This is a genomic window from Paenibacillus sp. NRS-1760 (genome assembly GCF_050467785.1).
GTDB lineage: Bacteria > Bacillota > Bacilli > Paenibacillales > Paenibacillaceae > Pristimantibacillus.
Genome location: NZ_JBITPK010000005.1, coordinates 230,687 through 422,849, shown reverse-complemented (window position 1 = coordinate 422,849; position 192,163 = coordinate 230,687). Strand labels below are relative to the sequence as shown.

The 192,163-nt window shown below is 43.4% G+C and carries 158 protein-coding genes and 4 pseudogenes (1 of these 162 only partly in view); 121 read left to right on the top strand and 41 right to left on the bottom strand.

The genetic code is table 11. The features are described 5' to 3' along the window. The 3 genes from ACIFSR_RS02390 to ACIFSR_RS02380 all read left to right on the top strand — a co-directional run. The coding region (locus ACIFSR_RS02390; protein ID WP_430054629.1) for a DnaA N-terminal domain-containing protein at nucleotides 1-454 on the top strand (454 nt) is incomplete at its 5' end. Nucleotides 455-580: 126 nt separating this feature from the next. After that, nucleotides 581-934 (top strand): pentapeptide repeat-containing protein, encoded by a 354-nt coding sequence (locus ACIFSR_RS02385; protein WP_430054626.1) that lies wholly within the window; start codon nucleotides 581-583, stop codon nucleotides 932-934. A gap of 15 nt (nucleotides 935-949) precedes the next feature. Further along, entirely contained in the window at nucleotides 950-1,279 is a 330-nt protein-coding gene (locus tag ACIFSR_RS02380) for a hypothetical protein (RefSeq protein ID WP_430054625.1), read from the top strand. 419 nt (nucleotides 1,280-1,698) lie between these two features. Here ACIFSR_RS02380 and ACIFSR_RS02375 read toward each other — a convergent pair whose 3' ends face one another. Further along, nucleotides 1,699-2,970, bottom strand: coding sequence for a helix-turn-helix domain-containing protein (locus ACIFSR_RS02375; RefSeq protein WP_430054623.1), 1,272 nt, complete (start codon nucleotides 2,968-2,970; stop codon nucleotides 1,699-1,701). A gap of 135 nt (nucleotides 2,971-3,105) precedes the next feature. Between ACIFSR_RS02375 and ACIFSR_RS02370 the strand changes: the two genes are divergently transcribed. Further along, entirely contained in the window at nucleotides 3,106-3,240 is a 135-nt protein-coding gene (locus tag ACIFSR_RS02370) for a hypothetical protein (protein ID WP_339203902.1), read from the top strand. A gap of 90 nt (nucleotides 3,241-3,330) precedes the next feature. Continuing rightward, a pseudogene (locus tag ACIFSR_RS02365) lies at nucleotides 3,331-4,072 on the top strand (MFS transporter); the annotation flags it as partial. Nucleotides 4,073-4,332: 260 nt separating this feature from the next. Here the strand turns inward: ACIFSR_RS02365 and ACIFSR_RS02360 are convergent. Beyond that, nucleotides 4,333-4,544: pseudogene (locus tag ACIFSR_RS02360) on the bottom strand (IS3 family transposase); the annotation flags it as partial. Nucleotides 4,545-4,666: 122 nt separating this feature from the next. Here ACIFSR_RS02360 and ACIFSR_RS02355 point away from each other — a divergent pair. The 6 genes from ACIFSR_RS02355 to ACIFSR_RS02330 all read left to right on the top strand — a co-directional run bounded on the left by ACIFSR_RS02355 (nucleotide 4,667) and on the right by ACIFSR_RS02330 (nucleotide 14,113). Then, on the top strand, nucleotides 4,667-6,220 hold the full coding sequence (locus ACIFSR_RS02355) for a response regulator transcription factor (RefSeq protein ID WP_430054620.1): 1,554 nt from the start codon (nucleotides 4,667-4,669) through the stop codon (nucleotides 6,218-6,220). Between the two features lie 3 nt (nucleotides 6,221-6,223). Next, nucleotides 6,224-7,936, top strand: a complete 1,713-nt coding sequence (locus ACIFSR_RS02350; RefSeq protein WP_430054617.1) for a sensor histidine kinase — start codon at nucleotides 6,224-6,226, stop codon at nucleotides 7,934-7,936. A gap of 171 nt (nucleotides 7,937-8,107) precedes the next feature. Then, nucleotides 8,108-9,058, top strand: coding sequence for an ABC transporter permease (locus ACIFSR_RS02345; protein WP_339203897.1), 951 nt, complete (start codon nucleotides 8,108-8,110; stop codon nucleotides 9,056-9,058). A gap of 30 nt (nucleotides 9,059-9,088) precedes the next feature. Then, nucleotides 9,089-9,985: a carbohydrate ABC transporter permease gene (locus ACIFSR_RS02340; RefSeq protein ID WP_339203896.1), complete on the top strand. Its 897-nt coding sequence runs from the start codon at nucleotides 9,089-9,091 to the stop codon at nucleotides 9,983-9,985. Nucleotides 9,986-10,030: 45 nt separating this feature from the next. Further along, nucleotides 10,031-11,638, top strand: coding sequence for an extracellular solute-binding protein (locus ACIFSR_RS02335; protein ID WP_339203895.1), 1,608 nt, complete (start codon nucleotides 10,031-10,033; stop codon nucleotides 11,636-11,638). A gap of 75 nt (nucleotides 11,639-11,713) precedes the next feature. Next, nucleotides 11,714-14,113 carry a hypothetical protein gene (locus ACIFSR_RS02330; protein WP_430054613.1) on the top strand — a complete coding sequence of 800 codons (2,400 nt, stop codon included), beginning with the start codon at nucleotides 11,714-11,716 and terminating at the stop codon, nucleotides 14,111-14,113. Nucleotides 14,114-14,300: 187 nt separating this feature from the next. On the opposite strand, the gene ACIFSR_RS02325 is transcribed toward ACIFSR_RS02330, so the two are convergent. Beyond that, complete coding sequence (locus ACIFSR_RS02325; RefSeq protein ID WP_339203893.1) at nucleotides 14,301-14,945, bottom strand: phosphatase PAP2 family protein; 645 nt, start codon at nucleotides 14,943-14,945, stop codon at nucleotides 14,301-14,303. A 178-nt stretch (nucleotides 14,946-15,123) separates the two neighbouring features. On the opposite strand from ACIFSR_RS02325, the gene ACIFSR_RS02320 reads away from it, so the two are divergent. From ACIFSR_RS02320 to ACIFSR_RS02240, 17 genes are all read left to right on the top strand, one after another. Continuing rightward, nucleotides 15,124-16,059 carry an AraC family transcriptional regulator gene (locus ACIFSR_RS02320; protein ID WP_339203892.1) on the top strand — a complete coding sequence of 312 codons (936 nt, stop codon included), beginning with the start codon at nucleotides 15,124-15,126 and terminating at the stop codon, nucleotides 16,057-16,059. A gap of 152 nt (nucleotides 16,060-16,211) precedes the next feature. Beyond that, a complete protein-coding gene (locus tag ACIFSR_RS02315) occupies nucleotides 16,212-18,500 on the top strand; it encodes an excinuclease ABC subunit UvrA (RefSeq protein WP_430054610.1) in 2,289 nt (762 codons plus the stop codon). After that, entirely contained in the window at nucleotides 18,500-19,540 is a 1,041-nt protein-coding gene (locus ACIFSR_RS02310; RefSeq protein WP_430054608.1) for a serine hydrolase domain-containing protein, read from the top strand. The genes ACIFSR_RS02315 and ACIFSR_RS02310 overlap by 1 nt, the downstream gene beginning before the upstream one ends. Before the next feature lie 173 nt (nucleotides 19,541-19,713). After that, nucleotides 19,714-20,343, top strand: coding sequence for a hypothetical protein (locus ACIFSR_RS02305; protein WP_339203889.1), 630 nt, complete (start codon nucleotides 19,714-19,716; stop codon nucleotides 20,341-20,343). A gap of 159 nt (nucleotides 20,344-20,502) precedes the next feature. Further along, entirely contained in the window at nucleotides 20,503-21,594 is a 1,092-nt protein-coding gene (locus ACIFSR_RS02300) for an NAD(P)H-dependent flavin oxidoreductase (protein ID WP_339203888.1), read from the top strand. A 32-nt stretch (nucleotides 21,595-21,626) separates the two neighbouring features. Beyond that, nucleotides 21,627-22,175 (top strand): RNA 2'-phosphotransferase, encoded by a 549-nt coding sequence (locus tag ACIFSR_RS02295; RefSeq protein ID WP_339203887.1) that lies wholly within the window; start codon nucleotides 21,627-21,629, stop codon nucleotides 22,173-22,175. 459 nt (nucleotides 22,176-22,634) lie between these two features. Further along, nucleotides 22,635-23,600, top strand: a complete 966-nt coding sequence (locus tag ACIFSR_RS02290; RefSeq protein WP_430054603.1) for an ABC transporter permease — start codon at nucleotides 22,635-22,637, stop codon at nucleotides 23,598-23,600. 14 nt (nucleotides 23,601-23,614) lie between these two features. Next, complete coding sequence (locus ACIFSR_RS02285) at nucleotides 23,615-24,487, top strand: carbohydrate ABC transporter permease (protein ID WP_430054601.1); 873 nt, start codon at nucleotides 23,615-23,617, stop codon at nucleotides 24,485-24,487. Between the two features lie 53 nt (nucleotides 24,488-24,540). Continuing rightward, nucleotides 24,541-26,106 (top strand): ABC transporter substrate-binding protein, encoded by a 1,566-nt coding sequence (locus ACIFSR_RS02280; RefSeq protein ID WP_430054598.1) that lies wholly within the window; start codon nucleotides 24,541-24,543, stop codon nucleotides 26,104-26,106. 50 nt (nucleotides 26,107-26,156) lie between these two features. Further along, nucleotides 26,157-33,719, top strand: coding sequence for a discoidin domain-containing protein (locus ACIFSR_RS02275; protein WP_430054596.1), 7,563 nt, complete (start codon nucleotides 26,157-26,159; stop codon nucleotides 33,717-33,719). Between the two features lie 213 nt (nucleotides 33,720-33,932). Continuing rightward, nucleotides 33,933-36,239: a helix-turn-helix domain-containing protein gene (locus tag ACIFSR_RS02270; RefSeq protein WP_430054594.1), complete on the top strand. Its 2,307-nt coding sequence runs from the start codon at nucleotides 33,933-33,935 to the stop codon at nucleotides 36,237-36,239. Between the two features lie 116 nt (nucleotides 36,240-36,355). Then, nucleotides 36,356-37,351, top strand: coding sequence for a cell wall hydrolase (locus tag ACIFSR_RS02265; protein ID WP_430054592.1), 996 nt, complete (start codon nucleotides 36,356-36,358; stop codon nucleotides 37,349-37,351). 231 nt (nucleotides 37,352-37,582) lie between these two features. Next, the gene (locus ACIFSR_RS02260) at nucleotides 37,583-38,212 is read left to right on the top strand and encodes a hypothetical protein (protein WP_339203880.1); all 630 of its coding nucleotides are present in this window, start codon (nucleotides 37,583-37,585) and stop codon (nucleotides 38,210-38,212) included. A gap of 229 nt (nucleotides 38,213-38,441) precedes the next feature. After that, complete coding sequence (locus tag ACIFSR_RS02255; RefSeq protein ID WP_339203879.1) at nucleotides 38,442-39,137, top strand: response regulator transcription factor; 696 nt, start codon at nucleotides 38,442-38,444, stop codon at nucleotides 39,135-39,137. Continuing rightward, on the top strand, nucleotides 39,134-40,603 hold the full coding sequence (locus tag ACIFSR_RS02250; protein WP_430054591.1) for an ATP-binding protein: 1,470 nt from the start codon (nucleotides 39,134-39,136) through the stop codon (nucleotides 40,601-40,603). Before ACIFSR_RS02255 ends, ACIFSR_RS02250 begins: the two co-directional genes overlap by 4 nt. After that, on the top strand, nucleotides 40,600-41,703 hold the full coding sequence (locus tag ACIFSR_RS02245) for a hypothetical protein (RefSeq protein WP_339203876.1): 1,104 nt from the start codon (nucleotides 40,600-40,602) through the stop codon (nucleotides 41,701-41,703). Before ACIFSR_RS02250 ends, ACIFSR_RS02245 begins: the two co-directional genes overlap by 4 nt. Before the next feature lie 179 nt (nucleotides 41,704-41,882). Then, nucleotides 41,883-42,632, top strand: coding sequence for an N-acetylmuramoyl-L-alanine amidase family protein (locus ACIFSR_RS02240; RefSeq protein WP_430054588.1), 750 nt, complete (start codon nucleotides 41,883-41,885; stop codon nucleotides 42,630-42,632). Nucleotides 42,633-42,696: 64 nt separating this feature from the next. On the opposite strand, the gene ACIFSR_RS02235 is transcribed toward ACIFSR_RS02240, so the two are convergent. Continuing rightward, nucleotides 42,697-43,491, bottom strand: a complete 795-nt coding sequence (locus ACIFSR_RS02235) for an AraC family transcriptional regulator (protein WP_430054586.1) — start codon at nucleotides 43,489-43,491, stop codon at nucleotides 42,697-42,699. 115 nt (nucleotides 43,492-43,606) lie between these two features. On the opposite strand from ACIFSR_RS02235, the gene ACIFSR_RS02230 reads away from it, so the two are divergent. The 4 genes from ACIFSR_RS02230 (at nucleotide 43,607) to ACIFSR_RS02215 (ending at nucleotide 49,471) form a co-directional block, all read left to right on the top strand. Then, on the top strand, nucleotides 43,607-45,781 hold the full coding sequence (locus ACIFSR_RS02230) for a glycoside hydrolase family 3 N-terminal domain-containing protein (protein WP_430054585.1): 2,175 nt from the start codon (nucleotides 43,607-43,609) through the stop codon (nucleotides 45,779-45,781). Nucleotides 45,782-46,420: 639 nt separating this feature from the next. Beyond that, nucleotides 46,421-48,223 (top strand): glycoside hydrolase family 3 protein, encoded by a 1,803-nt coding sequence (locus tag ACIFSR_RS02225; protein ID WP_430054583.1) that lies wholly within the window; start codon nucleotides 46,421-46,423, stop codon nucleotides 48,221-48,223. 149 nt (nucleotides 48,224-48,372) lie between these two features. Further along, nucleotides 48,373-48,828: a VOC family protein gene (locus ACIFSR_RS02220; RefSeq protein WP_430054580.1), complete on the top strand. Its 456-nt coding sequence runs from the start codon at nucleotides 48,373-48,375 to the stop codon at nucleotides 48,826-48,828. A 52-nt stretch (nucleotides 48,829-48,880) separates the two neighbouring features. Continuing rightward, nucleotides 48,881-49,471: a TetR/AcrR family transcriptional regulator gene (locus tag ACIFSR_RS02215; protein ID WP_430054577.1), complete on the top strand. Its 591-nt coding sequence runs from the start codon at nucleotides 48,881-48,883 to the stop codon at nucleotides 49,469-49,471. A 65-nt stretch (nucleotides 49,472-49,536) separates the two neighbouring features. Here ACIFSR_RS02215 and ACIFSR_RS02210 read toward each other — a convergent pair whose 3' ends face one another. The 6 genes and pseudogenes from ACIFSR_RS02210 to ACIFSR_RS02185 all read right to left on the bottom strand — a co-directional run bounded on the left by ACIFSR_RS02210 (nucleotide 49,537) and on the right by ACIFSR_RS02185 (nucleotide 57,185). After that, on the bottom strand, nucleotides 49,537-50,145 hold the full coding sequence (locus ACIFSR_RS02210; RefSeq protein WP_430054649.1) for a discoidin domain-containing protein: 609 nt from the start codon (nucleotides 50,143-50,145) through the stop codon (nucleotides 49,537-49,539). A gap of 84 nt (nucleotides 50,146-50,229) precedes the next feature. Continuing rightward, nucleotides 50,230-51,393, bottom strand: a pseudogene (locus ACIFSR_RS02205) (glycosyl hydrolase family 8); the annotation flags it as partial. A gap of 502 nt (nucleotides 51,394-51,895) precedes the next feature. Continuing rightward, a complete protein-coding gene (locus ACIFSR_RS02200) occupies nucleotides 51,896-53,929 on the bottom strand; it encodes a DUF5107 domain-containing protein (protein ID WP_430054575.1) in 2,034 nt (677 codons plus the stop codon). A gap of 17 nt (nucleotides 53,930-53,946) precedes the next feature. Beyond that, nucleotides 53,947-54,762, bottom strand: coding sequence for a carbohydrate ABC transporter permease (locus tag ACIFSR_RS02195; RefSeq protein WP_339203868.1), 816 nt, complete (start codon nucleotides 54,760-54,762; stop codon nucleotides 53,947-53,949). Between the two features lie 15 nt (nucleotides 54,763-54,777). After that, complete coding sequence (locus ACIFSR_RS02190) at nucleotides 54,778-55,692, bottom strand: carbohydrate ABC transporter permease (RefSeq protein ID WP_430054572.1); 915 nt, start codon at nucleotides 55,690-55,692, stop codon at nucleotides 54,778-54,780. Nucleotides 55,693-55,790: 98 nt separating this feature from the next. Then, on the bottom strand, nucleotides 55,791-57,185 hold the full coding sequence (locus ACIFSR_RS02185) for an ABC transporter substrate-binding protein (protein ID WP_339203866.1): 1,395 nt from the start codon (nucleotides 57,183-57,185) through the stop codon (nucleotides 55,791-55,793). A 262-nt stretch (nucleotides 57,186-57,447) separates the two neighbouring features. Here ACIFSR_RS02185 and ACIFSR_RS02180 point away from each other — a divergent pair, with 262 nt between their 5' ends. The 3 genes from ACIFSR_RS02180 to ACIFSR_RS02170 all read left to right on the top strand — a co-directional run bounded on the left by ACIFSR_RS02180 (nucleotide 57,448) and on the right by ACIFSR_RS02170 (nucleotide 62,390). Continuing rightward, nucleotides 57,448-59,229, top strand: a complete 1,782-nt coding sequence (locus ACIFSR_RS02180; protein WP_430054570.1) for a sensor histidine kinase — start codon at nucleotides 57,448-57,450, stop codon at nucleotides 59,227-59,229. Nucleotides 59,230-59,350: 121 nt separating this feature from the next. Next, entirely contained in the window at nucleotides 59,351-60,676 is a 1,326-nt protein-coding gene (locus tag ACIFSR_RS02175; protein ID WP_430054568.1) for an ABC transporter substrate-binding protein, read from the top strand. A gap of 28 nt (nucleotides 60,677-60,704) precedes the next feature. Next, nucleotides 60,705-62,390, top strand: coding sequence for a response regulator transcription factor (locus ACIFSR_RS02170; protein WP_430054565.1), 1,686 nt, complete (start codon nucleotides 60,705-60,707; stop codon nucleotides 62,388-62,390). Between the two features lie 84 nt (nucleotides 62,391-62,474). Here the strand turns inward: ACIFSR_RS02170 and ACIFSR_RS02165 are convergent, their stop codons facing one another. Further along, the gene (locus ACIFSR_RS02165; protein WP_430054647.1) at nucleotides 62,475-63,374 is read right to left on the bottom strand and encodes an SDR family oxidoreductase; all 900 of its coding nucleotides are present in this window, start codon (nucleotides 63,372-63,374) and stop codon (nucleotides 62,475-62,477) included. 195 nt (nucleotides 63,375-63,569) lie between these two features. Here ACIFSR_RS02165 and ACIFSR_RS02160 point away from each other — a divergent pair, with 195 nt between their 5' ends. Together ACIFSR_RS02160 and ACIFSR_RS02155 are read left to right on the top strand one after the other, a co-directional pair. After that, entirely contained in the window at nucleotides 63,570-64,229 is a 660-nt protein-coding gene (locus ACIFSR_RS02160) for a TetR/AcrR family transcriptional regulator (RefSeq protein WP_430054562.1), read from the top strand. A gap of 204 nt (nucleotides 64,230-64,433) precedes the next feature. After that, a pseudogene (locus ACIFSR_RS02155) lies at nucleotides 64,434-65,176 on the top strand (SDR family NAD(P)-dependent oxidoreductase). Between the two features lie 61 nt (nucleotides 65,177-65,237). On the opposite strand, the gene ACIFSR_RS02150 reads toward ACIFSR_RS02155, so the two are convergent. The 3 genes from ACIFSR_RS02150 to ACIFSR_RS02140 form a co-directional block, all read right to left on the bottom strand. After that, nucleotides 65,238-65,894: a hypothetical protein gene (locus ACIFSR_RS02150; protein ID WP_430054559.1), complete on the bottom strand. Its 657-nt coding sequence runs from the start codon at nucleotides 65,892-65,894 to the stop codon at nucleotides 65,238-65,240. 240 nt (nucleotides 65,895-66,134) lie between these two features. Further along, nucleotides 66,135-66,569 carry a YciI family protein gene (locus ACIFSR_RS02145; protein ID WP_430054557.1) on the bottom strand — a complete coding sequence of 145 codons (435 nt, stop codon included), beginning with the start codon at nucleotides 66,567-66,569 and terminating at the stop codon, nucleotides 66,135-66,137. 134 nt (nucleotides 66,570-66,703) lie between these two features. Next, nucleotides 66,704-67,516: an alpha/beta fold hydrolase gene (locus tag ACIFSR_RS02140; protein WP_430054554.1), complete on the bottom strand. Its 813-nt coding sequence runs from the start codon at nucleotides 67,514-67,516 to the stop codon at nucleotides 66,704-66,706. Between the two features lie 302 nt (nucleotides 67,517-67,818). Here ACIFSR_RS02140 and ACIFSR_RS02135 point away from each other — a divergent pair, with 302 nt between their 5' ends. Next, nucleotides 67,819-68,730, top strand: a complete 912-nt coding sequence (locus ACIFSR_RS02135; RefSeq protein ID WP_430054553.1) for a GNAT family N-acetyltransferase — start codon at nucleotides 67,819-67,821, stop codon at nucleotides 68,728-68,730. 20 nt (nucleotides 68,731-68,750) lie between these two features. Then, complete coding sequence (locus ACIFSR_RS02130) at nucleotides 68,751-69,197, top strand: acetyltransferase (protein WP_430054551.1); 447 nt, start codon at nucleotides 68,751-68,753, stop codon at nucleotides 69,195-69,197. A gap of 62 nt (nucleotides 69,198-69,259) precedes the next feature. Here the strand turns inward: ACIFSR_RS02130 and ACIFSR_RS02125 are convergent, their stop codons facing one another. Together ACIFSR_RS02125 and ACIFSR_RS02120 are read right to left on the bottom strand one after the other, a co-directional pair. After that, a complete protein-coding gene (locus ACIFSR_RS02125; protein ID WP_430054548.1) occupies nucleotides 69,260-69,979 on the bottom strand; it encodes an ankyrin repeat domain-containing protein in 720 nt (239 codons plus the stop codon). A 29-nt stretch (nucleotides 69,980-70,008) separates the two neighbouring features. Further along, nucleotides 70,009-71,517 (bottom strand): S-layer homology domain-containing protein, encoded by a 1,509-nt coding sequence (locus tag ACIFSR_RS02120; protein WP_430054545.1) that lies wholly within the window; start codon nucleotides 71,515-71,517, stop codon nucleotides 70,009-70,011. 273 nt (nucleotides 71,518-71,790) lie between these two features. On the opposite strand from ACIFSR_RS02120, the gene ACIFSR_RS02115 reads away from it, so the two are divergent. The 9 genes from ACIFSR_RS02115 (at nucleotide 71,791) to ACIFSR_RS02075 (ending at nucleotide 84,843) form a co-directional block, all read left to right on the top strand. Then, nucleotides 71,791-72,957, top strand: a complete 1,167-nt coding sequence (locus ACIFSR_RS02115; RefSeq protein WP_430054543.1) for an MFS transporter — start codon at nucleotides 71,791-71,793, stop codon at nucleotides 72,955-72,957. Nucleotides 72,958-73,176: 219 nt separating this feature from the next. Next, on the top strand, nucleotides 73,177-74,169 hold the full coding sequence (locus ACIFSR_RS02110; RefSeq protein ID WP_430054541.1) for an alpha/beta fold hydrolase: 993 nt from the start codon (nucleotides 73,177-73,179) through the stop codon (nucleotides 74,167-74,169). 314 nt (nucleotides 74,170-74,483) lie between these two features. Next, nucleotides 74,484-76,211, top strand: a complete 1,728-nt coding sequence (locus ACIFSR_RS02105) for a sensor histidine kinase (protein WP_430054540.1) — start codon at nucleotides 74,484-74,486, stop codon at nucleotides 76,209-76,211. Then, nucleotides 76,189-77,862 carry a response regulator transcription factor gene (locus ACIFSR_RS02100; protein ID WP_430054537.1) on the top strand — a complete coding sequence of 558 codons (1,674 nt, stop codon included), beginning with the start codon at nucleotides 76,189-76,191 and terminating at the stop codon, nucleotides 77,860-77,862. Before ACIFSR_RS02105 ends, ACIFSR_RS02100 begins: the two co-directional genes overlap by 23 nt. A 78-nt stretch (nucleotides 77,863-77,940) precedes the next feature. Continuing rightward, nucleotides 77,941-79,641 (top strand): extracellular solute-binding protein, encoded by a 1,701-nt coding sequence (locus tag ACIFSR_RS02095; protein WP_430054535.1) that lies wholly within the window; start codon nucleotides 77,941-77,943, stop codon nucleotides 79,639-79,641. 87 nt (nucleotides 79,642-79,728) lie between these two features. Beyond that, nucleotides 79,729-80,634 carry an ABC transporter permease gene (locus ACIFSR_RS02090; protein WP_430054533.1) on the top strand — a complete coding sequence of 302 codons (906 nt, stop codon included), beginning with the start codon at nucleotides 79,729-79,731 and terminating at the stop codon, nucleotides 80,632-80,634. Nucleotides 80,635-80,646: 12 nt separating this feature from the next. Then, nucleotides 80,647-81,528, top strand: a complete 882-nt coding sequence (locus tag ACIFSR_RS02085) for a carbohydrate ABC transporter permease (RefSeq protein ID WP_430054530.1) — start codon at nucleotides 80,647-80,649, stop codon at nucleotides 81,526-81,528. A 24-nt stretch (nucleotides 81,529-81,552) separates the two neighbouring features. Then, a complete protein-coding gene (locus ACIFSR_RS02080; RefSeq protein WP_430054527.1) occupies nucleotides 81,553-83,970 on the top strand; it encodes a glycosyl hydrolase family 28-related protein in 2,418 nt (805 codons plus the stop codon). A 27-nt stretch (nucleotides 83,971-83,997) separates the two neighbouring features. Beyond that, nucleotides 83,998-84,843, top strand: coding sequence for a glycoside hydrolase family 43 protein (locus tag ACIFSR_RS02075; protein WP_430054524.1), 846 nt, complete (start codon nucleotides 83,998-84,000; stop codon nucleotides 84,841-84,843). A gap of 389 nt (nucleotides 84,844-85,232) precedes the next feature. On the opposite strand, the gene ACIFSR_RS02070 is transcribed toward ACIFSR_RS02075, so the two are convergent. After that, on the bottom strand, nucleotides 85,233-85,652 hold the full coding sequence (locus ACIFSR_RS02070; protein WP_430054522.1) for a GNAT family N-acetyltransferase: 420 nt from the start codon (nucleotides 85,650-85,652) through the stop codon (nucleotides 85,233-85,235). Between the two features lie 193 nt (nucleotides 85,653-85,845). Here ACIFSR_RS02070 and ACIFSR_RS02065 point away from each other — a divergent pair, with 193 nt between their 5' ends. The 5 genes from ACIFSR_RS02065 (at nucleotide 85,846) to ACIFSR_RS02045 (ending at nucleotide 89,281) form a co-directional block, all read left to right on the top strand. Then, nucleotides 85,846-86,349, top strand: a complete 504-nt coding sequence (locus ACIFSR_RS02065; protein ID WP_430054519.1) for an ankyrin repeat domain-containing protein — start codon at nucleotides 85,846-85,848, stop codon at nucleotides 86,347-86,349. Nucleotides 86,350-86,488: 139 nt separating this feature from the next. Further along, a complete protein-coding gene (locus tag ACIFSR_RS02060; protein ID WP_430054516.1) occupies nucleotides 86,489-87,121 on the top strand; it encodes a hypothetical protein in 633 nt (210 codons plus the stop codon). Between the two features lie 165 nt (nucleotides 87,122-87,286). Next, nucleotides 87,287-87,916 (top strand): DUF4004 family protein, encoded by a 630-nt coding sequence (locus ACIFSR_RS02055; protein WP_339203847.1) that lies wholly within the window; start codon nucleotides 87,287-87,289, stop codon nucleotides 87,914-87,916. Between the two features lie 14 nt (nucleotides 87,917-87,930). Further along, complete coding sequence (locus ACIFSR_RS02050; protein ID WP_430054513.1) at nucleotides 87,931-88,617, top strand: hypothetical protein; 687 nt, start codon at nucleotides 87,931-87,933, stop codon at nucleotides 88,615-88,617. After that, nucleotides 88,610-89,281 carry a hypothetical protein gene (locus tag ACIFSR_RS02045; protein ID WP_339203845.1) on the top strand — a complete coding sequence of 224 codons (672 nt, stop codon included), beginning with the start codon at nucleotides 88,610-88,612 and terminating at the stop codon, nucleotides 89,279-89,281. Before ACIFSR_RS02050 ends, ACIFSR_RS02045 begins: the two co-directional genes overlap by 8 nt. A gap of 105 nt (nucleotides 89,282-89,386) precedes the next feature. Here ACIFSR_RS02045 and ACIFSR_RS02040 read toward each other — a convergent pair whose 3' ends face one another. From ACIFSR_RS02040 to ACIFSR_RS02025, 4 genes are all read right to left on the bottom strand, one after another. Then, the gene (locus ACIFSR_RS02040; protein ID WP_430054511.1) at nucleotides 89,387-91,138 is read right to left on the bottom strand and encodes a methyl-accepting chemotaxis protein; all 1,752 of its coding nucleotides are present in this window, start codon (nucleotides 91,136-91,138) and stop codon (nucleotides 89,387-89,389) included. A 205-nt stretch (nucleotides 91,139-91,343) separates the two neighbouring features. Beyond that, entirely contained in the window at nucleotides 91,344-91,457 is a 114-nt protein-coding gene (locus ACIFSR_RS02035; protein ID WP_430054509.1) for a tautomerase family protein, read from the bottom strand. 16 nt (nucleotides 91,458-91,473) lie between these two features. Continuing rightward, nucleotides 91,474-92,613, bottom strand: coding sequence for an alanine dehydrogenase (gene ald, locus ACIFSR_RS02030; protein WP_430054506.1), 1,140 nt, complete (start codon nucleotides 92,611-92,613; stop codon nucleotides 91,474-91,476). A gap of 120 nt (nucleotides 92,614-92,733) precedes the next feature. Continuing rightward, nucleotides 92,734-93,351 (bottom strand): TetR/AcrR family transcriptional regulator, encoded by a 618-nt coding sequence (locus ACIFSR_RS02025; protein ID WP_339203842.1) that lies wholly within the window; start codon nucleotides 93,349-93,351, stop codon nucleotides 92,734-92,736. A 349-nt stretch (nucleotides 93,352-93,700) separates the two neighbouring features. On the opposite strand from ACIFSR_RS02025, the gene ACIFSR_RS02020 reads away from it, so the two are divergent. From ACIFSR_RS02020 to ACIFSR_RS01960, 13 genes are all read left to right on the top strand, one after another. Further along, nucleotides 93,701-94,723: an amidohydrolase family protein gene (locus tag ACIFSR_RS02020; RefSeq protein ID WP_430054504.1), complete on the top strand. Its 1,023-nt coding sequence runs from the start codon at nucleotides 93,701-93,703 to the stop codon at nucleotides 94,721-94,723. Further along, nucleotides 94,698-95,426, top strand: a complete 729-nt coding sequence (locus ACIFSR_RS02015) for an amino acid ABC transporter ATP-binding protein (RefSeq protein WP_339203840.1) — start codon at nucleotides 94,698-94,700, stop codon at nucleotides 95,424-95,426. The genes ACIFSR_RS02020 and ACIFSR_RS02015 overlap by 26 nt, the downstream gene beginning before the upstream one ends. Before the next feature lie 26 nt (nucleotides 95,427-95,452). After that, a complete protein-coding gene (locus tag ACIFSR_RS02010) occupies nucleotides 95,453-96,241 on the top strand; it encodes a transporter substrate-binding domain-containing protein (RefSeq protein WP_430054502.1) in 789 nt (262 codons plus the stop codon). 75 nt (nucleotides 96,242-96,316) lie between these two features. Then, on the top strand, nucleotides 96,317-96,970 hold the full coding sequence (locus ACIFSR_RS02005; RefSeq protein WP_430054500.1) for an amino acid ABC transporter permease: 654 nt from the start codon (nucleotides 96,317-96,319) through the stop codon (nucleotides 96,968-96,970). A gap of 14 nt (nucleotides 96,971-96,984) precedes the next feature. Further along, a complete protein-coding gene (locus tag ACIFSR_RS02000; RefSeq protein ID WP_339203837.1) occupies nucleotides 96,985-97,638 on the top strand; it encodes an amino acid ABC transporter permease in 654 nt (217 codons plus the stop codon). A 326-nt stretch (nucleotides 97,639-97,964) separates the two neighbouring features. Then, on the top strand, nucleotides 97,965-100,079 hold the full coding sequence (locus ACIFSR_RS01995; RefSeq protein WP_430054496.1) for a stalk domain-containing protein: 2,115 nt from the start codon (nucleotides 97,965-97,967) through the stop codon (nucleotides 100,077-100,079). 189 nt (nucleotides 100,080-100,268) lie between these two features. Beyond that, nucleotides 100,269-100,814 (top strand): 3-hydroxyanthranilate 3,4-dioxygenase, encoded by a 546-nt coding sequence (locus ACIFSR_RS01990; RefSeq protein WP_339203835.1) that lies wholly within the window; start codon nucleotides 100,269-100,271, stop codon nucleotides 100,812-100,814. Nucleotides 100,815-100,827: 13 nt separating this feature from the next. After that, nucleotides 100,828-101,292 (top strand): RidA family protein, encoded by a 465-nt coding sequence (locus tag ACIFSR_RS01985; protein WP_430054495.1) that lies wholly within the window; start codon nucleotides 100,828-100,830, stop codon nucleotides 101,290-101,292. A gap of 11 nt (nucleotides 101,293-101,303) precedes the next feature. After that, on the top strand, nucleotides 101,304-102,770 hold the full coding sequence (locus ACIFSR_RS01980; protein ID WP_339203833.1) for an aldehyde dehydrogenase: 1,467 nt from the start codon (nucleotides 101,304-101,306) through the stop codon (nucleotides 102,768-102,770). Nucleotides 102,771-102,834: 64 nt separating this feature from the next. Further along, nucleotides 102,835-103,614 (top strand): 2-keto-4-pentenoate hydratase, encoded by a 780-nt coding sequence (locus ACIFSR_RS01975; protein WP_430054492.1) that lies wholly within the window; start codon nucleotides 102,835-102,837, stop codon nucleotides 103,612-103,614. Nucleotides 103,615-103,627: 13 nt separating this feature from the next. Beyond that, a complete protein-coding gene (locus tag ACIFSR_RS01970) occupies nucleotides 103,628-104,524 on the top strand; it encodes an acetaldehyde dehydrogenase (acetylating) (protein WP_430054489.1) in 897 nt (298 codons plus the stop codon). Nucleotides 104,525-104,527: 3 nt separating this feature from the next. Next, the gene (gene dmpG / locus ACIFSR_RS01965; protein WP_430054488.1) at nucleotides 104,528-105,559 is read left to right on the top strand and encodes a 4-hydroxy-2-oxovalerate aldolase; all 1,032 of its coding nucleotides are present in this window, start codon (nucleotides 104,528-104,530) and stop codon (nucleotides 105,557-105,559) included. Between the two features lie 3 nt (nucleotides 105,560-105,562). Then, nucleotides 105,563-106,351 (top strand): 2-keto-4-pentenoate hydratase, encoded by a 789-nt coding sequence (locus tag ACIFSR_RS01960; protein WP_430054485.1) that lies wholly within the window; start codon nucleotides 105,563-105,565, stop codon nucleotides 106,349-106,351. Nucleotides 106,352-107,055: 704 nt separating this feature from the next. Here ACIFSR_RS01960 and kynU read toward each other — a convergent pair. Then, on the bottom strand, nucleotides 107,056-108,342 hold the full coding sequence (gene kynU, locus ACIFSR_RS01955) for a kynureninase (RefSeq protein ID WP_430054483.1): 1,287 nt from the start codon (nucleotides 108,340-108,342) through the stop codon (nucleotides 107,056-107,058). Between the two features lie 286 nt (nucleotides 108,343-108,628). Here kynU and gap point away from each other — a divergent pair, with 286 nt between their 5' ends. The 4 genes from gap to ACIFSR_RS01935 are packed head-to-tail and all read left to right on the top strand — an operon-like array spanning nucleotide 108,629 to nucleotide 113,277. Next, entirely contained in the window at nucleotides 108,629-109,678 is a 1,050-nt protein-coding gene (gene gap / locus ACIFSR_RS01950) for a type I glyceraldehyde-3-phosphate dehydrogenase (protein ID WP_430054480.1), read from the top strand. After that, complete coding sequence (locus ACIFSR_RS01945; RefSeq protein WP_430054478.1) at nucleotides 109,615-109,833, top strand: GapA-binding peptide SR1P; 219 nt, start codon at nucleotides 109,615-109,617, stop codon at nucleotides 109,831-109,833. Before gap ends, ACIFSR_RS01945 begins: the two co-directional genes overlap by 64 nt. Beyond that, nucleotides 109,820-112,477 (top strand): pyruvate, phosphate dikinase, encoded by a 2,658-nt coding sequence (ppdK, locus tag ACIFSR_RS01940; RefSeq protein ID WP_339203825.1) that lies wholly within the window; start codon nucleotides 109,820-109,822, stop codon nucleotides 112,475-112,477. The genes ACIFSR_RS01945 and ppdK overlap by 14 nt, the downstream gene beginning before the upstream one ends. Continuing rightward, nucleotides 112,477-113,277: a pyruvate, water dikinase regulatory protein gene (locus tag ACIFSR_RS01935; RefSeq protein WP_339209700.1), complete on the top strand. Its 801-nt coding sequence runs from the start codon at nucleotides 112,477-112,479 to the stop codon at nucleotides 113,275-113,277. Before ppdK ends, ACIFSR_RS01935 begins: the two co-directional genes overlap by 1 nt. A 63-nt stretch (nucleotides 113,278-113,340) precedes the next feature. On the opposite strand, the gene ACIFSR_RS01930 is transcribed toward ACIFSR_RS01935, so the two are convergent. Next, nucleotides 113,341-114,162 carry a MerR family transcriptional regulator gene (locus tag ACIFSR_RS01930; RefSeq protein ID WP_430054474.1) on the bottom strand — a complete coding sequence of 274 codons (822 nt, stop codon included), beginning with the start codon at nucleotides 114,160-114,162 and terminating at the stop codon, nucleotides 113,341-113,343. Nucleotides 114,163-114,284: 122 nt separating this feature from the next. Here ACIFSR_RS01930 and ACIFSR_RS01925 point away from each other — a divergent pair, with 122 nt between their 5' ends. From ACIFSR_RS01925 to ACIFSR_RS01900, 6 genes are all read left to right on the top strand, one after another. Further along, the gene (locus ACIFSR_RS01925) at nucleotides 114,285-115,556 is read left to right on the top strand and encodes an alcohol acetyltransferase (RefSeq protein WP_339203822.1); all 1,272 of its coding nucleotides are present in this window, start codon (nucleotides 114,285-114,287) and stop codon (nucleotides 115,554-115,556) included. Further along, nucleotides 115,553-116,227 (top strand): DUF6320 domain-containing protein, encoded by a 675-nt coding sequence (locus ACIFSR_RS01920; protein WP_339203821.1) that lies wholly within the window; start codon nucleotides 115,553-115,555, stop codon nucleotides 116,225-116,227. Before ACIFSR_RS01925 ends, ACIFSR_RS01920 begins: the two co-directional genes overlap by 4 nt. A gap of 187 nt (nucleotides 116,228-116,414) precedes the next feature. Next, a complete protein-coding gene (locus ACIFSR_RS01915; protein ID WP_339203820.1) occupies nucleotides 116,415-116,738 on the top strand; it encodes a GntR family transcriptional regulator in 324 nt (107 codons plus the stop codon). Nucleotides 116,739-116,789: 51 nt separating this feature from the next. Beyond that, the gene (locus tag ACIFSR_RS01910) at nucleotides 116,790-117,563 is read left to right on the top strand and encodes a hypothetical protein (protein ID WP_430054471.1); all 774 of its coding nucleotides are present in this window, start codon (nucleotides 116,790-116,792) and stop codon (nucleotides 117,561-117,563) included. A gap of 18 nt (nucleotides 117,564-117,581) precedes the next feature. Next, nucleotides 117,582-118,907, top strand: coding sequence for a hypothetical protein (locus ACIFSR_RS01905; RefSeq protein ID WP_430054469.1), 1,326 nt, complete (start codon nucleotides 117,582-117,584; stop codon nucleotides 118,905-118,907). A 26-nt stretch (nucleotides 118,908-118,933) separates the two neighbouring features. Next, complete coding sequence (locus tag ACIFSR_RS01900; protein WP_430054466.1) at nucleotides 118,934-119,668, top strand: ATP-binding cassette domain-containing protein; 735 nt, start codon at nucleotides 118,934-118,936, stop codon at nucleotides 119,666-119,668. Between the two features lie 45 nt (nucleotides 119,669-119,713). On the opposite strand, the gene ACIFSR_RS01895 is transcribed toward ACIFSR_RS01900, so the two are convergent. Next, a complete protein-coding gene (locus tag ACIFSR_RS01895) occupies nucleotides 119,714-120,769 on the bottom strand; it encodes an alpha/beta fold hydrolase (protein ID WP_430054464.1) in 1,056 nt (351 codons plus the stop codon). Between the two features lie 98 nt (nucleotides 120,770-120,867). On the opposite strand from ACIFSR_RS01895, the gene ACIFSR_RS01890 reads away from it, so the two are divergent. From ACIFSR_RS01890 to ACIFSR_RS01875, 4 genes are all read left to right on the top strand, one after another. Then, nucleotides 120,868-121,275 (top strand): MerR family transcriptional regulator, encoded by a 408-nt coding sequence (locus tag ACIFSR_RS01890; protein ID WP_430054461.1) that lies wholly within the window; start codon nucleotides 120,868-120,870, stop codon nucleotides 121,273-121,275. Between the two features lie 64 nt (nucleotides 121,276-121,339). Then, the gene (locus ACIFSR_RS01885; protein WP_430054458.1) at nucleotides 121,340-122,248 is read left to right on the top strand and encodes an alpha/beta hydrolase; all 909 of its coding nucleotides are present in this window, start codon (nucleotides 121,340-121,342) and stop codon (nucleotides 122,246-122,248) included. A gap of 40 nt (nucleotides 122,249-122,288) precedes the next feature. Next, a complete protein-coding gene (locus ACIFSR_RS01880) occupies nucleotides 122,289-122,969 on the top strand; it encodes a Crp/Fnr family transcriptional regulator (RefSeq protein WP_430054456.1) in 681 nt (226 codons plus the stop codon). Nucleotides 122,970-123,075: 106 nt separating this feature from the next. Continuing rightward, entirely contained in the window at nucleotides 123,076-123,924 is an 849-nt protein-coding gene (locus tag ACIFSR_RS01875) for a HEAT repeat domain-containing protein (RefSeq protein WP_430054453.1), read from the top strand. 82 nt (nucleotides 123,925-124,006) lie between these two features. Here the strand turns inward: ACIFSR_RS01875 and ACIFSR_RS01870 are convergent, their stop codons facing one another. After that, nucleotides 124,007-125,005, bottom strand: a complete 999-nt coding sequence (locus tag ACIFSR_RS01870) for a LacI family DNA-binding transcriptional regulator (RefSeq protein ID WP_339203809.1) — start codon at nucleotides 125,003-125,005, stop codon at nucleotides 124,007-124,009. A gap of 169 nt (nucleotides 125,006-125,174) precedes the next feature. Between ACIFSR_RS01870 and ACIFSR_RS01865 the strand changes: the two genes are divergently transcribed. The 5 genes from ACIFSR_RS01865 (at nucleotide 125,175) to ACIFSR_RS01845 (ending at nucleotide 130,721) form a co-directional block, all read left to right on the top strand. Then, complete coding sequence (locus tag ACIFSR_RS01865) at nucleotides 125,175-125,936, top strand: SDR family oxidoreductase (RefSeq protein ID WP_430054451.1); 762 nt, start codon at nucleotides 125,175-125,177, stop codon at nucleotides 125,934-125,936. A 108-nt stretch (nucleotides 125,937-126,044) separates the two neighbouring features. Then, entirely contained in the window at nucleotides 126,045-127,301 is a 1,257-nt protein-coding gene (locus ACIFSR_RS01860; protein WP_339203806.1) for a glucuronate isomerase, read from the top strand. A 223-nt stretch (nucleotides 127,302-127,524) separates the two neighbouring features. Then, the gene (locus ACIFSR_RS01855) at nucleotides 127,525-128,544 is read left to right on the top strand and encodes a LacI family DNA-binding transcriptional regulator (RefSeq protein ID WP_430054448.1); all 1,020 of its coding nucleotides are present in this window, start codon (nucleotides 127,525-127,527) and stop codon (nucleotides 128,542-128,544) included. 340 nt (nucleotides 128,545-128,884) lie between these two features. After that, the gene (locus ACIFSR_RS01850) at nucleotides 128,885-129,685 is read left to right on the top strand and encodes a GNAT family N-acetyltransferase (RefSeq protein WP_430054446.1); all 801 of its coding nucleotides are present in this window, start codon (nucleotides 128,885-128,887) and stop codon (nucleotides 129,683-129,685) included. Nucleotide 129,686: 1 nt separating this feature from the next. Further along, nucleotides 129,687-130,721: a DUF1835 domain-containing protein gene (locus ACIFSR_RS01845; protein ID WP_430054644.1), complete on the top strand. Its 1,035-nt coding sequence runs from the start codon at nucleotides 129,687-129,689 to the stop codon at nucleotides 130,719-130,721. A gap of 100 nt (nucleotides 130,722-130,821) precedes the next feature. On the opposite strand, the gene ACIFSR_RS01840 is transcribed toward ACIFSR_RS01845, so the two are convergent. Then, nucleotides 130,822-131,715: an AraC family transcriptional regulator gene (locus ACIFSR_RS01840; protein ID WP_430054443.1), complete on the bottom strand. Its 894-nt coding sequence runs from the start codon at nucleotides 131,713-131,715 to the stop codon at nucleotides 130,822-130,824. 180 nt (nucleotides 131,716-131,895) lie between these two features. Between ACIFSR_RS01840 and ACIFSR_RS01835 the strand changes: the two genes are divergently transcribed. The 13 genes from ACIFSR_RS01835 to ACIFSR_RS01775 all read left to right on the top strand — a co-directional run bounded on the left by ACIFSR_RS01835 (nucleotide 131,896) and on the right by ACIFSR_RS01775 (nucleotide 148,537). Beyond that, nucleotides 131,896-132,753: a phytanoyl-CoA dioxygenase family protein gene (locus ACIFSR_RS01835; protein ID WP_430054440.1), complete on the top strand. Its 858-nt coding sequence runs from the start codon at nucleotides 131,896-131,898 to the stop codon at nucleotides 132,751-132,753. Nucleotides 132,754-133,010: 257 nt separating this feature from the next. After that, complete coding sequence (locus ACIFSR_RS01830) at nucleotides 133,011-134,843, top strand: UbiD family decarboxylase (protein WP_430054438.1); 1,833 nt, start codon at nucleotides 133,011-133,013, stop codon at nucleotides 134,841-134,843. 283 nt (nucleotides 134,844-135,126) lie between these two features. Then, on the top strand, nucleotides 135,127-136,104 hold the full coding sequence (locus ACIFSR_RS01825; RefSeq protein WP_339203797.1) for an ABC transporter permease: 978 nt from the start codon (nucleotides 135,127-135,129) through the stop codon (nucleotides 136,102-136,104). 67 nt (nucleotides 136,105-136,171) lie between these two features. Next, nucleotides 136,172-137,032, top strand: a complete 861-nt coding sequence (locus ACIFSR_RS01820; RefSeq protein ID WP_339209698.1) for a carbohydrate ABC transporter permease — start codon at nucleotides 136,172-136,174, stop codon at nucleotides 137,030-137,032. Between the two features lie 72 nt (nucleotides 137,033-137,104). After that, on the top strand, nucleotides 137,105-138,793 hold the full coding sequence (locus tag ACIFSR_RS01815) for an ABC transporter substrate-binding protein (RefSeq protein WP_430054435.1): 1,689 nt from the start codon (nucleotides 137,105-137,107) through the stop codon (nucleotides 138,791-138,793). Between the two features lie 202 nt (nucleotides 138,794-138,995). Further along, nucleotides 138,996-140,633, top strand: coding sequence for an extracellular solute-binding protein (locus ACIFSR_RS01810; RefSeq protein WP_430054641.1), 1,638 nt, complete (start codon nucleotides 138,996-138,998; stop codon nucleotides 140,631-140,633). A gap of 32 nt (nucleotides 140,634-140,665) precedes the next feature. Then, nucleotides 140,666-142,243: a response regulator gene (locus ACIFSR_RS01805; RefSeq protein ID WP_430054432.1), complete on the top strand. Its 1,578-nt coding sequence runs from the start codon at nucleotides 140,666-140,668 to the stop codon at nucleotides 142,241-142,243. Between the two features lie 21 nt (nucleotides 142,244-142,264). Further along, entirely contained in the window at nucleotides 142,265-144,109 is a 1,845-nt protein-coding gene (locus tag ACIFSR_RS01800) for a sensor histidine kinase (protein WP_339203793.1), read from the top strand. 182 nt (nucleotides 144,110-144,291) lie between these two features. Further along, nucleotides 144,292-145,029, top strand: coding sequence for a phytanoyl-CoA dioxygenase family protein (locus tag ACIFSR_RS01795; RefSeq protein WP_430054429.1), 738 nt, complete (start codon nucleotides 144,292-144,294; stop codon nucleotides 145,027-145,029). A gap of 28 nt (nucleotides 145,030-145,057) precedes the next feature. Further along, on the top strand, nucleotides 145,058-145,864 hold the full coding sequence (locus tag ACIFSR_RS01790) for a sugar phosphate isomerase/epimerase family protein (protein ID WP_339203791.1): 807 nt from the start codon (nucleotides 145,058-145,060) through the stop codon (nucleotides 145,862-145,864). A 23-nt stretch (nucleotides 145,865-145,887) separates the two neighbouring features. Further along, complete coding sequence (locus ACIFSR_RS01785) at nucleotides 145,888-146,742, top strand: AraC family transcriptional regulator (protein WP_430054426.1); 855 nt, start codon at nucleotides 145,888-145,890, stop codon at nucleotides 146,740-146,742. Nucleotides 146,743-146,785: 43 nt separating this feature from the next. Beyond that, nucleotides 146,786-147,382, top strand: a complete 597-nt coding sequence (locus ACIFSR_RS01780) for a YdcF family protein (RefSeq protein WP_430054424.1) — start codon at nucleotides 146,786-146,788, stop codon at nucleotides 147,380-147,382. Nucleotides 147,383-147,757: 375 nt separating this feature from the next. Then, the gene (locus tag ACIFSR_RS01775; protein ID WP_430054639.1) at nucleotides 147,758-148,537 is read left to right on the top strand and encodes a squalene/phytoene synthase family protein; all 780 of its coding nucleotides are present in this window, start codon (nucleotides 147,758-147,760) and stop codon (nucleotides 148,535-148,537) included. Nucleotides 148,538-148,589: 52 nt separating this feature from the next. Here the strand turns inward: ACIFSR_RS01775 and mprF are convergent, their stop codons facing one another. Then, nucleotides 148,590-151,238 carry a bifunctional lysylphosphatidylglycerol flippase/synthetase MprF gene (gene mprF / locus ACIFSR_RS01770; protein WP_430054422.1) on the bottom strand — a complete coding sequence of 883 codons (2,649 nt, stop codon included), beginning with the start codon at nucleotides 151,236-151,238 and terminating at the stop codon, nucleotides 148,590-148,592. 239 nt (nucleotides 151,239-151,477) lie between these two features. Beyond that, nucleotides 151,478-151,696 carry a hypothetical protein gene (locus tag ACIFSR_RS01765; RefSeq protein ID WP_339203787.1) on the bottom strand — a complete coding sequence of 73 codons (219 nt, stop codon included), beginning with the start codon at nucleotides 151,694-151,696 and terminating at the stop codon, nucleotides 151,478-151,480. Nucleotides 151,697-151,911: 215 nt separating this feature from the next. Here ACIFSR_RS01765 and ACIFSR_RS01760 point away from each other — a divergent pair, with 215 nt between their 5' ends. The 5 genes from ACIFSR_RS01760 to ACIFSR_RS01740 all read left to right on the top strand — a co-directional run bounded on the left by ACIFSR_RS01760 (nucleotide 151,912) and on the right by ACIFSR_RS01740 (nucleotide 157,873). Further along, complete coding sequence (locus tag ACIFSR_RS01760) at nucleotides 151,912-152,364, top strand: MarR family winged helix-turn-helix transcriptional regulator (protein ID WP_430054420.1); 453 nt, start codon at nucleotides 151,912-151,914, stop codon at nucleotides 152,362-152,364. 80 nt (nucleotides 152,365-152,444) lie between these two features. After that, nucleotides 152,445-153,857: an MFS transporter gene (locus ACIFSR_RS01755; protein WP_430054418.1), complete on the top strand. Its 1,413-nt coding sequence runs from the start codon at nucleotides 152,445-152,447 to the stop codon at nucleotides 153,855-153,857. A gap of 231 nt (nucleotides 153,858-154,088) precedes the next feature. Then, nucleotides 154,089-154,745, top strand: a complete 657-nt coding sequence (locus ACIFSR_RS01750; protein ID WP_430054415.1) for an SDR family NAD(P)-dependent oxidoreductase — start codon at nucleotides 154,089-154,091, stop codon at nucleotides 154,743-154,745. A 153-nt stretch (nucleotides 154,746-154,898) separates the two neighbouring features. Continuing rightward, entirely contained in the window at nucleotides 154,899-156,023 is a 1,125-nt protein-coding gene (locus ACIFSR_RS01745) for an NADH-dependent flavin oxidoreductase (RefSeq protein WP_339203781.1), read from the top strand. Between the two features lie 227 nt (nucleotides 156,024-156,250). Then, a complete protein-coding gene (locus tag ACIFSR_RS01740) occupies nucleotides 156,251-157,873 on the top strand; it encodes an MDR family MFS transporter (RefSeq protein WP_339203780.1) in 1,623 nt (540 codons plus the stop codon). Nucleotides 157,874-157,940: 67 nt separating this feature from the next. Here ACIFSR_RS01740 and ACIFSR_RS01735 read toward each other — a convergent pair whose 3' ends face one another. Then, nucleotides 157,941-158,405: a MarR family winged helix-turn-helix transcriptional regulator gene (locus ACIFSR_RS01735; protein ID WP_339203779.1), complete on the bottom strand. Its 465-nt coding sequence runs from the start codon at nucleotides 158,403-158,405 to the stop codon at nucleotides 157,941-157,943. Between the two features lie 106 nt (nucleotides 158,406-158,511). On the opposite strand from ACIFSR_RS01735, the gene ACIFSR_RS01730 reads away from it, so the two are divergent. From ACIFSR_RS01730 to ACIFSR_RS01715, 4 genes are all read left to right on the top strand, one after another. Next, on the top strand, nucleotides 158,512-158,928 hold the full coding sequence (locus ACIFSR_RS01730; RefSeq protein ID WP_076270900.1) for a MarR family winged helix-turn-helix transcriptional regulator: 417 nt from the start codon (nucleotides 158,512-158,514) through the stop codon (nucleotides 158,926-158,928). A 60-nt stretch (nucleotides 158,929-158,988) separates the two neighbouring features. Further along, entirely contained in the window at nucleotides 158,989-159,729 is a 741-nt protein-coding gene (locus tag ACIFSR_RS01725) for a GTP pyrophosphokinase (RefSeq protein ID WP_430054410.1), read from the top strand. 12 nt (nucleotides 159,730-159,741) lie between these two features. Beyond that, entirely contained in the window at nucleotides 159,742-160,299 is a 558-nt protein-coding gene (locus ACIFSR_RS01720; RefSeq protein ID WP_339203777.1) for a hypothetical protein, read from the top strand. 196 nt (nucleotides 160,300-160,495) lie between these two features. Next, nucleotides 160,496-160,672 carry a hypothetical protein gene (locus ACIFSR_RS01715; RefSeq protein WP_161807520.1) on the top strand — a complete coding sequence of 59 codons (177 nt, stop codon included), beginning with the start codon at nucleotides 160,496-160,498 and terminating at the stop codon, nucleotides 160,670-160,672. A gap of 44 nt (nucleotides 160,673-160,716) precedes the next feature. On the opposite strand, the gene ACIFSR_RS01710 is transcribed toward ACIFSR_RS01715, so the two are convergent. Next, complete coding sequence (locus ACIFSR_RS01710) at nucleotides 160,717-161,385, bottom strand: SIMPL domain-containing protein (protein WP_430054406.1); 669 nt, start codon at nucleotides 161,383-161,385, stop codon at nucleotides 160,717-160,719. A 157-nt stretch (nucleotides 161,386-161,542) separates the two neighbouring features. Continuing rightward, on the bottom strand, nucleotides 161,543-162,625 hold the full coding sequence (locus ACIFSR_RS01705; RefSeq protein WP_430054403.1) for a Gfo/Idh/MocA family protein: 1,083 nt from the start codon (nucleotides 162,623-162,625) through the stop codon (nucleotides 161,543-161,545). A 253-nt stretch (nucleotides 162,626-162,878) separates the two neighbouring features. Between ACIFSR_RS01705 and ACIFSR_RS01700 the strand changes: the two genes are divergently transcribed. Next, nucleotides 162,879-164,594: an ABC transporter ATP-binding protein gene (locus ACIFSR_RS01700; RefSeq protein ID WP_430054400.1), complete on the top strand. Its 1,716-nt coding sequence runs from the start codon at nucleotides 162,879-162,881 to the stop codon at nucleotides 164,592-164,594. 7 nt (nucleotides 164,595-164,601) lie between these two features. Here ACIFSR_RS01700 and ACIFSR_RS01695 read toward each other — a convergent pair whose 3' ends face one another. From ACIFSR_RS01695 to ACIFSR_RS01685, 3 genes are all read right to left on the bottom strand, one after another. Further along, entirely contained in the window at nucleotides 164,602-166,218 is a 1,617-nt protein-coding gene (locus tag ACIFSR_RS01695) for a helix-turn-helix domain-containing protein (protein WP_430054397.1), read from the bottom strand. A gap of 121 nt (nucleotides 166,219-166,339) precedes the next feature. Continuing rightward, entirely contained in the window at nucleotides 166,340-167,332 is a 993-nt protein-coding gene (locus ACIFSR_RS01690; RefSeq protein WP_339203773.1) for an ABC transporter substrate-binding protein, read from the bottom strand. 190 nt (nucleotides 167,333-167,522) lie between these two features. Further along, entirely contained in the window at nucleotides 167,523-168,428 is a 906-nt protein-coding gene (locus ACIFSR_RS01685) for an AraC family transcriptional regulator (RefSeq protein ID WP_339203772.1), read from the bottom strand. 168 nt (nucleotides 168,429-168,596) lie between these two features. On the opposite strand from ACIFSR_RS01685, the gene ACIFSR_RS01680 reads away from it, so the two are divergent. Genes ACIFSR_RS01680 through ACIFSR_RS01670 form a run of 3 tightly spaced genes read left to right on the top strand, consistent with a single transcriptional unit; the run spans nucleotide 168,597 to nucleotide 171,150 of the window. Then, on the top strand, nucleotides 168,597-169,238 hold the full coding sequence (locus ACIFSR_RS01680) for a carbohydrate-binding family 9-like protein (protein ID WP_430054394.1): 642 nt from the start codon (nucleotides 168,597-168,599) through the stop codon (nucleotides 169,236-169,238). A gap of 24 nt (nucleotides 169,239-169,262) precedes the next feature. Next, nucleotides 169,263-170,102, top strand: a complete 840-nt coding sequence (locus ACIFSR_RS01675) for a sugar phosphate isomerase/epimerase family protein (protein WP_339203771.1) — start codon at nucleotides 169,263-169,265, stop codon at nucleotides 170,100-170,102. 37 nt (nucleotides 170,103-170,139) lie between these two features. Beyond that, nucleotides 170,140-171,150 (top strand): Gfo/Idh/MocA family protein, encoded by a 1,011-nt coding sequence (locus ACIFSR_RS01670; RefSeq protein ID WP_339203770.1) that lies wholly within the window; start codon nucleotides 170,140-170,142, stop codon nucleotides 171,148-171,150. 118 nt (nucleotides 171,151-171,268) lie between these two features. Here ACIFSR_RS01670 and isdG read toward each other — a convergent pair whose 3' ends face one another. Genes isdG through ACIFSR_RS01655 form a run of 3 tightly spaced genes read right to left on the bottom strand, consistent with a single transcriptional unit; the run spans nucleotide 171,269 to nucleotide 174,359 of the window. After that, the gene (gene isdG / locus ACIFSR_RS01665; RefSeq protein WP_430054390.1) at nucleotides 171,269-172,405 is read right to left on the bottom strand and encodes a heme oxygenase; all 1,137 of its coding nucleotides are present in this window, start codon (nucleotides 172,403-172,405) and stop codon (nucleotides 171,269-171,271) included. Then, nucleotides 172,402-173,397, bottom strand: a complete 996-nt coding sequence (locus ACIFSR_RS01660; RefSeq protein WP_430054387.1) for a FecCD family ABC transporter permease — start codon at nucleotides 173,395-173,397, stop codon at nucleotides 172,402-172,404. Before ACIFSR_RS01660 ends, isdG begins: the two co-directional genes overlap by 4 nt. A 20-nt stretch (nucleotides 173,398-173,417) precedes the next feature. Continuing rightward, complete coding sequence (locus tag ACIFSR_RS01655) at nucleotides 173,418-174,359, bottom strand: ABC transporter substrate-binding protein (protein ID WP_430054384.1); 942 nt, start codon at nucleotides 174,357-174,359, stop codon at nucleotides 173,418-173,420. A 341-nt stretch (nucleotides 174,360-174,700) separates the two neighbouring features. Between ACIFSR_RS01655 and isdC the strand changes: the two genes are divergently transcribed. The 6 genes from isdC (at nucleotide 174,701) to ACIFSR_RS01625 (ending at nucleotide 182,435) form a co-directional block, all read left to right on the top strand. Beyond that, complete coding sequence (gene isdC, locus ACIFSR_RS01650; protein WP_430054381.1) at nucleotides 174,701-175,723, top strand: heme uptake protein IsdC; 1,023 nt, start codon at nucleotides 174,701-174,703, stop codon at nucleotides 175,721-175,723. A gap of 13 nt (nucleotides 175,724-175,736) precedes the next feature. Further along, nucleotides 175,737-176,162, top strand: coding sequence for an NEAT domain-containing protein (locus tag ACIFSR_RS01645; RefSeq protein ID WP_430054379.1), 426 nt, complete (start codon nucleotides 175,737-175,739; stop codon nucleotides 176,160-176,162). Nucleotides 176,163-176,299: 137 nt separating this feature from the next. Beyond that, complete coding sequence (locus ACIFSR_RS01640) at nucleotides 176,300-179,623, top strand: NEAT domain-containing protein (protein ID WP_430054376.1); 3,324 nt, start codon at nucleotides 176,300-176,302, stop codon at nucleotides 179,621-179,623. A gap of 171 nt (nucleotides 179,624-179,794) precedes the next feature. Continuing rightward, nucleotides 179,795-180,679 carry a heme ABC transporter substrate-binding protein IsdE gene (gene isdE, locus ACIFSR_RS01635; RefSeq protein ID WP_430054637.1) on the top strand — a complete coding sequence of 295 codons (885 nt, stop codon included), beginning with the start codon at nucleotides 179,795-179,797 and terminating at the stop codon, nucleotides 180,677-180,679. Nucleotides 180,680-180,691: 12 nt separating this feature from the next. After that, complete coding sequence (locus ACIFSR_RS01630; protein WP_430054374.1) at nucleotides 180,692-181,675, top strand: FecCD family ABC transporter permease; 984 nt, start codon at nucleotides 180,692-180,694, stop codon at nucleotides 181,673-181,675. Further along, a complete protein-coding gene (locus ACIFSR_RS01625) occupies nucleotides 181,665-182,435 on the top strand; it encodes an ABC transporter ATP-binding protein (protein ID WP_430054372.1) in 771 nt (256 codons plus the stop codon). Before ACIFSR_RS01630 ends, ACIFSR_RS01625 begins: the two co-directional genes overlap by 11 nt. A gap of 541 nt (nucleotides 182,436-182,976) precedes the next feature. Here the strand turns inward: ACIFSR_RS01625 and ACIFSR_RS01620 are convergent. Continuing rightward, nucleotides 182,977-183,813 (bottom strand): helix-turn-helix transcriptional regulator, encoded by an 837-nt coding sequence (locus ACIFSR_RS01620; protein ID WP_076270881.1) that lies wholly within the window; start codon nucleotides 183,811-183,813, stop codon nucleotides 182,977-182,979. 247 nt (nucleotides 183,814-184,060) lie between these two features. Here ACIFSR_RS01620 and ACIFSR_RS01615 point away from each other — a divergent pair, with 247 nt between their 5' ends. Both ACIFSR_RS01615 and ACIFSR_RS01610 read left to right on the top strand, forming a co-directional pair. Then, nucleotides 184,061-185,032: a Gfo/Idh/MocA family protein gene (locus ACIFSR_RS01615; protein ID WP_179089919.1), complete on the top strand. Its 972-nt coding sequence runs from the start codon at nucleotides 184,061-184,063 to the stop codon at nucleotides 185,030-185,032. Nucleotides 185,033-185,062: 30 nt separating this feature from the next. After that, nucleotides 185,063-186,001 (top strand): aldo/keto reductase, encoded by a 939-nt coding sequence (locus ACIFSR_RS01610; RefSeq protein ID WP_076270879.1) that lies wholly within the window; start codon nucleotides 185,063-185,065, stop codon nucleotides 185,999-186,001. 42 nt (nucleotides 186,002-186,043) lie between these two features. Here the strand turns inward: ACIFSR_RS01610 and ACIFSR_RS01605 are convergent, their stop codons facing one another. Then, nucleotides 186,044-186,856: a helix-turn-helix domain-containing protein gene (locus ACIFSR_RS01605; protein WP_430054369.1), complete on the bottom strand. Its 813-nt coding sequence runs from the start codon at nucleotides 186,854-186,856 to the stop codon at nucleotides 186,044-186,046. 134 nt (nucleotides 186,857-186,990) lie between these two features. Here ACIFSR_RS01605 and ACIFSR_RS01600 point away from each other — a divergent pair, with 134 nt between their 5' ends. Both ACIFSR_RS01600 and ACIFSR_RS01595 read left to right on the top strand, forming a co-directional pair. Then, on the top strand, nucleotides 186,991-187,800 hold the full coding sequence (locus ACIFSR_RS01600) for a phytanoyl-CoA dioxygenase family protein (RefSeq protein ID WP_430054367.1): 810 nt from the start codon (nucleotides 186,991-186,993) through the stop codon (nucleotides 187,798-187,800). A 51-nt stretch (nucleotides 187,801-187,851) separates the two neighbouring features. Then, on the top strand, nucleotides 187,852-188,667 hold the full coding sequence (locus ACIFSR_RS01595; protein ID WP_430054364.1) for a sugar phosphate isomerase/epimerase family protein: 816 nt from the start codon (nucleotides 187,852-187,854) through the stop codon (nucleotides 188,665-188,667). Between the two features lie 57 nt (nucleotides 188,668-188,724). Here ACIFSR_RS01595 and ACIFSR_RS01590 read toward each other — a convergent pair whose 3' ends face one another. Both ACIFSR_RS01590 and ACIFSR_RS01585 read right to left on the bottom strand, forming a co-directional pair. Then, nucleotides 188,725-190,377: a hypothetical protein gene (locus ACIFSR_RS01590; protein ID WP_430054361.1), complete on the bottom strand. Its 1,653-nt coding sequence runs from the start codon at nucleotides 190,375-190,377 to the stop codon at nucleotides 188,725-188,727. Nucleotides 190,378-190,400: 23 nt separating this feature from the next. Further along, nucleotides 190,401-192,163, bottom strand: partial view of a DUF7507 domain-containing protein gene (locus tag ACIFSR_RS01585; RefSeq protein WP_430054358.1) — the final stretch only. 4,945 nt of this gene lie beyond the right edge of the window; the window shows 1,763 of its 6,708 coding nt (coding positions 4,946-6,708); its start codon lies beyond the right edge, outside the window; the stop codon is at nucleotides 190,401-190,403.

Sequence of the window (192,163 nt, the reverse complement as noted above, 5' to 3'; positions counted from 1 at the left end):
GTGGGAACAAGGCGAATGTTTGCCTGATATCGAAGTTCTGCTAAAACTAGGACAGGTCTTCAGCAAGTCTGTTGAAGAACTTCTTCTAAGTGAAAGGGTATATGGGAAGCCAGTAATTCATGAAGTTATGAATACTAAAATAGAAGTATCGGAACAACTTGATGTCTGGACAAAAGCATTGGACAAAATACAAAGCGAAATTTCAATTCCAAGCTTCAATACATGGTTTAAGAGTACGAAGGCAGAGTACGTGGAAAGTACATATTTAATTTACAGTCCGAACAACTTTACTACGGAATGGTTATACCAAAGATACTCCAGTTTCATTATGCAAATTCTCGAAGAAATTACTGGTGAATCCGACTTTAAAATCGAGTTTCGGTCAATGGATAATTCTTCGACTAATTTTGAATCAAGTCTAATTCCAGGTAGAGCGAGTTTATGGTTAAGCTAACGGGAAACGATAGTTGAAAACTAAAAGGGCTGCCGCGTGCCAGCCCTTCGTCGTTACGCCAACGGGCAGGTCTGCGTGGTAGCAGTGTAGAAACATAGTCATCAAATAGGTTACGGGGGTATGGGGATGAACAGCGAAGTTACAGCGGTTGAATTTTTGGAAATGATTCAACAGGGACAAGGGTCATTCTCAAGACTTTGTGGTGTTTTAACTGAAGTTGATTTATCAAATCTCAACTTTGAGGAGTGCCTATTCTCGGTGAATTTTGCTGGTTCGAATTTTCAAAACTCGAGGTTTATCAATTCAAATCTAAAAGCATGTATTTTTACTAATTGTATTTTTAACAATGCAGTGTTAGTTGGTAACTCACTAGATGGTACAGATTTCTCGGGAGCAAAGGTAGATGGAATGACTTTTAAAGACAACACCATTCATTCCATAGTGCTTACAGAGTCACATCTTGCTGAAATGATACTTTAATTAAGGGAGAAACGAATGACAATAAACAAAAAGAGTTCCAAAAGAATATCAGTCAGAGATGACAATTACATATGGACTATCTCCTCAGGAAGCGGATATATAATCTTGATAGCTGAACATGAAATCACTAGAGGAATGCGGCTTGAAGTTTACGTTGAATCAGATATCGACAGTGCTTGGGTAAACTTCCCTAATACAGAACATCTAAATATTAAAATCATTAGACCTAGAGATGTTGAATATTTTATTTGTCAGTCGCTTGATCAAGGGTGGACTCCAAAAGTAAAAGGAGCACCTGTTGTTTTTGATTTTGACGGTAAGTTTCTGAAAAGAAGATTAGGCTAACGAGGAACGTTAGTTCAATGAAACAGCGATAGTCTAGGACTTTATTTTTTGTCCTTGGCTGTCGCTGTTTCAATTTCTGAGGTCAGTCTAAAACTTATTGTATGAAGTCTGACGATATTACAATTGAGAATCAGCGTGGAATAAAGACACCCAGTCTAATGCTTTATTTTCTACCGCCAGCTGAGTTTTGGGAACGAAATGTGTTGCTGGCAGTGAAGAGGGGCAAATTGCTTTTGACCATTAAGGTTAGCAGCCGTTCGAGAGAGGATCGAAATTAAATCAACCTCGGTGATTTTCTCTTGCCCTATCGTAAACTCAATAACGTAGAGCAGTTCTCTTTGTATAGCTGCAATGGCTCCAACTGATCCATTCACCCGGACTGACTGCGCAGCCCGCGCACTTCCCCTTTAAACGGTCGCTCAAGAGAGCGAACTTGGAGGGGATATTTTTATGGGCTTTTTATCTCCATTCCGTTTTCGATCACGATACTGCTTAGGTGTGATATCGGCATGTTTTTTAAACGATTTAATAAAGTGAGTCTGGTCATAATAGTTCAAACGAGTAGCGATGGTTGAGACCGATTCACTTGTGAAATCGAGCAGCTTCTTAGCTTCTTCTATTTTCTCCTGATGGATGAAATGACCGATCGTGAGTCCTGTTTCTTTTTTGAAAAGGGTGGATAAATAGGTACCATTAAGTCCAGTCAGCTCAGCCAGATCAGAGATAGAAATCACATCATATAAATGATTAAAAATGTATTCGCGGCATTTCGCGATTGGCTTAGAAACGGTGCCTTTCCGATTTTCGCTAACGCGATCCGTAATATCTAAGAAGGCGTTTATCATCGCGGTTTCAACCGAGCGAACATCCGTTAAATCCTCAATATGCTGAATGTAAGTATCGCTTAAGCGATATGCCAGCTCAGTATACAGCCCGCCCTCCATACCCGCTCGAATGGCTACAGCAATTGCGCAGATGGCAATATTTTTGCGGCTTCTCAAATGGCTTCGTTTGGATAGTGTGCCTGCCTCCCCAATTACACCCATTACGAATAGATTCTTAAGTGCAGCTTTATCACCGTTCTTAATATGCCGTAATAATATCTGTTCAAATTCCCGGCTCGTGTGAAGATTAGAAAATTCCTTCATATTAGACATCGATAACTCGATAGCTTCCTCTGACAAAAACCGTTGGCCCAACCGGAAATTATACTCAAGAACATCCGTTAATGCTAACTCCTCTTGATTGACAATCCAATGTGTCATGATGCCAATGTGAAATAATCTCTGCTTGGAAACAAGAGGGAGACTGCGCAAATATTCATCCCAAGCTGGATGGAGTCTTCTAGGAATATTATTATCATTCATGAGATTTCGAACGGTTTCCTCGGAAGGAACATAGTCAATTGAGGGACCAATAATGATGGTTCCTGCTCGCTTCAAATTCGAATAAACGGGCTGCACGATAAAAAATTCCTCAAACTCCGTTGTCTGTATAACGGGAAAAGTTTTATCCCAGGTTCGTTTTATTAATTGCTGGAAGTATTCAGTATTTTGTAAGGCGGAAAATGGGATAGGAGCGTTGGATTCAAAATATTCCTGCCCGCTTGGATCATCCGCACTCAACCAATAAACGGGCAGCTGCAAGCTCTCATGAAGTAATTTAGCTAAAAAGGAAGGATTAAATTCCATCTAATGCCTCCAAATAAATTTACTTTTATTCAAATAATCATACCATATTTCCGATTTTTTGATCATCTATAATGAGTGTGGAGTAAAAAATGAAAACGCTTTACAGTTTGTGAGTTTATTTATGGGGGATTCAGTATGAATCGTGACCTAAAGAAAATGGTTGTACAAACGACATTGGAAGAAAAAGCAGATATGTACTCTGGCTTGGATGCTTGGCATTTAAAGGTGCTTTTTCAGATGAAATGGTCGAACAGCTTCTTCTCCAACTAAACGGACAAAAATAATCAGACAATCGAGGTTGCTACTATGGAACAGACTAAACTTTCATTTTCGGAGAAGCTTGGGTATGGCGTTGGAGATATTTACGCTTACGTGACCTATCTCATTCTCAACATTATTTATTCAGGAGCGAACGTTCCTTATGGTGTGTTGAACTCATTGATTACACAAAATCCTTATGAGCGATCTTTGCTTAACATATTCCGTATGTTAATGGCTATCTTTGGCGCAGTGCTCGTCTCGACCATGACGGTTCCCATCGTAAATGCATTCGGCGGCGGCAAACAGGGATGGATGATGACGTTTACTATTTATGGTGCGATTGCAGCGGTGTTGTTTTTGATTACTTTCCGCACGACGAAAGAGAGAGTTAAGCCAGCAGTAGTCCAAAATACGGTCCCGAGCCGCGATTACGGTTATTGATCCAACTAGCATTAAAATCGTAATCATCGCGTCGGTGATCAAATCACTTGGCGGCGTTCCATTAGCTGCAACGATGTTCGCGATGCTTGCAGACACCGTAGATTATGGAGAATGGAAAACAGGCATGCGAACAGAAGGTTTAGTTTACAGCGCTGGAAGCTTCGGCTCAAAGGCAGGCAGCGGGCTTAGCGCCGCTATAGTCGGTTGTATGCTCGCATTTGGAGGTTATGTTGGTGGTCAGGAGCATATTAGCGAATCCGCTCGTTCCTCAATCTTGTTCATGTACATCTATTTGCCGATTATCATTAGTGCGCTCATGGCCGTTATTCTCTACTTCTATAAATTAGATAAGCAATTCCCGCAAACTGTAAAAGAGTTAGAAGCAGCTAAAAACATATAAATAGGCAGGGAGGGGGCAAGGCCACAGCTAAAATATAATTGAAAAACGCAATGTGCTGAAAGCTGGCTCCGGTATTTTAACGGCGTCAGCTTGTTTGGCTTTATTCGGAGGCTGACTCTTTAATCATGTGAAGCTAGGAATGCATTAGCATTATTGTTTTTGCATAATTCTTTAGGATTAAGCATTAAGGAATGAAATGATAATTAATAAGCTGAGTAGAGGTATTGAAGTGACCCCATAAAGTTAGACAGGTTATTTTATTAGGCGATATTCTGGGAATGAGTCCGGTACAGTACCGGACTCATTCCTTTTAATTTTGTCTTAATACGCTTGTTATTGTAATAATCGATATATTTTGATAGTTCATAATTAAAATGTTCATTACTTTCAAATTCATTTATATAAAGAAATTCAGATTTCATTGTGCCAAAGATGCACTGGAAAAGGTGTTATCGTACCAGTTACCTTTGTCGGGTATCTGGTTGGTAAAGATGTGTTTGTTAATGAACTGGAAAGTATAGTACTGTATTGGTATATGAATAGCTTAAGTTAGTGGTAAACTCCCATTGAAAATATTTCTGGCGAAATGTGGTGATGTACTTGTTAAAAATGCTTGTTGTTGATGATGACAAGTTCGAACGGGACGGCGTTAGGTTTCTCGTTGATAAATACGGTCTGCATTTGGAGATCTTTGAAGCTGACAGTGGTGAAAGCGCTCTCTTGTATATCGAAAGCCATGATATTGACATCTTGCTCACCGATATCCGTATGAACGGGATGGACGGATTGCAGCTAGCAGAGAAGGTTCGTGAACTAGGTAAGCCTATCAAAACGATGTTTATGAGTGCCTATGGTGAGTTCGAGTATGCACAGAAGGCAATCGATCTGAAGGCAATCCATTATATATTAAAACCTGTGCAGGTTAGCGAATTTATTAAAAATATGACCGAGATCATCCAGCTTTGCGAGGAAGCGTTGAAATTGAAGGTTCAGCAGGAAAGGCTCGAAGCTGCCTATTTGAAGGAAGTCAGATACGAAAAGCAGAAGCAGCTTACCGATATTATACTCAGCAAGGCAGAGGAGACGGATGACAAACGAGATCTGAAGGTGCCTACCGGCAGGTTCGATAAGTATCCTTACATGCGGATGCTGATGCTGGATTCTCGTAAACGTTTTTTCGATCGGCTTGATCTCGATATCGAAGAGCAGTTGGGCGAACTCATTCATCGCAACGTCGATTTTATTCATTTGAATGAGTTTCAAGCGTTGCTGTTCTTGGAAACAGCCCCCGACGAGTCGCTGGAAGCTATAACGGAGCTTGGCCAGCAATTGATCCGGATATTCCAGGATATGTACGATAATGATATTTGTGTTGTGATCAGCGGATTGATGGATGATGTGAAGCAGCTCCACAAACAATTTCATGAAATGGAAACGATGCTGGAAAACAAGTTCTTTTTCGATGAGGGTACGGTGATGCTGGCAAACCGCACATCATTTGCTCAGGGCGATATGACAGCAGCAGTAAATGATGTGTTAACGCAATTGACGCAAAATATTCAGCACAACCGATATGATATCGCGCAACTGTATGTCGAGCAACTGTTTGATGCTCTACAAAACAGTGAGCATTTAACGGTTATCTATGTAAAATATGTGTGCACCGAAATTGTCAAAGCTGCATTCAATGCCTCTATAAAAAAGAATAACGATAGATTCAAGCATAGTTTGGAGGACATCTATAAAACGGTAAAGCTGAGCGATTTGCGTAAAGTAGTACTGAGTATTCTAAAGGAAAACGAGTCTTTCTGCGAAACGAATTTGGAAGCGACCTCCAAAGCGATCGATGAAGTCGTCCGAATAATCGAGAACGAATATCAGACTGACTTGTCATTGGAATTATTGTCGGAGCGGGTTTATTTATCTCCTAGTTATTTGAGCCATTTATTCAAGAAACAGAAAGGGATAAGTCTTAATAAGTTCATGACCGTGCACCGAATGGAAAAGGCAAAGGAACTGCTTATAACAACCAATCGTAAAATTATCGATATCGGCCAGGATGTTGGTTATAACAACTTCTCCTACTTCAGCTCGTTATTCAAAAATCATTTTGGCCGAACGCCTTCCAAATACAGAGAAGAGGCATAAACGATGAAACGGCTGATCTATGGTTTGTTCAATCGTTTACGGTTTAATCAAAAACTATTTCTTTCTTATTTAATCGTTATTATCATTCCTATTATGGTGCTTGGCATATACGCCTACAATCAATCAAAGGACATGCTCAAATTGCAGGCATTGCAAGGGATTGATAAGAATGTGAATACCGTTACTCAGAGTATTGACAATTCGGTTGAACGCTACAATCATGCGATTCGGTCGATCGTATTCACTAAGATGTTTCAGAAAATTGTAGCCAACGATTATATCGACTTAGTCAATCTTTCACGGGATTTGAAAGATTTCTTGGATCCGTATTTTATCATGATGATGAACCTTGACAAGGACATTGAGAAAATTACCTTTTACACGCAAAGCACTGTTCCAGAATTCGGCGATTCAGTAGTCTCATATAAACGGGTTAATGAGAAGCCATGGTACAACGAAGCTATGAAGGGGATAGAACCGCTATGGAAATATGAGGATAACGAACTGTTTGTCATTCATAAATTCCCAAAAACTCTAAAAGAGGCTAATACGAATATGGTCTATATGCGAATTAATGAGAATAGTTTCTTCAAAAACATTACCGATCTAGATCAGGAGTATGCTGTCATTATCTCTGATGGCAATAACCGGATCATATATGCGAATCAAAGTGCAAAGTTGATTGCCTTTGACTTCAAAGAAATGACGAAAATGAATGAGGGGACGGTACGCATCGGTCAAACGGAAATGTTTCTTGTCAAGAAGAAGATCGTGCAGGCTAATTGGACGGTCTATTGTTTCGTACCCGCAGCACTTGTGTCCCATAACGCAGGTTCAATCATTAATGCGACGCTAATCGTGATCCTTGCTTGTATTGTCAGCTTGCTGATCATTATTTCGATCTTTTCCAAAACATTTATCAAACGGATATTCTCACTCAATGCGATAATGAAGCGGGTCGAATGGGGGGAGTTGGATTTACAGGTTCAAAGTGAGGCCAGGGATGAAATCGGCGAACTGACTAATCGATTCGGCAAGATGCTTAATCGACTTAATGAACAGATCGATGAAACTTATCGAAGTAAAATCATTCAGAAAGAGGCAGAGCTGAAAGCGCTGCAATCGCAAATCAATCCTCACTTCCTATACAATACGCTCTCATTCATCAATTGGAAGGCGCTCAAAAACGATGCGCCGGAAATTAGTCATATCGTTACATCGATGTCGAAATTTTATCGAACGGCTCTTAATCAAGGCAACAATATTATTACTGTGCGTAACGAATTGGAAAATATCAAATCCTATATTGAGATTATTCAGGTTATGGGTGATTATAGCTTCGATGTGGTTTATAAAATTGATGAGGAGGTTAACGAGTATTCAACAATAAATTTAATTCTTCAACCGCTCGCAGAAAATGCGATCAAGCATGGTATCAAACAGAAAAATAATGGAAAGGGTCTACTGTATGTTAGTGCCTGGCTTGATAAAGGGACGATCAATTTCGCGATTGAAGACAACGGTCCAGGTATGGAGAAGGAGACGATCGATACGATACTTACGATGCAATCGACAGGATATGGCCTCAGAAATGTCAACGAGCGTCTGCAACTGCGGTTCGGCACTAAATACGGCATCTCCATCCAAAGTCGACTTGGCTATGGTACAGTTATGACTATCGTTATTCCACAAAGCTTGTATAGTTCCACAGTATAAACAACTTAATCTCCCAAATTCAACTTTGCCCGCCGGCTAGCCGGACGGGTTTTTTTAACTCCGTAATAAACTGCATCATTTCTAAAATATTTGATAATTATTAAATAAGTTTCCTATGTTATATTCTCTTTAGCACAATGGAACCGCTTACAAAAAGGAGGAAATAAAGCAATGAGCGATACGATTAGGGCAATTAGCACGAAACAGGTGCTGAGGAGGGAGAAGATAAAAAAATATAAACAATACCGTGTGCTGCTGATTATGATGATTCCGGCAGTTGTCTATTACATTTTATTTCATTATCTCCCCATGTACGGCGTATTGTTGGCATTCAAAGATTTTAAAATTACACAGGGCATCATCGGAAGTCCATGGGCTGGACTTCATCATTTCGAAAAGATCATGAACGACACGTATTTCTACACTGTGTTGAAAAATACACTAATTATCAGTTTAAGCAAGCTGGTGTTTGGTTTCCCGGTACCCATTATTTTTGCATTGTTATTGAGTGAGATTTCAAATATGAAATTCAAGAGGTTAGCTCAGACTGTATCCTATTTACCTCATTTTATATCATGGGTTGTCATGGCTGGGATATTCTTTACGTTGTTTTCCTTGGACGGTCCTATCAATGGCATTGTAAAACTATTAGGCGGCGATCCGATGTTATTCTTGGCAGATGATCGCTACTTCCGCACTATACTTGTGGCGACGAGTATTTTTCAAGGCTTCGGTTGGGGTTCAATTATCTATTTCGCAGCCATTTCGAGTATCGATCCGCAGTTGTACGAAGCGGCTGTACTCGACGGAGCTGGTCGGTTTAAACGGATGGTTTATATATCTATACCGATGCTTGCGCCCGTTATAGCCATTATGCTTATTCTATCAATGTCCGGTATTTTGGATGCGGGTTTTGATCAAATATTCAATATGTATAATGTCAAAGTGTATAACGTTTCAGACATAATCGATACTTATGTGTATCGTAAAGGTTTAATTGAGATGAACTATAGCTACGCGACGGCCGTTGGATTGTTCAAATCCGTGGTTGCTTTGATCCTGATCGTTATCGTAAATAAGATAGTGAAATGGATCGGCGGCAAGGAGCATGCCATATGGTAATTTTCTTAATTAGACGAGGGAGCGAGAACGATGATTAACATAAAAAAATCAGCGGCAGACAAAATAGTCGACGTCTTTTTGTATCTCATTCTGGCAGGTATTATCTTTATCACATTGTATCCCTTTTGGACGCAGGTCGTGATTTCTTTAGATGGCGCAGGAGCAGATAGTGCTGCCTATTCATCAGGCTTCATATGGTTGCCGACACAGCTCACATTCGAGAGCTACAAGCTGGCCTTTAAGTTCGATGCGCTATGGACGGGATACTGGAATACGATTATTCGAACCGCGCTGGGTGTTATATTATCTATATTTTTCACAGCCATAACCGCCTATCCATTAGCAAAAAAAGACCTTCCCTTCAACCGATCGTTTACAAGCATGATTTTGTTCACGATGTTGTTTGCTGGGGGGACGATTCCTTCGTATCTGCTTATTAAGGAGCTGAATATGCTTGATACGATTTGGTCTCTTGTTATTCCAGGTATGATTGGTGCGTTTAACGTGTTGATTATGCGAAATTTTTTTCGTTCGATTCCGGAAGAACTGGAAGAATCGGCACGTGTGGATGGTGCAGGTTACTTGCGGATATTTACTCAGATCGTCATTCCATTATCGAAGCCAGTGCTGGCTACGATTGCATTATGGGTAGGTGTGGGCCACTGGAATGCATGGTTTGACAGCATGATCTACATTTCAGATCCTAATAAGCAAGTACTGCAGATTGTTTTACGCAAAATTATTATCCAGAACAACATGGCGGATATTAACAGCGTCATTCAAAATATCGGTAAAACAACAGAGTTTTCGGGAAGACAGCTGCAAGCCACGGTTGTCATGTTCTCGATCATTCCAATGCTGGTCGTATATCCATTTATCCAGAAGTATTTTGTCAAAGGCGTTATGATTGGTGCTATTAAAGGGTAACCCCCCTAATAGATAATATTTCATAAACAGAGAGGGCTGGTTGAAATGATGAAAAAGCGTATATTGCTAGGAGGGCTATCCACAGTCATGCTGATGTCGATCATGGCGGGATGCGGCAAAAATGATTCCTCGGGTAATCAGACTGATAATGGGAATAAACAATCGGCAGTCGGTGGAGAAGCGACGAATAAAAAAATGAAATTGATGTTTTGGAATTTAGATGAGAATCAAACGACAGACTCTGTCGGATTAAATGCACTGAAAGAGAAGTACAACGTCGATTTGGAAAGTATTGCATCAACCAGGGAAGCGATGAAAGAAAAACTGAACCTTCTTATATCCTCTGGTGAAATTCCAGATTGGTGGAAAGAGCCATCGTTTACGGATTACGATAAATTTCTCCAACAGGATGTTGCCGCTGAAATTCCGCAACAATTAATTGAACAAAATATGCCGAAATATACGGAATGGCTCAAACGTTACCTTGGGGAAGATCCATTTAAGTATATAAGAAGAGATGGGAAAATCTATGGATTACCGGTCATCTGGGATATTGGTATCGATGGTATACAGCTTGGTTTTCGTGAAGATTGGTTGAAAAAAGTAGGCATAACAAAAACACCGGAAACGCTTGATGAGATGGAAGCTGCATTGACGAAATTCCGGAACGAGGATCCTGACGGTAATGGTAAAAAAGATACGTATGGCATCACTGCAGCAGGTGAAAATATCGAATCTATTTTCAGCTCCGTGTTTGGCGCATATGATGCTTATCCTAATATATTCCGTGAGAAAGATGGAGTAATCGTCCGCGGAGAAATTGAACCAGGCGCGAAGCAAGCGCTTGAAGTTCTGAATCGTTGGTATAAAAATGAATTGATTGATCCCGAATTTGTCGTTAATAAAGGTAATAATGTTGAAGACAAAGTGCTTACGGACAAAATAGGAGCGATTGAATATTATTGGTGGGCGTTCTTGCCGGGCAACGCATTCCTTGGTGGGGAACAGTGGTATGACAAGCTGGCTAAGAAGTACCCGGGCTTTAATTTTGCAATTGAAGGCGGAATTAAGGGACCCGATGGGAAATACGGCATATCACAGTACAACCCAGCCTTTGCATCGGGTGTTATGTTCGGTAAGCATTTAGAAAAAGACCAGGATAAACTGATTAAATACATGCAAATTTTCGAAGCTAGCCAATTTGATCCGGAAATTTATGAAAAAATGAACTTTGGAGAGAAAGGTGTCCATTGGAATAAGAGCGACAAAGGAACGGTTGAATTCATCGCTCCATATACAGACGAGAAAGAACGCAAAAAAATAGGGCTTGGCGGTTACTCGATGGCAGGCTCGTTCAATGACTACGAATTTCAAACGTCATATACATCTGAAGAAAGTCTGCGTCAGCTTGCGAAGGATACACGTGCCAAGGGAACGAGAAATATTGATATTCTAGCACCATTCAACAAGCCCATCTACAATGAAACGCAAGATAAGTTGAAACAGTATACACTGCAAAATTTTATAGATTTTATTACGGGTCGCAAACCGCTGAGCGAATTCGATAGTTTTGTAGCTGAATGGAAAAAGATGGGCGGCGATGATGTGTTAAACGAAGCGCAACAAGTATATGACGACAATTTAAAATCATAATTATTTTGAAAAGCTAGGTATCGATCTAAGGATGCGCTTAAATGAAAAATTATGCAGCAGGGAGATAAGAGAACTATGTATACCATAAACGCTGGAGCCTTAAAATTGCAGTTGAACGAAAAAGGTCAAATCACAGCTATGAACGATAGTAGGGATCACGCGTATGCATCAACTTCGCAAACTACTGTGCTTATACGCATTGTCATCGATGGTCGAATGGAAGTGCCTTCGCAGGCATCCTTGAATGCGGTACTGGGGCTAATAACATTTGAATTTGCAGATAGCGGTGCTGTGGTCGATGTATTAATAGTAGAAAAATCGCAGTATGCGACATTTGAGATTCAGCGTATTGAAGGCGCCGATGTGGATGGTGTCATATGGGGACCGTATATGACAACGGTTGCCGGTTCAATCGGTGAATCGGTTGGTGTCGTTCATAATGGACAATTCGCAATCGGCCTTCAGGCATTGAATATCAAGACTGTTGGGGGGTGGCCGATCGAGCTTGATCGATTGGAAAATGTGCAGCAAAGTTATTCGGACAACGGGAACGTAAAGCCGGATCCTGACAGTCAGCAAATATCCGATAGTAAATTCGAGTATGATGTTTGCGCAGCATGGCCGACAAGCGAAGGAAGCCTGCTGCAGGCATTTGCTAGAAATCGGTTGAAGAGCTTTCGTCGTCCGGCATGGAACTTACCGCTTGTTCAAGTAGCGCCCATAAGTGGGGACGACGCATCAATCGTTGGAACAAGTATTGCTTTGTTCGGTTGTGAGTTACAGCATGTGCTTGAGACGATTGAAGCGATTGAGATTGGAGAAGGGCTGCCTCATCCTATGATCGAAGGGGTCTGGGGTAAAATATCGCCTATGGCAAACCAATCCTACCTGATTACAGATTTCTCTGAATCTACAATGTCCGAAGCCGTACGTTTTACGAAAATGGCTGGTCTCAAATACGTGTATCATCCCGATCCTTTCATCAATTGGGGACATTTCGCTCTGAAGCCAAAAAGCTTCCCGAATGGGGATGAGGGTTTAAAGTCTTCTGTGGCAATGGCAGAAGGTGAGGGTGTTCATGTCGGCGTGCATACACTATCCAACTTTACGACATTAAATGATTCCTATGTAACGCCAGTGCCGGATGAAAGGCTGCAAATGGCAGGTATGTCGCGATTAGTTGCAATGGTCGACTTAGAAGCAGATTGTATCGAGATTGATGATCCCGCGCCGTTTCAACTACATTTGTTCCGGCATACAGCACAAATCGGAAGTGAACAAATCGAATATGATGGAGTTACAGAAAGCGCGCCGTGGAAGATTACAGGCGTTAAGCGTGGAGCAAATGGAACAACCATCGCGACGCATGAAAGTGGTACGCTTATAGGTCGACTATGGGATCACCCTTACGATGTATTTTTCCCGAACATTGAGCTGCAGGACGAATATTGCGTTCGCATCAACGATCTATTTATGAAAACAGGCTTGAAGCAAATATCATTTGATGGTTTGGAAGGCTGCTATGCAACAGGTCATGACGGGTACGGAGTGAATCGTTTTGTGAAAATGTGTTATGACGGCTGGGGAGAAGAAGTTATTAACGATGCTAGCATTGTCGTTCCGAACTATTTGTGGCATGTATTCACAAGGTTCAATTGGGGCGAGCCTTGGGGTGCTGCAACACGTGAAGGGCAGCTTGAATGGCGGCTTACCAACCAGCGGTATTTTGCCCGTAACTTCATTCCGTCAATGCTTGGATGGTTTCTTGTTCGTTCTGCTTCCGATCAGTTCGAAGCGACGTCACCTGATGAAATAGAGTGGGTATTATCGAAAGCGGCAGGTTTCAACGCTGGTTTTGCTTTAGTTGCCGATATGCAGGTGCTTGGTCGAAACGGTAACATCGAGTCGGTATTTACATCCGTGCGCGAGTGGGAGACAGCAAGACAAGTCGGCGCCTTCACATCCGAACAACGGGAACGGTTGAAGGATCCGAAAAGCGACTGGCATTTGGAAGCCTCAAGTGAAGGGAAGTGGAATTTATACCCTGTCCATATCTCAAAACCGCTCGTATGCAACCCGGCGGAGCTGCAGCCAGGCCAGCCAGGGGGAGCAGATTGGACGTATTTCAACCGTTATGCGGATCAACCGCTAAAATTTACGCTGCGTGTCATTCCTTCATATGGTAACGATGATGCTTCGATTAAACGTCCAACTTTTTATACGAATGGTGTTTATATGACGTTTGATACAGAAGTTTTCGTGAACCAATATCTCGTTTGTGAAGGTGACAGAATCGGTAAAGTTTATGATCAGAACTGGAATCTGCTAAGAACCATTCATGCTTCCGCCGATGCGCCAATCGTAAGAACGGGTGGACAGCCGCTATCATTCAGTTGTAAATTCGAAGGCGATCCGAAGCCTCTAGTTAGCGTCAGAGTGACGACTTGGGGAGAACGGGAAGAAGTAGTAAAATAGTAAATTAAGCGGCGGCCGTTTTCCTATGCATAATAGGGGAACGGTCTTCTTTGGAGGAAGCAAGTTTGCAGGAAACCTACTCCCCATTATGTAATTTTTCCAGTTAAACCCAATTCCGATTTCTGGGATGGTCCTCCCTTTTGTTACCTCGACTTTCCAGCCCTTTGTAATGATCATAAGTCCATTACTACATACTTGTAGTAGCCAGCTTGTCACGCCGCTGATTTCGAGATGAGATATAATGGACAATCTGGTATGTCACTTCAGCGAAGAGAATTCCCCCAAATACATCAATGAGTGCATGCTGCTTGGTGAAGACAGTTGAAATGATAATAAGCCACAACAAAATGTACATAAAGACTCTAACAGACAGTTTGACAACTAATTCACGTTTCAAAGTTATGAATAGCAAATAACTCGTTAAGCAGTGGACACTTGGAAAACAGTTAAAGGGTGCGTCAGACTCGTAAATAAAATTAACAAGCCTGCTTGCCAAGTCAGCGCCATCAACATCGGGCCGAGGTACAAGGGTAGCAAAAAACCAGAAAACAACATTGCACGCCATGACGGAAATATTATAGATCAATAGAGTACGCCAATAAATACTGCGATGTTTAATAGCCAGATACAAAAAGCTAAGATATAAAACGGGCATCCAGCTTATATAAGGGAAGATAAACCATTTTACAAAAGGAATTAACGTATCTATCCAAAAATAATCCAAAATAATGTCTGGTCCAACATTGCTGGCAATCCCCATATAAATAAACCCCTGAAGAGGAATGGAAAGAATGCCTAAAAGGTGTTTCCATTTTTCAATCCACATTCTCATTTTAGTCCTCACTCGCTTCTCTTGAAGTTTTATTCATTCTAAACTTCATCTGATGCCAGAACAATACACAAATGTAATACATTATTTAATTCGTTTTTGGAAAAACATATTTTAACATATGTTATTCTGTATTCTGTAATGGAGTAATGTTGCTCCTGAAGGTGCGGAGGGATCATATATGACAATTTCTCAAAGTAAAAAAGAGTATTTGCGTCGCATTCATAAAGTGCAGGATTATATAGAAGCAAATGTATGTGATTCTCTTTCACTAGATGAGCTTGCTTCCATTGCCGGGTTTTCAAAGTATCACTTTCATAAAATTTTTAAAGGGATCGTGAATGAATCATTGCTGCAATACGTAAATCGAGTGAAGCTGGAGAAAGCATTAAATTTTCTCATTCATCGGCCAGATAGGACAGTTACGGCTATCGCTTATCAATTTGGTTTTACGGATACTGCGATTTTTTCACGGGCGTTTAAAAATTATTATGGTGTAAGCCCGAGCTATTATAGAAATCAACATCGCAAGAATTGCAAAGACTTGATAAAAATATCTCCTTATCATGAAAGTATGCTGAAAATGACAAAAAAGGATGATGAAAATAAGGTAAAAGGAAAGGTAACCATTGAGACGATTGGCGACATGAATGTTGCCTATGTGAGACATCTTGGCAGCTATGAACAATTAAAACTTGTTTTTCAATCACTCATGCGACAGCTGTTCGCTTATTTAAGCAAATGGAACCTCATCGATTCGAGCAGCATAAAAGTGTTGACGATCTATCATGATCATCCGGAAATTACAGAGGATCATCATAGAAGAACCAGCCTTTGTGTGACAATCCCAAGCAGTGCTGCGAAGGTCATCGAAAAAGGGGATAGTGATGTCGGAATCATGATTATACCTTCCGGCAAATACGCTGTAGGTCATTTTGAAATATACCAAAATGAGTATAGTGAGGCTTGGGACTATTTATGCGGCGAATGGCTGCCCCAAAGCGGTTATCTTCCTCGTGACACTTCAAGTTTTGAAGTATATGTCAGCGAACCAGACCCAAACCCACAAACAAAACATTTCGTAGATATTTATTTGCCGGTAGGACCTCTTGCATAGTCAAATCTAGAATAAGGGGCGATGAAATGGAGCAGAAAACCATAACGATAAAAGGGGCACGAATGCATAACCTCAAGAACATCGACATTTCAATTCCAAAAAACAAGCTGGTGGCAGCAACTGGCGTCAGCGGATCAGGCAAATCCAGCCTTGTGTTTGATATTATTTTTGAGGAAGGACGCAAGCAATACTTGCAATCCTTAGGTATTGTTGCTGGGCTTGATAATGAAGACAAATTCGACAGTATACAAGGCTTAAGCCCAGCCATAGCCGTGCAGCAAAATACGATCTGTCAAAGCAACACGCGCTCAACCGTAGGCTCAAAGACCAATATTATGAATAGGCTGGCACTGCTCTATGCTGGAGAAGGGTCAATCCTTTGCTCCAACTGCGGAACAGCTGTGAATGACAACCTATTCTGCTTAGAATGCGGAAATAGCGAGGAGCGATTGTCGCCAAGTTATTTTTCCAACCTTTCTCCAAATGGAATGTGTATCAAGTGCTCTGGGCGAGGATCGTATTTTGAAGTTGACATGGAAAAACTTGTTTCAGATAGCCGTATGACTTTGGAGCAGGTTCTTGATGGAGTCGGCTTAACTCCTGGTTATTTGCGATTATTTCAAAGGAAGTTCCATTCATATTTAGCTATTCCTTTCTTACAGCTGCCAGAAGAAGTAAGGGGAGAAATCATCTATGGGCATTATGCAAACGGCAATTCTGAAAAACGCAGCGCCTGTTTAACGAACATATTTCATACTCGCCTTCATAGAGGAGAACCGTTAAATGGTGTGTATGCTAATATTGTATGTTCCGAGTGCCATGGATTTAGAGTGGGTGAAGAAGCAAGAGCGGTGCTGTTAAATGGCAAGCATATCGGTCAACTTGGGCGGATGACAATCTCAGAAGTGAATGAATTACTTGAAGATTTGTCCCAGCAAAACACGTTCACGATGATGGGGAAAAACTTGCTGCAAGAAATATTGCTTAAAACGAATAATTTGATTAAAGCACGCCTCGGCCATTTGTCCCTTTACAGAGAAATGCCAACTTTGAGTGGTGGTGAAATACAGCGATTATTTCTTCATTCACATTTGGATGCAAAAATGGATTCAATGATCTATGTTCTCGACGAACCTACTGCAGGACTGCATGAGTCTGAAAAATTGGATGTTTTAAAATTTATACAAGAACTCAAAGACCTGGGCAACACGGTGATTGTTGTAGAGCACCATAGTAATGCAATCAAAATAGCTGAGCACATTATTGACATAGGACCCATGGCGGGTATTGAAGGTGGAGAGGTTATTTATGAGGGTGATTTAGAAGGATTGCTCGAGTGCAAGGAGTCTATCACTGGCCAATATCTTTCAGGCAAAATGCCCATGCCATCCAGAACTAAACATCCGTGTATTGAAACAGTACCTTGTCTGACCATTCGACATGCCAAAACGAACAACCTCAAGAATGTGACAGCAGCTATTCCTTTAGGTGTAATGGTCGGGATTGCAGGTATGTCGGGAAGCGGTAAAAGCTCGCTGATTTCAAATACACTGCTTCCTCTTCTGAAAAACCATTTTCGTAATAAGCAGGATGGCAACGAAGAAACCGAAATGGGCAATGAGGTAGAAGCCATGATGACTCAAATGGTTGCGGATAGGCTGGAGGGCTTGGAGCATATTTGTGGCTATGCCGAAATATCACAGGCACCTATAGGCAGGAGCTCGAGCTCCAATCCTGCATCTTATATAGGCATTTGGGATAAAATTCGCAGCCTGTTTGCCAAACAGCCGGCAGCCGTGAAGCGGAAATTATTTTCAGGCCACTTCTCATTCAACTCGAAAGGGGCTTGTTCGGAATGCTGCGGCAGTGGACATACGGCAATCTGGCTGGGCGGCAATTTGAAAATAGAAAAACCATGCACAGCATGCTATGGGAAAAGGTTTAACCATGACACGTTATCGGTCGAATACAAAGGTAAAAATATTTATGACATTCTTGAACTGAGCGTCTCGGAAGCGGTTGTTTTCTTTGAAGACAACAAGGTGATTGTGACAGCTTTGAAAGTAATGGATCGAATGGGGCTCGGATACTTAAAACTGGGCCAGCCCACTCCCACTTTAAGTGGCGGTGAAGCGCAAAGAATTAAACTCGCTAAAGTGATTGGCCGAAGGCGGAAAGGGAATACCCTGTATATACTGGATGAGCCTACTACTGGTCTTAGTCTGTATGATACCGCAAAGCTCATCGAATTGTTAGACCAGCTTATAGCAAATGGGAATTCTGTAATCGTTGTTGAGCATAACCCGGCTGTTCTCACTTCCTGCGACTGGATGATAGAACTTGGACCAGGTGGCGGCCCAGAAGGAGGTTATATTATTGCAGAAGGTTCACCCGATGTGCTGAAAGGAAATCCAAAGTCCTTAACCGGGAGGTATCTATAATGCAAAGAGATTACTGGCCAACAACAGAGTGGCGGACGAGGGAGCCAGCAGCTCTCGGCTTGGACACAGAGAAGTTCTCCGAACTTAACCATTTAATTAAAACCCAATATAGCAATCTAAATGGTATTGTTGTTGTGCATAAGGGTTATATCGCCTTTGAAAAGTATGAAAACAGCTTTATCGCTAGTGATACCCATCATGTAGCTTCGGTAACGAAAAGCGTGACATCTGCCCTCATCGGCATCGCTATTGACAAAGGATTTATCAAAAGTGTAGACGAAAAGATACTGGATTTCTTTCCCGAATATGTTTCCGATGCTAGCGACATTCAGAAGCGGGCGGTAACGATCCGGCAGCTTCTCACGATGACGGCGCCATTTCCTTTTACATGGAAACCAGGAGGGGAAGTGAGGGAGCCGCTGGACAGACTGCGGAGGCAAAAGAATTGGACCCAATATACGCTTGACCTATTAGGACAAAAAGGGCGAATGGGCGAGTTTCAGTATTGTACTGCGGGTGCACATCTGCTGTCGGTTATATTGACACGCACGACAGGTAAAAGCGCTCGTGAGTTTGCAAATGAGCAGTTGTTTGGGCCAATTGGGATGAAAATCATTGCTGATCGCCAAATGAAATCATTTGGTCTCGAAGATGTATTTGGGAAAAACCTAAAAGGATGGATTCATGACCCTAACGGAAATTCGACAGGGGGTTGGGGGCTTTGTTTAACGCTCAGAGACATGGCGCGTTTTGGATTTCTATATTTAAATGACGGTATTTGGGAGGATAAACAGATCGTCTCCAAAACATGGCATGATGAGTCGATCGCAATGAATGCGAACAAATACGGTTATTTGTGGTGGCTGCAGGAAGAGGATGGGTATTTTGCATATATGGCAATGGGTGATGGAGGCAATGCTATTGTTTGCATTCCGGCCAAAGATTTGATAGTAACCATAGCTTCCAAAATCGTCAGCAAACCTCGTGATATATGGCCTCTGATTAAAAATTGCATCATTCCCTCTGTAATAATCCGTTGAATATCCTCTATTTGCTATCGTATAGTGTTTGCTAGTCTGATTGACACATGCCTATAATATTAGATGTAGCATTTGTGGTATTCCATAATCGTATTGAAGAAGAGTTACCCTACGAGATAGCTAAATATAGCCTGCTTTAAGAGATGATAGTAGGATAGGAGACAGGTGAGACTATGACAACGAATAATGAGACAACCAACGAGGAAGTAAATAATAAGGAAGCTGCGATGTCCGAGGAGAAATGGGCTGAGCTTATAAAGGCTGTTCACCATAATGGACTTGTAGCGTTAAAAATGCACTTTAACGAGGTTGAAGCACAGGTATCAAATTTCGTAGATTACGGCCCGGTTTTTGTATTTAACGTGAAGGATGAATCGGGCAGTGTGTATTCGTGCGGATTTTTTCTGCGCGAGTTAATCGCTAGATTCCAATCGGATAATGATCCAGCCGTATGGTTGGCTTCTTTTTTCGTCGATCTTATGGAGACAGAAGGTGGCAAGCCTCTTCCTAAACCGGCTACGAATGAAGATGAGGCTAAAGAGATCATAGACAAAGTACTCGTACCGCAATGTATAAAAGCTGTAACAGAAGAGTTTGCTCCGGAACAGGTACATGCGGGGCTGGCTTGGAAGGAAGACCACGGTCCGATTTTTGAAGTGGGTTTTCCAGAAATCATAGATGGAAATAACGTATGTGCTGTTTCTTTGCATCTATTGCTAACACATTTGCAGTTGAATCGGGATCCAGGGGAGCTGCTAATTCAAGGATTGTATGACATTCGGAATGAGCATGGCTTAGAATAAATAACGAGGATAGGATTTAACGCAGCCTGATTAGGCTGCGTTTTTTTTATATGATAAAATCGATCAAAGATCATAAAAAGTGTACAATTTAAGAGAATAAGAATAATAAATGGGTTGATGCTAATGATTCAAAAATCATAACAAATTGGAGAAGAAAACATGAATATAAATCTACATACTGAGCTTTGCCAACGGTTTAATATTCGTTATCCGCTTTTTTTAGCTGGAATGGCTGGCGGGCCATCAACTGCAAAGTTGGTAGCAGCAGTATCGAATGCAGGTGGTCTAGGAAAGCTTGGTGCTGCATATATGGAGCCGGCTGCCATTCGAGAAGCGATTAATGAAATCCGCAAGCTGACAGATAAGCCTTTTGCAGTTAATCTGTTTGCGACGCAAACTTCGGATCACAATACTCGAATTGGAGAAGTTCAGCGAGAGTTAAACCTTATGCGGAATGTGCTTGGAATTTCTCATGCGAGTGCGGAACATGTGACGACTCCCGATCGTTTTGACCAACAAATGGCTGTTTTGCTCGAAGAGAAGGTTCCTGTAATCAGCACAGCATTCGGTATTCTTCCGGAGCCTTTCTTGCGGCAAGCTAAAGAGGCTAATCTTCTTGTTGTAGCGATGGTAACTACGGTGAACGAAGCGCTTCTGGCGGAGCAAGCAGGCTGCGATGCGATAGTTGCCCAAGGCAGCGAAGCGGGCGGACATCGAGGAACGTTTGATATAACCGAACATCAGCTGGGTGCAAATATTGGAACATTTGCTTTGATACCGCAAATTGTAGATCGTGTGAGCATTCCAGTCATTGCTGCGGGCGGCATTATGGATGGACGAGGTTTAGTAGCGTCACTTATTTTAGGAGCACAGGGAGTCCAGATGGGGACGCGATTTCTTACAGCGATTGAATCTGGTGCGCATGAGGTTTATAAGCAGGCTCTGCTGAAAAGTACAGAGGAGAGCACGGTTATTACGAAAGCTTTCTCGGGTCGACCAGCTAGAGGCATACGTAATTCATTTGTTAAGCAATGGGAAGAGAACGGGATCGAGCCCCTTCCGTTTCCTACGCAAAACACCGTGACTCGTGATATAAGAAACGCTGCAAGCAGCCAAAACAATTCAGAATATATGTCCCTATGGGCTGGTCAAGGAACGAGGATGCTTACTTCTGGCCAAACTGCGGAGGATATTGTTGCGGAGACGATTCGGCAAGCACTTTCCATTTGTGAGACGGGCAAGTCCCAATAACATGAATTTCCGAAAAAAGGAGGGACAACAAAATGTTAACGGAAAAACAAGAAGAATCTCTAAGTAAGTTCATGAGTAAAATTTTAAGACATTCACCTGATGCTTTTGGCATTACTTTAGACCAAGAGGGATTTTGTAAACTGGATGATTTCGTTTCCTCCATTCGGAATGAAGCAAGATGGAGCAGCATTCAAAATAGTGATATTGAGCAGGTCGTTCGCCATTGTAAGAAGCAGCGATATGAAATTGTCGGTGCCTTTATTCGTGCAAACTATGGGCACAGCGTTGAAAGAATAACTTATAAAGAGGCGAAGCCCCCTGCCCTCTTGTTTCATGGTACGAACACTAAGGTTTCGAATATTATTTTAGCTGAAGGTTTAAAGCCAATGGGAAGACAATATGTTCATCTTTCGGAATCGCTTGATTTTGCAACACTTGCAGGAAAAAGGCGAGGAGAACTCGTCATTCTTCATGTTAACACCGAGCTTGCATTATCTCTTGGCGTCAGCTTTTATTTAGCTAATAATGGCGTTTGGCTTTCTGATTTTATACCGCCTTCCTGTATCTTTGTGAAGCTGTAAACAATGAATTCAAAGCAAAACTGAACCAACTTTCACCCAATTTACACACCATTTTTTTGGAAACGGCTCTTTTTTCCTCGTTCCTTTTATTAAATTCAATATCATCGCTTAGCATCATAGAAATGACGTTATTATGAGAGTAGCTCATGTTGGATTTTTCTGTAATTATGGTGGTGTGAAAACCTCCATTTTACACAAATCCGATCATGGGCTTTTTTGTGCATTCGTAGGTGTCGCACTTTATATTACAATCCATCTGTAAATTTCTCTTCCTTATTTCGATTTTTTCGGAAGAAACATAATAAATTTATATCTTCATAAAAAAATGAAGCCCCAAATCATAAAAAAATTAACCTTTCTGTGGAATGAGATATTTTCAAAAAGGGGTTCCAAACCCTATGATCGCATTGTAAATATAAAACGCTTACAAACAAGCCGCAGGCAGAAGGGAGAAATTATTTGAGTCAGGTATCACTAATTACAAGTAAGGATTATCAGGTGCGTAAATCAAAAAGAGGTTTGTTTTATGAGCTGTGGAAAAATGGCTGGTATTACATGATGGCGCTGCCGGGAATATTGTTTTTCTTAGTTTTCAGCTATATGCCGCTTCCGGGCTTAGTCATTGCCTTTAAAGATTACAATTTTCTTGAGGGTATGTTTGGGAGCAAGTGGGTAGGGCTCAATAACTTCAAGTTTTTCTTTCATGGAGAATACGCATGGAGAACCACATTTAACACGCTGTTTATTAATGCCAATTACATTGTTTTCGGTACGCTGTTCTCCATAGCTTTTGCCTTATTGCTAAATGAATTAAGAAATGGTCTGCTCAAGAGGCTGTACCAAAGCCTTATGTTCTTGCCGTATTTCTTCTCCGCAATCGTTGTTGGGAACTTCGTTTATTTGGTCTTCAGTACCAAATACGGCATTGCGAATCAGCTGTTGGACACATGGCACCTTTCAACGATTGATTGGTATTCTAACGCGCAGTACTGGGTTTCTATTCTGGTCGGTGTATTTATTTGGAAAAATACGGGGTATGCGGTGGTTATGTATTTAGCTACGATCGTTGGGATCGACGATGAGCTTTATGAGGCTGCGGCTCTGGACGGCGCAGGAAGATGGCAAAAGGTCCGTTACATTACGCTGCCGTTATTAGTACCAACGATTATTATTCTTACGTTATTGTCGGTGGGTAAAATGTTTTACGGTGATTTTCAAACTATCTATTCCATCGTTGGCGATAACGGGCTGCTCTTCGCAACGACGGACGTTATCGATACTTATGTGTTCAGAGCAGTTAAATCGGTAGGCGACATCAGCATGCCGGCTGCTGTGGGACTCTATCAATCGGTATGCGGATTTATTACCGTTGTTGCATGCAACTGGGCAGTAAAAAAATATAACGATGACCATTCATTGTTTTAGATCGGGGTGGAGTAGTGAGCAACCATAATGGAAGAGCAGCACAAATTCTATTCCATGTCATTTTCCTTGCATTTTGTCTGTTTACGACGATACCTTTTATACTCACCATTATCGTGTCGATCACGAATGAGAACTCGATTGTAAAAAATGGATATCGATTCATTCCTGACCGCTTCTCGCTGGATGCTTATAGACTGATTTTCTCAAGCAGTGAGATCTATAACGCCTATACGATCTCTATTGCCGTGACCGTCTTAGGAACCCTCCTAAGTCTGTTGATTACCTCTATGCTAGCCTATGCGATTGCGGTTCAGAAGGTAAAGTACAGAAATGTTATCGCGCTTCTCGTGTTTATTCCGATGATATTCAACGCGGGACTTGTTCCATGGTATATATTCATTACGAAGTATCTGCATCTAAAAGATTCTATTTTCGCGCTAATTTTACCGATGCTGGTGAGCCCGTTTAATGTTTTTCTCGTGCGAAATTACTTTAAGTCATTGCCGCCGGCGCTTATGGAATCAGCAGAAATAGAAGGAGCAAGCCCGCTTTATATTTTCAGAAAAATAATATTCCCTCTATCGGCGCCCATTATAGCGACTATCGCTCTTTTTTACGCTTTAGCTTACTGGAATGACTGGAATTTAGCCCTGTGGCTCATCGATAGCCGTGAATTATATCCACTTCAATTCATGTTGTTTAAAATTCAATCCATGATCAATTATATGAGCTCTGGCGGCAATTACGGAGTAGGCAGCAGTACATTGCCTTCTGACTCTGCACAAATGGCTATGGTGCTCGTTACCATCGGGCCGATCGTCCTTGTGTATCCTTTTGTTCAAAAGTATTTCATTAAAGGGATCATGATCGGAGCGGTTAAAGGATAGGTTGCAGCCTAGCAATAGGTTCATTATAGAAGAGAAAATAGGGAGGTATTCAATTGAAAAAAGTACAGATTAGAGTATCGGGTGTCGTCATGGTTATCGTTTTATTGCTTAGCATGTTAGCTGCATGCTCGTCTAATGAAGGGGGCAACAAACAAACAAATGCCCCTGCAACAACGACGGGAAATAAGGAGGGTGCTGAGAAGCCCGATGCTACGGAAGAAACCTCCAAGCCTGTAGGAACGGTAAAAATTGTTCTGCCAGGCGATCAACCGAAGGATATGGCAGGTGTTCAAAAGGCGATGGAAGAGAAGCTGAAAGCAGATGGACTTAACATCAAATTGCAATTTACATATTTCCCATGGGATCAGTATTCAAACAAGCTTAATCTAATTGCCGCTTCAGGAGAGGATTATGATATGGCCTGGACGCATGTAAGCTGGCTGTCGCAAATTACGGCCAAAAATGTCATCATTCCTCTCAATGATCTACTCGATGAGCAAGGCATGCAGCTGAAAGAAAGCATACCGGCTGCTAATTTCTTGAGCGCATCTATTGATAATAAGATATACGGCATTCCTACTCTAGTTCCGACTGCTGAGAACAATAACTTTTTTGTCATCCGCGGCGATTTAAGAGAGAAATACAATCTGGCTCCAATTAAAACATTAGCAGATTTCGAAGCCTACTTAGATACGATTAAGAAAAATGAGCCTGACATGGTTCCAATTGCAAATGATAACAATCGCGCCTTATTGAGAGAATTTGGCGATGTCTATTTGCCTCTTGGCGATAACGGCGCAGGTCCAGCTTACATTGACCCGGCAGATCCGAATTTGGAAGTTAAAAGCTTTTTTGAATCTGATATTTTCAGAAAAATAGTAGAAACAAAAAGAAGATGGTATTTGAATGGCTGGATGCCGAAAGATGCACAGGAGATTAAAGATTCTGAAACCGCACTCAACAATGGCAAAATCGCAGCGACATGGTCAAATGTTCTTAAGACATCAGAGCGTATCGATGCCTTCAAACAAACGCTGCCAAACGGCAAGCTGGAGGATGTATTCTTAAATCCGGAAAAACCTAAATATGTTTTTGATGCAGCTGGAAATCTATTGTCTATTTTCTCGACCAGCAAGAACAGCGAAGGAGCTATGGCCTTTATTAACTGGTTCAGAAGCAATCAACAGAATTATGATCTGTTCTCTTATGGCGTTAAAGACGTGAATTATAAGCTTGACGGTGATGCGGTTTCGGTTGAAGGCATTGCTGAGAACTCCACCTACAATCAGGTTTACTGGGCATGGGATGATATCCGCATGAAGCATTTTAGTAAAAATGTTGATCCGAGCTACATTGAGAACTTGAAGGTATGGGATAATGGTTCCGTCGTTGCGCCTACACTTGGCTTCCGTTTCAACGCTGATCCGGTGAAATCCGAAATTGCTCAAATTGACGCGGTTGGGGCGGAGTATGTGGGTGCTGCGTATTCTGGCTTCATCGACTATGAAAAGTTTTATCCTGAATTTAAGAGCAAGCTGAAGTCAGCTGGAATCGATAAAATAATCGCTGAAGTACAGAAGCAATTCAATGATTTCAAAGCAAATCAAGCGTCAAAATGAGTAAAAGTAAGATGACTTGACCGATAAGTGGTAAAGGAGGCCCATTCGAAATGAGAAGAGGAAGGTTTCTGCTTCATTTCTTTCTAAGCTTAGTCATTCTATCTAGTAGTGTTGTGTCTTGGAATGCACAGCCCATTCAGGTTTCAGCAGCAGCGAATACAGGCAATTTGGCATTAGGCAAGGCAGTAACGGCAAGCAGCTCGCTTGCCCAGCATTCACCAAGCTATTTGGCAGACGGCTCGATGGACACGATGTGGTCAACGAGCGATACCGGATATGCTACGAGCCCAATTACGGATGAATGGGCAGTTGTGGATCTTGGAGAAACTTATGCGATTTCTCGTTGGGTCGTGAAGAGCGGTGGTGCTGATACTCTGGTGACAAGTGACTATCAGCTCGAATACAGTACAGATTCGAATAACGGGCCATGGCAAACGGCGGATACCGTGACCGCGAATACCACTCGTTTCACGGACCGCGTATTGGATCAAGCGGTTAGTGCAAGATTTGTGAGGCTTCACATTACGAAGAAAACGTCAGATGGAGCCGATTGGCCAGCCGTTAGAATTGGCGAATTAGAGCTGTATTCGTCTGCTACGGAGGTGCCGGAAATATCAGCTGATTTCCCATCGGGTCTTGTTGAGAGAGGAACCAAAGTGACGCTTACGAGCTCGATCGCAGCTGCAGCCATTTATTACACGACGGATGACAGTGATCCAACACTCTCTTCAAGCAAGCAGCTCTACAATGAGCCGCTTACGATCGATAGCGACATAACGATTAAAGCAGTTGCTATCGATGAGCTGGGAGGAAGCATAAGTGACATTCTGACATTAACATATCAAATACCGAAGGATAGGGTGAAAGGGAATGTAGCGCTTGGCAAGAGTGTAACGGCCAGCAGCTCGTTATCGCAGCATTCGCCTAGCTATATGACAGATGGATCTATGGATACCATGTGGTCAACAAGCGATACGGGTTGGAGATCAAGCCCATTATCCAACGAATGGGCGATGGTTGATTTGGGAGATACTTATGACATTTCTAGGTGGATCGTCAAGCATGCCGCTTCAGGTGATTTAACAACGCAGAACTTTCAACTGGAGTACAGTACAGGGAATGCGGACGGACCATGGCTGATAGCTGACACGGTCACAGACAATACGTCTATTATCACGGATCGGGTACTCCTATCTTCCGTTCAAGCGAAGTATGTTCGGATTCGCGTTACGAAGAAGGCAAAGGAAGGATCTGATTGGCCGGCAGTGAGGATCGGCGAGCTCGAGCTTTATTCGGACCCAGCGATTGTTCCACTGCTCTCGGTTTCGCCAGATTCCGGTTCCGTTATTAAAGGCACTAAGGTTACGCTTAGAAGTACGCCGGCAACCGCCTCAATTTACTATACGATTGACGGAAGCGATCCATCGACATCTCAGAATAGAATACTCTATTCTGAACCGCTAACGATCAACAGTTCTGTAAGCATAAAGGTAGTCGCAGTAGATGAGAAAGGCGGAGGGGTAAGTGAGATACAGACGCTCCATTACACGATTCCGACTGAAGACTTGTCAGCGTATCCCAACCTAGCAAGGGGTTCCGATGCCTCGATGACGGTTGAAGCGGGTTGGGGCAACGTAGCAGGGCGAGCCATTGATGGTGACATGACAACCTACGCTCAACCAGAGCAAGCTGGCGTATGGGATTTGATTGTCGATCTCGGTAATCAACAGCCAGTCAATTACGCGGTCTTACGCAAAAATCCAAATCATCAAAACTATATTACTCAATTTACGATTGATGTTTCGAATAATGGAACCGATTGGAAGACGGTAGCTACGGAGAATAGCAATACAGACTTAGAGGATCTATGGTATAAATTTGAGGTGCAAAGTACTCGGTATGTTAGGTTGCATCAAGTAGCGAAAGTCGGCCTGGCTGCTGCGGTATGGGAATTTGAGCTGTATAACACATCCAAAGCATTTCCTGTTCAAGCAGATGTATCATCTAAAGTAGTTGCTGAGGGTACTAGGATCGGACTATCCACTCTAGAACCTAATGCCGCCATCTACTACACGACTGATGGGAGCGATCCCATAACATCTTTAAGCAAGCAGCTTTATTCGACCGGAGTTCCTCTCATCGCTTCTTCAATAGACTCGACGATAACGATTAAGGCGTATGCGAAAGCAGTAGGGAAGGAAGAAAGCGAAGTCCGCTCATTCTTGTATCAGGTTGTGGCGATATCAGCAAACCCAGAGCCGGGTATCGTAAATGAGAATACTGCTGTTTCATTATCTAGTTCAGTAGCGGGTGCATCCATCTATTACACAATCGATGGTTCGGATCCGATCGTTTCGGCAGCGAAGAAGCTCTATACACAGCCTATTGCGATTACGCAGGATTTGGCTATCAGAGCATATGCCGTTGCAGACGGACATCAAAGCACGGCTATCAATTTTTCATACAGCATCAGCATAGAAGAAACGAATGCAGCGCTAGGTAAGGCGGCAACAGCCTCTTCTGAAGAAAGTGCAAGCTTGGCCGCTCAAGCCGTAGATGGAAATGTTGATACCGCATGGGTTGCCAGCAACTCAGGGAAAGGTCAATGGCTTCAGGTTGATCTAGGCGCGGATTATGAATTGACGGGTACGTCAGTGACTTGGAGGGACAGCAAAAATTACAAGTACAAAATCGAAGTGTCTTCGGATGCCATGAATTGGTACCCGGCTGTCGATCAAACGAGCGCTTCGGATAGAGAGCAAGTGAGTGCGGATCGTTTTCTTGATGCAGCAAGGCGTTATGTTCGGATAACCATTACGGATTTCGAACTTGGAAGCAAAACGGGAATATCGGAGTTCAAAGTTCTCGGATATCCAAGTGAAGAGATGCCAGAAGTACCTGTAGGACCATCGACGAACGGCTGGGCGAGACCGATCATCGCGCCTTTTCCTGATTCTGTAAACGGCGTTCAGAATCCCGTTATCAATTTAAGCGGAACTTGGAAGTTTACACAAACGCCAGAACAAGGATTTTGGAAAAACAGTGTTGAACCTTCGACATGGTCTGATGCTAAGGTGCCGGCAAATTTAGAGGTGCTCGGGTTCGATATTCGTGGTAAACAGGGCGGTGACTGGTTCCCAGACCGAAATATCGAGAATGTGTATAAGAAATCCGTTTCAATTCCGCAGGACTTTCAAGGGCAACGGGTTATGCTGCGTTTCGAAGCGGCGTTTAATGTCGCTAGAATTTGGGTGAACGGAAAGCTCGTTCGTACGCATCGCGGCGGTTTTACAACGTTTGATTGTGATATTACAGATTATGTAACACCCGGCGAAAACGCATGGATAACCGTAGGCATTACAGCTGAGAAGGGCTTCGTCGAGTATCAGCATGTTCGAGGCTTGATTGGTGAAGTGAAGCTGTTTGCGCTGCCTCATAATTACTTGACCCGCTTGCATGCAGAAACGATCTTTGACGGAACTTATACCGATGCGATGTTAAACGTTTCTGTCGGAATGATTTATGGAAGTGAGTCTGATTCTCTTGTCGAGCTTACTTTAATTGACCCGGATGGACAAATCGTACCCATCGAGCCAGGGGACATTGCATTGGATCCACAGCATCTTAATCGAACAGTAAGCATTCCAGTGAAAAATCCGCAGAAATGGGATGCAGAGCATCCAAACCTTTATAAGCTGGTTGCGAATATTAAGGAAGACGGTAAAATCGTGCAAACGATTACTCGCAAGATCGGCTTTCGAACGATTAAGGTTGTCGGGAATAAGGTGCTGGTCAACGGAAAAGAAGTCAAGCTCCGTGGTGTCAATTGGCATCAATCCTCTCCCTCAGCAGGAGTTGCAGTTGATCCAGAGCATGACAAGGAATCCTTGTTAAAGCTCAAGGATGGCAATATCAATTATATTCGGGCTTCTCATTGGCCGCAATTCGAATACGTGCTGGATTATGCGGATGAAATCGGCTTGTATGTCGAGCAGGAAAATTCCGTCATGTTCGTCAATGGTCCTCGGTTGAATGATGCGAATTACCTAAGTTATTTCATGGGTCAATTCTCTGAAACGATTGAGAAGGATCGAAGCCACCCAAGCGTCGTAATCTGGTCACTCACGAACGAGAGCGGTTGGGGAAGCAATGTGGCAGCAACCCATGATTATGTGAAGGCCGTTGATCCGACGCGTGTGATTAAATCGAGTTTCGGTTACAACGCTCCGAGCCAATATAATGACCTATTCAGCGTTCATTATGTGGATAATAGCTTGAAATTTGGAGGACTTGATAAGCCGGAAATCGTGGATGAGTACGCACATCTGTATGTGTATTATGAAGACTGGTTTAATGATGATCCTGCCTTCGAAGATTTCTACGGTGAGTCCATCAAGCGCTCTTGGGACAATATAAATGGCTCAGAGGGTGCTCTGGGAGGTGCAATCTGGCATTCTCGGGATTTAACAACCTATTGCGAGACAGCCGTTTGCGGTTTTAGAGTGGAATGGGGAATTATGGATTCATGGAATCGGGAGAAACCAGAGTACTGGAACGTGAAGAAGGCTTATTCGCCGATTCGAATTAATGCCAATTCCTTGCCGAATCCAGGTGCGAGAACCCAGCTAAGCATTCCGATTGAGAACCGCTTTAACCATACGAATCTGAACGAAATCAAGGTCGAATGGACGGTCGGCAATCAATCAGGCACGTTAACGGGTCCTTCCATTGAACCGATGTCCAGCGGTCATTTGATTATACCGGCTAGAGCATGGAAGCTCGGTGATAACGTGAGCTTGAAGTTTTACCAAAGCGATCGGTACAAGGCCAATCGATTAGTGGATGAGTATAAACTAAGTATCGGCAACAAAATATTCCATTTCACAGGCACGGAGGGTAGCGCCCCAGCCATTACAAAGGATGATACAGCAACCACTATTACGGGGCAAGACTTTAAACTGGTGTTCAATAATGCAACAGGTATGATTCAAGAAGGAACATATAAAGGAGAAACGATCATTACCGGGGGTCCTTATTTGAATATGGGCTTTACGTCCAACCTTGGCTCATGGACTTTCTCAAGCATGAACAGCATGACTGTTGGAAATAAGGCAATCGTGAACATTGCCGGCAGTTATGGTCAAACGGGAGTATTGTTTGTGTTATCCATTGACGGGAGCGGGTTGATTTCCACCACGTATACCGTTACAAACCTGCCTGCTGTCTATGACTCTATTGGCGTTGCATTCGATATTGCTGCCAAAGCAGACCGCATAACATGGAATCGCAATGGTCTATGGTCGACCTATCCAGAGGATCAGGTTGGGAGAAACGAAGGAACGGCATTCCGGGTTAGAGGCGAAGGAAATGAACAGTACGGTGTGAAGCCGACTTGGGCATGGTCGCAGGATGAGAAAAATTTCAGCAAATATGGCAAAGATGATGCCGGGCAGCGCGGGACGGCTGACTTTGTTGCCTCGAAGAACAATTTTAATTATGCTTCCTTGATTTTGGGCGAGACGGGCAAACGTATTACAGCACAAGGAGATGGTTATGGCTCGGTCAAAAGCTCGGTCAATCCAGATGGAACCATTCGGTTTGAGATCAATTCGATCTGGTCGCATCCCGCTGCATTCCCGGGCTGGATAGAGGCGAATTCCATTAGTAAACCGATTACATTAGCTGCTGCGTATATGAACACAATCAATGTCAGACTTGACGATCATGATGATTACACCGTTAGCTTTGCCGATGTGCCAACCTATCTAAGCGATATGAACTGGACTTCGGCGACGACAGGCTGGGGGGAAGTCAAAAAAGATTCCAGCATTCAAGGTAATGTATTAACCTTATTTGACGGCATGGGAAGCAAGTCGTATGCAAAAGGCATTGGCACACATGCAAACTCGGAAATTGTATATGACATCGATGGATTGGGCTTTGAGAGCTTTGAAGCCTACGTAGGCGTCGATCAAGAAACTAGCGTAGGTAAATTGGCCTTCCAAGTATGGGCAGATGGTCAGAAGCTCTTTGATAGTGATGTCATGGAAAGCCGTACAGCAGCGAAGAAGATTAATGTAAACATCACAGGTAAACGCGAGCTGAAGCTAATTGTAACTGATGGCGGCAATGGCGTTGTCAGTGATCATGGGAACTTTGCGGATGCGAAATTGCTGAAACAATCGAATGCGGTGCTTCCTAGTGCCGATGCAGCACTCAGCGGGATAAGCATTAATAATGAAGCGATCATTTCTTTCGAGAAAAACAAGCTGACTTATGATGTGACACTGCCGGCTGGAATGCATTCGGTCCCGAATGTTACAGTCAACACATCGGATAGCCAGGCGACTGTCAAGTTAAGTCCAGCGGCAGGTTTGCCGGGAACAACTTCAATAGAAGTGACAGCTGAGGATGGTATAACTAAGCTTATCTACGTCATCCATTTCACTTTTGTGCACGGCCCGACTGATCCTGAGACGGGAACGCCGACAGGGGAAGGTCAAGGATCCGTTAATGTAAGTAAGGAGCAGCAGATCATATCTGAGCTCAAATCCGAAAACGGAAAGGCTATTATAGCCATTCAAAAAGGTGTTAAGGAGGTGCTGATTCCTGCAAATACTAAGGGGCTTCAGGATCTGAATAAACTCGTATTCCAAGCTGATGGTATATCACTGGAGTTAACGGGCAAAGTCATTGCTCAGCTCCTTGAGCTGGCGAAGGATCAGAAGCATGACTTTATCGCTTTCTTATTTACGAAGAAAGCGCAAGCGGACGTTGATCGTTTGCTGAAGGAGTCATCCAACAAGGCACATGCGGCTATTGCTGCATCAAGTCATATCTATGATTTGTCTCTGGCAGCAGCTAGTTTAAATCAGGTTGAGCGGAAGAAGCTGAACACCTTAGCTGAGCCTATTACGTTAAAGCTTACAGCATCTGAAGAAGCCTTAAGCGATTTGGTTTCTATTTATTACATCAAGGAAGATGGGGAGCTTGAATTTTTACGGAGCAAACAAAACAATGGTTTGCTTGAAACGCAAATCAATCATTTAAGCCTTTATGGGGTGCTCTCTTTTGAAAAGACATTCAGTGACGTTCCTCAAAGTCACTGGGCAGCTCAGGCGATTAGGAGGTTAGCAGCTCAAGGCATCGTGACTGGTGTGAATGCAACACAGTTTGCGCCGCAAGCAAAAATAACCCGTGCTCAGTTTATCACGATGTTGGTTCGTGCATTAGGATTGCAAACTGAAGGGACAACATCGTTTACGGATTTGGAGAAAGACGCATGGTACGAATCCGCGGTAGTAACGGCCTGCAATGCCGGAATTGCGACAGGTCGAAGCCTAACCCGATTTGCGCCTCATGAAACGATAACACGCGAAGAAATGGCGGTTATGATCGTTCGAGCATATGAGGTGAAAACGGGCAAGAAAGCCGAAGCAGCTAAGCAAAGCCAATTTGCGGATAGTGATCAGATTCATGAGTGGGCAAGAGACTCCGTAAATGCCGCTCTTGACCTAGGAATTCTTGAAGGCGTAGGACAAAATCAATTTCAGCCTCAAGGTCTAGCTACTCGTGCGGAAGGTGTTCAGGCAATTGTTAGACTAATGGATTAAAGCAGACTCAGAAGCAACAAATCGAAAGCGCTTGGCCTTCTTTTTACAAAGAGGTATCCAAGCGCTTTTGGATTTGAATTCGTTATTAAATAAGTAGAAAGTCAAAGTAGAACTTGACGTTATTTCAAGATAAAGAGTATATTCTTGTTGCGATGCGGCTCATTGTTAGAGGGTTTGAAAACGTTTACAAAAATAAAAGACAGGGATGGTTCGATGTTGAAGCCTTTAAAGACGCGCGGAAGTTTCTTAAGTCGAATAATCGTTGCGAATGTTGTTATTTTTGTAATAGCGATTATTACGATTTCCATTCTGAACTACGATAATAATACGAGAATTATTGATAAGCATACCTCTGTCATGTACAAGAGATTGCTCTCTCAAACCGACTATAACATTGAGGCATTATATGAGAGGGTATTTCAAATAGGTGAACAGCTTCTAAATGATAGCGAAGTAATAAAAGGTCTCTATTCGAATAAGCTAAGCCCATTGGACTCCCTCAAGGTTCAAAACAGAATTAACGATATCGTAATTACGAACAAATCGATCAATTCGATTTATCTTTATAATGGTGAGAAGGACCGGTTTATACATACGATTCGCAAGAATGTAACCATTCAAACGATAGATAAAAATGCGCCTTCTCTCATTGAGGTTCGGAAGCAAATGAAGAAAATGATATTTTTGCCTCATAAGCAGAGCTATATTTATGAATCCAAAGCCTATGACAACAACTTGCTTTCCTTGATTTTTACATATTCAGGGTCAAAAAACGGCTATGCGATCTTTATCAATTTGGAGCTGAACGCGATTTTGGAACTGTTTAATAAAATGGGCAACTCTGTGTACTCCAACTTCATTATCGTGGATAAAAACGGATTGAATATTATTAATGGCTCAAAGCCAGAGCTATTTCTTCACGATACCAGCGACCAAGCCTACATTAATAAGGTTATTCATGCAGATGCAAAATCCGCTAATTTTATAGGCAGTGTGGATGGCGTGAAATCGCTTGTCACCTACGTTTACAATGACAAATTGGAATGGTATCTCATTAATACGACCAGCTATGAATATTTGGCCAAGGACAATCTTGCTGTACTCAAAAATATTATTATGATTTCCATGATTATTCTGATTGTAAGTATTGCAGCCACGGTGCTGCTCCTTAATAAAATTTATACGCCCTTCGGCAAAATAGTTAAAATGATTAAATTCAATCATCCTTCTTATTCTGAAGAAGAGAGCTACGATGATGTTGAATATATGAGCGATGTATTCAAAGGGCTTATCCAAAAAGTAACGACGCTTGAAGATTCGGCTGTAAAGGATCGTAATCGATTAAAAGCTGCTTTTCTTAGAGATATGCTTAATCATGAGGGACGGATGGATGAGGGCGATATTGCACTGAACTTCAGCAAGCTTAACATTCAACTGAAACCAAACGATCTGCGTGTGCTCGTATTGGTTATTAAAGAGCAACAGGCAATCATCGCTTTGGAGCAGGAGCAATTGGAAAACAGAATGAGCTTTGTCGTCGATGCGATGTATGAGCTTGCTCTGCACGTGTTTGCGGATATTGCAGGCTTGGAAAAAATCGTGACGGGAAGCCATACGTTAGTCTTCATCATAAATGATTACGAAGAAAATGGCATCGAGGCTAAAATGGGTGAATTTCTATATCAGGTCGAGAAATTAATGAGCTTTCAATTGAAAATCGGTGTCGGCGTTCGGGCAGGCACGATTCAAGGGTTGCCAAAATCGTATGAGTCAGCAAAAGAGGCTCTTCATTACCAGTTTGTAGCCAGCGGTGAAAGCGTCTATTACTATGACGAAATACAAACTAAATTAAGCAAGCAGGTTCAGTATCCCATTAAGCTAGAGCATGTACTAATGAATCATTTGAAGCTCAATGATAGCAGTGGCTCTCGTGAAACGATCGAAGCTATATTCAAAGAAATTAAGCTTTATTCCATTAAGGAGATGTATGCTATTTTAAAGCAGCTTGGTTCAAGCATCGACAACGAGTTTCGCAATATGGTGAACTTTGCTCCTCTTTGCACAAAGTATGAGAAGGAATCCTTGATTGGCGTTATCGAAGGTTTGAATTATATTGAAAAACTGCATCAATTTTGTTTGGAGCTGGTTGATTATATTATTCAAGATTTAAAGGGCAATCGATATAGGGACAGCAAGGAAGTGGTAAAAAATGCTTGTGATTATATTCAGCAGAACTATCGAAATGGGGATCTCTCAGCAGACGCTGTCGCCGCTACGCTCAATATTTCTGTTCCTTACTTTAGTAAATTGTTCAATGAGAACATGAGGATGACCTTTTCCAGCTATGTTACGAGCCTTCGGCTTAGTGAGGCTGAATCGCTGCTGCTTCATACTCCGCTTCGAATCAAGGAAATTAGCGAGCAAATTGGCTTTTTGAACAGTACGTACTTCATTACTGTGTTCAAGAAGAAGCATGGTGTGTCACCTAATCAGTACCGGCTAATGAAGAAGGCAAACTAAGGCTTATGTTAATTCTGTGAAAATGTTAATGCTAAAGTCCCAATAAACTGTGATATAATTTTGCCCAGAAGATGAACGTTGGATTTTACACCAACTTAATTAACTGGGAGGTACGCATGATCAGGGATGCCAAGCGGATTAGAGGTCTTATAATCACCATGATATTGGGTTTGTTTCTGCTTTGTATCGGACCTATGTCGAGTGTCCATGCAGGGAATGCAGCTGCTGCGGATGATTGGACGATTAAATTTAATGGGAAAATAGTGAAGATAACAGATCCGCTTTATATGTCAGAAGGAAGATTGTTTGTTCCGGTAGCCCGCATAGCTGATATGTTCGGTGCGAAGTCGAGCTGGGATAATGTAAACGAAGAAGTAACAATACATACAGAAATCAAAGATAAAGTTGTGCTGGGAAATGGAGTACCAGTCGTATATTTTAACGAAGCCCGTTATAAATTGGACGCGGTGCCATTTTTAAAGGACAATAGGCTGTATGCTCCTCTGCGCCAATTGTCAGAAATGCTGCATGCTAACGTGGTGTTGAATGCAGAGTCAAACGTTATTGAACTTATAAAAGTACAGCCTGCTGTAATTACAGAAGAGTACGGCTTGGATGAGATCAGCAAGGAGTTTGGCAGCACCAAATCAGAACTGCTCAAATGGAATGGACTCGATAGCAAGGCGAAGATCAAGCCGGGAACAAAGCTCAAGGTCATCATTCCTTCAAATGTTGATCAAATAGCAAAACCGTTCACTGATGCGGATTATATGCTGCTTGCTAAGATTACGATGGTTGAAGCAGGCAATGAATCCTATGAAGGACAGCTTGGATTAGCGAATGTCATATTAAACAGAGTGAAGGATGAGCGGTTTCCGGATACGATACGCGACGTCATTTATTCAGGCAAGCAGTTTCCTCCAGCGCATAATGGACTCTTAGATAAAAGTAAGCCAAACGCAAGCTCACTTCGTGCAGCGAAAGATGCGCTTAACGGTAAAAATAATGTGGAGAATGCCGTTTATTTCTTCAATCCCGATATTTCCAAAGGATCGTTTTGGTCCAGCTTAGATGTTATTGTGACAATCGACAATCATAGCTTTGCAAAATAGTTGTAAGATTGCCGCTGAACCATTGCAAGGTGCAGAAAACAAGGGGAACAAGTCCAATGGATTTGTTCCCCTTGTTGTTAAGAGGATGAAGACAGAGCTGCCGTATCGTTGTTGGATGACTGAAACCATTTGTGGTAATCTATAATAGATTTGCAGTAGAGTTGCCGTATGATATGATCGCAATGAAGCCTACTTTACAGGATGATAGTATGATAGGAGACAGGTGGAACTATGAACTTAAACAATGAGACAACTGACTTGGAAGTAAATAGCGAGGAAACAGAGATGTCCAAGGAAGAATGGGCGGAGCTTATAAAAGCTGTTTACGATAATGGCCTTGCAGCTTTAAGAATGCATTATAACGATGTTGAGGCACAGGTTTCGAATTTCCATGATTATGGCCCAGTTTTTATATTTCATGTGAAGGATGAGTCGGGTAGTAGATATTCCTGCGGTTTTTTTCTGCATGAGTTGCTTAACAGGTTCCAATCGGACAATGACCCTGCAGTATGGATGTCTTCCTTTTTCGTTGAACTTATGGAGACGAAGGGTGGCAAGCCCCTCCCAAAACCAGCAACGACTGAAGCTGAGGCTAAAGCGATAATTGACAACATACTCGTACCGGAATGTATAAAAGCAGTAACGGAAGAGTTTGCTGCGGAGCAGGTACATGCAGGTCTGGCTTGGAAGGAAGACCACGGTCCAGTCTTTGAAGCTGGATTTCCGGCGCTCACAGGCGGAAATAACGTATGTGCGATTTCTTTGCATTTCTTGTTGATTCATTTGCAGTTGAACCGGGATCCAGGAGATCTGTTGATTCAAGAAATGTACAACATCCGAAAAGAGCATGGCATAGGCTAACATTTACGAATCAAAATGTATTTAGCGCAACCCGATAAGGGTTGCGTTTTTTTTATTCGTAAACAGCGAGCAACTTCAAATTTTAATAGTCGATATTTGCTTTTTTGCGCATGCTAAGTATATCCAACTGTTATGCATCCGACTTGTTTCAATACTGTAAACTTTTGTGGGCTTAGTTGTTTGTGAAAACGAGGCTGTGATACGATCAAGGGTGAATGGAGATGAACGAATGGAGCTTACCAAAATATTAATTATAGAAGATGAAGAAGCGATAGCTGATTTGCTTGCATATGGCTTGCAGAAAGAGGGATTTCAAACCAAGCTTGCGCATAACGGCAAGGATGGCTTAAGAGAAATCGAAGAGTTCAAGCCAGATCTGCTGCTGCTTGATTGGATGCTTCCCGATCAAAGCGGACTTGATATTTGCAAGCAAATTATGGGGAAATACATCCTTCCGATCATCATGATTACGGCTAGGTCTGATATTTCCGACAAAGTTATCGGAATGGAGCTTGGCGCCGACGACTATATTACGAAACCATTTGATATGCGTGAAGTAATCGTCCGCATTCGTACATTACTGCGCAGAATCAATCCTATAACGGCTGTGAACGAAGAAGCAGCGCCAGCAATCATCAAGTTCAAAACGATAGAAATTAATGTGCCCGAAAGAATGGTCAAAAAAGACAATGAGCTCATTGAGCTGACACCAAAAGAATTTGACCTATTGATGACTTTGACGAGCTCTAGAGGACGCGTATTTACTCGTTCAAATTTGCTTGATTTAGTATGGGGCTATAATTATTTTGGTGATACTCGAACCGTGGATATTCATATTCAGCGTTTGCGCAAAAAGCTTGATGCCAATGACATAATTACTACGGTATTTCGTGTCGGGTACAAATTCGAGAAGAATGTGGAATGAATATGGTACAGTCTATCAAAGTTAAGTTTTTAATCGGATTGTTAGTTATTTTTTTCACCTCGCTATTGCTGCTGCATCATTTTGTCATGCAAATTATTGAATCCAGCAACGAAACCATCATTACGCAGGATTTGAATACGATGAAGAAAAACAGCAATGTTTATGTAAAACAGACGTTTATGATCAATCATTACAGTCATGATGAAATTTATTTCGAGCAGATGTCTAAAGAGTTGGTTGTTGATTTGAAAAACATTACGTCTAGCCAAGTGGCTGTTTATTCATTAAAGGGCAAGCAGCTTGCTGCATCGGACAGTGCTCCCTTCATGAGTCCACTTGGAGACGATTTCAAGCATGCTCTCAAGGGAGAAACCGCTTATACCATTTCCCATCAAGAAAAAATATCTACGATCTATTTTTCATATCCTGTTGTCATTGACGGTGAAAAAATAGGTATTTTACGATTTTCCAAAGACGTATCGATGCTTTATGAGAACAGCAGGCAAATATTAGATGTCATTTTGTATGTCACGATCGCTATCTTCGCTATGGGCTTGCTGCTTTGTTATGCATTGTTCTGGAACATTACACTGCCCATCGTCAAGATGACCAAAGTTTCAACGGAAGTGATAAACGGCAATCTTAATGTCCATATCTCTTTAAACCGAAAGGACGAGCTGGGCAAGCTTGCTCATAACTTCAATCAAATGATTGAGAAAATTAGACTTCAAATTGGCAAAATAGAAAAGGACCGTGACCGCCTTAAAGAGTTAAATCAGCACCGCAAGCAATTTTACGACAATGTTACCCATGAGCTGAAAACACCACTAACTTCTATCATGGGCTACGCGCAGATGATCAAAGACAATGGGCAAAATGATGAGGTTTTTTTCGAGAAAGGGATTGCGCATATAGCGGATGAAAGTGCTCGCCTTCACGAAATGGTTTTGCAGCTATTGGAGTTGTCTAAGGAAACAGATTCTAAAGCATCCTATGAAATGGTTGATGCAGGGTTTATTTTGCTAAGCGTTTGTGAAGGTATGGCGTTCAAAGCCCAAAAGTATAACAAAAATATTGTTTGCGAATTAGAAGAGCATCTCATCATTGAGGGAAGTCCAACTAAATTAAGACAGCTGTTTATCAACTTGATTGATAATGCGATTAAATACAGCGATGCTTCCTCTGAAATTATAGTGAAGGCAGCTCTGATCTCCGAGGTCATACAATTCACTTTTATGAACCAAGGAGATGTCATTGCACCAAAACATTTAGCCCGCATTTATGAACCCTTTTATAGAGAAAATGGTCGTCTTGTGAAAGAAGTCGGGAGCCGCGGATTGGGGCTTAGCATTTGCAAAGCCATTGTTGAAGAGCATCAAGGAACCATTCAAATCCAAAGCGAGGATAGAGAAACAAACGTTATTGTTCAAATCCCGCAATTTGATAACAAGCAGGTGACCTCATGATTAGAAAATCAATATTTGCTCTGCTTATCTTCGTTATTTTGTCGGGCTGCGCATCTACGAAATTCAATTCAAGAACCGTCGTTATACCAGATACAGAAGCGGCACCAGAATTGGCCCATTCGAACGGCGATTTTGAAGTAAGCAAAATCTATCGCATGTTTGAGGAAGATGAGAGTGAAATCCAAATTCTCGGATGGACAGACAATGAGCAGATTCTAGGCATGCTCAAAAATATAGATTTTACTCAAACCTTGCAGCGCTTTGATTATAAGAATCAGACGATGAAAGAGGTTATGAATTTCAATCAATATTCAGAAGCAAGCATGGTGTCCCCAGATGGGCTTAAAATCGCAGTATACGGTTGGGATAATAACAAAAACAGAACCCTGAAGATCTACAGCCAGATTGATGGCAAGGCGATTACTGTCGAGGATATGCAGGACTCTTTGTCGGCTACGATGATCTGGTCTAACAACAGCCGGTATCTCTCTTTTTTCATATGGGATGATCAGAAAGTAGAAAAGTTGGCCGTTTACGACGTTACGACTAAAAAGATGAAGAAATATGATGTTCCGTATGAAAGTGAGAAAAGCTGGTCGAGATATGTGAAAATTTCTGATAATGGAGAAACGGTATTGATCATCAGACAAATGTATGATGGACAATCGATTTTGTTCGGTAAAATAGACGGCACTGGAATTTCCAGTTTGTATAATCATCTGTTGAATCGTGATGGGACGGTAGACTTTCTCAATAATGATCAAATTTTGTTTGTCAGCGAGAACAATTTGCTGTTTGCATATGATCGCCGCAATAAAGCTACCACGATTTTAGGTGAGCAAGTCGGTAATTTCCGTTTAACAAGAGATCGCAAATATATTGCTTACTCGAAAGATTCGCTGAATATCTATATTGCCAAATTGCAAGGAAACAATCTTTTGAATGAACAGGAGGTATTCAAAGGAATAAATCCGGGTCAAATGGAGTGGAGTCCATCGGGCAACAAGCTCTATTTGAGCGGCTGGAAGTCATTTGACGCTCAAGTTAAAAGCCAATTGTCCGTACAGTTACCGATGAATTACATCATTGAGTTCAAATAAAACATGTTTCCAAACAGCCATCACTGCTTCCATCGGTGATGGCTGTTTTTTTGTGTTTCATAAGACGACGCATTTCAACATTTTTAGATACAACTTGTTTACAAATTGGAGAAGTGCTCGAAATGAGGATTATGTATAAATAAAGAAGCTGCTAAACATCTATTACTTAGGAGGACAACATGTACTCGTATACGAAAAAACGAAAATCGCGTATAGTCAGGCTTATTGTGCTTTTATTCACTCTAGTTTTAATTAGTGTAACTTTAATTGGCTTTGCCGCAAACAAAGAAGAAAAGTCGCAAGCTCTGTCAGCCAATCCGCCAATTGTTCCAACGAAGCAGCAATCCTTGGATGGAAAACCAGATAGGATATACAAAGTTGTCATTGATGCAGGACATGGCGGCAAAGATCCTGGGGCGGAAGGAGCTAGCGGAAAAAGGGAAAAACATTTTACACTATCGCTATCTCAGAAAGTGTACGAGCTGTTAAAACAAGAGAACATGTTTGAGCCGCATCTAACTCGGAATGATGATACGTTTATTGATCTGGACATACGTCCTGATATAGCGAATCAAATGGAAGCAGATGTTCTTCTATCCATTCATGCGAACACCTATAAGGACGAGAATGTTGGTGGAATTGAAACGTTTTATCGTTTTGATGAAAATATAGAATTAGCTCAGACCATGCACAATCAGGTTGTAAAGGCAATGGGCTTTCGGGATCGCGGAATACGAAATGAAGAGTTAAAGGTTCTTTCACTAAGCAAGGTGCCGGCGATTTTGCTCGAAGTAGGTTATTTGACAAACCCCGCTGAAGAAGCAGTTTTACTTGGAGAAGATGGACAAGATCGTGCTGCGAAAGCTATTGTTGAAGGTTTGAAGCAATATTTTAAAAACAATTCAGAAGATGCAATCATTCAATCCTAATTCGAATACAAACCGTTTTATAAAAAAGGAAATGAAACAATAAGCCACGTCCTCTGGACGTGGCTTATTGTTTCTCTGTCATTTGTTTTCGGAAAGCGCCAGGTGAGATGCCGTAATACCGCTGGAACACGCGATGGAAGTAAGTATAGCTGCCGAATCCAGTTTCTTCGGCAATGCGTTCGAGCGTAAGCGGACTTTTGCCCATTTGTTCCAGCGCCATCGCCAGACGCACCTTCTGGGCATATTGCATGATGGACATGCCGAATTCAGCTTTGAACAACTGAACCGAGCGGGATACGCTTAGTCCCGTATGTTTCGCAGCATCGGTTAAAGTAAACGGAATCGCCGCATGCTCCTCGATATAAAGCTTTATTTTATATGCCAGCAGCTTTGGACCGGAGTTGTAGGAGGTTGCTTCATCTATGGCTCTATCAAGCAAATAGCAAAGTGATTGCATCAGCGTATTTAATAGTTCAGGATTCCCGCCGTCATGCCGTCTGCTTTCTAATATTAATTGCTGCCATAAAGCCGCTATTCTGCCGTTCTCACCTATTTTTGTTTTTTGGGGTCTTCGCTGAAGCTTCCACCATTCATCAAGCCAAGGACCGCTGCAGATCACATAATAGTCTCCGCTTGGCCCAAGCTCACCAATTCTCAGATCATAAACTTCACCGGGGGCAAACAGAAGAAGGTCGCCAGGCTCGATGATATCGACCTGCCCTGCAATCAATGCTTGGCATAAGCCTTCAGTCTGCAATCGAATGATATAGGTTTCGAGGCCGGATTTAAAGGTATGCCTAAAAGGCGTATTATGGTACATAAAGGCACAATAATCGAGCTTTATTCCAATTTCCTTCATGACTGTTTCTCCTCTTCCATAAGCAGATCGTTGATGTTTATCATTAGTTTGTTTCTACACATGCCTGTCTAATTCCTTCATAATGGACAGTATATACATGAAGGAGTTGTTATCGATGGCAGGAAACAAGAAGTTGTTCTCGTCGGAAATAAAGGAGAAAGTATTGTCCTTGATTTCCCAAATGACATTAGAAGAAAAAATTGGCCAAATGTCGCAATTTGACTGGGGCTTTCATGCGATAAATCCGGATGCCGGCGGTGAGATCAATCTAATCATGAAGGATCTCATCGATAAAGGAATGTTAGGCTCGTTGTTTAATTTATCGGGCGTTGAACAAGCGAATACACTGCAAAAACAAACCATTGAAAAGTCACGCCTTGGCATACCGATGATCGTTGGGAGAGACGTTATTCACGGCTACCGTTCAGTATTCCCTATTCCACTCGCTCAATCGGCAAGCTGGAACCCAGATCTGATTAGAAGAACAGCAGCAGCAGCGTCTAAGGAAGCAGCTTCCGACGGTATTTCGTGGGTGTTTGCGCCGATGATCGATATTACGAGAGATCCTAGGTGGGGAAGAATTGCCGAAACGATGGGAGAAGACCCTTATGTAGGCGAGATTATGGCAAAAGCGTGGGTTGAGGGCGCCGAGCTCGATGATGCTTCAAGCGAAAGCCTCTCTGTAGCAAGCTGTCCTAAACATTTTGCCGGATATGGATTTGCGGAAGCGGGCAGGGATTATAATACGGTAGACGTCTCGGATCGCGTGCTGCGTGAAGTTATTTTGCCGCCGTTTCGTAAAGCGGTTGAAGCTGGAGCGCTTAGCATTATGGCATCCTTTAATGAATTGAATGGCATTCCTGCATGTGCCAACCGTTATTTGCTTACGACTATTTTACGTGAGGAATGGGGCTTTGAAGGTGTTATCGTTAGTGATTACAATGCTCTAGGTGAATTAATCACTCATGGTGTTGCCCGAGACGCGGAGGAAGCGTGTGAAATTGCGATTAAAGCGGGTACGGATATGGATATGCATTCAGGCATATTCTACAAATACTTGCCGAAGCTCGTTCAAGAGGGACGGGTTGCCGAGAGTCTGATCGACGCCGCTGTAGGCAGAATTTTAGCTGTAAAGATGAAGCTTGGATTGTTCGAGAATGCATACGTAAATCCAGAACGAAGCCAAAGTGTTATTTTGTCAGAGGAGCATGTGGCATTGGCGCGCGAGGCAGCAAGAGAGTCTATCGTTCTGCTTAAAAATGATAATCGTATACTGCCTCTTTCTAAGCAGCTGAAAACGCTGGCTGTTATTGGACCGATGGCAACGAACACGAAAGATCCTCTTGGCTGCTGGGCAGCCGACGGCAATGCGGATGATGTCGTTTCACTGCTTGATGGCATTAAGGCGAAAGTATCGCCAGACACACAGCTGCTATATGCGGAAGGCTGCGGCATTGAAAGTGAAGACGAGAGCGGCTTTGAACAGGCTCTGGCAGCAGTTGCTGGGGCGGATGCTGCTATTATTGCAGTAGGCGAAAGTCTGACGATGAGCGGTGAAGGAAACTCCAGATCAGAACTGGACTTGCCGGGTAAGCAGCGTGAGCTCGTTGAAGCAGCAATACAGCTGGGCAAGCCGGTTATCATTGTTTTGTTCAATGGCCGTCCGCTGACAACCGTTTGGCTGGATGACACGGCAACAGCAATTGTAGAAGCATGGCACTTAGGTATTCAAAGCGGCAATGCAATAGCTGATGTCTTGTTTGGTGACTATAACCCAAGCGGCAAGCTGACAGCAACATTTCCGCGGAGTGTAGGACAAATCCCGCTTTATTATTACAGGAAGAACACAGGACGTCCTCCAGGAGGCGTATATTCTTCAAGATATATCGATGCTCCAGTGCAAGCATTATATCCGTTCGGGTACGGTCTGAGCTATACCGACTTTGATTATAACAATCTTGTCGTGAGCTCATCTCGCATAAGCAGCTCGGATTCCGTATCTGTTTCTGTAAATGTTACGAATACAGGCAGCGTTACAGGTGAAGAAGTAGTACAGCTGTACATTCGTGATGCAGCGGCAAGCGTGACACAGCCTCTCAAGAAACTAAAAGGTTTTGCCAAGGTGAGCTTAAGTGCCGGTGAGATGAAGACGGTGACATTCTCGGTAACCCCTTCGGAGCTTGCAATCATAGGAGCAGATGACCGTTTGTCGGTTGAGCCTGGCGTTTTCCAGCTGATGGTTGGTCCTCATTCCGAGAAGAGCTTGATCGGTGAAATCACAGTAGAGTAATTGTGAACGGGGGAAGCTGTTCCAGCAGTAGTAGTTAACTCGCCTGAGTGATCTCTCTCTTTGAGCAGAGATATTATAGAACATGAAAAAATAGCGGTGAAGGGCTGTCCCTTCACCGCTATTTTTTTTGGTGAATGATTGTTTGCTTAAACCGATTATGGGCAAGCGAAGCACTAGACTTACTTTTGGCATGCAGCGATGCAGCGATACTGCGATGCAAGAATCGATTTGCTCTAGTCAGCCCCAAGTCGACTCTCTAAGGAACTGTATCATGCTTATTATGCAGAAAACGATTGTTCTCAAATTTTAACGAACCTTATTGGCGCTATTACAAGGTTTACAGGGTCTAATGGGCTGTTTTTCTCGAAATAACGTTTCTGGAGTTCGTTACAATTTTATTCCACTACGAATGCTTTAAATAAGTGCTGCTGGGTTCGTTAGTTGTAGTCTGACAAGTGTTGTTTTTTGAGCAAATTTAAAAGCATGGATAACTATAATAAATAATGAATTTCCAATATTGTTCTCCTAAAAATGGTCGTGCTACACTAGGCAAGAACTGTGAATGAAGGGGATTTATTCGGAACATATGGGAAGTATTAACTCATATCATTCGAAATGAATAAGCAAAGGAAGGTAACGATGAAGAAGCGATCAGTTATGTTATTTACATTTGTAATGGTTATCGCCATAGCTGTAATATTCGTAATAACACCGATTGACTTCCAAAAAAAAAGTAATGAACCCGAAACGGCTCAAACACCATCACCTTCGGAATCTACAGACAAAGAGATATCCAATGCGAGTAAAGCTAAACAGCTTGTAAGTCAAATGACGGACAAGGAAAAGATAGGCCAGCTTGTGATGTATACACCTACGGGTCAAGCGGATTCGTTCTCAAATAAAATGATCAAGGAATACGGTGTAGGCAGTGCCCTCTTGAATCGACGAATGAATTCTGCTGCCGGTACTGCCCGGTTTACTAATGCGCTCCAGCAACTGGGATCTGAATCCAGATTAGGTATCCCTCTATTTATTTCTGGCGATTTGGAATACGGCGCTGCTCAAAGAGTACCTGATGAGGCAACGGTACTGCCAAGGCAGATGGCAATTGGAGCTACACAAAATGTGGATTATGCAGAACAAGCTGCGCGCTTGACGGCTGTTGAATCCAAAGCAATGGGTTTTCACTGGAGTTTCTCGCCGGTCGTTGATGTCAATTCGAACCTGATGAACCCAGTGATTGGGGTTCGGTCTTTTGGAGAAGACACGAAGCTTGTAAGCGATATGGCTGTTGCAGAGGTGAGGGGTTATCAAAGCGAAGGAATGATATCCAGCGCCAAGCATTTTCCAGGGCATGGGGATACAGGTTTTGATACTCATATGTCATTATCAAAAGTGTCTTACAGCGAAGAAGTGCTGCGGACCGTGCATCTCCCTCCATTTCAAGCAGTAATCAACCAAGGAATCGAGTCTATTATGACTTCACATATTATTATTGAAGCAATTGATGCTGAACTTCCTGCGACACTTTCAAAGAAAGTTCTTACAGGATTGTTGAGAAAGGAAATGGGTTTTAAAGGGATCATTGTCACAGATGCTATGGTGATGCAAGCGATATCCGACAATTGGGGAGCGGGCGAAGCAGCGGTTATGGCCATCAATGCGGGAGCAGATATCGTCATGGCAAATGGCTCTGAAGCTGATCAATTCGATACGTTGGAGTCCCTTTATGAAGCATTGCAGGCTGGTAAGCTCGAGAGAAGCCGAATGGATGAATCGGTGGAACGGATACTAACCTATAAATTCAAGCTAGAGATGTTTGAGCATCGTTTGGTAGACATTAATCATGTGAGCCAAGTAGTGGGGAAAAAAGAACACCGTGAGTTATCTGAGCGAATGGCATTGGAATCCATAACGCTCATCAAAAATGAAAATGTCCTTCCATTTGATGCGGAAGCAAATCAGACAACGCTTGTCGTAAGTATGGCTTATGCAGATCAGATTGCAGAAGCAGTTAGGCAAATAAGCAAAGGCAAAGTCATTTCTTATCAGGCAGCAGAAGCTGCGGGAGAAGTGTTAGATGCTACAAGGTCAGCGGTTAAGAAAGCGGTTGAGAAGGCTGAAAATGCAGATCGAATTATTGTTTTTACGAAGTCGGATCAGCAAATACCGCAAGGGCAAGTGGATCTGGTGAACGGATTACTTGCAACTGGAAAGCCGGTAGCAGCTGTCTCCCTGGGAAACCCAAGCGATATTTTGGGATATCCGAACGTGAAGGCATATGTCTCGACTTATGCGCTTGATAATTGGTACTGGATAACACCGATTCCGATATCGTGGGAAGCTGCTGTGAAGGTTATATTTGGTTCCAAGCCACAGGGGAAGCTGCCTGTGACCTTAAATAACGAATACTCAAGAAACTTTGGATTGAGCTATCGCTAGCCTGACATAAGAAATGACCTTCTTAATTTCCGAAAGGTCATTTTTTTGCGATCGGCCAGAGTAAATAACAAAACTGTTTGCATACATACTGTACGTATGTTAATATCGAACTATATTCAATCCTATAAATACTAAAGGAGAGCTTCCATTTGAAAATGAACAGTTTTTATCCAGTTGTGATGTCACAGGATGTAGCGAAAAGTGCTGATTTTTATCAACGTTACTTTGGTTTTGAAGTTGTGTATGAGTCTGACTGGTATGTGAGCTTGCGGAAGACGGGTGAAGGGCAATGTTTTTATGAATTAGCGCTGCTATCAGCAAGTCATTCCACGGTTCCCGCAAGCTATCGTAAGAGAGCTGAAGGATTGATTCTTAACATGGAAGTTGATAATGTAGATAGTGAGTACAAGCGCTTGGTTCTTGACGCGAACCTGTCTTTGGAGCAGGATATTCGCGATGAGGATTTTGGGCAACGGCACTTTATTCTCTCTGATCCCGGCGGCGTATTAATAGATGTCATTGCAATTATTCCGCCCTCGGAGGAAGAAAGTATGAACTATGTGCAAGCAGTGTGGCAGCAAGAGGGAGCAGCAGCTGATAATTAAATGAGCTTGCTTGAAGCTTCTTCTGAGCTTTTAAGAAAATAGGAGCAACTGGATGAGGAAAACGAAAAAAGATACGGAAGAGACGATTCATAAGCTAGAGGTAGTGGCGAGGCATCATTTTACTACTTTCGGATTTGCGGACAGTTCACTAGAGGAAATAGCCAAAGACGCTGAGGTCACTCGGGGGGCTGTTTATCACCATTTTGGCAGTAAAAAAGGTTTATTCCGAGCGGTGCTTTCACTTGTTCAATCTGAAGTAGCGCAGCGGCTGGAGGAAGAGGCTTCCCTTAGCGACGATTTGTGGGAGCAATTATGTCTGGGATGCCGCGCATTTGTGACTGTCGCAATCGAGCCGCAAAACAGGCGGATCATGCTAATCGATGGTCCTGCCGTGCTTGGCTGGGAGGAGTGGCGGCTTCTGGATGAGCAGCAGTCGATGAAATTGCTGCTAGAACAGCTGGAAATGATGCAGCAGCAGGGCTACCTTAAGGGTGTTCGTCTGGATGCTGCCACTCATTTGTTGTCGGGAGCTATGAATGAAGCGGCGCTTTGGCTCGCGCAAATATCGGATACTGCTGAGGCTGCTGAAGCGATGGAGGATTGTTTGCAGACGCTGCGTAAGCTTCTAGACGGCCTTCGTTAAATGAGAGACAAACAACACAAAGCCTGACCGACAGTTATCGGTCAGGCTTTGTATGTGTTTACCTATTAAGAGCCGTATACCTCGAAATCAAAAAGTGAGTATCCGTAAGCTGTACCTCGTGCCGTGCAAAGCACTCTTACATATCTTCCGCTTTTGGATGCAAACGTAATATCATCGATGGCTCCATTGCCTGTTGTCGTTGTAAAAGCATCTGTCCAAGTTGTACTATTTGTGGAAACTTGGATTTTATAGCCTTTACCGTAAGCGGCTTCCCAGTTTAATTTCACACGGTTGACGTTTTGAATGGAACCAAGGTCTACGTAAATCCACTCGTTGTTGCTTCCTTCAACACTCGCCCATCTTGTCGTCGAATTGCCATCCGTCGCTTTGGAAGCTTCAAATCCTGTTCCCTCAATTGAGCTTGCTACAGCGGTCTTGCCTAAAGCAAGGTTCGTTGTTGTTGAATTCGGACTCGTTGTTGCGCTGGCTGTATTGCTGCTCGCAGAAAGATTGCCCGCAGCATCAATGGCCTTCACTGTATAACTATATGACGTGGAAGCGTTTAGGCCAGTGTCAGTATAGGTCGTGCCAGAAGGAGAGCCTACTAATGTGCCGCCGCGAAATACTTGATAACCTGATACGCCAACATTGTCGGTAGAAGCTGACCAGTTCAAATTAATTTGGCTGCTTGATGCAGCGGATGCAGTCAAATTCGCTGGTGCAGTAGGTGCCTGGGTGTCCGTAGTTCCACCAGCAGTTGGTATCCACCAGTTTCCTGAAATGAATAACATATTAAGCAAATTGAAGGAATCGCTGAAATAGGATTCTTTTTTGTTTTTCATCCAATCCCATCCTGCATTTACCCATGCTTGGTGCGTGCTGCTCGTGGTTGCTGCTGAAATAAACGGCGATACAAAAACAGCAGTTGCGTAGGAACCGCTAACTCCGCCATTTAGTTTATATCCATCTTTAATGTTATTCGGATTGCCGCTTGTGGCTCCTTTGATCCATACGGCCATTTTGTTAGCAATATCTCGGCCTCTCGTGTCGCCGTAGAAAGCATAGTCCATTACGATTCTTAATGGAACCCGGCTTGCATTGTAATTGTATTCGTTAGTTTCTGGAAATTCATCTAAGTAGTTTTGTGGAGCTGGCTTTGGAGGATTGTCGACAACAAAATCTGAAATCAGCCCTGTGCTAGCTGAATAGGCGCTTGAGAACTGACTATAAACAGTGTACAAGTTGTTAATGACATTCAACCAGGTTTGATCTCCAGTCACCTCATAAAAAGCTCTTAAATGCGAGAGCATCCAGTCGGAGGGACGGGTATTTAATGCACTCTTAGCATCCCAATCGCCAAGGTTCAGGCGGTTATTCGTCGTGACATTGCTCGCCTTGATACCGTTCGTAATCATTTTTTTGGCTTCTGCCAAATAATTTATCGTGCCAGCTGATCCCCATTGCTGGTCAGCAAGTATTAAGGAATAAGCGATGTCCAAATCACCATCGGTAGCGGAGCCAAAATGTCCTTGTGCTCCAGCAGCATCTGCAACAACCCAGCCCATAAGATTTGAGTTGCCTGAACTCTTAAAAGCTCTAGCGGTTTTGAATAGGCCGTCATAAATGGTTTTGGCATTTGAATCAAAACCTGCCATCAAAGCGGTGATGACCATGCCATAGCCTTGCCCCTCTGAAGTGCCAAGCGGATCATAACCATCAGCGTCGCCGGTAATATCCCCTTTGACATAATAGCCGCCAGGCAATGAGGAGAGGTTATTTTTTAAATAGGTTGATTTCCAGTAAGTATAATAACTCGAAACTGCTGTATTCATAGCTGCCTGAGTGACATGGTTAGGTTTTATAATGCCAGGATAGCTCAGCTGCTGTGGAAATGGTCTAAGCTCTCCTGCAGCATGCACCTTCGTTTGAAGTGGAGCGGGTGCACCCAATAAAGTTAGAAGCATCGCTGAGCAGAGAAAGACATGGCCCATCCATTTCATCATACTTTTGTTTGCTTTTAAAGTGCGCAATTAAAACTCCTCCTAAAATTATAGTTGTATAACCGTCGACAGATTCGCAGCCTCCTTTGCATGTAATCAAGCTTAAACAAAATTAAAGCGCTTTAATTTAAACGCAAAAAAATAAAACATTTAAGCGCTTTAACTTTAGGCCTATAAAAAAAGTAATTCAGATGAGACTAAAGGTGCAGGACACACTATAGAATCAACCCAGTTACTTCTAGCCATCCATTCTTGATGGTTGTTTTTCGTTCATGCCTCTATGTTAATCAATGTAACACACAAAATTTGTATATGTCTACAGCCAATTTCAATTTTTATATTATGCCTAAAACGGAACAGAATAGGGCGAGGCAGCATTCTCAAAGCACAGAAAAACGGTACGTTACTACGCACCGTCATCTTTTTATTCACCTATGATTCTGAAGTCAATATTGGTTGGCGGCGGAAATTTATTTTTCGCCTCTTTAAGATGTATTTCGGAATAGGATTCATTCCTTGATTGTGCAAGCTTCTTGGCATTGTATTTATACCATAGCTCTATGATTAATATTTCACCTTCACGTATGACCGCAAATTCCTTAAGGAACAATTGCTTCACGAACGCATCCTGTTCAAGCTCAAGTGCAGCAACGCCTACTATAATTTGAATGCGGTCACTGCTCGAATAGGCTTCAGGCAATTCATTGTACATTTGCCATGCCTCTTCGTACTGTTTGTCAGCAATGAGCAAATTTAAATATTCTTCAGCCAAAGCTCGATCAGGGAACGAGTTGGAAACGAGATAGGCTTTCTTCCAGTAGGCAAGCGCCAGATCGATTCGCGAGGCATATTTCATCGCTTCTGCTAGGTTTCGATACACCCATAGGGATGGTTGAATGTCTATCGATTTCTCCCATGCATCGATAGCTTCCTGCTCCATTCCTCGCTCATAAAGCATGATGCCCAAATGCATATAAGCGTTCCATGATTGGTTCTCTTGGTGCTCAAGGCTCTCTTCAAGCAGAGTTAGCCACTCATCCTGAACCATCCATGCTTTCGGCACTTCTTGCACGTCGTGGACTGGAAGCGTTCCTGTTTCAAGAAGGGCGAGCCAATCGCTATGCTCGGCTTCGGGCGCTGTGCTTAACTTCGTAAAATAAAAGCCTTCAGGAATCGTTCGATTTTCCTTGAGTTCTCGGCGCAGCTGTTCTAGTGCACCCCATGGAGAGCCAGTATAAAGGACTTGCTCAGGCGCTTGTTGTGCGAGAATTCGCATGGACTCATGCAGCTTATCCATTTCTTCGGCATCGATATGATGATCGACACAATCTCGAATGTATTGATTCGCCTGATTCCAATCCTGTTGGTGGGCTTTGTCGATTTTGATATCGGTCATGCCGATTACTTGTGTGAAATCCCACTCCGATTGAGCAGGCATATTAAGTCCATGCAGCTGCGTTGGAGCTAAGCCGCTTTGAATTTCAATGTAATTTCCTTCACCGGGGTTAGCAAGATAATCGCACCATCGTCTTCCTCCGGCATGGTTTCCCCAGCAAAACATTTTGCGATAACGGAGAAGAGAGGTGGAGCGTTCATAAAACAATCGTCCATCCTCATAAGCGACAGCTTCCCAAGGCGCATCACAGCTTGCCGGCGTTTGAAAGAAATATTCATTAGAGAAAGGAAAGCTCAGCGGATAGGTGACGTCCTTGCCCGGTACAGTCGGCAGATACGGCAGCTTGCCAAGGCCAAATCCTTTAACTTTATGATCAATATAAATGACTTCATCTGTTGATGAAAAAAGACGGGCTTGCGGTGTTTCCTCTACAGCGATGTTCGTCCACCAGTACATCGGAACCGACTTTTCATTGTCATTAATGATCCGCACATAAAGAATGAGCTTGTTTGAATCGGCGGGCAGATGAAAGTCAATTTGCCAAAATACGTTTTTACAGCGCTCGTAATCATAGAGCCTTAGAAAATCATTTCCGTTCTCATCTTGCAGAATGGCTGCATGAACGGGGGAGCATGTGGTAAACGTATGTCCGAGCTGACCGATATTCCACTCGATTCCTCCAGAGAACCAAGCGTTCAATATGGCTAGGTTGGCAGGCTGCAGCACCGGATTCGTATAGAGAAGGCTGCGATTCGTTTTTTTCTCCGTAAGAGAATACAATCTTCCACCATAAGCAGGTAAAAAAACAGCCTGCAAATGTTCATTTTCGAGCACGATAGTTTCTAGCAATAGATTTTTCCGATCTCTAGTATAACGATCCTGCATTCGGTAGGGTAAATAACGTTCCCCTGCTTCATATCCTAGCTTTGATCGCAGCTCGCTTGGGAGAGTGCCGTTATCACTGACTTCTCTATGTTTTTGACGATTCCGAAACATCGGCAGCGGATTTTGACCGCCAATGCTTGAGCCTTCGATCCGTAAGGTAGATTGATATACACGCATGGTGAATGAACTCCTTTCTATCCTTTTACTGATCCAACTGTAATGCCTGCAACAATTCGCTTGGAAATAAACAAATACAAAATGAAAGTAGGCAAAAATACGATGATGGATGCTGCAAAAATACCGGAATAGTTTCCTGTGTTGGTAAAGCCGAGTACGATGGATTGCAATGCAAGCGCGAGCGTATGATGTTTCGGATCACCAGCAAATATAAGCGCATACAAATACTCATTCCATATCGACATAAAGTTGAAAATAGAAACTGTAATTAGGCCAGGCTGGGCAACAGGTAATATAATTTTGATAAACGTCTGGATAGGGCCGCAGCCGTCAACAGCTGCTGATTCTTCCAATTCCTTCGGAATGGAAGCGAAAAATCCGGTGAGAAGGAATACGCTAAACGGAATATTAGTGAAAATATAGATTAATACGAGCGTAATAATGGAACCCGTAAGCTTTAGCTCAACGAACAATGAAAAAAGCGGGATGGATATGAGCAGGCCAGGGATGGAAATTGCGGATAAAAACATCAGATTGACTATTTTTTTGCCGCGAAATTTTACTCTGCCCAAAACATAAGCGGCAGGAGCAGCGAATACGAGAACACCGACGCAAGCTGAAACGGTATAAATAACACTGTTCAGAAAGTACCGTCCCATCTTCTGGGTTTTGAATAAATCGATATAATTGGAGAAATGAATGCCGCTCTCAAATAGTGAATTCGTAAAAATGCCTCTTGTTGTGCTCAGTGAAGCTAGAATGGCGAAGCCGAACAATACAATCGTGAACAGCAGCCACAAATAGAGCGGGACGTACCGAATTTTATTAACCATGCTAACACCTCATCTTTAATATTCAAGACGTTCTTTACGGAAGAACTGATTGATGATGGCGGATAGGATTAGAATTGATATCGTAATACTAACGCCTACTGCCGCGCCTGCTCCTACATTAAAGGCATCCTGCGTATAAACTGAAGTGCCGTCACCAAACACTTTGAGATACATAAAGTAGCCCGGCGTCATCGTAGCGACGCTTTCACTCGCACCGCCAAAGGTAGCGGACCAGACAAAGAAATTCACGGCTGTTACCGTCCATAAAACGAGCGTCATACGGAATATGTCCTGAAGCAGCGGCAGCGTGATTCGGAAAAACTTGTGCAATGGGTTAGCCCCTTCGAGCAGGGCAGCTTCGTAATAATCGCGTGGTATACGGTCCATTCCGGCGTTAAGGATAAGCATAAAGTAGCCGATGGAACCAAAGCAGTACGCCAGCAGCATGGAGAGGAACAAATAACTGTCGCTCGTCCACTGAATATCGGCAAGCATATCGAGTCCAAGGAAACGGAACAGCTTCGTTAAGAAGCCATAGCTTGAATTAAATATATAATGAATCCAAATAACGGATAACACGACTGCAGATACGGTATTCGGCAAATAAACGAGCGAGCGCCAGAACGTTTTGCCGCGGACACCGGATGATAAAATAGCAGCAAATAGGAAGGCGGAGCAAATCGTGATGATGCCGCCAAACAGCCATATTTTCAATACATTCCATGCAGAGTCCATAAAATAGCTGTTGCGGAACAGGTCTGTGTAATTTTCGAATCCGATAAATGACCACTCTGACATTTTGCTGGATATGGACGGCAAGGAATAGAAACTCATCAGCAAAGCTCTGAGCGTTGGATATAGAAAGACTGCAAGATAGATGAGTACCGCCGGCAAAAGGAAAAGGGCAATCATCGGTTTTTTAATTTGCATGTAAATTTCCCTCCCGGATATGATTCATAATCCGTTATAACGTCATTGTGCAGCAATCCGAAGGATCGCTGCACAATGATCGAAGTATTTAATTAACGTTATTTTGTGCCATAAAACTTTTTGGCTTCTGCACTCATTTTGTTGACGTAAGCGTCTGCCGTTAATTTACCAGCGGCAAGCTCCATAAATACGGGTACGATTACACCTTTGGAGAAGTCAGCGGAGTTGTTGATTCCGTAGCCCCAAGGCGCATTGACCTTAGCGTTGTTAATTGCTGTTTCTGCTTCAGCGAGTGCTGCAGGCCATTCTGTATCGATAGAAACGGGAATAGCTTGAGCTTGCTTCACCATTTCAGCTTGTGTTTTTTGGCTTACCAGATATTTAACCAATTCGATAGCAGCTTCTTTATTGCTGCTGTTTTTGTTCAGCATAAGAGCTTGTGCGCCAAATGTCAGCTCATTCTGGCCTTTTCCGTTGCCGTTAGGCACAGTTGGGAATTGGAAGGAGCCCCATTTGAAATCAGGACCTGCTGTTGCAGAAACTTCATTCGGAAGCCAAGTGCCGTTCAGATAAGCTGCGGATTGACCGAATACGAGATCCTGCTGTGCAGCTGGGTATTTACTGCCTGCAAGCTTAGAAGAGAAGTAACCTTTCTCTTTCATCATGACCATATCTTTGGCGAATTGAAGGATGATCGGATCCTTCCACATCTCGCCTGTTTTGTCATTCACAAGTGCATCGACCCATTCATTGCCCATTGCGCTGCTGAGGTATCCGCCGATGAACAAATCACGGTATGCATCATCAAATGTAATCGGAGCAACGCCAGATTTTTTAATCAGCTCACAATATTCCATAAACTGCTCCCATGAGCTAGGCGGAGTCGTAATTCCTGCTTTCTCAAACACTTCTTTGTTGTAGAAAAATAGTACAGCGAACGGCTGCTGCGGAATCGCATAGTGGCCTTCTTCAAGTCCTGCTGTTACTGATAAAGATTTTGTCCAATCCATTAAGCTTGGCATAAGTGAATCTTGCAATGATTTTCCTTCCATGCCTACAGATGGTGTAGCCAAATATTCATCCAGCTTCAGCAAATGGTCCTTAACGATCGCCATCGTAACGGAAGGGTCATCCTCGAATATATCGATTTGTTCGCCGCCGTCGAGTGCTGGTTTAATCAGCTTTCTAATATCCCGTCCTGTAAACTTCAGATCGACGGTAACTTTTGGATTAGCAGCTTTAAATTCATCGACTGCCACTTTAATGACTTTCGCTTGCGGTTCGGTGTCGCTCCACATGGACCAGAAGACGACTTTGCCTTCAAGGCCGGCAGCATCAGGACTTGGCTCGGCAGCAGAAGTGGGCTCGGTTGTTGCAGCAGGAGCGGGAGACTCGGTAACCTCCGGGTTGTTGCTCTTCGAGTTCGAGCACCCGACGGCTAAAAAGATCATCATTACTGTTAATAAAATCGAAAATATTTTGTTTCTTTGCATTGTTGACTCCTCCTTTTTTTGGTAAGTATACCGCTGGGTGTGCAACCGGGTACATGACCATTTTTGAACTGAATCCGTCATATTTTGTACTCAATTTATATTAGGTTATAGCTGATAAGGAAGCGGTTACAGCAAACAGCGAGCGGGTGCACTACTTTATTAATAGAAAGGAAACTGATTTTGCCAAAATGAATATTGACAGCGATGAGCTTGAGGTGGTTATATACGAGGAGTAAGCCTAACATCTAATCAAGGAGCCAATATGCAAAAAAACTTGCGCATGTCTACCATATTAAAACTATTTTTTATTTCGGTTGTTATCGTACCTGTCTTTTTAATATGCTCCGTTATATTGAACATTTACGAACGGGATATTCTCGAACAAAACACAGGGCGCTCGCTGCAAATATCGAAAGCGCTTTCATATTCAGTAAGTCAAGAAATCAATCGCATGTCTGGTCTGTTTGCTTCGATTGGCGTAGATCAGGATGTCATTTTCACCATATTTGATATTAATCGTTTAAGCGGAATCGAGAAGCAGAAGGCTGCCAATAAGCTGAAAATAATGATCGAGAAGTACACCGCATCAGTCTCTGGCCGTGTGCTCTCTGTTAACTTTTTTTTTGATAACGGAAAATCATATTCTTATTTAAAAAACATGATGATGGATGACTCTGCTGTACGCGAGCAAGATTGGTACCGTGACACGATTAGCAAGCCTGATGTCATACGGTTTCAAGGCATGCTTCCCAACGCTCTTTATGGGAATTACAATCCGTACATGATGGCCGCTGCGCTCTCTCCAAGCACGACTAATCGAATGTCCAAAATGGAATTAATCCTCTTTACATTTGAAAGCGGAACTTTCGATCATATTTTGCAATCACGCGATAATTCGGAATCAGTTCTGCATATTGTAAGCGGCAAAGGTCAAATCATCGCTTCAAATACAGTTATTGATAGAGGAAGCCACGTTGTGAAGAATTGGTCGAAAGAAATAAGCCGCGGGGTAGAAGGGTCCTTCGTGGATGACTCAGAGGATAATAAGAAATTAATAACATATGCAAAAGTAGACAATACAGATTGGTACATTGTTCAAATTATTCCATTCGCAGATTTGCTCGCCAATTACCGGAATGTAAATTCGTTTGTATGGTTTCTCGCTATTTTGATCATTTTAGCGTTTGTGCTCGTTTCCTTCTATTTCGTTTCCAATGTGACCAAGCCGATTCGTGTGCTGCTCCACCAAATGGTTCGTGTAACGGGTGGAGATTTAAATGCGAAATTTACAGGCTCAGGCAGCTTGGAGATGGTGAGGCTGGGCCATTCTTTTAATCTGATGACCGAACAGGTTCGCCAGTTAATAAGCCAGCGTGAGAAGCAGGAGGTCGAAAAGCGTAAAGCTGAATTTGCCGCGCTGCAGTCGCAAATTAATCCGCATTTTCTAATCAACACGTTAAACGCAATTAAATTTATGGCTTTAATAAGCAAAGCGGACAATATCCGCAACATGACTCACTCGTTGACACAGCTTTTAGCATCCTCTTTTAACCGCGGCGGGCTTCTAACTACGATAGCGGACGAAGTCGACCATTTGAAGCATTATTTGTACATTATGGAGATTCGTTTCGGCAGGCCCATCCAAATGGAATGGAACATCGATCCTGAGGTTACAGGACATTATCTGTTAAAGCTATTGCTGCAGCCTATATTGGAAAATAGCATCATTCATGGTCTAAAGGATATTGATTACCCTGGAATCATCACAATCACAATCGCAAAGGAGGATAAAAATTTACTCATTACGATCGCAGACAATGGGATGGGAATAACGTCAGACGTAATTGATCAGCTTGAAGACAGAACGGCCTCCTATACGTTTAGCGGAATGGGTAATCGAAATGTACATCGACGGATACAACTGCACTACGGCTTGCAATATGGATTACGATACGAGTCTAATCTGCCGCAGGGAACAAAGGTTAGCATTCGATTGCCTTTGATTAATGAACCGGATGAGGAAATGGCTGATTTTTCAGCATAAATGATCATGTTTGAACTAAAAATGTCATCTTTTCTATCCATAAACGCTGTATAATAAATGCCATATACTTGAAAGCGCAATCATTTCTTTGCGGGTTCAGGTTTTGCTGGGAGAAGTGGAAATGAAATTTAACAAAAATATTGTCTCAGTCTTAGTCGTTACTTTGATATCGGTAGGCTTGCTTGCAGGATGGATCGGAATGTTTAAGGCTGATACCAATGACACGATTTATTCTTTGGTTGTTAATGCACCACAGAAACAAACCTCCAATCAAAATCAGCCGGTAAAAATGAAATTTGGAATATGGGAATCGAAGACGGATATCGAATTTTGGACGGAGAAGGTGAAGGAATATTCGGCTCTCAAACCAAATGTAACCGTGGAAGTAGAGACGATTCCAGATAATAGCGGCCAATATTTAAAGGTGCGTCTGACGGCAAATGATTTGCCTGACCTATTTTATTTGAAACCGGGTCATTTGCCTATTTATAAAAATTCATTGCTGTCTCTTAATCAATTGCAAGCAACGAGCAGAAATAAATACCCAGCTGAAATAAAGGGGGAAACACTTGGCTTGCCTCTCATATCCTTCTCTGAGTATGTGTATTATCGACCAAGTATTTTTGAAGAGGTAGGCGTTAGTGTTCCGCAAACCTTAGGACAATTTATGGATGTACTGAATCAAATTAAATTGCACGGCAAATATATTCCGATTGCTATCGGGGGCAAAGATGATTGGACCTTCTATCCATTTATTGAATTTGGACCGCCAATCTTTGCGAATGACGAGAACTATTTGGCTAATATATCAAACGAATTGAGACCATTCGGAGAAGGCTCAGCCTTTGGCAAAGCAGCCGATATGCTCAAGACGATCGCGGAAAATAAATTAGCTGGTCCCAACGCGCTCGAAATTGGCTTTGATCAGGCGAAACAATTGTTTCAGTCCGGAGAAGCGGCAATGATCGCACTCGGTCAATGGTATTACTCGGATCATGTGGCAAAAGTGAGCAATGATGAGGATATAGGTGCATTTGCGCTGCCGTGGAGGGAAACGACCAAAGAACCGCTGCTTTCTGTAACGATGCCGGACCAGTATATGGCGATTAACAAAAACTCCAAAAACAAAGAAGAAGCGATACAATTTCTTGAATGGGTATTCAGCCCTGAGGTTTATCAGGCTTTTATAAATAACTCACAAAGCTCATCTACGTTAACGGATGTTCAGTCCGTACTTCCCTTTTTTAATGAGGAGAATAGAGAGCATCCATTTGTACCTTTTATGTATTCCGCGTTAGATGAGAAATTTGTACAAGTGAAAAACGCAGCGCAGTATGACGAGAAAAAGCTGGCGCAAGAAATTTTTGCAGGCGAGTCAGTAGCAGGCATTCAGAACAAGATGAATGAAAACTGGAGCAAAGCGGTGCAATATGTTCAGCATAATTAAAGCCTATCGATGTATGAGGGGGAGTAAGATGCCGAAATACCAAGCCTTTATCGTGGATGACGAGCCTTTAGCCAGATTAGCGCTTCGGGAATATATCGCTTTAACTTCAACAGATATTGAAATTGCAGGAGAGGCTGGCGACGGAGAAGAAGCATTGCATCTTCTAAAAGATCGTCAGGATATCGACATCATCTTCGCAGATATAAAGATGCCGCGCATGAATGGTGTGGAGCTGCTTGCAGCACTTAGAGATGTGTCGTTCGAACGCCCGCCGCTTATTATTATGCTTAGTGCATATGGCGACTATGGCTATGTAAGAGACTCATTTGTGCTTGGGGCGTTTGATTATATGCTAAAGGCGAAATTGGATGAACAATATATTGCGCCTGTGCTGCATAAGACAGTGGAGGAATTGAATAGGCGCGAGCAGAGCAAGGCTGCGGAACCTGAATTGTCTGCCCTAGATGAAGACGAAATCGTTTGTTCCATGCTCCACCAGCTGTCGGTGTCAGATGGATTGAGCTCATCTGATTGTGAACTCGATGAACAGTTGAAATTAGGATTAAATATCGTTCGGAAGCAGTTGGGCGAGAAAAATCAGAAGGTAGCCTTTATTAGACTATCTCAAGTGGTTCACTTCGAGCATACGAAGCAAATTATTATGCAAACCATTAGAACCGTGACGAACACGGATAGAAATGAAGGAATATGCCGCGTTTGTCGTCATGATGAACGGAACTATATCCTATATTTCACCTTCCCTGAGCAATGCAGTGCGATGGCTATTCGAAGTTTGACCCAAGCTGTCTTAACGGATGTGAAAATAAGGCTGCGGCAGTTTTTGAATCTTCATTTATCGATCGGCATCAGTGACTCTGCCAATGGAGTCATGCAGTGGAATCGTTTGTTCCGTCAAGCTGAACGGCTTTCCCTTCTTAGTTACTATCAAGGATATGACCACTTGATCTATCCAGAAGCCGAACGATCAATGGGTGCAGAGAAGGACAATTGGAAAGAAGCATGGGCGCCATTTAAGCTCGAGCTGCTGCAAGCGCTAAAAGATGCTGACCCTATGCGATGGAAACAGTCCATTCAGCACGGATTCAAGCTGCTGCTTGAATACTTTCCATCCTCGCCTGAGCCTATCAAAAAAGCACTCAGCGATTTGATCTGGGAAACGGGCACGCTGATGCATGAGCGAGGAATGTCGTGGGATAAGCTGCATGAAAGATTTCCTCAACCGGTTGAGCATGTCCGGAGTATAGAGACATGGGATGAGACCATGGAATGGCTGCAATTATTTCTTGATGCCTTGCATGATAAGCTGCATCCTAAGCTGGACAAAACAGCTGCTTGGCTGAGCCCTGTTGTAGCGAAAGCTAAAGCGATATTAGATAATCATTTTAATGAAGATTTGCATTTGTCTACGATTTGCGCCATGGTCGGTGTGAGCGACAGTTATCTTAGCAAACAGTTTGCGAAAGAAATCGGTATTAATTTTATCAACTATTTAACCAATTTAAGAATTGAAAAAGCGAAAGAAGGACTAGAGAACGGGTTGAAAATTTACGATGTAGCGGAAAGTGTAGGGTATGTTAATCCTGAGCATTTCAGCCGAATTTTCAAGAAGGTGACGGGACTTAGTCCAGTAACCTATCGCAAGAAATGTGAGAAACGTCCCATGACGGCTTCCTATTATTTAAAGCATTCATAAATGCTAAGGGGTTGCTTCTCAAGTAGCTTAATCTACTTGAGGAGCAACCCCTTATTTTGTGAAAAGGTAAGAAGGCAGTGAAGACTAAGTTTCTGTCATGATTCCGCCATTGACATGCAATACCTGACCTGTAACGAATGATGAATCGTCTGAAGCTAAATAAATGTAGGTTGGAGCGAGCTCGAATGGCTGCCCTGCGCGTTTCATCGGCGTATTGGCGCCAAATGTTTGCACATATTCAGCTGGATAGCTGGAGACGGTTAGAGGTGTCCATATCGGACCCGGTGCAACAGCATTAACGCGTATCCCGCAATTAACGAGCTGCAGCGATAACGAACGGGTAAAAGATACGACTGCCCCTTTTGTTGAAGAATAATCGACCAGAAGCGGGGCACCTGCATAAGCAGTTACGGAGGCTGTGCTGATGATGGTGCTGCCTGGATGAAGATATGGAAGCGCGGCTTTCGTCAAATAGAAATGAGGAAAAATATTGGTCCGATAAGTATCTTCCAGCTGCTCATTCGATATGTCCAAAATACTCGTCTGAGGAAACTGGACCCCTTGGTTAAGCACCAAGCAATTGATTTTTCCATAATGCTCGAGTGTTATTCTGATGATTTCTGTGGAGAGCTCTGGCCTGCGGAGATCACCTTCAATTAGCAGGCAGCGACCACCATATTGCGCTACCATTTGCTGAGTTGCAAGCGCGTCTTGACGTTCGTACAAATAAACGATAACGACATCAGCACCCTCTTTGGCGAAGCCAATGGCAACAGCTCGGCCAATTCCGCTGTCTCCTCCAGTAATGATCGCTACTTTGCCGGACAGCTTTCCACTTCCTTTATATGCGGGATTGTCGGAAATCGGTAGCGGGTTCATTTTGTATTCAAGGCCAGGCTGCCTGTCTTGATGCTGGGGCGGAAAGGTTAGGGGTTCCTGTTTGCACTTTGTTTCGTAGCCATAATAGGGATAAAACGGAATCATCATGGTATCCTCCATTTGAGTTCATTGCAATAGGGTATTCACCCAGCAACTAAAACGCAACTCTTAGTTAGTTTGCATATTGGAGGGGATTGTCTTTAGTTCTAAGGCGGAAAAGCGATTATGCTTGACTTTAGAATGGATTGTTTTTATAATCTAACCAGTTGGTTACTTTTGAAATGGATGGAGTTTATTAAGATGGCTGTTCAGAAGAAAAGGACTTATGATGCTGCACGAAGCAAAGAGATTATTCTTGATGCAGCCGAGCAATTATTTGCCGAGCAAGGTTATTCCGCAGCGCGAATTGACGCGATTGCAAGCGCAGCAGGATATAATAAAAGTCTTATTTATCAGTATTTTCACGATAAGCTTGGGCTTTATACAGAAGTAGTGAAACGAGCGGAACAATCGGGGAATAAAATGCTGGAGGATTTAGCTGGAAATTTGATGTTGGACGAGACGGCTACGTCTGATGCTGTGAAGTTTAAGCAATTACTTGAAAAGGTTATAGATATTTCATTTCAAATTCTTTCTGACAATCCCCGGTACTTAAAAATATATGCTTGGGAGGCAGCAGAGGGATGGAAAACATGGGGCAGTATATCCAATCCTCCCGATGATGTTTCTCCATTTTATGAGATTGCGCTAGCTGCTAAGAACAACGGTATCATCCGGCAGGATTTGGAGCCGATTATGGTTCCAATCTTAATGATGAATGCGGTTATTCCGTTCTTGCAAACATTCGAAAGGCTTAATGATAAAAGAGATGAGATAACGTGGACAATGTCACAGGATGCTTTTAGAGAACAGGTTAAAAAGTTAGTCATATATGGAGTTATGGAGCCGAGCCGCCTTTAGTTTGATAAGGCGGATTTCCTTTAAATAATTTATAAATAACTAGTTAGTTTTAAAAATATAAACTTTTAGAAATCTCCCGTTAGCTTATGAGGGTGGTGATGCTTAAAGAGAATTTAAAAATCTGGAGCTGCTTAGCATGCTTTTATTGGTACGTGTGATCGAAGAGGTTGAAACGATAAATGAACGAAAAGGAGAATGACAGGTATGAGATTTGAGCAAAAAGTGGTAATTGTTACAGGGGGAGCAAGCGGCATCGGAGCTGTGACAGCACGATTATTCGCGGAAGAGGGCGCAAAGGTTGTTATAGCAGATTACTCTGAGCAAGGGTTATTATTTTCGAATCAATGCAATGAAAATGGACTGGATACCTATTTTATAAAACAGATGTAACCCAAGAAAATGAAGTTATCCAGATGGTAGAACAGACCGTTAAGCGATATGGCAAGCTTAATATAATGTACGCTAACGCTGGAATAGCAAAGGATGCACCTGCAGATCAGTTAAGCTTTGAGGATTGGAAGCATACGCTCGATATTAACTTATCAGGTGTTTTTCTTTGCAACAAATATGCAATCAAGCAAATGCTGTTGCAAGGAGATGGCGGTGCGATTGTTAACTGTGGTTCCATCCATAGCCATGTAGGTAAAGCAAGAGTTACCGCATACGCAGCTGCAAAAGGCGGTGTCAAGCTGCTTACAAAGTCTACAGCGATAGCGTATGCTGCTAGAGGCATCCGTATAAACGCCGTTTGCCCAGGTTATATTGATACTCCATTAATTGCGGAATTGAGTGAAGAAGCAAAAAAATATTTAACAGGATTACACCCAATAGGCAGATTAGGAAAACCAGAAGAGGTGGCGAAAGCCGTTCTATTTCTAGCTAGCGATGATGCCTCTTTTATTACGGGAACTAGTCTGATGGTTGATGGTGGGTACACAGCAGAATAAGCAGCCAGTATAGAAATCCGCTAGCGAAAGTTTACGCTTTCTAAGCTTTCGCTAGCAGGCATCAGGCATTGATATGCGGTATTTTATTGATCGTATGTTTGTGAACGGTTTTAATTGAAAGTCTATAAACAAGTAGGATATAAGCAATGTCCAGTACAAGGATCAGAATATACATGATAAACAATAATAGAGATTGCGGAAAGAGCGAGAAGCAGAGGATCGAGGCGAATAAGGTACCTATCATTTTGAAATAAGCGATAGACAGGGATTGTCCCTTCAAATCTTTGATCATCAGCATTCGGATGAAGAGAATCGACATGAGCAGATTGATGCCAAAAGCCGAATAAATGCCCATCTTATCATGGAATTCAACCGCCATACCATAATGCAGCAGAAAAGCGATAACAAGCAGCGCAAACACAGATGCGTGAATAACGCGTTTTGGATAGGTGCCTTTGGAATAGTAGAGGAATTGCAGTAAAATAATGCAGTCAAGCAGGAACCAAATTAAGGTCGCGATTTGCTGAAGCGGGTGAAAAGGCATAATAAAGGTAAATAGAAATTCCCAAGTAATATTTGCGCATATGCATGCTAGTGGCATTCCACAGGCTTGATCCTTAAATCCTTTGTAAATAACGAGAATATAGACGATCGTCCAAAATAGTGCTATCCCAAACATGAGAAGAAACTCTACTTTTAAAGGCAACAGATGCTCCATATACCGACAATCGCATCCTTTCTAATATGATTCGCCTAACTAGTACAGGCATCTAGCTTGTCTATCTATATGAAATTAGTATGTCCTGTAGACCCTTGAACGAAAAAAGCGAAGAATTGATATGCCCACAAAGGGAAGCCAGGCTATTGTTAGTTGGAAAAATGAAAAAGGAGATCGACAAGGATCTCCTTTCTCAAAACTTAGCGGTTTTAACAATAGCGTGGTGAAGAGAGGATGAATTCACGCATTCTTCTGCTCGACAACTTGTTTACGAAGCTCCATTTCCTTTGCAAGGGTTTCGGGATTGTTCATTAAGTCTTCTGCCTCGAATACTTGCCTTAGCTCAATTACGCCTTGGCCAAATCCATGGGGATCCGGGAAACGAAGCGCCCATTCAACAGCTTCCTCTCTGGATTTGACCTCAATCAACGTGTAACCGGCAATTAATTCTTTGGCTTCCGTAAACGGCCCGTCTATCACCTTCGGCTTGCCGCCGGGTTCCGGATAAGAAATCCGAATGCCGCTGGAGCTCGGCAGCAGTCCATCTGCAGCAAGCAAGGCACCGGCTTTTACCAACTCCTCGTTATACTTCTGCATAGCATTAATGAGCTCCAAACTTGGCATAACCCCAGCCTCTGAATCTGTTGTAGCCTTTACAATCATCATAAATCTCATAGGTGTATTCCTCCTATTTTTTAGTGAAGCTTCTACCGATTGAAGTAAGTCCGATAATTCAGCTTCTACTCATTAGACGAATCAATCATCGTTAGATCGACATCTCATCTACATCTATTCGTTAATATTTATATTTAGTGATTGTTCTTAAAAAAAGCGATAAGCTCCGCAGAAATTCGTTTGGCGTCGAGCTTCTTGGTATGTCCAAGCCCTTTTTTACTAACGAGCTGGGCATGTGGGAGCGCCTTCGCAGTGGCCTGGGCACCCCGCCGCAGTGAAGCTGGACTTTCGGTTCCTTCAATCACAAGTGTTGGCATTGTAACCGTACTCCAAAGCTTGGCAGGAAGTGGTTTTCCATCCATAAAGCCATCCAATAATGCTGCATCGTAAGGGAGCGTATGTGCGACAGCCATAAGGTTAGACCAAACGCTTGGCATCATGCGCATCATGGCAACTATAAAGGAAGGGGCTCCCATGCCTTTAGTCATAAAATATTTGATAGCATCGGCACGGTGATTTTGTGCAATCAGCTTCTTGACCTGTTGTGCAAAGTCTTTCGGCGCTTTGCGATCTGCTGCATCGACAACAAATGGCGGCTCATGCAAAGCCAGTTTCGTGATATTAGCTCCATTCGAAGCGGCCTGTAGAGCGAGAACTGCTCCAGATGACAGTCCCCAAACATATGCTGAGCCGCCCGCCTCTTCAATCATCGCCTTAAGGTCATCGATTTCATGGGTTGTGTCATATGGCTGTGTATCGCCGCTATCGCCGCGGCCGCGGCGGTCGTAGTTGAAAACCGTAAAGTGCTCGCTCAATAATTGTGCTAACTGTACTTGTGCGGGGAATTTTCGGTAACTGAAAGCACCTGCTACTAATATGAGTGCTTGCCCTTTACCCATTTTGTCATATGCGATTTTGGTTCCATCTTTAGAAGTTGCGGTATACATTTGATTGCCTCCTTAGAATAAACAGCCTTATGTCTTTATTAAGACGACGAACCGCTGATGGGAATATCGACACCATTTCATAAAAAATTTAAAAATATTTTCCCTGCTGTTTAAAAGCAAAAACGAGGGTTATGTAAACTTGTATAAAATGAAGGATTGAAAGGGATTTGCTATCTTAAGCGCAGGATTATTTGTTTATATCTATTTTATCCCTAGTATCTCTGATTTGCAGTAACTATGCTTAAATAGTTGTAGATCGTCAAAGGCGCAACCGAATAGCAGTTTGAGAGGAATGTAAGCAAATGAGAATAGAGTGCAGGCATTATAAAGAGGATGATTTTATCAGGGTTAGAGATTTTCTAAAAAATATATTTGGAAAATGGTCTGTTGGTCATGTATTTATGCCAGCCCGGTGGGAATATATCGTTTTTCATCCCAATATCGTACCACTTAAACAAGCTGGAGTGTTCGAACAAATCGGACTGTGGGAAGAAGAAGGAGAAATAGTAGCAGTTGCTCATTTCGAGAGCGAACTAGGCGAGGTATATTTGGATGTAGACCCGAATTATTCATTTCTGTATTCGGAAATGATTGAATACGCAGAAGCGAATTTATATGAAATAAAAGAAGATGGCCGGAAAAGTATAGAGTTTCATGTGGATGATAGCAATGAAACATTGAAAGCTTTATTAGAAAAAAGAGGATATATACGGGATGTTGCCCTCTATGAGGTTTACTCCAGCAGGTCAATCGTAGACGAGCTCCCTGATCTGAAGCTGCCTGAAGGACTTCATGTAAGAAATATTCGGAAAAAAGAAGATGATGGACGCAGGCTGCGCGTTTTATGGCGGGGCTTTGATCATGCTGGCGAACCGGACCCCAAAGATTTATGGAATTCAGGCTATATGCAGAGTGCACCTGGATATGATCCTTCTATAAATATCGTGATTGAAAATGCAGAAAAGAATTTTGTTGCGTATGCAGGGTTCTGGTATGATCATCTTAGTCGAGCAGCCTATATTGAACCTGTTTGTGTAGATCCGGATTACCGGCGTATGGGACTAGCAAGCATTGCACTTACGGAAGGAATGCGGAGATGCAGGCTTTTAGGTGCTGAAAATGTATATGTCGCATCGGATGCAGGTTTATATAAATCACTTGGATTCTCGCAGGTTAGTATTAGTTATTCCTGGTTAAAACAACTCTCTGAGTGATTGAATACGGAAGATGAGTTATGATAAACAAAATTGTTCCCTATCAAGAAAACGATCACGATAAATTAGTGGATATTTGGTATCAGGCTGTGCGACATACGCACACTTTTTTGACAGATAAGGATATTGCATTCTATCATCAGATGCTTCAAAACGGTGCGTTAAAGGAAGTTGAGATTTGGGTAGAGGTAAATGAAAACAAAGTACCGACAGGGTTCATTGGGCTTGATGGAACAAAGATCGAAATGCTTTTCGTACACCCCGATAACCACGGAAGGGGTATAGGCAGTCGATTAATAAAACATGCCGAAGCATTAAAAGGCAGCAATCTCCAAGTCGATGTCAATGAGCAAAACGAAGGAGCATTCACCTTCTACAAACGATATGGTTTTGTGCAGCAAGGACGCTCTGAACTAGACAGTTCAGGACGACCATTTCCGATACTTCATTTAGTATTAAAGCGTTGAAATAAATAAACAAAAGAACAACCCACTCCACGTGGGTTGTTCTTGTATAAATTATCGTTCCGCTATTTCTGTGCACCAGCTTGCTGCAAGGCTTCAATCATTTCTTTAAAACCCCGGTTCTGGGCATGCTTCAGCGGGGTTACGCCTTCTGAATCCGCAAGATTTACATTAGCGCCGTGATCGATTAATAATCGTACGATCGCTTGATGATCTGCTCCGCCATCCCCGAGAATAATAGCCTCAAGAAGTGCGGTCCATCCAAGCTGATTCACATGATCGATATTGACGTCGGATGTGGTTAGCAGCTCCCTTACAATCTCAACATGTCCACGATCTGCAGCTGGAATGAGTGCGGTACCGCCAAAGCGATTAGTGATGGTTGTATCTGCGCCGGCAGCTATCGATGCTTGAACGAAGTCCATCAGCCCCTCTGCGCCGGAATAAAGGAGCGGGTTGTCAGAGCGATTATCTTGAATGTTGATATTTGCTCCTTTTTCTATGAAGAGGTTAAACACATCGAGCTGGTTCGTATGCACGGCGATCATTGCAGAGGTTCTGCCTTGATCGTCAGTCGCGTTGATGTCGGCACCTTCGGCTAGCAGCTTAGTTATTGACGCTCGATCTCCTTGTTTTGCTGCTGCTAACAAAGCTTTATTCAACTTGTCCATTTCGTTGTTCACCGATTGGGCTGCATGCTGCTCATCATTTGTTAATTCCTGATCATTATTTTCCTGACAGCCCGAAATGACAAGAGCCAGCATGATTATAATTAATCGCAACATCACACACCCATCCTTTCTCAGAAATTAATTTATTTTAAGGACATTGTAACATCTTGAGCGGTTGCCCACGAGCCTATCGGTTTTACTGTGTACGTTGTTCCTGGCGTTAATTTCGTGTCTTTCGCCAAATCAAATACGCCAACTGCGCCTTTACGGCTGGAATATTTATAGGAAGCAACGATCTTCTCGCCAGTTGGCGCCGTTAACTCAACACTGCGGCCAGAGAATAGTTCATCTCCCGGGTCTTGTGCTAGAGTCAAGAGAATCGAAGTTTCACTAGCAGCTTCAGCACCTGTTAACTGCAAGGTTGGTATTTCTTTTGCTACAAAGGAAGCGTTCGCGATAGCAGCCCAATCTGATGTTACCATATAAGTCACGCCCGGCTTCAATGCTTGCCCTTCGGGAAGGCGGAATTTTGGCTCCTGCTTTCCATCTGTTGATTGTGTGAATGGTACATATTTCGCAATGATCGGTTGACCGCCTTCAGGTGTAATCGTCACTTGGCGAGCTTGCATTGAAGAAATGATTTGGAATGTCTTGCCGCCTGCTTGGTTGTTCTCATCGAGGATGAATGCATTCGCACCTCGACCGCCGCTATAGGCTGAGATGATATAGCCATAGTCAGTTACTCCGTTTGCTTGCAGCGCTTCTACCTCAAACGTATCATTTGTTACTTGGCTTGCTGTTGTCATATTTACTTTCGTTGCATTTCCAGTAAAAGAAGCGGCATTTTGACCTTTATAAGTGAGATTATAGGTTGTGCCTGCTTGCTGAACGGAAGTAGGAACGATATAGGTTGCGATGGAACCGGTTTTTAGACGCGGCATATTGGTTAAAGTAAGCCCATCGTTAAAAGCAAAATCTGTTTTTGCCTTCGTGAATTCTTCATCCGTTGTCGTAAGCGGTTTATCGAAAGTCACGATGAGTGTAATGGCATTTAGCGTTTGGACGTTTGTAATTTTAGCTTGGTCTGATGGAATAGCCTTGTGAGCGGTTTGCAACAAATAAGCAGCTTCGCCGCGGGTTAAGTTATTATTCGTAGAGCTGAACGGACTGGCCCATGCATTCACGGACTTGAGATCACGCTTTAATGCTTTGGATACAGCTTGAATCAGCTCTTCATCTGAGACCACAGCTCGAGGCCCAAATTGACCGTTCTCAGCTTGCATGATGCCAAGCGCTACAACCGTTGCAGCATAATCTTCATACCAAGCATTCGGACTCACATCCGTTAAGGTTACTGCATTTGGAGCAGAGTCTTCGAGAAGGAAAGTTTTTACGATCATTTTGGCAAGTTCGGCACGATTAATTGGGTTTAGGCTGCCCATGGATTGGTCGGGATAACCTTGCATAACACCAAGCTTTACGAGCTCCTTAACAGCTGCTTCTATATCTTTATTGGATAATGGTGAGGATGCAGAAACTTTTGTAATGACTGCTGGTGCTGCGGATACGTTCATAACAGCATACGGAATGGTGGATGCTCCTAGTGCTGCTGCAACCAAAAGGGCTGCTGCTTTTTTCTTATAGTTTCTCATTTGTAAATCCTCCTCAGATCGTTTCGGTTGTTATTGCCTGTTTCTATAATAGAGGATAGAGTTAAACGCCCAAGAAACCAGTTATTAATAAAATATAAAATCCACATAAACATTTTCGAAATTATGTTCGCGAAATGTGATAAGCCTCAATGAAAACAAATTCAGCAGCATAAACGCTTTTTAATTTTGATCCACATATAAAAGTTCATTTCATGGTAGAATAAAAGATTGAGATAGCTATATTTAAGAAATAAGTGGAGGAACTAAACTTTTATGAAGGCATCAAACTTATTACGAGGCTTTAATTTTTTGTATTTTGCACTATTGGCTATGTTTATTTCATTCCTTCCGGTTTATTTAGATGTACAAGGACTAAGTCCTTCGCAAATTGGCTTCATTATTGGAACAGGCGGATTTGTTACCCTAATCGCTCAACCTTTATGGGGGATGATAAGCGATAGAACCAAATCCATTCGTAAAGTATTGTTGGTACTGTTATTTTTCTCAACCATAATTGGTTATTTGCTTTATGATTCCAGCAGTTATCCGCAGCTCATTCTCTACGCTATGCTGTTGTACTTCTTTCTCATGTCCATCGATCCATTAACGGAAAGCTTGAATTTTACAATTGCCGAATCTTCAGGAACCAGCTACGGCTCTATTCGTACTTATGGCGCATTGGGTTATGCCTTAGCAGCGCTGCTTACAGGTTATGTTATCTCTTATTTCGGTGAACATAGCTTGGCGCTGCTTTTTGGAGGAATCGGGTTAATCAGTTTTATTATAGGTTGGATCATGCCGGATGCGCCTGTGACAGGCAAGCCGGTTACCTTAAAGAGCCTCAAGCATTTTATTAGCAATAAAGAGACACTAATGTTTCTGCTCTTGGTGTTTATCTGTTCCGTCCCTGCACGGATGAACGATACCTTTCTTGGCGTATACATTCGTGAGCTTGGCGGGAGTACCGAATTGGTTGGTCAAGCGTTCTTCTTGGCAGCAGGCAGTGAAATTGTAGTGTTCGCTCTGAGCTTTTGGTGGATGCGCAAAGGTAAAGAGCTGCTTATAATTTCGTTTTCAGCCGTGTTCTATTTCCTTCGGTTTTTCCTCTCAGCTTGGATTACCGATCCGCACATACTCGCGTATTTGCAAATTTTACAGCTGTTGACTTTCCCTATATTCTATTCAGCAGCTATTCAGTATCTTTATCGAATAGTACCAACCGAATGGCGCGCGACAGGTCAAACGGTGCTTGCGCTGCTGTTTTTTGGAGTTTCAGGCATTTTAGCCTCCTATGTAGGCGGAGCCGTGTATGGTAGCTTTGGAGGAAAAACATTGTACTTGTCTATTTCCGCCATATCTTTTGTAGGCATGCTGTTTGGTCTCATTTTATATCGGGTTTATGGAAAAAGGCTCTCTGCATCAGATGAAGCTGCATCATAATAGTGATCAGTTTTTTTAATTCGATACCTCTATATCATCATAGCCATGAGAAACGACAGCGATGTCGTTTTTTTCATTTCTTCATGCAGCAGCAAAGTTTAGCAAGGAAATCGTTAATTATGAAGTCAAAATGAAATCATTTATAATGAAAGGATAATAACGTTTTGAAGGAGCCAGCTCTTGAATAGGAAAATAATAAAAATAGGGAAGGTCACTATTATGATCATCGTTCTGATTGTTCTGGTCGGATTGATATTCCCAACGTGGACACCTCGCATTAAAGGTGACAACAGCATAAGTACGTTAGAGCAAGTTGAAATCAATGGTACTGGACATGAAGTGATGATTAGAGGAGTAGACAAACGCAATCCGATTGTCATTTTTGTGCATGGCGGCCCGGGTTGTTCTGAAATTCCGTATGTAAGGAAATATCAAGATCTGCTTGAGAAAAACTATACAATCGTACATTATGACCAGCGCGGGAGCGGGAAATCTTATCATTTTAATGAAGACTATTCTAATCTAACGACTGACGTGCTTGTTGATGATCTGCTTGCGTTGACCGATTATGTTACCGCGAAATTTGGACAACAAAAAGTGCTGCTGATCGGTCATTCTTTTGGCACATACATTGGGATGAAAGCTGCGGCTAAAGCACCTGACAAGTTTGCGGCTTATATCGGAATTGGGCAAGTGGCTGATACGGTAACGAGCGAATTGGATAGTTTGCAATACGTTATAGAACAGGCGAAGCTGGCTGACAATACCAAGGAAGTGGAAAGATTAGAGTCACTTCGGGAACCAATCGAAAAAGGGGAGGAAACGACGCCTAGATCGATCATTCGAAAATATGGCGGGGCAGCAAGGTTAATTGACGACAACATGGATTATTACAAAGGTTTTATATTTCAGCCTGAGTATAATTTGCTTGATGTTGTTCGCTATTTAAGAGGAATTTCTGTAACGCAAAAGATGCTGCTCGCTGAGGAAGCGAGCAATAATATTATTGATGTAGTGAAGGCACTGGATATTCCTAGTTATTTTGTGATGGGGAAATATGATTATATGACATCGGTGAATGCTGCAAAACAATATTTTGACGTGCTGCAAGCACCAATGAAAGAGTTTGTGCTATTCGAACAATCGGCTCATTATCCGCAATTCGAGGAGAAGGAGTTATTTGCGGAGTGGCTCAATAAAACATGGAAATGAAAACCTCCATCTTGCGATGGAGGTTTTTGGATAAGAGATGTGTTGAAATCGATATGGAGCATCAATTATTGAAAACCATAGCCTGCAATTGCAATCTTTACTGTTGCGAGAGCAGGCTAATTATGTTTAACAATAAATTCAATTTGCGGCTTAAAGAAAACGCTACAATACAGCATGAGAAGTCAAAAAAGTCAAAATTGTCTGGCTCCTCAAGTCCAGAGAACCGATTATAATAAGTAGTTAGACAAAAGTTCACACGAGAGGAGTTGTTCCTTCTGAACACATTCCGTATTCCTTGGAGAAACTCCATTTATATGAGGCTGCTTCTGCTTTTTATAGCCGTTCTGTTCCCAATTTATGTGATTGGCTTACTCATTTACAACTGGGGAATTCAAGCTGTCAAGGATCAGGTATACCAGTCGATGGATTCTCAGACCGTGTATTATTTGAATGAACTGGAAATGAAAGCCGAGCAAATAAAAATTTTGCTTCTCGACAGCCTGAACGATGACAATCTGAACAATCTGGCTACGATTTCCCCGATTATGAAGATTTCTGATCGTCGCAGCGCTATTACGCGATTGCAACAAAGGCTATACGCTATTAAGAGCAGCAGCGAGCTGATCGACGATGTTGTGGCATACATACCGGGAATTGACACACTTGTTTCCGGGGTGTCCGGCTACGATCAAATTGGGGAAGAAGAGACGGAGCGTTTAACACGAATGGACAAGCGATTTACTCCAGCGCCGGAGCTGGAGGGAGATTATCTTAAGTTACGTGCATCTTTCCCGAATTCAAGAAACCGGAAGCCGCTAATTATCGTCGAAGCGACCCTTTCCATTGAACAATTAACGAAGTCTCTGTCCTATCTTATCCAACCCGGACAGGGTGAGGAAGCAGCACTATTTCGTTCTTCTGGAGAGGGGATCATCGCGGGAGCGAATGTCTCTTCGCTAGAGATGGCAAAGCGATCTTCTGCTATACCATTTGCTTCTGATGGAGAAGGAATGACCTTCGCCGACGTCGGAGGTCAGAATGTTTTTGCCGTCTATCATTCTTCTCCGAAACTGAATATGACCTTGATCAAGTCGGTCAAGGTCGACTACGTATTCGGCAAAGCGCGAACCTACCAGAAATGGTTATGGTTCTTTTCAGCTTCGGCTTTTTTGATTATTTTGTTCTTCTCCGTTTCCTTGTACCGTTCTATTCATAAACCGCTTGTGACGGTCATCCGCGCTTTTGGCAAGCTGCAGGAAGGAGACCTGAATGTCCGAATTCATCGAAGGAACAAAGATGAATTCAATTATTTATATTCTTATTTTAATAAGACGGTGGAGCAATTAAATTCCTTAATCGATCAGGCCTACCGGCAAAGAATATTGGCTCAGCGCGCGGAGCTTAAGCAGCTTCAAGCTCAGATCAACCCCCATTTCTTGTATAACAGCTTTTTTATGCTTCATCGGATGGTGAGGATGGAGGACAATGACAAGGCGGTTGTTTTCTCTAAAAAGCTAGGGGAGTTTTTCCAATTCATTACTCGTAATGGATCGGATGAGGTTCTGCTCGCGAAGGAAATTGATCATGCCCGTATCTACGCGGATATTCAGGCGATGCGTTTCGTCAGCCGGTTACAAATCGAATTTGAACCGCTTCCTCATTCTTTTCAGCATTTTTACGTACCGCGAATGATCCTTCAGCCTTTGATCGAGAACGCAATCGAGCATGGAATGAAGAACATAGAGAAAGACGGCCTTATTCGTGTTAGCTACAAGATGCTGCCTGAGTTCTTAATTATTGAAGTTGAGGATAATGGTGCTGGTTTGGATGAGAGTGAAATGAATGAAATTGTTTTTAAATTCGAGGATTTCTCCCAAGAAGAGATGGAAATTACCGGACTTATTAATATTCATCGCCGGCTTCGAATCAAATTCGGAGCGGAAAGTGGGCTCATGCTCTCCATAGGTGAAAGCGGAGGTTTTTTGGTACAAGTCAAAATAGCATTTGGAGGTGTAGAGCATGTATCGGGTATTGATTGTTGACGATGAACGGCATGTTCTGGATTGGATATACGAACTGCTAGCAGATCTGACCGAACCAGAGCTTGATGTGTACAAGGCGGGGACCGTTACTGAAGCACTCGCTTGGTTGAACCGCTGCCGGATCGATATTGTTGTAACGGATATTTCAATGCCAGGCATGAACGGTATCGAGCTTCACGAGAAGATTAGGGAGAGATGGCCGGAGTGTAAAGTCATCTTCTTGACGGGATATACCGATTTTGAGTACGCCTACCGAGCTTTACAGAACGAGGCGGTTGGCTATATTTTGAAGACGGAGGACGATGATGTTATTGTTGCTGCCGTCCTCAAAGCGATACGTCTGATTGAAGAGAGTACGCGTAAAGAACAGCTGCTGCGGCAAGCCGAGGAACGAATGAATGCTGCCATTCCGCTGCTCCGCAACGAGTGTTTGGCCTTAATGCTCCGCGGAGAGGAAACCTTACCGCGTCTTAGAAGGCGTCAATTCCACGAATTGGAAGTCGACTTGAATCTGGAAGAGCCTGTTGCGTTGATCGTCGCACATATGGATGAACGGAGGATCCCTCAGGAGGTTGGAAGCTCATTGCCCAATATACCAGTTATGCCGGCAGTAGTTGCCAGCGTCACTGAAGCGCTGATGGACCGAAGAGCCAAATGCGTTCATCTTACGATTGACGGCAATTTATGCTGGCTTGTTCAATATGATACTAGCTATGTTTTGGAAGGCACGATCCCGTCTGCACGGATGATGGAGTCGCTCGATAATGTACAGACCTTTTGCCGAGAGAGCTTAGGCCAATCCTTGTCTTTTGTCATGACAGAGGGAACCGTTTTGTGGGATTCATTGGCCGACAAGTACGCATTGCTCCGGCAAGGACTCGTTCGTCATATGATTTATGGAAGCGGATTCATCCTATTTGAGAGCGGTATTTCGAGCGTCCGGCAGTCAGGCTCACATATAAGTGTGCGGATCGATCGCAACAAATGGGAGGCATTACGAACCCAATTGGAGAAAGGGCAGCGAGAACCGTTTATGCAAGGGCTGGAGGATATTAGCCGGATCGTTGTCGAACAGAATTTGTCGTTGCACGATAGCAGCGGCATGGAGGTGTTTTACAATCTCTCCCTTCTCCTCCTGTCGTCCATTAACCGCTGGGAGATGCAGGAATTGATCGTTGACGTTACCTTGGTAGGAAGGTTGACGAGCTCGGAGCGCCATATATCCTGGCATGCAGCCATCGTTTTTCTTCGAGAAACGGCGAATTTAATTTTTAATTTGTTAGATGAGAAGCAAGAAAACGGGGCTTTTAATGTTATCCAACATGTACAAGAATATATGTTAAAACATTTGCACGAGGGTACTTCGCTTGTTGAACTGGCAGAGTCCGTATATTTTAACCCATCGTATTTGTCTAGATTGTTTAAGGAAGTCACAGGATCAAGTATCACTGCTTATTTGGCCGATTTAAGATTAGAGAGAGCTATCTCTATGCTGCAGGAAAACCACAAGATGGGCGATATCGCAGCTGCTGTAGGCATTGAATCCTCTGCGTACTTCTCTAGATTTTTTAAGAAGATGACAGGTAGAACGCCGCAAGAATATCGAGAAAAATTAATAATAGGAACAGGTCATGAGAAGTCAAGAAAGTAAAGAGTTTCTCATTACGCGGCGAACATGGAATCCGTTATGATGGCTCCAAGACCCACAATACGATATTGGAGTGAGAACATGAGAAGAAAAACTAGAGCTGCATTAATCACTATCACATGCGCAGCAACACTTATGATTAGCGCATGCAGCGGAGCAAAAAACATCAATAACGCGGGCTCGCCGAATACACAGGCGACTCCACAAGATGAAGGCGCTTCAAGTACATTGACACAGGAAGGCGCTCCGCAGAAATACGATCCGCCAATTGAAATATCACTGGTTGGGGTTACAGACGATACTTTAGAAGGGGTTCTCGCCAAGCTGCCTGGAGAAACATTCGAGAAGAACAGATGGTCAAAGCTTTATGAAGATCAACTAGGTATCAAATTCAAATATAATTGGATTGCCAAAGGGCCGGATCAATTCATGCAAAAAATGAATGTTTCACTTGCATCAGGCGACGTGCCGGAATTTATACAAGTCGGCGTGAGGGAATTGAAGCAGCTTCAGGAAGCTGACTTAATTATGGAATTAAAGGATGTTTACGAACAGTATGCTGCACCTTTCACGAAAGAGGTGTTAATGCAGGGGGGCAGCGCTCCATTCGATGCCGCGACAATTGATGGTAAGCTAATGGGAATTCCAGATACCCGTTCCTCAATCGATATGGCCCAGTTTGTGTGGGTAAGAACAGATTGGCTTCAGAAGCTGAATCTCCCGGAACCGAAGACGATGCAGGACGTGCTTGCTATAGCCGAAGCATTTGCTAAAAACGATCCAGATAGCAACCAAAAGGAAGACACGGTAGGTCTCCTGCTCCAGAAGGATTTGTTCGGTGGTTTTGCTGGACTTGAGGGTTTCTTCAACGGTTACCATGCCTATCCGACCATATGGATCGAAGATGAATCCGGCAAATTAGTGCATGGAAGTACACGGCCAGAAACAAAAGCAGCACTAGCTGAGCTTCAGCAAATGTTCAAAAAAGGACTCTTGGATAAAGAGTTCGGAGTCAAAGATTGGGGTAAAGCGGCTGAGACAGCTTCTGCTGGAAAAGTTGGCTTGGTTTATGGCCAGCAGTGGCTGAGTGCGTGGCCGTTCCAGTCTAATCATGACAACGACCTGAATGCTGTGTGGAAAGGCTATCCACTCATGTCTATTGATGATAAACCTGCCAATACAGAAATTAGTCTCGGAACTTATCAGTACTGGGCTGTACGCAAGGATGCGAAGTACCCTGAGGCGCTCATTAAGATGTTCAATACTTATATAGAGAAAAATTGGGGCGAGACTGCGGAGTTTGGCACTTATTACTTGCCAGGAGATGCAGAAGGAGCATGGAAGCTTTCCCCAGTCACCCCGGAGCCAGCTAACAAAAACCTGGATCAGTATTTAGCTATCGTGGAAGGTATTCAGAATAATAAGACTGCTGAGTTGACCGGAGATGCTAAGGTAGTCTACGACAAAATCGCAGCATACAAGAATGGCGATGAGAAGCAGTGGTCATGGGCGGCAGGATATGATGTCGACGGCGTGTATAGCGTCATGAAGCAATATAAAGATACTGAACGATTCATGATGAACAAATTTGTCGGCGCACCTACGGCAACGATGGCGGAGAAGAGCTCGACCTTAGGCAAGCTGACTAACGAGACATTTACCCGTATTATTCTTGGTGATCTTCCGATCGATGCGTTCGACACATTCGTTCAGGACTGGAGCAAGCTTGGCGGAGAACAAATTACGAATGAAATAAACGAGTGGTACAAATCGAGCAAGTAATCGCGGGCGGAGTTGAAAGCGGCGGGGAGTGACATGGATCTCTCCCCGTTTCTTTTGCCGCGAGGGAAGGAATGGAGGCTTTAGCAAATGTTTAAACCAAGAGTGATATCTCGAAATATACCGCTTCATCTGATGATTTTACCAGGACTTTTGCTCGTACTTGTATTCTCTTATATTCCAATAGCGGGAACATACATTGCTTTCCAGAAATTTATTCCCGCAAAAGGATTTTTCGGGGATCAGCGGTGGATCGGGTGGGACAATTTTAGCTATTTACTAGAGCTGCCAGATATATTTGGCGTGCTTTGGAATACCGTTTTCATAGCTGTCATGAAAATGGCTGCAGGGATCATTGTTCCGATTACCATTGCTTTGCTGTTGAATGAGCTTCGAAATCAAGCCGTAAAAAGAAGTGTACAAACACTTATTTATTTACCGCATTTTCTGTCCTGGATTATATTGGGCGGAGTGCTGGTCGATATTTTATCCCCATCCTACGGACTCGTTAATCAAGCACTCGGTCTATTCGGATTGAAACCAGTCTTTTTTTTGGGCAGCAACGACTGGTTTCCTTACACCATGGTAATTTCAGATGTATGGAAGGAGTTCGGTTTTGCGACAATCGTGTATCTGGCAGCTTTAACTGGAATCGATCCACAGCAATATGAGGCATCGATCATCGACGGAGCAAACCGATGGGAACAAACGTGGCATGTCACGCTGCCGGGGATGCGGATGATCATCGTGCTGATGGTGGTGTTAAGCCTTGGGAATGTTCTGAATGCAGGTTTCGACCAAATCGTGAACCTCTATAGCGCTCAGGTCTATCAAAGCGGCGATATTATCGATACTCTGGTATACCGATTAGGGTTGCAGCAAGCGCAATACGGGGTTGCAACAGCAGTGGGACTGTTCAAATCCGTTGTTTCGTTTCTATTTATCTCCACTGCTTATTACGCGGCATATAAACTGGCGGATTATCGCATTTTTTAGGAGGAATAAATCGTGATTGGAAAATCGGCGGGAGCAAGATGGTTCGCAGTATTTAACAACATCTTTCTCATTGCTTTGTCTCTATTGTGTGTGATTCCTCTCATTCATATCGCAGCTGTATCGCTTAGCTCAAGTGCATCGGTAACGGCGGGATGGGTAACCTTTTGGCCAGTCGACTTTACATGGAACTCTTACCGATTCGTCATGACTCGCGGTGAAATTTGGGGTGCTATGGTTGTGACTCTAAAGAGGGTTCTTCTGGGAGGCGGGCTCAATTTATTGATGACGATCTTAATCGCGTATCCGCTTTCGAAGGAATCAAGAACGTTCCGGGCGAGAACGGGTTACGCTTGGTTTTTCTTTTTTACGATGCTGTTCTCAGGAGGGATGATTCCATGGTATATGGTCATCCGCCAATTGGGGCTCTTGGATTCTGTATGGGCGTTAGTACTGCCAGCCGGCGTTCCGGTATTCAGTATCGTGCTGCTTCTGAATTTTTTCCGTCAATTACCCAAAGAGCTGGAAGAAGCAGCGTTCATGGACGGAGCAGGGCATTGGACTACTTTGTGGAAAATCTATTTGCCGGCTTCACTTCCGGCCATGGCTACCATAGCTTTGTTCGCTGTTGTTTGGCATTGGAACAGCTGGTTCGATGGGTTGATTTTGATGAACCGCCCAGAACATTACCCGTTGCAGAGCTATCTGCAGACGGTTATTATGCAGCGGGACATGACGTTCATCCAGCATCTGAGTCGCGAGGAGCTCACGGTTGTCTCGGATCGGACAATTAAATCTGCTCAAATTCTGATAGCGACACTTCCGATTGTGTTTGTGTATCCATTTTTGCAAAGATTTTTCGTAAAAGGGATCGTACTTGGTAGCGTAAAAGGTTGATCATCTATAAGAATCGAGGGGAAAATGATGAAAAAATTCGCGATTTGGTTTTTGGCCTTGGCTTTGTTAGTACCTGCTTTCGTGGTGCGTCCTGCTTCTGCGTCGGCTGCCGTGTTATCGGAAGGATTCGAGAGCGGAACGTTGACTGGATCGAAGTTAAAGCTTGGAACGCCTTATGGCAGCCTGACATCAGTTGCAGGCGAGACTGTGGCTGGCGACTACTCGGTTAAAGGCGTTAGCACTCCTGGCCAGCAGTGGGCGGAGTTTCTGAAGCTGGATGCCGATAAGCTTACGTTAAAGCCGCAGACGGTGTACACAATTAGTTTCAAATACCGGATTTTGGACCCGGAGCCGGTAGGTGAATTTTTCTATCTATACGGCAAACTTGAAGGCACACAAGAGTCTGTCGGCTTTAATTACAACAGCGCGGGGCAGGTTGTCTGGCGCACTGAGCAGCTTCCCGCCGACCAGATTCGGCTTACGGGGCAAGGTACTGATCGGCTGGCGGAGATGAGTTTCAAGACGACTGGAAGCGGTAAGTATAACTGGGTTTTTGGTATTCATAATGGTGGAGCGATTATAATAGACGATCTAATCTTGAGGGAAGACGGGCTGGCTGTGCAGCAGCAACTCTCAGATACTGCTGCAACGGAAGGCTTTGAAAGCGGACAAACGACAAATTCGGTATGGAAGACTGTTGATGGGAGTACAGTTTCGAATGATGTTGACAAGCGAATTAACGGGCAATTCGTCGTCAAAGGTGAGGCAGATGCATCGAAAGAGTGGAAGGAGTATCTAGCTTCCAATCCCGAGAAGCTGAAGCTGTCCCCCAATACTGAATATACGGTCACGTTTAAATATAAAGTGTATGCAGCGGAACCGAAGGATGGATTTTTCTATTTGTACGTGAAATCTCCCTCTACTGGGGAAATGCTGGGTTTCAACTTCAGCGGGAGCGAAAAGTTGTTATGGCACAGCGACAATTTGCCGGAAAGCGGAGTGCAGATTGTTGACCGTGGTGCTTACAAGATTTCTAGGCTTACCTTCACAACTGGAACGGCTGCAGATAACGTCTTAATCTGGGGAATTCGCAAAGGCGGAGGGATCGCTATCGATGATATATCGGTAGTTAGGGGCAGTGCTGAAATTCCTTCACATGAGCAATACAGGGTTGGCTTCGCAAACATCACGGACTACGGAGCCATCCCAGATGATGACATGGATGACACATCGGCTTTCAAGCAGGCAATCGCCACTGGGAAAAGCATTTTCGTTCCGGCGGGAACGTTTCATATCAACGAAACATTGACAATTCAGAATCAAAATCTGGTCGGTTCGGGTATGTTTGTAACGCGTATAGTCGCATCGACGGCTGACCCGAAGGCACCGATTTTGAAAGCGGGTCGATCTTCGGTCGTTGCTGATCTTAATCTTGGATTCAATAACAGCCTCATTACAAATCAGGAGACAGAGGGAGACCGCGTAGGGATTTATACCGGAGCACAATGGTCTTTGCAGAGGGGATCTTCAATTCGTAACGTACGAATCGAGAATGTAGGAACCGCCCTATACTGCCCTGATGGTTTGGGTGCAGAATCGTTCTCAGTCACTTACGATACACTGGAAATTGAGGATTTCTCGTACCGTGGTGTTGATTTCCGTTCTAAAGTCCGGACTGGTAATGTTTTCAATAATATATATTTGAAATCAGATCGCCCCAATGTTGATGTTCCTTTTGCTTTGACTGGCGAAGAGAGCGAAACGATAATAAACCAATTGAACGTCGAGCATACGAAGGTCAATACAGCTATTTTGCTTGAAGGCGTGTATGCTTTGTCAGCATCAACCTTTCACATTGAAGGCGTAACGCTTCGGAATACTCATTCCGGTTATGTAACGGTTAACAACAGCTCTGGCTCAATCGGCAGTCTGACGGTATATTATGCTCCTATGGAGAAGATTGGCGTTAGTATCATCAAGATTGGGAATAACAGCTACAACTCAGCTATGGCGTCTTTCCAACCAGATACGGTTGGCTACTTACGAATAGGTACATTGCATGTAAAGGGATTGAACGAGAATGATCCAACCTCCCAGACTCAAGGAGCTAAGACAGGCGGCTTGACGAGACCTGATGCTTCCGGTTTTATGTTCTTTGATCGAAATTCTGACGCCTTAGGCGATTATTTCGTACAGTTGGATAATTATGTATGGTATTCGTTCCAGAACGATCGAGATGTATATACGAAATTCCCGATTGACCCTAACAAAAAAATTTCGTTTCTGAAGCTGGGTGCACTTCCAGTTGCGGGGTCAAGTGCTAATCGTCCTAAGTACCGGCTGGTCACGGGTGTTACGACTTATTTTGATACTGACTTAAAGAAGCTGCTTATGTGGGATGGGACAGCTTGGATTCCAATGGTTTATTCGCCGCTCACATAGAAAAAGCAAGCAACAGAAGGGGAGATTATGATACGTACCTCTGAAATTCACATTAGAGACCCGTTTATCCTAACGGATATGGAAAACAGGAAATACTATATGTACGGCACGATTGGAGAGACAGCTTGGGAAGGCATTCCGGATGGCTTTAACGTCTATGTTAGCAAGGATTTGGAGCATTGGAGCGGTCCGTTTCCCGCTTTTCGACCAGCTAAAGACTTCTGGTCGGATCATCATTATTGGGCACCGGAAGTGCATGAATACGAAGGAAGCTATTATATGTTTGCCAGCTTCAAGGCAGAAGGGGCGACACGGGCGACACAAATCTTGATGGCGGAGCATCCGCTTGGTCCGTTTCAGCCGCACGGTGTAGGCCCGATTACTCCCGCAGGTTGGGAGTGCTTGGATGGTACGTTTTACGTGAACGAGGCTCGGCAGCCGTGGATCATCTTTTGTCGTGAATGGCTGGAGGTTCGGGATGGTCAGGTATGGGCTATGCCGTTAACTGCTGATTTGTTGACTTCTGCGGGAGAGCCGATCTTGCTGTTCGCTGCATCAAGCGCATCATGGGCGAGGCCAGTTAGGGATAGCGATGAATTCGTCACAGATGGCCCGTTTCTCTATAAGGACAACGCTGGGTACTTGTTTATGCTCTGGTCCAGCGCCGGGGAGCGAGGGTACGCAATGGGGCGGGCTTGTTCTTTAGACGGAACACTTGAGGGAAAATGGGCGCAAGAGGATGAGCCTATGTTTGCAAGTGATGGTGGACATGGAATGATTTTTCAAACCTTTGATGGTGTGGAATTGATTGCACTGCATGCACCGAATCAACATCCCTATGAACGTCCAATTTTCATACCAAAAAATGATTAAAAGCCCTTTTATAGCACAGGCGCTTCAACACTGACCAGAAAGCTATGAATATTGCTAGGGCACAAACTCATCTGGACAAGCAAAGTCTCTGCTGCGCAGCTTTCCAGATACTGTAGTCGCTTACGCGAACTATGGCGGCGAAGGGATAATAACAAGCTGGACTATGACATGGATGAAGATACTTTGACAATTACAGCCGGACAAATCTCTATTTCCGAAAAACAAGAGAGCTAAGCAGATTCAAGTAGCTTAGCTCCTTTTTCATTCCAATATTCACTTTTTCTCCTGATTAAGAGTGTTCTGCATCCCTAGAACTAGCGCTTTGGGAAAAGCCTCTTTTCGATGTGAAAATGTGCTGTAATCGGTATGGAACAGCTAAGCAACTGAGCTTAAAGGTCTTTTTTTAAATAATAGTGCGTGTAACCGCCAGCATTCGGTATCGATCCAAACACCTCGAACCCTTGCTTCTTGTAAAAATCGAGCGCCTGAAAGCTTAAGGTATCCAGCTTTATGAAATCACAGTTTTTCGCTTTAGCTATCTTTTCGGCCTCGTCTAAAAGCTGCTTTCCATACCCGGATTTACGAATTTCGTCCGCAACAAATAAGTACTCAATCTGCATCCAGTTCCAGCATATTTCGCTAAGAAGCCCGCCGAAAATTTGACCATCAGCGTTTTTTAGAAACAAATTAACTTCCTGATACCGCCCTTTCAAGTTTTCAGGGAAATGCTTTAAATTAAAAGCAAACATATTGCTGCTAACATACGATTTATCATCGTTATTCCATTCATTTGATATATATAATTCCATGTTTCACACGCCTCTCTAATCCCTGCATTTACCTCATGCAAGCAAAAATGCCTATCTATTTTAATCTATCACATTTGCTCGAAGCAGAAGCAGTAAAGAATAGTTTATAAGCGTATTTTATTATATTTGAAATCATCTATTAAAGTTTGGTAATGTTGTAGAATGAAACCAGTTGAAATGGAGTGGAAAAAAAATGAATGGTCCGTTGAATGAAGATTTATTTCAAGCGATTCAGTCAGGAACTCAGCTAAATAGCTTATTAGAATCGGACCCGAGCCTAGCAAATGCCGAAAATAAGGATGGGCTTACACCTCTTGGTTTCGCAGCACATCTCGGCAATAAAGAAGCGGCACAGGTATTGCTTGACTATGGTGCTGACATTAATGCAGTATCTCATTCCAAGATTTCTTTTATTCCCTCTAATACAGCGTTGCATGCTGCGATAGCAGGCGAAAGAAATATAGATCTCATTAATTTGTTTATGAAACATCATGCCGATACTAATCTTCTGGACAGCAATGGTCATACTTGCTTGCATACTGCAGCTTTTCATGATGATAATATTGAAATCATTCGCTTATTGCTCGAACATGGAGCAAATATAAACACTGAAGATCAAGAAGGGGATACCGCCTGGTCTCTTGCAGTCAAGCAAGGAAACCATAATGTGGCTGAGTTTCTTCGCAGGCGATTATGAGTCTGGAAAATACTTGCATATAAACAAAGTAAGCAATTGTGGTAATCTATAATTAATGAGCAGAAAGCTTGCTGATGGATAGGCTAGTGAAAAAAACGAGATTTACAAGATGATGCTGTTATAGGAGACGAGTAGAACTATGACAATAAACAATGAGACAACAAATGAGGAAGTAAGCAGTAAGGATTCGGCGATGAACGAGGAGAAATGGGCGGAGCTTATTAAGGCTGTTCACCATAATGGCATCGTAGCTTTAAAAATGCAATTTAACGATGTTGAAGGACAAGTGTTGAACCACGAAGCTTATGGCCCAGTTTTTGTATTTCATGTGAAGGATGAGTCGGACAGCGTATATTCCTGCGGATTTTTCCTGCATGAGTTGGTCAATAGATTCCAATCGGGGAATGATCCTGCGGTGTGGATGGCTTCTTTCTTCGTCGATCTTATGGAGATCGAGGGTGGGAAACCTCTCTCACAAGCCGCTTCAAGTGAAGAGGAGGCTAAAGCGGTAATCGACAAAATCCTCGTTCCGCAATGTATAACAGCTGTGACGGAAGAGTTTGCTCCGGAACAGGTACATGCGGGTCTAGCTTGGAACGAAGAACACGGTCCAGTCTTTGAAGCTGGATTTCCAACGATTAAAGACGGAAACAACGTTTGCGCTATTCCGTTACATCTATTGTTGACACATTTGCAGTTGAACCGGGATCCTGCGGAGCTGCTAATTCAAGGCATGTATAACATCCGAAATGAACATGGCATAACTTCCTAAAATTTTTTCATCAAAAGGCAGCTTCTGATTCGTAATGGAATCGGGAGCTGCCTTTTTCTTTTATATAAATGAAGAATAGCAAGCCAGCATAACCTTTCTTTATTGCGATATTCTCATTTACAACGTAACAGTGTTATGTTACGATCATTTCGAGAGGTGATTATAGTGGATAAGGATTTAATTTCGAAAAAGGAACTGCTGGATTTAACCGGCATTTCGTATGGGCAACTATATCGTTGGAAACGAAAGAAGCTTATTCCTGAGGAATGGTTTATTCGAAAATCAACGTTTACAGGACAAGAAACCTTTTTCCCAAAACAGACGATATTAGCGCGCATCCATAACATTATTAATATGAAGGATGATCTTTCGTTAGATGACCTAGCGGGTAAGTTATCTGATACGTCCGCTATTAACGATATGACACTGACTGCTGCAGAAGTCGAAGAACGTAACATTGTTTCGTCTATGACCCTAAGCAGGTTCGGAGCGTTATCTGGAATTGGTGGACAATATTCGTTTGACGAGCTTGTGCATTTATTTGCAGTTGATTACCTGCTTGGCCTCGGAGAGCTGAGCTTAGAGGAAGCAGAACTGTTGTTTCAAACCTTGAACGAGAAGGTCAGGAAGTTCGAGGGGAAGAGTTGGGATCTATTTTTTATTCGAAAAATGGGGATGACTTCCTTTATCATGGCGCACTCGCCAACTGAATTAGTATTTGACGAAGGTGTCCGACTTGTTGCCAAGCTAAGCTTAGGTGATTTGATTGAACAATTAAAAGGGAAGCTTTCTTAATGGAGGGAAGAGCGATGATGGAATATCAGCTGTCAGATTTAAAGATTAGCGGAGTTAGCGGTGCCGCAGGTGGAAGCTACGATAACGTATCTATAGATGGTGTTGGCAAAGTAAGCGGACCTATTGTTGCGCGTAGATTTAAGGGAAATGGACATATACGAATGAAGGCGCATCTTACGGCAGATGAGCTTGAAGTTAATGGTACGATGGATGTAAAAGGCAATATGAAATTTGGAAATATGAAGGCGGATGGTTTGCTTACTATCGCGGGCGGAGTTAGCGGCGAAAGCTGTGAATTAAATGGCATGATGAGCATAAAAGGTGATTGTGAGCTGGAGCATTTTACAGGCAAGGGCGGCTTCACGGTTGGCGGCTTGCTCAGTGCGGGCCAGCTGGAATTTCAACTGCAAGGCCAAGGAAAAGCGAATGAGATTGGCGTGGAAAACCTGATCATCAGGCAGGCAGACGTGGGGATGTGGAATAAATTATTCAGTGGAATTATTCCGAAGCTAAAGCCTGAGCTGCGTGTTGGGGTCATTGAAGGCGACAATATTGATATTGAATTTACAACTGCAGATATCGTTAGGGGTAATGTTGTCATCATTGGTCAGGGCTGCTCGATAGGACGAGTAGAATATCGCTCGAAGCTGTCCGTACATCCCGGCGCTGCAATTATGAAGGAGGTGAAGGTTAGTGACTGAGCCTATACGGAATCCATTGAAAGTATTAGGTGAAACAACGTCAGCGGGCGGGTTTTATCAAAATGTGAATATAACAGGCGAATGTAAATTTAACGGTGATGTGGATTGTGAGAAGCTCAGGCTGACGGGAGAAGTCAAGATCGCTGGAAATTTAATTGCGAAAGATATGAAGATAACGGGCGTATGTGCCGTTGACGGCAGCTTAAACGGGGTTAGCTTGCAAGGACGAGGTGAGATGAAGTCAAAAGGAAGAGTCAGAGTAGACAAAATTAAGTTAACGGGTCAATTGGATGCAGCAGGTGATTGTGAAGCGGAAGAGCTGCACATAACTGGCGCAGTAAATATCGATGGATTATTAAGCTCAGATCAGCTGGCTATTAGTATGTTCGGACCTAGCTTTGCTAAAGAGGTCGGAGGCAGCAAAATCAAAATTAAAAGAAGCAAAGTGGGAACATTGCTGAGGCTGATGAAATCGATGGACGGGGTTATTTTCAATGCGGGGTTGATCGAGGGCGATAACATCGAGCTTCATTATACGAAGGCAAGTATCGTTAGAGGAGAGAATGTAACTATAGGTATAGACTGCGAAATTGAGACGGTGGAATACCGCGATGAACTGAAAATTCATAAGAGTGCAGTTGTGAAAAACAAGGTAAAACTATGATTTTTTTATACGCCCTGAACAAAATAAGCTTTCCCTATTTAGGTGGGAGGAAATGAATGCGCCGGCAGAGTGTAGGGTTTATATCTGCCGACGCATTTTTTTATTTTATAGTTTGAATTTGCTAATTAATGTTTGAAGCTGCTTGGACATTTCATTAAGTGATACAGCAGAAGCGCTAATTTCCTTCGTAGAATCGAGCTGTGCATCCGATGCATTAGCGACGTCAACAGCAGCCTTTGAAGAGCTTTCAGCTATAGTTGAGAGCTCCTGAACAGAGGATGCGACTTCCTCAGAGCCCGCTGACATTTGCTCAGATATGGCTGAAACCTCTTGAATCAGCTGAGCAACATTTTGCGTGGCCGCATATATGGTTTGAAATTTGTCTCCCGTCTCCTCCGCGATTAACATGCCTTGTGTTACTTCCTTCGTTCCTTCATCCATAGCATGTACCGCCTGCGTTATTTCTCGTTGAATCTCAAGGATTAATACGCCAATTTGAGTGGCAGCCTGATGGGATTGATCAGCGAGCTTCCTAACTTCGCTTGCGACAACTGCAAATCCTTTTCCCTGTTCGCCGGCTCTTGCCGCTTCAATGGCGGCATTCAGTGCCAATAAGTTGGTCTGTGACGCAATTCCAGCAATGACCTCGACAATTTGCACAATTTCGTTAGAGCGATCGCTTAGCGAGTTGATGGAAGCGGACGATTGTTGAACGGATTGATGAATGCCATCCATCTGATGGATAACTTTCGTAATATAGAGATTGCCTTGTGAGGCTTCCTCAGACATATCCTCAGAGGCAACAGCCATACTAGCTGCGGATTCGGCTACACGCTGTATGCCCGCTGCCATTTCCTCCATCGCACGAGAGCTTTCGAAGGCTACCTGTTCCTGCGTTTCTGCGCCATCAGCAACCTGGCGAATGCGGTGTGAAACCTCACTAAGCGACTTCGAATTTTGCTCGGCATTCATTGCTAGTTCATTCGCTTGAATCGTTGCTTGATGGGCATTTTGCTGCACACCACTAATCATGTCTCGTAAGCTTAATATCATCTCATTGAAACGGGCATTCAATAAGCCTAATTCATCCAGACGATTTGTAGGCAGGCTCACATCAAGCTGACCCTCGCTAACTTTACGAAAAGCACCGTTCAACTCTTTAATAGGTGAAAGCAATTTGCGCAGCACAACAATTTGGATAAACAAAATGACGAGAAGCGCTGCTATCAGAACGGGTACCGTCCATAGGAGCAGCTCTTTTTTTCCTTCGGAGACGATATCCGCATGAAGATCAATCGCAAATGCTGCAATGACCTTGTTCTGCTCATCCATGATGGGATGAACGACGGTTATCCATTGTCCATAACTGTTCGTGTAAATGTCTGTTGTTGCTGCTTTTTTGCTTTCGAGCAGCTTTTTCATGACCTTCAGCATAACGGGGGATTGCTCATAAGCGGTGCCCGGCGTGTAGCCGGAGTCAATATAGTCTTGCGGGACGGCTAGCAGGATCGGTGTTTTTCCATGTGCGATATCAACAGAGTATAGATAGGATTGGGATACACTGTTGTTCGTTTTTTGAAAATGAGCTATTTTCCCAACAAGTTTTTTGTGGAGCGGACTGTTTACGTCATGATTTTGGAAAGCTTCTTTAACTTCGGCTAATTGGAATTCACTTGCAGCAAGCGCTGCAAAACCTTCTGCCTGTTGATTTAAGGTTTTGACTAAAACTCGTTCTTGGATAAAATAGCTGGCTGCAATGAGGATAAGCGCAATCAAGACGATGTTCAAACCGGAGAGAAGCAGGTTTTTTCCAAAAAAAGATAGTTTCATTTGTTTAGAATTGCTGATTTGTTTCATCGTTAGGTAAACCCCTTTTCTAAGCAACTTTATCAAAACAAATAGCCACCATCATTGGCGGTACCGATCTCACCGTCCAATAAAGTGGCTGAATTTATGCAGGTGGAAGTCACTACGTATGTTTAGGTGGAGCGATAATTTCTGCTGCTGGAACACCGGCAATTCCCCAATGGGTGGAGGGGATTTCTGTAACTAAAACGCGAATTCACTCCTTTGGAGAGTTCAATTCTGCTGCAATGGTCTCTGTTACACTGGCAATAAGAGACTTTATTTGCTCGGTTGATCTTCCTTCCATCATCTGAATCGTTACGATTGGCATATCTAATGATTCTCCCTTACACGGCAACTTGCTTAGAAGGGGTATTCAAATAGTCGGAAATGTCAATGTAATCGTATCCGTGTGCATCGGCAACCGCTTTATAGGTTACATTGCCCTCAGCAATATTAATTCCTCTAGCTATGGCTTTGTTGTCTAGAGCAGCCTGCTTGTAGCCTTTGTTGGCAATTTGTACGCCATAAGGAATCGTTACATTAGTTAAAGCAATCGTAGAAGTTCGAGCGACGGCACCAGGCATGTTCGCAACAGAATAGTGGATGACACCATGTTTTTCATAGGTAGGATTGCTGTGGGTAGTAATACGGTCCACCGTTTCAATAGAACCGCCTTGATCGATGGCAACGTCGACGATGACAGACCCCGGCTGCATCGTTTTAACCATTTCCTCCGTCACCAAGCGAGGAGCCCTCGCTCCTGGAATAAGAACAGCACCGATTAAAAGATCAGCCTTTTTCACCGCTTCTGCGATGTTATAGCTATTGGACATTAGTGTTCGAATACGCCCGCCAAACATATCGTCAAGCTGCCGAAGGCGATCTGGACTTACATCGAGTACGGTAACAGAAGCGCCGAATCCGACAGCGATCTTAATCGCATTTGTACCAACGATTCCGCCGCCGATAATGACCACCTCACCAGGTGCTACCCCAGGCACGCCGCCTAATAAAACACCTTTTCCGCCATGCGGCTTCTCAAGGAATTGGGCACCGATCTGGATCGACATCCGTCCGGCAACTTCACTCATAGGCATGAGCAGCGGCAAAGCTCCATTATCGAATTGAATTGTTTCATAGGCGATGGCAACGACCTTGCGATCGACCAAAGCTTTCGTTAACTCTGCTTCTGGAGCAAGGTGAAGATAGGTATATAATAATAAGCCTTCACGAAAATAAACATATTCTTCTGCAAGCGGCTCTTTCACTTTAATAACCATTTCTGCAGACCAGACTTCCTGAGCAGTGGACACAATTTTAGCTCCTGCGGCTAAATAGTCATCATCCGAGAATCCGCTGCCTGCTCCTGCTTGTGCTTCTATCCAAACCTCATGACCATTGTTCAAGAAGGCCGTTACTCCGGCTGGTGCAATTCCGACACGGTTTTCATTGTTTTTGATTTCTTTTGGAATCCCGATAATCATCTGCTTTTCCATCCCTTCAACCAATTTTGTGCAAACAAGTTGACGCAGCATCAATATAAAATAAATATGACAAAGTGTCAATATTATTGTGCAAGAATGCCAAAAAGGCATACCGAGCCCTTATAAGTAAAGAGCGTCGGTATACATAGTTGTGATGGTATTCGCAATTTCTTCGAGAGAATATTGGTGTCTGTTATGAACAATATCCCATTGATACATTTCATTCGAATAGAACCATTGGCATGCAACAAGCTCTGCTTTTAAGTCTGTTCGAGCTAAACCATGCTGCTGAGAGTAGGTGATGTCAGTCGTTATACTTTGAATAAGCTTGTGTCGTATTTCTTCCCATTTTGTATTTACCGCGGATGAGAGTCCCATAGCTTCAGCAAACACTTTCATCATGTCTCGTTCTGATTCGGCTATTTGGAAGAAGGTGAGTACTTGACTCTTAATGACCTTTTTAGCCTCTTCTTTGGATGTCGGTTGGAAGGAGATATTCGCGATATCAAAAAACTGCTGCATGACATCTTCCATCAATACGATTAGAAAATCATCTTTTCCGGTAAAATGGGTATAGGCTGTACCATAACCGGTTTTTGCCAATTTAATAATTTGATTTATTGTACTGTTTTGGAATCCTTCTTTTAAATAAACGGTTCTGGCTGCTTTTAAAAGCTTTTGCCTCGTTTGCTGCGATCTAAGGTGTCGACCGTCGATATCTTTTATTTCGTTTTCCATATAGGATCTCAACCTTTCAAGAGAATATTGCCTGTAGAGTACTATACATTCTAGTCGAATGACATCCCTATTGTAAATATAAAAAAGAATGGCGGTTCATCGGCTATCATCCAAAATCAAATTTGCATAATTCTTATTGACATGATGTCATAATCATCATAATATGATAGATATCCAAGCTGAAAGTTTACAAAGGCTGCACAATTTGTAAGCGGTTTATTTAAATAGTATACCTCATTTGGGATTCGATGGTGTTTTTTTTCAAAAAAACTGACATCTCGTCATCTTTATTCCCAGCTCATGCTTTTCTACTTAGAATGATATCCCTTTTATAAGGAGGTTTCAAATCATGCGAATCGATACGCATACGCATATTATACCTGAGCAGCTTCCCGATTTTTATCAGAAATACGGGGGAGATCGATGGCCGATATTAAATCGAACATGTACTTGCGGTGCTACGATTATGGTAGCCGGCAAATCATTTCGTGAAGTAACAGATCAAGTATGGAGCCCCAAAAAAAGAATAGAGGATATGGATAGGGAAAACGTTGATATGCAGGTTTTGTCTCCAATTCCGGTTACCTTTTCTTATTGGGCACCATTAGATGAAGCAATAGAGATGTCACGCATTCAGAATGACTTTATAGCTGAAACGGTCGCGCAGCATAGAAACCGTTTTGCCGGGCTCGGTACCGTCCCGATGCAGGACGCTGATGCCGCTATTCGTGAAATGGATCGCTGCATGCATGAGCTTCATTTAAATGGAATTGAAATCGGCTCCAACATCAATGGCAAAAATTTAGACGATCCTTCCTTTATTGCATTTTTCCAAATGGCTGAAGAATGGAGGGTCCCCTTGTTCATTCATCCATGGGAGACACTCGGAAAAGATAGAACGCCAAGGCATAATTTCATGTATACGATAGGCATGCCAAGCGAAACGGCTCTAGCAGCAGCTACTTTTGTTTGGAGCGGCCTGATGGAGAGATTCCCAGATTTGCAGGTTTGTTTTGCTCATGGTGGTGGATCGTTTCCCTATATTCTGCCGAGGCTTGATCAAGGGTGGAACGTTTGGCCGCAGCTTCGTTTAACAACGCATCCCCCCAGCTATTATGCCAAAAAAATGTTTTATGATTCTTTAGTGTTCGATCCTCTTAACCTCAAATTCATGATAGATAGATTTGGTCATGAACAAATTATGATGGGCTCTGATTACCCCTTTTTGCTTAGGGAGGTTCCTCCAGGCCAGGTCATCGAACAAAGCCTCAGCTTAACCGAAGAAGAAAAGGCCGCTTTATTTGGCGGAAATGCTGCAAAATTCTTTCGTATCGGAGGTTCACCGCGTGATTCAATTTCGCAAAATAAATAAACATTATGGCTCGAACCACGTCCTGAAAGATATAGATCTAAACATCAAAGAAGGAGAAGTGGTTGTCATCATTGGTCCATCAGGATCTGGAAAAAGCACACTTCTGCGCTGCATTAACCGATTGGAGAATGTTACTTCTGGAGAACTTGTTGTGAACGGCCATAAAGTGAATGACAAGCACACGAATATTAATGTCATGCGGCAAGAGATTGGAATGGTGTTTCAGCATTTTAATCTATATCCACATAAATCAGTGATCGAGAATATTACGCTTGCTCCTATCAAAGTACGAGGCATGCCAAAGAACGAGGCTGAGAAGCTGGCTATGTATTACCTTGATAAAGTTGGGATAACGGAGAAAGCAAATGTTTTCCCATCCAAACTATCAGGTGGTCAGCAGCAAAGGGTTGCTATTGCAAGGGGACTTGCAATGAAGCCGAAAGTCATGCTTTTTGACGAACCGACCTCTGCATTAGATCCTGAAATGGTTGGTGAAGTTTTAGACGTCATGAAAGCGCTAACACGTGAAGGGATGACTATGGTTGTGGTTACGCATGAAATGGGCTTCGCACGTGAAGTAGCCGATCGCGTTATATTCATGGATCAAGGTCAGATCGTTGAAGAAGGAAAACCTGAACATTTCTTTGCAAGTCCAAGTGAAGACAGAACGAGATTGTTTCTTAGTCGAATTCTGGTTCATTAATAAAAGGGAATAAGGGGGATTTACGTATGAAGAAATGGCAGAAGAATCTAAGTATAACGGTTGCATCGGTGTTGCTTACTGTTAGTCTGGCTGGGTGTGGAGGTAAAGCAGAACCGGCATCAGGCAAGGATCAGAAAAAAATTGCCGTCGGAATTGGCGCAGATGCTTTTCCATTTGGTTATGTTGACACGGGAGATAACAAAACCAAAGGTTTTGACCTCGATATTGCAGCAGCTATCGTAAAAGACATCACGGGCTCGGAAGACAATATTGAATATGTTGAAGTGAATGGTAAAACAAGAATACCGATGCTGAAAAATGGCGACATCGATCTGATCGTTCGCACGATGACAATTACAGAAGAGAGAAAGCAGGAAGTGGATTTCTCTGATCCGTATTTCAGCGCAGGGCAATCACTGCTCGTGCCTGAGAATTCTACGATTACAAGCATTGCAGATTTAAAGGGCAAGAAGGTTATCGCTGTTAAAGGAACGAGAGACGGCAAAGTAATAGAAGAGAAATCACCGGAAGCAGTCGTATCTGAATATGAGAACCTTGGCGAAGCGTTTACGGCGCTTAGCACGGGCAAAGGTGATGTGCTAACGACTGACAATGCTATTCTAATGGGACTTGCCTTGGAAAACCCGGGATATAAACTAGTTGGCGGTGTTATTGAAGATCAGCCATGGGGAATCGCAGTTAGAAAAGGCGATAAAGAAATGCTGGATAAGGTTAATGCTTCGCTAAAAAAATTAAAAGAAACCGGTGAGTACGACAAAATATATGAAAAATGGTTAAAACAAAAACCAGAATAATGGCAGGAGGGGACGAATGCGTTCATTCGTCCCTTTATCTCCTTAGACATCTAGAAGCGGAGAGGACTGAGTTAGATGTTGGATTTTTCAATTTTACTTGAATACAGGGAACAATTTTGGGCTGGTTTTCTAACAACGCTTCAGGTCAGTCTGCTCGCGCTGCTATTAAGTTTAGTGATTGGAACGATCGTTGCCGTCATGAAGATTTCTCCCGTGAAGCTCGTTAAGGGCTTGGCTACGATGTATATTGAATTTATTCAAAATACGCCCTTGCTCATACAAATCTTTTTCTTCTATTTTGGTTTACCGGCGGTAGGGATTCAATTAAATGCCTTTGTAAGCGGAACGCTTGGATTAGCCGTATATTCGGGTGCCTATATTGCAGAGGCGATTAGGGCAGGAATTCAAGCAGTACCTCATGGGCAGGTTGAGGCGGGGCGGGCATCAGGACTTACTTACATTCAAACGATGCGACATATTATTTTGCCGCAGGCGGTTAAAGTTGTTATCCCGCCTCTTGGCAATCAATTTCTAAATTTGGTGATGGGATCTGCTATTCTGGGGTCGATATCCGGCAAGGATCTTATGTACTACGGGGACATTATTTCATCGGATACGTTTATTGTATTTGATGTATACATTTTTGTAGCTATTTTCTACTTAATATTGACGCTTCCGCTCAGTCTCTTTATCGGCTATCTAGAACGGAAATTATCGGCGAGCGATTAGAAAGGAGAGCTGTCATGGATTTCATAGGTGCTTACTCAGCGAATAATCTTCTTTACTTACTTAAAGGATTTTTAGTAACGATTGAAGTATCAGCTCTCTCTATTGTATTAGCCTTCGTATTTGGTACGATCATGGGCATTATTAGATATGCCAAAATTCCTATTATTGCGAGAATCATTGCTCTCTATGTAGGTTTAATTCGCAACATTCCGCTTCTGCTCGTCTTTTTCTTTATCTTTTTTGCACTGCCTGAAATTGGCTTAAAACTGGACGTGTTTACCGCATCAGTTGCGGGCTTGACGATTTATGCGTCAGCAATGTTATGTGAAATTGTCCGCAGTGGTTTAAATTCCATTTCTAAGGGGCAGGTGGAGGCTGCAAGAGCTTCCGGCTTAACCTATGTCCAAACGATATGGCATATTATTCTCCCGCAAGCGCTAAAACGGATGATTCCGCCTATCGTCAGCGAATGTACTTCTATTCTCAAAGGCTCATCGCTTGCTATCGTAATTACACTCCCAGAAATGATGCGAAGTGCACAAATTATTTATAACTATAATGTTAAGTTTGTTATTCCAATTTTATTGTTAGTCGCTATTCTTTACTTCATCGTAAATTATACGCTTTCTTTACTTGCACGCAGATTGGAAAGACGTTTAACGATTTAATTTTGTGTGATCGATAGGGAATGATGACTGAAAATGAGTCTTGGCGAATGGTAATTTCGACAGACTCTTATTTGTCGTTGCAGCCTTTTTTCAGAATAAAAGAATGACAAAAAAATGAAATTAATCATATTGACACTGTGTCATATTCAATATATTGTTAGGTTGATTCTGGAATTACATCTGATGTTTTTGAAGGAGGCTGTTAAAGGGGCTGAAAACGTTCGAGCTAAGAACAGCATGAATGTTTTGTCAGGGTTGCTCGATCAGATCAATTGCAAGCGTTTCCAAAAGGTGATGAATATTTTATTCCTGGAGGTTTTGAACTGATGAAAAAAGCGGTCAGGCAGCGAATTTTTAGTAGTGTTCTCCTCGTAACTGTTGTTAGTACGCTCATCTTTCCGTCTTTACCTATCTTTGCATCCTCAGATACAGCAGCCGTGAAGGCAGAATCCAATTCAGGCGCCTATGTTGCGAAGCGCACAGGCGTCAACGTGAATGCACCTGATGCTGGACAACCGTATCCAGTAGGCGAAACGCATAAACGATTGCCGGGTGAGCCCGCCGAACCAGCAGAAGGCAGTTGGGGTTACAATGTAGAGACTGGCGTGTTTACTCATCCGACGGTCATGCCGGAAAATGAAGGACCACAGCCGTTCAACGGCAGCTTGCCTTATCTAGACTTGAATCAATATATTAAAAACATGAAGGTTGAAGCCTTTTATCCATTCGTAGCGGGGTACGGACACAGCTGGCAAACATCCTTTGATTTGGATGGACGTCGCTATTTGTATGACTATGAGACCAATCAATACAATTTGTTTGATATAACGGACCCGCTAAAGGCCGAGCTTATTACGACAAAATGGATCGACAAACAAGCGGGTGAACATCAATTTGGCCCGTTTAACGTGAAGTACAACGAGGAATTAGATAAAAATTTAGCTGTTCAGTGCTATGAGGTTCCGCGCTACGGCAAAATAACGAATAAGTACACGAATCCAGACGAAGTAAAGGCAATTCGCGACTTTGAAATGCTGCGCGGCTTCCGAATTTATGAGGTGAACGGCCCGAACTGGACGGATTGGAAAATTCTTTCCGAGACGCCGCTTGATTCAAGTACTTACTCCAAAGATAAGCCGCAGCAAGGATCTGGCTGCCAGGACATCCCGGTCTATTCCGGCGATAAATATTTATTTGTTGCAGGTGCTCCAGACGACAGCTACGCGAACACAGAATATAAAACCTATCTTTATTCAGGTGCACAGCTTGTCTATGACATCTCTGATCCAACAAAACCAAAGCAGCTATCGATTTGGTCAGTACCAGGACAACGCATTGGCGAAGAAGCACAATATAATCTAAATCCGCGAGCAGGTAATAAAACAAGCTGGATGGGATCGCGAATGCCGTTGTTTATTCCCAAAACAGTAGAAGAAGGCGGAAAATACGGTTATGCAGCGATGGGGGGATTAGGCTTCTACATTGTAGATATTTCTGATCCGAACAATATGAAGACGGTATCGCATCTTGAAATGCCGATGAGCTTTGCAGGAACTGAGGGCGATAATATCGACGTCAGTAAAGTAGAGACGACAGGCATGGTTTATTACAGCGGTTATCCCCTCAGCGAGGATTGCCACGAGCCGTATAAAGAAATTTATGCGATTGATGTTAAAGATCCGCTTAATCCGAAAATAGCAACGATTATGCCTCGTCCAACACCGCCGGCAGATGCGCCGTTTACGGACTATTGCCAGCGTCGAGGCAGCTTCGGACCGAAGCGTACCGGCTATGCTGAAATTCAGCCAGGTACACCAAGCCAACAATATATGCCCTATGCATTCTACAATGCAGGCATTCAAATGTTTGATCTTAAAGATCCGTTAAAACCAACGATTGCTGCTTATTTTGTGCCGAAAATGTCAGGCGAATTGACTGACGATGAAGGTAAAAAGTATATGAGCGATCAATCTGATCCAGTGCATGGCACCTTTGTAGAATGGGATCGCCATTTAATTTGGGTGTTCTCTGGCCATGGGATGTACGTCCTTTCTTCGCCGCTACTTGGTGATCCTGTTAGCGGACTGCCTAAGGCGAGTCTGCAACTTAACGGTGAGGCGGCACTTCCTTTGGCAGCACAGCCGTTTAGCAAAGATGGTGCAACGCTCGTTCCATTGCGTACTATTTTTGAGAAATTAGGTTATGAAGTGAAATGGAATGGTGCTTCCAAGACGGTAACGGGGACAAAAAACGGCGTTACCATTCAACTGCAGATTGGGCAGAAGGAAGCAACGGTGAATGGAGTGAAGAAACCGATGGCTGCTTCTTCAGTCATGGTGGGCGGTACAACGTATATTCCGATCTCCTTTATTGAACTAGCAACCGGAAGTAAAGCCGTGTGGAATCAGGATGATAAGGCGATTGTTGTGACTAGTATTTAAGATGATTTGGCAGGGAGAAGACCGCAGTAGTGCCGATTGGCGACGCGGTCTTTTCCCTTTTTTAATGCGCTTTCAAATAAAACTGACATATCATCAATATTAATATTGACATGATGTCGACATTATCTTATAGTGAAAACAAGATCAGCTTTTATCCAAAAAATATCGATTTGAAGGTGAGGGTTTATTATGGCAACTGCTAAATCATTAACCGCTTTTAATCTTTTGAAATGGATCGAAGATAACAAGGAGCAGCTCAAACCTCCCGTTAATAACAAGGTAATATGGGAAGATTCTGAGTTTATTGCAATGGTGCTTGGCGGACCGAACAGACGCAGAGACTTTCACATTGATCCGTCTGATGAGTTCTTCTATCAAGTGAAGGGCTCTTGTTATGTGGAATGTATTACCGAGGCTGGCGAGCGTAAGGTTGTTGCCGTTAATGAAGGCGAAGTATTCATGCTGCCAGCAATGGTACCGCATTCACCGCATCGTGTGGCTGACACGTTTGGCATCGTTATTGAGCGCAAACGCGACAAAGGGGAGCTAGAGGATTTTGTTTGGTTTTGCGAGAGCTGCAACCACGAGATGCACCGCGTAACCGTACAGTTAACCGACATTGAAACACAAGTAAAAGGAGCGATCCACAGCTTCAATTCAAATATAGAAGTGCGTACTTGCAAATCATGCGGACATGTAATGTCTGAAGAAGTTAAGGAATGGAAACCAGAATAAGAAGGTGACTTAGGTGGAAAATCAAGCGCTGGCAACACCGGAAGAAAACTTGCAAAAGCTTGGCATCACGCTTGGCTCCTCACGTCCGCTGCTAGGCAATTATGTAACCTGCGTTAGGGCGGGGAACCTGCTCTTCACAGCAGGTCAGGGAGTAGATGAGTATCATGGAAAACTGGGCAGGGATTTAACCGTCGAGGAAGGTTATCTAGCTGCACGGCAATCGATGATTAATTTATTAAAAGTCGTGAAGCAGGAGCTCGGCGAGCTTAGCAAAGTGAAACGTGTGGTCAAAATCTTAGGTTTCGTAAATAGCACAGAAGATTTCACACAGCAGCCGAAAGTAATGAATGGCGCATCTGACTTGCTGGTTGATGTATTCGGAGATAAGGGCAAGCATGGAAGATCCGCGGTTGGAATGGCGCAGCTGCCAAACAATACAGCCATTGAAATTGAAATGACTCTCGAAATTGAAGAGTAGGAGGGCTGTAAATGAATCATGACATTATAGCAAATCCTGCTGTAAAAGATGCGAAGCTATTTATCGGCGGCGCATTCGTAGATTCCATTTCGAGTGCCACATTCGATACGATTAATCCGGCAACGAATATGAAGCTGGCCTCAGTGGCAATGGCGAATGAAGCAGATACGATCAGGGCGATCGAGGTAGCGCAGAGAACGTTCGAAAGCGGCGTTTGGAGCCATATGACAGTAGAGAAAAGAGCCGAAATTTTATGCCGCATGTCCGATTTGATTATGCAAAGGCATCAAGAAATTGCGGTACTAGAAACACTTGATGTCGGCAAGCCGATTAAAGAAAGCCGTGGCTTTGATATACCGAGAGCGGCATCGAATATGCGATTTTTTGCCGAAATGGCACTCTATCATCATGCTGAAAATTTTGAAAAGCAAGGCATGATGTCCTATACCAAATATGCACCAGCGGGCGTAACCAGCATCATTATTCCTTGGAACTTGCCCTTCATGCAAATGACCTGGAAGGTATCGGCAGCACTTGCAGCTGGCAATACGGTTGTTGTTAAACCAGCTTCGAACACACCGCTCAGTGCTTTTCTTCTTGGGGAAATTGCAAATGAAGCTGGGCTTCCTCCGGGCGTATTGAACATTATTGCCGGATCAGGCAGCACGGTTGGCACAATTATGGCTTCCCATCCTTATGTTCGCCGAATTTCATTCGTCGGCGAGTCGGGTACAGGTAAGACGGTCATGCGAAATGCAGCAGAATCATTGATTCCAGTTTCTCTCGAGCTGGGCGGCAAATCAGCTAATATCGTTTTTGAAGATGCTGATTTGGATGAAGTTGTGAAAGGCTCAATCGATGCCATCTACCGTAACCAAGGACAAATCTGTCTTGCTGGCTCACGTATGCTGCTTCATGAAAGCGTATACGATACGTTTTTGGAAAAATTTATTGCAGCTGTTAATCAAATAAAAGTAGGTATGCCGCTTGACGAAGAGACGGATATGGGGGCACTCGTATCCAAATCACATCTCGAAGAGGTCCACAGCTATGTGGAGATAGGACTCGCTGAGGGTGCGAAACTAGGCTGCGGAGGCACACGCGTCGAAGGGCTTGGAAATGGCAACTTCTATAAGCCAACTGTGCTTTATGATGTAGACAACAAGATGCGAGTTGCGCAGGAGGAGATTTTTGGACCGGTTCTCGTGGTCATTCCATTCAAAACAGAAGAAGATGCGATTCGAATAGCAAACGACTCGATTTATGGACTTGCTGGCGTCGTTTGGACGAATGACCTGCGCCGAGCGCATCGAGTGGCCGCTTCTGTAAACTCCGGATTGTTTTGGATTAATTGCTGGTATTTCCGCGATCTGCGTACCCCATTTGGAGGCTCGAAAGCAAGTGGAATCGGCCGTGAAGGCGGTCGTCATAGCTTTGATTTCTATACAGAAGCCAAATCGATCACGATGAAGCTATAAGGAAGATGGTGACGATATCGTCACCATCCGCTTTATTTTTAGGAGGAAAGAGAGGACGTTTAATATGAATCCAATCATTGAAAAGCTAGCAAGTGAACTATTGGTAGCGGAAGCGACACAAGTGGCTATCGCACCTTTTACAGAACGTTACTCGGAAATAACCGTAACCGATGCCTATCACGTGCAATTGCAGGTCGTCAAGCAAAAGCTGGAGGCAGGTCGTCACATTATAGGCAAGAAAGTTGGACTAACAAGCAAAGCGATGCAAACGATGCTGAATGTCAATGAGCCGGATTATGGACATTTGCTGGATGATATGGAAGTGCAAGATCAAAGCATCGTAAAAGCAAAGGAAATGATCGCACCGCGCATTGAAGCGGAAATCGGCTTCATCCTTGATCGGGATCTGAAGGGGCCGGATGTAACGTTCCTCGATGTGCTGTTAGCTACAAAATATATTGTGCCTACATTAGAAATTATTGATAGCCGAATTGCAGATTGGAAAATCAAGCTGATCGATACGGTAGCTGACAATGGTTCATCGGCAAAAGTTGTGATCGGGAAGAAAAAAACGTCTATCGACAATATAGATTTACGCGATCTTGGAATGATTTTATTTAAAAATGGCGAGCAAGTCGCAACGGGAGCGGGAGCAGCTGCACTCGGACATCCAGCCCATGCGATCGCATGGCTTGCGAACAAGCTTAGTGAATTTGATATTTCATTAAAGGCTGGAGAAATTATTTTGCCGGGTGCTTTGTCTGGAGCGGTTCAGGTTAAAGCCGGAGACCACATCGAAGCACGATTTGGTTCTATTGGGTCGGTATCCGTAGCATTCGAGTAGGAGGACAAACCATATGGGGAAATTGAAAGCAGCTATTATCGGATCTGGCAACATCGGTACGGATTTAATGTACAAGCTGGAAAGAAGCGATTGGCTTACACTTACAGCGGTAATCGGCATCGATCCGAATTCGGAAGGACTTGAGCGGGCCAAAGGACGCGGATATGCGACTTTTTCGAATGGCATTCAGGGGCTTATCGACAATCCTGAGCTTGCAGACATTATTTTTGATGCAACTTCCGCCAAAGCTCATGTTAAACATAATGAAGTGCTGCAAAAGATGGGGAAAATGGTCATTGATTTAACACCGGCAGCAGTTGGGCCATTCCTATCCCCTGTCGTAAACATGGGGAATCATCTGCAAGCGACAAACGTCAATATGATCACATGCGGGGGGCAAGCAACGATCCCGATCATTCATGCTATAAATGAAGCAGCGGACGTCGTTTATGCTGAGATTGTAGCGACAATCGCAAGCAAAAGCGCGGGGCCAGGCACGCGGGCTAATATCGATGAGTTTACGATTACAACACGCCGCGGTATAGAAGAGGTGGGCGGTGCAGATCGTGGAAAAGCGCTAATCGTCTTAAATCCAGCAGATCCGCCGTTTATGATGCGAGACACTGTCTATTGCGAAGTGAAAAATATGGATGAGGCCGTTATAAGTAAAGCGATTTATGACATGGTTGAACGCGTAAAAGAATACGTGCCAGGCTATCGCTTGAAGCAGGAGCCTATTTTTGATGGAAATCGAGTATCGGTGTTTCTCGAGGTAGAGGGAGCAGGAGATTACTTCGCGCCATACGCAGGCAATCTTGATATTATGACGGCTGCCTCTGTCCGGGTAGCAGAAGATTATGCAAAAAACCGCCTATCAAGCCAGTCTAGCGAAACGAATAGCGAGGTGTAAAGGGTGAACCGAAAAAGTAATCAGCCGGTCCAAATTACGGAAGTGTCCTTGCGGGATGGCAGCCATGCGGTTGCACACCAATTTACAGAGGAACAGGTGCGGAGCGTTGTTCGTGCGCTTGATGATGCGGGCATGCACAATATTGAAGTCAGCCATGGCGATGGTTTAGGCGGGTCAACTTTGCAGTATGGCCGTTCGCTCATTGATGAAATGAAGCTGATTGAAGCAGCCGTAGATGAAAGCAAACAAGCGAAGATCGCCGTTCTACTGCTGCCAGGCATAGGGACGGTCCATGAGCTGAAGCAAGCAAGAGCTCTAGGGGCAAGCCTAGTACGAGTAGCAACTCATGTCACGGAAGCAGATGTGTCAGCCCAGCATCTTTATATGGCTAGAGAGCTCGGCATGGAAGCGATTGGTTTCCTGATGATGTCGCATTCCGCTCCCGTAGAGAAACTGGTGGAACAAGCGAAATTGATGGAAAGCTATGGCGCTGAGGCTGTGTATGTGACGGATTCTGCCGGAGCGCTGCTGCCGCATCAGGTTCGTGAGCGAATTGAAGCGTTAAAACAAGCCTTATCGATTGAAATTGGTTTCCACGCGCATAATAATCTGTCTTTGGCAGTTGCCAATACGATTGTAGCAATCGAAGAAGGTGCAACTCGAATTGATGGCAGCGTGCGATGCTTGGGAGCTGGAGCGGGCAATACCCAAACAGAGGTTTTAATTGCGGTGTTAGATCGATTAGGTCTGAATATCGGGATCGATTTGTATAAAATGATGGATTTGGCTGAGCATATCGTCGGTCCACTTCTTCAGCGTCCGCAAGAAATCGTCACGGGCAGTCTCGTGATGGGTTATGCGGGTGTATACTCCAGCTTCCTGCTGCACGCGGATCGCGCAAGCAAAAGATTTGGCATTGACTCGCGCGACATTCTAATAGAGCTTGGCAGAAGGGGCATTATCGGCGGACAAGAAGACATGATTGTTGATGTTGCCGCAGAGCTGGCGGACAGAAATAAGAACGGGGTGTTGTAAACGATGGAGATCACACGCGAAATGGAACAAGAAATCGTAACGTATTTGTACGATGCCGAGAAAGAGTGCAGAGAAGTAATTAAGGTTACAGATCAATATCCAGACTTAACGATAGAGAAGGCTTATGATGTGCAAAAGCAGCTGTTGCAGCGCAAGATTCAAGCTGGCACGCGCTCGATTGGCTATAAGCTGGGGCTGACTAGCAAAGCAAAGCAGGAAATGATGGGTGTCTATGAAGCGATTTACGGTGAGCTGACTAGCGATATGCTAGCTTTGGAATGGGAATCTATTGATTTCAAACAGTTGATTCATCCGAAGGCTGAGCCGGAAATTGCTTTCTTTATAGGCGAGGATTTGCAAGGAACGAATATAACCGGTGAAGATGTGCTGCGAGCAACGCAGTATGTTGCTGCAGCGATTGAAGTAATAGACAGCAGGTATTTGGATTTCAAGTTTACGCTTGCGGATGTTGTAGCGGACAATTGCTCATCGGCTAAATTTATAATTGGCAGCAAAATGGTTCCCGTGCGAGAGTTGAATTTGCCTGAAATCGGCGTTGTGCTCTCGAAAAACAATCAAGTGATGGCTACTGGCGCCGGTGCCGCGGTGCTGGGCGACCCCGCTGTATCGGTCGCATGGGCTGTTAATAAGTTAGGCGAGCGCGGCTTAGGGCTGCGCAAGGGCGATATCGTGCTGAGCGGAGCAATTACGGAAGCGATTGCTTTTCAGCCGGGAGATACAATTCAAGCACAGTTTGCTCATCTGGGAAGCGTATCTTTAAGCTGCGTATAAGCATGGCTTGGAAATGAAAATGACATTCAAACTGATAACAGTTTGGGTGTCATTTTTGGTTTGTTTTGGTTGAGGGGATGCTCACATTACAATTGCATTTTCATTCCTAACAAACCCAGTAGACGCTATTGGGCAGGAAATTGTGTTTTCTGAACGCTAACGAACTCCAGTCGCGTTATTGCTCAAAATGATGTCCAAATGCGAGGTAACTTAGATAAATAGCGAGTGTGGAGTTCGTTAGAAAATAAAACAAGCCTATTTTGATCAAATAGGGCCTGTGGAGTTCGTTAGAATGTGTCGAGGTAGGAGCTGGGTTGCGAGCTTAGTCTTCCAATTCCTAACGAACCCAGTAGACGCTATTGGGCAGGAAATTGTGTTTTCTGAACGCTAACGAACTCCAGTCGCGTTATTGCTCAAGATGATGTCCAAATGCGAGGTAACTTAGATAAATAGCGAGTGTGGAGTTCGTTAGAAAATAAAACAAGCCTATTTTGATCAAATAGCGCTTGTGGAGTTCGTTAGAATGCGTTTGGGGATGGGTGAGTTGGCTGAGTAGATGCGTTTTTATACGGGGATGGAAACTCATTCCATACTATTAATAAACTCCGTAATAATGTCTACCGTCGTTCTTCAAAAGCCCCCGTTCCGCTATTTGCGGAGAGGGGGCTGCGTTACATTTGTTATTCGGTTAGTCAACTAGTCAACTAGGCGACAACGCCGCGTTTGGTATCAAATGCTTCGTACTGCTTCTCTACGATGATGTTCTTGAGAATTTGTACGGTTTGCCAAACGTCTGCATAGGTCGTGTAGAGAGCAACAGGTGCAAGGCGCACGACGTTCGGAGAACGGTAGTCGGGGATGACATGATTTTGCTTAAGAGCTTTGCATATTCGAATCGCCTCATCGTGCTCCAAGCTGATATGGCCGCCGCGGCGGTCATCCTCTTGTGGATTTGCAAGCACATAACCAAGACCCGGCAGCTCATGATTAATTAACTCAACCATGTAGCGTGATATATGCAGTGACTTCTCGCGAATTTGTTCGATCGAAGTCATTTCAAAAATTTCCAATGCTCCAATGAGCGGTGCGATGCTGAATATATGCGGCGTTCCGATTTGATAAGCGCCTGCAGTGTGCTCGACTGTTAAATTGTGCTCCATATCGAATTGCTTACTTTTATTAGAGCTGTACCAACCCGTTAAACCAGGAACACGGCCAAAATGCTTCTTGTTCACATAAAGAGAGGCAACGCCGCCCGGTCCGCCGTTCAAATATTTATAATTGCACCACAGCGCAAAATCCACGTCCCAATCACTGAAATAATGAGGAATAGAGCCTACCGAATGACAGCCATCAAACCCAATTATAATACCACGAGCATGTGCTTCTGCTGTTAGACGTTTAATATCTAGTAATTGTCCGCTTCTATATAAAACGGTCGGAAGCAGTATGACAGAGATCTCCTCGGACATTGCTGCGATAATATCCTCTTCTTCAATCATTCGGCCATCACGGCTGGCTACACGAACCAAATGTGTCTCGGGATCATACCCTTTTAGGCGAAGCTGGCTTTGAAGAGCATAAATGTCGGTCGGAAAATCGAGATCAGTTGCCATTATTTTCGTGCGATTGCCTGATGGTTGATAGAAGGTCGACACAAGCTGATGAATATTCGTCGATGTAGAACCTGTTATAATCACTTCCTCCGCATCTGCCCCGACAAGGGCAGCCATCTGTTTGGAAAGGGATTCAGGCAAGAAAAACCATGGGCGCTCGCCCTGGGTCCAACCATCGATCGTTTGTGTTTTCCAAGACTCAAGCATCTCAAGCATCGTTCGTTCAGCGCGTTTGGAAATGAGGCCAAGCGAATTTCCGTCTAAATAAATCATGCCATTAGGTACATAAAACTCTTCGCGCAAATGTGCCAGCTCATCCATATGATCTAATTGTTTGGCGTACTCTAACGAATAATCCTGCGTAATCGCTTTCAATTATGTCACCTCTTCTTGAGTAAATTCTACTATTGTTTAGATAACTATATTATAATTATGACATGGTGTCAATATTATTCAAAATGGTGTACAATCAACAAAAAGAGTCGATCAAGTGGCGTGCGTAAATCGTCTTAACATTCATACTCACTTCAGTATATGACGCATATATAAAAACTAAGTAAATAATATGCGATTTATGCGTCTTATATAATTATATATTGCGTACTAATTATTTATATGTTATGTATTATATAGATTCAAATCATAACAGGGGGTAATGGTAATGGAGGTTGGAGTAGGCATTAGCGGCACGGGTAGAATTGGCAGATTACTTATACGCAGAGCTTTTTCCAGAAAAATGAAAGGACTGAGGGTTAAAGCGGTCAACTCAACCTATCCTGTTGAGACCATTGCACATTTATTAAAATATGACACCGTACATGGCATCTGGGATGTAGATGTATCTGTACAAGATGGAGATCTCCTGATTAATAATAATAAGATTAAATATTTGGCGGAAAAAGATCCGTCGCGGCTTCCTTGGAAGGAGCTTGGCGTAACGCTGGCAATTGATGCGACGGGTAAGTTTACTGATCGTGAAGGTGCATCAAAACATATTGCGGCGGGTGCCGAGACGGTACTGATTACTGCTCCTTGCACGGGAGCCGACCTTACGGTTGTGATGGGAGTTAACGAGCATCGCTTTGATTCGAATCGACATCGCATTATCTCCGCAGCCTCTTGTACGACAAACTGTGTTGCTCCAGTGCTAGATGTGTTAGATCAAGCTTACGGCATAAAGCAGGCATGGATGACTACGATACATTCCTACACCAGTGATCAGAATCATATGGACAATCCTCACAAAGATCTTAGACGTGCGCGTGCATGTGCACAATCCATTATCCCCACTTCAACGGGAGCAGGTAAAGCGCTTACTGATGTACTGCCGCACTTAGCTTCGCTCGTTCAAGGTATCTCGGTACGTGTTCCGACTCCTAATGTATCGTTAGTTGATTTGACTGTTCATCTGGCCAAAAAGACTTCATATGAGGCAGTAAAACAAGCTTTTGTATTTTCCGCTGCGACGAACTTAAAATCTTATCTAGATGTAGTCGATGTACCGCTTGTTTCATCGGATTACATTGGTAATGAGTTTTCAGCTATTATTGATGGTTCATCTCTTATGGTGAGCGGAGACCAATTAAAGGTTTTGGCATGGTATGACAATGAGTGGGCTTATTCCTGCAGAGTAATGGATTTGGCGCAATGGGCATGCAATCCACATTCTATCGGAGGTGTAGAGGGATGGAAACAAACCGCTGCAAGGTAAAAATGGGAGTGATACTCTGTAAGCATTGCGATTCAGTCATTGATACCTTGGATACTGAAAAAGTAACGGTCTATTACTTGGAGTGCGGTCAAGCCAATTGCACGAATTACAATTCCGGGAGAAAACTAGGAGGCACGAGTGATGACGAGCAATAGAGTGCTGTTCTTTCATGAAGGTAACGCAGGGATGAAGCATTTGCTCGGAGGAAAAGGTGCGAATTTAGCAGAAATGACGAATGCCGGACTTCCAGTTCCTCCTGGGTTCACAGTTACAACGGAGGCTTGCAGAGCTTATTATGCTGGAGGGCAGCTTTTGCCGGAAGGTCTATTCGTGGAGATCCGGAATGCTTTAATGAAAGTGGAAAAGCTGAAAGGACAATCATTCGGCGGGGATGAGAATCCACTGCTGGTATCAGTCCGATCGGGCTCGGTTAATTCAATGCCTGGAATGATGGACACTATACTTAATCTAGGACTGAACGATGTTACGGTAGAGGCGCTTGCTCGCCAAACGGGAAATCCGCGTTTCGCTTATGATTGTTATAGAAGGCTCATCCAAATGTTCGGCAACGTCGTATTTGATATTGAAGGTTTATATTTTGAATCACTGCTGCATCAATTGAAGCAAAGCAGATCTATAGAAGATGATAAGGATTTGCCGGCTGAAGCTTGGATGGAGTTGATTGTTTCCTATAAACAGTTAATAGAAGCTAAATCGCGAAAAACGTTTCCGCAAAATGTTTACATCCAGCTTGAGCTAGCCGTCGAAGCAGTATTTCGTTCGTGGAACAATCACCGGGCAATCGTCTATCGGAAAGCGTATAACATTCCAGATTATCAAGGAACAGCAGTAAATATTCAATCGATGGTGTTCGGCAATATGGGGGATAACTGCGGAACAGGCGTATTGTTTACCCGGAATCCTTCAACGGGCGCCAAGATGCTCTACGGGGAGTACTTGATCAACGCCCAAGGTGAGGACGTTGTCGCTGGCGTGCGAACACCTCTTCCGATTGCAAAGCTGGAGGAGGAAATGCCAGCAGTATTTAAACAACTTGTAGAAACGGCCGCAAAGCTGGAAGCTCATTATAAGGATATGCAGGATATTGAATTTACGGTGGAGAACGGCTCACTGTTCATTTTGCAGACACGGAATGGGAAAAGAACGGCACAAGCAGCGGTTAAGCTAGCTGTTCATTTTGCCAAGGAAGGCATACTGAAGCGGGAGGAGGCGCTCGCTCGAATAGAGGTGGAGCATTTGGATAAATTGCTTCACCGAGCGATTGATGAGGATGCTAAGCTGGATGTGCTGGCAACGGGACTGCCAGCATCGCCGGGAGCAGCAACGGGCCAAGTTGTTTTCGATGCTGACAAAGCAGAGGAATGGGTGCGCGAAGGCAGAAGGGTTGTGCTTGTCAGCGCAGAGACAAGTCCGGAAGATATTCACGGCGTAATCGCTGCCGAAGGCGTGTTAACAAGCCGCGGGGGGATGACAAGCCACGCCGCCGTTGTGGCTCGGGGAATGGGCAAGCCATGTGTATGCGGCTGCGAGGAAGTTCGCATCGATAAAGATGCTGCATTATTCACTGCCGGTGAAATCACGGTACGTGAAGGCGATTGGATTACGCTGGACGGTTCCACTGGACGCGTTATTTTGGGCGGAGTGACGCTCAAAGAACCAGAAATTAGCGTGGAGCTGGAGGAGCTGCTCGAATGGGCGGATGAAGTCCGCGATTTGGCCGTTCGAACGAATGCCGACACACCGGAGGATGCGGAGAAAGCAAGAGCATTCGGCGCAGAAGGCATCGGTCTATGCAGAACGGAGCATATGTTCATGTCCGCGGAGCGCTTGCCTGTCGTTCAAGCCATGATCCTGGCGGATACGAAGGAGGAGCGGCAACGAGCACTCGATCTGCTTCTCCCGATGCAGCAGAGCGATTTCGAAGGTATATTTACTGCGATGGATGGTTTTCCTGTAACAATAAGGCTGCTTGACCCACCTTTACATGAATTTTTACCGCATTTGGAGGAGCTGGTCGTGAGACAGCAGCAAATACTCCTAGCTGCAAATGTTCACGAGCATGTCAGCGAAAAGCAAGCATTGGATGCTCTTATACGTAAGGTGCGCAATCTGCAAGAGATGAACCCGATGCTTGGACAACGAGGCTGTCGTTTAGGCATTCTTTTCCCCGAGATTTACGAAATGCAAGCCATTGCGATATTCCATGCTGTACTGAATTGTAAAAATAGAGGCATTCAAGTTTTACCTGAAATTATGATTCCTCTTGTGGGGCATGCGAACGAGCTGAAAGTGATGCGATCGCTCGTTGAAGGTGCCGCTGATACGGTGCTTGGCCCAAATAAAGAACACATATCCTATAAAATAGGGACGATGATTGAGGTGCCTAGAGCGGCGTTAACCGCAGACAAAATTGCCGAGCATGCTGACTTTTTCTCTTTTGGTACAAATGATCTGACACAAATGACCTTCGGCTATAGTCGGGACGATGCGGAGGGCAAGTTTCTCAGTCACTATGTTGACCATGAGATATTACCCGTAAATCCATTTCAGGTGCTGGACACCGAAGGGGTTGGCCTCTTAGTCGAATGGGCTGTTCAGAAAGGCCGATCGCGTAAACCGCAGCTCAAAACAGGCATTTGCGGGGAGCATGGCGGGGATAAGGAATCGATCTTTTTCTGCCATAACGCGGGATTAGATTATGTCAGCTGTTCCCCTTACCGGGTGCCTCTGGCAAGAATAGCTGCGGCTCAAGCCAAGCTGAAATTCGGAAAACAATGATGCACAATGAGCAGCAATATTTAGTCATTTGCTCTGATTCAATTGGCGAAACGGCCGAGGCGGTTGCTCAGGCGACCATTCGTCAATTTAACCCAGAGCAAGTTACGGTCAGGCGGTTTAGCAATATACGAAGCGTAAATGAGGTTCGGCAAGTTGTTAAGGAAACGGCAGAAAAAGGTGGTTTTATTGCTTATACGCTAGTCCAGCCTGAACTGCGGGAAATGATGAAAGCAGAAGCCACACGATTTCAAATTCGCGCAGTAGATATTATGGGTCCGATGCTTCAGGCGTTCGTGGACACGTATGGAAATACACCTAAACGACAACCGGGCTTGCTCCATGAAATGAATGAGGATTACTTCCGGAGAATAGAAGCGATGGAGTTTGCGGTCAAATATGATGACGGTCGGGATGCTCGCGGCATGCTGCAAGCCCAAGTCGTTCTGATTGGCGTATCCCGTACATCAAAAACGCCGTTAAGTATCTATTTGGCGCATAAAGGCATAAAATCCGCGAACTTGCCCATCATGCCAGAGGTCAATCCACCTATGGAGCTATTCAAAATTCCAAGCCGCCGCATCATTGGACTTACGATGGATGCTGAGCATATTCTGAATATCCGTACGGAGCGGTTGAAAGTGCTTGGACTTCCTACGGGGTCCCAATATGCAACATTTCAGCGTATTATAGAAGAGCTGGAATACGGGCAAGCGTTAATGAAGCAAATAGGCTGCGTCGTTATCAATGTGACGAACAAAGCGATAGAAGAAACGGCTGGACTTATTATGGACTATATTTAATTTTACAAAAAACGGGACTGTCCCTTAAGGTCTATGACCTTGAGTGACAGTCCCGTTTGCTTTTTACTCTGAACAGGGCACCAATAACGCTTGAAGTTCATATACCCATTGAAAAATGCCTGTAAAAATAACCGATTGGACAATAAATGTTAGTTCAGCATCATATTTCGTTTTTGCATCAGTAATCATATTTTGCATGGCCAATGGTTTTTGCTCTTCGGAGCAATAACCATAAATATACGTTCCGGCAGGCAATACGGCCATATTGTCTGCCTCAGCAGGCCACTTTTCACAGACACCAAATAGGACAGAATGGTTTTCAGACTGCTCTTTCTCTAATGTCGTCAATATAAATGCTGTATGTTCGAAAATAAATGAACCTCCCTCGCCGTCACTGCTATATTGCAGGAGCAGATCTTGCAGCAGCTGGAAATTTTCAATGCTCGGCTGCTGGATAGAAGGAAACGTTAAGATCATTCTTTTTGGAATCATTTTGCTTGAAAAAACATGATCGGAAAGCTGCTCAGGTATGAGTGTCGTACGCGTTTCATACTGTTCTCTCAAAGCTAAAAGCAATTTTTTAGTTTGTTGCAGTTGTTTGATTTCCTGATCTATTTTATCTTCAGTCGCTATTAGACAAGGAATAATATATTCATAATGGTCATTTGCGAACAACTCTTTAATATCGTTTAAAGGCATACTTCGTTGTTTGCAAAAGTTAATCACGTTCAGATAAACCAATTCCTCATCTGAATAATAGCGATAACCTGTGTGAACATCTACTTTTGCAGGCTTCAACAAGCCAATTCTGTCATAATGCCGTAAGGTTTCTATGGTCGTGCTGCTTCGTTTGGCTGTTTCTCCGATAGAGTAGTATGTCCTCATGTCAATCTGCTCCTATTGACTCTTATGTTACACAAGAGTTTATGATTTTCATTGTAAATAAATTCGATTGATTATACAAACAAGAGCTAAACAGCATGAATCTAGAAAGGAAGAAATTCCAATTGAACAAATGGTATAAACTCGATAATGCTGCAAAGCTTTTTCCATCCGTTACGAATACAAAAAACACCTCTGTTTATCGAATTTCAGCCGTATTGAAGGATAGAATAGATGCTGACGCCTTGCAGAGAGCGGCTGATACCGTATTTGATCGTTTTCCGATGTTTACAGTTAAACTACGTAAAGGTGTGTTTTGGAATTACTTGGATGAAAATACGGAGAAAATTGTGATCGAAGAGGACGAGCAGTATCCATGTCGGGATATTGATCCGAATACGAATAATGGCTACCTATTTAAGGTTTTATATTATCAAAATAGAGTATCGATTGAAGTTTTTCATTCCCTTACGGATGGCAATGGAACCATTGAATTTTTAAAATCACTTTTATACTATTACCTCATATATTTGGGAAAAAACATCGATCCTGAAGGGAAAATTTTGCTCGCGGATACTGGAGTGGATGTGCTTGATATGGAGGACAGCTTTCGCAGGTATTACAAGGATTGTTATGTTGAACGAGTGATAACGAGCAAATCTTATCATGTTAAAGGTACACGCTTTGAGCACTTCGGAAACAATGTGGTGCATGGCGTTGTTAGTGCTTCTGCATTGAATGCACTTGCCAAGCAAAAGGGCTGTACGATAACAGCGTATTTAACGACATTGCTCATTTACTCTATTTATCAAACAAGGATTAAATTTAGTGAGCAGAATGCCCCGGTGGTCATATCTATTCCAGCCAATTTACGCAAAGCCTTCCCGTCGCGAACGCTTCGCAATTTTTTTGGCGTTGTAAATATCGGAATAAAAGTAACCGAGGACGCTTCATTTGATGAGCTCATTATTCGAGTAAATGAAATGTTAAAGCAGAAAACTGGAAAAGAAAATTTGCAAAATATTATTTATAACAATGTAGCGCTCGAACGCAACAAAGCTACTCTTTTTATTCCGCTGTTTCTCAAAAGCTGGTTTGTTGATTTTGGTTTTCGCACACTAGGAGAAAGCAGAAGAACGATGACGTTATCCAATGTTGGCAACATCATTTTGCCGCAGCAAATGTATGACTATATCGACGTTATTGAGGCTGTAGTCTATCCATCAAATAAAAGCCCAGTAAGCTGCGGCGTCTGTACGGTTAATGATAAGCTGACGATTACGTTTACGAGAAGTATTGTAGAAGCCGATATACTGCAATATTTTTTCTCTTATTTAGCGGCTCAGGCTGAGCTTGACGTGAGAGTATATTCAAATGATTGGGGGAGGAATGGATGAGGTTATGCAATCGATGCAATGTGAGCGTTGACGATCAGCACGACTATTGTCCGTTATGCTCGAGGCCTCTTGGGAATCGCGGGAATAGTGCGTCAGAGTACCCCTCCTATGCAAAATTACATCAAGAAACAGCCGTATTTACACGTACGAAGCTGTTTTTGTTTTTAACGATATCGGCTATAGTACTCTCGATTACGATTAATTTATTAACGTTGCAGCTCAATCCTAAATTGTGGTCTGCGATTGTGACGACCGGGTTAATCTATGCATGGGTGATCGTAAAAGATACGATTTTGTCAAAGGCGCATATCGGCAAAAAGATATTGTTTCATTACGCGATATTAGCGCTTTTTTTACTCGTAATCGATATTTTTGTTGGGTTTATGAAGTGGTCAACCACCTATGCCATTCCGCTGTTTGGTATGGCAGCAACTTTTATGATGACTCTGCTCGCCATTATAAAAAAATCGTTATGGCATAATGATATCGGTTATTTATTAGCGATGTTTTTCATCAGCCTATGTCCTGCGATTTTATTTATTTTTCAATTAGCGGATGTCATTTGGCCAAGTGTGGCAGCGATTGTTTACTCATTGCTCACGATCATCGGCATGATTATTTTTTCGGATCGGCAATTTAAAGAGGAAATAAAGAAAAGGTTTCATTTTTAAAAGGTTTAGAAAGATTTATTACATATCATCGAAGAAAAGGAGCAGATCTCAAAATCACGCTCCTTTTTTTGTTACATATTGACAACTAAATTGTACTAGTGCAATAATACAACCAAGAGATAAGGCAGGTGATGTGTACGTGCTAAATTTTTATGAATTAAAGCTAAACAACAAGGAGCCCGTATACGTGCAGGCCGCATTGTATGTGAAGAGGCAAATACTGCTGGGGAAAGTTGAATCGGGAGATAAGCTGCCGTCTAGGCGAGAAATAGCTGCACAACTGAACATTAATCCGAATACAGTGCAAAAGGCTTTTAAGCTTATGGAGGATGAAGGTTATGTTCGCACGAGCAGTACGCTCGGCAGTGTCATTTATGTAGATGAGGCGATCTTAAAGCAAATTGAAGCTGAGCTGACGGATGAGTTAGTGAAAGCGTTTATTGGCTCCGCTAAGGAGATTCATTTGTCGTTCCAACAAGTCATTTCCCTCATTAGCGAGCGTTGGGAATAGTTTTTTTTTGGCGTATCTGTACTACTACTATAATACAATTGAGGTGGTATCATGAGAACCTTTTATCGATTGCTGCAATATGAATTTTCAACCTGGTTGAAAGCGATTATGCTGCTTTGCACAGCTGTAATCGTTATCCCTCTTTATCTGCTCCACATGTTTGTCAAAGACTATGGTGAATATACCATTCACGAGCGCTATGAAAATATTTATGCCTCTTCAGGCTGCATCATCGTATTCCTCCTATGCATAGCAGCAGCATGCGGATTTTTCTTAAAGTCGATTTATGCAGGTTATTGGGGCAGTAAAAGTATATACATGTTTTTATCACTGCCTGTAAGGCGTGAATCGATTTATTTTAGCAAAATCGTTGTTTTTGTCATTTGCTTGCTCATGCTGCTCGGGTCGCAGCTAATTAGCATAAAGCTTGGATACGATGTGGTATCGGCGAAGTTTGCAAGCTATGGTGAAGGCCGCTTTTCGATGACAAATGGACTTTTTTTAGCGGTTATCCGTTCTGATTTTTTTCGAATCATCATGCCATTAAACCTAAGCAGAATCTTATCATCAGCAAGTATTTTATTTATGATCACAACAGCTCTATATTACGGGGCTTTATGCGAACGAAGCAAAAGGTACTGGGGTTTTGTCGCTATTGGAGCCGCGGTTATTGTGGGAATTAAAGTACTGAGCTATCGAATGAGTGAATCCTATTCTTATGCAGCACCAAGTCATTTGTATATTAGCAGTTCAATTATGCTTATTTTAAGTGGATTTTTCATATGGCACAGCATCAAGCTAATAAAAAAAGCAGCTATCGCTTAAGAAAGGGATGGGATCGCTATGAAAAAGCTGAAAAATCATGCAGTTCTTGTTGCTCTAATTGCAGCGATAGCTGTCATAGGGATAATGTCCGGCAGTATATACGCGAAGAAGGATCAAGGGACATTTTATTTAAAAGATTTGCAGGGTTCACGCCAAGCGATTGAGGATGCAGCCATAAGTGGAGAGCTGAAGGATGGGAGCCATCGCACTAGTTTCCGTATTGAGAAAGGCCAAGTGAAAACGAGTACCGTGTTATTTGAGCAGATGCAGCAGCAAACCCCAAAACGATTTATTCCGGGAAATGCTAAAATAATGAATGGCGTTGAATATGATATTTCGAATACTGGACCGCTTTTTGAAATCGTTGCTCGTGATCGACGGAACACGATTCCCATTCCTATCGGTACGGCAACGGTTAACCCGCCTGTTCATTATAATAGAGCGGATCAGAAGGGTAACAGCGTCACTTATACGAATGCTCTTGAATATGGACTTGCCAAAATTGGCGATAACGTATATTTTACATTGCCAACGACAACGCATTACACAGGAGAGAACGGAATCTATGAGCTCAAGTTTTCCGATAATTGGGGTTATCGAGGTATAACCGGAGACAAAGGGCAGGAGCCGCGTACCGTGGCAACCTTCAGCCTGGATAGAAACAAAGATAATCCGAATTCAAGCATTGAAATTCTTGGATTAGAAGCCGTTGGCAGCAGCTTGGCATTAATTGCAGTTGAAGATAACCAGCTTATTATTCGGGCATATGACAGTATCAGCGGGAAGCAATTAGGTGAGACAATAGTTCCTCATTTTTACTTGGCAGGACGGGATCGAGCGAGCTCATTCAATAATCCGAGCGGGGATACCTATTATGAAAACTATGAAGCATTTAGCGATCACGATCAGAACACGCTAAATCTGAGTTTTAGCCGGTCCTCTTCAGCAGAGGATGCTGTTGCCAATAATAATAATAAAACAATGTTTAGTTTTCATTTATCGAGTGAAATGAAATTAAACGAAACGATAAAAGAAAGCTTTGCGGACGGAGAAGAGGACAATTTCAGCGGTATGCTCGCGATGAGCTATCGTAACGATAAATTATATGTCGTCAAAACAATGAGAAGCAAGCCTAAAGATGAAAGTCAGCTTCAATATGATATTGTGCTTCCTAAACGATTTATGATTTATGTGTATCAAGCCTCTACATTGCTCTACAAAGGCGAGCTTATGACTGATCTGAATGACGATAATATTAGAGCGATGAATCTATCGCCGCTGCCAGGTGGCTTTGGATACAGCCAATCAGAGTATAGGTATTACGATAACCTCAAGATTGAATAAAAGGTTTGCAGGCAGGAGGGGCATGGATGATCGAGCTGAAATATGTGGAAAAGCGCTATCCTGGAAGCAATGAGTACTTATACGTGGATAGCTTAACGATAAACAAAGGTGAAATCGTTGGTATTCTTGGCGGAAACGGCAGCGGAAAAACAACATTGCTGAAAGCAATTATGGGAATCGGAGAAATTCAGAACGGTACCATAACAGTAGAAGGCAGACCAGTAATGGAGCAATATGACAACATTGCGTTGATTACGGAGGAGGGAAGCTTTCTTCCTGATCTAACACCCGTTCAATATGCAGAGTTTTTGGCTGGTTTTTTTCCTAGATTCAATAGAAAACATTTTGACAAGCTTATCAGCTTCTATGAGCTAGAACCGCAGCAAAAAATCAAAACATTTTCCAAAGGGCAAAAGCTGAAGCTTGAAATTTGTGCGGGGTTTGCTAAGGACGCAAAATATATGCTGATGGACGAACCTTTTCAGGGCAAAGATATGTTCACTAGAAAGGATTTTTTAAAGCTGATGGTTTCCAATTTAAAAGGCGATGAGACGATCCTGCTCACGACACATTTAATAGAAGAAATTGAGCTTGTTATCGACCGTGCCATTATTGTTCATAAGGGCAGAATTAAAGCGGACTTTTATATAGACGAGATGAGAGAACAAGGCAAAAGCATAAGTGATGTCATGTCTGAGGTTATTGGCTACAAAGAGAATAAATATAAGGAAGTTTTGGATAATTCATTTCCCGAGAAATAGTTAAAGAAGGTTTCTAGTATGAATGCCATATTTTTAAAATTAGCTTTAATTATTATTAATTGTGTTCACTATTTTTTGCAATACTTCTTCTCTGTTAGACCAATGAATGTAATGCTCAGAATCAGAAATGGTTTCTTGTTTACTAAGGCTGGACCATTGTAAAAGCTGTCGCTGCACTTTCGCCCATTCGCCTCCACTATCTGAAGATAAAATAAGCAGCGGGGTGTCTTTTAAGTAACCGCCATCTAATACAGCACGAGCATTCTCATTCATATTTTTTATGAAACTCAAATTATTGGACTCTCCAATATGATTATAATACATGGCTAAGTCAGTGGCTTTCCATTCGATAGGGAGCCGTTGATTACGTATGTTCTCAGCGGTAAATGGAAGTAAAACGCCTATATTTCCTAAAGCTCTAGCTATTCCAGTTACACGTAAGCCTGCCATAAAGCGATTTATCAAATAGGGCTGCAGCTCCCTAGCATTTGCATAATATTCAGGGCTGCCGCCATCTAATAAAATGATTTGTTCTACTTCGTCAGGGTATCGTTGTGCAAAACGAAGCACCTCTAATGATGCGAGCGAGTGTCCAATTAAAACGTAAGGCGCGGTTTCATTTGATGTATTAAGCAATTCATGCAGTTCATCAACTAATGTATCAATCGTTCTAGGGATATGTGTTTGCTCGCTCCAACCAAAACCAGCATGGTCAAAACTTACGGTTCTCGCATATTGTTGCAGTTCGTTTTGTAAGTAGTAAAAATCAGTAAAAGCATTAGGCGTACCAGACCCAGCAACAAAAACAATGGTTAGGCTACCAGCAGTTCCAACACTGTATACGTGCATGTCATGCGAGTTTATCGTAAATCGTTTTCCTTGCGGCAAAAACATTTGCGATTCTTTATTCATCATATTGTATTGCCACATTCCTCCTATTAACAGAAGGATGACAACAGACACTACGATTTTCATTATGACTTTTAATTTTGGTTTACGAGTTTTTTTGTTCATAGCTGATCCTTTATCGACTTTTAAATTTGTTTGGTTTTTACTTTTTAGATCCATAATTAGTATATTATAGAATTTTCGTTTTGGCATAACTACAATACTATTCTCTAATTAAAACATTAAGACCTATGATCAGCCTGTGTGTCTCTTCAGAACAATCTTTCAACCAACATAAGAGGGGGATTGAAATGACCGGTTATTTGCGAGGGCAAATTGCAAAAATGGCGAATGTGAATATCGAAACGTTAAGATACTACGAGAATCACGGTCTAATTCCGGCGCCGATGCGTTCTGAATCAGGTTATCGGATGTACTCTGAGGAAGTATTAAGTCATCTTACGTTTATAAAAAATGCTAAGGCTTGTGGATTTACGCTAAAAGAAATCAAAAAAGCATTAACAAATTCTAGCAGCAGTCAAATTAGTCTCGCTGATTTTTTGACTGTGATCGATAAAAAAATGGGTAAAATCCGTTCAGATATGGAACGGCAAGAACAAACATTAGCAATGCTCGCAAGCTTAAAAACAAATCTGCAAGCAGAAGAAAGGCACCCGGAAACTCAGCAAACACTTCACATCCTTCACATGGAATCTTAGCTTGACGTTGTACTATGCTACAGGCTGTAAACTTACGTTATTAAGCCTGTAGGAGGAGTATTACATGGAAAAAACGAGTATCGAACAGCTTACAGCGATTAAACAATTTTTAAAACAAACGAGCAATTTTAGCGAAATGCCTGTGGAGAAAATACGAAATGAAATGAACAATACCGCAGCTGCAATGCAAATGAATACAGATATTATTGTCCAAGAGGTAGTAATCGGAAACCTATATGGTGAGTGGATTACTCCTGCCAATGTAACAGTGGATGCAAACAAGGTCATTCTGTACTTCCATGGCGGTGGTTTTATAGCAGGCACCTGTGCATTCTATCGTGATTTGACAGCAAGAATAGCGAAATCCAGTGGGGTGAAAGTGCTTGTCATTGAATATAGACTTGCACCGGAGCATTCGTATCCAGCTGCAAACGAGGATTGCCTCACTGCCTATCGTTGGTTGCTTGAAAACGGTTATTCCCCTGCTAATATCCTATTTGGCGGGGATTCAGTAGGCGGAAGCCTTGCGCTTATGACCTTGCTTTCACTTCGAGATCAAGGAGAGATGCTTCCAGCAGGTGCTTTTCTCATCTCCCCGCATACGGATCTAGTTCATTTGGATGGTGAATCCTACACGACTCGATCGGAGCTTGATCCTACAGGGAGCTTGGAGGGCAATCGCAGGATATTGAACACATATTTAGGCAGCAGTACGGATGATATCCTGCTCTTATCCCCCCTTAGAATGAATTTGAGCGGGCTGCCCGATTTGTTTATCCAAGTAGGCGATCATGAAGTTCTGTTAAGTGATTCTACACGGTTTACGGATCAAGCAAGAGCAGCAGGTGTCGCTGTTACGCTGGAAGTATGGGATCAGATGTGGAGTGTATTTCATTTTCTCGCCTACATGCTTCCGGAAGCGCAGCAGGCTATCGACCATATTGGTCATTTTGTGAAGAAGAAGCTGCCTTAAATCTTTATTTTTTCATCTCGTTTAACGAACTGGAGGAGAAATGGATAACATTCAATATTTATCGCAATTCAATTTGCTTCAATCACTCACAATAGAAGACTTGATAGAGATGGATGAAATGACCTCTATTACCGTTATCCCGAAAAAGACATTTATTCAAACACCGGAATCTTTTTCAGAAGGGCTTTATTTTGTAAAAAAGGGAAAGGTTCGTTTATATAAGCTGTCTGTGGAAGGCAAGCAATTTACTTCGGATATATTAGGTGAAGGAAATGTATTTGGCGAGATGAATATCATTTCATTTGGTACGCGGGATCACTATATTGAAACGATTGAAGAAAGCCATATTTGTTTGATGAGTAAAGATAGGTTTGAAAATTTTTTAATGCAGCGGCCTCGCTTCATGATGAATTTATTACAGGTTCTTAGTGATCGAATTAGTGCGATGAGTCGTTTAACACAAAATTTAGCTCTAGGAGGTCTTCATGATAAAATTTTGCATGTTCTCATGAAGCTTTCTGAGCAATTTGGACTTACGAGCATGGATAGGGATGAGTATTGCAAAATTGATTTTCCTCTTTCACATCAAGAAATAGCAAATCTAGTTGGAGCGACAAGAGAAGCGGTAACGGTAGCCTTACAAGAGCTTTCGGAACAAAAACACATTAAGACAGGTTTTAAAACCATCTACATCCATAAAAAAATGTTGCTGCAAAGCTAGGTCATGTAGGAATGGTTGTAAACTAGATTACATCTTCGCTTATAAATAAGAAGTATGATTGGCGTACTTCCAATTTTAAATGTCGTATAAGCGAGGGAACCGTGTTATGAATAATGAGAAAGCGATGTTTATTTCTGACTCCATTTTATACCGCAAAGGTGCAAGAAAGTTGAGCGATATTCCAAATGAAGTGATAGATCTGATTCATATGGGGAAACTGGAGACGGTCAATTTGACGGAATGGCTCGTTGTCGATCATATTGTACTGCTGCAAAATGTACTAAACGAGCTTGGTTTGGATCAAGAATCCGATCCCATTCTGGATAGGCTGAAACATTTGAACGAGAAAAAAATTATGAAAATCATACCTGCTATCGCAAAGGAATGGCTTAGTTTAATCGCTCGACTAGCAGAAGAAGAGCAGTCTAAACTTTACGACAAATTAGCTGCTCATCCATCAGACAGTGTTCGCTGCTGGGCTGCTTTTATTATCGGAGTGGATCAACGTTTAAGTTTAGTAGAGAAGCTTGCATCGATTCGTCCTTTTGCGGCAGATCACCATTTTGGCGTTCGCGAGATTGCTTGGATGGCTCTAAGGGAATCCATCTCCAATGATTTAGTTGGAGCACTTCATTTACTCGAAGATTGGGTGCGTGATCATGATGCGAATATTAGGAGATTTGCCATTGAATCCACTCGACCGCGAGGCGTATGGGCCAAACATATTGCTAAGCTGAAAGAAAACCCTGCTATGGCTCTTTCCTTATTAGAAGCTGTGAACAGCGATGATGCCAAATATGTTCAGGATTCAGTAGGCAACTGGATGAATGACGCTAGCAAAACTAATCCTGAGTGGGTAAGAGCTATTTGTAATGACTGGTTGGAGCGCTCAAAGGCGAAGGAAACGAAAAGAATTGTGGCAAAAGCGTTAAGAAGCTTGCCGGTATTTCGCTAAGCCCAGGAATGAGGAAAAAGTTTATACATATTCAAACAACAGGGCTATCCTCAAGTAGTGTTATCTACTTTATGGGACAGCCCTATTCAGCATTTGAAAACCGTTTAGAAGTAGAAGCACGTAAAACAAGTTCGGGTTCCAAGTGGACCGTCTTAATCATGTTTGGAGCATCGATAAGTTCAAGAATAGTTTTGGCTATTGCCGCTGCGATGGAGGAGAGGGCAACACCTACGACGGTCATTGGAACCTCAAGATTCTCCATCTGCGGAAGATTGTCGTAACTAACGACAGAAACATCATGAGGAACGGAGAGGCCGAGTTCACTGACGGCGCGAAGGATGCCGCGAGTTAGATCGATACCGCCGCTTATGACAGCTGTTGGTCGAAGAGGACGATCCAGCATCATTCGTGCAGCAATATAACCATCGTGAAATTCTAAACCGTTCATTTGGAGAATGGAATCATCTGTTAAACTCAGCCCATGATGTCTAATCTCTTCTTGAAAGGCTTCGATTTTTACAGCTTGCAGCGGGTCATGCGACTTCGGTTCCCCGATGTATGCTATTTCTTTATGACCTAAATTTGCCAAGTGACGAACCGCTAGCCGAATGGCTTGACCACGGTTAACATCGACTGCGGAATAGGGCGTATAGTCAGCGGCACCATAGGTGAGAATTGGGATTTGCATGGCGCTGGAGTCGATTGGATTAGGTTTATTATCCCTGTCTCCAAAGGCGAGTATGGCATCCACTTGATAGCGGCGAAAAGTTTCGATCGCGGATTCGATGTTGCTAATAGACAGCAACGTGATATAGCCGTATTTCTCGAGCTCCTCATTAAGCCGTGTAAGAAGGGATGATAGGGCTGCGCGTTCTATTGATGGCCATACGATGCCAATCGCTCCGCTTTTTCTCGAGACGAGGCTTCGAGCAGCAATATTGGGTTGATAACCCATGTCTTTGGCGATGGAAAGGATATGCTGTTTCGTTTTATTTTGTACGAGCGGGCTGTCTCTAAGTGCCTTGGATACTGTAGAAAAGCTGACGCCTGCACGCTCTGCGATATCTTTGATGGTTACCATAGCTTCCCTCCGAAAGGAACTTTAACGACTATTATCATAAGTCATACATCCTATCATAGTCCAATTATTATGCAAATGAAAGCGGTATAATTGGTGTAGACAGTATGGGCTTATTGCGATATTATGAAAAATAACAACGTTGTTATTTTGATTATAAGGTGGTTTTCTCATGTTTAATTTAACAGATACCGTATCCGTTGTAATCGGTGGAAATGGTGTTCTTGGCAGTGCCATGGCTTCTGCACTGGCTGAAGCGGGATCAAAAGTAGCCATCGTTGGCCGCGATATGGAGAAAGCAAAATTAGTATGCGATCAAATAAATAGCAGCGGCGGAACGGCGATCTCTTTGCAAGCAGATGCAACAAAAAAAGATGAGCTAGAAGCGGTGCTGAACGTTATTCTTCAATGGGGAGGACGTATAGATACCCTTGTAAATGCTTCAGGAACAAACAGCCCCACACCTTTCTTTGATTTAGAGATGGATGAATGGGATCGAATTATGGATGTCAATTTAAAGAGTGTCGTGCTGGCTTGCCAAGTGTTCGGTAAACAAATGATTGAACAGGGCAGCGGCGGCTCCATTATCAATATCTCTTCTGTTTCCTCATCACCACCGCTCTCTCGCGTGTTTACTTACTCAGCATCGAAGGCAGGAGTTAACAGCATCACGCAATTTTTAGCACGCGAATTTGCGCCAGACCGCGTAAGAGTTAACGCTATTATTCCAGGTTTTTTCCCGGCGGAGCAGAACAAAAAAATACTTTCACCCGAAAGAGTAGAGTCGATTATGCAGCATACGCCAATGAATCGTTTCGGAAACCCGGATGAGTTGAAGGGCGCGGTTGTTTATTTGGCTTCATCCAAAGCGTCTTCATTTGTTACCGGCTCATTCCTGCGCGTGGATGGCGGATTTGGTGCGATGACGATATGACCGCGTTTACAGCTAAAGGGAACGGACAACAACGACTGCATTTGAACATATAAGGCGCATAAAGCTTTGGGGGAAACGGTTGAAGCCAATAAGAGAGGGGAAAAGGAAATGAGTACTCAAACCATTGCAAGCCTAGCAGATATTAAAGCGACGGTTGATCGTTTAGCTATGAGCACGCCTGTTACGGATATGCATACGCATCTATATGCTCCTGAATTTGGGGAACTGCTTTTATGGGGCATCGATGAGCTATTGACTTATCATTACTTAATTTCAGAGTCGTTCAGATGGTCAGAGGAGGAGTACAGCCAATTCTGGTCGATGACAAAGCGCGAGCAGGCGGACTGGATATGGAAGCAGCTGTTCATTGATCATTCTCCTGTAAGCGAAGCTGCAAGCGGATTTATTACGATTGTTAAACGCCTTGGATTCGATGTATCCTCACGCAATCTGGACGATTACCGGCAAGCACTTGCGAAGCGTACGGTAGAACAGCAGGTAGATACGGTCATGCAGATCGCTGGAATTGAGAAAATCGTCATGACGAACGATCCGTTTGATCCTGTTGAACGTCCCGTTTGGCTGTCAGGCAAAGGAAAAACGGATGCCCGTTTCTATGCGGCTCTGCGAGTTGATGCGCTTCTTAATGATTGGGATCATGCGGTGAAAGAGCTGCAAAATCTTGGTTATGATGTACAAGCGGAATGGTCTGAGCGGACAAAGGCAGAAACAAGACGTTTTCTCTCGGAATGGATTACTCGGATGGATGCGCTTTATCTTGCCGTGTCGATGCCTGGTGATTTTGAATATCCAGCCGATGATCATCGAAGCAAGATGATTGACGAGGTTATGATTCCTGTATGCCAAGCAAAAAGTATTCCGTTTGCGTTAATGATTGGCGTACGCAGACGGGTGAACCCATCACTCAGATTAGCAGGCGATATGAGCATGTTGTCTGATGTATCCGCAGTGGAAGCCTTATGCCGCCGTTACCCTGAGCAAAAGTTTCTCATCACGATGCTGGCCAGAGAAAATCAGCATGAATTAACGGTGCTTGCTCGTAAGTTCCGGAATCTGATGATATTTGGCTGCTGGTGGTTTCTGCATATTGAATCGATGGTCGAGGAAATGACACGTTTCCGAATAGAGCTTCTAGGTACTTCAATGATTCCTCAGCACTCCGATTGTCGTGTGTTTGAGCAATTGATTTACAAATGGGAGCATTCTAGAAAAATCATTGGCAATGTTCTTGCAGCGAAATACGAGAAGCTGCATCATAGTGGATGGACGGTGACGGAAGAGGAGATCAAGCGGGATCTGGATGATATGCTGAATCAAAACTTCTGGCGTTTTCTAGGCAGGTAGTAAATCATTTAAGGTTATCCGTTAAAAAAGCTCAAGGTGATTCTATCCGTAAAATGCGGTGTGGATCACCTTTTCTTATGATATTGGCGCAGTTTGAAGCATTGGAAATATTGTTCAAAAAATAATTGAAATCGATTTCACTGTTTGCTATATTATTAAATATCAACTTGATATCGCTTTATTTGTTTATATCTGACAAAATTTATAGCAAAGGTCGAATCTTATGGATGTTAATATCGTTGATGTAGCTAAAGCGGCAAAGGTATCACCGACTACTGTCTCGCGCGTGTTAAACAATAACCCGCTCGTTAAGAACAAAACGAGGGAAAAGGTTCTCATGGTTATTGAGCAAATGAACTACGTTCCCAATGCTGCAGCCAAAAATCTACGCCAGCAAAAAACGTTTACCATTGGAATAATAGTGCCTGATATTATGGTTGCGTATTACTCTAATTTAGTAAAAGGAATTCAGAACAAGGCGCATTTGGAGAAATTTAAAGTCATTATCTGCGATACCCAAAACAGCAGAGAAATTGAGCTCGGTTATCTTCAAATGCTAACGAACAGAACGGTTGACGGCATGATCCTGATTGAGTCGTTACTGCCGAAAGAGACGGTTATGGAGCTGCTCGACAGAGGTTATGTCATAGGGTCTATTGGACGCAGTATCCTGGATTCCAGAATTTATAATGTCCAAACGAATACGACAGAGGTCGCCATGCACGTGGTTGAGCATCTCATCGAGCAGGGGCACAAAGATATAGCATTCATAAGCGGCTATAATGATGCGATCGATAGCTTGGATCGTCTGGAAGGCTACATCAAAGGATTAGAAAAACACGGAATTCCGATCCGGCCAGAGCTTGTGGAAAATGGCGATTTCAACAAAAGAGGCGGATACTCAGCTTTAAAGCGCCTTTGGGATGCAGGGCAGAAGTTCACAGCTGTTTTTTCTGCCAATGATGAGATGGCATTAGGCATTTATGCCGCGTGCAGAGAAGCGAATGTAAGAATCCCTCAGGATCTAGCTGTTTTTGGCGTAGACAATGAAAGAGTTTCGAGATATTTGGTGCCTCAGCTTAGCACGGTTAATCAATTGAAGATTGAGATGGGCTATGCTGCTGCGGAAATGCTTATCAAGAAAATTAAAGGTGAGATGGCGGACGACGATGAGCGTATTGTCGTTGTTGATTCTCAGCTGTGCATTCGTGCTTCTTCAAATTATAAAAGAGTGCAATCATAATTTCAGATTATGAATATCTCTTTTTCACAAAATGAAATCGATACCATTTTAAAATATAGCCGCTTTGCATACAAGAGACACGACTTCCATGAAGTGCGATTATTCATCAACCAAATCGTGAATCGCAATAAATATAAGAAGCAATTTTTCTAATATAGGGCGTTGTCCTTTCATCCAAAACCTCATAAAACGAGCCATAGTAATCATTCTATAGGCTCGTTTTATTTTGCTGATTGGTCTGTTAGTATGGCATACTGAGCAAGACAGATGTGATTCTTTTTTGCCGGCAGTCACGTACCTAAGTAAGACGGAAAGAACAAATGGACGACGGAGGCATTCGATGAATAAAGAACAACTTATAGCATTGTTTAATAAGGAACAACGGATCGATCAGACTATTGCGGGCTTTCGTCGTGAAGAAGAAGGTGGAATGATTAGGCAGGTTTCCCTTACAGGCGGGGAAGGATATGTAACCTACTCAGCATTAACAAATGAAGCGGTTCAACATGCGATTAATGAGCAGCTATCTTACTTTGAGCAATTGGATCAGCGGTTTGAGTGGAAGCTATATGACTATGACCAGCCCGCTAATTTAAAGGATAAACTTCTTGAACATGGATTTACGATTGGAGATCCCGAGGGTTTGCTGGTTATGCAGCTAACAGAAGGAGATTTTATGTTATCCTGTGAGATTCCATCCTCTATCATACGAATCACAGATGAAGCAGGAATCAGTGACATCGTCTCACTGGAAGAAGAAATATGGGGAGAATCACATCGCGAGCTTGGAGAGGAATTAATACGAAATTTGAAAAATGATCCAGATAGCTTGTTCATCTATGCAGCTTATGAAGAAGGAAAAGCGGTCAGTGCGGCTTGGATGTATTTGCATAATGGAACTTCCTTTGGAAGCTTATGGGGTGGTTCAACCTTGTCGGTTTATCGAAACAAAGGGTTGTATACTTCTTTACTTGCTGTACGAGCACAGGCAGCTTGGGAAAATGGATTCCGCTTGCTGACGGTAGATGCTAGTCCGATGAGTCTTCCTATTCTGAAGAAAAGGGGTTTTGATCTTCTGGCTTATTCTTATCCCTGTGTATCGCCAAGTAAAGAGGAAAGGAAGGAGATAGCTTTTGAATAAAATGCTGGAAATACGCAAGGCGGTCGAGGAGCTTTCTACAAATGATGTCAGACAGGCTCTAAAGCTAGTTATGCTTCAAATTGAGATAGCTGAGCAGAGTTTAGAAGCTAGAGAGGGTCTCTTCAATAATTTGAAAGAACTTTACGATTCATTGCTGAATTCCCAAAACAATAATAAGAGAGAGCTGGATTCGGCTGTCACGAAAATTCATATTGTGTTTGGAGACTCTGTTGCAGGCAGTTTGAAACTGGCTATTAAACAGCTTGGGTTAGCGGATTCCAATATGGTCATTACTCTTAATGAAAGCTTCTCTATAGGCCCAATATGGCAGCTGCATAAGGAAGAGGGATGGCTTAAGAGGAAGGAGTGGTTTAGAAATCATATTAATGTTGGTTATGACGAATCATATTTTGATATGGAAGAGGAAGCCTCCTCTCATCAAAGCTTATTAGCACAAATTCCAGAGCAAGCTTCAATTGTCATATGGTGTGGCAACAATGCTCATGAACAGACTGGTTTGCGTTATGCGCTTTATTTGCTCAGACACCATTTAAATCGTATTTACGTGTTTAATGCAGAAGAGGCATGCAGCAGAAGGCATAATACACCCGAAACATTCATTAACTATTTGCAATTAGGAGAGGTTCCGGTAGATAAGTTAAAGGCTGTAATAGGTGAAGCAGAGGAAAATGGGCAGACAACTGGCGACATAAGGCAGCAGCTGGAGAGGGAATGGCTAGCGCTTGCAGAGCATGATGAGGTTCTGCGTATTTGGAATGAAAGTAAAATTCAACATGTAGATGAAGATTACTTGGATGATTATTTGTTCGAAACGGTGGAGTCGCTGCTGCAGCATAAACCAAAAGATGAATTTATAAAGGCGGCCAGAGTAGTTGGCCAAGCATTGGGCTATTATGAGCAATGTATTGGAGACAGCTATTTCGAATATAGACTGCGCTGTCTTGTTTACGCAGGCAAATTAGAAATAAAGGGAGTGCCTCGTGCAATGAGGTTTTATAGTGTAAGGCTGAAATAAGCTCGCATGCTTTCCCTTTTATTTATCCAGATGGAGCTTCCCGTCATGTCGACGGGAAGGCTTCTTTGGGCTGTGTATCAGAGCAAAATCATGTATTTATTTATAGATTAGATTTTGTAGATTGGCGATAGAGAGTTGGCGTTTGCCCTGTAAATCGTTTGAAAAATATGCTAAACGTATGAATGGATGAGAATTGCAGCTCTTCTGCGATTTGCGAGATCGCTTTCGATGTGCTTCGAAGCTCGGACTTCGCTTTATCCAAGCATAAGTGACGAACATATTCTCCGAGGGGAATGCCAACGGCATTTTTGAATTCCCTTGCGAGATGCGAGCGGCTAATATGGATAGACTTTGCTAGCTGCTCGGGATCATAGTTATAGCGAACCTCACGATGCAGCTGATTCATAACTTCAGTAATCGCGTCGTTAAGCGGCCTTGGAGGGGCCTCGGCTGCTAATGCTGGATCAAGAAAATGACGGAGCGTCGTCACTAGCAGCTGTTGAAATAACCCCTCCACCATGGGCAAGCTTAAATAAGCTTTATTTTTAACTTCGGTAATTATATGCTCGAAAAGTGCTTTTACTCGGCTATCTTGATCATGAGCGATTCGTTGAAGCCCAATGCGATAAAATTCAGGATACAAATGGTGGAGCCTCTCCAGCCTAAACCCGATGTAATAGAGCTTGAAAGGCTTATGTTTTCCTGCTAATCCAAAATGGATTTCTTCAGGCTTAGTAAGCAGGAGCTGGCCTTTCTCAATTTCATAAACCGTTTTATCGATTTTGTATTGACTGTACCCTTCATCCACGTAGCATAATTCGAAATGATCATGATAATGAATCGATGTGCTCCAGTTTTCATAATGGTTCACACCGAGATAATAAATATGGCTCGCATCAGAATCGAAGGGCAATTCGATTCGAAACTCACCATCGTTTTCAATAACAAGATGCTGTTTGGGCACCTCGTTCTTCAATGATTTATTTTCACTCATTCGCGTATTCCTTCTCCTCTTCAAAACAATTACCTTCGATTATACCTTTTCAGCACAAAATCTCAACAAGCAATAATGATCAAAAACTTTAAATCTATGCATGGGATTAAAAAATACAACGTAATTTAACCGGTTTATAATGATCATATATTTTAAATATGATTACATGAGGTGCTTAATATGTCTATGAATGGTCAACTGCGTAAAGATTGTCTCCCTGCACAAGAAGATGTCGCATTTTTTGCTGAAAAGGGTTACTGGATTTCGCCTATTATTTTCTCTGAGGATGAGCTAGCGGAAATCGTTGCGCATCAGGATCGTCTATATCGCGGCGAATACGAGACTGGAAAAGCACCGGTATGCAATTGGCTGGAGGGACAGGATAATCCGCGGGCTCTGAGGAAGACAGATAATTCGCATTGGTCAGATCTGACTTTACGTAACGTAGCAGTAAACGCTACAATCGGAGGAATAGCCGCAGCCCTGATGGAGACGGAAACGATAAGGTTGTTTCATGATCAGCTGCTGTATAAACCAGGAAGAGGTACAGGCAAGGAAACAGCAAATGTAGGCTGGCATCAAGATTACGCTTACTGGCAATGCTGCGCGGGTCCGACGCTCATTACGGCTTGGGTTGCATTTACGGATGTGGATCTATCGAATGGCTGTATGCAGATGGTGCCGCGCAGCCACAAGTGGGGCTTGTTGAATGTAAATGATTTCTTCGAGCAAAATTTGGAGAAGCAGCAGCAAGCAATGGACATCCCGGAAAACGAAAAGTTTTCAACAGTACCTGTTATTATGAAAGCCGGGCAAGTAAGCTTTCATCATGCATTGACCATCCATGGAAGCGGGCCTAATACGAGTGATCAAGCACGCCGCTCGATGGCGGTTCATCTCATGACGGGTGAAACCAAATATAAATACGATGCAAAGGGCAATAATCATTTTAATGCACAGATGATGAACGGCAGAGAGGGAGAAATATACGAGGGCGACGCTTGGCCTGTATTGTATACTGCAAAAAACGAATTGTAAGGCAAGAGAGGCGCCTGTTAAAGGATGCCTGCCTATACTTTTGTAGTAGAGTAAGTATATAATCAATACTATAAACTTCGTTAATAAGATGATAAAAATACGCCATTTATGGCGTATTTTTATTTTTTGCTAATACTTGGCTGCATATAACACTTGGTTTTTGTTCGCGTTTGACAATAGGCAACAATATGAATTAATTTTAATAAAAAGAGCGTGAGTTCTGATCACCCTATCAGGCTGAGATTGGAGAATTTCAAATGTATCGCAATTTAGAAGAATGTGTCATTGACTTAGAGAAAAACGGACATTTGGTTCGTATAAAAGAAGAAGTTGACCCGTACCTTGAGATGGCTGCTATTCATATGAAAGTTTATGAGGCTGGCGGTTCAGCGCTGCTATTCGAAAATGTAAAAGGCTCTAAATTCCGGGCAGTTTCTAATTTGTTCGGAACGGTAGAGCGCAGCAAATTCATATTCCGCAACACTTGGGAATCGGTGCAAAGTGTGATGGAGCTGCGCAATGATCCCATGAAGGCATTAAAAAATCCGTTTAAGCATGTCAGAACAGGTTTGGCCGCTTGGAAAGCTCTTCCGGTTAAGAAGTCGGGCAGTCTGCCAGTAACTGCGCAGGAAATACAAATTTCGGATTTGCCGCTTATTCAAAGCTGGCCAATGGATGGCGGTGCATTTGTAACTCTGCCTCAAGTCTACACGGAAGATCCAGACAAGCCAGGAATTATGAATTCAAATTTGGGTATGTATCGTGTACAGCTGAGCGGCAATGATTATGAAATGAACAAAGAAATTGGCGTGCATTATCAGATTCATCGCGGCATCGGCGTGCATCAAGATAAAACGAATAAAAAGGGTATCCCTTTAAAAGTAAGCTGTTTTGTAGGCGGCCCTCCAGCACATACGCTGGCAGCTGTTATGCCGCTGCCGGAAGGGCTGACAGAGATGACTGTTGCCGGAATGCTGTCAGGACACCGTTTCCGCTACAGTTATTTGGATGGGTTCTGTATTAGCAACGATGCTGATTTTGTTATAACTGGAGAAATTCATCAAGGCGAGACGAAGCCTGAGGGACCATTTGGCGATCATTTGGGGTATTACAGTCTTACTCATCCTTTCCCGGTCATGAAAGTTCATAAAGTGTACGCGAAGCCGGGAGCGATTTGGCCATTTACCGTTGTTGGCCGCCCGCCGCAGGAGGATACAGCGTTTGGAGAGCTCATTCATGAGCTGACAGGCGATGCGATTAGACAAGAAATTCCTGGTGTAAAGGAAGTGCATGCTGTAGATGCAGCGGGTGTTCATCCTCTGCTCTTTGCGATAGGCAGCGAACGGTACACCCCGTATCAGCAAGTGAAACAGCCGGCAGAGCTGCTCACGATTGCTAATCGGATTTTGGGTACGGGACAACTGAGTTTGGCCAAATACCTTTTTATTACAGCTGAAGATAAACGGCCGTTGGATTCACATGATGAAGTGGATTTTTTAACGTATATACTTGAACGTATCGATCTTAGCCGAGACATTCATTTCCATACAAATACGACGATTGATACGCTCGATTATTCGGGTACGGGATTAAACAGCGGCAGTAAAGTAGTCATCGCAGCATATGGGGACAAGAAAAGAGACTTATGTACAGAAGTGCCCGATGTTTTCAAAGAAATAAGCGGATTCGAGCATGCGCGTATGGTCATGCCGGGAGTTGTAGTCATCCAAGGCTCTACATTTGTGAGTTATGCCAGTGCTAAGCAGGAAATGCAGTTGTTATGTGATGCTATACAAGAAAAGGGAGCTCTTTCTTCATGCCCTATGATTATAGTAGGTGATGATAGTCATTTCATTAGCGAGACGATTAAAAACTTCCTATGGGTTACCTTTACGCGCAGCAATCCATCACACGATATGTATGGCGTGAATAGTCATTATGAGAACAAGCATTGGGCTTGTGACAATTTGATTATTGACGCTCGTATTAAACCGCATCAAGCACCGCCATTAATTCCAGATCCTTCGGTACTGAAGAGCATCGAGCGATTATTTGTTAAAGGTGCCAGCTTGGGTGGTTTGAACATATAGCTGTACAACACACGACACGCCTTTTAAGGCGTGTTTTTTTGTCATTTTAAGGCCATTTTTGAAACCATCCTCACCGATTTTGTTTGCAAAAATCAATAAAATGATCGAATTTATCATAAAAGCCTGTGAAAGTATAAAAAATCGGGTTTTTATTATATAGTTTCAACATTTTTACAGAGTTAGAATGTAAATGAGCCTAATGAACGGCATTTGCTGCTGAAGATGCAGGACGCTTCAGTGCTAATTTGCAAAAATTATATCAATTTATTATGGGAGGATGAGCATGTCGCAAGCAACAACGAAGGTAAAGTACACAGCGACTCCGCCGGAGAACAGCCCGAGAAAAAAAACCTTTTTCAACCGCCTGATGAAGCAAATGGATGTGCAATTGATGGTGTGGCCGGGTATTTTGCTGATATTCGTATTTGCCTATATACCGATGTATGGTGTATTGACGGCGTTTATGGATTACAACCTTTTTACGGGATCGAGAATATTCGATAACCCTTGGGTGGGCTTTAAACATTTTGAAGCGTTCCTTACTGCACCTGATATCGCTACGGTCATGAGAAATACACTTATGATCAGCCTTTTAAAGCTATTAATAGGTTTTCCAGCACCGATTATATTGGCGCTAATGCTTAATGAAGTCAGGCATATGGTGTTTAAGAGAGTCGTACAAACGATTACATATCTACCGTACTTCATGTCATGGGTTATTGTAGGCGGCATGGTTATGGCGTTGCTTTCGACTGAAAACGGCAGTGTCAATATGCTGCTTGAAGGTGTTGGAGCGATAGATGAACCGGTCAACTTCCTGTCCCTAAAGGAATACTTCTGGGGCATACTGGTTTCGACCACGGTATGGAAGGAAATCGGCTTTGGCTCGATTATTTACCTTGCTGCAATTGCAGGTGTAGATCCGCATTTGTATGAAGCGGCAGATATTGATGGAGCCAGCAAGTTTAAGCAAATTTATCTCATAACGATACCAACGATTATGCCGGTTATTATCATCTTTATGATTCTAGCAATGGGGAATTTATTGAGTGCTGGTTTTGAAGATATTTTGATCCTTGCCCAGAATCCAATTCTAAGACCGGTGTCGGATGTTATTGATACTTATGTATATCGGGTCGGCCTGCAGAATGGGAAATTTTCTTACGGTGTTGCAGTTGGTTTATTTAGAGCAGTGATCAGCGTATTGCTCTTGACGGCGGCTAACTACCTAGCCCGTAGGTCCGGCAACGGCTTATGGTAGAACATTACTTCATAACTGGGGGCGAAATCAATTGACTTTCAAGCGTTTGAGCTATAACGACCGAGCTATGGTTGTATGCATATATGTATTCCTCATTTTGTTAGCTTTCTCCGCATTGTATCCGTTCTGGAATACACTCGTTGTATCGTTGAATGAAGGAACAGATACAGCCAAAGGCGGCATTACATTTTGGCCAAGGATGTTTACATTTGCAAATTATGAAATTGTTTTTCAGGATGACAAAATTTTAAATGCATTTTACATTTCCTTTAGCCGAACGATCATTGGAACCATATCAGCAACATTTTTGACAGCATTGCTCGCGTATGGCATGTCAAAAAGCTATTTAATGGGTCGTGGCTATTATTCCTTTTATTTCATCTTTACGATGTACTTCGGCGGCGGGTTGATTCCAACTTTTCTATTGATTAAATCACTCGGTTTGATGAACAGCTTCCTTGTTTACATTATTCCCGGTCTAATCAGTGTATGGAACATGATCGTTTTCCGAACCTTCTTCAAAAGCTTGCCCGTGGGATTAGAAGAGTCGGCTCAAATTGACGGCTGCAGCAACTGGGGAATATTTTTCAAAATGGCGCTCCCGCTGTCTATGCCAGTAATCGCCACACTTGGTTTGTTTACGGCCATTGCACATTGGAATGATTGGTTTGCGCCATCGATCTATGTTTCTAATCAAGATTTGCTGCCTATTCAAACGATATTGCGGAAAGTATTGAACTCTAATGTTCTAACGGATGCGATCGGAAATGACAGTATTGCTAGTGAGAAAATGGCATCGAAAGCCCTTACCTCCAAATCTCTTATTAGTGCAATGATTATGATTGTGTCTCTTCCCATTATCGCTGTATATCCTTTTCTTCAAAGATTTTTTATGAAGGGTGTTATGGTTGGATCTCTAAAAGAATAGCTTGTTGACCAGCGGTTTAAGGCGAATGTCGCTTTGGACATATATATTAATCATGAGAGGGGTAAAATCAGCATGAAGAAAATGAAAAAGCCGCTGTTAATGGTTGTCTCTGCGGTGTTTCTACTGGTAACTGTACTTGCAGGATGCAGCAATTCGGGGGGCAATGATCCAAAACCAGCAGCAACAGATTCAGCAACGAACACAAATAAAGGGAGTGAGGCTACAGACGCTCCAGCAGATCAACCATGGGTATTTGGTTCTAGCCCGATAGAATTCTCGGCTTATACACACTATAGCTGGCAAGATTTCCCTGACACCATGGATGCGAACCCTTTTTGGAAATACCTGAAAGAAAATAAACAAGTAACGATCAAACCGATTCACGCAAAAGGTAACTCTGCACAGCTGATGCAGACCTTTATGGCTGACTCTAGTCAAATGCCAGATGTTATTTATGGTGATCGTTACAATCCGGATATTGAAAGACTTATCGCAAATGATCAGCTCGTAGCGCTTGATCCTTATCTTGATAAGTATCCGAATTTGAAGAAATATCTTAATCCTAAGTCCATGGAACTTCTTCGTTCCGCGGATGGCAAGCTGTACAAATTCCCTAACTGGTACACAGATAAACCAACGAGTACAGCTGGTTATGTAGTGAACAAAAAAGTGTATGCTGAGCTTGGATCGCCAGCACTTGAAACATTTGATGATTTGTACGCATACCTAAAACTAGTAAAAGAGAAATACCCTGATATGATTCCATTGGAACTGGATCGTGGTTCTGAAATTCAAGGACAAGGCGTTGTTTACGCAGGGTTTGGAGAAAACAACCTTTACAAATCATTAAGCAGTGATGTACAGGGTGTAATCAAAGAGGATAAGCTCGTTTCATTCTTTACAGATCCTTCTTTCCGTGAGTCTCAAAAATACCTTGCAAAATTGTACCGTGAGAAGCTAATCGCACAAGATTGGTGGACACAAACAAGAGATGTCGTTGCGGAAAAAATCGTAACTGGTAAAGTAGCTGTTTATGCAGGATCAGGCGTTACTACGTTTGCTTCACGCGGAGATTCTGAGCTTAGAAAGGCAGACCCAAATGCTGGTTATTTCATGATTTGGCCTGTTCGCAAAGCTGGACTTGATAAGAACAAAATCTTTGCAGGTGGTTACGATGCGCTTGGTTGGAACGTTGTGACGATTACTAAACATGCTAAAGATCCAGAAAAAATCTTCGCAGCACTTGATTGGATGACAGGACCAGAAGGCATGACAATCTCATTCTTTGGACCTGAGGGCGGCAACTGGAAAGGCTTCGACGAAAATGAACAACCAATCTTCACTGAAAATTACAATGAAGAGGAAGTAACAGCAATTCAAGCTGCAAACGATGTTGTTCACATCGTAGGAAACGTATCGTATATCGACCCAGCAAAATTGAAATATGTTAATTCACTGCCATTAGAAAAACAAAACTGGGCAGCACGTTGGCAGAGAGATATTACTTGGCCGTCATCTAATGATACAACAGCGCTTACCAACATTAATATTGAGCCGGATTCTCCATACGGTGATACCAGACAACAAATTGTCGATCTTACTCTTGAGACTCTAGCAGAATCAACTACAGCTAAGAGTGATGCAGATGTTGATCGTATTCTAGATGCAGCTGATAAGAAAGCTAATTCGTATAAATATAAAGAGCTTCTAGAATGGCGTACTGAAAGATGGCATGCTAACAGAACTATTCTTGGAGAATAATAAGGTTTAATAGTGAAAGAGATCATCCCAAGGGATCCGTTTGGATCACTTGGGATATCTCTGTATTTTTGGTTATACTTAACTTTTATATATATAGCTTGCATTTATTTTGATATTATTAAAGGGAGATTTTTCAAAAAATGCTGCTCATATAAGGGGTGCTTGGTCAGTGTACGCGAAGAAAGAGAGGTTCCTGCGGTTCATGTTGGTCTATTTCATTGTTAGTATGCTAGTCGCCTGCAGTGGAGTAGACAGTAAACCAGTTCCAACAACTGATGAGGGAACAACGGAAGATATACAAATAAATCTGCCTCCCGATCAGCTCTATGAACTAGGCAAAGAAAGGCTTGATATTTCTTTTTATGGTCACTACAGTTATTATTCGATGCCGCAGTGGGGAGCAGATCCCTCTTCGAAGTGGATTAAGGATAATCTTAATATTCACATCAAAGGAATCGACGTAGAAGGAAACGGAAAGCAGAAGCTTCGAAAGATGATTGCCAGCAAGCAGCTGCCGGATATCATTTGGGGTGATCGCGGTTATGATCTGGAACGTTTGCGTGAAGCGGGCTTACTCGTACCGCTCGATAACTATATAGATAAATATCCAAATTTGAAAAAATGGGCAGGCACTAAAATTTTAGATTTGCTTCGAGCGCCAGATGGGCATATTTATTATTTTCCAAATTATTACACTAATAAACCGTACGGCAACGCAGGTTATGTCGTTAATAAACGAATATATCGGGAATTAGGTTCCCCTAAGCTATCTACGACAAACGAGCTTTATGATTACCTCAATAAAGTGAAAGCCAACTATCCTGATGTCGTACCTTTTGAAACAGGAATTGCCAGTGAGGGGCAAGGAATTGATCAATTATTTTCCGCCTTCAAGGAAAATAACTATAGCTTTACTCGCTACTATGCTGTAACGAGTGGAGATAAGATGACATCGATCTATAAAGATGAAGGATTTCGCGAGTCGGCATTATTTGTAGCTAAGCTTGTGCGTGAAGGGCTAATTACCGCGGATGCTTGGACCCAAACGGATGATCAGGTAAGTGAGAAGCTTATGAGCGGTAAAGTGGCGGTTTATGCCAGTGCAGACCCTATGCGACAAGTGATGTTGGCCAATGCGGAGCTTGTAAGGAAAAATCCGGAGGATGGTTATATTTTTATCGATCCTATTTATAAGGAAGGATTGGATCCGAACAAGATTTATCCTGGCACATACAATGTGCTTGGCTGGAATGTCTCTACGATAACGACAAGCGCAAAAAATCCAGAAGCGATATTCGCTATGCTGGATTGGATGACAGGCCCGGAAGGTTCTGCTGTTCAGATGTGGGGCCCGCCGGGGCCAAACGGGTACTGGGATGGCTTCAAAGAAGATGGAATAACGCCAAAATTTACGAGCAAATACACATCAGACCCGGATGGGCTGAGTGAAATACAAGCAATCTCTGGCGAGTTGATTTGGGTTGGCAACACCGTATATCTCGATCAAACCAAAAGCGATTATGAAAAAACATTGCCTGAGGACAAGCGAAACTGGTCAACATATTGGCAGCAAAAGGTAACTTGGGAATCTCAGGGGGATGCAACACCGTTTATCAATTTGCAACCGACTCCAAATTCTGACGAAGGCAGAATTTTTGCCCGGGTGAAAGAAATATGGTTAAGCGCGCGCTCATATGCGATGTACGGGCAAACGGATGAAGAGGTATTAGAGATTTTGGATTTAGCGCATAAGGATTCGATGGAATCAGGTTTTCAAGATTATTTAGATTTTATTACTTCGAAGTGGCAAGAAAACTTAAAAGTATTAAATCAAGAGTAACGTAAATTTGTTAACTTGAAGGAGCTGCTCTTATGTATAAGGTATTGTTAGTCGATGACGAAGAACTCGATCTGGAAGGAATGAAACGGTTTATTCCTTGGTCTGAGCTTGGAATGGAAGTGAAGGGCAGCGTAAATAATGCATTATCAGCATGCGAAATCATAGATGAGCAGCCCATCGATATATTAGTCAGCGATGTTAATATGCCTTATATGTCAGGACTTGAGCTTGCCCGAATTGCACTCGAACGCAAGCCTAATATGCGTATTATATTCGTTAGCGGCTATCAGGAGTTCAGCTATGTACAGCAGGCGTTATCTTTAAAGGCTTACAATTATGTACTAAAGCCAATGGATGACAATGAATTGGTGTCGTCTTTGTTAAAGGTGAAGCAGGATCTTGATGAGGAGAACAAGCAGCGTGAAGTGGAAGAAGCCTATCAACAAATGATTCCGATTGCCAAAAGCGACTTTTTGATTCATATGTTGGAAGGATTGGAAACGACGGAGGGCGTTTCCATGTCCAAGCTGATTTTACACTACGGCTTCGATCAATTGAACTGGCCTATCCGTGTTGCGATTATGGAACTGGATAATCAGTCGTTGAGACAAACCGAGAACGCATCTTCACAGAGAGAATGGTCGCGCAACTCTCTTCAAATTGTACATGAAACAATTCAAAAGATAGGCATGCTTCCATACTGCAAGTTGTCATCTCAACGCATTGCTATATTGCTGGAAGATAAAGCTATTGGTCAAACCGTCAAAACGTTATGCGATGCGCTTTCGCAGCATCTAACGGTATCGATAACAACCGGCCTCGGTGAAGCGGTTCATTCGATAGAACAGCTGCAAGTATCCTACCGACAAGCGATAGAAGCTGTTGAAGGCAAGATGTTTCTTGGAAAAGGGGATATCATCAAATATGAAGAGGTCAGAGCGGAACCAGGCATGCTGGACGCTCGGATTCTGGATACACGAATGAAAGCACTATTAAAGGCTATGGAAGGATATGAGCTTGTTCGGATTTACGACGAATTCGAGAACTTGTTTGCATCGGCTTCTAGTCTTCGCTCCAGATTTACTGTTCATCATATGACCAGTTATATTATATGGAAGCTGGATCAATATTTAAGTGAAATGAATGAGGATTTATTTGAACTGCTAGGCATTGATATTCACCATCTCGAAGTTTTAATGCAATTCGAAACGATTAACGATATACGTTCATGGCTTGTAAAGCTTTTATATGAAATTTCTGAACGCCTGCAGAAGAAAAACGTCATGAAAGACAGCAAGTTTATACGCAGCGTCACGAAGTCAATTAAGGAGAGGATGAGTGAAAATATTACCCTTAAGGATATGGCGCTGCAGTTTTCTTTCTCGCCTAGCTATATGGGGTTTTTAATAAAAGAAAAGTCAGGACATACCTTCAATGAACTGCTCGTGCATTTGCGTATGGAGAAAGCATGTGAACTGCTCAATCAACCCGGGATAAAAATTTATGAAGTTGCCGATCAGGTTGGTTATCGTTATCTTCCCTATTTCAGCCGACAATTTAAGGAGAAGTTTGGCATGACACCTATGGAATATCGGAAGAGAGAGAATTGATCATTAATGGGGGAGCTTTAGATGAAAATAGTCCGGGAGAATAGAAAGAGACTCGGATATATGCCGATCGGATACAAGCTTATGCTGTCCTATATGATTTTTATCGTTATTTTGGTCGTTGTCAATTTCTATGTGTCACATTCGATGTATGACTCTTCCATGCGTAAGCAGACGCGTATGAATATTGAAGGAACGATGGAGCAAATGCGCGACAACGTGAAGTATAAACTAGATGATATCGTCCGAATATCATCTACGCTCTATGATGATTATAATCTGGTTCAGAGCATTCGAGTTGATGAAATAGGCATTGCAAATTTAAATCGAATGAATCAGATCATTAGCCCAAAGCTGGAAAGCGCCTCGAAATCTATTGGGATGAATTTAAGGTTGTCTGTCTACTTTCATAATAAAACGGTGAACCAAATTTATGAGAATAGATGGAAGAAAGACAATGCTGCCGATAATGACGAATCCAAAGAGCAAACCTATGATATTTATCATATGAGCCGCATTCAGGATAAGTTATGGTACACATCCATTCCAAAAGAAGAATACGGTGTGACTATGGAGTGGAAACAGGTTGAAGAGGATGTACGAGATCATCGTATTTCAATGATACGACGTATCGTCGACACCGATAATCCATTGGAAGTTGAAGAGCTGGCTATTATGCGGTTTAGCGTTCAGATGAAGGAGTTGTTTAATAGCGTTGACTTCTCGAAGCTTGGCGACGGCAGCATGCTGTCAGTCGTGGATTCTACGGGATACGTTATTTTCTCCTCTGGGCAGCTTCCGGAAGGCTCAACCAAACCAGTTTCGAAAATAAACAAAAATGTATCGACAAATGAAAATAGCGATAAGCAAGAATACTTAAGAATAGAAGAAAAATTGCTCAATCAGAATTGGACATTAGTGGCGCAAGTTCCACTTACCATTATCGAGCAGGAAGCTGCGAAGGTACGGGCATTTATTATTTTCATCTGCGTACTAAGCTTCGTTTTGTTAACGTTTGCGGGTGTCTTTATTTCACGTTATTTCTCCAAACGAATTTTGAAATTTGTATCGGTATTGAATGCTTTCCGCGAGGGGGATTTGCATAAGCGAATTGCCTACAGAGGGAAGGATGAATTTTCTCAAATTGCAACGGCGCTAAACGGAATGGGCGAGGATGTAGAGGCATTAATTAATAAGGTATATTTGACGCAGCTTCAGAAAAAAGAGGCTGAGCTGGAAATGCTGCAGCTTCAGATCAATCCGCATTTTTTATACAATACCCTTTCATCGATCAACCAGCTGGCAAAATTCGGGGAAAATGAAAAACTGCAAAAAATGGTGTTGGAGCTCGCGAAGTTTTATAGACTTACACTGAATTCAGGCCGTACGATGATCCCAATCGCAGCGGAGATGGAGCAGGCAAACGCATATGTAAGCATACAGAAGGTTAAGTACGGGAAACGTCTGGAAGTATTATTCGAGATTGATGAGAATATATGGCCTTTTGAGACGGTGAAGCTTATTTTGCAGCCTTTCATTGAAAATACGCTTAAGCACGCATGGAGCGGAGATCGCATTCATATTCGAATTGTCACCTATATGGAAGAAAACACAGTGCATTATAAGATAATCGACGACGGCTTCGGAATGCCGCAGGAGCGAATTGATGAAATATTCAGCGGGCTAGATAAAGGGAACATTGGATATGGGATTCGAAATATCGATCAGAGAATCAAGCTTCACTATGGTTCAGAATATGGGGTTTCCATATTCAGTCGTATAGGTATTGGAACAACTGTCCATATAAGGATTCCAGCAAGGAAAAGGAATCTTATTATTCAAGAATGTATTCCAAATATTGCAGGATAAACAACGAATAAGCCGCGTCCATTAGGAAGCGGCTTTTTGCATATTAAATTTATTTTCTGGATAAGCGAGCAGTTGGATCAGAAGAAATGCATACTTTTGCCGATGGGATAAGAAGTAAGTTTGCTCCTGCTCCGTTATGATCATTTCATAGCAATACACCACTTTTATTGGAGGCGATATTGATGTCGATATCTACATTGACGGAGCAAGAAGTACAATTTTATAAGAAAAATGGTTATGCGCTGCATAAGAAACAGTTGTTTAGCGCAGATAAGATGACGGAGCTGACTAATATTTTTGAGGAGCAATGGAAGCTTGTGGGCCGGAAGCTGAACAGCGAGCTGGATACCCCGCATTTCCGTGATGAGCGTTTACTTAAGTTTCTATTAAGCGATGAAGTGCTTGATCTGGTAGAGCCTTTAATTGGTCCTAACATTGGCTTGTGGTCCAGTCATTTCATCTGCAAAGAGCCGCTTATTGGCAAGCAAACGCCATGGCATGAAGACTCTGCGTATTGGAATGGACGACTTAGCCGATTTGATAACATAGTGACCGTATGGCTGGCTATTGACCGCAGCTCGAAGGAAAACGGCTGTATGCGCGTCATTCCGGGAACGCATAACAATGGTTTCTCGGAGTACGAGCAGGTAGATGGCAATGACAACATTTTTGATACAGAAATTCGCAATAAGGATGAGTCAAAGGCCGTTTATTTCGAGCTTGAGCCAGGCGAGTGCTCTGTCCATGATTCTCGCATCATACATGGTGCAGCTCCTAACAAAAGTGAATTCCGCCGCTGTGGTTATACGATGCGTTATTTCTCAACGGATGCGCAAGTCTATACTGAAAAGAACCGTGGTCATAAAATCTGGCTAGCGCGTGGAAAAGATTTAGCCGGCAATCCTTTTGTCAATGTATAATAGGCTTAACAAAAGGGGGGGACAGGTATTGGAATTGAGACGAATAAAAGCGTTGTGGGGAATGCAGGGTAGCTATGAGGAGCTTTTGACATATGCAGCAGAAGCAGGTTACTTTGGAATAGAAGCGCCGCTGCCGCCTGCCTCTGAAGAAAAGTCCTTTAAAGCGGCATTGGAAACAAATAAGCTGGCCTTCATCGCGCAGGTAAGTACACATGATGACCATCTCGTTAGCTTCGAGAAACAAGTCATGCGAGCAACGGATTTTAATCCGCTGTTTATTAACTCGCAAAGTGCTAGAGACAGCATGTCAGAAGCGGAGCAGGATCGTTTTTTTGAAGGAGCACTTACAATTGAACAGAGGTGTGGCCTTCAGGTCGGGCATGAAACCCATCGCAGCCGAGCGATGTTTACACCATGGACAACTGCAAGATTGCTGAAGCGTTTTCCTGACTTGCGCATCACTGCAGACTTCAGCCATTGGGTGAACGTATGTGAGTCGCATCTGGATAATCATGCGGATGAGCTCGCTCTTGCTATTGATCGCAGCATACATGTTCATGGCCGTGTCGGATTTCCGCAGGGACCTCAAGTGCCACATCCTGGCGCACCTGAATACGCATCGGAGCTTGCTTTATTTACAGGCTGGTGGCAGCGGATTTTTATGAAGCAAGCTGCGGAGGAAAGAGCTTGGACAACTTTTACAGCAGAGTTCGGTCCACCGAATTATATGCCGACGGTGCCCTTTACCAATAAGCCTATTGTTGATTTAATAGAAGTAAATCAATGGATGACCGATTATATGGCTGCCAAATATGCCGAATGGTTTGACCAATAAAAGTCTAATAGGGGGAAATCGTCATGAAGTATGAATTAACACCTGAGAGATTGCTTGGTAAAAACTTTTTGACCTTGTCATCCCCCTATAAGATTTACAAACATGTGATCGATAACAAAATTGCTGCCCATTGGCATGATTTTTTTGAAATGGGCTTTGTAGTGTCTGGTACAGGAACTCATGTTATAAACGGAGAGCCATTTCCTTTAGAGAAAGGAATGACTTTTCTGCTGACAACGGCAGATTTCCATGAGATCATCCCTGATGAAGGACAAACGATTCATTTGTTTAATCTTATTTTTGATGAATCATTTATCCGCCCAGAGCTGACAGAAATGTTATTTGAACAGGTATCGCTCCATTTGCATACTTTTCGTGACGAAAGTGCTAGTGAAATTGAAATAGAATTTACTCGGATTTGGAATGAATCACAGATGTGGCAGCTAGGCAGCAGCATGCTGGTGCAGGGAAGTTTTGAGAGAATACTCATCCATCTCTATAGAAATAACGGGCATCAGCGCTTGCTTGACGACTATGTAGCCATTAGCGCAATCCCTTCTTCCATTAGAAAGTCGATCATCTATATTCAACATCATTTTCGAGAGCCGCTTTCATTAGATGAAATAGCGAGATATGCTGGAATATCAGCCAATTATTTTAGTGAATGCTTCAAAAAGCATACAGGTACATCATTTCAAGAGCATCTACAAGGAAAAAGGCTTCAGTTCGCCTCTGCATTGCTCAGCAGTTCAATATTGCCGATAACGGAAGTATGTTATGCCGCGGGCTTTAATACATTGCCTAACTTTGAACGAGCGTTTAAAAAAAAGTTTGAGAAATCACCTCGAGAGTTTCGGAGAAAATATATTCGGCCATAAATGTGACGTATAAACCTATATGCCATGTTAGGAGGGTACAACAGTGAGAAGGAGACTTATACAAGGCACAGCAATTGCTGTGCTTTTATGTTTTGTCTATATACTCTATGCAGTATGGAGCATTATTTCGTTTGCTAAGGTGAATGAGCTCATTTACACAGATGCTGCAATTGTGCTTGGGGCAGCAGTCTGGGATGATAAACCGTCGACAGTTCTAAAGAATAGATTGAATCATGCCATTTGGCTCTATAACAATGGATACATAAAGAAAATAATCGTTACTGGAGGCACAGGTAAGGGAGATTCCTTGTCTGAAGCGGAAGTGTCAAAACGATATGTTATGCAGTATAAGGTTCCGGGTGAGGCTATTGTTCTTGAAGAGCATTCAAAAATCACGGAACAAAATTTAGCTAATGCCCATGCGATAGCACAACAACAACAAATCAATACCTTTACCATCGTCAGCGATCCTTTGCATATGAAGCGTGCTCTTCTTATGACTAGACACTTAGGGATGGATGCTTACTCTTCACCAACTCAGACGTCAGCCTACAAGAGTTTGGGTACTAAGCTTCCTTTTCTTTTTAGAGAAACGTTCTTCTTAACAGGTTATCAGCTGAAAATATTATTTTTAAAGTAAGAATAAAAGAAGCCACTTATGATAAATAAACTGCTGTTTCACAGTTCATCTTTTTTGCAGCCCGAAAGTTAAACACTCAATAGGATGAGTTTAACTTTCGGGATTTTGTGTTTTATTAAGGGTATCGTTTCAGGAAGTAAGGCTGCGTTTAAATGAAAGGAGAGGGAAATGTGTCATCCTAACTGAATAATTATGCCAAAAGCCTCCGATATTAAGGTTACGGTTACAGGTTCTTCCTAAATCAAGAAGGATAAACGCAGGAAATCACAGTTGCGGTGCACATCTAAATCCATGTATGGTATTATAATATTAACGATTAAAACAAGTTAAAAGTAAAGCTGCCATAATGAAGGAGTTTTTATTTTGAATGATGCGATGATCATGTTAAAGCAAACAAGTCGTACTTTTTATATTCCCATCAGCAGGTTGAAGTCAGGTTTAAAGGATGCAGTTGCATCCGCTTATTTGTGTATGAGAGCAATTGATGAAATTGAGGATCATGAGACGCTAGCAGATGAGGTGAAAGCAGAATTATTGCTTGGCATTCATGATGCGTTTAGTTCCGATGATGTGATTAATGAATCGCTAAAACTCCTTTCTCCTTATGCAGAAACACTGCCAGAAGTTACGATGAGAATTCATGAATGGGCGCTTTTATGTCCTCCGACGGTTACGAATGTCGTTTATAACCATACAGCGACAATGGCCAAGCAGATGGCTGATTGGGTTCATGAAGGCTGGGATATCCGAACGGAAGAGGATCTGGATAATTATACTTATAGTGTTGCCGGTATGGTAGGGGAAATGTTGTCTGACATATGGTTCTGGCACGATGGCACGAAATCAGACCGAATCAAAGCAGTTGCTTTTGGAAGAGGCTTACAAGCCGTAAATATTCTGCGTAATCGCACAGAGGATCTTGAACGTGGCGTAGACTTTTTCCCTGAAGGCTGGGGACAGAAAGAAATGATTAAGTACACGCGCCGCAACCTGAAGTTGGCGGATTCGTATATATCTGATTTAAAAGGCGGTCCTGCGCTAGAGTTTTGCAAAATTCCGCTTACGCTGGCACATGCAACCATTAATCTCATTGCAGTTGGCGGTAACAAATTAACGCGAGACGCCGTTATGAAGCTTGTAGGCAGCATTAATTAGAGCTTGTTCTATAAATAAAAGCAAAGCCCATGGGATTCCATGGGCTTTGCTTTTATTTGTTTTTATTCGGGTGCCGTGAGATTAACCGTACCAGCTCGACTAGCAATAGCGGTAATGATACTGTCGAAGGATACGCCAAATAGCGTGGCTCCCAATGTGGTGAGAACTTGTCCTTGTATCGCCGGAGGCCAACAAAGCCATACCAGCTTCCGCCATACTCGAAAAGAATACGCGCCAGCTTCTCTTCTTTTATTGCGTTTTGGCTCTGGCCTACACTCGAAAGTGGTGCCATCCCTAAATTAAATTGCGCATATCCTTCTGTTTTTGCCCACTCCATAAGGCAAATGAACAACTGATCCATCGTTCCATTTGGAGTGGATTTTAAGTAGCGCATTAAATCTACAGATAAGGTCGTACCATCATAGGCAGGCGTCAAAGAAGCGAAAGCAATTATTTGATCATCTGAATTTTTTAATAGCGCAATGGGCGCGAGCTGCAAATAATCTTCATCAAACCATCCGAGAGAATAACCCTTCTCATGTTTTCCATCGAGCCATTGGTCAGAGATGAACGACAGTTTCTTTAACAACTGCTTATCGTGAGGCGGATGTACGATTTTAAATTGAAAATTTTCACGTTCAAAGCGGTTTTTAACCGCCCGAAGACTGGCATTTTGTTTTCCGACAAGCGTGAAATTGTCCAGATGAACCAATGCTTCCTCACCCAGTTTAAAAAAGCGATAGCCGTTTTCGTGATAGAACGGTAAATAGTCAGGTGTCGTTTGATAAAATACGACCTCTACCGCAAACTGATCAGCGAATTGCTGAAACTGTTGAATCGCTTCGCTAATCATGCTTTTGGGACCTAAAGGATCACCGAGCACAACAAGTTTATTTCGAATTTTCGCATAGGGTATTAACACTTGATCCTTCATCGCCCAGAAGAAGCTCTTGTCACCGGTAAAGAGCATATGCGTCAATAAATTTCCTTGTTCCTTTTCAAGAAAAGCTTTTAATTTCAACTGCTCATCCTCGGCTGTTTCTAAAACGGCGAGCGGCTTAGGACGAAACATATAAAGCAAGGATAGGAAGAGCCAAGCAACCAAGAGACCAAATATCGCAGCTATCGTATGCTGGCTTGGATCTATCAGCCATGTGGTGTGAGCCTTTCTTGGCAGATGTTTGAGAAATGCTGGATACGAATGGGATGCGATGAGGTAATAACCATAGGTGATTAAGAGTGTAATAAGCCCCCAGCCTAGCACATTATAAATCCCTACGGGTATAGCCAGACGATAAAATCGATGTCTTGAAATCCATAACAGCAACGCGACAATGAGTAGAAATATAGCTTCCTCGTAATCAAACGCTTTGGCAAGTGCGAAGAAGGAACCGGCACAAAGCAGGAAAAGTGTCCAATAATAGGCTCGCTTTACTCGAAGCGAAATGCCGCGAGACAGCATGATCAGCATAATGCCGATGATGATGCTTAATTGATGGGACAGCCTCATAATCTGAAACGAAACCAATTCTTCCGTAAAATGTATCCTGTAAAGTAAAGCGGGTGTCGCTGCGGACAACAGCAATATGACCCCACTCGCAAATACAAGCTTACCGAGTGACCATGCTCCAACCTCGCCGATAAACGCAAATTGTCCCGGCCAGCGCCAAACGCTTTGCCAAATATTTAATGCTCGATCCATGATGCCGTTATCAGACTGCTCTGTTCGTTTCCGGTTCATAGGAAACTCGAATGCTGCCATCATAAGGCCAATTAACCATGGCACAAAATAATACAAAATTCTAAACAGAACAAGGATGACCGCACATTTATCAGGTGGAAAGCCGAGCAGCTGTAAGCCTAATATAGCCGTTAAATCAAAACCACCGATACCGCCAGGCGCCATGCTAATAATGCCGGCTATTGCTGCTAACGTATAAATTCCAAGCGCGTTTGTAAATGTAAGTTCAGGAATAAATGTTGCTCCAATAAGCCAGAAGGTCATACCAGCAAAAAACCATTCCAAAAAGGAAGAACCAACGGAAGCGGTCATAATGCGCCAAGTCAATTGTCCTCGATTCCGATTAATCCATTTGGAGAAAAGCGAGGTTCTTTGAAGCAGCACGAATAGCGGTAAATACAGTGCGATTGCCCACATCGCATAGGTGAGCCATGGATGAGCATTCAGCAATGCTTGAACAGGGAAAATGCTGATAATACACAGCCATGCTAGCAGCGATAGCCCAGTGAAAGTTATCGTCGAAAGAAAGGCAACAGAAGCAGCAATACTCCCGATGGGAACCTCTCGATTTCTATATAAAATTGATCGCAGCCCTGCTCCTGTAAGACCCGCAAAACCAATCAAATTGTTTGAGGTGTTTGCAATCCATCCATAACGAATCGTATCCCAAACCCCAATCTTTAAATGAAAATGCTTGCGAATCAACAAGTCATAAGTACTCATGACAGAGACAGCGAGCATGGAGAAGCTGAGCAGAAGAAAAATTGTAAAGGGGTGCATGTGATGAAACTCATGGATCATTCTTCCCCAGTGGATCTCACGGAACTGTTTTTTTCCTTCGAAGTAAACAAAGGCGATAATAGCAACTGGCAGTAGAAAACGCAGTACTCTTGCACGGTATAGGATGGATACAAGCTTAATTAGATGCAGCTTGTAAGCTATTTCGCGAATCCATTTCATTAATATTCCCCTTATGTATGGTTTGTCCCTTACTATTCATTATTTTGCCATGTGGGACACATAAAGTATAGCCTGCTTACTCATTAATGTTTCCTCAATTAGGAAATTAAACCGAAATGTGAACGACGTGGAACATCTTTTTTAGGGGGAAAAGAAAATGCCCAGCTCTCAGAGGCATTAAAGTTTTTAAACTTTAGTTTCCCTGAAGCTGGACATTTGGTTTAGGCTTGTACATTCGTTTATCCAGTTATAGATGAAGGCAATAATGAATAAACGTTTTTCAGCATAAGCATTTTAGGGCTGAGCTTGAATTTTGAACCAGAGAACATGCAGCGATCATAATTAAAACGCAGTGATGTTATATGAATCGTGCAGTCTATAAATGAGCAGCCAATATAATGAGAGCCGTCAAAGTATACATCCACGTTTTTAAATGTTTTGTTAATAATATAGTCCATGATTGAATCCTCCTTGTAATGTGAAACAAGCTATTTGATTATATGCAGTTTATTCTATTGTTTATAACCTCTTTTATATGAAATGAAACAAGAGAATTGAAGTCATAGCTAGATATAGGAGATTAACGAGCGCGGTCCAGTTATTTTTCGTTGACAAAGCAATCTTACATCCTTATTATTAGTTTGAATTCAAACTAGTTTAGGCGGTGCTCTGAATGGGAGAAGACAATCACATTACTCGTTTTCCTTGGGAGCAAGAGGACAGCAGTACGTTGCTTATAAAGCTGGCATTTACGAATATTCGGCGCGAGATTGAAACTTCGCTTCGACCGCTCGGCCTCACTCCTCAGCAATCACAGTCTCTTCATTTGCTCGCCATGAAACCAGGCGTGATGAATGCCGACTTGGAGAAGCTGCTATTTATAGACAAATCGAGTGTAACCAGCTTAATCAACGGGATGGTGAAGAGAGGCTGGGTAATAAGGCGTGCGCATGACTCGGATGCAAGAATGAAAAGAATTTATTTAACCGAGCAAGGGGTAGAAATGTCCTTGAAAGCTTCAAATGCTGTTGCACAAGCGAAAGAAAAATCGGACCATTTGCTAACCAAGGAAGAAGCGGCACATCTACATGTTTTACTCAGAAAAATTATTAAAGCGTATGAGTAAGCGATACGCTTGTTATATTCGGACATATAGTTTGAATTCAAACTAAATGTAGTCTAAAACAGGAAAGGACGTAACGGGATATGGAAGTTACAGATAAACAAAAAATAGGCGAGAAGCTGCTACCTATATTAGCTTTTACATTAGTCTTCTCCATTATGAATGCTTCAATGTTTAATGTTGTTATGCCTGTCATCAGCAAGGAATTTGGCATTACCGCCTCACAGGTGAGCTGGCTGATTACGGGTTACATGATCGTTTTTGCAGTAGGCTCCGTTACATACGGAAAGCTCGCAGACAAATATCGGCTAAAGGATCTATTGACCTTCGGATTAATTATCTTTGCACTTGGATCGATCGTAGGTTTGCTCGCTTCTGAATATTGGATGATCGTGCTTGGGAGGGTGCTGCAAGCAAGCGGGGCAGCCGTTATCCCAGCTACAGCGATGATTGTCCCAGTACGTTATTTCTCTCCTGAGAAGCGTGGCAGGGCGTTAGGAACGGTTGCGGCGGGTCTTGCTCTTGGAACCGCACTCGCGCCCATTGTTGCCGGAATCGTTACGAGCTTCATCAACTGGAGATTTTTATTTTTAATATCAGTGATTCCGCTGATTGCACTTCCGTTCTTTAGAAAATATTTGGACAACGACAGAGGAAAAGCTCAAAAAATTGACTATTTGGGCGGCATTCTGCTTGGAGGCTCCGTCGCATTATTACTGATGTCCATCTCAGTTGGAAGTTGGTTTATTGCTCTAGGCGGTGCTGTAACACTCGTTTTATTTATTGTTCGCATTCGAACAGCGACTGAGCCGTTTATCCAGCCCAAGCTGTTCAGCAATAAGAAATATACGTTTGGCTTAATCATGACCTTTCTAGCTACATCGTTAAGCTTTAGCATGCCTTTTGTAACCCCACAGTTTTTGGCGGGTCTTAACCAGTTGTCCCCTGCCATTATCGGCTTTGTTATGTTTCCTGCAGCTATTACCTCTGCATTGATGGGGCGACGAGGGGGCAGGCTTGCAGATGAGAAAGGTAACTCATTTTTAGTATACCTTGCGATTTCATTAAGCTTTACTTGTTTTATTTTGTTATCAGTGTTTGTTGGATTATCACCATATCTAATCGTATTTTTGTTAATATTCGGAAATATAGGCCAAACCTTTATGCAAATTGCGATGTCCAACACGATATCAAGAACGCTTGCCAAGGAGCAAATAGGAGTAGGGATGGGACTCATGTCCTTGCTTAACTTTATCTCGGGAGCAATGACAACGAGCATTATCGGAAAGATGCTGGACTTAAAGCAAACAGCGGTCCATTTTAACCCATTTGCCATTCATAACGGGGCATACCTATATAGCAATATTTTCTTTTCCTTAGCTATCTTGGCTGCAATCATTGTAGGCTTGTATTATTTGTTATTTAGACCATCGCGTGATAAAACAGCTTTGCAGACAAAGCTTGAGAAGACCAAATCATCTTCAACAACCGCTTAGAAGCCAATCGTAAAATAAACGAAGCTCTCTATATTCAACTAAATGCAGTTGCAGTTAGTGCTGCATTGTAGTTGATTTTGGGGGGCTGTTTGTTTTGAAACAGAGCGATTTCATAATAAGGAGATAAAATATTTGAATTAGATGAATGATGCGAAAAATGATAAAATTTGACTCTACCTACAAGTGTAATAAACTGGAAAATATATTATTTAATTAGAAGGAGAGAGCGAAATGAGCAAACCTTTAGTCGTAATTATCGGGGCTGGACCAGGTGTAAGTGCAGGTGTTGCAAGAAAGTTCGGTACCGAAGGGTTTCGCGTTGTGCTTGCTGCGAGGAACACGGATGCTCTGGAAACCTATACGAAGGAGCTTAATGATATCAAGATTGAAGCCTACAGCATTAAGGCTGATGCAGCGGATTCATCATCATTAACTTCTGCATTTGAACAAATTAAGCAGCTTTATGGTTCCCCTGATGTTCTGGTTTATAATGCGGCTGTCATATCTAAGGCTGCACCAACAAAATTAACCGAAACGCAGCTCCTCGAGGAGTTTAAAGTAAATGTTGTTGGAGCGTTAACGAGCGCGAATCAAGTCATCCCTAATATGATTGAGCATAAGAAAGGGGCAATACTGTTTACTGGCGGCGGATTGGCGCTGGCACCTGCTGCTGAATTGTCGTCATTGTCGATCGGTAAAGCGGGCATTCGCTCTCTTGCTTTCTCACTCTCACAAGAACTACAACCGCATGGCATTTATGTCGGCACAGTAACAATTGCTGGTTTTGTTGCCAAAGGAAGCTTCTATGATCCAGATGAAATTGCGGATCAATTTTGGAATTTATACATCAATAGAAGTGAAGTCGAGTATTTATATAAGCAAGACTAATGGGGAAGAGTAGAAAAAGCATGCCTAAGCCTTATGGATTTGGATGCTTTTTTATTGCTGCTTGACATCTCTAACTGTATGAAATAATATTACAGTATACAAAAAAGTTACAGTTAGTTAAATAAACAGAGGATAACGGGAGAGATGAAATAAATGAAATCAACTTATTTGCCATTGTTTGAACAAATGACCTTTAAAAACGGTATTGAATTAAAAAACCGGATTGTTATGGCGCCAATGACGAATTTCTCAGCAAACGAAGACGGAACGGTATCGGAGACGGAGCTCAGCTATTATAGCCGCAGATCAGGTGGAGTGGGCCTAGTCATTACAGCTTGTGTTTACGTTTCACCAAACGGAAAAGGATTTCACGGCGAATTTGCAAGCGACAGCGATGACATGATTCCGAGTCTACAGCGCTTGGCAGCAACGATTAAAGAAAAGGGCGCTAAAGCGGTGCTTCAAATTTTTCATGGCGGCAGAGAATGTCCAATTAACCTCGTGCCAAATGGTGATGTGGTAAGTGCGAGCGCTGTAGCTTCGGAGCAGAACGCTGGGGTTACACCTAGAGCATTATTAGATGAGGAAATTGAATCGATTATTCGCGACTTTGGAGAAACGACTAGAAGAGCGATTGAGGCGGGGTTCGATGGTGTTGAAATTCATGGTGCAAACGGTTATCTTGTCCAACAATTTTTCTCTCCGCATTCCAATGTACGTGATGACCGTTGGGGAGGCAATATAGAGAACAGATTGCGTTTCCCATTAGCCGTCGTTGATGAAGTGAAGCGAGTTGTTGCTGCCTATGCGAAAAAACCTTTTCTAGTCGGTTACCGCTTCTCCCCTGAGGAGGCGACTACGCCTGGTATTACCATGTCGGATACATTTAGGCTTCTAGATGAGCTAACCAATAAAGAACTTGATTATCTTCATGTATCGTTAATGGATTTCTGGTCATTGCCTAAACGAGGTGCTGAAGAAACGAAAACGCGTATGCAATGGATAAAAGATCGTGTAGGTCACTCCATACCGATTATTGGCGTGGGCTCCATTCATACCCCAGAAGATGCTGTAAAGGCATTGGATATCGGCATTCCACTTGTTGCGATTGGCCGTGAAATTATTGTTGAACCGGATTGGGTCGAGAAGGTGCAAGAAGGCCGCGAATCGGAAATAAAAACAACGCTCAGCAAGGATGATCAAGATCGATTGGTCGTTCCTACCCCGCTCTGGCAAGCAATTGTTCATACGCCAGGCTGGTTCCCGCTAGGCGATTAATATAGATGACAGGAAAACAGGTCAAGCATTTCTTGACCTGTTTTTTTTTGCGTCTTTAATCGATTTAATCTTTTTTTAGTGTATCCAGCACGACAATGAATTGGCAGTTGTTTTAGTACTAAAGTTATTGTATCATTGTCTAATAGGTAGGCAACCTAACTATTTCGCGAAGTAGTTTGGCGGCCAATAGGCCATAATAAATAAAAATGTTTAGGAGTGCAGAGCATATGGAGCAATTGAGTCAGAAGAAAAAGTTAACAATCATGATTGCACTGATGGCAGCTATGTTTTTCGCAGCTATCAATCAGACAATCGTAAGTACGGCTATGCCGCGCATTATTGCCATCTTGGGTGGCATCGAGTATTACACATGGGTTATTACCATCTATATGCTCACATCAACGATTGCTACTGTACTTGTAGGAAAGCTTTCGGATATTTACGGAAGGAAGCCGTTTTTGTTAGTCGGTATCGTGTTATTTATAATCGGAGCCTTCTTATGCGGTACATCAACTACGGTATTCCAGCTTATCACTTATCGTGGTATTCAAGGTATAGGCGGCGGTATTCTTATGTCAGCAACCGTAACGGCGGTTGGTGATTTGTTCGCACCTAGAGAACGGGCGAAATGGACTGGATTAATGATGGCCATATTCGGCTTCTCAAGTGTAATTGGACCAACATTAGGCGGCTTTATGGTCGATCATATCGCTTGGAAGTGGATTTTCTGGATTTTCCTACCGCTTGGCATTATTGCATTTGGTATGATTTGGTCTATGTTTCCCAAAACAGCGCGTAAAACAACGGAATCCATTGACTATTGGGGTTCATTATTGCTTTCACTGATGCTTATTGCATTGCTTCTCGGCTTCTCATGGGCAGGTACAAAATATGACTGGGGCTCGCCACAAATTATTGGCATGTTCGCCTCTGCAGCAGTGTTGTTAGTTCTATTGATTCTTGTAGAACGTCAAGCCAAAAGCCCTGTATTGCCTTTGTCGATGTTTAAAAACAGCATTGTAACGATCTCCAACTCCGTCGGTTTCCTTATGAATGCCGGCATGATGGGCGCGATGATGTACCTGCCATTCTTCGTGCAGGGCGTGCTTGGTATTTCACCAACGAACTCGGGCTTTGTAAATATGCCGATGTCGATCGCCATGATTTTCCTAAGTGCAATGTCTGGTCGTTGGATTTCCAAATCAGGGAAATACAAACGATTCGCCCTTATCGGTATGCCATTCATGGTCGCGGGTATGCTTATGATGGCATTCATGACTAACGTTGGCGTTGCGGTTGCTGCAATGATCGTATTTGGTATTGGACTTGGTATCTCGATGCCAGTATTTACACTTACCGTTCAAAATGCAGTAGAGCCTTCACAGCTTGGTGTTGCTACAGCTACAGCTACGTTGTTCCGTAACCTGGGCGGTACGATTGGTATTGCAGTTATGGGTACGGTTATGAACTCCACTTTGACCAGTAAGCTGAAGGATGCTGTCGCAGCAGGTCAAGGACCTGATTTAAGTCAAGTAGATGCGGCTACAGCTGAGAAACTGTCTAGTTTCCTTAACCCGCAAATGCTGCTCGATCAACCGAAGCTTAAAGAGCTTCATGCGACGCTGCCGGAACAAATTCAGCCTTTGTTTACACACATCATCGAGATGGTTCGCTCGGTACTGAGCGACTCCTTGACGGTTGTATTCTTGTTCGGTATGTCCTTGCTGATCGTCGCATTTGTACTCGTGTTCTTCTTGAAAGAAATTCCGCTTCGCTCTTCTGACAAGAAAGAAGCAGTTAACGTAGAGCCATCTGAAAAGTTGAAAAAAGAGCCTGCTCTTAATAATTAATAAGAGCGGCTCCTATAGGAGGGATTTCGCTTCCTGCAGCTTGCAGGAAGCGAAATCCCTTTGTTTATTAAAAGTCTTCATTCGTTTTGGCTGAGTCCAAATAGTCGAATACTTGGTTTAACATGACGACAAGCTGATCACTTTGCTCCTTGCCTAAATGATCAATCATGCCTTTGAACATGGAGATAAAACGGTCTATTGCTTTTTGAGCAATTTCTTCGCCAGAGTCCGTTAATGTTATTTCGGTAATTCTTCGATCTGTGTTATCGGATGTACGAACCACATGGCCAGATGCAATTAAGCTATTAATCATCTGTGTAACGGTTGGAGAGGTGACTTGCAGCAACTTACTGATTTCTGTAACCGTCGTCCCTGTTGAACCTTTATCATTGCTTTTTTTCACACAAACGAGCATACGAACTTCGCTCGCTTTAAGACCGCCCCACATCGTTTTTTTCCGCCAGTCGGCTTTAGCGAACTTTTGGAAAACATCGATTAAGTCTGTTACATTCTCATATTTATCTGCGGACATTGGATTCACCTCGGTGAACTTATTTTATAAAGTAATTAGGTTACCTAAGTAATTATAGTTATTATGATGACAGGAAGTCAACAAAACAACAGAAATGAGGTGGAACATGAACAACTATGAGGAATGGAAAGAACTGTTTCCGCAATTAAAGGTTGTTTACAAAAAATTAAAAACCGAATGGTATAAAGGAATAGATTGCAGCTTCTCCATTAATCAAACAAGAATGCTTCAACATTTGGATAAACAAAGTCCCATGAAATCGACGGATCTAGCTGAATTACTTTTGGTTACCGCGGGCGGGGTTACGCTCATCGGGGACAAGCTCGTGGAAAGAGGGCTTATTCGAAGAAATCGTAGCGAGGATGATAGACGAGTCGTTTATCTGGAAATTACAGACGAGGGCAAACAATTTGTGAAGGCTTTTAATGAAAATGATGATGCTATTATCCGATATATGAGTGAGAGGATCTCGCAAGAGGATTTGGAGCATTTGAGACGAATATTTACATCGCTTGATGATTAGCGGGATCTAATCGAAACATTTCAGCAGCAAGAATTGGAAGGGGAATACGGAAGTATGGTTATGGATCAAATGCAAAAAATGAAAGACATGAAGCAGCAAATCACTCGTTTTCTAATGATGTACAAATTTGCAATTCAAGAGCTTGAGACAAAAGTCGAAATATTAAAGGAAGAATTTCATTTATTGCATGAATACAATCCGATTGAGCATACAAGCTCGCGCCTAAAGTCGCCTAAGAGCATTGTTGAAAAGCTATATCGGAAGCAAAGCGAGCTTTCTTTTAACGGCATTCGGAATCACATTAAAGATATAGCAGGCCTGCGAATAACCTGCTCTTTTATTTCTGATATTTACCGGATTAGCGACATGTTAAGCAATCAGAGTGATTTGACCTTATTGGAGGTTAAAGACTATATAAAAAATCCGAAGCCAAACGGCTACCAAAGCTTGCATTTGCTCATTGAGGTGCCGGTGTTCATATCGGATCGAGTGGAAAATGTGTGTGTAGAAGTTCAAATTCGAACGATAGCGATGGATTTCTGGGCGAGCCTGGAGCACAAAATCTATTATAAATATAAACAGGCAATACCTCCTCGCTTACTGAATGAACTAAAAGAAGCAGCAGATTCCGCATCCGCGCTGGATCAAAAGATGGAGCGGCTGCATAATGAGATCGCAGCCATTAAAGAAGAGCGTGAGGATGATCTGGGCGATGAGATGCTTCGGCTGATTATGAACAATCAAAGCGGCTCTATTCCAAACATGCTGTTAGAGCTTTTTGAGGATGGAACCAAAAAATAATAGTCGTGAACCATGCATCAGCAACATAAAGTGAGAGTAGTGCCAAAAAGTGCTGCCAAACGAGTGTTGTTGAAAGGTGGTCATGCGGCGATGGTTATTTCAAGCTTTCAAGCTTTTATTCAGGTGTTTGGCTTATCAATCTCCATGAGCTTAGTAGGCGGCCTCATCGGACATTTTGTGAAAAATGGGATTATCGAAATGCCGAAACTCGTCATAGAATATGATGAAGAAGGATTATCCCTTTCTTCAAATTGGTTAGTAAAGTGGATTCAGCGCTGTTATTACTTTGCTATTTTTGTCATCGGCTTCAGAGATCACAGCAATGCGAAAAAAAAGATTTTTTTTGATCTCGGCTTTCTCGGCGATTTGCTGATCGCAATCGGAACGGGCATATTAGCAAAAACAGCGCTGGCTATGGCAAATACATCGGACAACTTTGCAGTCGTGAGCAGTTCATTGCTGGCAGGCTACGCAGGCTTATCTTACCTGAAGAGCAAGCAGAACAAAGAGTTTGCTGATTTGTTTCCTGAAGAAATAGATGATTCAAATCCGCAAACGCCACCGAAATAACATGCAAGTTTACTTAAGTTTTGCGTATAATGACCATAGCTGATAAACCTTTTGCTTAAATATAAGAAAGTATATCATTTTCTCATACTTATCTTATATTTCACCGTCAAAGCTACTTCAGCGTCTAAAGGACGCCGAAGGCGTTTTAGCTTGACTAATCGATTTTTCACAAAAATATCGAAGGAGGGTGGAGCGTGTGGGGAAAATAACGGTCAAAGTGACAACTGAGGAAATGCATGAGCTTAAGAAACTAGCCGAGATAGTCAAAAATCCTCAGCTTCCCATGTCTGACCGTCGCATTGCTAAAACGCAATATGAGTCCATTATCAACTTCGCAAAAAATAGTAACCGCGGCATTATTTCATCTGTATAATTAGAATGGGTTGAAGCCGCTCCGGGATGGAGCGGCTTCTTTTTTTATGTGATTTGCGCGAACCATACACGAACAGCCGCAAAAATCTTCAGTTGTCCAGGCTCGATTGGTGTGACCATAACATCGGATTGGAAGGTTCTCTGGATAGGGAAGAGTTCAGATGAGCTGGAGACTTCCTGAACTTTGTTGGGAACTGCAGAAATGGATGTTCCTAATGCATTTGCGATAGCAGCAGCTTTCAGTCGGGCGTTCTGGACAGCAAGCGACAAGGCCTCATTTTCCAACTGTTTTCTGTCGGAAACCGAGAACTGAATGGAAGTGACTGTATTGGCACCGTGAGAAACGGCGGTATCTACTACAGTTCCAGTGAGTGCAATTTGATCGATGGTGATTTGCAGGAGATGAGTTACTTTGTAGCCTTGAAAGACTTGCTTCCCGTCTGGGAAATCATACATCATTTCGATTCGATAATCATTCGTTTGGATATGCTCGCGCGGAATGCTTAGATCGAGAAGGGATTGTATGATATCTGCTGTAATTTGTGCATTTTCAGCTTGTATCGCTTGCAGCTCCTTGCCTTCGGTAACAGCACCAAGGATGACCAAGGCTGTATCTGGAGCAGCTGTAACGATCCCTTCGCCCAAAACTTCAATCGTGGACACGCTTTTGCAGGGAATGGGAAGAGCGGTATAGTAGATTTGATTGCCGTACATTGCAGGCTCCTTTCCTTCTTACAGGTTATAGATTAATGTATGGAAGGATACCCGCCGAAATGATTGCTTCTTATTTCTGTTTGCGGATGAAAGCTTAGAAAAGAATACAAAAATGGCGGGCAAGAGTAATCTTGCACCGCCATTTTTTGTAATGAGCTTAAGGCAGCTCTATTGTAACTTCACGCTTGCTTGCAGCTGAACGGAGCACACCGTCGATAATCGCTTGGTTGTACAAAATTTCTGCTCCAGGAATAGGAGCTGGACGATTTTCTGCGATCGCTGCAACAAAGTCTCTTACTTTCTCATCAAACAAATTTAGCCCATGTTGGATAACAGGAATAGTCGAATGGATATGCTGATCAACGACATCATGATAAAGCGTCATGCTGCCTACGCTACCATCCCAAACACCGCTCCAAGGGCCAGTGCCTGCTGGAGTGACTTTAAGACCGCCGTCAGTTCCAAGGAACATTGTTGCACCTAATGAATCCATGTGCATAGCCCAGCTGATTTTGTAATTGAGAACAATGTCGCCCTCAAGACGGATCATCGCCACGCCAAAATCCTCAACTTCAAAGTTGGCCGCTTCACGATGGTATTTCGGGTTTGTTCCAAAATGATTTGATGTATAAGCCGATACAGTAAGCGGCTTAGGATAGCCGAGCGCATTAAGCGCCATATCAAGCGAATAGCAGCCGATATCAGCCATTGCGCCAGCACCTGCAAGCTCTTTGGAGATAAAAGTGCCGCCAGGCATACCGCGCCGTCTTCCGCCGCCTGTTTCAACAAAGTAAACGTTACCAAGTTTTCCCGATTGAACAATTTCTTGAATCAACGACATATTGGGATCGTATCTCGGCTGGAAGCCTACCGTCAAAATTTTCCCACTGCGTTCAGCGGCTTCGACCATATCGATGGACTGCTGGAGTGTGACAGACATCGGCTTCTCTACGAGCACGTGCTTGCCTGCATTCAAAGCGTTTATTGAAGTTTCAGAATGTGCAAAGTTTGGTGTGCAAATGCTGACGCCGTCTAGGTCAAGCTCCAATAATTTCTTATGATCATCAAAAGCAACGGCGTTTACAAGTTCCTCTTGATCAATAAAAGCTTGTGCTTTTCCTGCTATGCTGTCTGCCACTGCCACGATCTCCACGTGAAGAGGCATTTTTTTATAAGCTGAAGCATGCGCTCTTGCAATGCCGCCGCTTCCAATAATTCCGATTCGGATCATTCTAGTCATTTCAATATCCCTCATTTCATTGTAGTGATTCTACTTTAGCACAGCTGTATTAGGCATGAAATGGTGAGAAAAGGACATGGCATCTACAAAATCATGACATCTGTCTGGATGATGCCTGCTTCATTTTGTACAAAAAAATGATCACATTTGTCCATTGCCTCCCCTTACCCTTTTGTTCTACGATAGATTAGCCGCAAATGATAATGGTTATCATTGATTGTGTGATAAAAATAGATTAGGAAGGAAGCTGGATATGCTACGTCGTTTTTTTGCTTATTACAAGCCCTACAAGAAGCTGTTTATTTTAGATTTTTCATGTGCCATTTTGGCTGCATTGCTTGAGCTTGCTTTTCCACTTGCCGTCAACCGGGTTGTGGATGATCTACTGCCGAGCGGCAACTGGAAATGGATTTTGTATGCTTGTATCGGACTATTAGTCATTTATGTGTTCAGCTCTGCTCTGCATTATGTCGTTACCTATTGGGGGCACAAGCTCGGAATTAACATCGAGTCCGATATGCGCAAGCAGCTGTTTGACCGTGTACAGAAGCTGAGCTTCCGTTTCTTCGACAATAACAAGACTGGACATTTGGTATCCCGGATGACAAATGACTTGATGGATATTGGAGAGATCGCCCATCATGGGCCGGAGGATTTGTTTATTGCTTTAATGACGCTGACTGGTGCGTTCGGTATTATGCTGAGCATTAACTATCAGCTTGCGTTAATGACCTTTATTATTATACCGCTGATGATTTATTTGTCGCTGTACTTCAGCCGTAAAATGTCAGCAGCCTTTAATCGGATGTTTTCTGATATCGCTGACTACAATGCACGCGTTGAAAATAACGTGAGCGGCATTCGTGTCGTTCAAGCATTTGCAAATGAAAAGCATGAAATGGCGCGTTTTGCTGAAAATAACGGTCGTTTCCGTTTGACGAAGCTCATTGCATATCGCGTGATGGCATGGAACTCGTCAATCAGCTTTATTCTAATGAAGCTCATTTCTTTGTTTGTACTCGTATGCGGAACTTGGTTCGTTATTCAAGGCGATATGAGCTATGGTGAGTTTATCGCATTTGTTATGCTCTCGAACGTATTTTTAGGTCCGATTAAACAGATTAACTCTGTCATTGAGACGTATCCAAAAGGAATAGCCGGATTCAAACGTTATTTGGAATTGCTCGAAACGGAACCTGATATTGCCGATGCGCCGAATGCACAAGTGGTAAGCCATCTCAAGGGTGATATTCGGTTTAACAAAGTGACGTTTGGTTATGAGAATAAAGACAAGGTGCTGCAAGGTCTCAGCCTATCGATCCGCGCAGGTGAGACGGTAGCTCTAGTAGGTCCATCGGGAGCAGGGAAAACAACGTTATGCAGCTTGCTTCCGCGTTTCTACGATGTCGAAGAAGGCTCGATCACGATCGACAACATTGATTTGCGGGATATGACGCTTGAATCACTGCGCTCCAACATTGGGATTGTGCTGCAGGATGTGTTCCTCTTTGATGGATCGATTCGAGAAAATATTGCTTACGGCAAGCTCGGAGCGTCGGAGGAAGAGATTATGCAAGCCGCTCGTCAGGCGCAGCTGGAGGAGTTAATTTTATCGCAGCCTGAGGGATTGAATACAATGATCGGCGAGAGAGGGGTTAAGCTGTCGGGAGGACAGAAGCAGAGGCTTTCCATTGCACGAATGTTTCTGAAGAACCCGCCGATCCTTATTTTGGATGAGGCGACATCCGCGCTGGATACCGAGACGGAAGCGGCGATTCAGCTAGCGCTTGCTGAGCTGTCCCGCGGCAGAACGACGCTTGTTATCGCTCATCGTCTTGCTACGATCAAAAATGCTGACCGCATCGTAGTTGTAGCTGAGCAAGGGATTGCCGAGCAAGGCAATCATGATGAATTGCTCGACGCGCGTGGTGCTTACAGCAGGCTTCACCAGGCTCAATTCGGCGCATAAGGGGGAGTTATGAGGTTTGGTTCAGCAGCTCGGGGAGAAGCAATAGCAGCTTATCCCTTGCTGAAGCATCCTCCTGATTCCAGTCGCGTTCGTCGAGCACGTAACTGAAGCCATTTTTGACAGCAGGAAGGTTTCTCCAGATTGGGCTATTCACTAATTTCTCCATGGCTGCTTTGGACTCCTCATTTTCGGGCAGCATCATGAATACGCGGTCGCCTGCGTATTGTTGGATCGTTTTTTCTGTAATTTCCTTATAGGGTCTGCCAGACTTCAGAATGTCTTGAACTTTCCCTGTAGGCCGGAAACCGTCTGGATGGTACAGTATAGAGGATAAACCGATATTGCCCATAACAAATAAACGTTTTCCCCGATGATAGATAAAGACAGAAGCTGTTTCGTTAGGCCGAATGCACGCCTGAAGCTGCTGCCACATCAATAACGTACTGCTATTATAATGAAGAAGCCATTGCTGGGCTTCTTTTTTTTTGCCAAGCCACTCTCCAAGCATGAGCAGTCTCTCATCAAGTGACCCGCGTGAATTATAGGTAAGCGTAGGGGCAAGCTCTGACATTTGTGCGTACAAGCTTTCATCAGAATGGTCGAATATAATTAAGTCAGGCGCTAGTGCAGAAGCCTGTTCCGAATGAAAAGGCTCGCCTTTGCTAATCATATGGCTTCCTACAAGCTGTATGCCAAGCGTATTCATATCTCCGATGCTTTCTCCACAATAAAAGATGCGATTGGGCTGAGCGGGAATGCTGACCTCGTGACCATCCCAATCCTTAACGAGTATATTTTGGCGCATCGAAAGGGCATATTGCCTTGGAGAAAAGCCGGTTATAAGACGGAAGCGGCGGCTGAAATAATACTCATCGGTAAAGCCGACACGATCTGCGATATCGCGCAAAGTATTGTCGGTATGGATTAGCCAATCCTTGGACCGACTGATACGAAGCTCATTCAAATAATCAAGCGGTTTCTTGCCAGTCAGCTCCTTGAATATTGAGGTGAACTGCCAAGCAGGCACGTTGGCCATATCGACGAGCTGCTTGACCGTTATTCGGTTCTGAAAATGATTTTGCATATATTGAATGGTTTGTTCAACCGTTTGCGTGGAGCTGCTCATCGAGTCGAATTGCAGATTATGTTCAAGAACAAATCCGATAAGCTTTTGAAAATGCGTTTGCTGACGATGCGCTTCAATGTTATCGCAGTCCGTAATTCCGGTATAAAGCTGGCTCAACAAATCCATCCATTGTGCGAGCGGATAAACGCGCAGCTCTTGACGGTTCGGAAATAGCTGCTCTGTATAATGTACAGGACCTTGGTTTAGCAAATGAAAAATGTGGAATGAGATGAGATAATATTCCAATTTGCCGTCGCCTATATTTTCAAATTGATATGCGGTGTTCGGGGATAGAAGGAAAGAACTGTATGACGAGAAAAGGGAACTTTCATTACCCATAAACAGTCTGCCTCTGCCGCTCCTCGATATAAGCATCGTATAGCAGGAAGTCACTTTCTCCGCTAATACTTCGCCCTCTGTATGGCTGTACAGCTTCATATCTACAAAATGGAAGCTTAAGGAGCGCAGAGGTAAAGTCGGATGCGTTAAGTTAGACATGGCTGTAGCCTCATTTCAGTATTGAGAATCGTTATCAATTAATCCCATTATAAACAAATAGAAGAAGCTTATCAACCGTAGTTGAAGAGCTTCTTCTATTTCAACTGACGTTAAGCAGCATTTATTTTTTAATAAGTGCTTTTGGGAGCTCTTCTAACAACCATTCTCTAGAAAGTGCGTCGCTGGAAGCTTTGAGCAAATCAAAATTGTACACTTGTCCATTTTTCACGGCAGGGAGCTTGAGCCATAAATCGCTTTTCATAAGCTCGTTCGTTGATTGCTGCGCCTCAGGAGCGACTGGATTCAGAATGAAGATGCGGTCAGCCGCATATTCTGGCAGCAGCTCAGAAGATATTTCTGCGAAACCTTGTTCTTTATCAATAAGATCCTGGATGATTGGCGTTGGCTTTAAACCGCCTTTCTCGTATAAGAATTGCGGCAGCCCAGTACCAGCCATAATAAAGAGGCGGTTGCCAGGATACATTGTAAATACGGCTGCCGTTTCACTTTCTTTAATACCGTTATCGTGAATTTGTTTCCACATATCTGCGGTTTTGACCGCGTGCTCTGCAAGCCAATCCTCAGCTTCTTGCTTCTTATTTAACAAATCCCCTAGCGTACGCATTCTGTTCTCCAGCGTGGCGAAGGAGTTGAACGTTACCGTTGGAGCAACCTTTGAAATAACCTCATACTGCTGCTCGTCCGAATTCGAGAAAATAATAAGATCAGGCTGCAGTGTTAATGATTTCTCGACGCTTAGCGGAAAACCTACGTCCTCGACACCAGTCAGCTGCTGCTCAAAAACCGTCCCTTTAATCATATCCTGTATGACGCCGATCGGCTTAACGCCTAGCGCAAGCAAATCACCGGTAGTTTCACCGTGAAAGATAACACGCTGCGGAGTAACAGGCACTTCTACCTCATGCTTCGACCAGTCGGTGAAGGAGCGGGTGGTATCGGCTGCTTGTTCCGTTGCTGCAGGTGCTTTTGTTACTTCTGCAGCTGGACTCGCTGTATTGCCCGAATTTGCTGAATTGCTGCCACAGGCTAGCAATAGGGTTCCCATTAGTGCGAATGTAGCCAAAAGAGCGGCTGATTTTGTTCCTTGATACATTTTAATTCTCCCCCAATAGATGTTATGAGATAATGATAATCATTATCGATATGTATTATCGTAATAGATACACGAGTTGTACTCAATGGACAAAGCAAAGAAGTGTTTTTTAGTTTGTCCAAACATGAAGAAAAGTTAAAAGCCGAACACCACTGTAGGTATTCGGCTTTCATTATATAGAGCTCTTTTTTTATAATATTTTGGACAATTTCCGATATTCTCGCGGAGATATTCCTTCATGACGGCGGAATATCCGGCTGAAGTAGTGGATATCGGAATAGCCGACGATGCTGCCGACGTTTTCGATTGAAAGCTCGGATTCCCGAAGAAGCCTTCTAGCTTCACGGTGACGTATCGATTGAACATATTCGCTAGGAGGCATGCCGGCAATTTGCTTAAACAGCTTCGCGGTATGGTCGATGCTCAAATTCAGCTTTGCTGCGATCGTTGTGTTTGTCCAATTGGCAGCAGGTGATGCCTCTATTTCCTCCATTAACTCGGCAATCCTGCCGCCGTGAAGTGAGGATTGTCCAGCGGATCGAGATGAGGGCAAACGCAGCAAATGGGCCAATATATGTAGCATTAGACCTTTGCAAACCAGCTCATACCCAATAGGACGCATTGTGAATTCATGAACAAGCTGCTCCATTAATTGTACACATACAAGAGGCGGCTTATAGACTGGATGGTCAGATAAGGGAGCTAACCCTTCTACATAAGGCTCATAAATGAATTTATGCGGCAAAACAGCAGCTTCGTTCACAACCATGTCAGCCTCTGTCTGAATATCGAGCTCATCAAAAAAATCAAAATGAATGCCGAGAAATCGAGCGTTTGGGCTGGAAACGACTTCATTTTGGTGATAGACGCCAGAGGGCAAAAAGATAAGCTGACCAGCTTCAATCTTATAGCGCTGCCCATGCATGGTCGTCGCTGCTTCGCCATGGTACACGTACAGGAGCTCGTAATCATACAATCTACGTCTTGGCAGAGCACCTGTTGGCAAGCGCTGGAACTGCGCGTAGTGGACGCTGGGCGACCACTCACGAAATGGAGTTGAACGAATGCGTGGAAAGGGAGATTCAGACTTTTCCAAGCGGTAGGCTCCTTTCATTAAGAAAATAAAAAAGAGAACGGAATTGTCCAAAAAATCGCTATTCTAGCTAAATAAATTTCAAGAATAATCGTTTATTATAAACGTATTATCACATGTTGTTGCAGCAAATTCAATATAACGTATTTATCTAAAAAGGAGTTTGAACAAATGGAGGTTCCTGCGTTTCAAGAGAGTAAAACCTATCTTTGCAGGCAAGTGCCGATCAGCATCGAAGACGCCGGTTTTGGCGCTATCCATTGGGATAGCTTCGATGCGATTGAACTGGTTGATACGGTCACTGCCATGCAGCCTAAGGAGCGTACGGAAGTAAGAGCATGCTGGAGCCAGAACTATTTGCATATTCGCTATTTATGCAAGGATTCACATGTTGTATCTGATTTCACCATACGCGATGAGCCGCTTTATGAGCAGGATGTCGTTGAGCTGTTTATCGATGAGGATGGAACTGGGCATCGTTATCTAGAGCTAGAAGTTAGTCCGAACAATGTTGTTTTTGATGCTCTGATTGCGAATGATGGTGAAGCTGAGATCACTGCGACGGACTTAGCATGGAGGTTTGAGGGTATCCAGACGACTGTTGAAACGAGTGGCGATGCTGAACGAATTTATTTTGTGCATATTCCGGTTGAGAATTTCAAGAAGCCTCTCGAGCAAGGATTAAGCTGGAGAGTGAATTTTTACCGAATTGATGAGGATAAACACGGCAACCGTGAATTCCAGGCTTGGCAGGCTACCAAAGCGATAAACTTTCATCTTCCCCGTAAATTTGGCAGGCTGTTATTTATTTAAAACATAAATGTAGGAGGGTTTAACATGAAAAAAGGGATTAATATTTGGTCTTTCAAAGGTGATTCAACCATTGCAGAAAACATTCGTACAGCAAAAAAAGCAGGTTTTGACGGAATCGAGCTGTCATTGAACGAGACGGGTGAGCTTAGCCTAGCAGCTTCCGACAAAGAGATTCAAGAAATCAAAAACGAACTGCAGCAAAATGAACTGGAAATTGCAGGTTTAGCAACAGGCTTGTACTGGTCCTATCCAATGACGAGTGAAAACGCGGCTACACGCGAGAAAGCAATCGATGTGTGCAAGAAACAGCTGGAGCTTGCAGCGGCTCTTGGCGTGGATACCATTTTGGTCATTCCAGGCGCTGTAGGCGTTGACTTTATACCAGGAAGTGAAGTTGCTGACTACGAATATGCATATGACCGGGCGCTGGAAGCGATCGGGAAGCTTGTTCCGTTTGCTGAGAGCGCGGGTGTCTCGATTGGCATTGAGAATGTTTGGAACAAGTTCTTATTATCGCCCCTTGAGATGCGTTCCTTCATTGATGCGCATAACTCGAGTTTTGTAGGCTCGTATTTCGACGTCGGCAATGCGCTTCATAATGGTTATCCTGAGCAATGGATTCGTATTTTGGGTCATCGCATCAAGAAGGTACATTTCAAGGATTACCGCCGTCAAGCAGGCGGATTGCATGGCTTTGTTGATCTATTAGCAGGTGATGTTGATTACCCAGCTGTCATGCAGGCGCTTCATGCAATTGGCTATGACAATTATGTAACTGGAGAAATGATTCCACCATACAATCATCATTCCGAACAAATCATTTTCAACACTTCAAAAGCGATGGATGCCATATTAGGACGTTAGAATTCATCTACTCAAAAACTATTAGGAGGTTTTTAATATGTTAAAGGTTGGTTTAATCGGTTTTGGATTTATGGGTCGGATGCACTTTGACAATTATGTCCGTCTTGCTAAGGAAGGAGCTCCTGTGCAGCTCGTAGCGATTTGCGATTTGCTGATCGAGGAGTTGAAGGAAGGAAAAGCGTCAGGAAACATCGCGACAGAGCAGGACGTCTACGATCTTGCGCCTTACCGTTTGTACGATAATATTGCTGCAATGCTAGAGAACGAGGAACTAGATATCGTCGATATTACGCTGCCTACTAATCTGCATGCTGATTTAACCTGCTCGATGCTTGAGAGAGGGTTGCATGTATTATGCGAGAAACCTGTGGCAGGAAGCTCAGAGGATGGCTGGCGCATGGCACATGCAGCAGAGCGCACAGGAAAAACGTTGATGATCGGCCAATGTCTGCGCTTCTGGCCAGCTTATGAATACTTAAAGGCTTGCGTAGAGGATGGCCGTTATGGAGCTGTTACGGGCGGTTATTTCTTCAGAGGTTCTGCCGCGCCAAAGGGTTGGTTTCTGGATGGCAGCAAAAGCGGAGGCTGTTTACTGGACATGCACATTCATGATGCAGACATGGTTCACTGGTTATTCGGCAAGCCAGAGAAGGTATCAACGATTGCACGCAATGTCATTCCAGGCAGCGGCTATGATGTCGTGTCTACTCATTATATTTATCCAGATGGCAAGGTGCTGAATGCTCAGGCAGATTGGACGCTGGAAGGCGACTTTGGCTTCGCTATGACGTATCGCGTTAATTTTGAAGGCGGAAATCTCATTTTTGAAAATGGGCAAGTGAAAGTTAATCCAAATGATGCGCCAGGCTTTATTGCTGAATTGTCTGAGGATATGGGCTATTATCGTGAAATCAAATATTTTATTGAATCCATTCATGCGGGGCAGCCAGTTTCGATTTGTGCACCTGAGAGCGCGGTAGGCACGCTTGAAATTATCGAAGCAGAGCTGCGCTCTGCAAATGAAGGCGGAACGCTAGTATCTTTGTAAAAGCCTAGCATTCACTTAGCAGCCGGATAAGCTCGTTAAAATGAACAGACAAAAGCAAGACAGCAGCCGCCTTGTTTAGAGGAGGAATGGCTGTCTTGTTTGTTCGTTAAGAAGGAATTTATTGGGCAAGCCGTTCATCGCTGCGTTCCGCGGCAGGGAGCGGAGTACGCTTGACTTTGACTTCCTGAAACATAATTTTGTTAGATAGAATGTATTCCGGCGTTTTGCGGTGGGAATGAGATTCACGGAACGCCTCGCTTTTTGTCCAGTTGTTAAAATCATCTCTGGATTGCCACCTTGTAACGATGGAAACCTCGTCATAGTCCTTTAGGTTTTGCGTGAGAAGCACCTCAAGCCCAAGAAATCCTTCCATTTCCTCGACTTTGCCTACCCGATCAAAACGTTCAACAAGCTTTTCTCCTTCGCCCTTCGTAATTTGCGATACATTCGTCACAATGATCATCGTTTCTTCCTCCTCATTGGTTTTGGGTATAGGAATGATAATGGGATAACGTTCAGCAAAGCTGATTCTCGCATCCAAATCAAATACGGAGCGCATGAAACGAGGCGTAATGATAGTTCGTGGTTCTCCAGCGTCAGCAAGCTCCCCTTCTTTCATGGCAATCATATAATGGCAATAAGCGGCTGCCTGCTGCAGATCGTGCAGAACCATAACGATCGTCGTTCCATATTCCCGATTTATTTTGGCGAGTGTCTCCAGCACCTCGAGCTGATGACACATGTCCAGATAGGTAGTTGGCTCATCAAGTAAAAGAATTTCGGTCTGCTGCGCTAAAGTCATGGCGATTCGCGCCTTCTGCTGCTCGCCTCCGGAGAGGGTGTGAAACATTCGGTCTTCGTGCCGCCGAATGCGCATTGCCCGCAATGCCCAGTCAATGATACGTTCATCCTCCGTAGTTAGCCGCTGACGGAAGCTTTTTTGGTAGGGAGCACGCCCAAAAGCGACCAGCTCGCGAACGGTCAGCGAAGGAAGCATATCTTTGGCTTGCGTCAGCATGGAAAGACTTTTGGCATATTCGGATCTTTTATAATCGCTCGTACTCTTCTCATTAATGAGAATGTTGCCGCTATCTGGAGCCAGCAGACCCGAGATTAATCTAAGCATCGTTGATTTGCCTGAGCCGTTTGGCCCGACTATCGCAGTTATTTTACCTTTAGGGATAACCATATTAACATCGGACAGCTTGAACATACCTGCTTCAAGCGTTAACGAATGGGTTTGAATCGCCTTCATCGCCAGTTACTCCTCCTCAGCAAGTACAAAAAGAACGGTGCGCCGATACAAGCTAATAAGATGCCAACCGGCAGCTCAACAGGGTCGAATAAGGTACGAGCCGCGGCATCGGCAATGACGACCAGAGCAGCACCGGTTATTATGGATACTGGCAGCAAATAACGGTAATCGTCTCCAATTAGAAGGCGGACCATATGGGGCACAACCAGCCCAACGAAGCCGACAAGACCTGCGGCGCTTACTGCAATTCCTGCAAGCAGAGCAGATAAGAGAATAAGCAGAAGCCGCTGCAACTCCACTTTTTGTCCCAGCAAGCGAGCAGAATCGTCGCTGAGCAGCAGCAGATTGGCTGATTTGATCGCTGGTATCGTAAGAAGGAGGCCCACGAGCGCGTAAGGCAGCATAAAGCTGAAATGATGCCAGCTTCGTCCATTTAATCCGCCGGAAAGCCAAGGAAGCACAGCTTGAACACGGTCGCTGTAAACGACCATCACGCCATTCATAACGGCCCCCACGAGGGCGTTTACTGCAACTCCGGCTAATACGATCTTAATAGGTGATGCACCTTTATCCCATGAAAGAAAATAAATAATTAGACTTGCAGAGAGGGCGCCAACAAAAGCAGCAGCTGGCAATAAAAAGCTTAATTGCGGCAGCATCACCATCGTGATGACAGCAGCGAGACCGCCGCCTGCCGAAACGCCAATAATGCCGGGATCGGCAAGCGGATTGCGCATGACACTTTGCAGAATTGCTCCTGATGCAGCAAGGCATGCGCCTGTCAACAAACCAATTAATACTCTAGGGAGCCTAAGATCAAGCAATATTACGGAGTGAGCTGATGAATCGCCTGTGATAAGAATGCTCCATATCTCGTGCAGTGGAATCGTGATTGATCCAGATATTAACCCGATAAGAACGCTTAAAAGCAGAAATATGGGTGAGATGATGAAGGCCAGCTTACGTCTTTTTGTACGTGTTTCTTTATTCATAATCCTTATTTAGCATCCTTTCAGTTAGGCACTTCTTTCAGCAAGCGGTCCATAAGCTCAAGTGCTTCGATCACACGAGTTCCAGGGTTAGTACCGAACAGGTCCTGCGGCAGCACTTCAATACGCTGCTGCTTGACGGCGGATATGCTGCTCCATGCAGAATTAGTCTCCATTTCACGAATGAAGCTGTTCTTGATTTCCTCCGGATTGCCATGCGTCATGAAAAAAATGATCTCGGGGTCTGCTTCAACAACACGTTCTGCGTTTAGCTGCGCGTATTGCGGGAAGCTTTGCAGCCTTGGATAATCCGAAGCGATATTTACTCCGCCAGCGGTTTCGAGTATGTTGCCGCTCAAGGAATTAGGGAGTGCTGCCATGAATGTACCTGGTGCTCCATATACAAGCAGCGCTCGCGGCTTGTTGGTTTCATCGATATGTTTATAAACAGCAATCTTATCAACAATGTTGGCGATAATTGCTTGTGCCTGCTCTTCTTTGCGAAGAAGTTGGCCTATCAGCTCAATCTGGCGTTTAATGTCTTCGATGGAGTTGGCACCCGTCAACAGGAGCTTTACACCGATTCCTTGAAGAACGGGAATATCCTTCTCATTCAATGGATAATTGCCAAGCACGACATCAGGGCGAAGCAATGCTATTTTTTCCAAATCAACCTCGTGAGCATTCCCGATTTGTTCAGCTTCGAGGACTGCCCGATTAACGGGCTGAACGGATGTTGTTGGCCGGCCGACTAGATTTCCTCCTAAAGCTGCTACAATATCAGCTTCGCCGCTGCCCAGTGCAACAATTTTGGCGGGAGGTTCCTTAAAAGAAATTTGGCGTCCTGCAAAGTCTTTTACAATCAGACTTCCATCGCTCATTTCTGAAGAGCTGCCTTTGCCGATACCGCATCCTGTAAAAACGAGTAACAGAAGCACAGCAAATAGGGGGAGACAAGTTCTCATAACAATTGCAGTACCTCCAAGCTAAATGGTATTGATAATCAGTCTCAATGATCTCTTCGAGAGTATAATGCTTAAAAACAGAGGACGTCAATACCTAAAAAGGAATTATATAGAAAATAACTAATTTTCTTTTTTTTGTGTTGACAAAATGTGGGCATGCATGATAGTTTCATTCCTGAGAATGGCGTTTCCAGAAATGGGGATGCATTCTGCAGCAGATTGCTTTTTTTTTAATTATACAATGATAATGATTATCATAATCAAAATAACTTTTTATTGATAATGATTATCATATTCATGATGTGAGAGAGAGCCATTCGGATAATCTGCTGCGAGCTTGGATGTCAGGAGTAAAGGAGGAGAAGAGAATTATTCGCAAGTTTGGAGTGCTGGCTTTCTTCATCATGATTACTTTACTCGTTGTTCCGTTTGCACCTGAAGCACATGCGGCTGAACTGGCTGATGGTACGTACTCGATAGACTATGTTGTCAAGAAAGCCGAAGATGAATCGGTATCGATGGCAAATGACTATTGGGAAAAACCAGCCAAGCTGATTGTGACCAAAGGAGCTTTGCAGGTACAACTGCAAATAAACCATAGCTCATGGGTAGCGGAATATAAAGTTCCGAGTGACGGCGGGTACATAGATACGGCTATTGTATCTAGCAACGAAGCTGACAATACGAGAATTGTTAAGTTCGGAATTGCTGATCTTACAACGCCGTTAGAGTCCAAGATCCACGTAACGGTAGAGGATATTGATTACGATCACAGCTACACGATTCGTCTAGTTTTCGATTCTAGCAGTCTGAAGCAGATCAGCAAAGCGGAGGCCCCTGTCAAAGAAGAAAAGAAACCAGCAGCAACCACGAAAGAACCAAAAAAAGAGACCGATGTAAAGACAGGTACAACAGCTCCTCAAACCACAAATACGGTGACAGAAAAACCAAAGGTTGAAGTAGATAAGCCGAGCTCTGAAACGGTCGATTCTAAAAAAGAAGATTCTAAGAAAGAGATACAGGTCGAAGCTTCGCCTGCTCCAACCGTTAGTCCGATAGCGGCTGAAGCTGAAGGGCAATCATTAACTAAGGAGACTTTAACCCCATCTTCACAAGAGCCTACCTCTACAGAGGATACCCTAGCAGTGGACTCTGTGGAGACAGCTGTTCACGAAGAGCCGAAGGTCGATGTTCAGCTTATTGGGGCTGATATGGATACACCTGCATCAGGTGAAGCTGCACAGCAGTTGTCAGATGCGGCCTCTTCTAAGCGCGTGTTGTCACCGCTTGTTATTTCCCTAATCATTATTGTTGTCGGAGTAGCCTTTATCTTATTGCGCAAAACCAAATTCGCTAAAAAATAAGGAGTGTTGATAAATGATCAAATCGATGAAAAAAACTAGTTTTGTAATGATGATGCTTGTTATGGCTCTAGCTTTGGCTGTTCCATCTGTATTCGCAAGTACTGGTGTAAGCTATGTCGTTCGCAACGCGGGAGATACAGCCAATTCTTATGCTGATGCCTATAAAGTAGGCGATGCAGTTGTAGCAAGCAATGGCACAACGACAACGGTTACATTCTCTGGTTCAAGCTTCATTCAATACTTGCAAGTGCAAGACCCTGCTACTGGAACATACAGCTATGCAGCTGCTAATTATACAGGCGGCAACGTTGAATTTACATTTGAAGTGGCTGATTTCACACCGAACCAAGTTGCCAAAATCCACGTTGTCGTTCCGCCATCACCAGGATTTGAAGGCTACAATACGGTTCATACAATCCAATTCAATTGGAGCGTTTAAGCATCAGCGAGCTCTACGGTTAGAATAGCGCTTTAAAAATAACAGGAGAGCAATGCTGCGGCATGTTTCGCTCTCCTGTTCAAAATGCAAGGGTACATAAGCGATAGCAGTTAAATGACGAAGGAGTGTTTTTTGAAATGCAAATGAAATTTCGCCGATTGACGGCGCTGCTCATGGCGCTCGTATTGTTGCTGTCGGCCTTTCCTGTGAGTGCAGCGGCGGGAGTAACGCCAAATGGGGAGTATAGTGTTCCTTTTCTTTATGTGAAGGATGGGAGCAATGAACGATCAATCATTAACGATTATCTAAATCCAAGCACAGGCAAATTGATTATTACTAATGGCAGTGCAAAGTTTCAGCATGAGGTTACGCAGTATACTTCCTTTCATCATTTTTCTGCTAAGTTACCAGGTAAAGACAAAGCAGTAATCAATGGGAACACAATCAACGGCATAGAAGGGTATCAAGTCGTTGCTGCTCAGCCAGCAGGGGACGGCTTAGATCCGGATCACGTCGTTGTTAGCTATGATATTGAGAACATGCAAGAGAAACAAGAAATTTTGATTCATATCGTCATTCCTTCAGTAAATTATGACAATTGGTATAATGTTCAGCTTCAGCTGGATATCTCAGGTCTACCCGTTGATGGAGGCGGCAATGGGGGCGGAGGCGAGACGGGTGCTGTAACATTAGAGCAGCTTGAAGCTTTATTTACAACCTCGAATGAGCTGCTGAATACAACGACGGAGGGAACTGGCGATGGCTTCTATTTGCTAGGCTCCAAGGCTACTTTTCAAAATACGATCACTCAGGCAAGAAGCATTGCCGATAGCGCTGGCGGTTCCAATCAAGAGCTGATCAAGGCTGCTTACCTTGTTCTGCAAGAGGGCAAAAAGAAGTACGAGGCTGCTCGGCTTGTCGTGAATAAAGCGAATTTAGTACGTGCGTTAGAAGAGATTTCAGCTTTTGCGACAACGGTAAAAAATATAGGGACAGCAAATGGAGCTTCAGCCGCTCATGCTGTATTAACAGATGGTGAGTATTCGGTTGGAGCGAGCGTAAGGCTTGGGCAATGGATTACTGAAGCAAGGGCTGTAGCTGGTGATCCACAAGTGACACAGACTGCCGTTAACAATACATTAAGTACTTTGACTGCTAAAGTGGAGGATTTAAAGTATCAGCAATTTAAAAAAGAAGTATTACCGCTCCTTGTTTTGGACCCTGAAACAGGAGAAAAATCGGAATTTTCCAAAGATTTCAAGACAGAAGCAATCATGTTTACTCAATTGGGTACAAAATATTTTAATGCTTACTCCCATGTTGTTTTTGCAGAGGTACTGGCAAGTGAGCCTTTGATGAATTTATTTGGGCAAACTTCAGATGGTAAGGTTTCCTCTGGTACTCTGAATGGGTACGAAACCCCTATTAAAAAGGGTGAAGATGGACTGACGGCCTATCAGCTTTATGCTAGACATGAACTAGCCAATGATTCTATTTATCAAGGCTTATCAAAACTAGAGTACTCAATTGGTACAGAGAAGCGAACAGTACTTTTCAGCTATAATGCCAATCTTCTTAATGCCTTAAACTCTTCGATCACTGCAGCGCGTAAACTGCATGATTCCGCTGTTGTTGGAACGGCTACAGGGCAATATGAGGCGGCGGCAAAAGAATCTTTGCTTTCTGCTATTCAATTAGCTGAACAAACAGGGAAGAAACTCAATTCTACACGTCCAGAAATTACTAATGCGGCAAAGATTTTAGAGAAATCTGTTCAAGTTTTCAAAGGAAGCCAGATTCGCAATATTTCTTTCGCAGCCCTGCATGCAACAAATGCAGCGTTATCGAGCATGGACAGTTACTTCCTCAAGCCGGCTTCTGTTACGTCTAATAACGGTGAGACTTATGTATCATTTTCAATAAAGGACAGCAGCATCGTTACAGAGTTTAAAGTTGCTCAGAACAGCATACTCACAGATGTGACCGTTGTCAGTGAAAACAAGACAGAAAATACGAGGGTTATCAAATTTAAAGTGGATGATTTAACGGCAATTGTGCCAGGGCAAGTTCGAATCATTATGCCAAACGTAATTGACCCACGTACAGGCAAACCTTATGATGCGACTCATAACATTCGTCTGTTGTTAGACAATGGTGATCCAGCAGTATTGAAGGCAGCTATTGCGGCAGCAAAGGCGGCTCATGATGGAGCAGCTGCAGGTACAGGTGCCGGGCAATATCCGCAATCAGCGAAAGATACACTGCTTAGTGCAATTACAGCAGCGAACGCTGTCGCAAACAGCATATTGTCTACAAAGCAGCAGCTCATTGATGCAGAAGGCACGCTGGATCAAGCGCTTCGTGCTTTCCAAGCGACAAAAATTGTCGTTGTTGATCCGGTCAAACCGACAGAACCGGGTGCACTTGCGGACGGCAAGTATTTGATTGATATTCAGTTTTTAAAACAAGGCACTACACAAACATCGGTGATGGATGAATATGTAGCACATCCTGCTCGTTTGCTCGTGCAAAATGGCGTGAAGCTTGTACAAGTGAATCTAAAGCAAAGCAAGGAAATTACCGGATTTACGATTGGCGGTTCTACGCCAACAACGATCGAATCCGATGCTTCCGCTAACACAAGACGAGTACAATTTACAGTAGCCGATTTACCGGCTAAGCTGGATGGCTGGGTGAAAATAGATTGGCCAGAAGTGAAGTACCATCATGAATACAGCATTCAAATTCAGCTTGGGGCAATAACGCCAGTAGCAAGCTGGGACTCTGATTCATTTGGTTCTGTGGTGCCAAGAGAGACGCCAGAAGAAATTGAGAAAAAGAAAAAGGAACAAGAGGAAAAAGATAAGCTGGCTGGCAAAGATGCAACGGCTGCATTTAAAGATTTAGCGAACAACTGGGCGAAAGATGCCATTAATCGCGCATTGAAGCTAAACATCGTTCAGGGTTATCCGGATGGAAGCTTTAAACCAAATGCAACGGTCAATCGTGTTGAGTGGACGGTTATACTCGGCAGAGCTCTGAAGCTGGAAGGCAAGAACGCTTCAACAACTTTTGCAGATATGAAAAACATTCCTACTTGGGCACAGTCCTTTATTGAGCAAGCGGTAGCAGCAGGCATTATTAATGGCTATGAGGATCAGACATTCCGTCCAACGCAAAATGTAAATCGTACGGAAATTGCAGTCATGATCGTAAGAGCACTTCATTTGCCGCTGGAAGCAGCGGATTCGCTTAATTTTGCGGATGCAGCGGAAATCCCTTCCTACGCTAAGGCTTACATTGCTACGGCAGTGAAGTACAGATTAATTAAGGGACTGGATCAAAATCAGTTCGGCGGAACGAAGTCCGCAACAAGAGCTGAGGCGATTACTCTCGTATTGCGTGCTGTCGATTATTTAGAAGCGAAAGCAGCGGAGCAAGAAAAAGCTAAAACGGCGTAAGCAACAGCAAGAAAGATTCCAGCTGTTGCAGAGCTTGAAGCGGGCGATTTAAACAGATGGCATAGGAGGACCCTGATTAATGGGTGTCCTCTGTGCTGTTTTTAAGGAGGTAAGAAGGAAATGCGCTATCGATTTATGAAGGGGTTATCCCTGCTGTTACTTGCTGCGATGATGGCAGGATGCGGCTCGCTTGGCGCAGGAAGCGGCTCGGCTGCTGCGCCGTATGCAAACTCTTCGGCTAAAGTAGCGGCTTCGGGCTCTGTTTCTGAGGAGTCTAACCAGCGCATCGTGTCAACAACCGTTGCTATAACACAAATTATGGATGCACTTGAGCTTGATTTAGTTGGCATACCAAAAAGCGTAAAAACGCTGCCGAAGCGTTACAGCACCGTTACTAAAGTTGGGAATCCAATGAGTCCTGATATGGAAATGGTTAAATCCTTGAAGCCGACGGAGGTGCTGTCTGTCTCGACGCTGCAATATGAGCTGGAGCCTGTATTTGAGAGTGCAGGGCTAAAGGCTGATTTTCTAAATTTAACGAGCATCTCCAGCATGCAAGCTGAAATTACAGCGCTCGGAGAACGGTATGGGCGGGATACTCAGGCTGCTGCAATCGTAAATGAACAGAAGGAAATGCTGGCTGCCATCACTCGGAATACAGAAGGTAAAGAAAAACCGACGGTGTTGATCCTGCTTGGTGTGCCCGGCAGTTATTTGGTGGCGACGGAGCATTCTTACATCGGAGATCTTGTACGTTTGCTTGGGGGAGTAAATATCGTGCAGGGCGAGCAGGTTGAATTTTTGGCTTCCAATACGGAATATTTGCAGAAGGCGAATCCGGATGTCATTTTGCGAGCAGCGCATGGCATGCCGGCTGAGGTTGTAAAAATGTTTGATGAAGAATTCAAAAAAAATGATATCTGGAAGCATTTTGAAGCGGTACAATCGGGGCGTGTATATGATCTGGAAGAAACTTTATTTGGTACGACGGGCAATTTGGCTGTTGTCCAAGCACTAACCGTGCTCGCTCCAATGCTTTATCAGGATTATAAATAAGGATGTTTTTTCATGCCAAAAACAATATTCAGCTTCATCGCAATTACGCTGCTCCTTTTGGCAACCATCGTATACTCCATGACGACTGGAAGCATCAGCGTAGGATTTGTTGAACTCATGAAAGGGTTGCTTGGCTCGCCAAGTGAACAGGTAGAGGTTGTTCGCGACCTGCGGCTGCCGCGTATAATCGTTGCTTTATTGACAGGGGCAGCTCTAGCCGTGTCTGGTGTACTGCTGCAAGCCGTAATGCGCAATCCGCTGGCGGACGCAGGCGTTATCGGCATTTCATCAGGGGCAGGCTTGGTTTCTTTGCTGCTCGTAACGATATTCCCGACATTGTTTTTTTGGATGCCGCTGTTTTCATTTGTTGGAGGAGCAATAGCTTGTCTATTGGTCTATTCGCTTTCGTGGCGCTCTGGACTCAGCCCGCTTCGGCTTATTCTGGTCGGTGTGGCGGTCAATGCTACATTTACAGGTCTTGGGCAGTCCTTTAATTATCGCGGCAGCTACGCGGTAACTAGCGTGAATCAAGCGATTTCCTCTATTTTTACAATGAAAACCTGGGATGATGTACATATGTTGGCGCTGTATGGCGGTGTAGGCTTGCTACTCTCGATGCTGCTTGGCTCATGGTGCAATACGCTTGTTTTGCAAGATCGAACCGCTCAAAATCTTGGTTTGTCTGTTATGAAAGTAAGGCTGCTCGTTTCGGTTGTTGCCGTGCTTTTGGCTTCTGTTGCAACAGCTATTGGCGGGTTAATCGTGTTTGTCGGCTTGCTCGTCCCACATATCGCGAGGCTGCTCATTGGCTCAGACCATAAAGTGCTGCTGCCTTTCTCTGCGATTGGCGGAGCATGGCTCATTTTGACTGCGGATACGCTTGGCCGTACTCTTTTAGCCCCGACAGAAATTCCAGCTTCGATTGTCATGACAGTCATCGGCGGTCCTTTTCTCATCTTTTTGCTGCGAAGGAGCGAACGCGTCCATGGACATTAATGAAATAAGGTTTTCATATGACAAAAGAACTTTCCATTTGAACGGAATAACCAGCCGTATCGCGGAAGGGCGGATTACGACGATCATTGGTCCAAATGGCTGCGGGAAGTCAACTCTGCTCGGTGTAATGGCGAAAAATCTTCGGCCAAGCGAAGGTGAGGTGCTGCTGAATGGAAAGAAGCTCGTGCAATTTAAGCCAAAGGAGCTTGGCAAGAAGCTGGCCGTGGTGCATCAGCAGCAGGAAGCGCCTGCAGATTTGACTGTAGAGAAGCTGGTTCGCTTCGGTAGATTGCCGCATCGGGGTCGGTGGGGACAAGAGAGCGAATTAGATGATGCAGCCGTGGATTGGGCGCTTAGCTGCACAAATCTGCTGAACAAGCGAAAGCAAAGTTTAGCGCATTTATCTGGCGGCGAACGGCAGAGAGCTTGGATCGCAATGGCGCTGGCACAGAAAACCTCGCTGCTATTTTTGGATGAGCCTACGACGTATTTGGATATCTATCATCAAATCGAAATATTAGAGTTAGTAAAGACGCTGAACCGCAAGCATGGAATTACGATAGTAATGGTCCTGCATGATATGAATCAGGCCATTCGATACAGCGACCATATTATTGTGATGAAATTAGGATGCATCGTAGGAGAAGGTGCTCCTGAGACAGTTGTGACTGCGGAAACGATTAAGCAAACGTATGGCGTTGATGTTGTGATAAGAAATGACGGAGATACCGGACTGTATATGGTTCCATTAGGAATTTAAGCGTGTGTATATTACTTTTTATTTTCATGAAAGAGTGCATTAAGCGCATAGGTGTTCTTACAGAGTAAAAAGTAACATTCATAAGTGTCTGTAAGAACCAATAGGTTCTTACAGAGCTCGAGTGAAGGGTGGTTACCCGCGAAAGAGAGCATTAAGCGCATATGTGTTCTTACAGAGCTCGAGTGAAGGGTGGTTACCCACGAAAGAGTGTATTAAGCGCATATGTGTTCTTAAAGAGCAAAAAGTAACATTCATAAGTGTCTGTAAGAACCAATAGGTTCTTACAGAGCTCGAGTGCAGACGGTTTACTCACAAAAGAGAGCATTAAGCGCATAGGTGTTCTTACAGAGCAAAAAGTAACATTCATAAGTGTCTGTAAGAACCAATAGGTTCTTACAGAGCCCAAGTGAAGGGTGGTTACTCACAAAAGAGAGCATTAAGCGCATATGTGTTCTTACAGAGCTCGATTGCAGCCGGTTTACTCACAAAAGAGAGCATTAAGCGCATATGTGTTCTTACAGCGCGTAAAGTAACATTCGTATTACACCCCGTAAAGCTGACGATATACCGTAGGCGTCATCCCCTCATGAGCCATAAATCTTTTGTTGAAGTAGCTGACGCTCGGATAGCCGGCATCACTAGCAATTTGTCCGATATTAACATCCTTGCGCTCCAGAAGCCATTGCTTCGCCATTTGAAGCCGGCAGCGTGTAATAAAGTCCATTGGCGTCATTTCCATCACATTTCGGAACAATTTGCAAAAATAGTAGGGGCTAACTCCTGCTTTTTCAGCCCATTGCTCGAGTATGAACGGCTCAGCCGCCTCTTGCTGCATTAAAGGGAGCAGCTTTAAGATTCGGTTGCCGGACGTACTAGCTTTGCTGCCGGATATCGGTACAGCTTGCTCGATGAATACTGCGAGTATGGCATACATGAGAGCAGAAAGCTTGGTCGGATGCAGCATGCGAGACTTTTCTGCTTCGACCAGCAAATCCTCATGCACCTGTTCCCAAGCGGTTGGCTGACGGATTGTCCAGAGCTGGCTTTTGTGAAAACCTCTTTCGATCATATAGTCCTGAAGCCCACTCCCATAAAAATGAACCCACCTTATATCCCACGGATCATCCTTGCTGCTGTAGTAATGCTGTCTCTGCAAGGGGAAATATAGAACAGCTTCACCAGCCTCGAGGGTGTGTACCTCGCCATCCCATTCCACATAACCTTTCCCAGAAACGACGTAATGAATATTAAAGTTATTGAGCGCTCCCGCCATACGAAGCGTGTAATGGTCAGGCTCATTCCAGTAATTCCCGACGGATTCAGGTAAACAGAAAAAAGGATTATTTGGCAGCGTAAGCAGATGTATTTGTCTTTGCAAGTTGTTCACCTCAATGACAATATTGTTTTAACTTATAACAAAATAATATCATTTTATTTTTTGGTTATCTACTTTAAACTAGAGGCAAGCACAATGAAATCGTTTGATACTAATTTGTACCTCACGATTTAGGTGCAGCGCTCTGAACTGATGGTATAACTAGTTTCAGCATGTAATCGCAATATAATAATAAAATAATGGTTGAGGTGACGATGGAGTGACGACGAAGAAACTAAAATGGGGCATCATGGGCTGCGCTGGAATTGCCAAAGGCGCAGTAATACCTGGCCTTCACCTTTCGGAATTAAATGAGGTAGCGGCTATTGCTAGCCGTGACGTGGACAAGGCAAAGAAGACGGCAGAAGAGCTGAATATCCCGACTGCTTACGGCAGTTATGAAGAATTGCTTGCGGATGCTTCTATTGACGTTATATACATTCCACTCCCAAATCATTTGCATAGAGAGTGGACGATCCGGGCTGCTGAAGCAGGAAAACATATTTTGTGCGAGAAGCCGCTTGCTTTGACTGCACAAGAAGCAGCTGAAATGTCTGAAGCTGCTGCGAAAGCAGGCGTGTTATTGTCCGAAGCTTTTATGTATCGCTATCACCCTCGATACGACATGATCAAGAAAGTGATCGCAGATGGGGAAATTGGCGACATTCGCGGCATTCGCAGCGCGTTCACCTTCAACAATGCAGGACATAAAGAAAACGTGAGATACCGCAAGGAGTGGGGAGGCGGCTCGATTTACGATGTAGGCTGTTATCCAATTAATGCTGCTCGCTTGCTGCTTGGCAAAGAACCTGAAGCCGTTACCGTTCAGGCTTTGTTCTCACCAGAGCATGATCATGTCGATATGATGGCATCTGGATTAATCGAGTTTGAAGGAGCGGTTTCACTGACGTTTGATTGCGGCATGTGGGCAGCATTCCGCAACCCGCTTGAGGTGCTAGGTACAGAGGGTATTATCGAAGTGCCTTCCGCATTTGTGACTGGCGCGCCGGGCAGCGGTAATTTCTTCGTCGATGCAAAAGGAGAGCGCCGTGAAGTTGAGGTGCCGCATGTAAACGCCTACACTTTGCAGGCCGATCATATGGCAAATGCCATTAACGGTGTATCAGAGCTTCAGTTCGGCAGCGCTGATGGGGTTAACAACATGAAAGTAATCGATGCTTGCCTGCTTTCTGCTCATGAGCATACACGAATTAAAATATAACGAATCCATAATTAAGGAGGCAAAACAACGATGGAATATATTCAAATTGAAGGTTCACCCAAGCAGGTATCTCGCTTAATGAAGGGGTCGGATTATTTCTATAACGATTCCTACGAGAAAGCAGCAACTAATCTAGATGCTTTTCTAGCAATTGGAGGCAATTCAATTGACACAGCCCATATTTATTGCGGCGGGGAAAGCGAGGAAGTGATTGGCCGCTACATGCAGGAACGCGGCAATCGGGAGCAATTGGTTATTTTGACCAAGGGCGCACATCATGATCATACGGGTTCGCGTGTGAGCAAAGAGGCCATTGCTCATGATTTGGAGATTAGCTTGAAGCGTCTTCAAACCGACTATATCGACCTTTATGCATTGCATCGGGATGATCCGGCAGTACCAGCAGCAGAGGTTATCGATATTCTTAATGAGCATGTGAAAGCAGGAACTGTTCGAGCGATTGGCGTATCAAACTGGACATGGCAGCGTATTAAGGAAGCGAATGAATACGCAGCTGCAAATGGACTTGTCGGTTTTTCATTCAGCAGTCCGAACCTTAGCCTTGCGAAAGCGAATGAACCGTTCTGGCATGGCTGCGTCTCTGCTGATGAGGAAACGTGCGCATGGCATGAGGAAGAGCAATTCCCGCTGCTTTCGTGGTCTTCGCAGGCAAGAGGATTTTTCACAGGTAGATTTACACCAGAAGTTAGAGATAATGAGGATCTTGTGCGCGTGTTCTATAGCGATGAGAACTGGGAGCGTCTGGCGCGTGCAAAGCAGCTGGCAGCTGAGAAAAACGTTACGGCTATCCAGATCGCGCTAGCATACGTGCTAAACCAACCGTTTCCGACTTGTGCCTTGATTGGCGCGCAATCAGCGGAAGAGCTTCATTCTTGTGATGCAGGCTCGCTAATTACGCTCACCAAGGAAGAGATGGATTGGCTTGATTTAGCCGTACAAAAGGTTTAATCATCACTTCTTAATTAAATAGATGGCGCCCAAAGGACAAAGCTACTCGTTATGAGCGGTTTTGTCCTTTTTGTATGTTCGTGGGCTTACGCCATAACTTTTGCGAAACAATGCAGCAAAATGATTGTAATTGTTAAAGCCGACATCAAGCGCAGCTTCGGTTGCCGAACGGCCCATATGCTCCATGAGAAGAGCCGCTTGCTGAAGCCGCAGATGATTCAGATGCTCGACCACGCTCGTGCCTGTCTCCTGTTTGAAGAGATGGGATAGCCGCGAGAGAGATAAACCAACCGACCGAGCCAACTCTTCAATGCGTATCGTCTGCTCCATATGCTGTGATAAATACTGCAGGGCAAGCTCGATGCGAGGATCCAGCCGTTTATCCAGCTGCTGCGCTGTGAGCAATATCACTTGGCGAAGTGCATTCTCGCATAACATTTGCCAGAAGCTTGCCCGCTCTCTCGAATCACTTAATATATGATCGAAGGTGAGTTGTACTCTACTTCTCATATTGCCGTCTGGAATCGTGATGACGATGCTTTCATCCTTTGGCAAATAGTCGATTTCAGGTAGTTTCTGAAAATGTGCCCAATAAAAGTGCCAGCTGCTTCCCGCAATCGTGCCATACTCGTGGGGAATGCCAGCGCGCAGCAGCCCGATTTGTCCCTTGCGGCAGCGCCTCTCTCCAGCGGGTGTGCGTAAATAGCCTTCACCCTCTAAGGTATAAAAGATAAGCCAATCGCTTATTCCGTTTGGCCTGCGATAACGATAGGAGTCGGATTCATCAAATAGACCACTTAGAAACACACCGCCATGTGCTTCTGTTTCAGCTTCTTTTCTATGATTTGGATGCATGCCAAACTCCTCCTTCATTTTCAAAATAGCATAATACAAGTAGTTTTCAGCAGTAATCATTCTTCCTTAAAAATAGCGAAACCACTATGATTATGTCAAGAGCAATGATTAATTCAGTGAAGGAGCGTTATGCGATGACAGAAGCATTGATTGCACTAACAGAAGAGCAGGTTAATCAATTTCGTACTGAGGGCTACATTGTGATAAAAGGTCTTTTCTCTCAGGAAGACATTCGCACGATAGAGGATACTTTCGAGGAAATGAGCCATAAAGCAGTGCCGGGTTATTTTGAGCCTGATCTGTCAGGGGAGACAGATGATCCGTTAAAGCGTTATCCGCGGGTCATGCATCCGCATCGCTTTAATGAGACGTCCAAAAAATATTTGCTCCATAAGCCGGTCATGGACGTATTAGCAGATCTTTATGGTGAAGAAGCGCTTGCAGCCCAAAGCATGTTTTATTACAAGCCGCCAGGCTCACGCGGTCAAGCGCTGCATCAGGACAATTTTTATTTGCAGGTGGAGCCTGGCAATTGTATCGCAGCTTGGACGGCGATCGATGCGGCAAATGAGGAGAACGGCAGCTTGCTTGTCGTTCCGAAGACGAGCGAGCATGAAATTAGCTGCCCTGAAATTGCGGATTCAACGGAATCGTTCACTTCCCATTTCGTTAAACCACCTAAGGATCAAAAGGCGATGCCGGTAATTATGGATAAGGGCGACGTGCTATTTTTCAACGGGAACTTGATCCATGGGTCGTATAGAAACAAAACAAAGGATCAATTCCGCAGAGCCTTCATCTGCCATTATGCGAATGCATCAGCAACTCATATTAGCGATCATTATCGCCCTTTGTTTAGACAGGATGGCACTGCCGTTGATTTGGAAATTAATCCGGACGGAGGACCATGCGGAGTTGAATTTGATATGGCCTATCCGCACTAATTAATGATGAAAACAGAAAATAAATTGTTGGTTGAGATGTCCTGGTGGGGTATGAGCGGGTTGCAAGGAACAGCGGGGCATGCGCAAGATATAGAAGGGAAATTCAAGCTAATAGCAGAGAATGGTTTCGACGGCATTAACGCCTTTGTGCCGGCAACTGAGGAAAGCAGCTTATGGAAGGAGCTGCTCCATAAATACAACCTGTCATTTAGTGTAAATGCTTATCCTTCTTCACTAAACGAGATGTCTCAGTTTTTGGAAAAAGCAGCAGCGTTCGAAAACATCGGCTACATCAATGCACAGGTGATGACGCCTTTCCTCATTGGCGATTCCGCCATTGAACTGTTATCTGGAATTGATGCACTGTCGAGGCAGGCGGGCATCCCGGTTTATGTAGAGACGCACCGAGGTACGATTACACAGGATCTCATCCGAACGCGGCAATATTTGCAGTCGCTGCCGGAACTGAGGCTTACGATTGACTATTCACATTATGTCGTAGCTGGTGAGCTTCATACGATTTCGGATGAGGCGGAGCAGATGCTGCAAAGCTTGCTGCCAAACACGCACAGTATTCATACCCGTATTTCAAATGGCGAGCAAATACAGATCGACCCGGGGGAAGCAGGCAATCATCCGATGGTACCCCATTTCTCCAGATGGTGGGGCAGTGCAATGAGACACTGGCTTAATGGACAAAGAAAAGAGAATGATTCATTCCCTGTCGTCGTTGAGCTGGGTCCTGCATCGTATGCGATTACGTCAGATGAGGCTGGTTCTCGGCAGTCGGAGATTAGTGACCGCTGGTCGCAGTCCCTTTATTTGAAGCAACTTGTGAGGCAGCTTTGGCAAAAGGAGATCCAATAATTGAAACCCCGATTTGAACCATCATGGTTCAAATCGGGGTTTATTTGTTTCTTTGTTTCACTCGTCATCCCCAATCACAGCAACTGCTAATGAATTGGATAGAGCCTCGCCAGTGTAGCTTTGCCCGCTTACCTCATAGGAGAATTTCGCTTTGACATAACCTACGATTTCATCAGAAACGATTGCGTCAGTAACGATAGCAGTATAAATGATTTCAAGTGTTGCTCCGGGTAGTACATTCCCAAGCTGCCATGTTTGTTTGCCGTCATAATCAATGGAGCTTAGTCGAGCTCCATCCACACGGAACGTTTTTGGCAATAAATCCACGCCAAATGGAAACTCGCTTGTAAATGAAACGAAAGCTGGCAAGTTTCCATTATTCATAAGCGTTGAAACGATGGTTATTGTATCGCCATACTCCACAATAGGTGGAGTAATTTTTGCTGTAAGCTGAATGATAGGCGCAGCCACTTCTGTTATTGCAGCATTTGATATCGCGGAATTGCTAACTACTCTTCCGTCTGAGAGCCGAAAAGTGTAGACAACCGATGCAGTGTTCGTTAATGGTGCAACAGTGGCAAGGTGTAAAGGGATTTGGGCATCAAAGGTTATCATGTTTTGTGATTGCCCGAGCAGCGTACCGAGATTAATGCCATCTTCAATAAACACGCCTGGCATCGAATGGTTATTTAACTTCAGGCTATTTGGTACAAAGACTGTACCAGCAGGCAAAGCGTCATCCATCACGGCATCAACGGCAACATTACTGGCATTCTCAATGTAGATCGAGTAATGCAAGACATCACCTGGGACAGCAACAAGCTGATCTACTTGCTTATTAACGCTGATCTCGGGCTGGATAAGGATAACGGCGACCTTATTTGAATGCGTATAATCCGGCGTGCCGGAAACTTGATAACGAACGTTTGCTTTGCTGATAGATATAGAGGCTGCATCCTCCGTCGTTTGCGCGCGATAGGTGATAACGATGGTTGATTGTGGTCTAATAGTGCCGAGCGGGATACCTGCATTCGGATCAGCGCTTGGTGAAATAACAGCATTGATTGTCACGCTGCCGGGCACAAAAAGGATGCCGAGAGGCAGATCGAAGGAAGCGACTGCCTCTCGGAGACTAAGGTTGCCGTCATTAACAATCGTAAGTTCATAGGTTACATGCTCTGAGACAAAGGTTTGTTCGGTGCTTGCACTAAGTCGAGCAGATAGCGATACCTCATTAACAGGTGTAACGAGCGTGTTCGAGTAGGTAATACTCGTGACAATTCGCCCTTCTGCTGTTCGAAATTCGGCATCTGCCTGCGCTTGGTTAACTAGCTGAAGGCTGCTTGGAATGGAAACGACAATGAGTTGAAATATGATTTGAGCTTGCGTTTGCGGCATCATATTTCCAATTGCAATACCGTTGCTTGGGTTAGCGCCAGGCATGGGTGTACCATTCAATATTACGCTGTTCGCGACAAATGAAGTTCCTTCCGGCAGCATGTCGGTAAGTGTGACGCTGCCGGCTGTGTTTCCCATGTTCGTTGCCGTGATATTGTAGGTTATCGTACTGCCAAGAGTAACCTCGCTTTCATAGGCTTTTTTCTCGAGTACGATACGAGTCCCTATTAATGCGGTATTGACCGTGTTGGAGTAGGTCACCAGCTCTGCGCTTCCTGAGGCAAACTGAACAAGCGATTGATTTTGAACCATTGGATTACCGCCAGGAAGCGGGCTCATAGTGTAACAACCAGCACATTGAATGTAACGGTTGAGCTGCCCCCAGCAGCAATGGTGCCAATAGTAATGCCGTTATTGGGATTAGCTGTTGGCCGCGGTGAACCATCTACAGTGACACTGCCCGTCGTAAACGTTGTTCCTGCTGGGGTAGGGTCGATGAGTATGACGTTATTGACGGATTCAATGCCATTGTTGGACACCGTTATAGTATAGGTAATGGTATCGCCTACAACAGCATCAACGGAAGATGTGCTCTTCACGACAGACACATTTGGAGAAGACACAGGAATGGACAATACATTCGATAAAATAGTTCCGGTGAGCACACGGCCATCCGGCGGTACGTAGGAGAAGTTAGCTGTTGCTTGGTTCACGAGCAGCTGCGGTGAAGGAAGTGCATCTACCGTTACCTGCAGTGAAATCAGAATGCTAATGGATGCGCCAGGCGAAACGGTGCCAACGGAAACACCAGTCGCCGGATTAGCGCCAGGCTGCGGAACACCATTGATTAGTACACTATTTGGTACAAAGGCGGCGCCAGTTGGAATCGTATCAAATACGGAAGCCTGCACGGCAATATTGCCTGTATTCGTGATGGTTAGTGAATAAGTTACTGTGTCTCCGACAGTCGCATTTGCGGTATCGGCAGATTTGCCAAGTGCAATAATAGGCTGAAAAATCGGTGTAACGATCGTGTTGGAAAACGTATTTCCTGAAAAAGCGCCCGAAGTAAAGCTTACGGTAGCTCTATTGCTGAGCGTGCCGGAATCTGAAAGTGACGTTACTAGTACGCTGAAATCAACTAACACGGTAACGCTAGGCGCGATTGACCCGACTAAGATGCCAAGGGACGGGTTAGCTGCTGGTTTAGGAACACCATCAATTAAGACGCTTCCAGCCTGAAAGGATGATCCAGGGGACAAGGGATCGACCACCAGCACATTATTAATATTCTCAATGCCGTTGTTCGTAACTGCAATTCGATAGGTAATCGTGTCGCCTACGACGGCATCGGTATCAGTGGTGCTCTTCACAACGGCAACATTAGGTGCTGATACAGGAATGGACAATGCGTTTGTACTAAATGAGCCGCCTAAGGTGCGGCCATCTGGCAGCAAGAAGCTGTAGGTAGCGGACGCTTGGTTAACAAGCTGCTGATTTTGCGGAAGCGTATTGATGACTACCGAAAAAATGACACTTGCCGTAGTTGTGACACTGCCAAGCGATATTCCTGCTGCGGGATCTGCACCTGGCACGAGCTGGCCATTTACGATGACGCTGTTCTGGACAAGGCTTGTGCCAGCTGGAATCGTATCCGTTAAGGTAACGTCACCGGGATAATTTCCGGTATTTTGAATTGCAATCGTATAAACAACGGTGTCGCCAACCGTCGCATTGCTGGTGTTTCCACTTTTGGTTCCCGTTAGTATCGGCTGATAGACAGGAATGATTACTGTGTTCGAGAAAGTGACGCCCGAGAATACACCCGATGTAAAGCTGACAGACGAACGATTGCTAAGCTGTCCAGAAGCGGGTAAAGAAATGACGGATACGTTGAAGGATACTACAACGGTATTACCTTGCGCGATCGTCCCTATAGCTACACCGGTTGCCGGGTTGGCCGTTGGTCTTGGCACTCCGTCTACCAATACGCTGCCTGGAACTAAAGCACTTCCGACCGGCAATGGGTCTGTAAAAATAATATTATTTACCGCTGCGATGCCGCTATTGAGAATGTTAATAGAATAGGTGACGATAT

What these genes read in the sequence shown, in the direction of transcription:
- ACIFSR_RS01625 (WP_430054372.1), top strand. Translation starts at nt 181,665, where the DNA reads ATGGACATTAATGAAATAAGGTTTTCATATGACAAAAGAACTTTCCAT.
- ACIFSR_RS02100 (WP_430054537.1), top strand. Translation starts at nt 76,189, where the DNA reads ATGTATCGGGTATTGATTGTTGACGATGAACGGCATGTTCTGGATTGG.
- ACIFSR_RS01975 (WP_430054492.1), top strand. Translation starts at nt 102,835, where the DNA reads ATGAATCCAATCATTGAAAAGCTAGCAAGTGAACTATTGGTAGCGGAA.
- ACIFSR_RS02260 (WP_339203880.1), top strand. Translation starts at nt 37,583, where the DNA reads ATGAACTTAAACAATGAGACAACTGACTTGGAAGTAAATAGCGAGGAA.
- ACIFSR_RS01600 (WP_430054367.1), top strand. Translation starts at nt 186,991, where the DNA reads ATGACAGAAGCATTGATTGCACTAACAGAAGAGCAGGTTAATCAATTT.
- ACIFSR_RS02240 (WP_430054588.1), top strand. Translation starts at nt 41,883, where the DNA reads ATGTACTCGTATACGAAAAAACGAAAATCGCGTATAGTCAGGCTTATT.
- ACIFSR_RS02025 (WP_339203842.1), bottom strand. Translation starts at nt 93,351, where the DNA reads ATGGAAAACGAAATAAAAGATATCGACGGTCGACACCTTAGATCGCAG.
- ACIFSR_RS02370 (WP_339203902.1), top strand. Translation starts at nt 3,106, where the DNA reads ATGAATCGTGACCTAAAGAAAATGGTTGTACAAACGACATTGGAAGAA.
- ACIFSR_RS02075 (WP_430054524.1), top strand. Translation starts at nt 83,998, where the DNA reads ATGATACGTACCTCTGAAATTCACATTAGAGACCCGTTTATCCTAACG.
- ACIFSR_RS02090 (WP_430054533.1), top strand. Translation starts at nt 79,729, where the DNA reads ATGTTTAAACCAAGAGTGATATCTCGAAATATACCGCTTCATCTGATG.
- ACIFSR_RS01795 (WP_430054429.1), top strand. Translation starts at nt 144,292, where the DNA reads ATGTCGATATCTACATTGACGGAGCAAGAAGTACAATTTTATAAGAAA.
- ACIFSR_RS02110 (WP_430054541.1), top strand. Translation starts at nt 73,177, where the DNA reads ATGATCATCGTTCTGATTGTTCTGGTCGGATTGATATTCCCAACGTGG.
- ACIFSR_RS01850 (WP_430054446.1), top strand. Translation starts at nt 128,885, where the DNA reads ATGAATAAAGAACAACTTATAGCATTGTTTAATAAGGAACAACGGATC.
- ACIFSR_RS01720 (WP_339203777.1), top strand. Translation starts at nt 159,742, where the DNA reads ATGCATCAGCAACATAAAGTGAGAGTAGTGCCAAAAAGTGCTGCCAAA.
- ACIFSR_RS01905 (WP_430054469.1), top strand. Translation starts at nt 117,582, where the DNA reads ATGAAAAAGCTGAAAAATCATGCAGTTCTTGTTGCTCTAATTGCAGCG.
- ACIFSR_RS02105 (WP_430054540.1), top strand. Translation starts at nt 74,484, where the DNA reads ATGAGGCTGCTTCTGCTTTTTATAGCCGTTCTGTTCCCAATTTATGTG.
- ACIFSR_RS01730 (WP_076270900.1), top strand. Translation starts at nt 158,512, where the DNA reads ATGAACAACTATGAGGAATGGAAAGAACTGTTTCCGCAATTAAAGGTT.
- ACIFSR_RS02375 (WP_430054623.1), bottom strand. Translation starts at nt 2,970, where the DNA reads ATGGAATTTAATCCTTCCTTTTTAGCTAAATTACTTCATGAGAGCTTG.
- ACIFSR_RS02350 (WP_430054617.1), top strand. Translation starts at nt 6,224, where the DNA reads ATGAAACGGCTGATCTATGGTTTGTTCAATCGTTTACGGTTTAATCAA.
- ACIFSR_RS02060 (WP_430054516.1), top strand. Translation starts at nt 86,489, where the DNA reads ATGACAATAAACAATGAGACAACAAATGAGGAAGTAAGCAGTAAGGAT.
- ACIFSR_RS02225 (WP_430054583.1), top strand. Translation starts at nt 46,421, where the DNA reads ATGAAGAAGCGATCAGTTATGTTATTTACATTTGTAATGGTTATCGCC.
- ACIFSR_RS01990 (WP_339203835.1), top strand. Translation starts at nt 100,269, where the DNA reads ATGGCAACTGCTAAATCATTAACCGCTTTTAATCTTTTGAAATGGATC.
- ACIFSR_RS01605 (WP_430054369.1), bottom strand. Translation starts at nt 186,856, where the DNA reads ATGCATCCAAATCATAGAAAAGAAGCTGAAACAGAAGCACATGGCGGT.
- ACIFSR_RS02070 (WP_430054522.1), bottom strand. Translation starts at nt 85,652, where the DNA reads ATGGAATTATATATATCAAATGAATGGAATAACGATGATAAATCGTAT.
- ACIFSR_RS01800 (WP_339203793.1), top strand. Translation starts at nt 142,265, where the DNA reads ATGAAAATAGTCCGGGAGAATAGAAAGAGACTCGGATATATGCCGATC.
- ald (WP_430054506.1), bottom strand. Translation starts at nt 92,613, where the DNA reads ATGATTATCGGGATTCCAAAAGAAATCAAAAACAATGAAAACCGTGTC.
- ACIFSR_RS02275 (WP_430054596.1), top strand. Translation starts at nt 26,157, where the DNA reads ATGAGAAGAGGAAGGTTTCTGCTTCATTTCTTTCTAAGCTTAGTCATT.
- ACIFSR_RS02175 (WP_430054568.1), top strand. Translation starts at nt 59,351, where the DNA reads ATGAAATTTAACAAAAATATTGTCTCAGTCTTAGTCGTTACTTTGATA.
- ACIFSR_RS02325 (WP_339203893.1), bottom strand. Translation starts at nt 14,945, where the DNA reads ATGAGAATGTGGATTGAAAAATGGAAACACCTTTTAGGCATTCTTTCC.
- ACIFSR_RS01595 (WP_430054364.1), top strand. Translation starts at nt 187,852, where the DNA reads ATGAGCGGGTTGCAAGGAACAGCGGGGCATGCGCAAGATATAGAAGGG.
- ACIFSR_RS01945 (WP_430054478.1), top strand. Translation starts at nt 109,615, where the DNA reads ATGGGCATGCAATCCACATTCTATCGGAGGTGTAGAGGGATGGAAACA.
- ACIFSR_RS01735 (WP_339203779.1), bottom strand. Translation starts at nt 158,405, where the DNA reads ATGTCCGCAGATAAATATGAGAATGTAACAGACTTAATCGATGTTTTC.
- ACIFSR_RS02050 (WP_430054513.1), top strand. Translation starts at nt 87,931, where the DNA reads ATGATGGAATATCAGCTGTCAGATTTAAAGATTAGCGGAGTTAGCGGT.
- ACIFSR_RS01615 (WP_179089919.1), top strand. Translation starts at nt 184,061, where the DNA reads ATGGGCTGCGCTGGAATTGCCAAAGGCGCAGTAATACCTGGCCTTCAC.
- ACIFSR_RS01810 (WP_430054641.1), top strand. Translation starts at nt 138,996, where the DNA reads ATGTTGGTCTATTTCATTGTTAGTATGCTAGTCGCCTGCAGTGGAGTA.
- ACIFSR_RS01745 (WP_339203781.1), top strand. Translation starts at nt 154,899, where the DNA reads ATGAAATCAACTTATTTGCCATTGTTTGAACAAATGACCTTTAAAAAC.
- ACIFSR_RS02120 (WP_430054545.1), bottom strand. Translation starts at nt 71,517, where the DNA reads ATGAGAAACTATAAGAAAAAAGCAGCAGCCCTTTTGGTTGCAGCAGCA.
- ACIFSR_RS02300 (WP_339203888.1), top strand. Translation starts at nt 20,503, where the DNA reads ATGAATATAAATCTACATACTGAGCTTTGCCAACGGTTTAATATTCGT.
- ACIFSR_RS01785 (WP_430054426.1), top strand. Translation starts at nt 145,888, where the DNA reads ATGAAGTATGAATTAACACCTGAGAGATTGCTTGGTAAAAACTTTTTG.
- ACIFSR_RS01590 (WP_430054361.1), bottom strand. Translation starts at nt 190,377, where the DNA reads ATGGTTCAAAATCAATCGCTTGTTCAGTTTGCCTCAGGAAGCGCAGAG.
- ACIFSR_RS02235 (WP_430054586.1), bottom strand. Translation starts at nt 43,491, where the DNA reads ATGAAGGAAATTGGAATAAAGCTCGATTATTGTGCCTTTATGTACCAT.
- ACIFSR_RS01695 (WP_430054397.1), bottom strand. Translation starts at nt 166,218, where the DNA reads ATGTCTAACTTAACGCATCCGACTTTACCTCTGCGCTCCTTAAGCTTC.
- ACIFSR_RS02005 (WP_430054500.1), top strand. Translation starts at nt 96,317, where the DNA reads ATGTTGGATTTTTCAATTTTACTTGAATACAGGGAACAATTTTGGGCT.
- ACIFSR_RS01630 (WP_430054374.1), top strand. Translation starts at nt 180,692, where the DNA reads ATGCCAAAAACAATATTCAGCTTCATCGCAATTACGCTGCTCCTTTTG.
- ACIFSR_RS02270 (WP_430054594.1), top strand. Translation starts at nt 33,933, where the DNA reads ATGTTGAAGCCTTTAAAGACGCGCGGAAGTTTCTTAAGTCGAATAATC.
- ACIFSR_RS01860 (WP_339203806.1), top strand. Translation starts at nt 126,045, where the DNA reads ATGAGTACTCAAACCATTGCAAGCCTAGCAGATATTAAAGCGACGGTT.
- ACIFSR_RS02200 (WP_430054575.1), bottom strand. Translation starts at nt 53,929, where the DNA reads ATGCGTGTATATCAATCTACCTTACGGATCGAAGGCTCAAGCATTGGC.
- ACIFSR_RS02160 (WP_430054562.1), top strand. Translation starts at nt 63,570, where the DNA reads ATGGCTGTTCAGAAGAAAAGGACTTATGATGCTGCACGAAGCAAAGAG.
- isdC (WP_430054381.1), top strand. Translation starts at nt 174,701, where the DNA reads ATGTCAGGAGTAAAGGAGGAGAAGAGAATTATTCGCAAGTTTGGAGTG.
- ACIFSR_RS02065 (WP_430054519.1), top strand. Translation starts at nt 85,846, where the DNA reads ATGAATGGTCCGTTGAATGAAGATTTATTTCAAGCGATTCAGTCAGGA.
- ACIFSR_RS02310 (WP_430054608.1), top strand. Translation starts at nt 18,500, where the DNA reads ATGCAAAGAGATTACTGGCCAACAACAGAGTGGCGGACGAGGGAGCCA.
- ACIFSR_RS02355 (WP_430054620.1), top strand. Translation starts at nt 4,667, where the DNA reads ATGTACTTGTTAAAAATGCTTGTTGTTGATGATGACAAGTTCGAACGG.
- ACIFSR_RS02165 (WP_430054647.1), bottom strand. Translation starts at nt 63,374, where the DNA reads ATGATTCCGTTTTATCCCTATTATGGCTACGAAACAAAGTGCAAACAG.
- ACIFSR_RS01970 (WP_430054489.1), top strand. Translation starts at nt 103,628, where the DNA reads ATGGGGAAATTGAAAGCAGCTATTATCGGATCTGGCAACATCGGTACG.
- ACIFSR_RS01835 (WP_430054440.1), top strand. Translation starts at nt 131,896, where the DNA reads ATGTCTATGAATGGTCAACTGCGTAAAGATTGTCTCCCTGCACAAGAA.
- ACIFSR_RS02115 (WP_430054543.1), top strand. Translation starts at nt 71,791, where the DNA reads ATGAAGGCATCAAACTTATTACGAGGCTTTAATTTTTTGTATTTTGCA.
- ACIFSR_RS02330 (WP_430054613.1), top strand. Translation starts at nt 11,714, where the DNA reads ATGTATACCATAAACGCTGGAGCCTTAAAATTGCAGTTGAACGAAAAA.
- isdE (WP_430054637.1), top strand. Translation starts at nt 179,795, where the DNA reads ATGGCAGGATGCGGCTCGCTTGGCGCAGGAAGCGGCTCGGCTGCTGCG.
- ACIFSR_RS02385 (WP_430054626.1), top strand. Translation starts at nt 581, where the DNA reads ATGAACAGCGAAGTTACAGCGGTTGAATTTTTGGAAATGATTCAACAG.
- ACIFSR_RS01655 (WP_430054384.1), bottom strand. Translation starts at nt 174,359, where the DNA reads ATGAGAACTTGTCTCCCCCTATTTGCTGTGCTTCTGTTACTCGTTTTT.
- ACIFSR_RS01960 (WP_430054485.1), top strand. Translation starts at nt 105,563, where the DNA reads ATGGAGATCACACGCGAAATGGAACAAGAAATCGTAACGTATTTGTAC.
- ACIFSR_RS01825 (WP_339203797.1), top strand. Translation starts at nt 135,127, where the DNA reads ATGTCGCAAGCAACAACGAAGGTAAAGTACACAGCGACTCCGCCGGAG.
- ACIFSR_RS02140 (WP_430054554.1), bottom strand. Translation starts at nt 67,516, where the DNA reads ATGTATACCGCAACTTCTAAAGATGGAACCAAAATCGCATATGACAAA.
- ACIFSR_RS02250 (WP_430054591.1), top strand. Translation starts at nt 39,134, where the DNA reads ATGAATATGGTACAGTCTATCAAAGTTAAGTTTTTAATCGGATTGTTA.
- ACIFSR_RS02295 (WP_339203887.1), top strand. Translation starts at nt 21,627, where the DNA reads ATGTTAACGGAAAAACAAGAAGAATCTCTAAGTAAGTTCATGAGTAAA.
- ACIFSR_RS01710 (WP_430054406.1), bottom strand. Translation starts at nt 161,385, where the DNA reads ATGTACGGCAATCAAATCTACTATACCGCTCTTCCCATTCCCTGCAAA.
- ACIFSR_RS01740 (WP_339203780.1), top strand. Translation starts at nt 156,251, where the DNA reads ATGGAGCAATTGAGTCAGAAGAAAAAGTTAACAATCATGATTGCACTG.
- ACIFSR_RS01690 (WP_339203773.1), bottom strand. Translation starts at nt 167,332, where the DNA reads ATGTATCAAGGAACAAAATCAGCCGCTCTTTTGGCTACATTCGCACTA.
- gap (WP_430054480.1), top strand. Translation starts at nt 108,629, where the DNA reads ATGGAGGTTGGAGTAGGCATTAGCGGCACGGGTAGAATTGGCAGATTA.
- ACIFSR_RS01935 (WP_339209700.1), top strand. Translation starts at nt 112,477, where the DNA reads ATGCACAATGAGCAGCAATATTTAGTCATTTGCTCTGATTCAATTGGC.
- ACIFSR_RS01910 (WP_430054471.1), top strand. Translation starts at nt 116,790, where the DNA reads ATGAGAACCTTTTATCGATTGCTGCAATATGAATTTTCAACCTGGTTG.
- ACIFSR_RS01700 (WP_430054400.1), top strand. Translation starts at nt 162,879, where the DNA reads ATGCTACGTCGTTTTTTTGCTTATTACAAGCCCTACAAGAAGCTGTTT.
- ACIFSR_RS02190 (WP_430054572.1), bottom strand. Translation starts at nt 55,692, where the DNA reads ATGCAAATTAAAAAACCGATGATTGCCCTTTTCCTTTTGCCGGCGGTA.
- ACIFSR_RS01845 (WP_430054644.1), top strand. Translation starts at nt 129,687, where the DNA reads ATGCTGGAAATACGCAAGGCGGTCGAGGAGCTTTCTACAAATGATGTC.
- ACIFSR_RS02305 (WP_339203889.1), top strand. Translation starts at nt 19,714, where the DNA reads ATGACAACGAATAATGAGACAACCAACGAGGAAGTAAATAATAAGGAA.
- ACIFSR_RS02020 (WP_430054504.1), top strand. Translation starts at nt 93,701, where the DNA reads ATGCGAATCGATACGCATACGCATATTATACCTGAGCAGCTTCCCGAT.
- ACIFSR_RS01675 (WP_339203771.1), top strand. Translation starts at nt 169,263, where the DNA reads ATGAAAAAAGGGATTAATATTTGGTCTTTCAAAGGTGATTCAACCATT.
- ACIFSR_RS02150 (WP_430054559.1), bottom strand. Translation starts at nt 65,894, where the DNA reads ATGGAGCATCTGTTGCCTTTAAAAGTAGAGTTTCTTCTCATGTTTGGG.
- ACIFSR_RS01880 (WP_430054456.1), top strand. Translation starts at nt 122,289, where the DNA reads ATGGATAACATTCAATATTTATCGCAATTCAATTTGCTTCAATCACTC.
- ACIFSR_RS01980 (WP_339203833.1), top strand. Translation starts at nt 101,304, where the DNA reads ATGAATCATGACATTATAGCAAATCCTGCTGTAAAAGATGCGAAGCTA.
- ACIFSR_RS01660 (WP_430054387.1), bottom strand. Translation starts at nt 173,397, where the DNA reads ATGAATAAAGAAACACGTACAAAAAGACGTAAGCTGGCCTTCATCATC.
- ACIFSR_RS01755 (WP_430054418.1), top strand. Translation starts at nt 152,445, where the DNA reads ATGGAAGTTACAGATAAACAAAAAATAGGCGAGAAGCTGCTACCTATA.
- ACIFSR_RS02180 (WP_430054570.1), top strand. Translation starts at nt 57,448, where the DNA reads ATGCAAAAAAACTTGCGCATGTCTACCATATTAAAACTATTTTTTATT.
- ACIFSR_RS02335 (WP_339203895.1), top strand. Translation starts at nt 10,031, where the DNA reads ATGATGAAAAAGCGTATATTGCTAGGAGGGCTATCCACAGTCATGCTG.
- ACIFSR_RS02255 (WP_339203879.1), top strand. Translation starts at nt 38,442, where the DNA reads ATGGAGCTTACCAAAATATTAATTATAGAAGATGAAGAAGCGATAGCT.
- ACIFSR_RS02195 (WP_339203868.1), bottom strand. Translation starts at nt 54,762, where the DNA reads ATGGTTAATAAAATTCGGTACGTCCCGCTCTATTTGTGGCTGCTGTTC.
- ACIFSR_RS01680 (WP_430054394.1), top strand. Translation starts at nt 168,597, where the DNA reads ATGGAGGTTCCTGCGTTTCAAGAGAGTAAAACCTATCTTTGCAGGCAA.
- ACIFSR_RS01870 (WP_339203809.1), bottom strand. Translation starts at nt 125,005, where the DNA reads ATGGTAACCATCAAAGATATCGCAGAGCGTGCAGGCGTCAGCTTTTCT.
- mprF (WP_430054422.1), bottom strand. Translation starts at nt 151,238, where the DNA reads ATGAAATGGATTCGCGAAATAGCTTACAAGCTGCATCTAATTAAGCTT.
- ACIFSR_RS02230 (WP_430054585.1), top strand. Translation starts at nt 43,607, where the DNA reads ATGGCAGGAAACAAGAAGTTGTTCTCGTCGGAAATAAAGGAGAAAGTA.
- ACIFSR_RS01610 (WP_076270879.1), top strand. Translation starts at nt 185,063, where the DNA reads ATGGAATATATTCAAATTGAAGGTTCACCCAAGCAGGTATCTCGCTTA.
- ACIFSR_RS01760 (WP_430054420.1), top strand. Translation starts at nt 151,912, where the DNA reads ATGGGAGAAGACAATCACATTACTCGTTTTCCTTGGGAGCAAGAGGAC.
- ACIFSR_RS02040 (WP_430054511.1), bottom strand. Translation starts at nt 91,138, where the DNA reads ATGAAACAAATCAGCAATTCTAAACAAATGAAACTATCTTTTTTTGGA.
- ACIFSR_RS02080 (WP_430054527.1), top strand. Translation starts at nt 81,553, where the DNA reads ATGATGAAAAAATTCGCGATTTGGTTTTTGGCCTTGGCTTTGTTAGTA.
- ACIFSR_RS02345 (WP_339203897.1), top strand. Translation starts at nt 8,108, where the DNA reads ATGAGCGATACGATTAGGGCAATTAGCACGAAACAGGTGCTGAGGAGG.
- ACIFSR_RS01820 (WP_339209698.1), top strand. Translation starts at nt 136,172, where the DNA reads ATGGTTGTATGCATATATGTATTCCTCATTTTGTTAGCTTTCTCCGCA.
- ACIFSR_RS02245 (WP_339203876.1), top strand. Translation starts at nt 40,600, where the DNA reads ATGATTAGAAAATCAATATTTGCTCTGCTTATCTTCGTTATTTTGTCG.
- ACIFSR_RS01640 (WP_430054376.1), top strand. Translation starts at nt 176,300, where the DNA reads ATGCAAATGAAATTTCGCCGATTGACGGCGCTGCTCATGGCGCTCGTA.
- ACIFSR_RS02135 (WP_430054553.1), top strand. Translation starts at nt 67,819, where the DNA reads ATGAGAATAGAGTGCAGGCATTATAAAGAGGATGATTTTATCAGGGTT.
- ACIFSR_RS01805 (WP_430054432.1), top strand. Translation starts at nt 140,666, where the DNA reads ATGTATAAGGTATTGTTAGTCGATGACGAAGAACTCGATCTGGAAGGA.
- ACIFSR_RS02145 (WP_430054557.1), bottom strand. Translation starts at nt 66,569, where the DNA reads ATGAGATTTATGATGATTGTAAAGGCTACAACAGATTCAGAGGCTGGG.
- ACIFSR_RS02320 (WP_339203892.1), top strand. Translation starts at nt 15,124, where the DNA reads ATGACAATTTCTCAAAGTAAAAAAGAGTATTTGCGTCGCATTCATAAA.
- ACIFSR_RS01865 (WP_430054451.1), top strand. Translation starts at nt 125,175, where the DNA reads ATGTTTAATTTAACAGATACCGTATCCGTTGTAATCGGTGGAAATGGT.
- ACIFSR_RS01875 (WP_430054453.1), top strand. Translation starts at nt 123,076, where the DNA reads ATGAATAATGAGAAAGCGATGTTTATTTCTGACTCCATTTTATACCGC.
- isdG (WP_430054390.1), bottom strand. Translation starts at nt 172,405, where the DNA reads ATGAAGGCGATTCAAACCCATTCGTTAACGCTTGAAGCAGGTATGTTC.
- ACIFSR_RS01750 (WP_430054415.1), top strand. Translation starts at nt 154,089, where the DNA reads ATGAGCAAACCTTTAGTCGTAATTATCGGGGCTGGACCAGGTGTAAGT.
- ACIFSR_RS01830 (WP_430054438.1), top strand. Translation starts at nt 133,011, where the DNA reads ATGTATCGCAATTTAGAAGAATGTGTCATTGACTTAGAGAAAAACGGA.
- ACIFSR_RS02215 (WP_430054577.1), top strand. Translation starts at nt 48,881, where the DNA reads ATGAGGAAAACGAAAAAAGATACGGAAGAGACGATTCATAAGCTAGAG.
- ACIFSR_RS02265 (WP_430054592.1), top strand. Translation starts at nt 36,356, where the DNA reads ATGATCAGGGATGCCAAGCGGATTAGAGGTCTTATAATCACCATGATA.
- ACIFSR_RS02035 (WP_430054509.1), bottom strand. Translation starts at nt 91,457, where the DNA reads ATGCCAATCGTAACGATTCAGATGATGGAAGGAAGATCAACCGAGCAA.
- ppdK (WP_339203825.1), top strand. Translation starts at nt 109,820, where the DNA reads ATGACGAGCAATAGAGTGCTGTTCTTTCATGAAGGTAACGCAGGGATG.
- ACIFSR_RS01765 (WP_339203787.1), bottom strand. Translation starts at nt 151,696, where the DNA reads ATGGACTATATTATTAACAAAACATTTAAAAACGTGGATGTATACTTT.
- ACIFSR_RS01645 (WP_430054379.1), top strand. Translation starts at nt 175,737, where the DNA reads ATGATCAAATCGATGAAAAAAACTAGTTTTGTAATGATGATGCTTGTT.
- ACIFSR_RS01895 (WP_430054464.1), bottom strand. Translation starts at nt 120,769, where the DNA reads ATGCCAAAACGAAAATTCTATAATATACTAATTATGGATCTAAAAAGT.
- ACIFSR_RS01920 (WP_339203821.1), top strand. Translation starts at nt 115,553, where the DNA reads ATGAGGTTATGCAATCGATGCAATGTGAGCGTTGACGATCAGCACGAC.
- ACIFSR_RS01725 (WP_430054410.1), top strand. Translation starts at nt 158,989, where the DNA reads ATGGATCAAATGCAAAAAATGAAAGACATGAAGCAGCAAATCACTCGT.
- ACIFSR_RS01840 (WP_430054443.1), bottom strand. Translation starts at nt 131,715, where the DNA reads ATGAGTGAAAATAAATCATTGAAGAACGAGGTGCCCAAACAGCATCTT.
- ACIFSR_RS01855 (WP_430054448.1), top strand. Translation starts at nt 127,525, where the DNA reads ATGGATGTTAATATCGTTGATGTAGCTAAAGCGGCAAAGGTATCACCG.
- ACIFSR_RS02185 (WP_339203866.1), bottom strand. Translation starts at nt 57,185, where the DNA reads ATGCAAAGAAACAAAATATTTTCGATTTTATTAACAGTAATGATGATC.
- ACIFSR_RS01995 (WP_430054496.1), top strand. Translation starts at nt 97,965, where the DNA reads ATGAAAAAAGCGGTCAGGCAGCGAATTTTTAGTAGTGTTCTCCTCGTA.
- ACIFSR_RS02000 (WP_339203837.1), top strand. Translation starts at nt 96,985, where the DNA reads ATGGATTTCATAGGTGCTTACTCAGCGAATAATCTTCTTTACTTACTT.
- ACIFSR_RS01815 (WP_430054435.1), top strand. Translation starts at nt 137,105, where the DNA reads ATGAAGAAAATGAAAAAGCCGCTGTTAATGGTTGTCTCTGCGGTGTTT.
- ACIFSR_RS02170 (WP_430054565.1), top strand. Translation starts at nt 60,705, where the DNA reads ATGCCGAAATACCAAGCCTTTATCGTGGATGACGAGCCTTTAGCCAGA.
- ACIFSR_RS01930 (WP_430054474.1), bottom strand. Translation starts at nt 114,162, where the DNA reads ATGAGGACATACTACTCTATCGGAGAAACAGCCAAACGAAGCAGCACG.
- ACIFSR_RS01900 (WP_430054466.1), top strand. Translation starts at nt 118,934, where the DNA reads ATGATCGAGCTGAAATATGTGGAAAAGCGCTATCCTGGAAGCAATGAG.
- ACIFSR_RS01885 (WP_430054458.1), top strand. Translation starts at nt 121,340, where the DNA reads ATGGAAAAAACGAGTATCGAACAGCTTACAGCGATTAAACAATTTTTA.
- ACIFSR_RS02340 (WP_339203896.1), top strand. Translation starts at nt 9,089, where the DNA reads ATGATTAACATAAAAAAATCAGCGGCAGACAAAATAGTCGACGTCTTT.
- ACIFSR_RS01890 (WP_430054461.1), top strand. Translation starts at nt 120,868, where the DNA reads ATGACCGGTTATTTGCGAGGGCAAATTGCAAAAATGGCGAATGTGAAT.
- ACIFSR_RS01705 (WP_430054403.1), bottom strand. Translation starts at nt 162,625, where the DNA reads ATGACTAGAATGATCCGAATCGGAATTATTGGAAGCGGCGGCATTGCA.
- ACIFSR_RS02380 (WP_430054625.1), top strand. Translation starts at nt 950, where the DNA reads ATGACAATAAACAAAAAGAGTTCCAAAAGAATATCAGTCAGAGATGAC.
- ACIFSR_RS02010 (WP_430054502.1), top strand. Translation starts at nt 95,453, where the DNA reads ATGAAGAAATGGCAGAAGAATCTAAGTATAACGGTTGCATCGGTGTTG.
- ACIFSR_RS02095 (WP_430054535.1), top strand. Translation starts at nt 77,941, where the DNA reads ATGAGAAGAAAAACTAGAGCTGCATTAATCACTATCACATGCGCAGCA.
- ACIFSR_RS01775 (WP_430054639.1), top strand. Translation starts at nt 147,758, where the DNA reads ATGATCATGTTAAAGCAAACAAGTCGTACTTTTTATATTCCCATCAGC.
- ACIFSR_RS02125 (WP_430054548.1), bottom strand. Translation starts at nt 69,979, where the DNA reads ATGTTGCGATTAATTATAATCATGCTGGCTCTTGTCATTTCGGGCTGT.
- ACIFSR_RS02130 (WP_430054551.1), top strand. Translation starts at nt 68,751, where the DNA reads ATGATAAACAAAATTGTTCCCTATCAAGAAAACGATCACGATAAATTA.
- ACIFSR_RS01670 (WP_339203770.1), top strand. Translation starts at nt 170,140, where the DNA reads ATGTTAAAGGTTGGTTTAATCGGTTTTGGATTTATGGGTCGGATGCAC.